Origin of the sequence: Pantoea sp. Ap-967, assembly GCF_011752565.1 — a bacterium.
GTDB lineage: Bacteria > Pseudomonadota > Gammaproteobacteria > Pseudomonadales > Pseudomonadaceae > Aquipseudomonas.
In genome coordinates this window covers 111,979-335,808 of the sequence record NZ_VWXK01000001.1, presented here as the reverse complement: position 1 = coordinate 335,808, position 223,830 = coordinate 111,979, and the positions used below count along the sequence as shown (strand labels likewise).

The following is a 223,830-nucleotide window of genomic DNA, read 5'->3' as shown; positions in this document are numbered from 1 at the left end:
CTTGCGGTAGATCAGGTTGCCCCAACGGTCACCCTTGTACGCCTTGATCAGCGCGAAATCCGCGTGCAGCGGCATTTCCAGCACGTACATGCGGCCGTCGATCTCGCGGGTTTCCTTGCCTTCGGCCAGCAGGGTGCCGTAGCCGGTCGGCGAGAAGAATGCACCGATGCCTGAGCCTGCCGCGCGGATGCGCTCGGCCAGGTTGCCTTGTGGCACCACTTCCAGCTCGATCTTGCCGGCGCGGTACAGTTCGTCGAAGACGTAGGAGTCGGACTGGCGCGGGAAGGAGCAGACCACCTTGCGCACGCTGCCCGCCTTCAGCAGGGCAGCCAGGCCGATTTCGCCGTTGCCGGCGTTGTTGCTGATGATGGTCAGGTCGCGGGCACCGGTGGCGATCAGGGCATCGATAAGCTCGGACGGCATGCCAGCCGTGCCGAAGCCACCGACCATGATGGTCGAACCATCGGTGATGCCTTCCACCGCGCTGGCGATGGACTCGAACGTTTTATTGATCAAAGCGAGCTCCTGGTTCTTCCTGGAGTATGGATTGCCGGGCTGGCTACCGCCGCGTGAGGCCACGGTGAATCAGCGCTTGGCGTTGTTTGCTGTTGTGGGCTATAGCGTGCCGCAAGACTGGGCAACAGTAGAGGGGGTTTGGTGGAATTTGTGCGATTATCGAACTGTTGTGCGATGTGCGGGCAGGATGGCTACGCTTGCCTGATATGCGAACACCGGCGCTTGACCTACACCACAACCCTGGGTTGCCGATCAAGCGCCCATCTCCCGGCCAGCGCCGCCCCGGTAGGAGCGAGCGCAGCTCGCGATGGGGCGCGCAGCGGCCCCAGGGTTTCAGCCTCGCGGCTCATAGTGCTGGGGCTGCTTTGCAGCCCATCGCGAGCTGCGCTCGCTCCTACAGAAATAGGCGGTAAATCAGATGGTTAGGATTTTCGCCGGGCTACGCCACCTCAGCCACACACCCCCCAGCTTCCCCGATCAATATATCCTCGAAGAACGCCCCCACCGGCTTGCTGGGGTGGCACAGCTGGATCTCCAGCACCCACACCATCTCGCTCGGCACAATGTCCAGCTCGGCCAGTTTCTCCTGCCCATACAAGGCATGGGGAAAGTCGGCGATGCGATGCCCCGCCAGGTTGCGCTCCAGGCACCAGCCCCTGGCCTGGGCGCTACGTGCTGCCGCATCATACAACGCCCGGCCGCTGAGCCCTCGGCCCCAGGCCTGGCGGGTTTCGTCGAAGACTTCGTGCAGGGCCTTGACGCATGCCTGGTGCAGGGCGTGCTCGCCAAACACGAAGGTGTCGCCGTAGTCGCCTTCATAACCATCCCACACCGGGCCGATATCGACCACCACGATGTCGGCAGGGCGCAATACCCGCCCAGGGTCGATGCCCTCCCGGGGCGTGCGTACGGTGTCGTCGCCAAAGCGAATGTAGGTGGGGTGCCAGGTGTGCGACGCGCCCATCCCCTGCAAAGTGCGCGCGGCCATCTCCAGCGCCTGGGCGGTGGTCATGCCTACTTGCAACTGGCTGGCGATGGCCGCGACAGCGCGCATGGAGTGCTCGCGCGCCGCGAGCATGCCGTCCAGCGAATAGCGTGGGCCGACCTTTTCCAGGGTCGGGTGGCGCGCTACGGTGGGTGGAACCTGAGCTTGCTGCGCGCCACTGGCCACGAAGGCCTCGGCGACGAAACGGTGCGGCGCCACCCCGGCCGCCAGGCAGGCTTCGCGGGCCTGGGCGACCATCGTCGGGTTGCCGCAGGCATACACCTGGGTGTCGCTCCAGCTGTGCGGCTGGGCCAGTGCCACGTGTTGCACCTGGCCCGCTACCACCGGGTGCCACTGGAACTGTGCATGGGCGCGGCAGGCCTGGTCGAGAAAGGCTCGGTCATAGAAGTCAGCAGGCGATGAACCGCCCCAGTACAACACGGTTTGGCTTCCCCGGGCCAACGCCGTGAGCAGCAAGGGCTTGATGCCGGCATAGCCGGTACCCGTGGCGAACAGCACCAGCGGCCGGCGCCCATCGTGCTGCCAGGTGCAGGCGCCCACAGGGCCTTCGAGCTGCAGCCGGTCGCCCGGTGTGAGTGCCGGCAGCAGGTGCTCGGTGAACAGGCCGCCGCGGACCTTGCGAATATGGAACACCAGCTGCCCTTGGTCTTGGGCGGGCAGGTTGGCCACCGAGAAACAGCGGCTGTCGCCATTGGCCAGGCGAAACCGCAGGTACTGGCCTGGGCGTACGTCCAGCGCCTGCTCAGGCAGCAGCACCAGCTCAACGATATCGTCAGTCAGCGGGCGCTGGCCCAGCACCCGCGCCTGGGCCGCAAGGGCCGGGGTGTCGAGGGACCAGCCGGGAATTTCCAGGCACAGGTCGCTGCAGGCGTGGCTCTGGCACAACAGCAGCTCATCGTCGGCCAAGGGGTAGGAGGGCAGGGCAGCGCCTTCGCTGCGCAGGGTGTCCCGATACTGGCCCGACACAAGCTTGACCTTGCACGACCCGCAGGCACCGCGGCGGCAGGAGAACGGCACGGGCAGGCCACTGGCAAGCATGCCGTCAAGCAGCAGCTCACTGCCGGTTTCGAAGCGCTGGCCCGAAGGCGACAAGGTGATGACATGACGGCGTGGCATAGGGCACCTCCTGGCGAATGGAGGTTTCATTGTTGCTATAGTGCTGGACCCATAGAACCTCCAGTTCTGGTTAATTGACATGGTCCAGATGCGCAAATGGCAACCGCTGCTCAAGCTCGACCGCGCCGGGCAGCGGCCGTCCTACCGGCAAATCGCCGAAGGCTTGGTGGCGGCCATTGCCGACGGCCGATTGCGCCCGGGTGAGCTGCTGCCCGGCAGCCGCGAAATGGCGCAGTTGCTGAAGGTCAATCGCAAGACGGTCATCCTTGCCTACGAGGAGGCCGCCACCAAGGGCTGGCTACACAGCGAGCAACGCCGTGGCACCTTCGTCAGCCAGCACCTGGCACCTGCCACCTCGCCCACGCCAGCGGCTGGGCAGCCCTTCGCCCTGGCGCTGCTCGAGGCGCCCGCTACGCCCTATTTCGCCCACGGCGAGCAGGTGACGGCCCATTGCGACCGGCCAGGCGCGCTGTTCTTCGACAATGGCACCAGTGACCACCGGCTGCTGCCGCAGGCCGTGCTGCACCGCTACTACCGCAAGGCGCTGCGCAGCAGTTTCGCCAGCAATACCGTGCGCCATGGCAGTGAAAGCAGCAGCCGCTACCTGCGTGGCGCCCTGGCCGACATGTTGCGCCACCAGCGCGGCATGAACATCGGTGCCGAACATATCTGCCTGACCCAAGGCGTGCAGATGTCCCTCTACCTGGTGGCCAGTGCCGTGCTCAAGCCTGGGGACACGGTGCTGATCGAGCGCCTGAGCTACCCGCCAGCGTGGGAAATTTTCCGCCAGCTGGGTGCCCGGCTGGTGACCGTGGACCTGGACGAGGAGGGGTGTAGGGTCGACCAGGTGGATGCGTTGTGCCGGTTGCACAACGTGCGGGCGATGTACATCACCCCTCACCATCAATTTCCCACCACGGTCAGCCTGCACGTCGGGCGCCGGCAGCAGTTGCTGGAGCTGGCGCGGCAACACGCCTTCTGCGTGATCGAGGAAGACTACGACCATGAATTCCATTATGCCGGGCAGCCTTATCCGCCGCTGGCCAGCGACCGCCGCCAGCGCCATGTGATTTACGTAGGCTCGTTGTCCAAGGCACTGGGCAGCACCTTTCGCTGCAGCTACATCGTGGCGCCACCGCCGGTGGTCGCGGTGCTGGAGCGCCAGGCAGCATTGATGCTGGGGCAGGGCGATGCGGTGATGCAACGGATGCTGGCGGACCTGATCATCGATGGCGAGCTGAGCAAGCACCTGCGCCGGGTGTGCGCTGAGTACCGCAGGCGCCGGGAAATCTTGGCCGGTTGCCTGCGCGCGGCCTTCGGTGAGCGCATTGTGCTGCGCGAGCCAGAAGGCGGGCAGGCGCTGTGGGTCAGGTTCGATGACACCATCGACGTCGATCAGTTGGTTAGCCATGCGCTGGAGCTGAACCTGGTGGTGCGCAGTGGCCGGCAGTTTTCGCCCCTTGGTGAGAGGGAGAATGCCTTGCGCCTGGGGTTTGCTTCGCTTAGCGCTGAGGAGATTGTTCAGGCGACCGAGCGGCTGGGGCGGGCTTGGGGGAGGATGAAGGGGGATGATTGAGTTTTTTTTGGGGGGGGCACCGCTTGTGCGGTGCATCGCGAGCTGCGCTCGCTCCTACGGGGGCGAGGGGTAGGGAGATGAGGAGACATAAAACTGTCATGGGGCATCGCTAGCCTGCGCCGAAACAAATTGTCACATCCAACGGAGCAGGCGATGCACGACGCACCCGATCAGGACACCCAGCAGGACATTGACGAGCAACCCCGTGGCCCCTCGCGGCGTGGCTTTCTCGGCGGCCTGGCACTGCTGGGTGCGGGTGCCGGCTTGGCCGCTTGCGGCCGGGCGGAAAGCTCGCCAGGCGAGGCGGCGCGCCCGCAGCCAACTGGCGCGGCGCTGGACCGGGCGCTGCGTGACAAGGTCAAGACCGTGGTGGTGATCTACGCCGAAAACCGCAGTTTCAACAACCTGTTCGCAGACTTCCCAGGTGTGCAAAGCCCGCTGGCGCAACTGGGCAAGGATGCCTATGCCCAGCGCGACCGTGATGGCACCCTGTTCGACACCCTGCCGCCGACCTTCGGCGGCACCTTGCAGGTAGGCCCGCAGACCGTCGATGGCATCACCTACGAAAAGGACATCGACTACCAGGGCGCATTGCCCAATGCGCCCTTCGCCCTCAAGGGCCCGAAGGGCGAGGACCTGCCCCTGGGCCTGGTAACCCGCGACCTCTGGCACGTGTTCTACCAGAACCAGCTACAGATCAATGGCGGCAAGAATGACGGCTTCGCTGCCTGGTCCGACGCCGGTGCGTTGACCATGGGTTACTACCCACAGACGCGCTACAACTTGCGCCTGTGGGACTTGGCCCGGCAGTTCGTGCTGTGCGACAACTTCTTCCAGGCCGCCTTCGGTGGCTCGTTCCTCAACCACCAGTTCCTGGTGGCCGGGCGCGCGCCGTTCTACCCGGATGCTGCCAACTCCCCGGCGCGCAGCCAGATCGCCCAGTTGCAGAGCGACGACCCGTTGGACATTCGCCTCAAGCCCCTGGCCGGCTCGCCCAACAAGGCCCATGACGGCCCGCCGCAGTTCGGCCCCAGCGCCATCACCCCCGACGGCCATGCGGTCAACACCCTGGCGCCGCCTTACTGGCCGACCTGGCTGCGCGACCCCGAGCGCCCGGACTATTCCAAGCCCGACCTGCCCAACGTGCTGGTGCCGCAAAGCCACGAACATATCGGCGACAAGCTGAACAAGCGCAAGGTCGACTGGGCCTGGTACGCCGGTGGCTGGCAGGCCACGCTGGATGCGTTCAAGGATTCGGGTGGCATCCCCAAGATCCCCAACTTCCAGTACCACCACCAGCCGTTCAACTACTTCCAGCAGCTTGGCCCGGAGCACCCCGAGGAGCGCAGCAAACGCCTTCGCGATGGTGGGCTTGGCGAAGACCCGTCGACCAACCGTTTCCTCGCCGATGCTGCCGCCGGCCGCTTGCCAGCGGTGACGTTCTACAAGCCCCAGGGCAACCTTAACCTGCATGCCGGCTACGCCGATGTGGCCTCGGGCGACCGACACATCGAGCGCATCGTCAAAACCCTGATGGAAAGCCCGCAGTGGCCGAACATGGTGGTGGTGATCACCGTGGACGAGAACGGTGGCTGGTGGGACCACGTGGCGCCGCCCAAGGGCGACCGCTTCGGCCCGGGGTCGCGCATTCCGGCGCTGGTGGTTTCGCCGTTCGCCCGCAAGGGCACGGTCGACCACACGGTCTATGACACCACCTCGATTCTGCGCCTGATCACCCGCGTGTTCGACCTTGAACAACTCGAAGGCCTGGCCGCTCGGGACCAGGCAATGGCCGGGCGCGGCCAGGCGTTGCTGGGCGACCTGACGCCAGCGCTGGACTTGAGCTAGCAACGCCACCGGATCACCTGCAAGCCCCGAGGTGAAAGGCACGGGCTTGCAGGTTTTCAGGTGCCGAGCATTGCATTGCCGGGCAGGGCACATTAGCATCACGGGCTCAGGAGATGGCATTCCTCCTTGAACCGCCCTAGCGCTGATGATGCCTACGCACACCCTGTGACAGGGCGCGTAGGCCATGCCTGCCGTTTACCCACAGGGCTCCCGATTCCTTGTGGAGTGTCCCGATGTACATTTCTCTTCTTTCTGTAATCGTTGGCGGCAGTACCGGTTGCGTATTGCGCTGGTGGTTTGGCCTGCGCTTCAACGCGCTGTTTCCGGGCATGCCCCTGGGCACGTTGCTGGTCAATTTGATTGGCGGCTTCGTCATTGGCGGGGCGATGGCGTATTTCCTGCGCTGGCCCAACCTCGACCCGGCCTGGCGGTTGCTGATTACCACCGGTTTCTGCGGCGGCCTGACCACCTTCTCGACATTTTCCACCGAAGTGCTGTCGATGCTCATGCACGGGCGTTACGGCTGGGCCGCGGCCACGGTGTCGGCGCATGTGGTGGGGTCGCTGCTGATGACCTTTGCCGGTTTTGCCCTGGTGCGCTGGCTGGGCTGAGGCGTCACGCGGCTGTCATGTGCCCATGCTAGGGTGCCGGTCCCCCTTCGTGGCACAAGGTGTGCGATACGGTGACCCTCGGTACGACCCGCAAGCAGTTCATGCTCCGCTCCAGCAACATGCGCAGCGACGAGTTCGCCGCACTGTTCACCCAGCTGTATGGCAACCTCTATGCCGACATGCCGCCGCTGGGCGAGGGCATTGCCATTGGCGGTGTGTACGGGCGCTTCGACGGCATAAGCGTGCGGCGCATGCACTACCAGGGCGATTTTCGCATCGTGCTGCCCGCGCCACAGGATGAGATCACCTTCGTGCTGCCCACCGCCGGCACGATCATCTTCGAGCACCGCGGCGAATCGATTGGCGGGGCCCAGGTGGGCCTGGCGGTCGACAAACTCGACATCCGTTCGGTGCGCATGGCCGAGAACCACGCCCAGTGTGGCATGTCGATTCGCCGTGGGCTGTTTGCCGAGCGGTTGTCGGTGCTGCTGGGGCGGCCGCTGACGGCCGCGATTCGCTTTGCCCCGGTGGTGGACTTGAACCAGGCGGCTTTCCAGGGCATTCGCGCCTTGCTCGAACTGGCCACCGGCACTGAATTCGACCAACTGCTGGGCAGCGGCCTGCTGATGCCCACGCGGCTGCGCGAGATGCTGATCGATGCCTTGCTGGAAACCTGGCCGCACAACTATAGCGAGGCCTTGCGCCGCCCGGCCCCGACGATTGCCCCGCGGCATGTGAAGCTGGCGATGGCCTACCTGCAGGAGCACCCGGCGCGGCTGGTGAGTGGCAGCGAGTTGGCGGGCTTGGCCAATGTCAGCTTGCGGGCGTTGCAGGATGGCTTTCGACGTTTTGCCGGAACGTCGATTGTCGGGTATCAGCGCCAGGTGCGCCTGGAGCAGGCGCGCCAGGTGCTGGAGCGCGGGGAGGGCGGTTCGGTGGCCGAGGTGGCCTTGCAGCATGGTTTCAGCAATGCCGGGCGCTTCAGCCAGTATTTCCAGCAGGCGTTCGGGGTGAGCCCGGCGTTGGTTCGGCGGCGGTAGAAGGGGCCCCGGTAGGAGCGAGCGCAGCTCGCGATGGGCCGCAAAGCGGCCCCGCCCGCACTCAGAAGGCGTAACTGGCCTTGAGGCTGCCACTGACCCCATGGCTGTCGCCACCGCCCATGGCCGCGACCTCGGCGCCCACGCTCAGCGCCCCCAGGTTGGCCATCAGGTTCACGCCACCGGTGAACTGGTCGCGGTTGTCGAATGCCGCTCGTTGCTCCACGTCCAGCCCCAGCAGATGGCCTTGGCTGTCGACCTGATGGTCGCCCAGGGCATGCTCGTAACCCACCTCGGCCCCTGGCACCAGCTGCCAGCTGCCTAGGGCGATCGGTGCGAGCGAGGCCTTGAGGTTGGCCACTGCGGCGCGCCGGGTCTGTTTCAGGTCGTCTACCTGCAACGCCAGCTCGCTGCCTTTCTCGGTGAAACCGTTCAGGTCTACGCGGCTGACCCGCAGGCCAAGGCTCGGCTCCAGGACCATGCCGCCGGTGGGCAGGCGGTAACCCAACGCCAGGCTGGCGCCGGCCAGGGTGCCGTGGCTGTCGCCCTTGGCGGTGCCCAGGCCGCCGCCCAGTTCACGCTTGCTGGAGTAGTCGAGCCAGCCGGCGTTGGCCTGGGCATCGATGAACAGGCCATGCTCCAGGCTACCCGGGGCGAAGCGTGCGCCCAGGCTGAGGAAGGTCAGGTCGGTGTCCGCCTCGCCGCCGGCACTGCCGACATTGCCGTTGCTGTAGCCAAACCCGGCACGGGCGCTTAGCTGCTCGGAGAAGCGTTGGGTCAGGCCGATCATCAGCCCCTGGCTGTGTTCGTTGCTGCTGGCCGCATGGGCCGAGCCGTCGGTGCCCAGGTAGCCGGCCAGGGCGGTGCTCCACAGGCGCGACTGGCCGACCTTGAGGTCGACGCCGTCGGCGTACGGCGCCGCCGCACGGTCGATCATCGCGCCCTGGCGCAGCAGGTAGCTGGCGGCATCGGCATGCAGCTGGCCGCCCACGGTCGACTCCACGCCGCCGAGTGTGCCGGCGTCGATGGCCGACTGCAGGTAGTAGTTGTAGGCGCTGTAGGTGCCCGACAGCGGGCTTTCCTGCAGCTGGCGCAGCAACTGCGCGCCAGCGGCGGCGTTGCCCAGCAGGCCGGCTTCGCCTGGCAGGCTGGCGTAGCTGACCATCTTGCCGCGCAGCACGTAGAGGGTTTCCTGCGACAGGCCCAGGCCTTGCTTGAGGTAGTTGTCCATGCTGCCGTATTCGGCGGTTACCTCGTCCAGGCCGGCTTGCAGGTAGCTGGCTTCCACGCCCAGCAACGGCGCGTAGATTTGCGCCATGCTCGCGGGCATCGCCGCCAGGGTGGCGGCGACGCGGGCGGCGGTGTAGTCGTTGGTGGCCAGGTAGTTGCTCATGATCGTCGCCTGGTCGACCCCGGCGATGCTCAGCAACACGGCAGCCGTCCAGCCGGTACGGTCCTTGCCGGCAGTGCAATGGAACAGCGCGGCGCCATCGGCGCTGGCCAGTTCATTGAACAGCACGGCGAACTGCCCGCGCATGCCGGCGTCGCTGACGAAGGCGCGGTTGGTTTCTTCCATCATCGCGCGGGCTTGGGCTGCGCTGGTGAAGCTGAGGTTGGTGATGTTCGAGCCCGAGGTGGTGCTGCCAATGATGTCGATATTGGTGTAGCTGGCACCGGCCGGCAGGGTGTCGGGGGTTGCGGCGATCTCGCTGGCGGTGCGCAGGTCGAACACGTCGCTGATGCCAAGGCCATTGAGGATGGCCAGGTCGGCGGCGGTCGGGGTCAGGGCGTTGGCGCGGTAGAACACCCCAGTCCTCATGGTGCCGTCATGGCTGGTGGTATAGGCAGTGGTGGTGCCGGCGATGTCGCGGAAGTTGTCCATGCCGGCCAGGCGCGGGGTGTCGAGCGCGTCGGCGGCGTGAGCGGTGGAGATGGCCAGGGTCAGCAGGGACAGGGAACAGAACAGACGTTGCAGCACGGAAAGAGCCTCGTTGGAATGCGTTAGGCTGGCTACTGTCCGTGGGCAACATGAAACTGAATGTTACAAAACCAAGCGTCGCTGGAAAGGCTGCGGGATCTGTCCCAGGATTGCGCGTTTTGTCTGTGCCGGCCCATTGCAGGCAGTATTCCGACAGCAGCCAGGCAAACCCGTGTTCAGGTTTCGACCTCATCCACGTAGGCGTCGAAGAACCAGTCTGGTATTTCCTCGCTTCGATAGTCCAACGCCGCGCCTTCGGTGATTTCTGCCAGCCACACCGCGCTTTCTCCCGAATTATCGAACACGTAGGCTCGATGACTGACCTCAATGGCATCTGGTAGCAAATCGAGTGCACGGGCGTAGCGTTTTCTTACCAAATCTGGCCTGACGGGGTGGCCTCCCTCACGGACGCGAATGTTGACCCGGTCAATATTGATCTCAGGGTCTTCGGTCGAGACGAAGTAGAGGTAAGTTCGGTAACCGAGTTCCTGGGCCTTCTGCATGAAGGCGACTTTACTGGGGTGGGACATGACCGTTTCGAAGCTGAAACTGACACCGGTTTCAAGCAGGCGTTGGCGAATCATGTCCGACAGTACGGAGGCAAAGTAGGAGTTGATCTCGACCTGCCGATAATCCACCTTGAAACCTTGCAGCCCAAGCTTCGCCGCCTGGTCGGTCAAGTGCCGCTCGCGGATCAGGTAATGGTCGAGGTGAAATGACACCAACTCAGCCAGAGAAACCATGAGGCCAAACGGAGCCAGGTCGATGAACCCCGTGTTCCTGGCTTCCCGCTCCAGTTCATCGGCATTGACGAAAATGCGAGTCAGGGGTGCAGGCAACTGGGCCTTGATCGTGCTCTTGCCGGAGCCATTGGGGCCGGCAAACACCCGAAGCCTCGGCGCCTTCACGCTGTGGGAGTCTCGCTGACCTTCCTCACGCTGATTGTTTCGCCAACTTTGACTTTCCGCCGGGGTTTTGCCTTGGCGACGATGGTTTTGGCACCGTCTGCCGACACGCGAACGAGATTGCCATCCTCAGTGCGCAGCACGCCGCGCGGGCTTGCCTGCAAAGCGCGCAGGTGGGCGGAATGCGTGGCTTCGCTGGCCAGCGCTGGAATCGATGCTTCCAGGGCGTCCAGTTCGCGCTCGCTGACAGGTTTGGCTTTGACGGCCATGGGCAGATACCTCCAGACAACCTGAAACAGATTGTATGCATGGGAGGCATCATAGCGTTGGCAGGGCAAAAAGGCATCAGTGGAGGGCATGGTGGCAGTCCTGGAGTGAGGTCGTTCCGGAGTCTGGCACAAAGCGAACTGCATGTTTTCGCTGCCTTTTGTAGTCCAATTCTTTTTCGTTGCCCATGCCCTGCCAGACAACCTGCTGACCAACAGGGCGCCGTGCTCAGTCCCAGCTTGGTGCCAGGCCGTCCGGGCTGACTTCGCGGCCGTTGCGTTCGAGCGTGGCGATGCGTGCCATGTCGTCGGCATCCAGGCGCAGGCTCTGGGCGAGCAGGTTGCTGGCCAGGTTCTCCTGCTTGGTCGAGGAGGGGATCACCGCATAGCCCAGTTGCAGGGCCCAGGCCAGTGCCACTTGGGCGACGGTGGCCTTGTGCTTGGCGGCGATCTGCGCCAGCAGCGGGTCGTTGAGCACCTTGCCGTAGGCCAGGGTCATGTACGAGGTGACGGTAATGCCTTGTTCTTCAAGGAACGCTGCAAGCTTGGCGTTCTGCAGGTAGGGGCTGAGCTCGACCTGGTTGGTGGCGATCTCGCCCTGGCCGACCACGGCGATGGCCTGGCGAGTCAGTTCGATGTTGAGGTTGGACACGCCGATCTGGCGGGTCAGGCCCAGGCGCTTGGCGTCGGCCAGGGCCTGCATGTATTCGGCCAGCGCCACGCCGTTACCGGGGGCCGGCCAGTGGATCAGCAACAGGTCGACATGGTCGGTGCGCAGCTTGTTCAGGCTCTCGCGCAGGCTGGGCACCAGCTTGTCGGCGGCATAGTTGTCGACCCAGATCTTGGTGGTGATGAACAACTCGCTGCGCGGCACGCCACTTTCGGCGATGGCCTGGCCGACTTCGGCCTCGTTCTTGTAGATCTGCGCGGTGTCGATGGCCCGGTAGCCCAGTGCCAGGGCGGCCTTGACCGAGTCGATGACGGTTTGCCCGGTGAGGCGGAAGGTGCCGAGGCCGAAGGATGGAATGTTCATGGGGCGTGCTCCTGAGGGTGAATGACAAGCCAGGCTCGTTCGAACTGATATCGAGTGGCGATCAGTGTGCAGGGTTCAGGGCAGGTGATTAAGGGCTGGTGAGTCGAAGCACCTTTGCGCCGCACTCACGAATTGAGCGGCAGAGGAAAACCTCCCGTGTTGCCGACCAGGCGGCACCACGGGAAGGGGCGATCACTCGCGGATCTGCGCCGGGTCGGCCTGTAGCAGCCAGAGCGGCTGCAGGGCTTGCAGCTGCTGCTCCAGGCTGGAGGCGATGCCCATGCGCCGAGCCTGGCGGTCTTGGCCGATGAGGTCTTCGAGCATGTCGAGCAGGTTACGTGACTGCTCCGCGTCAGACGTGGTGGTGACATCCGACAGCAGTTCGGCTTCCTGGTAAGTACGCACGCGTTCCTGCTTGCTGGCTTGTTGAGTGGCAGTGGCTTCGACCAAGCGGTTGTTGGCAGATGCCAGGCGGGTGCTGCTGCTGGCCTGGTCATCCACCTCATGGTAGCGGTAGTTTTGCGACTTGCTGTCGAGGCTGAGCACCAGTTCTGTCAGCGGGTTGAGCCCTTTATGCCAGGCGGCCTTGAGCGTCGCTTGTTGATCCTGTTGCACCGTGAGGTTGCTGGTCCCGCCCTTGAGGCTGGTCGACTGCGAGACGCTGTAGTCGAAGTGATCCACTTCCTCCCGGTGCATTGGGTTGATCTGCTGTTCGGTCTGGTTGATCGATGCATCGAAGTCCGCCAGGCCGCTCAGTAGCAGGCGGCTCATCCGGTTCGAGGGCAGGTCATGACGGGCTGACTGCGTGCCGGTGTCATCCACGCTATTGAGCTGACGGAAGGCATCCTTGAACAAGCCCATCATTTTTTCGTCGCCATTGCCACGTTTCTGCGCCGCATCGAACTGCTCCAGGTAGTTGGCCACGGCGGCCTGGCGTTGCGACTGGCTGCCCAGGAGTGCTCCGCCTTGGGTGTCGAAATGCATCTTGACCTCGCCTGACGGGCTCTTGAGCGACAGGCTGCGGGTCTGGTCATCGATGTTCAGGGCGAAGGTCTGCAGGCTACCGCTGGCAGTGTGAATGCTGGCATCGAGCTTCATGCCGGTGAACAAGGACGGGTCGAGCTTGACCAGGTTGCCCAGCTGCAGGGTTGGTGGTTCTGCGGTCAGGCCATCGACGGCGGACTGGAAGCTGTCCGCCAGTGCGGCCAGGCTCTTCAGTTCGTCGGCGCTCAAGCTGCCTCCTTGTACGTCGGCGTCCACGGCCAGGCCGTTGTCGCTGCTGTACAGGCCCAGGGATACCGTGGCGCCGGATGCACTGGTGAGGGTGAACGTCACGCTGTCGCTCGCATACTGGCGCAGCCTGGCTTGCTGCAGGCCCAGCAGTGCAGGCTCGCCCGTGGTGCCCAGGGCGATGGCTAGCCCGGATTGCGAGATGCGCTGGCCGCCATTGGTAGACAGTTGCTCCAGCAAGGCGGCACCCAGGCCCTGAAAGCGCGAGGCTGCGGAGCTGGATTGCACGGCACTGAGCATGCGCATGCTCAGCTGGTCGATGCCATCCTGCTCCCAGATATACCGTACCTGGCCGTCCCCCAGGGTGCCATTGCGGTTGTAGGTGTCCGGTGCGGGGCTGCGGTTGGCCTGGCTCAGGTCAACATTCGTGTTGCTGGTAGGCGTTGCGGCGACGGGTTCGGCGTTGCGGATGGACACGCCCGCGGTGGCGGGTTGCGTCAGCATTTGTGGCAGATTAACGGAGATCGGGTTCATATCGCTCCCTGCGATTTCTGGAACGTTCGTCCGGTTATCGGCAGGTGAAGCTAAAGCCTTAGCATTTGTGCGGAAAATGAAACAGCCCGCGATTGGGCGGGCTGTCAGGCACTGCGGGTGACGACGATCAGCGGCGGCGGAACAGCGGCAGCGGCTCGTCGGTGGCGCCTTGGTAGGTCACCGAGAAGTCCTTCAGGCTTTGCAGCGCGTCTTCCGGGTCCTTGTCGGCACGGATGGCGAATGCATCGAAGCCGCAACGGGCCATGAAGAACAGCTGGTCGCGCAGTACGTCGCCAATGGCGCGCAGCTCGCCCTTGAAGCCGTAGCGGTCACGCAGCAGGCGCGCATTGGAGTAGTTGCGCCCGTCGGTGAAGGCCGGGAAGTTCAGGGCGATGACCTGGAAGTGCTGCACGTCTTCGCCGATTTCTTCCGCTTCTTCGTCGCTGTCCAGCCACACGCCCAGGCCGCCATCGCGGGCCTTGAGCACGTGGGCATGGTCGCGCCACATCTGCAGCGGGACAATGTAGTCGTCGCAGTTGCTCAGTTCGTCGAACGAGAAGTCCTTGGGCAGCAGGTGCCAGGTTTCGTCGACGATCTGGTTGTTCTTAATGATTCGCTGCATAGACGCGTTCCTTGAAGGGGTCGATGCCGATACGCTGGTAGGTGTCGATGAAACGCTCTTCCTCGGTACGTTGTTCGACGTACACGGCGATCAGCTTTTCGATCACATCGGCCATGGCGTCCTGGGCGAACGATGGGCCGAGGATTTTGCCCAGGCTTGCGTCACGCGCGGCGTTGCCGCCCAGCGACACCTGGTAGAACTCCTCGCCCTTCTTGTCCACGCCGAGGATGCCGATGTGGCCGACGTGGTGGTGGCCGCAGGCGTTCATGCAGCCGGAGATGTTCAGGTCGATTTCGCCGATGTCGAACAGGTAGTCCAGGTCGTCGAAACGGCGCTGGATGGATTCGGCGATCGGGATCGACTTGGCGTTGGCCAGGGAGCAGTAGTCACCGCCCGGGCAGCAGATGATGTCGGTCAACAGGCCAATGTTCGGCGTGGCGAAGCCGCCCTCGCGCAGTTCCATCCACAGCGCGTGCAACTGGCGCTGCTCGACGTCGGCGAGAATGATGTTCTGCTCGTGGGAGGTGCGCAGGAAGCCAAAGCTGTAGCGCTCGGCGAGGTCCGCCACGGCGTCCAGCTGCTTGTCGGTCAGGTCGCCCGGGGCAACGCCGGTGGGTTTGAGCGACAGGGTGACGGCGACGTAGCCAGGGCGCTTGTGGGCGCGGGTGTTACGCGAACGCCAGCGGGCGAAGCCTGGGAATTCGGCGTCTTCGGCGCTGTAGTCGAGGTTGTCCAAGGCCAGGTAGGCCGGGTCGACGAAGTGGCGCGAAACGCGCTGCACTTCATCTTCGGTCAGGGTGGTGCTGCCGCCACGCAGGTGAGCCATTTCGGCCTCGACCTTCTCGGCGAACACTTCCGGGGTCAGGGCCTTGACCAGGATCTTGATCCGCGCCTTGTACTTGTTGTCACGGCGACCGTAACGGTTGTACACGCGCAGGATGGCGTCCAGGTAGCTGATCAGGTCCTGCCACGGCAGGAACTCGTTGATGAACGAGCCCACCACCGGGGTACGGCCCAGGCCACCACCGACCAGCACGCGGAAGCCCAGCTCACCGGCAGCGTTGCGCACCGGCTCCAGGCCGATGTCGTGCACTTCGATGGCGGCGCGGTCTTCCTTCGAGCCGTTGACGGCAATTTTGAACTTGCGCGGCAGGTAGGCGAATTCCGGGTGGAAGGTGGTCCACTGGCGGACGATTTCGCACCATGGGCGCGGGTCGATGACTTCGTCTGCAGCCACACCGGCGAACTGGTCGGTGGTGGTGTTGCGCAGGCAGTTGCCGCTGGTCTGGATCGCGTGCATCTGCACGGTGGCCAGCTCGGCCAGGATGTCCGGGATGTCTTCCAGCGCCGGCCAGTTGTACTGCACGTTCTGGCGGGTGGAGATGTGGGCATAGCCTTTGTCGTAGTCGCGAGCGATCTTCGCCAGGGTGCGAACCTGGGTGGCGTTCAGCTGGCCATACGGCACGGCGACGCGCAGCATCGGGGCGAAACGTTGGATGTAGAGGCCGTTCTGCAGGCGCAGAGGGCGGAATTCTTCTTCGCTCAGCTCACCGGCCAGGTAGCGGCGGGTCTGATCACGGAACTGCTTGACGCGGTCCTCGATGATCCGCTGATCGTACTCGTCGTATACGTACATAAAAGTCCTGTCTCAGGCTGCATGCAGCTATTCGCGCGCACGGCCGCGCACTCCGGTTCGGAGCCGGGGAACGATAGCAGGTTGGGTTTATGCGCTAAAGTGATGTTTTTGCATATGAAAAGAACCAAACGAACTAAGTGAGACTGACTGGCATTTGTTACCCCCTTGGCGCGCGGGGTTTATACTGGCGAGTCTGTTTGAAAAGGTATTTTCCATGCTCAAGGCGCTGTGCCAAAGCGTGTGCCTGAGCCTGCCGCTGGCAACGTGCGCTCAGGCCGCTTCGGTGGTGTTCCTCAATCCCGGCCAGCCCAGCGAGACGTTCTGGGCCAGCTATTCGCGCTTCATGCAGGCCGCTGCCGACGAGCTGGGCATGACCCTGCGGGTAGAATACAGCGAGCGTGACGCCGCGCGGGCAATGAGCCAGGCGCGCTCGGCCCTGGAGGGCCCGCGGCGGCCAGACTACCTGGTGCTGGTCAACGAGCAGTACGTGGCGCCGGAAATCATCCGCCTGGCCCAGGGCTCGGGGGTCAAGCTGTTTCTGGTCAACAACGGGCTCACCAGCAGCCAGGCCCGAAGCATCCAGGCCCAGCCGGACAAATACGCGCCGGTGCTGGGTACGCTCACCGCCAACGACGAGCAGGCCGGGTACAAGATGCTGCATGCCATGGTCGCCCTGTTGCCGCGCAGCGAAAACGGGCCGTTCGACCTGGTGGCCTTCGCCGGGGTCAAGACCACGCCGGCCTCGCAGCTGCGCGAGGCGGGCATGCGCCGGGCCTTGGCCGACTTCCCCCAGGTGCGCCTGCGCCAGGTGGTGTACGGCGGTTGGAACCGCGAGCGTGCCTACCAGCAGGCGCAGCAGCTGCTGCAACGCTACCCGGCCACCCGGTTGGTGTGGTCGGCCAACGACCAGATGGCCCTGGGCGCCATGCAGGCGTTCGAGGAGGCCGGGCGCAAGCCTGGGCGCGATGTGGTGTTCAGTGCCATCAACAGCTCGCCCGAGGCACTGCGCGCACGTATCGACGGGCGCCTTGATGTGCTGATGGGCGGGCACACCACCCTTGGCGGTTGGGCCATGGTGATGCTGCATGACGACGCCCTGGGCCTGGATATCAACCGCGATGGCCGGCGCGAGCATGTGCTGCCGGCGCTGCAGCCGGTTGACCAGGCCAAGGCCAGGCGCTGGCTGAAGTTGCTGGAACGGGACGACTACGGCGTCGATTTCCAGCATTACAGTGCAAAAGGGCGGCCACGGGGCTATCAGTACCCGTTTCTCACGTCACCGGTCGAATATTGAAAGACCCTGCTTGAGCAAAGGGCATTGCTCGTCTTAACTGCTGGTTGTGAAGTGCATTCCCATAACCACTACAAGAGGCAATGCAATGGGAAACTCTACCAAAGTCCGCAAAGCTGACAGCAGTGTCGATGCTTGGGCGATCCTCTGCCTGATTGCCCTGGTGGTGATCACTGCCGTGTACTGGGTCAGCCATCAGTAGACTTCTTGTAAAGACCGTGATGCAGCGCAGAGCGCCTGTGGGAGGGATCCTGCAGGCGTTTTGTTTTTTCAGGGCGTCAATGGGCGGTGAGGTGCAGGGCCAGTTGCACCAGGCCGATCAGCACGGCGATGAATACCAGGGTGAACAGCGTTCCCATGACGATGAAATGGCTGGCCTTGCCGTGGGTGAAGTCGCGTGCGCGGTTCTTGCCGCTTTGCACGCCGAAGGCGGCAGCAAGGATGCTGTGCAGCATCTGCCAGAAGGTTGGGGGCTTGCCCTGGGTGGGGTCGTCCATGGTGGCTCCTGAAGCATCAGAGGCAATCAGGGACAGTGTAGGCAATGGGGGGGATGTTGCCTGGGCGGGCCTCTTCGCGGGGCAAGCCCGCTCCTACAGGTGAACGTGTAGGAGCGGGCTTGCCCCGCGAAGAGGCCGACGCGCTGTTAGTTGTCGTACCCCAGGTTAGGCGCCAACCAGCGCTCGCTCACGCTGATGTCCTGGCCTTTGCGCGCGCTGTACTGCTCGATCTGGTCCTTGTCGACCTTGCCCACGGCAAAGTACTGCGCCTGTGGGTGGGCGAAGTACCAGCCGCTGACCGCCGCCGCCGGGAACATCGCGAAGTGCTCGGTCAGGAACACGCCGCTTGGCCCGGTTTCGCCGATGGCGCTGCCATCGAGCAGGCGGAACAGGGTGGCCTTCTCGGTGTGGTCCGGGCACGCCGGGTAGCCCGGGGCAGGGCGGATGCCGCTGTACTGTTCCTTGATCAGCGCCTCGTTGTCCAGGTGCTCGTCACGGGCATAACCCCAGTGCTCTTTACGCACCTGTTCGTGCAGCCACTCGGCACAGGCTTCGGCCAGGCGGTCGGCCAGGGCCTTGACCATGATCGAGCTGTAGTCGTCGCCCTTGTCCTGGTAGGCCTTGGCCACTTCCTCGGCGCCAATGCCCGCGGTGGTGATGAAGCCGCCCACGTAGTCGGTTACACCGCTGGCTTTGGGCGCGACGAAGTCGGCCAGGGACAGGTTCGGCTTGCCGTCGGGCTTGATCGTCTGCTGGCGCAGGTGGTGCAGGGTAGCCAGGGCCTGGCCGTCGGCGCCATACACTTCGATGTCGTCGTCGGCCACCTGGTTGGCAGGCCAGAAGCCGAATACCGCACGGGCGCTGATCAGCTTCTCCTCGATCAGCTTGTCGAGCATTTCGCGGGCATCCTGGTACAGCGCGGTGGCGGCTTCGCCGACCACTTCGTCGGTGAGGATGCGCGGGAACTTGCCGGCCAGGTCCCAGGAGATGAAGAACGGCGTCCAGTCGATGTACTCGGCCAGGGTGCGCAGGTCGATGTTTTCCAGCACCTTGACGCCGGTGAAGGAGGGCACCGCCGGCTGGTAGCCAGCCCAGTCGTACTTGGGCTTGGCCGCCACCGCCTGGGCATAGCTCAGGCGCTCGGTGCGGGCGCTGCGGTTGGCGGTGCGCTCGCGCACGTCCACGTATTCGGCGCGGGTTTTATCGACGAAGCCTGGTTTCAGTTCCCGGGACAGCAACTGGGTGGCCACACCCACGGCGCGCGAGGCGTCGGTGACGTACACCACGGCATCGTTGCTGTACTTGGGTTCGATCTTCACCGCGGTGTGCGCCTTGGAGGTGGTGGCGCCACCGATCATCAGCGGCAGGTGGAAGTCCTGGCGCTGCATTTCACGGGCGACATGCACCATTTCGTCCAGCGATGGGGTAATCAGGCCCGAAAGGCCGATGATGTCGCACTTCTCGTCACGGGCGGTTTGCAGGATTTTCTCGGCCGGCACCATCACGCCGAGGTCGACGATGTCGTAGCCGTTGCAGCCGAGCACCACACCGACGATGTTCTTGCCGATGTCGTGCACGTCGCCCTTGACCGTGGCCATGAGGATCTTGCCCTTGGCTTCGGGCTTGTCGCCTTTCTCGGCCTCGATGAACGGAATCAGGTGGGCCACGGCCTGCTTCATCACGCGGGCCGACTTCACCACCTGCGGCAGGAACATCTTGCCGGCGCCGAATAGGTCGCCGACCACGTTCATGCCGTTCATCAGCGGGCCTTCGATGACTTCGATCGGGCGTGCGCACTGCTGGCGGCAGGCCTCGGTGTCCTCGACGATGAAGGCGGTGATGCCCTTGACCAGGGCATGCTCCAGGCGCTTTTCAACCGGCAGCGAGCGCCACTCTTCGTTTTCCACCTCTTTGGTTGCGCCGCCGCCCTTGTAGTCGTCGGCAATCGCCAGCAGGGCATCGGTGCCGTGCGGGGTGCGGTTGAGCACCACGTCCTCGACCTTCTCGCGCAGCACGGCCGGGATCTCGTCGTAGATCTCCAGCTGGCCGGCGTTGACGATACCCATGGTCAGGCCGTTCTGGATCGCGTGGTAGAGGAATACCGAGTGGATCGCTTCGCGCACCGGGTTGTTGCCACGGAACGAGAACGACACGTTGGACACCCCGCCCGAGCTCAGCGCGTGGGGCAGGTGGTCACGGATGTAGGCACAGGCCTCGATGAAATCGACGGCGTAGTTGTTGTGCTCCTCGATGCCGGTGGCGACGGCGAAGATGTTCGGGTCGAAGATGATGTCTTCCGGCGGGAAGCCCACTTCGTTGACCAGGATATCGTAGCTGCGCTGGCAGATTTCCTTCTTGCGTGCGGCGGTGTCGGCCTGGCCGACCTCGTCGAAGGCCATCACCACCACGGCTGCGCCGTAGCGCTTGCACAGGCGGGCATGATGCTTGAACTGCTCGACGCCTTCCTTCATGGAAATGGAGTTGACGATGCCCTTGCCCTGGATGCACTTGAGGCCGGCCTCGATCACTTCCCACTTCGAGGAGTCGATCATGATCGGCACGCGGGAGATGTCCGGCTCGCCGGCAATCAGGTTGAGGAAGCGGACCATGGCGGCCTGGGAGTCGAGCATCCCTTCGTCCATGTTGATGTCGATTACCTGGGCGCCGGCCTCGACCTGCTGCAGGGCCACTTCCAGGGCTTCGGTGTAGTTTTCCTCGCGGATCAGCCGGGCGAACTTGGCGGAACCGGTGATGTTGGTGCGCTCGCCGACGTTGACGAACAACGACTGGCGGTCGATGGTGAACGGCTCCAGGCCCGACAGGCGGCAAGCCTTGGGGATTTCCGGGATGTCCCGCGGCTTGTACTTGGCCACGGCCTCGGCGATGGCCTGGATATGGCCCGGGGTCGTGCCGCAGCAACCGCCGATGATATTGAGGAAACCGCTGGCGGCGAATTCCTCGACCACGGCGGCCATCTCGGCCGGGGTTTCGTCGTATTCACCGAAGGCGTTCGGCAGGCCGGCGTTGGGGTGGGCAGACACATGGGTGTCGGCCTTGGTTGCCAGCTCTTCGAGGTACGGGCGCAGGTCCTTGGCGCCGAGGGCGCAGTTCAGGCCCACGGAAATCGGCTTGGCGTGGCGCACCGAGTTCCAGAAGGCTTCGGTGGTCTGGCCCGACAGGGTACGGCCGGAGGCGTCGGTGATGGTGCCGGAAATCATGATCGGCAGTTCGATGCCGTCGTCCTCGAACACCTGCTGCACGGCGAAGATCGCCGCCTTGGCGTTGAGGGTGTCGAAGATGGTTTCGATCAGCAACAGGTCGGCGCCGCCTTCGATCAGGCCGCGGGTGGCCTCGACGTAGTTTTCCACCAGCTCGTCGAAGGTGACGTTGCGGTAGCCGGGGTCGTTGACGTCGGGGGAGATCGAGCAGGTGCGGCTGGTAGGGCCGAGCACGCCGGCCACGAAACGCGGCCTGTCGGGCGTTTCCAGGGTCTTGGCGTCGGCCACCTGGCGGGCGATGCGTGCGCCTTCCACGTTCAGTTCGTACACCAGCGATTCCATGCCATAGTCGGCCTGGGAAATCTGCGTGGCGTTGAAGGTGTTGGTTTCGAGGATATCGGCGCCGGCGTCGAGGTAGGCTTTCTCGATGGCGGCGATCACGTCCGGGCGGCTGAGCAGCAGCAGGTCGTTGTTGCCTTTTACGTCGCTTGGCCAATCGGCGAAGCGCGTGCCACGATAGTCGTGTTCCTCGAGGCGATAGCTTTGGATCATAGTACCCATGCCGCCGTCGAGGATCAGGATGCGCTCTTTGAGTGCGTGCTGGAGTGCTTGGAGACGAGCGCTGCGGTCGGACATAGGAACTACCTGGTCGGGCAAATATCAGAAAGTGCCGAATCATAACAAAGCTGCGCGGATTTTAGGCGCACTGGCCATTTGCATGAAAACTGCTCATGTTGGATGCAGATGCTAAAAAGCCAAGAGCACCCAAGGACGACCAGATAATCGTGATGGCTTTCAGAACCCAGGACTTTCCGCACATGGTGCATCGTTTACTTGTCAGCGTTTTCGCCCTGTTCCTCAGTGGCGTGGCGTTCGGGCAAGCCCCCCAGTCGAGCCCGGCGATATCCTACACCCGGGATATCCAACCGATATTCACCGAGAAATGCGTGGCCTGCCACGCCTGCAATGACGCCGCCTGCCAGCTCAAGCTGGAAAGCCCCGAGGGCGCGGTGCGCGGTGCCACCAAGGTGCCGGTGTACCAGGGTGAGCGCAGCCAGGCGGTGCCGCCCACGCGGCTGTTCTACGACGCCCACGATGAAGGCGCCTGGCGCCGCAAGGGCTTCTATTCGGTGCTCGACAACCAGGGCAGCCAGGCTGCGCTGATGGCGCGCATGCTGGAACTGGGCCACAAAACCCCGCTCACGCCCAACGCCAAGCTGCCCGACGAGATCGTTCTGGGGCTCAACCGCAACAACATGTGCCCGTTGCCCCATGAGTTCGACGCCTACGCCGGTGCCCACCCCAAGGAGGGCATGCCGCTGGCGGTCACCGGGCTGACCGACAAGGAGTACGACACCATGCGCCGCTGGCTGGCCGCCGGCGCGCCGGTTGAGTACCAGCCGATCAAGCCCAGCGCGGCCGAGGCCAGGCAAATCGCCCAATGGGAGGAACTGCTCAACCGCCCGGGCTCCACCGAGGCGCTGGTCGGCCGCTGGCTGTACGAGCACTTGTTCCTGGCGCACATCTATTTCGTTGGCGGCGAGCAGGGCCACTTCTTCCAGTGGGTGCGCTCGCGCACGCCCAGTGGCCAACCGGCCGATATCATCGCCACCCGCCGCCCGAACGACCCACCCGGCACCGAGTTCTATTACCGGTTGATTCCGGTGCAGGGCGTGATCGTGCACAAAACCCACATCACCTACCCGATGGGCCCGCAGAAGCTCAAGCGGGTGGAGCAGCTGTTCTATGCCGGCGACTGGCACGCCACCTCGCTGCCGGGCTATGGCCCTCGGCACCGGGCCAACCCGTTCGAAACCTTCGAGGCGATCCCGGCGGTGGCGCGCTACCAGTTCATGCTGGATAACGCCGAATACTTCGTGCGCACCTTCATCCGTGGCCCGGTGTGCCGTGGCCAGATTGCCACCGACGTGATCCGCGACAACTTCTGGGCACTGTTCCAGGAACCGGCCCATGACCGCTACATCACCGACGCCAAGTACCGCGGCGAAGCCACGCCGCTGCTGGCCATGCCGGGGCAGATCGACGACGTGGGCAGCGTGCTCAACCTGTGGCACGCCTACCGCGACAAGCGCAACGAATACGAGAAGCTGCGCCGCGAAGCCTATGCCGATATGCCTGCACCGGGCTGGGCGACCCTGTGGGCCGGCAATGACAACGCGCTGTTGAGCATTTTCCGCCACTTCGACAGCGCCTCGGTCAGCAAGGGCCTGATCGGTGACGTGCCGCTGACCACCTGGCTGTTCGACTACCCGCTGCTGGAGCGCACCTACTACCAGCTGGCGGTCAACTTCGACGTATTCGGCAATGTGTCGCACCAGCTGCAGACGCGCCTGTACTTCGACCTGATCCGCAACGGCGCCGAGGTCAACTTCCTGCGCCTGATGCCGGCCGACCAGCGTGCCAAGATACTGGGCAGCTGGTACCAGAACAGCGGCAAGGTGAAGATGTGGCTGGACTATGAAGACATCGACACCGACACCCCCAGCGGTATCAAGCTCGACCCGCGCGACCCCATCCGCGACTTTGGCCTGAAGCTGCTGCAGCGCACCACCAGCCTGAATGCCGCGCCCGACCCGATCAACCGCTGCACGGGGGCCTATTGCTCACGGCCGCAGATGAGCGAGGAGTTCCGCAACGTCGAGCAGTCGCTCAGCCGCCTGGTTTCGCGCCCGGCCGCAGGCCTCAAGGTGATTGGCCAATTGCCCGAGGCGACCATGCTGCGCATCGAGGGCGAGGGCGGCCAGCGCCAGGTCTACAGCCTGCTGCGCAACCGTGCCCACAGCAACGTGGCGTTTCTGCTGGGTGAGGCCTACCGCTACCAGCCGGGGCTGGACACCCTGACCCTGTACCCGGGCGTGCTCAGCAGCTACCCGAACTTCATCTTCAACATTCCGGCCAAGGATGTACCGGAGTTCGTCGAGGACATGGAGTACGCCAAGGACGATACGGCCAAGTTCGAGCGCATCGTCATGCGCTGGGGCGTGCGCCGCAGCCATCCGCAGTTCTGGCGCTATTTCCATGACCTCAATACCTATATCAAGGAAACCGAGCCGGTGGAGGCCGGGGTGCTGGACATGAACCGCTATGAGAACCTCTGATCGGGTCGGCTGACCTTTCCGGGTACGCTGCGGTCGGAAGGGATGGGTGGTTCGGGGGCTGCTGTGCAGCCCAATTTGCGGGGCAAGCCCGCTCCTACAGGATATGTGTTGCTTCGGGCTTGGCTCGGAACCTGTGGGAGCGGGCTTGCCCGCGAACGAGCGCGGTGCGCTCGCCGGACCTGAATGCACCGGCAATCGCAGGTACTCCATGCTGTATTCGCTTCAGGCACTGCGGGCGTTCGCCGCCTGGGTGGTGGTCTGCCACCACTTCATGCAAATCTTCTTCGACTTCCACGCCACCGGCCCCATCGGCCAACTGCTAACCGACCGCGGCGCCGTTGGCGTCGATATCTTCTTCGTGATCAGCGGGCTGGTCATCTACCTTTCCACCTGTGACAAAACCATCGAGCCACGCCAGTTCCTGCTCAACCGGGCCCTGCGCATCATCCCGGCCTACTGGTTCTACACCGCGCTGATGGCTGCCTTGCTGCTGGCCTTCAGCCAATGGATGCCGCACCAGGCGTTCACCTGGCACCACCTGCTGCTGTCGATGTTCTTCGTCCCCGCGGAAAACCCCGGCGGCTATGGCCTGTACCCGACCCTGAACGTGGGCTGGACGCTGAACTTCGAGATGTTCTTCTACCTGCTGTTCGGCCTGGCCTTCCTGGTGCGCCAGCGCCATCACCTGCTGCTGGTGACTGCCGCGCTGCTGTTGGTGGGCGAGGTACTGGGGCGCGTGGGTGTGCTCAGCCGCTTCTACAACAACGGCATCATCTACGAGTTCCTGCTGGGTATCGCCCTGGGCGTGGCCTACCGCCGTGGCCTGGTGCGTGAAGGCCTGTGGCTGCCGCTGGCGCTGCTGGGCGTGGCCGGCTGCGCCCTGTATCACCTGGACGCCTCCCAACGCCTGCTGCATTGGGGCGTGCCCAGTGCCATGATCGTGCTGGCGTTCATCGCCCTGGAGCCTTACTTCCAGGGCAACCGCCTGCTCAAGGCGCTGGGCGACTGCTCCTACTCGGTGTACCTGATTCACGTGCTGGTGCTGTACGCCGGCTGGTTCGCCTGCCAGCGCCTGCACCTGAACCCATACCTGGTGTTCGCCCTGTGCGTGCCGTCCATTGGACTAATGTCGTGGTTCAGCTACCGCTGGCTGGAACGTGGCCTGTACCGGCGGATGCAGGCCTGGCTGGCGGCGCGAGCGGAGCAAACCCCGGCATTTGCGCTATCCCGAGTTAAATACTAGGACTTTGTACAAAGGCCAGGTTGGCGTACACTTGGCCGCAAGTCTGTGAGGAACTTCCATGAGCGCTATAACCATTACTGACGCCGCCCATGACTACCTGGCCGATCTGCTTTCCAAGCAGAACACGCCTGGCATTGGCATTCGCATATTCATCACCCAGCCGGGCACCCAGTACGCCGAGACGTGCATCGCCTACTGCAAGCCGGGCGAAGAAAAGCCCGACGACGAACCGGTCGGCCTGAAAAGCTTCACCGCCTACCTGGACGCGGTCAGCGTGCCGTTCCTGGAAGACGCGCTGGTCGACTACGCCACCGACCGCATGGGTGGCCAGCTGACCATCAAGGCGCCGAACGCCAAGGTGCCGATGGTCAACGAAGACAGCCCGCTCAACGAGCGCATCAACTACTACCTGCAAACCGAGATCAACCCGGGGCTGGCCAGCCACGGCGGCCAGGTAAGCCTGGTGGACGTGGTCGACGATGGCATTGCCGTGCTGCAGTTCGGCGGTGGTTGCCAGGGCTGCGGCCAGGCTGACGTAACCCTCAAGGAAGGCATCGAGCGCACCCTGCTTGAGCGCGTTCCGGAGCTCAAGGGCGTGCGTGACGTAACTGACCACAGTCAGAAAGAAAACGCCTACTACTGACCGTTTCAGGTCAAGCCCTAGCAACAAAGTGTTACGGTTTCAACCCCTGCGACAACAGGCCGCAGCCCGTATTCAAAGGGCTGCGGGCCATCACCGCCTTGGTCGGGTAGAAGCCCACCGGGTGTCATGCCAGAATGCCCCGGTTTTTCGCCGGCCCGTCCCGAGGGCCGGCACCTTCCCTGTAAAGGATGGTTTCATGAATGATCGACTGACCCGGCGCGCGGTTGTCGCCGGCATGGGCGTTCTCGGGCTCGGCCTGCTGGCAGGCTGCAACCCGGCCCGGGGGCTTGAGTTCAAGTACGGCAAGAACATGAGCAACGAAATTCTCGGGCGCAAGTTCAGCCTCAAGGACACCCAGGGCAACGTGCGCACCCTGTCGAGCTTCTATGGCTCGATGCCGATGGTCTTCTTCGGTTTCACCCAGTGCCCGGCGGTGTGCCCGACCACCCTGGCGCGGGCGGCGCAAATCCGCAAATTGCTGCGTGGCCGCGACCGCGACCTGTTCCAGGTGGTGTTCATCACCCTGGACCCGGAGCGCGACAGCCCCGAAGTGCTCGACGCCTACGTCAAGGCCTTCGACCCGTCGTTCATCGCCCTGACCGGCACCCCCGAGGAAATCGCCGCGGTGGCCAAGGAGTTCAAGGTGTTCTACGAGAAGGTTCCGGCCGGGGATACCTACACCATCTCCCACTCGTCCACCAGCTACGTCTACGATACCCGTGGCACTTTGCGCCTGAGCCTGGGCCATTCCCTGAATGCCAAGGAATGCGCCGAGGACCTGGTCACTTTGATGGAGATCTGCTGAATGTCGATGCAACCGATCAAGCGCGGCCTGGCCGCCCTGGCGCTGCTGGGCCTGGCCCTGCCGGCACTGGCCCAAACCACCGTGAGCGACGCCTGGGTGCGCGCCAGCGTGCCGCACCAGCCGTCCACCGGCGCGTTCATGACCCTGACCGCCAGCAGCGACAGCCAGCTGGTGGGCGTTGCTTCGCCGGTGGCCAAGACCGTGCAGGTGCATGAAATGACCATGAACGGCGACGTGATGGGCATGAAGCAGGTGCAGGCCGTGGCGCTTCCGGCCGGCAAGCCGGTGAGCCTGGACCCCAACGGCTACCACGTGATGCTGATGGGCCTGACCCAGCAGGTGAAGGAAGGGGACAAGGTGCCGCTGACCCTGACCATCGAAGACGCCAAGGGCGCGAAGGAAACCGTGCAGGTGCAGGCAGAGGTTCGCCCGCTCAACGCCGAGGCCGGCGGCGGGCATGACCACATGCACATGGATCACTGAATGACGAAAGGGCCGCAACAGCGGCCCTTTTTCATACCTGCATAACGCACGCGCCGCTGTCGCGGCATCGCGAGCTTCGCTCGCTCCTACCGGTCACGCGTAGTTCACACCTTCGTAGGAGCGAGCAAAGCTCGCGAAGGGCCAACCCTGCAACGCCCGATCTCCCAGGCGCCACATCAACCCTCAACTACGAAAACGCGGCAGCGGCCGGTCGAGGGTCAGCGAGGTCAGGGTCTTGCGAACCTGGGCCTCATCGGCCTCCAGCGCCTTCAGGCTCGCACGGATCTTGCCAGCAGCGGGCACATCGCCCTGCCGGTCGATCCAGTCGGCAATCTCCTTGCAGGCACTGCTCAAGCAGGCCTGGCGCTGGTTCATCAGCGAAATCAGGGTGGTGAGCTCTTTTTCGGACATGGCAGGATCCTCCGATCAGCACAATCAGTGTAGCAGTGGCTGGCGAGCTCGTTAGCCCTGCAAACAGGCGCTGCGATACACCCCCGGCGTCACCCCGTAAGCCTGCTTGAACTGCCGGCTCAAATGGCTCTGGTCGGCAAACCCCAGGGTAAATGCTGCCTCGGAAGCGGCTACCCCGGCTTTGAGGAGTTCCCGCGCACGGACCAGGCGGCGTTGTTTGAGCCAGGCATGGGGTGGCAGGCCGGTGGCTTGGCGGAACACCCGGGCGAAGTGGAACGGAGACAGGTTGACCGCAGCGGCCAGCGCTTCCAGCGAAGGTGGGTCTGCCAGCTGGCTCTCCAGCAGCTCGCGGGCCCGTGCCACAGCCAGTGGCTCGTTGCCGGGGGCGGTGGGTTCAGGGCAATGGCCGTGGCGCTGGACCAGCGCCAGCACCGCCTGGCGCCAGGCGGTTTGCTGCTCCAGGGCGCTGGCGCCGGCTTCCGAGCGTTGGTGCAATTGGCTGAAGGCCAGCGCCAGGGCAGGGTCCTGGATCACGCTGGCGGTGAAGCGGGGCATGCCGTGGCGGCCCAGTTCCAGCTCGTCCAGCACCCCGGTTACCCGTTCGTGCTCAGGATAGAAACCACGGTAGCGCCAGCCGGCCTCGTGGGCCGTGGCGCCGGTGTGCAGTTCGTCCGGGTTGATCAACACCATGCTGCCCACCGGCGCCAGGTGCTCGCTGCCGCGGTGCCAGAAGCGCTGTGCGCCCGACTCGATGACGGTGAACACATAGCCTTCATGCACATGGGGCGCGAAGCGCTGCTGGAAATAGCGCGCGTGCAGCATCTCGACGTCGCCCAGGGCCGGCGCCTGCCAGAGGTGGGTTTGTTCGCGCAGGGGCGTGCTCATGTCAGCCAGCTGCGCAGCAGGAAGAAAATCACCATGCTCACCAGCATGCTCAGCAACACGCTGCGGGTCAACAGCACCAGTACCACGGCTACCACTGCGCCGAGCAGGTAGGGGTTGAGCGGGCTGAGGTCGAGCTGGTGGCCGGGCAGGAAAATGATCGGCCCGCAGATGGCCGTGAGCATGCCGGGCACCGCGAAGCCGAGGAACTGCCGGGCGTTGGAACTCAGGCGCAGGGGCAGGCGCGGTTCAAGGAAGGCGTAGCGGTTGAGGAACACCACGGCGCCCATGGCGAAAATCAGCAACCAGGTCATGGGCGGCCTCCGGAAAATTTCTGGCAGAGAAAACCCGCCGCCATGCCCAGTAGGCCGGCAGCGACCAGGGCCGTCTCCCAATGCCAATAGCTGAACAGTACCGAGCAGAACAGCGACACGGCCACGCACACCACCGTGGCGAGGTTGCGCACCAGCGGTGCGATCAGCGCGACGAAGGTGGCGACGATGGAGAAGTCCAGGCCCAGCTGGTCGAGGTGGGGGATGTTCTGGCCCAGCACGATGCCGGCCAGGGTGAACAGGTTCCACGCGACGTAGAAGGTCAGGCCCACGCCCAGCGCGTACCAGCGGTTGAACTGCTGTTGGTCGTAGTGGCTGGTAAGGGCGAAGAATTCGTCGGTGAGCAGAAAGCCCAGGCCCAGCCGCCAGCGCAGCGTCTGGTTCGACAGCACCGGGCGCATGGTCAGGCCGTAGAGCAGGTGCTGGGAGGTCAGCAGCAGGGTGGTCAGCAGGATCGACAGCAGGCTGGCGCCACCCTTGAGCATGCCGATGGCCACCAATTGCGCGGCACCGGCGAAGACGATGGCCGACAGGCCCTGGCCTTCCCAGGCGCTGAGGTTGGCTTCGATGGCCATGGAACCGGCAAGCAGGCCCCAGGGGGCCACGGCCAGGGACAGCGGCAGGATGGCGATGGCGCCGTGGACAAAGGCCTGGCGGGCGAGGGGGGGACTGCTGGGCATGATGGCGGAGACACACGTTTGCTTGGCAGGGCAGCATGCCAGAGGGGTGGGGCAGATGGCTTGAACGATCTTGCTGGTTTGTCGCCCTGCAGGCTGGGAACATTGCCAGCAGGCGCGCCGCAATCCTTTGTAGGAGCGGGCTTGCCCCGCGAACACCGGCTTAGCCGGTGCCATGCACCGCGGTGCCTGCTTCGCGGGTCAAGCCCGCTCCTACAGGTTCCGTTAAGTCAGGTAGTTGCGATTTGCGGGCCATCAGCGCTGGCTGGTCAAGCGCTGCTGCGCTGACTCGCAGCCATTGATGTCGACAGCCTTCTGCAGCAATGACTGGCGGTGCTGTGGGTCGAGATCGCCCAGCAGCCGGTACACTTCGGCCTGGTAATCGCGCTGACGGCCCCATTGCATCTCCAGGCCCTGTGGCTGGCTGCGGTTGCAGGACAAGCGGGCAGCGGGTTGCGGGTAATACGCGGCATACAGCGTGGCCATGCTCGGGATCGCCTCCAGGGCCTGCCGGTAGGCCGGGCTGGCATTGTAGGGCTTACACCAGGTGGCGATTGCCGTGGCGGGCGGGGCAAAGCCCTGCTTCAGGCTTGCCTCCAGCAACGGGCAGGCGGCATCGGCAATCTGTGCCACTGGCAAGTAGGTGGTGTAGTACAGCGCCAGGCGATACTGGGCGACCGGGTGGCCGAGTTCCACCGATTTCTTCAGCAAGGCCACCGCGCTTGGCAGGGTGCGGGCCATGGCCTGGCCCTGGCGGTTGAGTTCCGGGTCGTTGCCCAAGGAGGTGCGCAGCACATTGCTGTCGTCCTGGTTGTCGGCCTGTTCCAGCAGCGGCAGGGCCTGGCGGTAGAGCAGGTCGGCATGTGGGTCGATGCGCACTTCCAGTGCCTGGGCGGCAATTGGCGCTAGCCAGATGAACAGCGCGGGCAACAGTGCGGCGCGGCTCACGGCTGGGCCTCGCACAATGAGCCGCATTGGCAGGCAGTCAAGCTCGGGGGGACGGCTGGGTTATTCATCACAACTGCACGTACGCCTCAGGCGAATCGGAAAGACGGCCTATTCTAGCGAAGGGTAATGGCTTGCCGATACCCCAGGGAAGAACTGTCAGACGAGCTTGATCGGGGTGACCCGGCGCTGGCCGTATTTGTCCTGGGCCAGGCCCAGCTTGGCCGTGATGACCTTGGCCAGGGCATTGTTGCCCAGATCGTTGAGGTGCAAGCGGTCGATGAACAGGTCGCTGGCAAAAACCGGCGAACTGCTCAGCATGCTGTTCATGTCGTAGCAGGGCACCGGGTCGGCCTGGTGCTTGATGCGGCGGAAGAAGGCCATGTGCAGCTGGCTGTCGAACGCGCCTTCGAGCAGGCGGTCGAAATTGCTGGGTTGTTGCTCAAGGGCGGCGAGCATGGCCTGTTCCCCGGCCGGCAGGGTTTCACGGCACCAGGGCAGCAGCGGTTGCAGGATGAACGTCAGGGTGGCATGGCTGTCAGCCAGCAAGCGCTCCCATTGCCGCAAGGTGCGGCCAATGTTGTCTGCTGCGCGGACCAGGCGCTTTTCCGGGGCCGACAGTTGCCAGGCTGGGGCCGGTGGCGGCCGGCGCGGGGCCAAGGCCTGGCCCAGGCGCTGCCAGAGCGATGGCCGTGGCGCCGGCCCGAGTGCCGGCATGCCTTCGTTGAAACTGTTGAGGTAGGCCTGATAGGCCCTGGCCTGCTGCGGATCAGGCGGGCCAGCCAGCACTTCGCCCAAGGCTTCGTGGGCCAGGGTGTTCAGGCCGCTGAGCAGCACCACGTGGCCAACCTCGCCCAAACGGTGCTGGTGGGTGAGAAACAGCAACAGTTCCTGGCTGGCATTGAGCCCACAGCCCGCCAGGCTCAACCACACTTCCCCGGTCAGCGCCGACAGGTGCGAGGCCACGCTGTGCTCATCGCAACTGGCGCCGATGCCCAGCGCGGTCGAGCCGCCGACCAACAGGTTGACCCGCGCGGCGCCACCGCGCTCGCTGGCCGAAAAGCGCTTGCCGGCGCAATGGCTGTAACGCAGGCCAAGGGCGTCGGTATTGATGGTGCCGGAGCGATAGCCACTTTCATGCACATGCAGGGTATGCGGGGCGCGGCGCTGGCCCAGTTGCAGGAAGCGCTGGTAATCGGCCTGCAGCGGCAACGGGCGGCCCGGAACCTGCGGGGCTGTGGCAGACGGTGTCATCGGCGCTCCTGATCTGGCAAAGGGCAGTCAGCCCGCCAGTTCCTTGAGGTTGTAGGCCAGCCCGCCGGCGGCGATCAGCAGCAGGGCAACACCCGAAGCCAGGGAGATCAGGCGGTTGCTGCGCGCCGAAGTGATCTTGCCGATGGCGAAGATGTACAGGCTGAGCACGGCAAAATCGATCAGCACCCACAGCAGCGACAACACCACCATGCTTTTGCCGAACGATTCGGTCACCTGGATGAACTGCGGGAAGAAGGCAATGAAGAAGATGATGTCCTTGGGGTTGGAGATGCCCACCATGAAGCCTTGCCACAGGCCCCCGCGGCCAGCCTTGGGCGCTTGCGCCAAGTCCTCGGCAGGCGGCGCCTGCAGGTTTTCGCGCAGGGTGCCGACGGCGATGTAGCCGATGAACAGGCAGCCCAGCAGGCTCATGCCGCTGAGCCAGGCCTTGTCGATGGCAGCGCTGGTCAGGATGACCCAGGCGGCGGCGCCGATCAGCACCAGCGATGCCCAGTTGGTGCCGACGGCCGTGAACATGGCCTTGCGTGAGCCAGAGGCGGCGGCGGTGTTGACGATCAGTGCCACTACTGGGCCTGGAGTGGCGATCAGCAGCAGGACGGTGAGGGCGTAGGTCAGTGTCAGTGCGGTATTCACGGTCAGTTCTCGATCAGTGTGTCAGGTGTTGCATGGGCATGCGCATGAAAGGGGCAGCGCGATGGATTGAGCGAACCTGCTTCCTGCAGTTGGTATTGCTTCCATTCGAAGTTGTCGTCCTGGCCAAAGAAACCCAGGGTGTCGGGCATGACCCCGTCGTTGTAATGGCGCACGCGCTCGCGAATACGGGCGCGAATGCGCTGCCCGCTTTCGGTGGCGGCGTTGGCCACTTCGTCGAAGTTTTCCCGCGGGTTGATGACGAAGGTGATGTGTGGCCCCAGGTTGCGGCTTTTCATCCGTTCGTGGCCGGGGAAGTTCATGTTGATGAACAGGGGCATGCCGGCATAGCAGAACGACCAGCCGTTGTCGTGCGGGTCGGTCGGAATGGCCTGCGGCCAGGGTTGCGGGTCGCGCGCGTGCACGCCGCGCAGCACCTTCCAGGCCAGTGCCTGTTGCTCGGCCAGGGTGCAATCGGCGGCCGTTTCCAGAAACACCACCAACGGGCTGGCGATGCGTTGCTTGGCAGGAATGGGGGTGATGATGCCGATGTAGTCGGTCAGGCCCCGGGCGATGTCATCGGCCAGTTGTTCGGCGCGGGCGAAGAGGATGTGGCAGGTTTGCCCGGCGACCGCCTTGCGCCCGAACAGGCACGGGAAGTCCGGGTTGGCGAGCGTTTGGCGAAAATGCTGTATGGTTTTGTGCGTCCAGTGTTGCGTGTTGCGCACATGTTCGGCGGCGAGCTCTAGCGCATCCAGGCGATAGCAGTTTCCATAACCCGTAAACATGATTTCCCCAGGCAGTAAATTGAAAGTAGTTTCCAGGCATATGCAGGCAGGTTTTCAGTTATCTTTATTGTTTTGCAGCATTTTCTGAGACGTACTTCGCGTTGTAAAACGTGTGGAACTATGACCTACTATTAGTCTCACTCATGCTTCGAGGGCATCATGTCGGAACGGATTCAGGCGCTGCACGCACTGCGTGCCTTCGAGGTGGCCTCGCGCTACGGGTCGTTCACCCGCGCGGCCGAAGAGCTGGCCTTGACCCAGGGTGCGGTCAGCCACCACATCAAGACGTTGGAATCGATGTTTGGCTGCGACCTGTTCGAGCGTCGCGGCCCGAAGTTGAGCCTCACCGAGCACGGCCGCCTGCTGGCCCAGGAACTGAAGGTCGGCTTCAAGATCATCGAGAACGCCTGCGCGCTGTTGCGCCAGGACCGCTACGGCCTGCGCCTGAAAGCCCCGTCGACGCTCACCGTGCGTTGGCTGCTGCGGGCACTGGATGGCTTCAAGAAGGTCGACGACAACTGCAGCGTGCAGCTGTCCAGCGTGTGGATGGACATCGACACGGTGGACTTCTATTCCGAGCCTTACGACTGCGCCATCCTGCTGGCCAACGGCCGTTTCCCGGCCGATGTCGAAAGCGTCAAGCTGTTCGATGAATGGCTGATCCCGGTGTGCCACCCGGACTACATGGCCCCGCAACCGCAACTGGCCGACCTGCGCCAGTGCGAATTCCTGCACCCCTCACCGGACCGGCGCGACTGGCGGCGCTGGCTGGCCCGCATGGACGCGCTGGACATCAGCATCGACCAGGGCCAGGTGTTCGACACCCTCGACCAAGGCATCTCGGCGGCCCAGCAGGGCCTGGGTATCTCGGTGGTTGACCTGGTGCTGGCCAGCACCGACCTGGGGGCCGGGCGCCTGGTGCTGCCGTTCAAGCATGCGGTGTCGACCGGCGACGGCTACTACATGACCTGGCTCAAGAGCAGCCCCAAGGCGCGGCAGATGCACAAGCTGCGCGAGTTCCTGCTCAGCCAGGTGCCGCCGCTGGCCTACAAGGACATCAACTACCTGTACGGCTGAACACCCGTTCCAGCATGAAGTCGATGAACACCCGTAGCTTTGGCGGCATATGGCGCCCCGACGGCCACAGCAGGTAGAAGCTGCCGCGCCGTTCGATGAAGCTGTCGAGTACGCTGACCAGGGTGCCGGCGGCCAGTTCGCGGCGCACGCTGAAATCCGGCAGGCAGGTGATGCCGCGATGGTTCAGGGCAAAGCAGATGCGCGTCTCGACGTGGTTGCACACCATCGAGATAGGGATGTCGTAGCCCTGTTCCGGGTGCTCCTGGCGCAGCGGCCAGATTTCCAGCTTGCCGTTGCTGGGAAAGCGGTAGTGCAGGCAGCTGTGCGCGCCAAGCTCGCGCGGGTGCTGTGGGGTGCCGCGCGTGCGCAGGTACTCCGGCGAGGCCACCAGGCAATGCTGGAAATGCCCGAGGAACTTGGCGTTGAGCCGTGAGTCCAGCGGTTGCCCGCCACGCATCACCACATCGAAACCTTCACCGACGATATCGACCACGCGGTCGGTGAACTCCAGGTCCAGTTCCACTTCCGGGTAGCGTTCCATGAACTCGGCCAAGGCCGGCATCACCAGCCCCGTCACCTGGGGCAGGCTGACGCGCAGGCGGCCGCGGGGCGTTTCGCTGGCCTGGGACAGGGCCTGTTCGGTGGCCTCGATCTCGGCCAGGATGCGCCGGCTGCGTTCGAGAAACAGCGTGCCCTCGGCGGTGAGAGTGATGCTGCGGGTGCTGCGATGGAACAGGCGCACGCCCAGGCGGCTTTCCAACCGGGCCACGCGCTTGCCCACCGCCGAAGCGCTGATGCCGAGCGACTGGCCGGCGGCGACGAAGCTGCGGGTTTCGGCAACCCGGTTGAAAACCACGAAGCCGCTGAGGCTGTCCATGACGTGCTCCTGATTACGGACATCGGTGTCCGAGGTGAGCGGCATTGTAACCGCCTTTTTCCGCAATACCGTCAACTTGCAGACTGTCGGCCTCGATCATCAGCACAAGGCAACCCGCCATGTCACACACCTCAACCGCTTCTGTGAGCCGCACCGAGCGCCTGCCCCTGAGCGGGCTATTGGCGCTGGCGATGACCGGCTTCATCGCCATTCTCAGCGAAACCCTGCCGGCTGGCCTGCTCGACCAGATCGCCGACGGCATGCAGATCAGCCAGGCCATGGCCGGGCAGTGGGTCACGGCCTATGCCTTGGGCTCGCTGCTCACCGCCATCCCGCTGGTAACCCTGACCCAAGGTTGGAGCCGGCGCCGGGCGCTGTTGCTGGCGATCATCGGCTTTGTGCTGTTCAACGGCCTGACCGCCGTGTCGCCCTCCAACGGCCTGACCCTGGTGCTGCGCTTTTTCACCGGCGCCGCCGCCGGGCTTACCTGGGGCCTGATCGCCGGGCACGCCCGGCGCATGGTGCCGGCGGCGCTGCAAGGGCGGGCGATGGCCGTGGCCATGCTCGGCCAGCCCATCGCGCTGTCGCTGGGCCTGCCGATCGCCACCTGGCTGGGCGCCGGGCTCGGGTGGCGGGCCACCTTTGCCGTGGTCACCTTGGTGGCGGTGCTGCTGGTGGCCTGGGTATTGCGCGCGGTGCCGGATTACCCCGGCCAGGCAAGCGGCAAGCGCCCGGCCGCCTGGCAGGTGCTGCGCACGCCCGGGGTGGCGCTGGTGCTGCTGGTGATACTGGCCTGGGTGCTGGCGCACAACGTGCTCTACACCTACATCGTGCCGCTGCTGGCGGGGGCGGGCATGGCCGCTGAAATCGGCCAGGTGCTGATGCTGTTCGGCCTTGCGGCGCTGGCCGGCATCGCCTTGGTGGGGCTGCTGGTCGACCGTTACCTGCGCATGCTGGTGCTGCTGAGCCTGGCAGGGTTTGCCCTGGCCACTTGGCTGTTGGGGCAGGCCTCGCCGTGGGCGATGTACCTGAGCGTGATGCTGTGGGGGCTGACCTATGGTGGCGCACCGACCTTGCTGCAAACCGCTTGCGCCGATGCGGCGGGTGAGGGCGGCGATGTGGCGCAGTCGATGCTGGTGACGGTGTGGAACAGCGCCATTGCCCTGGGTGGCATCGTGGGCGGGTTGCTGCTGGCTGGCGTGGGGGTTGGGGCGTTTGGGGCGGTGGTGCTGGGGTTGATTGTGGTGGCCTGGGGGGTGGCTTGGGCGGCGCTCGATCTCACAGGCAACCCACCCCTATCGTCGGACCTCTTGACCCACACCACGCCCCCCACCTAGCGTAGAATCCCCTTTTTCAGCAGAGGTGAACGCGGTGGAGTTGCAGCAGGGCTTCGTCCTGACCCGGCATTGGCACGACACGGCCGAAGGCACCTGCGTGGAATTCTGGCTGGCCACCGACGCCGGGCCACGCTTGTTGCGCCTGGCGCCGCAGGAATCGGTGGCCTTCATTCCCCTGGCCCAGGCCGAGCATGCCCGGGTGCTGCTGGCCAAGGAGCAGGGCGCGCAGCTCAAGCCCCTGCAACTGAAGGACTTCGACCAGCGCCCGATGATCGGGCTGTACACCCGCCAGCACCGCCAGTTGATGCAGCTGGAGCAACGCCTGCGCAGTGCCGGCATCGACGTCTTCGAGGCCGATATCCGCCCCCCCGAGCGCTACCTGATGGAGCGCTTCATCACCGCACCCGTGCAGTTCACCGGCCGCCTGGATGCCCAGGGCGTTTACTGCGATGCGCAGCTCAAGCCGCTGCCGGATTACCGCCCGGCCCTGCGCCTGGTGTCGCTCGACATCGAAACCAGCGAACGCGGCGAGCTGTACAGCATCGCCCTGGAAGGCTGCGGCCAGCGCCAGGTGTACATGCTTGGGCCGGCCAATGGCGAGGCCAGCGGCGTGGACTTCGACCTGCAGTACTGCGCCGACCGTGGCGAGCTATTGGCGTGCCTGAACCAGTGGATGGCCGAGCACGATCCGGATGCAATCATCGGCTGGAACCTGATCCAGTTCGACCTGCGCCTGCTGCACGAACACGCCAAGGCGCTGCAGGTGCCGTTGGCCTTGGGGCGCAACGCCGCGCCCATGACTCTGCGCAGCCATGCCGGGGGCGGCCATGTGTTCGCCGATGCCCCGGGGCGGTTGTTGATCGATGGCATCGAGGCGTTGCGTTCGGCCACCTGGAGCTTCCCCTCGTTCAGCCTGGAGAACGTCGCCCAAACCCTGCTCGGCGAAGGCAAGGCCATCGATACCCCGTACCAGCGCATGGACGAGATCAACCGCCGCTTCGCCGAGGACAAACCGGCGCTTGCACGCTACAACCTCAAGGACTGCGAGCTGGTCACGCGCATTTTCGCCCACACCCGCCTGCTCGACTTCCTGCTGGAGCGGTCGTCGGTCACCGGCCTTGCCGTGGACCGCAGTGGCGGTTCGGTCGCCGCGTTCTGCCACCTGTACATACCGCACATGCACCGCCTGGGCTTTGTCGCCCCCACCCTCGGCAGCCGCCCGGAGGAGGCCAGCCCCGGAGGCTTCGTCATGGATTCGCGCCCAGGCCTGTACGACTCGGTGCTGGTGCTCGACTACAAAAGCCTGTACCCCTCGATCATCCGCACCTTCCTGATCGACCCGGTCGGCCTGGTCGAAGGCCTGCGCCTGGCCGATGACGAGCACTCGGTGGAGGGTTTTCGTGGCGGGCGTTTCTCGCGCACCCAGCATTGCCTGCCGGCCATCGTTGAGCGCGTGTGGCAAGGCCGCGAGGCAGCCAAGCGCGCAGGTAACGCGGCCTTGTCGCAAGCGCTGAAGATCATCATGAACGCCTTCTACGGCGTGCTCGGCTCCAGTGGCTGCCGCTTCTTCGACCCACGGCTGGCCTCGTCGATCACCATGCGCGGCCACCAGATCATGCGCCAGACCCGCGCGCTGATCGAGGCCCAGGGGTACCAGGTGATCTACGGCGACACCGACTCCACCTTCGTCTGGCTCAAGGGCCGCCATGAAGAGGACGCGGCGGCGCGTATCGGCCGTGAGCTGGTGGCGCAGGTCAACCAGTGGTGGCGCGAGCACCTGCGCACCACCCTGGGCCTGGACAGTGCCCTGGAGTTGCAGTTCGAGGTGCACTACCGGCGCTTCCTGATGCCGACGATCCGCGGTACCGACGAGGGCAGCAAAAAGCGCTACGCCGGCCTGGTGCAGCGTGCCGATGGCAGCGAAGACATGGTGTACAAGGGCCTGGAATCGGTGCGCACCGACTGGTCGCCGCTGGCCCGGCGGTTCCAGCAGGAGCTGTACGGGCGGATTTTCCGTGGCCAGCCATACCGTGACCAGCTGTGCGAATACGTGCGCCAGACCCTGGCCGGTGAACTGGACGAGTTGCTGGTGTACCGCAAGCGCCTGCGCCGGCCACTGGCCGACTACCAGCGCAACGTGCCGCCCCATGTGCGCGCCGCCCGGCTGGCCGACGAGCACAACGACCTGCTTGGCCGCCCGCGCCAGTACCAGCGCGGTGGCTGGATCAGCTACCTGATGACCACGGCAGGCCCCGAGCCGCTGGAGCACCACCCTTCGCCGGTAGACTATGAGCACTACCTGGAGCGCCAGCTCAAACCCATTGCCGATGCGATTCTGCCCTTTGTCGGCGACGACTTCAGCGCCCTGGTCGACCGCCAACTGCTGTTGTTCTGACCCAGGTGTTAACCGGTTACCTGCCAGTGCCCCCGCCAGCCGCCTAGCTTCGCGCTTTTGGCTGAGCCGAGGCAGTAACCATGCAAGCGCAACCCGATTCACCGATCAGCAACGCGGGCAGCCGCGCCCTGGAACAGGCTTACCAGGACCACCTGCTGGCCCAGCGCCTGCCACCCTGGGTACATGCCTGGCGCCCGGCGCGCATTGATGTGCTCAATGCTGCCTTGCAGCAGAGCATCGATGCCCGGCAACGCCTGCAGGCCGAACTGGCAGGCATCGAACCGCTCGAACGCTTTGTCGAGCACAGGCTGCAACCGGTGCTGGCCGAGCGTTTCAAGGTCAGGCAACCGCTCACCCAATTGTGGTTTCGTGACGCCTACCAAAAGCCGTTGGCCACCCACGCGCCGATCCGCGTGCCGTTGACCGAGGACGTCTACTACCAGGTGCCGCTGCTGGAAGCCACGCTGCGCAACTTCACGAGTGCCCAGGCCGAAGTGGGTGGCCTGCCGGTGCATGCCGGCTTGCGCGATGCACAGGGTGCCAAGGTGCCGGGCATCGAGGCCAGGGCGTTCGCCGGATTGTGCCGCGAACTGGACCTTGGCCAGCGCTACCAGCAGCACCTGGCCCAGGTGCTGCAGCCGGCTGCGGCGCCAGGCAGGGTCAAGGCGTTGCTGGGTAACCTTGCACGCAGCAGCATGCTGGTGGATGCGTTCAAGGCGCGGCACGAGCAGGTGCTGAGCGAGGCGGAGCTGCAAGTGGTGATCGACCTGTGCCACGATGGCCGGCCAGGGCACCTTGGAGGGGACCGCGTGGTGCCCCGGCAGTTGCACCTGTTGGGGTGCGAGCTGCAGCAAATCCTGGTGCTGGACGTTCGCGACGAAGCCTTCGCCCCGGTATATACCTCATCCCGGCGCGTGCTGGTGTACATCCCGGGCGACCCGCAGGGGCCCTGGCATGCGTTCGACAATGTGCTGCGCTTTGTGCGCAGCATCCTTGGCCAGCGCCTGCGAGAGCCCGCCTACCAGCGCTTTTTCAGCCGCTTCGTGCGCAGGCGTGACAGCCAGGCCTTCTTCTCCCAGGTGATCGCCGGTTATCACGACCTGCCCATCTGGGCCAACATCGACCTGGGCGAAACCCTGCGTGACTACCCCGAGCCCTTGTTCGAGCACTTGGCGGCGGCGCGCATTGCGCAGATCAAAGATGACGGCGCGACCCTCATCATGCCCGTGGCCAGCCTCGACCGTGCCGTGCAGGCCCAGCATGAGCAGCGCCTGGAAGCCGAGGGCTGGGCGTTGCTGGGCATGGCCAGCCTGTTCGTGCCGGCGCTGGGCACCCTTTTGCTGGCGGTGACGGCATGGCAGTTGCTCAAGGAGACCTTCCGCGCACTGGACGCCTGGCATGAGGGCGCCAGCCGAGAGGCGCTGGCGCATCTGGGCAATGTCGCCAAGGACACCGCGATCATTGCCGCTACCGCCACAGGCCTGGTGGTCGCGCAGCGTGCCTGGGCCCGCGCATGGGCAGTGGACAGCCTGGTGCCGGCGCGCCTGGAGCGGGGCGGTGAACAGTTGTGGGATGGTGACATCACGCCCTTTCGCGTGGCCCCGCCACCCCGGGAAGCCAGCCGCGACGCGCTGGGTGTTCACCGCCTGGGCGAGCAGGCCTGGGTCGAGATGGACGGGCATTACTACCCCGTCAGGCAACGCAGTGACCGGCAATGGCAACTGAACCCGCTTGCCGGCCACGGGCCGTTGCTGCGCCACAATGGGGCTGGAGCCTGGCGGGTATGGAGCGAGCAGCCGGCCGAGTGGGACGACCCCCGGCGCATGTTCCGCCGGCTGGGTGGGCAGTTTGCCGAGCTGGACGACGGGCGCATCGACCAGCTGATGCAGGCCCACGACCTGGCAGCCGACCAACTGCGGGCCTTGCACGTGTATGGCCGGGCGCCTGATGCCGGCCTGCTCGACAGCCTGCTGCGGGTGCGCCTGATGAGCCGTATCGAACAGCTGGCCGGCCGGCTGAGGCGGGGCGAGGCGGGCAATGACCCCACGGTGTTGGCCTATGCCCGGCGTTTGCCGGGGGCATCGGCGCTGGCAGGTGAGCCGATGGCCGAGCAGGTACTGCTGCAACGGCGGCTATTGTTCCAACGCCTCTACGAGGTAGTTCAGGACACTGATACACCGGGCACCGCGGCCTTGCGCCGGGTGTTCCCCGGCCTGCACCGGCTGGGGGCCCAGGCCGTGCTGGAGGCTGCCAGTGCAACCGACCGGCAACGGCTGCTGGACGATGGCCGGGTGTCGCTGCGCCTGTCCGAGGCTGCCAGGGCCAGTGTGCAGCGTACCCGCATTGTGCGTGCCCGTGAGGCCTTCTACCTTGACGTTCCGCAAAACGCCGACCACGCGCGCCTGGTGCTAGGCATGCTTGAGCACCTGGGTGAGCCTGCCGGGGCGCCCGCCTTGCGTGTATTTGATGGCAGCCTGCATGGGCCGCTGTTGGCCTCGACGACGGGCGATGGCGTTGCATTCGACCTGGTGCACGTGCAGTACGCCTACCAGCTGATGGACGCGCACGGCCAGGCCGTTGGCGCACCGGGTGAACTGTTCGACGTGTTGAGCCAGGCTTATGACGCCCAGCAGCGCGCGGCCATGAACCTGGGCACGCCGTTCGCCGCCAGCCTGCGGGCAGCCATTGCCCGTGAGGTGCAGGCGCGCCCCGCCGAAGTGGAGCAACTGCTGCACCCCGCCGTGAGCAGCGGCCTGCTGCGCCCCCCGCTGCGCCTGGCCGATGGCCGGCTGGGCTACCCGCTCAGCGGCAGGGGCCCAGGCCGCGCCTGGGGCAGGCTGCTGCCACGCTCGGCATTGGCGCGGCTGCGCGACCTGTACCCGAGCTTCACCGATGATCAGATGCTGGCGTGGCTGGAGTACACCAGTGGCTCGGGGCAGAGTGTCGCCCAGGAACTGGCACGCCTGGAGCGCCAGTTCCAGGCGTTGAACGACCGGCTCAATGCTTGGGTGCGCCGCGCCAGTGACGACGCCGAACGCGAGAGCCGGCGCTTTTTCCGCGAGGCCATGCGCAGCTGCTGGCAGCGCCGTACCGATGGCACTACCCATGCCTCGGTGTTCAATGCCGATTACCGCTGGAGCCTCTACGGGGCCCGCCCAGGTGCGCTGCCGGAGTTGCCAACCAACGTGAATTTCGACCATGTGTTCGTGATGTCACTGCGCAGTACCGGTATCGATACCATTCCCGACAGCTTCCTGCGTGCGTTTTCCAATGTGCGGATTCTGGAAATGCCGGACAATCGACTGACGCGCATCCCCCAGCCACTGATGCAGATGCAGCACCTGGAGTGCCTGGACCTGGCCAACAACCTGATCAACCTGGACGCCAGCCAGTCGACCATACTCGCCAGCTGTGAAAACCTCACCTACTTGAACCTGGCGTTCAACCCGCTGGGCCGGGGTTTTTCCGTCAGCGCGCTGCCGCGCCTGCAGGACCTGCACCTGGCCAACTGCCAGCTCGACGGGTTTCCCCACGGGGTGACGGAACATGCCGCGTTGCGCAGGCTGGATGTGCGCAACAACCTGATCACCGCGGTGCCGGCTGATTTTTACGCATCGCGTCTGTGGGTCGAGGGGCATGTGCAAGTGCGCGGCAACCCCCTGACCCCGGAAGAGGCCCAGCTGCTGCGAACGGCGCTGCAGGTCTATCACCCCGAGGCTGGCAGCAGCGCGGCAGGCGTGCCCGAACGGTTGCGCTGGATGGACATGATCGGCCTGCACGGGCGCGTCGAGCTTGGCGCCTATTGGGATGAACTGGAGGGTGAACCCGGCTCCGAGGCTTTCTTCGACCTCATCGGCGGGCTGCGCAATACGGCGGAGTTTCGCCAGCCGCGGGGGGCCATGGCGCTGGCCAGGCGGGTGTTCGACATGCTCCAGGCCATGCATGAAGACACCGCGCTGCGCCGCTCGCTGTTCGACAGCGCCCATCAGCTGACCTGCCAGGACAGCGTGGCGCTGCGCTTCGGCGACCTGGAACTGCAGGTGCGGGTGTGGCGCGCCGAGCAGGGGGCTACCCCCGGCCGCCGCGAGCAGGCCTTGCTGCGCCTGGGGCGCCAGTTGTGGCGGCTGGAGGAGGTCGACCGTATTGCCCTGCAGGACATCCAGAGGCGCACAGAGGCTGGTGGCGACCCGGACCAGGTCGAAGTGATGCTGGCCTACCGGGTTGCCCTGCGCACCGACCTCGACCTGCCGCTGCACACCCAGGCGATGCTGTATCGCGGCGTTTCCGGGGTGACCGCATCCCGTGCGGCCCAGGCGCGGGCGCAGGTGCTCGACGCTGAAACGGATGAACGCCTGGCCCAGGCATTGGTGCAGCGTGACTTCTGGCGAAACTACCTGAGCCACACCCAGCCGGGGCGCTTCGAGGCGCTGAACGGGCCGTTCCATGAGCGCCTGGAAGCGCTGCAGGAAGATCAGCAATTGCCCGAGGGCGAGCGGCTGGCGCAGATCAACCGGGTGGCGGGCGAGCGCCAGTTGGCCGAGCATGCATTGATGGTGCAGATGACCCTCGATGCGCTGTCGATCAACGCCGAGCAAACTCAGGTGATGGTGCGCTGAGGCCTGGCTCCTGGGCGGGTGTTAGCTATCTAGCCTCCACCCGCCCAGGCCTGTTTCTAAGCTGGCGGCTTCCCTTACTCAGTGGAGACGCCGCATGCGCACCTTCCTCCCCGCAGCACTGCAACCCGCCGACCTACCCACCCTTGAACAAGCCTTTCAGGACCAACTGATCGAAAACCGCCTGCCCGCCTGGTTGCGCGCGGCCAACCCTGGGCAGCTCTCAGCCTTGGTCGATGCGCTGAAGCTGAGCCAGTATTTTCGCGAAAGGGTCAACGCGTTACTGGCAGGCATTCAGGGGCTCGACCGGTTTGCTAGGGCCAGGCTGGAGCAGGCCCTGGCCGAGCAACAAGGTGAGCCGTTCGACAGCCAGCACTGGGCGTTGCTGGCCGGGCAGCGCCAGCCGCTGATCAACAGCCAGCCGGTGGGGGCACACCTGACGGAAGTGGTCTACCGGCAAGTCCCGCTTCTGGAAGTGGCACTGCGCAATTTCACCGAAGCTGAAACCCTGGATGGCGGCCAACCCAAGGGCAACCGCCTGATGAATGCGCGGGTGCCACTGGCCAAACCGCTGACGGCCGCGCATTTCGCTACCCTGTGCCGCACGCTGGACCTGGGCGCTGCCTACCAACGCCACCTGGACGATCATCTTCGGCCCGCCGAAGGCCGGCCGGACGACAGCGCCAACCCCGCCTCGTTGATGGCCCGCGCCTACCGCTACAGCATGTTGGCCGATGCTCATGTGGCCGGGCTCAAGGGCGTGCTGAACGATAGCGAACTGCAGATGATCTCGCGCCTATGCCTGTTGCATCAGCCACTGCAGCTGGGCAACCGCCCCGTGATCGCCAGGCGGCTGAAGCTGCTCGGCGTGGAACTGCAGCAGGTCGTCGTGCTGGATGTGCAGGAGCAGGGCGTGCTGCGTACCACCAGCGCGCGGGTGCTGGTGTACATTCCAGGCGATGCCCAGGGCGCCTGGCATGCCTACCCGGACCTGCGCCACTTTGCCAATGCGTTGGGCAAGCGGCTGCGTACCCCAAGTTACCAGCGCTTTTTCAACCGCTTCATCCGGCGGCGCGATAGCCAGGCCTTCTTCGCCGCCGTGCAGGGCGGTTATGCCGGCGTTTCGGACCTTGCCAACATCGCCCTCGACGAGCATATGAGTGACTACGCACAGCCCTTGTTCACCCGGCTGGCCGAGGCCCGCATCGAACAGATCAAGGATGACGCGGCCATGCTTGCCGTGCCAACCGCCAGCGTGGACCGTGAGGTGCAGCGGCTGCACGACCAGCGCCTGGCTGCCGAGGGCTGGGGGTTGCTCAACGTCGCCGGGTTCTTCGTGCCGCTGTTGGGCGTAGCGTTGTTGACGGTGTCGGCGGTCGAGCTGCTGGGGGAGGTGTATCACGGGGCGAAAGCGTGGCGCGAAGGGGACAGCAGCGAAGCGCTGGAGCACCTGCTCAACGTTGCCAGCGACCTGGCCCTGATGGCCGTTACGGCCGCCGGGGTAACGCTGGCGCGCGGGCGCTGGACGCGGTCGCGGTGGGTCGACAGCCTGGTGCCGGCCTATTTGGAAGACGGCACGGTGCGGCTGTCCAGTACGCAGCTCCTGGAAGGCTATCGGCAGGCGCCTCCGGCTACCGCGCAGTTGGACGGGGAGGGTATCCTGCGTGATGGCGACCGCGCCTGGGTAGCCATGGACGGTGAGCACTACCCGGTCATCCAGCGCGCCCGCGATGGCCGGTGGCAGTTGCGTGCCCACCAGGGCCATGCACCGCAGCTGTGCCACAACGGCGCCGGTGCCTGGCGCCTGTGGTACGAACAGCCGGCCACCTGGCCGAACACACAGGGCTTGTTCAACCGCCTGGGTATGGCCTTTGCACAACTGCAACCCGAGCGCGTCGGCCAGGTGCTGCTAACGCTGGGGCTGGATGCGGATCACCTGCGTGCACTGCATGTGAACTTGCGCGCACCCGGCGCCGAGCTGAGCGACAGCGTCGCCCGCGCCCTGCTCGATCAGCGCATCGACCAGGTGATCGCGGCGCTGGACGACGACCTGCCGGTAACCGACACGTTGCTGCAGCACTGGGCCCAGCCGCTGCAGGGCACTGCAGGGTTGCCCCCGCGTTCGCTGGCCGAGTACATCCGGGTGCAGCGCCCGCAGCTGTTCCAATTGAGCTATGACGCGCTGCAATTGCCCGATACGCCAGCCGCGGCCACCTTGCGCCGGCAGTTTCCAAGCCTGCACGGCCCGGGCGCCGCCGAACTGCTGGCCTCGGCCAGCGCTGCCGACCGCCGCCTGCTGGAAACCGGCAGAGTGCCATTGCGCCTGGGTGAAGCAGCGCGCCGGATGGTGCGGCGCATACGGGTGGCGCGGGCAGTGGAGGGCATCGTCGTGCAGGCCCCGCAGCAGGCCGACCTGGCGCGCCTGGTGCTGGCCCTGGGCAACCAGCAACCCGGCTGGGCCGAGGGCCGCCGCTGGCGCTTGCTGGAAGGGTCGTTGCAGGGGCTGGTGCTGGCCAGCCATGGTGGGGCAGAAAGTGCCGAGGCGTTCGACCTGGTGCACCTGGGTGGCAGGTTCCAGTTGCATGACCGTCAAGGCAGTACCTTGGGTGAACCCGGCGAGTTGTTCGAGGTGCTGGCCCAGGGGCTGGATGAAACCCGCCGCGAACGCCTGGGCATTGCCCGGGCCTCCGGCCCTGGGTTACGCCAATGGCTGCAGCAGTGCCTGGCGCAGCGCCGCGGCGAGGTGGAGCAATTGCTTGCCCTGCACACGCCGACCACCGGCTGGTGGCAGGCGCCACAGCGCCTGGGTGATGGCCGTATTGGCTATCCGCTCAGTGGCCGCGGTACCCGGCGCGGCCGGCCGGCAGGGCTGTTTGCCGTGGTGCGCATGCTCTACCCAGGCTTCAATGATGCCCAGGTCATGGCGTGGGTGAATGATGTGCACGACTCGGGGCGCTCGGTGGAGAGTACCGTTGCCCGCCTGGCGCGGGAACTCGAAGCCCTCGACACGCAATTGCACGGCTGGGTCCGGCGCAGCAGCAACGACGCGCAACGCGCCGAGCGGCGCTATTTTCGCCAAACCCTGACCAACTGCTGGCAACGCCGCGCGAGCAGCGGCGCGCTGCATCCCGACCTGCCCGATGGGTATCGCCTGAGCGTATGGGCGGTAGACCTGGGCAGCCTGCCCAGCTTGCCGGCCCAGGTCAGCTTCGCCCATGTGCGCGAACTGTCGCTGCTGGACATGAACCTGACCGGCCTGCCGGCCGACTTCCTTAGCGCTTTCCCCAACCTGGAAACCCTGGAGCTTTCCAACAATCACCTGACCCGCCTGCCCCCTGGGCTGATGCAGATGCCGCGGCTGACGCGCCTGGACCTGTACCGCAACGCCGTGGTGCTCGATGCCGAGCAGGCCACGATGCTGGGGAACTGCGAGCACCTGGAATACCTCAACCTCTCGCACAACCCCTTGGGGCGAGTGTTCCCCCTGTACCGCCTGGACCGGCTACGCCGCCTGCACCTGCGCGGCACCGGCATCGACAGCTTTCCTGCCGGCTTGCTGGACCGCCTCGAACTGCTGGTCGCCGACCTGCGCGACAACCAGATCAGCCAGTTGCCTCGGCATTTCTACCGCTCGCCGATCTGGATCAGCAGCTCGGTGATGCTGGAAAACAACCCCTTGGCCCCGCAGGAAGCCGAGCGACTGCAGATCTTCATGCAGGCCAATGCCATCCCCGAGCTGGCTGCGGTCCCTGACGAGGGCAGCAGCGCGTCGCGGTCGCTGTGGCTGGATGCCGCCGCCAACTCAGAGCGTGGCCAACAGTCGGCCAGCTGGGATGAGGTGGACGCCATGCGCGGCAGCGGTGATTTCTTCAACATGCTGCAGTTGTTGCAGGCGTCGGCGGAATTCCAGCAGCGCCCACAAGCCTTGGGCAACCGGGTGTTCGCCATGATGAACGCGATGGTCCAGCACCCGAGCCTTGCCGAGGAACTGCTCAGCCAGGCAACCGAAACCCTGCACTGCCAGGACGGTGCGGCCTTGTGCTTCAGTAACCTGGAGCTGCACATGCTGGTGTGGCGCGCTCGGGTCGATGCCCAGCGCGGTGACAGCCAAGCGGCCTTGCTGCGCCTGGGGCGCCAGTTGTGGCGGCTGGACCGTCTCGACCAGGTGGTGGTGGCGGATATCCAGGCACGCCGGGCAGGCGGGGGCGACCCCGACCAGGTCGAAGTCGGGCTTGCCTACCGGCTCGCCCTGCGCGATGAGTTCGATTTGCCGGCGCAACCTGGCGACATGCTGTTCGCGGCGGTCGCAGGTGTAGACGAGCGGCGCATCGCCCAGGCGCGGCGCAGCCTGCTGGCCGACGAAACGGCGCAAACCCTGGCCGATTCGCTGGTTACCCGCACGTTCTGGCAAGAGCATTTGCTGGCCGCCAACCGCGAACGATTCGACGCGCTCGACGGGCCGTTTCACGAACGCCTCGAAGCCTTGCCCCATGAGGTGGAGGACAGCCATGAAGCCGACTATGCCCAGCGCATGAACAGCATTCGCGACGAGCGCGAGCAGGCCAGGCGCAACCTGATGGGCGAACTGACATTGCCCCTGGTGCGTGAAGCGGCTGGGCAGTCATCAGGGCCAGGCACGCTGGTGTAGCCGGGGTGTTAGCTATCTACTGAACCGCCGCAGGCCACGCCCCTTAGGGTGTCGGGCTCCCACCCCCGGAGTACCCACCGATGCCCAACCGAACCCATGAGCAGGAAAGCGTGCTCGCCATCGAGCGCGCCTTCCAGGACCGCTTCATCGCCGAACGCCTGCCACCCTGGCTCAGCGCGGCTGATGCCTCGCACAGGGGCATGCTTGAGCAGGGCCTGCGCCAGTCGTTGCATTATCGCCAGCAGGTGGCGGCCCTGCTGGGGCACATCGAAGACCTGCACGGCTTCGCCGCCACGCGGCTGCAAGCCGCACTCGACCAGCGCTTCAGGCCACCGCTGGCAACCCATGCCTTGCGCTTCAGCCAGGGCCGGCCCACGCGGCCGTTGCCCAGCCTTGGCCCCAACCGCACCCCGGTGATGGGCAATGTCTACCGCTTGGTACCGCTGGTGGACGCGGCCTTGCTCAACTTCACCCTGGCTGAAACCACCCTGGGTGGCCAACCGCCGGGCAATGGCGTGGTGGACGAGCAGGGCCGTGTCGTGAAGTCGCCAGCCGCCTTGCAGTTCGCCGCCTTGTGCCGTGAGCTGGACTTGGGCCTGCGTTATCAGCAGCACCTGGATGCCGTGCTGCAGCCGGCCAGCGGGCAGGGGCTGAGGGAGCCGCTGCAGGGGCTGCTGCGCAACGCCATGCTCGTCGATGCCTGCAAGGCCAGGTTCGAAGGCGTGCTGAACGAAGCCGAGCTGCAACTGGTGGCCGGCCTGTGCCAGCAGCGTACCCTGGGCAGGCTGGAGGGCGCCAAGGTGGTGGCCCGGCAACTCAAGGCCCTGGGCTGTAGCTTGCAGCAGATTGTGGTGCTCGATGTGCAGGACGAAACCTTCAGCCCCTTGTTCAACCGTTCCCGCCGCGTGCTGGTGTATATCCCCGGCGACCCGCTGGGTGCCTGGAGCGCGTTCGACAACCTGGCGGCATTTGCCCGCCACGTGCTGGACAAACGCCTGCGCGTCAGCAGCTACCAAGCGTTCTTCCGCCGCTTCGTGAAGCGGCGTGACAGCCCAGCGTTCTTTACCCAGGTGCTTGCCCATTACAGCGACCTGCCGGCCTGGGCCACCCGCGAGCTGGACGAGGCCATGCAGGACTACCCGGGCGAGCTGTTCGCCAGCCTGGCCCAAGGGCGTATCGAACAGATCAAGGATGACGCTGCGATGATCGCGGCGCCAGTTGCTGCCATCGACCGTGCCGAGCAGCAGGCGCAGGCGCGGTTTCTGGCGCAAATCGGCTGGGCTTCGGTCGCCGGTGCGAGCTTTTTCCTCCCCGGGCTTGGCCTGGCGCTGCTGGCGGTCACGGCCTGGGAAATGCTCGTGCAGGTGTTTCAAGGTGTCGAGGCCTGGCGCGACGGCGACACACGCGAGGCCGCCGAGCACCTGCTGAATGTGGCTGCAGATGCCGCGCTGCTGGCGACCCTGGCCGGTGGCGGGGCTGTTGCACGTGCGGCGTGGGCACGCAGCCCGTTCGTTGATGCACTGGTGCCGGCGCGTTTGCAGGACGGCAGCCATAAACTCTGGAACCAGGACCTGCGCCCTTACCAAGGCAACCTGCCCGCCGCTGCATCTGCCGAGGGCAATGGCACCCGCCGCCTGGGCGAGCAACGCTGGGTGGAAATGGACGGGCACGGCTACCCGGTGGAGCCAGCGCTGGAGCCTGGCCATTGGCAATTGCGTGCACGTGACGGCCATGCGCCGCGGCTGTTGGGCGACGGCGCCGGGGCCTGGCGAGTGTGGAGCGCGCAACCCCTTGAGTGGGCCGACAGCCGTCAGCTGCTGCGTCGTTTGGGCACCACGTTCGCGCAGTTGGACGATACCCGCATCGACCAGGTGCTCACGGCCCATGCCATGGGCAGCGAACAATTGCGTGCCCTGCTGGTGCTGGGCCAGGCGCCCGAGGCCGAGTTGGTCGACAGCGTGCAACGGGCGCGGCTGGACCAACGCATTGCTGCACTGATCGAGGGCTTGCACAGGGACGAGGCGGTTGCCGACAGCACAGTGCTGCAACATGCCCGGCGTCTACCCTCGGCAGCAGGCCTGGAAGGCCCGGCATTGGCCCGGCAGCTGGAGCAACAGCGCCCAGCACTGCTGCATGCCTGCTACGAGGCCAGCCAGGACAGCGACAGTGCCGATGTGGCGGTGCTGCGGCGGCTGTTCCCCAGCTTGAACCGAACCTCGGCGCAGCGGTTGCTGCGCGCGGCGCCCGCCGCAGACCTTGAGCAGTTGCGCGCCACGGGCAGGGTCAGCCTGCGCCTTGGCCAGGCCGCACGGTTGAGCACCCAGCGCACGCGGGTGGCCCGGGTGTACGAGGCGCTGCAGTTCGATGCACCGCAAGGCCTCGACCTGGCCAGGGTGGTACTGGGTTTGCTCAAGCACCTGCCGGGCGGCGTTCAGAGGGTGGGCTGGCGCCTGTTCGACCGCTATCGCAGCGAAGCGGTACTGTTCAGCACTGCAGCGGGTAGCCGCACACTCGACCTGGTGCACAGCAGTGGCCTGTTTCTGGTCACCGATGCCGACGGGGCCGTGATCGTGGAGCGCCAGGGTTTGTTCCAGGCGCTGGCCCAGGCCCACGGCGCTGCAGCCTTGCGGGCCATGGGCGTGACCGAGCCGTTCGCCGCGAGCCTGCGCAGCAGGTTGCTGGCGCTGGCCACCGAGCATCGCCAGGCGCTGGAGCAGAGCCTGGGCCTGCGTGAAGCCTGGTTCATCCCGCCCCAGCGCTTGAGCGACGGCCGGGTCGGTTACCCGTTGAGCGGGCGCGGCACGCGCGGCGGCTTGGGCGCGCGGCCCCGGGCGCTGTTGAGCTGGGTGCGGCTGATCTACCCCGACTTCACCGATGAGCAGGTCGATGCCTGGATCACCCAGGTTGCGGCGTCCGGCCGGGACGTGCGCACGGAGCTCGACCGCCTGGACCGCGAGTACACCGACCTCAGGAAAACCCTGCGTGCCTGGCTGGCCGAAGCAGACGACGAACTGCTCAGGCGCGACCGCGAGCACGTGGTCGCTCATTTGACCGAAGCCTGGCGCCGGGTGGGCGCGGTGGGACCGGAGGGGGCCCGGCCGATCACCAACCTGCGCCTGACGGTGTACGGCATCCGGCCGAAGGCGTTACCGCCGTTCCCTGCCAATGTCAGCTTTGCCCACATCAGCGAGCTGGCCATGCCGGACATGCGCCTGGACAGTGTGCCGTCGTCCTTCCTGCGTGCCTTTCCCAACCTGATCTGGCTGGACCTCACCGGCAGCCGCCTGGTGCGCCTGCCCGAGGGGCTGCTGCAGATGCAGCAATTACGCGGGCTGGTACTGGCCAACAATCGCCTGGCGCTCAATGCCGAGCAGAGCGCAGGCCTGGCCAACTGCTGGAACCTGGAGCACATCAACCTGTCGCACAACCCCTTGGGCCGCAGCTTCTCGGTGGCGCAGATGCGCGCATTGCGGGTGCTCGACCTGAACAGCACCGGCATCAGGCGCCTGCCGGTCGGCCTGCTGGAGCGGCGCCAGTTGGTGCTGGCAGACCTGCGCAACAACGCCATCGGCGAAATTCCCGAGGCCTTTTTCACTAGCCCCGCCACCCTGCGCCGGGCCCTGCGCCTGGAGGTGCGCACCTTGAACGCGCAGCTGCAGTTGCGGGTCAGCCGCTCGCTTGCCGCCGCAGCCCGGGAGGTGGAGGGCCGGCTGCCCTTGCGCGAACGTGAGGAGCAACTGCTCGAAGAGGTCGAGCCGCGTGAGCGGTGGGCAGGGGAGGTGTTGGTGACCCAGCGCGGGTTGCTGGTGTCGTCCTGGGACAAGGTGCGCAGCTACCCCGGTACCGAGCCGTTGTTCCGGGTGTTGCGCCAACTGCTGCGCAGTGCGGATTTCGTGCGCCACCCCGCGAACCTCGCGCAGCGGGTGTACCAGCTGTTGGACGAGATGGCGGTCAACCCAGCGCTGTGCCAGGCCTTGGTGGAGGTGGCCAACGATGAGTGGGGTTGCCGCGACGGCGCAACCTGGTGCTTTGCCAACCTGGAGGTGGAGCTGCTGGTATGGCACGCCAGCCAGGGCGCCACGGTGCACACGCGGGCGCAGCTGTTGCGCCTGGCCAGGCAGCTGTGGCGGCTGGATGAGGTAGACCGCATTGCCGTGCAGGACATCCTCAGCCGTGGTGGTGACCCTGACCAGAGCGAGGTGGGCCTGGCCTACCGGGTGGGTTTGCGCGAGCGCCTGGTGTTGCCGATCGAAATCGCTGGCATGAGCTACCCGGGCGTTGCCGGGGTCAGCGAGGCGATGCTCGACCAGGCGTACCGCCGGGTACTGGCCGCAGAGAGCCCGGCGCAGCTGGCGGCCTCGGCGGTGGACCGCACGTTCTGGCAAGCCTACCTGCAGCGTACCTACCTCGAGCGCTTCCTGGCCACGGACGAGCCGTTCCAGCAACGCCTGCAAGCGTTGGGCAATGCTTCTTCTGCCGAGCATGAGGTGCTGGCCAGTACCATTCATGTGGACCAACAGGTGGCCCGGCACGAATTGATGCTCGACCTGACCCGTGAAGCGCTGGGGCACATGGTGCAGCTTTCGCCGCCACGCGGCGGCGCTTCCTGAATGGGGCAGGGCCGACTCGGACACGGCAACTTTGAACTATGCTCTGCGTAAATGAAGACGCAGGTTAGGCAGCAGGGCGCGGGGGGCGCGGTAATGGCAAGTTACCTTCTATTACGAGCATCCCAGGCCTTGCTGGATTAGGCTCGCGTGTCGGATCTTTCTCAATGATCTGCAGTCTTTGTTATATCGAGAGGATAAGGAGATACGCATGCTCGTCCGGTCATTGACCCTCGCCATCTTGCTCGCAGCCACAGGAACGTCGTACGCGGCAGACAGTGATGCGCCACTGGCCAAGGAGCTGGGCAAGGCCAGGCCCTTGGTGGTGATCGCCCCCAGCAGCGCCGACCCGACCTTGCGTGGGCTTAACGATGCGTTGAAGGACCCGGCCACCCAGGCGGGGTTCAAGGAGCGCAGCCTGATACTGTTCAGCGTGGCCAACATGATGGGCAAGCGCGAGGACAAGAACCTCGAACAACAGACCACCATGGCCTTGATCCGTGAGCTGAAGCTCGGTGCCAGCAAGGGCACCAAGGTGATCCTGGTGGGCAAGGACGGTGAACGTCACGTGCTCAAGGACGACGAGACGGGCGAGAAGATCGACCCGCAGGCGATTTTCAAGGCTGTGGATGAGCTGCCGGCCACCGAGAAAGCGGTCACCGCCCCGGAACCAGTGGCCGCAGCGCCGGAGCCCAAGCCCAAGGACAGCAAGCCGGGCAAACCGGCCAAGCCTGCCGCCCCGCCCAAGCCGCTGGATGACTGATCAGCGCGGCAGGCGGGCCATCAGCCAGTGGTCCAGGCTCAGGCGCCCGGCGCCCTTGAGCAGCAAGGGCAACAGTGCCACCAGGTAAATCAGCGGCAACTTGAAGTTGCCGTAGCCCTGGTTGGTGATGGCATAGCCCTGGGCCAGTTCCGCCAGGCTCGACCAGTGCGCGGGCCAGTGCACGGCGGCAATCGCCACCACGGTTACCACCATCAACCCGGCCGCCGCCAGCCGGGTGCCCAGCCCCAGCAGCAGTAGCAGGGGCAACAGCAATTCCGCCCACATCGACAGCTGCCAGTTCAGCTCCGCGGGCAGCACGTCGAAGGGAAACGGGAAGTTCGCCTGGATGTCGGCGAACCAGTTGCTGCCATTGAATTTCTCCCACCCGGATTCGAAGAACTCCCAGGCCAGGAACAGCCGCAGGGGCAGGTCGGCACTCCAGTTGCCCAGGCGCTCGACGTGGTTGAAGGTGCGGGTCAGTGTGGTCATGTTGGGATCTCCTATCGGCAACGGCGCGAATGGGGGCGTGCGCTGGCACGCCCGGTGGTCATCGTGTGGCCAGGAGTGTGGCGGGGCGGGGTATCTGCAGTGTGTCGGGGGGGCCTGGGTTGTGTATCGTTTTGTAGGTGAAGCCCGGTTCAGGGCAGTTCGACCTGGGCGCACAGCCCGCCGCTGGCGCGGTTGCTCAGGGTCAGCTGGCCGCCCATGGCCTGGGTCAGCTGGTGGGCAATGGCCAATCCGAGCCCGGTGCCACCGGTGCTTCGGTTGCGCGAGCTTTCCACGCGGTAGAACGGTTTAAGCACCTGTTCCAACTCGTCGGCTGGAATGCCTGGGCCGTCGTCGAGCACGCGGATCAGGGTTTTGCCGTGGGCGCGGCTGACCTCAAGCTGGGCCTTGCCAGCGAACTTCAGGGCATTGTCCACCAGGTTGACCAATACCCGGCGCAGGGCGTGCGGGCGGGTTTCCAGGAGGCTGCCGGTGTCGCCATGGCGCTCGACCTGGGCGCCGCTGTCCTGGTAGTCGAACACCAGGCTGTCGAGGAAGGCGTCAAGGTGCACCCGGCAGGGCGCTTCGGTGTTGATGTCCATGCTGCGGGCATAGGCTACGCCTTCGCGCACCAGGTGCTCCATGGCGTCCAGGTCGTGCCATAGCTTTTCCTTCTCAGTGCCCTCGTCCATTACCTCGACCCTCAGCTTCATGCGGGTGATCGGGGTTTGCAGGTCGTGGGAAATGGCCGCCAGCAGTTGCATGCGCTCCTTCAGGTAGGCGGCGATCCGTGACTGCAGGGCGTTGAAGGCCACCGCCGCGTATTGCACCTCGCGCGGGCCGCTCTCATCCAGCAGCACGCCGGGCTTGTCCGGGTCCAGGTTGTCCACCGCCTGCACCAGGCGAGTCAGCGGGCCAATGGCCAGGCGCACGGCCAACCAGGTGCAGAACAGCAGCACGCCCAGCTGGATCAGCAGCACCAGTGGCAGCCAGCTTGCCACCGGTACCGCCGCAGGGGTGACATCGATGGTCAGCGGCGAGCCGTCAGTCAGCTGCAGGTGAACCTGAAAGTGCGGCACAGGCCCGGGGATGTCCTGGAAACGCAGGTGATAGCTGCCGCCGATGGCCTTGACGATCGACTCGGCGGCCATGGGCGGGTCGTCGCTGGCCATCGAGGTGCCCGCCTGGCCCTGGTCCAGGCGGTAGCGGTAGGTGTGCCGTTCCAGGCGCGGCAGCCAGCTGGCGCGCTCGGCAGCAGGCAGGCGCTCGAAGATCGCCACCGAGGTGGCAACGTCCTGTTCCAGGTGGCTGAGCATCATCGAGCGGCTGCTGACGTAGCGCTCGTAGGCTTGTAGGCTGAACGACAGGCCATAGGCCAGGATCAGCCCGGTGATGAAGATCAGCGCCAGGCGCGAGGCCAGGGTGCGTGGGCCTTTCATGATGGCGACTCAAGCAGTTGCACGGCCAGCGAGAACACATAGCCTTCGCTGCGCACGGTCTTGATGCAGCTGGGTTCGCGTGCGTCATCGCCCAGGCGCTGGCGCAGGCGGCTGACCAGCAGGTCGATGGAGCGGTCGAAGATGTCGGCCTCGCGGCCCTGGGTCAGGTTCAACAGCTGTTCGCGGCTGAGCACCCGCTGTGGGTGGTCGAGAAATACCCGCAGCAGGCGGTATTCGGCGCCGCTCAGGGCAACCAGGGTGCCTTCGCTGTCGAGCAGGTGGCGGGCGGTGGTGTCCAGGCGCCACTGGCCGAAAGCCAGCAGGCGGCTGCTTTCACTGATGGTCAGGTTGGGCGGCAGCATGCGCGTGCGGCGCAGCACGGCGTTGATGCGTGCCAGCAATTCGCGGGCGGAGAAGGGCTTGGTCAGGTAGTCGTCGGCGCCCATCTCCAGGCCGATGATGCGGTCGGTTTCGTCGTTGCGTGCGGTGAGCATCAGCACCGGTGTGTTGCGGTGCTTGCCGGCGCGCAATTCCCGGCACAGCAGCAGGCCGTCGTCACCGGGCATCATGATGTCGAGCACGATCAGGTCGACGCTGTTGGCTTCGAGGAAGGCGCGCATCTGCCGGCCGTCGCCGACGATGCTGGTGCGCAGGCCGTTCTTCTTCAGGTAATTGCCGACCAGCTCGCGGATTTCGCGGTCGTCGTCGACGATCAGGATGTGATCGACATGTTCCATCGGGCAGGGTCCTGTGCAAGGGAAGTGGGCGCAGTGTACCGAGGGTGCACGTACTTGCCTGCGGGGTTTTGTATTGCAGTGTATCTGGCGCTGGCGTTGATACAGCACGACTTACATCGGCCCCCTGGCGACACATGGGGGATACCTCCTGGGCGTGAAATGGCTCTCGACCGGGGAGCAAGGCTTCCCACACCCGAACGTTGCCCAGGAGAACGACCATGAACTTCAAGACCCTCGCCAGCGCCAGCCTGTTCGCCGTGCTCAGCCTCGGTGCCGTGGCCGCCAATGCCACCAGTGCCGCACCCGCCAGCAACGCAGGCGTGATGCAGTACCACTACGGCGATCACCTGGATGTGAAGCGTGTGCTGTCGGTGAAAGACGACCAGCCCGATGCCTGTGGCGTGGTCAATACGCGCATGGACTACCTCGATTCCAGGGGCCAGCACGAAAGCGTCGACTACCTGACCTACTCTTCGGCAGGTTGCCATGACCATTGATCGACGGCTGTTGATCAAAGCAGGGGGCGTGGCCCTGGCGCTGGTTGGCCTGGGCCTGGCCGGGGGGCAACTGATGGCCCGGGACAATTACGGCGCCATGGCGCCGTTGTCCGGTGCCACCGAATGGATCAACTCGCCACCGCTGGACGCACCGGCGCTCAAGGGCAAGGTGGTGCTGGTGGATTTCTGGACCTGGGACTGCATCAACTGCCAGCGCAGCCTGCCACACGTCAATGACTGGGCGCGGCGCTATGCCGACCAGGGCTTGGTGGTGGTGGGGGTACACACGCCGGAGTACGACTACGAGCATGATGTGGGCCAGCTCAAGCGCAAGGTGGCCACGCTGGGGATTGGCTACCCGGTGGCGGTGGACAACGATTACCAGGTGTGGAATGCCTGGGGCAATCAGTTCTGGCCGGCGCATTACTTCGTCGACCGCCAGGGGCAGGTGCGGCATGTGCACTTTGGCGAAGGGGATTATGCCGGGCAGGAGAAAGTCATACAGGCGTTGTTGGATGAGAAAGGGTAAGCCGGTGCGGCCTTCTTCGCGGGTAAACCCGATCCTTGTAGGAGCGGGCTTGCCCCGCGAAGCAGGCGCTGCGGTCACTCAGGAAAAACTGGCAAAATGCGCCTGCATCCGTTCGGCGTCGGCCTGCTTGCCGCTGAACAGCTCGAACGCCTTCACCGCCTGGAACACCGCCATGTTGCTGCCATCCAGCGTGCGGCAGCCCAACGCCCGGGCCGCGCGCAGCAGCTCGGTTTCCAGCGGGAAATAAATGATTTCAGCCACCCACAACCGCGCATGCAGCAGCGCGACCGGCAGCGGTGTGCCCGGCAGCTTGGCCATGCCTACCGGCGTGGTGTTGACCAGGCCATCGGCCTCGGCCACCGCCGTTGCCAGGTCCGTGCCCAGCACCGCGCGGCCTGGGCCGAAATGCCCGTTGAGGTTGTCGACCAGCGCCTGGGCGCGTGCGGTGTCCACCTCGAACAGCAGCAGTTGCTCAACCCCTTCGCTCAGCAGCGCGTGGGCCACCGCCGAACCGGCACCGCCAGCGCCCATTTGCACCACCCGGCGCCGCGACACATCCGGCAGGCCGCGGCGCAGGCCCTCGGCGAAGCCCAGGCAGTCGGTGTTGTGGCCGACCCGCTTGCCATCCTTGAGCACCACGGTGTTCACCGCGCCGATGCCGCGGGCTTCCTCCGACAGCTCATCGAGCAGCGGCAGAATCGCCTGCTTGAACGGGTAGGTGATGTTCAGCCCGGTGAAGCCGGTGTGTTGCGCCGCATCGAGCAGTTGCGCCAGGGCACTGTCGTCGAGTTGCAACTGGTCGGCATCGATCAGGCGGTAAAGGTAACGCAGGGCCTGGGCATCCCCCTCATGCTCGTGCAGGGCAGGGGTGCGCGACAACTGGATGCCGCGGCCGATCAAGCCAGCAAGGATGGCAGGCTGGCTCATGCGCGTGGCTCCTGGAACATCTCGGCAAAGTGGCTCAGGGCCATGCGGTAGCCGTGGCTACCCAGGCCGCAGATCACCCCGACGGCGATCGACGATACGAACGACAGGTGGCGGAACGGTTCGCGCTTGTGCACGTTGGACAGGTGCACCTCGATCACTGGTAGTTCGGCGGCTACCAGGGCATCGCGGATCGCCACCGAGGTGTGGGTCCAGGCGCCGGGGTTTATCAGGATACCGGCGCAGCGGCCGCGGGCGGCGTGGATCCAGTCGATCAGTTCGCCTTCGTGGTTGGTCTGGCGGAATTCGATTTCCAGGCCGTGGGCATGGGCAGTGTCGGCGCACCCCTGGGCCAGGTCGGCAAGCGTTTCGCGGCCGTACTGGGTAGGTTCACGGGTGCCCAGCATGTTCAGGTTGGGGCCGTTGAGCACGAGGATAAGAGGCTTCATGGGAGGCATCGCTTGTTGTTGTTGGATGCGCTTATGTTTGTACCGGGTGGTTAATTAGGTCAATTGGCCGTTGTGTCGCAGGGGCGAAAGTGGGCGATTATCGGACGGTTATGCACATCGCCATCACGCGTGATCGCTGATTACAGAATCGTAATCTTCACGCCACCCCCCCGATAACCAGCCCCTCTTACAGTCCCTCGCCAACGCTTGTCGACGAGGACTTCAACGTGCCCATCCCCCGCAAAATCGCCTGGCTCTGCCTGCTCTGGGCAGCCTGCGCCAGTGCCCAGGCCAGCCAGGGCCTGAGCCTGGCACAGGCGCTCGACGCCGCCTTCGCCAACAACCCGGAGCTGGCCGCCGCCAGCCGCGAAACCGGCATCGCCGAGGGTGAGCGGCGCCAGGCCGGGCTGATCCCCAACCCAGAGCTGTCCTGGGAGGTCGAAGACACTCGCCGTGCCACCAGCACCACCACCGTTACCCTGAGCCAGGCACTGGAGCTGGGCGGCAAGCGCGGTGCGCGCATCGCCGTAGCCGGCAGCGGGCAAGCCATCGCCCAGCTGGACCTGGAGCGCCAGCACAATGGCCTGCGCGCCGATGTGGTGCAGGCGTTCCATGCCGCCTTGCGCGCACAAACTGCGCTGGAATTGGCGCAGCAGTCCCAGGCCTTGACCGAGCGGGGCCTGCGCGTGGTGCAGGGGCGGGTCACGGCGGGCCAGACACCACCGGTGGAGGCCACCCGCGCCCAGGTGCAGCTGGCCCAGGCCCAGGCCCAGGTGCGCCGCGCGAACACCCAGCGCAGCGTGGCCTACCAGGCCCTGGCGCGCTTGACCGGCAGCCCGCAAGCCAGCTTCGATCAGCTCCAGGCCGCCAGCTTGTCGCCTGGCGCTGCACCCAGCGCCGACAGCCTGCTCGCCCGGGTGGAACAGACTGCGGAATGGCGCCTGGCCGCCGCCCAGGTGGCGCGTGGCGAGGCGACGCTGGGTGCGGAAAAAGCCCAGCGTGTCCCCAACCTCACCGTCAGCCTCGGCAGCCAGTACAGCCGCGAGGACCGCGAGCGAGTCAACGTGGTTGGGCTGTCGATGCCCTTGCCCTTGTTCGACCGCAACCAGGGCAACGTACTGGCCGCTGCGCGCCGCGCCGACCAGGCGCGCGACCTGCGCAATGCCGTCGAGCTGCGCCTGCGCAGCGACACCCACAGCGCGGTCAGCCAATGGCACACGGCCATGCAGGAGGTGGACGCCTACGACCGCACCATCCTGCCCTCGGCGCAGCAGGCGGTGGACACCGCCACCCGCGGCTTCGAGCGCGGCAAGTTCGCCTTTCTCGACGTGCTCGACGCCCAGCGCACCTTGATCGAGGCGCGCGGGCAGTACCTGGACGCCCTGGCCTCGGCCACCGATGCGCGGGCCCAGGTCGAACGGATCTACGGCGACCTTGACCCATCGCGCCACCTTTCCATCAGCAGGAGCAGCAATGACTAACCCACGCAAGATAGCCCTCCTGGCCGCTGCCGTGGCCGTGCTCGGGCTTGGCGGCCTGGCCTGGACCGGCAACCTCGGCCTGGCCAACGTTGTCCACGCCAAGCACGACGAGCACGGCGAAGACGGCCACGGCCATGGTGAACAAGCCGGCGAGGCGCATGAGGAAGAAGAGGGCGCGCTGCACCTGTCCAGCGCCCAGATCGAGGCGGCCGGCATCCAGCTGGCCGCCGCCGCCCCGGGTGAGCTGGGCAACACCATCAGCTTCCCCGGTGAAATCCGTTTCGATGAAGACCGCACCGCCCACGTGGTGCCCCGCGTGCCGGGGGTGGTCGAGGCCGTGCAGGCCGAGCTGGGCCAGGCGGTCAAGCGCGGCGAGGTGCTGGCGGTCATCGCCAGCCAGCAGATTTCCGACCTGCGCAGCGAGCAGCAGGCCGCCCAGCGCCGCCTGGAGCTGGCGCGCCTGACCTTCCAGCGCGAGCAGCAGCTGTGGCAGGAACGTATCAGCGCCGAGCAGGATTACCTGCAGGCCCGCCAGGCCCTGCAAGAGGCCGAGATCGCCCTGGCCAATGCCCGCCAGAAAGTCGCTGCCGTGGGCCCGGCCGGTGCCGGCAACCGCTACGAACTGCGTGCCCCGTTCGATGCCGTGGTGGTGGAAAAGCACCTGACTGTGGGCGAAGTGGTCGACGTGACCAGCAACGCCTTCACCCTGTCCGACCTGAGCCGGGTCTGGGCCACCTTCGCGGTTGCCCCGCGCGATCTGGCCAAGGTCACCCAGGGGCGCAGCGTCACCGTCAGTGCGCCGGACCTGGGGGCCGAGGTCGAGGGCAAGGTCAATTATGTCGGCAGCTTGCTGGGTGAGCAGAACCGCGCTGCCACCGTGCGCGCCAGCCTGGCCAACCCCAATGGCGCATGGCGCCCCGGCCTGTTCGTCAGTGTCGCGGTAAGCGTCGAGCGGTTCAGCGCCGCGGTGGTGGTGCCCGAGAGCGCGTTGCAAACCTGGGAGGCGCAAACGGTGGTGTTTGCCCGTACCGAAGAAGGCTTCCAGGCGCGCCCGGTGAGCACCGGCCGCCGCGACGCCGGCCAGGTGGAAATCACCGCGGGCCTGGCGGCCGGCACCCAGGTGGCTGCCGCTGGCAGCTTCGTCCTCAAGTCCGAGCTGGGCAAGGCTTCGGCCGAGCACAGCCATTGATCGCGGGGACGCTTGCATGTTCGAACGCCTGATCCAATTTGCCATCGAGCAGCGCCTGGTGGTGATGCTCGCCGTGCTCCTGATGGCCGCCGTGGGCATCCACAGCTACCAGAAACTGCCCATCGACGCGGTGCCCGACATCACCAACGTGCAGGTGCAGATCAACACCGCTGCACCGGGTTACTCGCCGCTGGAAACCGAGCAGCGCATCACCTTTGCCATCGAGACTGCCATGGCCGGCCTGCCAGGCCTGCAGCAAACCCGCTCGCTGTCGCGCTCGGGCCTGTCCCAGGTCACGGTGATCTTCGAAGACAGCACCGATATCTTCTTTGCCCGGCAACTGGTCAACGAGCGCCTGCAAGTGGCGCGGGAACAGCTGCCCGAAGGCATCGAGGCCAGCATGGGGCCAATCTCAACGGGCCTGGGCGAGATCTTCCTGTGGACGGTGGAAGCCGAAGACGGCGCGTTGAAGGATGACGGCACCCCCTACACACAGACCGACCTGCGGGTGATTCAGGACTGGATCATCAAGCCGCAGCTGCGCAATGTGCCCGGTGTCGCTGAAGTGAACAGCATTGGCGGGCACGCCAAGCAGTACCTGATCGCACCCGAGCCCAAGCGCCTGGCCGCCTACAAGCTGACCCTCAACGACCTGATCGCGGCGCTGGAACGCAACAACGCCAACGTCGGCGCCGGTTACATCGAGCGCAACGGCGAGCAGTTGCTGATCCGTGCGCCGGGCCAGGTGGCTTCGGCTCAGGACATTGCCAACATCGTCATTGCCAGCGCCGATGGTGCGCCCATTCGGGTCAGCCATGTCGCCCAGGTTGGCCTGGGCGAGGAGCTGCGCTCGGGTGCGGCCACCGAAAATGGCCGGGAAGTGGTGCTAGGCACGGTGTTCATGCTGATCGGCGAGAACAGCCGCACGGTGTCGCAGGCGGTGGCGGCCAAGCTTGCCGACATCAACCGCAACCTGCCCAAGGGTGTGCACGCGGTGACCGTGTACGACCGCACCCACCTGGTGGAAAAGGCCATCGCCACGGTGAAGAAGAACCTGGTCGAGGGCGCGATCCTGGTGATCGCCGTGCTGTTCCTGTTCCTTGGCAACATCCGCGCCGCGCTGATCACTGCCCTGGTCATTCCGTTGTCGATGCTGTTCACCTTCACCGGCATGTTCAGCAACAAGGTCAGCGCCAACCTGATGAGCCTGGGCGCGCTGGACTTCGGCATCATCGTCGACGGCGCAGTGGTGATCGTGGAGAACGCGATTCGCCGCCTGGCCCATGCCCAGCAGCGCCACGGCCGCATGCTGACCCGCGCCGAGCGCTTCCACGAGGTGTTCGCCGCCGCCCGCGAGGCGCGGCGGCCGCTGATCTACGGGCAGTTGATCATCATGGTGGTGTACCTGCCGATCTTTGCCCTGACCGGGGTCGAGGGCAAGATGTTCCACCCCATGGCCTTCACCGTGGTGTTGGCGTTGCTGGGGGCGATGATCCTCTCGGTGACCTTCGTGCCGGCGGCCATCGCGCTGTTCGTCACCGGCAAGGTCAAGGAGGAGGAGGGGGTGGTGATGCGCACGGCCCGCCAGCGCTATGCCCCGGTGCTGGCCTGGGTGCTGGGCCGGCGCCGGCAGGCGTTTGCCGGTGCCGCCGTGCTGGTGCTGCTGTCCGGTGTGCTGGCCACGCGCATGGGCAGCGAGTTCATCCCCAGCCTCAGCGAAGGCGACTTTGCCTTGCAGGCCCTGCGCGTGCCGGGCACCAGCCTGTCGCAATCGGTGGACATGCAAAAGCGCCTGGAGCAGGCGATCATCACCCAGGTGCCGGAGGTGGAGCGGGTGTTCGCCCGCACCGGCACCGCCGAGATCGCCTCCGACCCGATGCCGCCGAACATTTCCGATGCCTACGTGATGCTGCGCCTCCAGGCGCAATGGGCAGACCCGGGCAAATCCCGCGATGCCCTGATTGGCGAAGTCCAGCGCGCCGCCGCCAGCGTGCCGGGCAGCAACTACGAGCTGTCGCAGCCGATTCAATTGCGCTTCAACGAGCTGATCTCCGGTGTGCGCAGCGATGTGGCGGTGAAGGTGTTTGGCGATGACATGGACGTGCTCAACCGCACCGCCGCGCAGATCGCCGCACGCCTGGGCCAGGTGCCGGGGGCGTCGGAGGTGAAGGTGGAACAGACCACCGGCCTTCCGGTGCTGACCATCGACATCGACCGCGACAAGGCCGCACGCCATGGCCTGAACGTGGGCGAGGTGCAGGACGCCATCGCCATTGCCGTGGGCGGGCGCACCGCCGGCACGCTGTATGAAGGTGACCGCCGCTTCGACATGGTGGTACGCCTGTCGGAAACCCTGCGCACCGATGTCGACGGGTTGTCCAGCCTGTTGATCCCGGTGCCGGCCAGTGCCGCTTCGGGCGCTGCACAGGTTGGCTTCATCGCGCTGTCGCAGGTGGCCACGCTGAACCTGCAACTGGGCCCCAACCAGGTCAGCCGCGAGGATGGCAAGCGGGTGGTGGTGGTCAGTGCCAACGTGCGCGGGCGCGACCTGGGTTCGTTCGTTGAAGAGGCCGAGCAGGCGTTGCAGCAACAGGTGGCGATTCCACCGGGCTACTGGACCCGCTGGGGCGGCCAGTTCGAGCAGTTGCAGTCGGCGGCCGAGCGTTTGCAGGTGGTGGTGCCGGTGGCGTTGCTGCTGGTGATGGCACTGCTGTTGATGATGTTCAACAACCTCAAGGATGGCTTGCTGGTGTTCACCGGTATTCCCTTTGCCCTGACCGGCGGGGTGCTGGCGCTGTGGCTGCGGGACATTCCGCTGTCGATTTCCGCCGGGGTGGGGTTTATCGCGCTGTCCGGGGTGGCGGTGCTCAACGGCCTGGTGATGATTGCCTTCATTCGCAACCTGCGTGAGGAAGGGCGCAGCCTGCGGGTGGCCGTCGAGGAGGGGGCTTTGACGCGCTTGCGGCCAGTGCTGATGACGGCGCTGGTGGCTTCGCTGGGCTTTATTCCGATGGCCCTGGCCACCGGCACCGGGGCCGAAGTACAGCGGCCGCTGGCGACGGTGGTGATTGGCGGGATCCTGTCGTCGACAGCGCTGACCTTGCTGGTGTTGCCGGCCTTGTATCAATGGGCCTACAGGCGCGAGGAGGATTGACCTCAGGGCCCTATCGCGACCTCTGGTCGCTCCTACGGACCTCAATCATTTTCCGTAGGAGCGACCAAAGGTCGCGATAGGGCCAGCCCTGCGGCCACATGCCTCAACCCGAAGCCCGTACGCCAGAACCCACATCCGCGCCCGCTTCATCGTGCAACGATATCCGCGATGTCTCCGGCAACCCCAAGCCCCCTACCAGTGCCAGCAGCGCAATCACCACCAGGTAAAACGCCGGTGCCAGGCTGCTGCCGGTCTGCCCGATCAGCCAGGTGGCCACCAGTGGCGCAGTGCCGCCAAACAGCGTGTACGCCACGTTGTAGGTAATCGCCGAGGCGGTGTAGCGGGTACGGGTAGGGAAGCTTTCCGAGAGCAACGCCGCCGTTACCACGCCACTGCTCAAGGCCCCTACCGCCAGCAGGATCACCCCCAACAGCGCCCCGCTCATCGACCCGGAACTGGCCAGCCAGTACGCCGGGAACACGCACAGCATGACCCACAGGCAGGTGAAGCCGATGGTTTTGCGCCGCCCCACCCGGTCCGAGAAGGCCCCGGCCAGCGGGCAGCCGACCGCGGCGAACAGCAGTGCCACGGTGGTCACCAGCAACGACTGGGCGCGGGTGAGGTTGCCAACCAGTTGCAGGTAGGTGGCGAAGTAGGTGGTGAACATGTAGAACGACAACGCCGTCAGCGAGATGAACATGCCCAGGTTGCGAATCGCCCGGCCATGGTGGCGCAGGGTGTCCTTGAGCGGCGAATGTTCATGTTGCTTGCCTTGGGCGACGGCTTCGCGAAATGCCGGCGTCTCTTCCATGCGCCAGCGCAGGTACAACCCCACCAGCCCCAGCGGTGCCGCCACCAGGAACGGAATGCGCCACCCCCAGGCGGCCATGGCGTCGGCCGACAGGCTGGCCTCCAGGCCATAGGCGATCACCGCCGCGCAGGCAAAGGCGGAAAAGGTGGAAACCGGCACGAAGCTGCCGTAGAACGCGCGCTTGTCACGCGGGGCATGCTCCATCAGGTAGGCACAGGCCCCCGCGTACTCGCCGCCGGCGGAAAACCCCTGCAGGCAGCGCGCCAGGGTGAGCAGCGCCGGTGCCGCCAGGCCGATGCTGGCGTAGGTGGGCAGCAGGCCGATCAAGGTGGTGGAGCCGGCCATCAGCAATATGGTCAGCGACAGGATACGCTTGCGCCCCAGGCGGTCGCCCAGGGCCCCGAACACGATGCCGCCCAGCGGGCGCAGGGCAAAGGCCACGGCGAATACCGCGAAGGTCTTGAGCAAGGCCACGCTGGCGTCTTCGCTGGCGAAGAACTGGCTGGCGATCAGCGTGGCCAGGAAGCCGTAGACGGCGAAGTCGAACCATTCGACGAAGTTGCCGATGGCCGAGGCGGCGATGACCCGGCGCAGGGTGGCGGGGGATACCTCATGAGAGGTGGACATGTGCGAGTGCTCCGTTGTCCATAGGCAGCCTGGAAGAATGTGGCACGGTCGGGCCGCGCCATCGTTGTTGTCAGGGCCAGTAGACCGGGGGGCAGGGCGGGGCACTTCTTCGTGTGCGACCTCGGGATACCTGTTACGGCCTGGAAGGCTGCACCGCTTTGGTAGGAGCGAGCGCAGCTCGCGATACGATCCCCCAGGCGGGTTCATTCCTTGAGGGATGTTGCGCCCGCCAGATCGCATCGCGAGCTGCGCTCGCTCCTACCGGGTTAGGGGCGGCCGACGCGCCAGGGGGCGTAATCGAGTTCGCTGTAGCCCTTGGCCACGCCGTGCATGTCGGGCGCAAAGCCCGGCATGCGGCTCAGGTCCAGGGCCAGGCAACGGCTGCTCAGCCGGGACTGCAGGTCGCCGTCCAGGCGAAAGTCATCTGGCCGCAGCGGGTGCGGGTGCAGTTGCACCAGGCAGGCTTCGACCTTGCCCTGGGCATTGGCCTGATAGAACACCGAAGCCCTGCCGACGCTGGTCACCGGTTGATCACGCAGCAAATGCTCCCAGAAAAATGCGCGGCGGGCGTTCGCCTGCGCGAGGCCGTTACCCAGTGGCAACTGCACAATCAACGGTGCAATCACCTCCAGCGTGTCTTTTTCGCCATACATGGCGTTGGGCACCACGGGGTAGATGGTCTTCCAGCACTGCGCCTCGACCAGCTTGGCCAGCGCCTTCTCGTTCGTGCGTTGCACATCGCCCGGCAAGTTCTGGTTGTCTTTCGCCTGAGGCCTGAGCGTTTTGCAGCCAACAGGTACCGAATGCCGGTCGAGGATCAGCTGCAGCCTGGCGACGCCTACCTGCTTGCTGGTAAAGGCTGTGGCAATGCTTCCAATGATGGCGTGTTGCACGTCGTGAATGAAGGCCTTGCGGGCCTGCGCATCCACGTCGGGGGCGGTGCGGGCCTGGCAGCCTGCCAGGGCGGTAACCAGCAGTGCGAGCGATAATGATCTGTACACGTAAACTTCCTTGCAATGGCATGAGCCGGCATGAACGAGGGTGCACAGTATTGTTGAGAGTGAACTCGGAAATTGGGCGGCTGAAGGGTAGGAAGTTTCTGAATGCCTGTGCCGGCGCGGGTGCCGGCACAGGTAATCCCGTTAGAAGCGCACGTCCAGCGCCACTTCCAAGGTGCGCGGCGCGCCCATATAGTACTGCAGCCCGTAGGCCTGCTTGGCGTACACCTCATCGGTCAGGTTGCGCACCCGCCCGGTGACGGTGGTGTGCGCATCGAGCCGGTAGCGGGCGAAAGCGCCATACAGGGTGTAGGCCGGCGCCTTCAGGGTATTGGCGTTGTCTGCGTACACCGAGCCGACATAACGGGCATCCACCCCCGCCGACCAGTCCGGGGTCAGGCTGTAGGTCAGCCACAGGTTGGCCACATTGGCCGGCACGTTCACCGGCGCATTGCCCTTGCGCGACACCGACACCCCGTTGACCGCCTCGTTGAACCGATCGTACTGCGCATCGACGTAGGCGTAGTTGCCTTCGGCCAGCAGTTTCGGCGTTACCTGCAAGCGTCCCGACAGCTCGATGCCGCGGGAGGTTTGCTGGCCGGCCTGGACGGTCAGGTTGGGGTTGCTGGAGTCGCGCACGGCGAAATCCTTGCGCACGATCTGGTACAGCGCCACGGTTGCCGCGCCGCGGCCGTCGAGAACGTCGAACTTGCTGCCCACTTCCCACTGCTCGCCCTTGGACAGGTCGAACAACCCCACATTGGAGTAGGTAGCGGCCGCCAGCGACCCGGCCGGCAGGTCGGCGGCGGTGCTGTATTGCCCATAGAAGCTCACCGCCGGGGTCAGCGCGTAGGTCAGGCCGATGCGCCCGGACAGCGGCTCCCAGCGCCGTTCGAAGTAGGCCGGCGAGGTGGCCGACACCGCGCCGTAGTTGGTCACTTGCATGTCCAGGTAGTCGTAGCGCAGGGCTGTCAGCAGGGCCAGGCGGTCGGTCAGTTGCAGGCGGTTTTCGGCGAACACCGCGCGGTTGCTGGTGACGTGCCGGCGTTGCTTGGTCAGGCCGGCATTCACCCCGGGGATGTCCTGGAAACTGCCGGGGTCGAAGTGCTCCGGGTCGACCACATCGCTCCAACTGCCGGAGGTTGGGTACACGCTCTGGCGCATGTGCGAGTAGTCCAGGCCCAGCGACCATTGGCTGGCCAGGCCGAACAGGCGGTTGTCGTGGCGCAGTTCGATACGGTCGCCCAGCACGCTCTGCTCATGGCGCTGCAGGTAGGGGCTGGAGCGCAGCACGTTGCCGTCGGCGGTGTAGCGGTAGCCTTCGAGGTTGCGGTAATCGCGCTGGGCGCTGTAGTGGTAGAGGGTGTTCTGCACGCTGGTGCTGTCATCGACCTGGTAGTCGAGGATCGAGCGCAACCAGCGTACCCGCTGTTCGTAGCGCCCGTCAGCGACGTTGTAGTTCTCGAAGCGGCGGCTGTTGTCGATCTTCATGGTACTGCGCCCGGGCAGGATCGGTGTGCCCCAGTACGGGCTGCGTTCGCGGTCCTCCTGGTATTCCAGCGCCAGGGTGTGGGTGAGGTTGGGCGCCAGGTCGCTGAGCAGGGAGAAGGCCAGGCTGTCGGTTTGCCGTTCGTTGCGGTCGATGTAGCCGTTGCCCTGGCTGTGGCTGTAGTCCAGGCGCATGAAGTGACGGGCATCGGCGGGGTTGCTGGCCAGGGCCTGGTTGACGCCGAAGGCCACCTCGCTGTCATCGAAACTGCCGTAGCGGATGCGCCCGTCGACGGTGTGCGGGTCGCGGCTGGCGGTTTTGCTGATGTAGTTGATCGAGCCACCGACCGCCCCTGCGCCATGCAGGAACGACGACGGCCCGCCCAGCAGTTCGACGCGGTCCAGCCCCCAGGCGTCCACCGGCCGGGTGGCGCTGCTGTACCCCAGGTTGATGCCGTTGTAGAGCTGGGTGACCTGGTTCTGGGTGAAGCCGCGGTAGCTGACGAAGCCGCCATAGCCGGGGTTGGCCGAGGCGTTGACACCGGTCATGGCGTTGATCACGTCCTGGCTGTCCTTGGCGTCGCGTTGCTCGATCACGCGGCGGTCCGCAACGCTGACCGAGGCCGGTGTTTCGCGGGCCGTCAGGCCCAGCCGCGAGCCGGTATGAATGGGCTCGTCCAGTTGCACGCCGGTCGGTGCTTCGCGCTCGCCATCGATGGTGGTGGCGCTGAGTTCGATGGCGGCGTTGTCCGCCCAGGCGAAGCTGCAGGTGCTCATCATGAGCACCAGGGAGGTCTTGCGGAACATGGTGTAGGGTCTTCCACGCAAAGGTCATGGCTGACGGCGAGCGCGCAGGCAGGCGCGCCCGGCTGAGGTCAGGCGAAATGAATAACGGCTGCGGGGAAGGTGGAGGGTGGAGCGCGGGGCGTGAGGGCAGGGCGTTGCTGGCGCGGCGGTGGTTGCGCCCAGCTGCGCACGACGATGGGCGCCGTGGCGCGGGCTTGCGCCGGGGTGGACGACCAACCGCCGCTGCTGAGCGCCACGGCCAGGCCGAACGAGGAGCACACCGGGCAATCGAGCTGGGCCATGTGCTGGTCACCGCCGGCGCCATCGAGGTCGATGGCCACGCCATGCTCGCTGTTGACGGCGCAGAAACCACCTTCGAGGCCGGCCAGGCGCAGGCCACCCATCTGGCCATGGTGCAGGCCGCACAGCAACAGGCTGAACAGGACGCTGGCATAGAGCGCCCAGGCCGTCAGCGTGCGGGTGTGCCGGGTGATTTTCATGGCGGCGAATCTATCACCCGGACGAACGGCAGGGTAGTGCCTGGGCGCGGCAGGTTGTCGCAGGTCAGGCGGCGCGTTCGAGCAGGTCGAGCAGCTCGACGAATTCCTGGGCCAGCTTGTGGCGCGGCGCCAGGTGCACCAGCGGCACCGAGGCCTGGTGTGACTCGCGCATCTTGATCGAACTGCTCAGGTACACCGGCAGCACGGGCATGCCTTCGTCACGCAGTTGCTCGACCAGGGTCTGGTGCAGCGCGGTGCGCCCGGCGAACTGGTTGACCACCACGCCTTCCACTTGCAAGGCCGGGTTGTGGTCCTGGCGCAGCTCCTCGACCTCGGCCATCACGCTGTGCAGGGCCTGGCGCGAGAAACTGTCGCAGTCGAACGGAATCAGCAGGCGCTCGGCCGCCACCAGGGCGCTGAAGGTGTAGAAGTTCAGCGCCGGAGGCGTGTCGATGTAGATGCGTTCGTAGTCCTCGCCCAGCTCTACCAGCAGCTTGCGCAGCTTGTTGATCTTGAACTTGCTCTCCAGCTTGCTTTGCAGGTCGCTGAGGTCGGGGCTGGCGGTGACCAGGTGCAGGTTGTCGTAGCGGGTGGGGGTAATCGCCACGCGGTGTTTCTTGCCCGAGGCCGTGACCGGGGAGAGGGTTTGCCGGAAGAAGTCGGCGATGCCGGCGGGAATGGCGTCGTCGGTCAGGCCGGTGAGGTAGTAGGTGGCGTTGGCCTGGGGGTCGAGGTCGACCAGCAGGGTGCGGTAACCCTCGGCAGCACTGGCGGCGGCGAGGTTGCAGGCGATGCTCGACTTGCCGACGCCACCTTTCTGATTGAAAACCACACGACGCATGAGACGCTCATCCATGAAGAAGGGAAATGTCAGGTTGGGGTCAATCCTATGACCGAAAGACGACAGTTTTATGACAAGTGTAGAACATGTAGGAGAGCGCGTAGCTCGCGCCGACCATTACGGGTGAGATTCGATATAGCGCCGGTAGAAGTCCAGCGTTGCCAGGTTCTTGTCCTTGGCTTCGAACATGATGTCGAACCGGTCGAGGAACGCCAGCGCATAGCGGTTGGTCCAGTCGTTCCACATCTGCGCGCTGTGTTGATACAGGTCGCGCTTGTTCACCCGCTCCAGCAATGCCGGGATGGTCAGCTTGCTGCCGGCATCAAAGCCCAGTGCCTGCAGGCTTTCGGGTGGCTGCGAGTAGTGCATGGTTGGCCGCACGCCGCGCCAACTGTCGATCACCTGCGCCACCCGCGGGTCGTGCGGGTCGATGTAGTCGCCTTCGTGAATCCAGCAGTGGTGAATGTCCAGCACCACCGGCGCTAGGTCGGCGAGGCTTAGGCAGTCGTCGACGCCGTAGGTTTTCTCGTCGTTCTCGAAGGTGATCACGTTGCGCGCCACCTGCGAAAGCCTTGGCCAAACCTGGCGCACGCCCTCGGCACCCAGGCGCCCGGCAATGTGCACGTTGCACTTGAAGTCCTGAAAGCGCAGGCCATAGCCCATCAGGCGGATCATGTCGGCGTGGTACTCGAACTCGGCCAGGCTGTTTTCCACCACCTCGGCGCGGTCCGAACCCAGTACGCAGTACTGGCCGGGGTGGAACGACAGGCGAATGTCCTGATCCCGGGCCAGGCTGCCGATGGCCGCGAAGCCCGAGGCCATCAGGGCCTGGAACGCGGGGTCGCGGTACAGCGGCGCTACGCTTGGGTGGCTGTAGAGCGGCAGCAGGTCGCTGCTCAGGCGCAACATGCGCAGCATCGGCGGCAGTTCGCTGACGTAGGCCAGCAGGCGCACCTGTGCGTCGAGGTTGTGTTGCACCAGCTCCAGCAGCTTGGCCCGTGCGGCTTCGGGGGCTGCGCTGGAGAGCCAGCGCAGGGTGGTGGTGCGCGGGTTGAAGGGGCGTTCGATGGCGTCCAGGGCCTTGGCCGGCAGGCGCTGGTCGGGATGGCGGTACATGCAGGCGAAGCCCAGGCGGGGCATGGTGAGTCTCCAGAGCAATCGGTGTTGGTTGGACCCTTTCGAGCCACAGAAAGATCACTTCAGCCTGCGCCGGCCGCCCACCGCGTCATCAATCTCCAGGCCGCCGCCGCCCCGGTAGGAGCGAGCGTAGCTCGCGATGGGGCGCGCAGCGGCCCCAGGGTTTCAGCTTCGCGCCTGATAGCGCCGGGGCTGCTTTGCAGCCCATCGCGAGCTTCGCTCGCTCCTACCGGTCGCGTGCGCGTTGGTAACGCGAGCCGCGAACGCCGGTGCCAGGCTTACCGTTCAGGCCCCAGGTTTTTCCAATGCCTGCAACTCATCCTCCACCTGCTGCATCCGCTGCTCGGCCAGGGCCTGCACCTTCTGGTCCCGCGCCGTCTCGCGCATCAACCCAGTGAGCTTTTCGCTCAACTGCTTGCCGGCTTCGGTGTCCTCCAGCGCCTTGGCCTTGGCCGGGTCACGGGTGGCGTCGACGATGGTGGCGAACTCGGCATCGCTGAAGTTCTTCTCGCTGTACAGCTTGAACAGGTCCTGGCGCTGGTCTTCCACCGTCAGGTGCTTGCGCAGCACCTCGGCGATGGTGGCTTCACCGAGCTGCGGGTGGGTGCGGGCGAGCAGGGTGGCCATGCGCTCGATGTTGTGGTCGTAGGCCTCCTGCAGCGGCAGGTTGGCCAGGATCTGCTCCTCGCGGGTGGGTTTCTGGTCGCAGGCGGTGAGGGCAGCAGTGAACAGCAGGGGCAACAGCAACGTCGGGATGCGGGGCATGGGGTGGCCTTGGGCGGGTATTTCAAAGCGTCGATTATACCGAGGTTGGGTTGTCAGCAATGAGCCAGTGCGGTAGAAAATCGCTCGCCCACAGCACGCCGCCATCACCATGCCCAACTGGATCATCCAAACCCCGAGCAGCGACCGCATCAGCGAAGTCGTGGCGTTCATCGACAGCGCCCGGCGCGAGCTTTTTCCAATGCTCGCAGGCTCGCCCCTGCCCAGGGACCTGGCCGATTTTGCCGGCACGTACCTGGCTGGCCGAGGGCACTTCCTGGAAGCGCGGGACCAAGGCCGGCTGATCGCGGGCATCGGCTACCTGCCGTATGACCACCGCTTCGCGCAACTGGACTACCACGGCAAGCGCGTGGTCGAGGTGGTGCGCCTGTTCGTGTTGCCCGAGTACCGCCGTCACGGCCTGGCTGCCGCATTGTTTGCCGCCTTGCGCGAGCATGCCGCCGAAGCAGGTGTGCAGTGCCTGTACTTGCACACCCACCCGTTCCTGCCCGGTGCGATCCGCTTCTGGGAACGGCAGGGCTTTGCGCTGACCGATGTGGAAGAAGACCCGGTGTGGCAGACCACGCACATGGAACATTGGCTGCAGATGTAGGCAAATTCCTACACGATGCAGCGCGGCCCAAACACCCGGTTCATAGGCATTCCCCCACCAATTCCTTACCTTCACGCGCTTTGCATTGAAGAAAGGAACAACCCGGATGGCCCATCTCGCGCTGTACAAGCTCGAACTGCTCGATGAGTTCGAATGCCGTGATGACGACTGGACCTGCAGCGACTTCGAACGCCGGCTGCTGCAGGTTCGGCCCAAGGTATTCAGCCAGGACGCCGCCGGCATCATCGGCATGGCACACAAGGACGGCAGTTGGCCGCGGACGGTGAAGCGTTTCGTGCTGACTCGCCATCAGGCTGGCCAGCCGACCCGCGAACTGTTGCCGCAGGTCGTCGCCAGGTTGTCGGCCCAGGAGCGGCGCGAGTGGGGGCTAGGCGAACCGGCGGCTCAGAACCCGCCCGACAGCGGCCACTCCACCGCCAAACGGATTTGATCGCCATCGAGCTCCGCCTGCGCCGTGTTGCCCCGGTGCACGTTGTGCCGCAGCGAAAAGGTGGTGCCCTTGGCCTTGCCGCTCTGCACCACGTAACGTGCCTCCAGGTCGCGTTCCCAGTGCTTGCCGCCCTTGCCGTAGCCCAGGTAGGCGTAGCCGCCGTTGGGGTCGACATGGGTACCGTCGATGTCGAAGCCGCGCACGTACAGCGCAGTCAGGTTCAAGCCGGGCACGCCATAGGCGCCCATGTTCAAGTCGTAGCGCGCCTGCCATGACTTCTCGTTCGGCGCGTTGAAGTCCGACATCTGTACGGCGTTGGCAATGTAGATGGCCCCGCGGGTGACATAGTCGAACGGCGTGTTGCCGTCCACCTGCTGCCAGCCGAGGCTGAAGCTGTGCGGACCCTGGGCGTAGCGCGAAACCAGGCTCCAGGTGGTGTTGTCGATGCGCCCGGACAACGCCTTGCCGGTGTCGGTGGTGCGGTACAGGTTCAGGTCCAGGCTCAGGCTGCGTCGGTCGTCCAGGGCGTGGGTGAGGGTGCTGCCCAGGTAGCTCTGGTTCCAGGTGTCTTCGTAGCGCGAGGTGTACAGGCTGCCACTGAAGGCCGCGCTGGGGTTCCAGACTACGCCGGCGAGGTCGAAGCTGTTGCCTTGGCGGGCGTTGGAGTAGTTCACCACGAAGCCCTGGTCGTGGCTTGAGGCGTTGCGGTCGGTGCTTTCGTTGAAGTGGCCGGCGACCAGCTTGAGGGTGTCGATTTCACTGCTGGTGAGGAAGAAACCGGTGGCGGTTTCCGGCAGCAGGCGGCTGTCCGAGGAACTGAACACCGGCGTTTTCACCCGTTGCTCGCCGTAGGACAGCACCGTGTTGGACACCCGCACCTTCAGCGCCGCGCCGCCACGGCTGTATTCGTTCTTGGGGTGGCCGTCGTTGTCCACGCCCAGCAGGCGCGCCTTGCCGGCCCGGCCGCCGCCGCTGTCGAGCTGCACGCCCTGGTAGGCGTGGGCATCGACGCCAACGCCGATCAGGCCCTGGGTGAACCCGGACTGGAAGGTGCCCATCAGGCCGTAGGCCCATTCCTCGGCCATGCCATTGCGTTCGCTGCGTGGCTTGTAGGCGTTGCGCGCACCGCTGTTGCGCCCACCGTGCTTGTAGTCGCGCTGGTCATACACCGTTCGGTTGAGCAGGCTCCAGCTGCTGTCTTCGATGAAGCCCTTGCTTTGCGATTGCGCCGAATCTGCCAGCGCGAAGGGCGCCAGGCTAGCCAGTGGCAGGCTGAGCAGCAGGCACTTCATTGCCCGCCCTCCAGCTGTTGCAACTGGGCGGCGAAGCGCGCCTTGGCCCGTGCCGGCAGCGCCTCTGGCAGTTCTGCAGGGGCACCATCCCCCACCTGCACCACCATCACCATGCCCATGGCCAGGTGTGGAATGCACTGGATGCCGTACACCCCAGGCACCGTGAAGGTCTGCTCGTAGGGCTGGTTGAGCTTGCTCTTGAACGCCTCGGCACCGGCTGGCAGCAACCCGGGCACGCTGGCCGCGTTGTGGCCGCTCTGGGTGGGCAGGAAGCGCACCGTGTCGCCCGGAGCGATGCGCAGGTGATCGGGTTCGAAGACCATGGCCCCGGCGGGGCCGCGGTTGAGCATCTTCACTTCGTGCACGTCAGCCCAGGCTGGGGCGGCGGTCAGGGCGCTGGCGAGCAGCAGGGCGGCAGGGCGCAACAACATGGCAGGAACTTCCTGGTTCAGGGGGCGCGAAAACGCAGGATGCGCGCGCCGTCGTAAGGGTCGGTAAGGTAATGGGCGTGCACGCCGAAGGTGCTCAGCAGGCGCTCGGGGGTCAGCACCTCAAGGGGCTTGCCCAGGGCGACCAGGTGGCCTTTGTCGAGCACCGCCAGGCGGTCGCAGGTCAGCGCCTGGTTGAGGTCGTGCAGGGCCACCAGGGTGGTCACCGGCAACGCCTGCACCTGCTGCAGCAGGCTCAGCTGATGCTGGATGTCGAGGTGGTTGGTCGGTTCGTCGAGCAACAGCACCTGTGGGCGCTGGGCCAGGGCGCGGGCAATGTGCACGCGCTGGCGCTCGCCGCCGGACAGTGAGTTCCAGATGCGCGTGCGCAGGTGCGTGGCGTCGAGGTCGGCCAGGGCCTGTTCGACAATGGCGCGGTCGGCGTTGGAAAACGGCGCAAGCGCCGACAACCAAGGCGTGCGCCCCAGCGCCACGGCATCGAACACGCTGATGGCGTCGAGGGTGTCGGCCTGCTGCTCGACCAGCGCCAGGGTTTGCGCGATGCGCCGGCGCGGCAGGCGGGCCAGCGGTTCACCGAGCAGCTGCACGCTGCCGGTACCCGGTGTGCGCAACCCGGCCAGCAACTTCAGCAGCGACGACTTGCCCGAGCCATTGGGGCCAACGATGCCCAAGGTTTCGCCAGCCAGCACGGTGAGGTCGATGTTGCACAGCACGGTATTGCCCGACAGTTGCAGGCCCAGGCCGCTGCAGGCAAGGGGGGCGAGCTGGGCGGTAGGCATGGCGGTCATGGGCGCCCCCGGCGGCTGACCAGGATCAGCGCGAACACCGGTGCACCGATCAACGCGGTGACCACGCCCACCGGAATCACCTGGCCGGGGATCAGCGTGCGCGACAGCACGTCGGCGGCAATCAGGAACAGCGCACCGCCCAGGGCGCTGGCCGGCAGCAGGCGGCTATGGCCGGGGCCGAGCAGCAGGCGCAGGGCGTGGGGGATCACCAGGCCGACGAAACCGATGGCGCCGACGATCGACACCATCACTGCCGTCACCAGTGCGGCGCAGCTAATCAGCAGCAATTGCGTGCGGCGCACGGCGATGCCCAGCGAGGCGGCCGAATCGGCGCCGAAGGTGAAGGCATCCAGCGCCCGGCGGTGCCACAGGCACACCGCCAAGCCAAACAGGGCCACCGGCAGGGCCAGCCACACCGACGGCCAGCGCACCCCGCTGAGGTTGCCCAGCAGCCAGAACAGGATGCCGCGGGCTTGCTCGGCGGTGGCCGACTTGGTGATGAGAAACGCGGTGAGGGCATTGAACAGCTGAGAGCCGGCAATGCCGGCGAGAATCACCTGGGCATTGTTGCTACTCGGCCCGGCCGCACGGGCCAGTACCAACACCAGGGCGAACGCTGCCAGCGCGCCGATGAAGGCGCCACCGGACATGCTCAGGGCAACACTGCCCAGGCCCAGCAGGCCAACCAGCACGGCGCCGGTCGAGGCCCCGGCAGACAACCCCAGCAGGTAGGGTTCGGCCAGCGGGTTGCGCAGCAGCGCCTGCAGAATCACCCCACAGGTTGCCAGGCCCGCGCCGCAGGCGGCGGCGACCAGGGCGCGGGTCAGGCGGTAGTTCCAGACGATGCCGGCGTCGATTGGGTCGACCGGGTAGCCCGCTTGCCACAGGTGGTTGGCCAGCACCTGGAAAACCACCTGGGGCGACAGGCTGGTTTCGCCAATGGCGGTGCCTGCGAGCAAGGCGGCAACCAGGGCCAGCAGGGCCAGGGCGCTGTAGGGCAACAGGCGTTTCATCACTGGGCTGCTTTACCGCTGGCAAAGGCCGCAGACAGCGTCTGCAGGCCGCGGAACAGGCGAATGCCGGCCTGCATGGCGTCGGCGTCGAGCACGATGATGCGGTTGTGCTTCACCGCGTCCATGTTGCGCGTGACCGGGTCTTTATGCAGGAATTCGAGCTTTTTCTGGTAATCGTCGGCCGGGAAGCGGCGGCGGTCCATGCGCGCGATGATCAGCCAGGTCGGGTTGGCCTTGGCCAGGGTTTCCCAGCCCACGGTCGGCCATTCCTCAGTCGACTCCACCACGTTGCGCACGCCCAGGGTGCGCAGCATGAAGTCGGCCACGCCTTGGCGGCCGGCAACATAGGGGTCGATGTCGAGGTCGGCGCTGGAGAACCAGAACAGCGCCGAGGTGTTGGCCAGGTCCTTGCCCGCCAGCTGCTGGCGGGCGCTGTCCAGGCGGCCCTTGAGGTCGGCGTTCAACGCCGCACCGCGGTCTTGCACATCGAAGATCTCGGCCAGTTGGCTGACGCTCTTGTAGATGCTGTCGACCTGGAAGGCCTGCAAGCGGGTGCCGTCGGCGCCCACCAGGTTGTCCTTGCCTTCGCAGTCCGAGGGCAGCAGGTAGGTGGGGATGTTCAGCTCGCCGAACTGCTCGCGGGTGGCCACCACGCCCTGGGCGCCGACCATCCATTCGAACTGCACGGCCACCAGTTGCGGGCGCTTGCCGACCACGGCCTCGAAGCTTGGGTCGTTGTCGGCCAGGCGCGGCACCTTGGCGTTCACCGCCTGGTACTCGGGCAGCACATTGTTGAACCACAGCGACGTGCCGGCCAGCTTGTCGCCAAGGCCCAGCGCATAGAGCATTTCGGTGCCGGCCTGGCCGATGGTCACGGCACGCTCAGGGGCCTGGGCGAAGGTCTGCGGCACGCCGCAGTTGTCGACGGTCAACGGGTAGTGGGTAGCGGCGGCCTGGGCCAGGCCGGCCAGGCTCAGGCCAGCGAGCAGGGCGGTAGAGCGAAGCAGCATGCGGGTGATCTCCTATCGAATGGTTCTGGTGAGGAACGCACGGACAGGCATCGCCGCGCCTTTGCAGGCGCAAAGGCAACACAGATGGCCATCCCGGACACCCCGCCGGTTGGTGAATGTTTGCCGGCAGGTCTCCTGACTGGTGCGTCATGGCCCGGCTCCGGCCTTCCCGGGCATTGGCCCAGTGGCATCGATGGAGCAGGCTCGGCACCTACAGTTGCGGGGGCAGTTCCGATTGGCGCGCCGTGCAGGCGGGCCCGGGATTCCCTATTAGTTCCGTGGTGGAAACCGGCGGGCCGCATGGTAGACCATCGGGCCGCCGGGCAAAAGCGCAAATCAGAAGTACTTGAGCCAGCGAAGGTCGCGCCGGCGCGCCTTGAGTCGGGCAAACCAGCGCACCGGCAGGTACAACGCCACGGCCAGCAGTACCGCGCTCAGCCATACCGAGGCGATGCTGTCGAAGCCGAAGTAGTCGCCGTGGTTAAGGCCCAGCAGCGCCACGCAGGCCAGGTACAGCAGCTTGAGCACGTACAGGTGCAGCAGGTAGAAGAACATTGGCGCTGCGCCGAACACGGCCAGGGCGCTGATCCAGCGGGCAAGCCCGGCGCGCTCGAAGGCGCGCAGCAACAGCAGGCCGCAGCCCAGGGTCAGGGCCAGGAACAGCAGTGATGGCGGGTACTTGGTGATGTTGAAGAAGCTCATCAGCGTCTGCGTCACGGTCGGGTAGCCGCTCCAGGGGGCTTCGCCGTAGCCGTTGTAGATGCGCAGCACCATGAAGCCGAGCAGGGCGATCACTCCGGCCAGCAGCAACCGGTGCTGGCGCTCGCCGGCCTCGCTGCCACGGGCGAACCAAGGGCCGATGCAGTAGCCCAGGGCGATCACGCCGATCCATGGCAACACCGGGTAGGAGGTGCGCAGGCGCAGGGTGTCGGACACTTCCAGCCAGCCGCGGTCGTGGAGGATTGCCCACGGCACGTGCAGCGCCGATTCCACGCCGAAGTGCAGGCCGTCGAGCAGGTTGTGCCCGGCGATGATCGCGGCGCCCAGGGCGAACAGGGCGGGGCGTGGCAGCCACACCAGCAGCGACAGGGCTATCATGCTCACGCCGATGGCCCAGATCACTTGCATGTAGACCACGCTCGGTGGCAGCTGGAAGGTCCAGGCGAAGTTGACCAGGGTGAACTCCAGCACCACCAGGAACAGGCCGCGCTTGAACAGGAACGCCGAGACGTCGCTGCGGCCCTGGTACTTCTCGCCGTACAGCCAGGCCGACAGGCCGGTGAGCAGGACGAACACCGGGGCGCACAGGTGGGCCAGGGTACGGCTGGCGAACAGCGACGGTTCGGTGACGTCGATGGTCATCGGGTCGCTGACCTGGCGGTGCAGGAAGAAGGTTTCGCGCACGTGGTCGAGCAGCATGAACAGGATCACCAGGCCGCGCAGGGCATCGATGCTCTGCAGGCGCTGGGTGAGCAGGGTGGGGGTGGCTGAGGCGCTGGTCATGGAAAGGGTCGCAGGCAGGAATGAATGTCAAATGAAACGTTATCTTATAACTAATTCATTTGCGGTTGATAGCGATTTTTTGTATAGCCTGGGCTGGCCCTCTTCGAGACTCGCGTCTTCACCCGTTTACGGTGGATGAACTGGTAGGAGCGAGCGCAGCTCGCGATGGGCTGAAAACCGGGGCCGCTGCGCGCCCCATCGCGAGCTACGCTCGCTCCTACCAGGGGCGGCTGAAATCAGAAGGTGTAATCCACGGTGGCGAAATACGACCGAGGCGCCCCCATCACCCATTGCTCGCCACTGAACGCCGAGGCCACGTACGCCCGGTCGAACAGGTTGTTCACCTGCAACCCCAGGCGCACATCCGGCAGCACCTGCCAGCCGATGTTGGCATCGACCACGGTATACCCCGGCGCACTTTGGCTGTTGGCGCTGTCGGCATAGCGCGCATCCACGTAGCGCGCGCCAATCCCGGCCTCGACCTGCTGGCCAAAGCCCTTGCTCAGCCAAAGGTTGGCGGTACGCCGTGGCACATTGGCGGGTCGGTTGCCGGCACGGTCCATGGCCACGTCATCCACCACCTCGTAGAAATCGTCGTAGCGGGCCCGCACCAACGCGGCGTTGGCCGACACCTGCCACTGGTGCGCCAGGGCCAGCTCCAGCGATACCTCCAGGCCGTCGGAGGTCTGCTGCCCGGCCTGCTGTGCGTCATGGGTGAGCGGGTCATCTACCAGCAGTTTCTTCTTGACGATATGGAACGCTGCCAGCGTCCACTCGCCACGGCCCTCCCAGAAGCGCTGCTTCAGGCCCAACTCGGTCTGCCTGGCCTCGGTCAGGTCGAAGTGCATCTGCTCGGGGCTGAGGCTGACCAGGTTGTCCACGCCATCCTGGCTGGTGGAGTACTGGCCATACAGGGACAGGGCGTCGTTGACTGCGAACACCAGCCCGGCACGCCAGTTGCCGCCTTGCAGGCTGCGGTCGCTGCGGCTGGCATCGATGAGGTTGTCGCGGTCGATATGGTTCTGGTCGCGGCGCACCCCGGTTACCAGCGACAGGCGCTCGGTGAGTTGCAGGCGGTTCTCGGCGAACAGGGCGAAGGTGTGGGTGGTGGACAGCGTCTGCCGTTCGCCTGCTGGGTCGCGCTGGAACCAACCCGGGGTCGGTTGCCACGGGTCGAGGTAGTCGCCGCCCAGGCCGTTGCTGCGGTCGACGTTGAAGCGCACCTTGTTGTACTCCACGCCAACCAACGTCTTGCTGGCAAGGCCGAACAGGCTGTGGTCGAAGGTGAAGGTCTGGCGGTCGCCGATCTGCTCCTGGTTGTGGCGGATTTCCAGGTAGCCCTGGCGCTCCAGTTGCTCGCGCTCGGGGTCCCAGCTGTAGTTCTCGGCGTTGCGCCAGTGGCGGCGGCTCTTGATGTAGTAGAGCTGGTTGCTGGCGCTGAGCTGGTCGTTGATCGCCCAGTCGGTGGTCAGGCGGGTCCACTCGTCGTGGTAACGCTGCACGTCGTTGTCGACGTTGTAGTTCTTCTTGCGCAGGCTGCTGCGGTAATGGCCGTCGATCAGCGGCGTGCCGTAGTAGTTGGCCGGTTGCGCATCGCCGCGCTCGTGGGCGAGGGTGAAGCTCAGGTCGTCGCTGGCGTCGAAGCGCAGCGCGGCGCTCAGGGCCAGGCTGCGTGAGTCGGTGCGGTCGACCCAGCCGTTACCGGCCTGCTGGTTCAGGGTCAGGCGGTAGCTCAGGCGTTCGCTGAGGCTGCCGCCGCTGTCCAGGCCCAGTTGCTGGCGGTCCCAGGAACCGTAGCCCAGGCGCAGGTGGTTGCGAATGTCGCCGGTGAACGGCTTTTTCGGGATCACGTTGACCACCGCGCCAGTCGCGCCTTCGCCATACAGCACCGAGGCCGGGCCACGGATCACGTCGATGCGCTCGACCATCCACGGGTCGACCGGGAAGGTCTGGGTGCCGGCGCCGGTGTACAGGCGTGCGCCGTCGAACAGGGTCATCACCGAGCCGTGGCCGGTGAAACCCCGGGCCGACAGGCCGGTGCCGCCATCGCCTGGGTTGCCGATGAAGGTGATGCCGGGCGAGCGGGTGACGGCGTCTTGCACGGTGAGGTCGTTGCGCTGCTCGATCTGCGCAGCCGTGATGCTGGTGGTGCTGGCTGGGGTGTCCAGGGCGCTGAGGTTCAGCCGCGAGCCGGCCTCGGTCGGCGTGGCCAGGTCGATGCGTTGTGCGTCGTGGCTGCCGTTGATGGCCGTGGCAGGCAGGGCCAGCACGGGCTCGTCGGCCAGGGCCGGGAGGGCGACGGCCAGGCAGGCCGCCAGAGGGTGAAGCTGGATGAATCGGGACATGTCGTTCCACTGTTGCAGGAATGAATGCATCCCGGTGGAAAACACGCAAAGGCGTACCCCACATGCAGGTGCGCACGCAGGTACCGGCCTGCGCCCGCCCACCGCGGGTTGCCAAGTAATGTTCCAGGCCGGTCTCCGGGCTTGCGAGGGGCATGAGGCCTTCACCTTCCCATGCTGGCGCACAGTGGTGTGTCGAAGGCATCGCTCGCTTACCGTTGCGGGGGCAGCGCCGGACTTGTCGTGGACCACGACGCACCGGCTTCCCGTTTCACCCTGCGCACGGCGGCGCAGGACACCTGAAAACGGCGCGCAGTTGAGCATCGAAAGGCCATCACGTCAAATACGCACGTGCAGGGAAAAATGTGATGAATCACCGGGTTGTGCGTTTTTATGGATTTTTTTTCGAACTTTTGCGCCTGGCGCAGTCTCGAACTGCACGTTCGCACTCAACACAACGTCATGGAGACTTCGTGCATGCTCGCCCGTAACCTGCTGCGCCACACCTGCCTCGCCACCCTGCTTGCCAGCCCACTGCTGGCCACGGCGGCACCGAGCACCGAACCGCTGTTCAGCGTCGGCCTGCTGGGCGCCTACGACAAATTCAAGTTCGAAGGCGGCAGCGAATCGGACAAGGAACACTTGGGCCAGGGCGGCGTCTTTGCCACCTTCGGCAACAAGCTGACGGCCGAGTCCGGCTTCATCTACCAGATCGGTGCCGAAGCCAAGTACGGCAAGAAGAACGACAACAAGCTCAAGGAAGCCCAGGCCGACCTCGACCTTGGCTGGCGAGCCGCGCTGGACGCGCGCAACTTCGTCGATGTGACGGTGGGCGGTGGCTACAGCTGGACCCGTTTCGAACCCGAGATCAACGACCTGGACACCCGCCTGACCTACAAGTCGCCGTTTGCCAAGGCTGCGCTTGGCTACAACCACCAGTTCGATGCCTCGACCCTGCGCGTGGAAGTGGGAGCGCGCCGCAGCATCGATGGCCGCGCGCGGCTGAAGGTGGACGACTTTGGCAGCGACAGCGTCGACATGAAAGACCGCACCAACCCCTATGCCGAGGTCACCTTGCTGATGAACCAGCAGGGCGGCATGCCGGTGCAGGCGGGCGTTTACTACACCCGTACCGAGTACAAGCTGGATGAAGACTCGGACGTGGCCGACAACAACAAGCTCAAGCGTGACGAGTTTGGTTTCAAGGTTGGCCTGGCGTTCTGAGGTTGATGTAGGCAGGCTTGGCCCTGATCGCGAGCTGCGCTCGCTCCTACCGGGATAATTGTGCAAATCCCGTAGGTGATCACCCAGCCCTGCGGGCTGCGCTGTCGCGCAGGGAACATTGCCCCGCGAACACCGGCGAAGCCGGTGCCATGCACCACGGTGCTTGCTTCGCGGGTCAAGCCCGCTCCTACAGAAATATCAGTTAAATCAAATATTTACGATTTTTTCGTAGGAGCGAGCGCAGCTCGCGATGGGGCCTTCACCGGCTAACGCCCGCGCCGGCGCGACACCCGGGCCTCGATGTTCTTGCGCCCAATCAGCAGCGGTGGTTTCTCCACCACCGGTTCATCGGCCAACCACTTGTACATCACCAGGCAGTCGACCAACCCCAGGCGTGCATGGCGGTAGGCCTTGGGCAAGCGCCCGACGGTTTCGAAGCCCAGCTTGTGCCACAGCGCCACGGCCACTTCATTGCTGGCCACCACCGAATTGAACTGCAATGCCAGGAAGCCCTCCTGGCGGGCCAGCTTCTGCGAGTGCTCGCACATCAGCCGGGCCACACCACGGCCACGGGCGGCCTCGCACACCATGTAGCCGCAGTTGCCAACATGGGCGCCGGGCCCGGCAGCATTGGCCTTGAGGTAGTAGGACCCGAGCAGCTCGCCGTCCTGCTCGGCCACCAGCGTGCGCAAGGGCAGCTCCAGCCACAGCTGGCGGGCCTGGGCAAGGCTCAGCGCGGGGTCGAAGGCATAGGTTTCGCGGGCCTGGACAACGGCCTGGAAGGTGGGCCAGAAACGCTCGAAGTCGGCGGGCGTCATGGGGCGGATATGGATCATGGCGGTTCCTGCTGTGGCTAGGCCGCCAAGTCTGGGTAACGCGGCGCCGTCGCGCAAGGGCGACGACGCCCTTGGCGTCAGCCGTTGGCCTTGCCTACTGCATCCAGGGCACGGGCCGAGTAGACCAGCGCGGCGCCGGCGTTCATCGCCACGGCCACGCCCAGGGCTTCGGCGATTTCTTCACGGCTGGCGCCGTGCTTGACGGCCTGTTGCGAATGCACGGCGATGCAGCCGTCGCAGCGCGTGGTGACGGCCACGGCCAGGGAAATCAGCTCGCGGGTCTTGGCGTCCAGGTGGTTGGTCTTGGCGCCGGCACCGCTGGCGGTCATGTAGCCGGCCACGGTGTCGGGGGAGAGTTGCTTGAGGTCGCCGATGCCGGCCATCAACTGCTTACGGTAGGCGTCCCAGTCCATCATGCTCATCGTCTTCACCTTGGCAAGGTTTCTGGAGGAGCTTTCAGGCTAGACCAATTTGCGCCTGCCGCCGGCGGCGGCGACAGGCGCAAGGGGGCTTCAGATATACACGAACACCAGCACCAGGGCGGCCACTACCAGCCACTTTTCCAGGTAGTAGCGCATGCGGTTGCGCTTCTTCAGTGCCTTGCCGCGCTCGCGGATCTTGTAGATGCGGGTGAACAGGCGGTTGATGCCACCGGTCTTGTCGTTGGCATCGTTGGGCGCTGCGGCGGCGGCCATCACATTGCGGCTGAACCAGCGGTTGAAGGCGGTGGCCCAACGGTACTTGAGCGGGCGTTCAACGTCGCAGAACAGGATGATGCGGTTGTGCTCTGTGGTGTTGGCCGCGTAGTGGATATAGGTTTCGTCGAAGATCACGCCTTCGCCATCACGCCAGGAGTACTTTTCACCGTCCACGTCGATGTAGCAGCCATCGTCGTTGGGGGTGTCCAGGCCCAGGTGGAAGCGGTAGGAACCGGCGTACGGATCACGGTGGCGCACCAGCTTGGCACCCGGTGGCAGGGTGGCGAACATTGCCGCCTTGACCGTGCCGATGCCTTGCAGCAGCTCGGTGGTGCGGGGGCACAGGGACATTGCCGACGGGTGGCTTTCGCCGTACCACTTCAGGTAGAAGCGCTTCCAGCCGGTCTTGAAGAACGAATTGAAACCAACGTCGTCATAGTTGTCGGACTTCTTGATTTCACCCACGTGCAACAGCTGCTGTGCTTCGGTGCGAATCTCCTGCCAGTGATCCTTGAGCGGTTGCAGTTCGGGGAAGGCTTCCACCGGAAGGTAAGGCTTGGCCGGGTGTTTGGAGAACAGGTAGAGGAAGCTGTTGACCGGGGCCAGGAAACTGGAGTGGTCGCCCAGCTGACGGGTCAGCTTGTGGCGTACCCGACCGCGCAGGTGAACATAGGCGATCGAGAGGACGAAGATCAGTACGAGTGCAATTTTCATGGACGGTTACTTGTCGAAAAATGGCCATGCGCCATGGCTTAAGCCCGCCAGCATAAACAATCATCGGGTTAGTTTGTACATATTGTTACGTCAATTCGGCGCGACTTAGGTGGAATAGCCTATGGTTTGCGCAAACGTTTCATGCGAGGGAGTTGCCATGGTTCAGGACATTCGCCCGAGTGGCGTTCCCTTCAAACGGCTGTTCTTCGCCCTGCCGGTCAGCGACGCCCAGCGCCGCGCCGTCGCCCAGTGGCGGCGCGGCCTTAGCCTGCGCAGCGGCAAGCCGGTGCCCAGCGAGAATTTTCACCTGACCTTGCTGTTTCTCGGTGATGTGGATGCAGCCCAAGTGCCCGCGATCTGCGCAGCAGTAGACAACCTGACCCTGCCAGGCAGGGCGATTCGCCTGCTGCTCGACCGGCTGAACGCCTGGCAGCGCGCCGGTGCGCTGGTGCTCGAACCCCAGGAAACGCCCTTGGCACTGCGCCAACTGGTGTATGCCCTGCAGCAGGCGTTATTGCCGATGGGCTTCGCGGAGCAGGGCCGCGACTACCGCCCGCACCTTACCTTGTCGCGGGATTTTCGCGGGCAGGCACCGGAGTCGGCCCAGGCCCCGGACTTTCATTTCAGCGCCCGCCACTTCACCTTGTACGAGTCGCGCAAGGGCCGCTACTGGCCGCTGGCGCAATGGCCCCTGGCGAACTAACGCCGCTCAGGCGCGCTGGTGGCCAGCGCGGGTGAACAACTGCTCGCCCAGGGTGCGAGCCTTGCGCAGGTGGGCGGCGGCGTCCGGCCCCTCGCTGTCTGCCAGCAAGGTCGAACTGAGCACCTTGGCGCCGCAGTAGTCGAAAATGCCGTGGTCGATCTGCACGCGCATTGCTTCGCCATAGCCATGGCGCTCGAAGGTGCCCGCATCGGCGCCGGCCACGCCGACCAGATGCACCCTCAGGTCGTGCAGTTTCTTGGTGTTCACGCCGCCTTCGTAGTCGAATGCCCAGCCATTGCTGAACACCCGCTCGACCCAGCCCTTGAGCAGCGCCGGCAGCGACCACCAGTAGATCGGGTAGACCAGTACGAGGGCATCGGCGCGGTCGATACGCGCCTGCTCCAGCAGCACGTCGGCCGGCGGCGGGGCGAGGCGGCGGTGCACGGCATGGTCGGCCAGGCTGAAGCGCGGGTCGAAGCCTTCGCGGGCCAGGTCGGCGATTTCACTGCCGTGACCGGTACTGGCCAGGCCGTCGGCAACCTGCTGGGCGAGGGCGTGGGTAAGCGAGTCGGGGTCGTGGTGGCCGATCACGATCAAGGCGTGCATGGGGCTTCTCCAGAGTGGGGGTGCGGTTGGGCCTTGAGCGCTATATACTCAAGGTAAGTTACGATTGGTAAGTTACTTTTGGTAGGTTATTCATGTCAAGCGATGACACGGCAGCACCGCGCAAGCGGCTTTCCCGGGAACAACGGCGTCGCCAGCTGCTGGACGTGGCCTGGCAATGCGTGCGCCAGCAGGGCACCGACGCGCTGAGCCTCGGCCACCTGGCGCAGGAGGCTGGCGTGACCAAACCGGTGGTATACGACCATTTCGAAACTCGCACCGGGCTGTTGGCGGCGCTTTACCAGGATTACGACGCCCGGCAGTCGGTGATGCTGGAACAGGCGCTGGCCCATTGCGAGGCGACCCTCAGCGGGCGCGCCGGGGTGATTGCCGGGGCCTATGTGGACTGCGTGATGAGCCAGGGCCGGGAGATGCCCGGGGTGGCGGCGGCACTGGCGGGGTCACCGGAAATGGAGGCATTGAAGCGGGCCTACGAGCAGCCGTTTCTCGACAAGTGCCAAGCCGCACTGGGGGCCTTTGCTCGCCGTGGCGCGATAGGTGCAGCGGGCATGCGTTTGCTGATCGGGGCGGCCGAGGCGTTGTCCCAGGCGGCAGCGGCGGGAGAGCTGGAGGCCGAGCAGGCCAAGGCCGAGTTGCAGGCGGCCATCATCGCCATGGTCGAGCGCCAGGCGTGAAGCGAGGGGATCACCCAGCCCTGCGCGCGGCGACTCCCTGTAGGAGCGGGCTTGCCCCGCGAACACCGGCAAAGCCGGTGCCATCCACCGCGTCGCTTGCTTCGCGGGGCAAGCCCGCTCCTACAGGGTTCTTCGTTGAACCAGATTGTTCCATCAGGTCGGGCTTAAACCGGCAGGCTCTGGTAGGGCAGTTCCTCCCCAGGGCTGCGGGCGAACTGGCGCTTGTACTCGCGGCTGAACTGCGATGTGCTCTGGTAGCCCACCCGGTGCGCCGCCTGCGCCACACCCAATCCCTCGCCAATCAGCATCTGCTGCGCCTTGAGCAGGCGCAGGCGCTTGAGGTACTGCATGGGCGCCATGTCGGTGCAGCGCTTGAAGTGCTCATGGAAGGTCGAAACGCTCATGTTCGCGCAGGCTGCCAACGCCTCCACGCTTAGCGGTTCGGTGAAATGCTCGCGCAAATGCGCCAGTGCCGCGCCAATACGGGCGAAATGCCCCTGCTGCTCGACCAACGCCCGCAACACCCCGGCCTGGGGGCCGCGCAAGGCGGTGTACAGCACCTCGCGCATCCGCGCCGGGCCCAGCACCCTGGCATCCACTGGGTCCTGCAGGCATTGCAGCAAGCGCTCGACGCTCGCCCGCATCGGCGCATCCAGCGCCGCCGAAGTCATCGACTGCGGGGTCTGGGCCTGCACCGCGCTGTCCGGGGCCAGGCCCATGCTCTGCACCAGTTCGCCCAGCACGCCGCGGTCGATGTCCACCGCCACACCCAGCAGCGGCGCCTGGGCAGTGGCGAACGTTTCGCACATGAACGGCACCGACAGTGCCTGCACCAGGTAATGCCCGGCGCCGTACTCCAGGGTACGTGGGCCCAGGCGCGCCAGCTTGCTGCCCTGGGCCAGGATCATCAGGCTCGGCTCGTAGATCTGCGGGCTGCTGGCCACGTAGTGCCCCCAGCTCAATACCTGCACCTGGGGCAGGTGGGTGGGGACGAAGCCGGGGCGGGTGGCCAGGCGGCGGATCAGCGCGCACAGCGGGGCGTTGGCGTCGACGTGGTGGGTCAGTTGCATGGTAGGCCTGGGCGGAGAATCGGACGCTTGCATCATCGCAGATTACCGGCTTGGCGCCAGGTGCCGGTGGGTAAGTCCGGAGAATCAGGCATGGATGCCGGAGAATCAGCCGTGGGCCGCGCGGATGCGGGCGCGCAGAATGCGCGCCCTGAATCGTTTCACTTCCCAGCGAGGTCCTGCATGTACACCGCCATCGGCTACGCCGCCCAAACCCCGACCAGCCCCTTGGCCCCCATGACCTTCGAGCGCCGTGCGCCGCGCCCGGACGACGTCGCCATCGACATCCTCTACTGCGGCGTGTGCCACTCCGACATCCACCAGGCGCGCAACGAATGGGGCATTGCCGTGTACCCGCTGATGCCTGGCCACGAAATCATCGGCCGGGTCACCGCCGTGGGCGACCAGGTGACCGGCCACAAGGTCGGCGACCTGGTGGGTGTCGGCTGCATGGTCGACTCTTGCCGGCACTGCGAAGCCTGCGCCAAGGACCTGGAGCAATACTGCCTGGAAGGCCCGACCATGACCTACGCCACCCCGGACCGGGTTGATGGCAGCAACACCATGGGCGGTTATTCCAACAGCATCGTGGTCAGCGAGCACTTCGTGGTGCGCATTCCGGCTGGCATGGACCTGGCCAGTGCCGCGCCGATCCTGTGCGCCGGCATCACCACCTATTCGCCGCTCAAGCACCACGGCGTAGGCCCTGGCCACAAGGTCGGCATCCTCGGCATGGGCGGCCTGGGCCACATGGGCATCAAGCTGGCCAAGGCCCTGGGCGCCGAGGTGACCTTGTTCACCCGTTCCCAGGCCAAGGCCGAGGAAGCCCGTCGCCAGGGCGCCGACCATGTGATCGTGTCCACCGACGCCGAGCAGATGCGTGCCGCGGCCGGGCGCTTCGATTTCCTGCTCGACACCATTCCGGTACAGCACGACCTCAACCCGTACCTGGAAACCCTGAAGTTCGATGGCGTGCACATTCTGGTCGGCCTGATCGAGCCGATCGACCCAGCCGTGCATGCTGCCAACCTGGTGATGAAGCGTCGCGTGCTGGCCGGCTCGCTGATCGGTGGCATCGCCGAAACCCAGGAGGTGCTGGATTTCTGCGCCGAGCACGGTATTCGTTGCGACATCGAACTGCTGGATATCCGCAATATCAACCAGGCCTACGAGCGTATGATCGCCGGTGACGTGAAGTACCGCTTCGTGATCGACATGGCGACCTTGCAGGGTTGATGGCGGCCTGTGTGGGCCCTGATCGCGAGCTGCGCTCGCTCCTACGAGGGTTAGGCACCCGGGTAGGAGCGAGCGCAGCTCGCGATGGGGCCCGCACAGGTTTACCACAACAGCGCCTTGTCCCACCCTTTCCAGAACAACCAGCGCCGCACCTCGCAATGGTCTCCGGTGCCGATCTGCCACTGCGGCCGCCCACTCCCCAAGGCAATCACCGAAATGAACCCGGCATGGCTCGCCGCCACCAGCGTGCGCCCGTCGGCGCTGATGTCCATGGCGCTGATGGTCGAACCCAGGAAATGCTGCCAGCGCACCTCGCCATCCTCACCGAACGCCCGCAGGTAGCCATAGGCATCGCCGACGATGTATCCATCCGCCACCGCGACGCCGGCATACACCCGAGCACCGTCTTCCAGCAGGGGCGTGCGCGGGTCTTCGCTGTAGTAATCGGTGTCCAGCCCCGGCAGGTCTGCCACGCGCACCCCAAGCGTGCCACCGTTGTAGAAGTGGCAGGCATTGACGATCAGCTGCTCACCCGTGGTATTGAACAGCGCAAAATGCGGGTACTCGCTCCCTGGGCCGATTTCAGCGATCAGTTCCAACTGCTCGTTCAGCACCAGGTGGCGGCTGCTTTGTTCACCCAGCACGATCAGCCGGCCGTCCGGCGACACCGCGCCATGCTCCATCGACAGCCCCAGGGCGATGTCATCCGGGTCGGTGCCTTCGGCCAGCGCCTCCAGCACCTGCGCCTGGCGTGGCAACAGGCGGGTTGCGCCCTCGGCCGCCAGCAGGAAGATGCCTTGATCGCTGACCAGCAATACCCGCTGGCCATCAGGGAAGGGCACCAGCGCGGTGGGCGTTGGCGGCAGGTCGAACGGCTCGAACGGGTAGCCCTTGGGCAGGCCTTCCAAGCCGCTCGGCCAGTGCAGCCGGGCGACTTGCGGGCCGCCCCAGCCATCGGTCACGCGCACGCCCTCGGCATTGGCCAGGGCGAAGTAGCGGCGCTGCGGGCAGCGGCCAAAATGCTCGATGCCGATCACCGGCGTTACCCCCTGCTGGCCGATGCGCACCACCTGGCCTTTCTCGTAGGGCATGCCGATGCGCGCCAGCAGGCTGCCGTCGTCCAGCAGCAACAAGCTGGCGATGCCTTGGCCATGGTTTTCGAGCAGCGGCACCAGCGGCAAGTGCGCCGGCGGCCAGGCCTGGCGAAAGGCCTGGCGCTGGGCGTCGTCCACGCCTGGCCGGTTGATGGCTTCCAAGGCGCTTTGCCAGGCCCCGAGCAGGTGCTCGGTGGGCGGGTGTTGCGGCTCTTCCAGGTCGTCCCAGCCTTGGGCCTGGCCGTGCGCGACGTAGCGGTTGATGGCCTGGGCATAGGCGGTAACCGCCTGCTGCCACTGCTGCTGGGGGTGCTGCTTGTCCATGGGCGGATCGTGCTCCTTGTTCCGCTTGCCGTTTACGGGGTGCGCGCATGGTACTCCCAATGCGCCTGCGGTTGTGAGGCGCGGCCTTGACGCGTACCATGCCGGGCATTCCTACCTATAACAAACCGTGCGTGAACGCCGCCAGCCCCGGCGCGTGGCGTGCGCGCTGTTGCCTTGCCTGCGGAGAATCGACGCTCGCCCATGAACGGACCCATCCCCACCGACCTGCCACCGACTGCAGGGAACGGCAGCTGGCTGAGCGTGATCGCCCTGGCCCTGGCCGCCTTCATCTTCAACACCACCGAGTTCGTGCCGGTGGCGCTGCTCAGCGACATTGGCCGCAGCTTCGACATGACCACCGCCCAGGTCGGCCTGATGTTGACCATCTATGCCTGGGTCGTGGCCCTGGCCTCGTTGCCGATGATGCTGCTGACCCGCAACATCGAGCGTCGCCGCTTGTTGCTGTTCGTATTCCTGGTGTTCATCGTCAGCCACTTGCTGTCGTGGCTGGCGCAGAGCTTTGCCATGCTGCTGGTCAGCCGTATCGGCATCGCCCTGGCCCATGCGGTGTTCTGGGCCATCACGGCCTCGCTGGCGGTGCGCGTGGCACCGCCGGGCCAGCAGGCCAAGGCGCTGGGCCTGCTGGCCACTGGCACCACCCTGGCAATGGTGCTGGGTATCCCCCTGGGCCGTGTGGTGGGTGAGGCGCTGGGCTGGCGGGTGACCTTCCTCAGCATTGCCGGCGTGGCCCTGGTGACCATGCTGTGCCTGATGAAGTCGCTGCCGCTGCTGCCCAGCCAGAACTCCGGTTCGCTGCGCAGCCTGCCGGTGCTGTTCAAGCGCCCGGCACTGGTGATTACCTACGTGCTGGTGACGCTGGTGATTACCGCGCAATTCACCGCCTACAGCTACATCGAGCCGTTCGCCCTGCACGTGGCGCAGATCGGCGGCGAGCGCACCACGCTGTTGCTGCTGCTGTTCGGGGGCGCCGGGGTGTTCGGCTCGTTGCTGTTCAGCCGTTACAGCGAGCGCTTCCCCCAGGGCTTCCTGGTGGGCTCGATCGGCGTATTGGCCGCCTGCCTGCTGTTGCTGCTGCCGTTGTCGGGCAACTTCTATGTGTTCGCGGTGTTGAGCATGTTCTGGGGGGTGGCGATCCTGAGCTTCAGCCTGGCGCTGCAGTCCAAGACCCTCAAGCTTGCCTCCGATGCCACCGACGTGGCCATGGCGCTGTTCTCGGGGATCTACAACATCGGCATCGGTGGTGGGGCGCTGCTGGGCAGTATCGTCAGCAGCCAGTTGGGCGTGGCCGACATCGGCCTGGTGGGGGGCAGCGTGGCGGTGGCCGGGTTGCTGCTGGCGCTGGCCAGTGCGCGGCGGTTTCGTGAGGCGCTGACTCATTGATGTAACCGCTCCGGGCCGGTGGCCCTGGTAGGAGCGAGCGCAGCTCGCGATGGGCTGCAACGCAGCCCGGGCATCCTGTGCGGCTGAAAATCCGGGGCCGCTGCGCGGCCCATCGCGAGCTACGCTCGCTCCTACCAGGCAGGGCGGCGCAAAACCCGTGGGCAGGGCGGTGCAAATTCAGCCCAGCACCGCCGCCCAGGCCGCCACCAGCAACAACCCCGCCAACCCCCGGTTGAACCACAGCAACCGCCCCGGCGCCTGCAACCAGCGCGCACTGCCAACCCCCAGCACGGCCCACACCGCCATGCACGGTACGGCAATCAGCAGGAACACCAAGGCCAGCTGCCACACCGGCAATGCCGGCGTTGCAAACACCCCAATCACTGCCACCGCCATCATCCACACCTTCGGGTTGACCACCTGCAACGACGCCGCGCTCACCGCGCCGAACGGCTTGCCGGCCTGCGCATCCAGCGGCTCCCCTGCGCTGCGCAGCATGCGCCAGGCCAACCCGCTCAGCCACAGCACACCGGCCCAGCTCATCGCCTGCTGGGCCTGCGGGTGTCGCAGCAGCACCTCGCCAAGCCCAAGGCCCACCAGCAGCACGATCGCCGCCGCCGCGCCACAGGCCGCCAGCATCGGCGCCACGCTCGCACGCAGGCCCAGGCGCGCGCCTTGGGCCAGGATCAGCAAGTTGGTCGGCCCTGGGCTGATGCTTGAAACCAGGGCAAAGAGGATGAAGGGCAACAAGGCGTGCGACATGGTGACGGGCTCCGATGGGTCAGGGCCCTATGGTCGCCATTGCTGGCGGCTCAGTCTGGAAGGTTTGAGCAGCGCCGGCGGTAGTCGGCAGGGGTCAGCCGGTAGGCGCGGCGGAACCAGCGCCCCAGGTGGCTCTGGTCGGCAAAGCCCAGGGCCATGGCCACCTCGGCGGGTGTCTGGCCCTGGGCGAGCAGGCGCCGGGCGCGGGACAGGCGCAGTTGAATCAAGTAGGCATGGGGCGCCAGGCCGAAGGCCGCCTTGAAGGCGCGGGTCAGGCGGAAGCGGTCGACGCCGCAGGCCTGCGCCACCTGCTCCAGGCTGATGTCCTGGTCGAGGTGGGCATGCAGGTAGTCCCGGGCGCGTTGGGCGGTCAGCGGCAGGCGTGGGTCGGGGTTCAGGCGCTTGCGCCAGTGCAGGTGACGGGTGAGGCTGGCCAGCAGGTCGTCCATGGCGGTTTGGCGAACAATGCGCAGTTCCTGGCCGTGCACCGCCTGGAAGGCCAGGGCCGTGGCGCGGGCCAGGCGTTCGTCCTGGCACAGGGTGTCGGCGAAGCTGGGCAGGCTGTCGCTTGGCGCCTGGGCGAACAGCGCCTGCAGCTCGCTCGCCAGCCAGTGCGGTTCCAGGTACAGGGTTGAATACGTGAAACCTTCGGCGGTGGGCGCGTGGCCGTCGTGCAGGTCGCCGGGTTCGAGCAGGAACACCTGGCCGGCCGTGCTCTGGTGGCGCACCTGGCGGCAGTTGAACTGCTGCACACCCTGCTCGGTCACGCCGACCAGAAAGCTGTCGTGCCAGTGCGGGTCGTAGGCGTGGCCAACGAAATGCGCACGAACCGACTCGATGCCGGTGTCGGCGTCCTGCTTGAGGTCGATCCAGTTGCTCATGGTGGCGCGGCTGCTGAAAGGGTAGGGCAGTTCACCTTAGCGCAGATGCACCTGGCGGTTTAGAACATTTGTGCAGGCTGTAGCGCCGCGAAGCGCTCGCGCAACCACAGGTGCAGTTGCGTGACGGCCGGCGACAGTTGCTTGCGGTGCGGGCACACCAGGGTCACCGGCGTGGCCTCGCCCTGATGCTCGGGCAGCAGCACTTCCAGCTCGCCGGCGGCGATGTTGCTGCTGACGTCGAGCCACGACTTGTAGACGATGCCTTCGCCTGCCAGGGCCCAGCGCCGTACCACGTCGGCATCGTCGCTCACCAGCGGCCCACGCACCTGCACGGTGCGGCTGCCCAGTTGCCATTTGTCGAACACGCGGTTGTGCTGCAGGTACAGCAGGCAGTCGTGCTGCTGCAGTTCCTCCGGCGTGCGTGGGCGGCCGTGGCGGGCCAGGTAGGTGGGCGAGGCGACCACCACGCGGCGGTTCCACGGGGCCAGCGGCAGGGCGATGTAGTTGGCGTCCTGGTCGAGGCCGTAGCGGATGGCGATGTCCACCGGGTCGCGGCTGAAGTCGGCCATCTGGTCGGAAAGGAAAAAGCGCAGGTTCAACGCTGGGTGCTCGCGGCGAAAGGCGCTCAGCCACGGCAGCAGCAGGTTGCGGCCGATGTCCGAGGGGGCCGAAACCTGTAGCACGCCGCGCAGGGTGCTGTGCTGGCCGTGCAACTGCTCGTGGCCCTGGCGCAGGGTGTCCAGCACACGCTGGGCGGTGGGCAGGTACAGCTCGCCCTCGGCGGTCAGGCGCAGGCTGCGGGTGGTACGGGTGAACAGGCGCACGTCCAGGTCGCGTTCCAGGCGCTTGATGGCGGCGGCTACCTGGCCGGGCAGCAGGTCGGCCTCATGGGCCGCGGCAGTGAAGCTGCCCAGCGCGCTGGCACGCACGAACAGTTCCAGGTCGGTGATACGGAGCATTTTCACTCCAGGGGTGAAAGTGTTGCTTCATTTTGCCGCTTTTTCAGATGTTCGGGAACGTTAATATGCGCCTCACATCCCGTTCCGCTATTTGGAGTTGCAGCATGGACACCGTCACCCTGGCCAAGCGCCGCTATACCACCAAGGCCTACGATGCCGCCCGCAAGATCCCCCAGGCCACCGTCGACGCCCTGCTTGAACAACTGCGCCACAGCCCATCCTCGGTCAACTCGCAGCCCTGGCACTTCATCGTTGCCGACAGCGCCGAGGGCAAGGCGCGCCTGGCCAAGGCCACCGAGGGCCGTTTCGCCTACAACACGCCAAAGGTGCTCGATGCCTCCCACGTGATCGTGTTCTGCACCCGCACCGAGATGAGCGAAGCGCACCTGCAGGCGGTGCTCGACCAGGAGCAGGCCGATGGCCGCTTCCGTGACGAACAGGCCCGCGCCGGGCAGGACCAGACCCGCCGCGGCTATGTCGACCTGCATCGCTTCGACCTCAAGGACCAGCAACACTGGATGGAAAAGCAGACCTACCTGGCCCTGGGCACCGCGCTGCTTGGCGCCGCCGCCCACGGCCTGGACGCCACGCCCATCGAAGGGTTCGACGCCAAGGTGATGGATGCCGAACTGGGCCTGCGCGAGCAGGGCTACACCAGCGTGGTGGTGCTGAGCCTGGGTTACCGCAGCGAGGCCGACTTCAACGCCGGCCTGAGCAAGTCGCGCTTGCCGGCCTCGACGGTGTTCACCTTCCTGTAACGCCGCCACCACCGCCGCGCCGCGATCCCCCTGTAGGAGCGAGCGCAGCTCGCGATGGGCTGCAAAGCAGCCCCGGCGCGATGAGCCGCGAAGCTCAAAGCCTGGGGCCGCTGCGCGCCCCATCGCGAGCTGCGCTCGCTCCTACCAGGGAGATGAGTGCCTGTCAGCAGGGCAGCACTACGCCCGCACGCTCGCGCCTGCGGGCGCTCAGCAACCCCAGGCAAATGATGGCGATGGCCAACAGCCCCGTGGCGACGATTTCGGTGCGGTAGGCCGGGATGAAGCACATGCTCGCCAATGCCCCACTGATAAAGGCGATCACCGCCCAGGTCAGCCAGGGGAACAGCCACATGCGGCACTGCAGCGGCGCGCCGCTGGCCAGCAGCTTCTTCCTCAGGCACAGCTGGGAAACCGCAATCACCAGGTACACCAGCAGGGCCACCGCGCCAGAGGTGGCCAGCAGGAACGCGAACACGCTTTGCGGTGCGAAATAGTTGATGAACGTGGCCACCACGCCCAGCACCGTGGTCGCGGCCACCGCTGCCCGTGGCACCTTGGCCTCGGTGGTACGGCCCAGGAACGCCGGTGCATCGCCCCGCTTGGCCAGCGAATAGAGCATCCGCGAACCGGTGTACACCTGCGAGTTCATGCAACTGGCCACCGCCACCAGCACCACGATATCCATCAGCAGCTTGGCATTGGGCACCTGCAGGATCTCCAGCGTGCGCTGGAAGGAGCCGACCTCGGGCAAGCGCGGGTCGTCCCATGGCACGATCGACAAAATCAGCCCGATGGACAGCAGATAGAACACGCAAATCCGCCATACCACCGAGTTCGTGGCGCGGGTGATCTGCCGTGCGGGGTTGCGCGATTCGGCTGCGGCGATGGTCACCACCTCGGCACCGATAAAGCTGAACATGGTGGTGAGCATGGCACCGACAATGGACTGCAGGCCATTGGGGGCGAAGCCGCCATGTTCGGCCATCAGGCGCTGCAGGCCACTGACCGGGCGCTCGGGCAGCAGGCCCAGCAAGGCGGCGCTGCACAGGGCAATGAAGCCGAGGATGGCCAGAATCTTCAGCAAGCCGAACCAGAACTCGAACTCGCCGTAGCGCGCAACGCTGAAGAAGTTCGACCCGGTCACCAGCACGATCACCGCCGAAGCGAACACCCAGGTGTCCACCGTCGGCATCCAGGCATTGAGGATATTGGCAGCGGCGATGGCTTCCAGCGGAATGGCCAGCACCCAGAACCACCAGTACAGCCAGCCAATGCTGAACCCCGCCCAGCGGCCAATGGCGCGGTCGGCGTAGGTGGAAAACGAGCCGGTGTCAGGCGAGGCGACTGCCATTTCGCCCAGCATGCGCATCACCAGCACCACCAAGGCACCGGTACACAGATACGCGAGCAGCGCCGCAGGCCCTGCCTTGGCGATGGCGTGGCCGGAGAACACGAACAGCCCTGCGCCGATCACGCCGGCGATCGAAAGCATGGTGACATGGCGCTGTTTCAGGCCAGGAGCAAGTGCGGTATTGGACATGGAAGAACTCGGTCATTGTTGTTGGAACGTTCTCAATCCGTTGCACAACGCTCGCCCTGGGCCGCGGGTGGCAGCCCAGGCGCAGGGCATGCGCGGTTGTAGCTTGGCGCCAACAAAAGGTGAGTTAAATCCATTTTCTCTCACGTACAGGTTTGGATTTTCTGTTGTAAATCGCACGTCGCGAGCCGTTCAAGCACGGCGACTTAATCAATGTTTCGATGGGGGTTGACAGTGTGGCAGCGCCATTCTTAATGTGAATGCAAATTTGCACACAAAATAGCATGCATGGCCCCCGCCCATCGAGCATGGACGGCCTTCGATATTCAAACAATGGAAGGTGAGCACAGATGAGTGACGCGACACGCCCCCTGGCGGGGCAGACGGTGCTGGTCACCGGGGCATCGGGGGGCATTGGTGCCGCGATTGTCGAGCAACTGGCCGCCGAGGGCGCTCGCCCGGTGATCCACTACAGCCGCGATGCACAGGGTGCGCAGCAGTTGCTGCAGCGCATCGGTGGCCAAGGTTGGATCGTGCAGGGCGACCTCAGCCAGGAGGCTGGCCCCGAGCAACTGTGGCGCACGGCACTGGAGCTGTGTGGCGGCAGGATTCACGGTTTGGTCAACAACGCCGGGATTCGTACCGAGGTTGCACTTGAGGCGTCGTCCAGCCAATGGCGCGAAGCCTGGCGCCGCGAGTTTCAGGTCAATTTCTTCGCCGCTGCCGACCTGTGCCGCGAGGCCGTCACCCATTTCCGTGCCCACGGTGCTGGGCGCATCATCAACATGGCCAGCCGCGCGGCGCAACGCGGTTACTCCGCCGATGCACTGCCCTATGGCTGCAGCAAGGCGGCCCTGATCAACCTCACCAAATCGCTGGCCCGCAGCGTGGCCGGGGATGGGGTGGTGGCAGTGGCCATTGCACCGGGCTGGGTGCGCACCGACATGGCCGAGCAGTTTGTCGCGCAGCAGGGCGAGGCTGCAGCGGTTTCCGACATTCCCGTTGGCCGCATGGCCAGCCCGGCGGAAATCGCCGAGTTGGTGGCATTCACCCTGCGGCCATCGCAGGTATCGCTCAATGGCGCCACCCTGGACGTCAATGGCGGCAGCTACATCCGCTGACCTTTCACCGGGGCCGCGTTGCGGCCCTGGTTGCGCGCATCAGCTCGGTTGCGAGGCATAGGCCGCATAGGCTGAGGTCACCAGCCAACCACAATCCACCGGCAGGATCGCCCCGGTGATGGCCGATGCCCCCGGCGAGCACAGGAAGTGGATGGTGTCGGCCACCTCGGCGGGGTCGACGAAGCGGCGCAGGGCCGACTTTTCCACCACCGCTGCCGGGTCGCGCTCGCCGCTGTCGATGCGCGCCTGCATGGCGGGGGTGAGGGTATAGCCCGGCGCGACCGCATTCACCCGCACGCCCTGCGGCCCCCACTGCGCCGCCATCACCTGGGTCAGCATGTGCAGCCCGGCCTTGCCCACGGCGTAGCCGATCTGTGCCGAAGGGCGGAAGCTGGTCAGCGAGCACAGGTTGATGATGCTGCCGCTACCCGTTTCGCACATGGCCCGGGCCAGCTCCCGCGACACCAGCAAGGTGCCCCGCACGTTGACGTTCTGCAGGCGGTCGTATTCTTCGATATCCAGGTCGAACAGGTGCACCGCGTTCTGCAGCAGCCCCCCCGAATTGACCAGCACCTGGGGCACGCCATAGGTGTCGAGCACCTGCCTGCAGAACGCCTTCACCTCCTGTTCCGACGCCACATCGAGCTTGCGCGCGTGCACCGCTGCACCCTTGCCGCGCAGTTCGCTGGCCAGCCGCTCGGCCCGCTCCAGGTTGATATCGCCGATCACTACGGTGCGGCCTGGTTCGCCGGCAAAACGGCGCACGGTGGCCTCGCCGATGCCGCTTGCGCCCCCGGTCACCACGATCACTGATTGCTGTTGGGTCATGTGCGTCTCGCTTGTGTTGTTGTTCAAACGCCTGAGTTACCCGAAGACGTCAGCGCACGTTGCACGCAAAGCGGAGCGTGCCTGTGGCGTGGCTTTGTCGATCAGATGTCGACAACATGGTTGTTCAGGGTGATTGGCTTGTCAACGATGGGCATGCAAACAACGCAGGCTTAAATTTTTAGTTCAAATAAAACAACAGGATAGGAATTTACCGTTTCCAGCTGAGCGAAAACTCGTTGACAGATGTCGGCAAAGGGTCGACAACATATTCGTGTGGTGGGGAGGGTATTGCGGCCTGGAAGCAGGGCTTTTGCACCCGGCCGGTGCCGTGTGCAGCAGCACCCGGCGAGCAAGGAGGCAACAAGAAACTGAAGCTGTAGCGTCAAAGACACTGCCTTGAAACTGTGTGGTTTCCCAATTCGAATAATAGAGAGGCTATGAAATGTTCCAGGTACCTTTGAAGTGGGTCAAAGCGTTGACCGCCGTATCACTGGTGGCGGCTTTTTCCGCCAACTCGGCCATGGCCGCCGATGCTGGCGACAGCTGGAAAGCCGTGCGCGAAGCCGGCGTGCTGCGCTGCGGTGCGGCCACCTCGCCGCCCTATGTGATGCGCGACCCCAGAACCGGTGATTACTCGGGCCTGTTCCCAGACCTGTGCAAGCAGTTCGGCGAGCAGGTGCTGAAGGTCAAGGTGCAATTCGTCGATACCAGCTGGGACAACATCGTCGCCGGGCTGCAGTCGCAGAAATGGGACCTGTCCCTGGCATTGAACGACACCCCGGAGCGGCGCAAGGCCATCTCGTTCTCCAAACCGGCAATCGGCTACAGCGTCAACTTCGCCTACAACAGCAAGAACCCGAAACTGGCCGCCGGCGTTGCCGGCATGGCCGATATCGACAGGCCAGGCATCAGCGTTGCGGTGATGTCGGGTACTGCCCAGGACAAGGCGATTTCGGCGGTGCTCAAGCAAGCCACGATCGTGCGCCTGCCGGGCTTCGATGAAACGCGGCTGTCGCTGATGGCCAAGCGTTCCGATTTTCTCGCCGACGACAGCATGACCAACACCCTGTTGACCTCGGCGCACCCGGACTGGGCCAAGACCTTCACGCCCACGCCCAAGCTTGCCGAGCAAGGCATCAACCTGGGCGTGATCAAGAACACCCCGGCTGAAGACATCGCCGTGCTCGACGCCTTCATCGAGGCCAAGATCGCCTCGGGCGAGATGGACAAGATGGCCAAGCACGCGGTGGACATTTCGTTGGCCGCCAGCAATTGACCCGCACGGCGCCTGCGCCATTGCGCCGGGCGCCGTCATTTCACTTTTCGCACTGACCGAGGACCCCCATGGCTCGTTCCGTCTATAAATGCATCGAAGGCCACACCGGCGGCATGCCGGTTCGCATGGTGATCAGCGGCGCACCGGCGCTCGAAGGCGCCGACATGAATGCCCGGCGGCTGCACTTCGTCGAGCACCATGACTGGCTGCGCAGCGCTTTGATGCTCGAACCCAAAGGCCACCCGAACATGTCGGGTACGCTGTTCTACCCGCCGCTGTCGGCCAACGCCGATTTCAGCCTGCTGTTCATCGAAACCTCCGGCTGCCTGCCGATGTGCGGCCATGCCACCGTGGGTTCGGTTACCTTTGCCATCGAGGCGGGGCTGGTCGAGCCCAAAACCCCCGGGGTGGTGGTGATCGACGTGCCTGCCGGGCAAGTGACCGCCCGCTACAGCTTCGATGGCGAGCGGGTGACCGGCGTGCGTTTCACCAATGTCGCCTCGTTCCTGTTGCACAAAGACCTGAAGGTGAGCATTCCGGCCCTGGGCGAACTCACCGTGGACGTGGCCTACGGCGGCAATTTCTACCCGATTGTCGAGGTTCAGCCGAACTTCCCCGGCGCCGAGTGCTACAGCCCGGAGCAGTTGCTGCAGATGGGGCGGCAGTTGCGTGACCAGGTCAATCAGGCCGTGGAGGTGGTGCATCCTGACTTCCCGCTGATCCGTGGCGTGAAGCACTGCATGTGGACCGGTGCCGCGCAGGCCGAAGGGTCCGATGGGCGAGGCGTGGTCATTGCTGGCGACCACATCATCGACCGTTCGCCCTGTGGCACGGGCACCTCGGCCAGGGTGGCGCAGCGCCATGCCCGTGGCCTGCTCGAAGTGGGGCAGCCGTACCGGCACGAGAGCATCATCGGCAGCACTTTCATTGGCCGTGTCGAAGCCGAGACAGCGCTGGCGTCGGGGTTGCAGGCGGTGTTCCCGAGTATCGAGGGGCGTGCCTGGATCACTGGCCGCAGCGAGCACTACGTGGATGAGTCAGACCCTTATGCCACCGGCTTCAGCCTGGAAGACTTCCGGCCTTAGCGGCAGGTATGGAGTTGCCGGGAGAGGGGTTGTAACCTGAATGGCAGCCTTCGGTAGCCCAGTGTCGGCACTTTGTCGACACCTGGGTGCTGAGGTATAGTGCGTCTTTGCAGTCAGGCCTACTCGCGTTGCCTGCCCCCTAGGAACCCGGAACATGGCCAAAGTTACAGAACCACAAGCTCAGAAAGCAACCGGCGCTTCGCGCGTCTATGCCGTGCTGCGCGATGAAATCCTCACCATGAAACTGGCGCCGGGCACGGCGCTGGATGAAATCGGGCTGTCCGAGCGCTTCGACCTGTCGCGCTCGCCGATTCGCGAGGCCCTGGTGCGTTTGTCGGGCGATGGCTTGGTGTCGATCCTGCCCAACCGCAGCACCATCGTTTCGCAGATGGATTTTCGCCGTATCCCTGAATTTCTCGATGCCCTCGACCTGTTGCAGCGGGTGACCACCCGCTTGGCGGCCTTGCACCGCTCGGCGCTGGAGCTGGCCGACATGCGCACGGCACAGAAGGCGTACGAAAAAGCCATTGCCAGCTGCGTGAAGAATGGCACCAGCCAGGCGATGATCGAGAAGAATTACGAGTTCCACATGGCCATCGCCAAAGGCGGGCACAATGTGTATTTCGCCGACCTGTACCGGCGTTTGCTGGAGGAGGGCAGGCGCATGCTGCATTTGCACTTCGAGTTCCAGACCTTGGATGAACACATGACCGCCGAGGAAATCGGCCGCGACCATGCGCAGATCGTCGACGCCATTGCGGCGAAGGATGCCGACCTTGCCGAGGAGTTGGCCCACCAGCATGCCGCCCAGTTCAAGGGCCGGTTCATGCAGTTCCTCGACCGCAACATCACGGCGAGCATGAGCCTGAACTACCCGCAGGCCTGAAGCAAGCACCGCGGTCCGCCCCTGGTGGTAGGAGCGAGCGCAGCTCGCGATGGGCTGCAAAGCAGCCCCAGCGTGATGAGCTGCGAAGCTGAAGACCTGGGGCCGCTGCGCGCCCCATCGCGAGCTGCGCTCGCTCCTACCGGGGGCGGCGCAGGCCTGGAGATGGGCGCTGGATCGGCAGGCCAGGGTTGCGGTGTAGGTCAATCGGTGGTGTTCGCGTATCGCATTTTGGGCACCCACGCATTGCTGCGCGGTGGCTGGCAATATTCCCTGCGCGACAGCGCAGCCCGCGAACACCGGCGTAGCCGGTGCAATCCGCCGCGTCGCCTGCTTCGCGGGCCGCTCCCACAGGACCCGGTAGGAGCGAGCGCAGCTCGCGATGGGCTGCAAAGCAGCCCCGGCATCCTGTGCTGCGAAGCTGAAAACCTGGGCCGCTGCGCGCCCCATCGCGAGCTGCGCTCGCTCCTACCGGGGCGGCGCTGGCCTGGAGATGGGGGCCATCAGGTGGCCGGCTTCACCACCGAATTCATCACCCCACCCACCGCCCAATCCGAACGGGCATATTCGCTGATGATCACCTGAATGTGCTCCTCCGGGCACCGGGCGATTCTCGACGTCTCCCGCGTCAGCACCTCGGCCAGCTCGTTCTTCTGCTCCTGCGACCTACCGGCCAGCAATTCGACTCTCACTATCGGCATCTGAAAACCCTCATTCCAATCGGTTATGCAGCTGTTTTTTGCGTTTTTTAAGTCGACCAAATGTCGACATCAATGCTGTTCCTGATAACTTTTCCTGTCAATAACCCATCCCGTCGACGTGTCGTTTTTGAATTTTTCAGTTTTTTAAAACATTAAAAATCAATGAGATAACAAAAACCTCATACGAATCTGCGACAAGCACGGTTGACACATGTCGGCATTAGGTCGACAAAATAGATCCAGACGAAACGGCACATGGCAGGCACGAACGGCCCGCACTTTCGGACTCAGCCGAACCCACTGCCTGTCGAGATTTCGCGATACGACATACCGCGCACTCACTGAACGGATGGACTGCATATGGCAAGCGCACGCATTGGCGTTGATATTGGTGGCACGTTCACCGACCTGGTTCTGCTCGATGACCAAGGCCAGGTCACTTTCACGAAGGTATCGTCCACCCCGGCGGCGCCCGAGGAGGCCGTGCTCACCGGTGTTGCACGCATCCTGGAGCAAGCGGGGCTGGCCACCAGCGACGTGACCGAGGTGTTGCACGGCACCACCGTGGGGTCCAACACCATGCTGCAGAAAGTCGGCGCCAAGTGTGGCCTGCTCACCACCAAGGGCTTTCGCGATGTGCTGGAAATCGGCCGGGTGCGCACCCCCACCATGTTCGACCTGTCCTGGGACAAGCCCGTACCCCTGGTAGAGCGCCGCTACCGCTACGAGATCGATGAGCGCGTACTGGCCAGCGGCGAAGTACTGCGGCCCACCCCGGTTGACCAAGTGCTCGAAGCCGGGCGCTTCTTCCAGAAAGAAGGGGTCGAGTCAGTCGCCATCTGCTTCATCAACGCCTACAAGAACAAGGCCAACGAAGCCGCCGCGCTGGAAGCCTTCCAGCAGCACTTCCCGGATATCAGCGTGACCGCCTCGATTTCCGTACTGCCGGAAATGCGCGAGTACGAGCGCACCTCCACCACCGTGGTCAACGCCTACGTGCTGCCGGCCCTGCGCACCTACCTGCAACGCCTGGAGTCGGGCCTCAAGCGCATTGGCGTTAAAGCGCCGCTGCTGGTCAGCAACTCCAACGGCGGCCTGTCCAGCGCCAGCATCGCCCAGGACACCCCGGTGTTCTTCATCTCCTCCGGCCGCTCGGCCGGTGTGGTGGGCGCCGGCCGCCTGGGCCAGGCGCGCAACGACAAGGACCTGGTGGTGTTCGACATGGGCGGCACCACCGCCTCGGCCTCGCTGATCCATAACGGCGAGCTGGCCCGCACCAACGAGTATGAATTCCGCGCCGGTATCTCCACGCCAAGCCGCTTCATCAAGGCCGGTGGCTACATGATGCGGGTGCCCACCATCGACGTGGCTGAAGTCGGCAGCGGCGCAGGCTCCATTGCCTGGCTCGACGCCGGTGGCCTGCTCAATGTCGGCCCGGTGTCCGCCGGTGCCTTCCCGGGGCCTGTGTGCTACGGCATCGGTGGCGAGAAGCCGACGGTAACCGATGCCAACGCCATCCTCGGCTTCCTGCCCCAGAGCCTGGCCAGCGGCACCATGCAGCTGAACATCGGCGCGGCGCGCGACGCCGTCGAAACCCTGTTGGCAGGCCCCCTGGGCATCAGCGTGGAAGAGGCCGCGGTGGGGATCCGCGAGGTGGTCAACGTCAACATGGCGCGCACCATCAAGGCGGTCACCGTCGAGCGCGGCGTCGACCCACGTGACTTCACCCTCACCGCCTTCGGTGGTTCCGGCCCGGTGCATGCCTGCGACCTGGCCCGCGCCCTGGACATGAAGCGCGTGGTGTTCTCGGCAGCCCCCGGGGTGTTCACCGCCATGGGCATGCTCGCCGGTGCAGTGGAGCGCTACTTCGTTCACCCCTCGCTGCAGCAACTGGACGCCCTCGACCTGGCGGGCCTTGACCAGCAAATCGCCAAGATGCGCACCCAGGCCCAACAGGCGCTGGCCGCCGAAGGCTACAGCGCCGACCGCATCGAGTACGTGTTCGACCTGGACATGCGCTTCCGTGGCCAGGACTACGAATTGCCGGTGCGGGTGCCGGCCAAGCTGGACGAGTCAGCCCGCGCCCAACTGCGCAGCGACTTCCTGGCAGCCTACACCGCCATGTACGGCTATGCCTCCAAGGACGCCATCGAGTGCGCCAACCTGCGCCTGCTGGCCCGCGGCGTTGCCACCAAGACCCTGGACTTCAACGACCTGCGCACCCGCAAGGGCCAGGAGCAGGCCGCCGAACGCAGCAGCCGCAAGGTGTACTTCGACCGCCAGAGCGGCTGGGTCGATACGCCCATCCTGCCGCGTGCGGCGCTGACCGGCGAAGTGGTGGGCCCGGTGATTCTGGAAAGCACCGACACCACCATCGTCATTCCACCTCGCTGGCGCGCCACCGTCGATTCGATCGGCAGCGTAATCGCCACCCTTGCCTGATATTTGCGGAGCAGCCATGACCCAACGTAACGTTGACCCCATTACCTTCGCCGTCGTCAAGAACGCGCTGGACACCATTGTCGATGACATGGCCTTCGCGGTAATGCGCACCGCGCGCTCGCCCATCATCCGCGACGTGCTCGACTATTCGGTAACCATGTGCGACGCCGCCGGGCGCATCCTGGCCCAGGCCAAGACCGTGGCCCTGCACCTGGGCGCGGTGCCCGATGCAATCGATGTGATCATCGCCAAGTACGCCAACAATGTTGCGCCGGGCGATGTGATCATTCTCAACGACCCCTATGAAGGCGGCATGCACCTGCCGGACATCTTCATGTTCAAGCCGATCTTCTTCAAGGAGCGGCTGCAGGGGTTCTCGGTGGTGATCGCCCACCACTGCGACGTCGGTGGCCGGGTGCCAGGCTCGAACGCCGCGGACTCCACGGAGATCTTCCAGGAAGGCCTGCGCATTCCACCAACCAAGCTCTACACCCAAGGTGTGGAAAACGAGACGCTGTTCGAAATCATCAAGAAGAACGTGCGCCTGCCGGACCTGGTGCTGGGCGACCTCGGTGCCCAGCTGGCCACCTGCAACATCGGCGAGCGTGAGCTGGTGCGCCTGTTCGACCGCTACGGCGAGCAGGGCCTGCGCGATTACTTCGATGAACTGCTCGACTACGGCGAGCGCCTGACCCGCAAGGCCATCGAGGCCTGGCCGGACGGCACCTACGAATTCCTCGACCACATCGACAACGACGGCTTCTGTGAAACGCCAATTCCGATCAAGTGCGCCGTTACCGTCAAGGGCGACCGCCTGTCGGTCGACTTCGCCGGTTCCTCGCCGCAAGTGCGTGGCGCGATCAACTCGACGCTGTCGTTCGTCAAGTCGGCCACCTACCTGAGCATCCGCTGCGCGCTGGACGCCGATGTGCCGAACAACGCCGGGGTTTACCGCTGCATCGACATCACCGCGCCGCAAGGCTCGATTCTCAACCCGAACATGCCGGCCCCGGTGGCGGCACGTGCCCTGACCGGCTACCGGGTGGTGGACTGCGTGCTCGGCGCCGTGGCGCAGATCGCGCCGAAGAAAGTGATGGCAGCAGGTGAGGGCGGCAATACCGTGATTGCCCTGAGCGGCTACGTCGAGCAGTCGACCGAACCCTACATCCTGGTCGACATGATCAACGGCGCCTGGGGCGGCCGGCACAACAAGGATGGCATCGAAGGGGTCACCAACCCCTCGCAGAACATGTCGAACATGCCCATCGAAACCCTTGAGGCCCGCTACCCGATCGTCATGGAGGCCTATGGCTTTGCCACCGATTCCGGCGGTGCCGGCGAGTACCGCGGTGGCCTGGGCCTGGTGCGCGAGTACCGCATCCTGTCCGAGGAAGTCGTTGCGCAGATCCGCTCCGACCGCGCCGTGCACGCACCCTACGGGTTGTTCGGCGGCAAGCCTGGCGCCTGTTCGGCCAACTACCTGCGGGTCAACAACGAACTGCAGCCACTGCCGAGCAAGTTCACCATGAACCTGGGCCGCGACGCGATCATCCGCCATGAGCAGGCCGGTGGCGGCGGCTATGGCGACCCGCTCAAGCGCAGCTTCGAGCTGATCGAGCAAGACCTTGCCAACGGCAAGATCACCCAGGCCTATGCCGAGCGCTTCCACGGGGTGGTGTTCAGCGGCGGCAAGCTCGACCGGGCGCACTCCCAGGCGCGTTGAGCGCCCGTTGAGTGGGGCGCGGCAGGCAGTTGCCGCGCCCATTGAAAGCACACACGAACGCCAAGCAAAGGTGGGCATATGGCTCAAACACTGAAACAACGGCTGGCTGCACTGGGGCATGAGTACCCCGATGCGCCCAAACCCGGCGCCAACTTCGCCGCCACGCGCCAGGTGGGCAACCTGCTGTACGTCTCGGGGCAGGTGCCGGTGGCCGGCGGGGTCGACCGCTTCGTTGGGCAACTGGGCGGTGAATTGTCCCTGGAGCAGGGCCAGGCGGCGGCGCAACTGTGCGCCTTGAACATCCTGGTGCAGGTGGACCGGTTCGTCGCCGGGGATTTTGCCAAGGTGGCCGGTTGCGTGCGCCTGGGCGGTTTCGTCAACGCGGTACCGGGGTTCGCTGACCATCCCAAGGTGCTCAACGGCGCGTCCGACCTGATTATCGGCGTGCTCGGCGACAGCGGCCGGCATGCCCGTGCGGCCGTGGGCTGCAGCTCGTTGCCGCGCAATGTGGCGGTGGAAGTGGAGGCGATTTTCGAACTGGCCAGCACTGCCGGGCACGCGCAGTAACCGCTCGCCCCGCTGCTGCAGCGGGGCATTGAAAAAACAAGAACAACACGAGAGGTTCGAACCATGATTCAGGTCATTCAACCGTGGCGCCAGGCGCTGGCAACCGTTGCCGTGCTCGGCGCCCTGGTACTGGGCACACCCGCCCAGGCGGCGCAGGACGGCACCTGGGCCGAGGTACGCCAGGCCGGTGTGTTGCGCTGCGGCGCGGCGGTTTCCCCGCCCTATGTCATGCGTGACTCGAAAAGCGGCGAATACAGCGGCGTGTTCCCCACGCTGTGCCGCCAGTTCGGCGAAGAGGTGCTGAAGGTCAAGGTCGAGTTCGTCGACAGCAACTGGGACAGCATCGTTGCCGGGCTGCAGTCACAGAAATGGGATGTGTCGGTGTCGCTCAACGACACCCCGCAGCGGCGCCAGGCCATCGCCTTCACCGAGCCTGCCGTGGATTACAGCATCAACTTCACCTACAACCAGAACAACCCGAAACTGCCCCGGCAGATCAACAGCCTGGCCGACATCGACAAGCCTGCGCTGAACATCGTGGTGATGTCTGGCACGGCCGCCGACAAAGCCATTTCCGCTGAGTTCAAGCAGGCCAGGATCATGCGCCTGCCGGGCTTCGATGAAACCCGCCTGGCCCTGATGTCCAAGCGCGCCGACCTGCTGGCCGACGACAACATGACCAACCAGCTGCTCACCGCCGCCCATGGCGACTGGGCCACCACCTTCACCCCGATGCCTATGCTGGGCAAGCAGGGCATCGCCTTTGGCCTGCGCAAGGAAACCCCGGCGGCGGACATCGATGAGTTCAATGCCTTCATCGCCCGCAAGAAAGCCGACGGGGCCATCGATGGCCTGGTGCAGGCCAGTATCAAGGCATCGCTGGCGCAAGCGCGATGACGGCGGGGTGGGCGCCTGCGCGCGGCCACCGGTGAATTGGTCAGTTCCATCAGGCGCGCTGCGCTGCGAGGAAAATCCCATGTTCTCAACGGAAATCAAAGCTGTGGCTCCCTCATCCCTTTCCGCTCAGGGTGTTACCCCGTTGACGGCGGCTGGCGACTTCGTCCAGTTCCGCGACGTGTATAAATCGTACGGTGAAAGCCTGGTGGTCATGGACGGCCTGAACCTGGACATGCGCGCCGACGACCGCCTGGTAATCATCGGCCCCAGCGGCAGCGGCAAGAGCACCTTGCTGCGGGTGATGATGGGCCTGGATGACATCCAGCGCGGGCAGATCAGCTTCCAGGGCCAGCCCTACATCAATGGCGCCGGCAAGGGCCGCGCGCGCATCGACGCCGGCCTGCAGAAGCGGATCGGCATGGTGTTCCAGCACTACACCCTGTTCCCCCACCTGTCGGTGCTCAGCAACCTGATTCTGGCACCGGTGAAAATTGCCGGGTTGTCCAAGGCCGAGGCCACCGAGCGCGCACGCAAGTACCTGGCGCGCCTGGGCCTGGAGAGCAAGCTCAACGCCTATCCCAGCCAGCTGTCCGGTGGCCAGAAGCAGCGCGTGGCGATCGCCCGGGCGCTGATGCTCGAACCCAAGCTGATGCTGTTCGACGAAGTGACCTCGGCGCTGGACCCGGAAATGGTCATCGAGGTGCAGAACGTGATGCTGCAGTTGGCCGAGCAGAAGATGGCCATGATCATCGTCACCCACGACATGCATTTCGCCCGCGACATTGCCACCCGGGTGGTGTTCTGCGCCAACGGCAAGGTGGTCGAGCAGGGCCCGCCCGCGCAGATGTTCACCGCCCCCAAGCAGCCGCGGACCCGGGAATTCCTGGAGAAAGTCCTTCACCTGGAGTGAGACAGGCCATGCATTACCAATTTGATTTCGCGTTTTTGCAGCACAGTGTCGGGGTGCTGTTCGAAGGCCTCAAGGTGACCCTCCAGCTGGCGCTGGCGGCCAACCTGATGGGCCTGGTGCTGGGCTTTCTGCTGTGCCTGCTGGTGATGAGCCGCTGGGCCATCCTGCGCTGGCCGGCGCAGCTGTTCATCGAGTTCTTTCGCTGCACCCCGGCGTTGCTGCAGATCGTCTGGTTCTTCTACTGCATCCCGATGATGGTCGATGTGTTCGTCGACCCCATGCTGATGGGCATTCTGGCCCTGGGCCTGAACCTCACGGCGTTCAATGCCGAGGCCTACCGGGCCGGGGTGCAGGCGGTGCCACGCGAGCACCTGGATGCCTGCACGGCGCTGGGCCTCAAGCCGTTTCACCGGACCTTCTACGTGGTGCTGCCACAGGCCCTGCGTTCGGCCTTGCCGGTGCTGCTGACCAACGGCATCGGCTCGCTGCAACAGAGCGCGCTGGTGGCCATCGTCGCCATCTCCGACCTGATGTACGTGGCCAAGGGCCTGGCCACCGATGCCTACCGCCCGCTGGAAACCTACTCGGTGGTGGCGCTGGTGTACTTCGCCCTGTCGCTGCCGATTTCCAAACTGGCCCACCTGATCGAGCGTCGCCAGGACGCTGCGATGCAACGCTAGGGGAGGGGAGAGCATGGACCTGAATTTTTCCGCGGTGCTGCCGTTCTGGAGCGTGCTGCTCGAAGGCCTCGGCCTGACGGTGGCCTTCACCTTCGGCTGTGCGCTGCTGGGCAGCCTGCTGGGCTTCATCCTCAGCCTGCTGAAACGCTCGCCCTCGCGCTGGGTGGCTTGGCCGGTGACCCTGTTCGTCGAGTTCTTCCGTGGCACGCCGCTGCTGATCCAGCTGTTCTGGATCTTCTTCTGCCTGCCGGTGGTGTTCCGCCTGGCGATTCCGGCCTACGCCTCGGTGGCCATCGCCCTGACCTTGTTCATGGCGGCGATCACCTGCGAAACGTTCCGTGGCGCGCTGAAGTCGATCGCCAGCGAGCAGCACGACGCCTGCGTGGCGCTGGGCCTGAACCGTTCGGTGAAGACGCTGTACGTGATCTTCCCGCAGACGCTGCTGCGGGCGGTGCCGCCGCTGCTGTCGAACGTGGTCAGCCTGTTCAAGGAGAGTGCGCTGATCTCTTCGGTGGGCGTGGCCGACCTGATGTTCGTGGGCCAGAACATCTCCAACAGCACGGCGCGGCCGATCGAATTCCTCACGGTCACCGGGCTGATCTACTTTGCCATCGCTTTCCCGCTGACGCGCCTGGTTGGGCTGGTTGAACAGCGCATGTTGCGCCGTTACGCCTACTGACCATGTCGCTGACCGACCTCTTTCGCTGCATGGGAGTGCTTGAGTTGAACACTGGATTACCTTCGCAAGATGCGGCGCAGGCCGCTCCGAACAAAGGCCCTGCCGTGGTGGTGGGGGGCGGCATCGTGGGTATCTGCTGCGCGCTGTCGCTGCAGCGCGACGGCCATCACGTTACTTTGGTGGACCCCGCCGCACCCGGCGACAGCACCGCCAAATGGAGCTGCGGGCAGATCTCGCTGGGCGAGATCATTCCGCTGTCCAAGCCGGGCATCCTCAGGAAAATCCCGGGCTGGTTGCTCGACCAGACCGGCCCCTTGGCCTTGCGCCCGGCTGCGCTGCCGGGGCTATTGCCCTGGTTCCTGCGCTTTGTGGGCAATGCCCAGCATGAGCGCATCGTGCAGATCGCCACGGCCATGGCGTCGCTGACCCACCACGTGCTGGGCGACTATGCCCGCCTGCTTGAAGGCCTGGAAGACAAGGGCCTGCTGATTCAGCGCCCGGTGCTGCAGGTGTTCGACAGCTCGGCAGGCGTTGAGCGCGAGCGCGGCCACAATGACATTCGCCGCTCGCTGGGCTTCAACAGCCAGGTGCTGAACGCGGCCGAGATCGCCGACCTGGAACCGGTGCTGGCGGGCAAGTTCGCCCACGGCATCCTGTTGCCGCAGTGGCGTTTCGTCAGCGATACCGAAGGCTTCATGGTGGCGCTGACTGAGCGATTCATCGCCCAGGGCGGGCGCCGGGTGCGGGGCAAGGTGGCGCGCCTGGACGAGGCGGGCGGGCGTGCCAGCGGGGTGACCCTGGAAAGCGGCGAACGCATCGCTGCCGAGCACCTGGTACTGGCGGCAGGCGCTGGCGCCCGGGCGTTCTTCGGCCAGTTGGGGGTAAACGTGCCGCTGCAGCCGGTGGCCGGCTACCAGGCGCTGGTGCGCGATGCCGGGGTCAGCTTCAACCATTCGGTGATCTACGGCGACGGCGGCTTCTGCTTCACGCCCATGGCCCGTGGCCTGCAGATCGGCGGCACCATCGAGTTCGCCGGCAACAGCCAGCGGCCGAACTTCAAGCGCGCGCAGATCATCCTCGACAAGGCCCGGCGCCTGCTGCCGCAGCTGCACACCGACAACGTCGAGTTCGGCGTGGGCTACCGGCCGCTGTTGCCCGATACCAAGCCCATCATCGACCGCTGCCGGCGCCTGCCGAACGTGTTCATGGCCGTTGGCCACGGCCAGTTGGGGCTGACCTTGGGCGCCACCACCGGCCGGCTGATTGGCGACCTGGTGGCCGGCCGCACGCCAGGGCTGGACCTGGCGCCGTTCAGCGCCTACCGCTTTGGCGGGGACCCCGCCCAGGGCAACCCGGACTACAAACGTTTCAGCGAAAACCTTCAGAGGTAGAACAGCATGCGTTGGAAAAAATCGCTTCAAGTTGTCGGGGTGCACTGTGAAGGTGAAATCGGCAAGGTCATCACCGGCGGGGTGGTGAACATCCCTGGCAAAACCATGCTCGACAAGATGAACTACATCAACGAGGTCGACGACAGCCTGCGCAAGCTGGTGGTGCTGGAGCCCCGTGGCTGCCTGCAGATGTCGGTGAACCTGCTGCTGCCCCCCACCCACCCGGACGCCCATGCCGGCTTCATCGTGCTGCAGGCCGACAAGGCCCACCCGATGTCGGGCAGCAATTCCATTTGCGTGGTGACCACCCTGCTGGAAATGGGCATGGTGCCGATGCAGGAACCGGAAACCACCGTGGTGCTCGATACCCCGGCGGGCCTGGTGACGGCGCGGGCGGCCTGCAAGGATGGCCGCTGCCTGAGTGTGTCGCTGGACATGGTGCCGGCCTTCGTCGAGCAACTGGACGTTGAGGTGGAAACGGCCGAGCACGGCGTGATCCGGGCCGACCTGGCCTTTGGCGGCGTGTACTACGCGCTGGTGGATGTGGAGCAGACCGGCCTTACCATCGAGCCACGCCATGCCCGGCAACTGGCCGACCTGGGGGTGGCCCTGCGTGAGCAGATCAACCGCCAGTTCCGTGTGCAGCACCCGTTGTACCCGCAGATCGACCAGGTGGCCTACGTGATGTTCCGCAGCCGCGTCAGCGACAGCGCCTACCAGACCTGCACCACCTTGCCCCCAGGCCGGGTCGACCGCTCGCCCTGTGGCACCGGCAGCTCGGCCAACCTGGCCACCCTGGCGGCCCGTGGCCTGGCCGAAACCGGTAGCCAGTTGACCTCGCATTCGATCATCGGCAGCGAGTTCAAGGTGCAGATGCGCGGCACCAGCGAAGTGGCCGGCCGGCCCGCCGTGCTGCCGCGCGTGCAAGGGCGCGCCTGGATCTACAGCATCGAGCAGCATGGCGTCGACCCGGACGACCCGCTGGCGGGCGGCTTCATGCTCAGTGACACCTGGGGCGAAGGCTTCCCCGGCGCGTGACCCGAACCGCGCCCCCCACGCCTAGGCCTGGGGTGGCGCCAGCGTCTTCATCAGCATTTTCAAGGAGTCTTCAATGACCACTGGGAACACTCGCGTCTTTTTCATGGTGGCAGACCCGATCGAGCAGGTGCGCACACCGGAAATCTTCAACAAGGTGCTGCCGCTGTGTGGCATCGATGCGGTCATGGTGCCGTTGCAGGTGGCCCCGGAGCACCTGGTCGATACCGTGCGGGCGCTGTTCCGCTCCAAGACCACTGCCGGCATGGTGCTGTCGATTCCGCACAAGACCGACGCCGCCGGCCTGGTGGACACGCGCAGCAAGATCGCCAGCACCGCCAATGCGGTGAATGCCATTCGCCGCAACGCCGACGGCAGCCTTGAAGGGGCACTGTTCGATGGCCTGGGCTTCGTCAAGTCGCTGGACCGCTACGCCATGCCCTACGAGGGCAAGCGCGTGCTGATCATCGGCGCCGGTGGGGCAGGTTCGGCCATCGCCACCTCCCTGGCCGCCGGCGGCCCGGCGCAGATTGCGGTGTTCGACCCCGACACCGCCAAGGCCCGCCAGGTGACCGACGCGATCCGCGAGCACTTCGGCATTGCCGCGCTGGTGGCCACCAGCAACGACCCGACCGGGTTCGACCTGGTGATCAATGCATCGCCCCTGGGGCTGAAGGCGGGCGACCCGCTGCCCTTGCCGGTCGCGGCCCTGCAGCCTGGCACGCAGGTGTGCGACATCCTCATGAAGAACCAACCCACGCCATTGTTGCAGGCGGCCATCAAGCAAGGCCTGCAAGTGCAGCCAGGGTTTGACATGTTGATTCTGCAAACCCCGTTGTTCTTCGAATTCTTTGGCCTTGAACAAGTTGCCAATTACTTGCGCACCGATGATTCGGCCGTGCGCGAAATGTTGTTCCCCAAAGAACTGTACCGGCTGGTAGAGCCAGCCTGAGTGCGCGCCGGCCATTGCTGATGGCCCGGAGCAGGTAGCTGAAGCCCGTTCGGGCAAAGGCCCTTGGCGTGATTTGAATGTGTTTTTGCACGTGCCGGTTTCAAGGCACGGCGGCCCCGTGCGCGTGCGAAACGGCCCCGGGCAGGGTTCAGGCAACAACTCGTTAGTGCTGGGTTGACCGGTGTTCGACTTACTTGATGCAGGAATTGAAATGAACAAAATCCGTAATTTCAGGGATTTGCTTGAAGTTGGCGATATTCCCTCGCGCCAGGTCGTGCTTGCAGTGGCCGACCAGACACTGACCCGCCTGGACGGCTATGAGCGCATTCGCAGCATCATGCGCCTGGAGGGGAATGTGCTGCATGTGGGGGCGAAAAGCTGGGACCTTTCGCGCAAGCGCAATGTGTACCTGTTCGGTGCCGGCAAAGCCTGCAACCACATGGCCATGGCCGTGGACCATGTGCTGGGCGAGCGCCTGACCCGCGGCATTGCCATCGTCAAGATTCACGAGGCCAGCGACCGTTTCCACAAGACAGAGGTGTATGTAGGCGGCCATCCGCTGCCCAACGAGGAAGGCTACCGCGCCTCCCAGGAAATCATCCGCATCATCGAGCAGGCGAACCAGGATGACCTGTTCATCGCGGTGATCAGTGGCGGCAGCTCGGCGCTGATGTCGTGCCCGCGCGAGGGCATCAGCCTGCAGGACGAAGTCGACGCCACCGACGTGATGCTCAAGTCCGGGGCCGGCATCTACGAGATCAACGCGGTGCGCCGGCATATCTCCGCGCTCAATGGCGGCATGCTGGCCAAGCGCATCGAGGCTATCGGCGCCGAACTGATCGGCATCGGCATCAGCGACGCCGTTGGCACGCCCGCCACCGGCGATATCGGCCAGCCCTACACGGCCTACAAAAGCACGCCCATTGGGCCGGATGCCACCACCCTGGACGATGCCCGGGCGACGATCGTCAACTTCAACCTGGCCGACAAGCTGCCGCGCAGCATCGTTCATTACCTGAACACGGTGGGGCCGGAAGGGGAGACGCCCAAGGCATTCCCAGGCAACACCTACTACCTGCTCAACACCCTGCCGGACTCGTGCATCTATGCCAAGCAAGCGTGCGAGGCGATGGGCATTCCGGCCTTGATCGTGTCGTCGTTCCTGGAAGGTGAAAGCCGCGATGCCGGCACCTTCATGGCCGCGATGGCGCGGGAAATCCAGGCCTACGGCAACCCCATCAAGCCGCCTTGCGTGCTGCTCAGTTCCGGTGAGGTGACCACGCAGATTCTCGACAATGCCCTTATCAAGGGGCACGGCGGGCCGGGCCAGGAAATGGCCGTGGGTTTCGCCATTGCCGCCGCCAAGGCGCCGGGCGCCTGCCTGCTGTCCATCGACAGCGAAGGTACCGACGGCACCACCCGAGTGGCCGGGGGGATCACCGATTCGCAGAGCCTTGCGGCGGCGACGGCCCAGGGCATCAACCTGTACCAGGCCCTGCGCGAGCACAGCACCTATGAAGCGCTCGAAGCCATCAATGGCGCGATTTTCACCGGGAACACCGGCACCAACCTGTGCGACCTCAACATCGTCTACGTGCCTGCCCTGGGGGATAAATAAGATGGCTGACAAGATCGTATCGGTGCTGGCCCAGCAGATCATCGACTGCAAGTGCCGGCCAGCCGTGGAAGTGGAAATCCGCACCGAAAGTGGCGCCGTGGGCCGGGGGGCCGCGCCTACCGGAACCTCGGTGGGCATGCACGAGGCCTTCGTGCTGCGCGATGGCGACTTCTCGTCCTATGGCGGCCTGACCGTGCATAAGGCCGTGGAGGCCGTGACCCAGGTGATCGCCCCGGCCATCATCGGCCTGGACGTCAACGACCAGCGCACCATCGACCAGGTGATGATCAACCTGGACGGTACTGCCGACAAGCACGTACTCGGTGGCAATGCCATCTATTCCACCTCGATCGCCGCGTTCCGCGCCGCCGCCGATGCCAAGCGCATTCCGCTTTACAACCATATCGCCGGTGGCGCCATCGGCACCGTGCCAGTGCCTTGCTTCAACGTGGTGAACGGTGGCAAGTACAGCGGCTTTACCCAGGCGTTCAACGAGTTCCTGATCGTCCCCTACAAAACCACCCGCATCGACCATGCGGTGGAGATGGCCGTGGCGGTGTTCCAGGCGCTGAACGACGTGCTCACCGAGTACCTGGGGCACAAGCCGGCGGTGGCTAGCTCCTACGGCTACGCCGCGCCCTCGGACGACCCGGAAGTGGTGCTGCGCCTGATGCGCCAGGCCATCGAACGTACCCCGTACCGGGGCGCGATCGCCTTTGCGCTCGATTGCGCATCAAGCGAGTTCTACGACAAGCAAAACGGCACCTACCTGCTCAAAGGGCAGCGGGTGACGGCCGCCGAGCTGATCGACTACACCCGCCAGCTGACCGAGCAGTTCGACTTTGTGTTCATCGAAGACTTGCTGGATGAAAACGACTGGGACGGCTACCAGCGTGCCAAGCGCGAACTGGGGCGTACCTTGATTCTGGGGGACGACCTCACGGTCACCAACCTGGGCTTCCTGCAGAAGGCCTACGACCTGCAGGCCGTGGACGGCTTCATCCTCAAACCCAACCAGGTCGGCACCATCAGCGAGGCGCTGGACGCGTACCGCTTCGCCGCCCAGCACGGCATGATCGCGGTGCCGTCGGGGCGTTCCGGGGGCGTGGTCGACGACGTGGTGATGGACCTGTCCGTCGGCCTGCAGGTGCCGTTTCAGAAGAACGGCGCGCCGCGCTCTGGCGAGCGTATTGAAAAACTCAACTTCCTGATGCGTGCCAGCGCCCGCAACGCAGGCTGCCGCCTGTTCGACATCCAGCCGCTGCTGCGTTTCTGACCCGAACGTTCCTCCCTACCTAGCGAGAAGACATCATGTACCCGAAGATCGATTTCACCTACCTGTCCGAAGCCGACATGATCGCTGCCGGCGTACTGGATGCCGAGCGTTGCGTGGCTGTGTGCGAAGAGACGTTCAGCCTGCTCGGCAAGGGCGATTACCTGATGGGCGGCGCCAACCACAACAGCCATGGCCTGAACATCGTGTTCCCCAAGGAAAGCCGCTTCCCCAACATGCCGGTGGCAGGCCCGGACCGGCGCTTTGCGGCCATGCCGGGTTACCTCGGCGGGCGCTTCGATGTGTGCGGCAACAAGTGGTACGGCTCCAACCACGCGAACATGGAAAAGGGCCTGCCGCGCTCGGTGCTGACCATGATGCTCAACGACAAGGACACCGGCGCCCCGCTGGCGCTGATGTCGGCCAACCTGCTCAGCGCCGCGCGCACCGGCGCCGTGCCGGGCGTCGGCGCCAGGCACCTGGCCAACCCCGACAGCAAGCGCCTGTCGGTGGTTGGCTGTGGCCCGATCAACAAGGCCTGCTTCTCGGCGATCATCACCCAGACCAAGGCCGTGGAAGAGGTGGTGTGCTTCGACCTGTTCCTGGAAAAGGCCAATGAGTTCGCTGCCTGGGTCACGGAAACCCATGGGATAAAAGCCCGTGGCACCGACGACACCGAAGCGGGCTTTCGTGATGCCGACGTGATTACCGTGGCGGCCTCGCGGCTCAAGCCGCTGTACTTCAAGGACGAGTGGATCAAGGCCGGCGCCACCGTGCTGGTGTCTGGGCCGGTGAACACCGATGAGTCGTTCCTCACCAGCGCACGCATCGTCTACGACCACACCCAGCTGCACGAGGCCTATGTGGAGGACGCGGTGGCTTCGGGCAACAAGGACGGCTACTACGGCGGTGTGATCGGCGGCCCCCTGTACCGCCTGATCGACGCCGGCAAACTGCCCGCGCTGACCGAGTCCACCGGCCTTGGCGATATCGTCAACGGCCACAAGGCCGGCCGCACCCAGGCGTCGGACCGGGTGATGTTCATTGCCTGTGGCATGGCAGTGTTCGACATCAGCTGGGGCTACGAGGTGCTGCAGAGCGCCCAGGGCAAGGGCATCGGCGCGCGCCTGAACCTGTGGGACGTGCCGCACCAGGGCTAACCCGCGCCTGGCGCGGCGGTTGCCGCGCCAGGGCTGCAGGCGCCGTACCCCAATACCAAAACAAGGAAGCCTTGCATGAACCAGCAGCTCGATCTCTCGCGTTTTGCCATCAACCAGATCACCACGCCGTCCTGGTCGATGCCCCAGGCCATCGAGGGCTATGCCCGTGAAGGGGTCAGCGGCATCGCCGTCTGGCGGCACTTCCTGGACGACTACGGTGTGGCGCCGACAGCCCGCCACTTGAAAGATGCAGGCATGTGGGTGGCTTCGCTGTGCACCAGCGCCTGGTTCAACGACGCCGCCTCGGCAGGCGGCATCGGCAAAGGCATCGCGGCCAACCGCGCCATCCTCGACCAGGCCGCGCAGATCGGCGCGCCGTGTGTGGTCATGGTGGTGGGCGCCATGCCCGACGGCGAGAAGGACATCGCCGGGCACCGCGCGCGCATCCGCGATGCCCTGGGCGAACTGGCCCCCTATGCACGGTCGGTTGGCGTCAAGCTGGGCCTGGAGCCGCTGCATCCGATGTATGCCGGAAGCCGCAGCGTGTTGAACCGCATGCAGGACGCCAACGACCTGTGCGACTGGCTGGGGGACGCGGCCAGCATCGTCGCCGATGCCTACCACTGCTGGTGGGACCCTGATTTCGAGGCCGAACTGCGCCGCACCGGCAAGCAACGCCTGAGCACCTTCCACCTGTGCGACTGGCTGGCGGACACCCGCAACCTGAAGGACCGCGGCATGGTCGGCGACGGGGTGATCGATTTCGCCCGGCTGCGCAGCGTACTGGATGAAATCGGCTACGACGGCCCGTTCGAGCTCGAACTGTTCTCGGAGCTGGACTGGTGGCGCCGGGCGCCGGAAGAAACCGTGCGCATCGGCGTGCAGCGCTGCGCGCCCTTCGTCGGCCCGCGCGTTCGCTAGCCCACCCACTGCACTGCCGAGGAATACCGCATGAGCCCGTCTAATGTAGTGGATGTGCATACGTTTCTGGATGCCCGGCCCATTGGCCGGCAGCAGTGGTTGGTGATTGGGCTGGGGCTTCTGATCCTGGTGCTCGATGGCTTCGACACGATGATGATGGGCTTTATCGCGCCGGCCCTGGTCCAGGATTGGGGGTTGCAACGGCACGTGCTCGGGCCGCTGATGATGAGCGGCCTGGTGGGGCTGTCGCTGGGCTCGCTGTTTGCCGGGCCCCTGGCCGACCGTTTCGGCCGGCGTGTGGTGATCATTGCCTCGGTCGCGTTCTTTGGCTTCTGGTCGCTGGCCTGCGCACTGGCCCAGGACCTGACGATGCTCACCGTGGCGCGCTTGCTGACCGGGGTAGGGCTGGGGGCGACCATGCCCAACATCACCACCTTGCTCGCCGAGTGCGCGCCACTGCGCAGGCGCTCGACGCTGGTCACCTCGACCTGGTGCGGGTTCGCATTCGGGGGCGCCATGGGGGGCGTGCTGAGCGAGTACCTGATCGAAGACTACGGCTGGCAGGCGGTGTTCGTTGCCGGTGGGTTGATGCCGTTGGTGCTCGCGCTGGTGCTGGCGATGCTGCTGCCCGAGTCGCTGCGCTACATGATTCAGGCCAAGCAGCCACAGGCGCGGATCGTCGCGGCCATCAACGCCCTGGCACCGGGCGCTGCCAACCTGCACACCCGTGTGGTCAGCAGCGAGCACAGCGGCCTGGTGGCGGTGCGCCAAGGGGTCGGCAGCCTGGTGCGGGGGCCTTATCGGCTGGGCACGTTGATGATCTGGGTTGCCATGTTTGCAGGTTTTCTCAACCTCTACCTGCTCAGCAACTGGCTGCCGATCACCGCGCAATCTGCCGGCATGAGCTTGTCCCAGGCGGCGATCATCGGGGCAGTGCTGCAACTGGGTGGGGCGGTGGGCGACTTCAGCGTCGGGCTGAAGATGGACCGCTGGGAGCAGAACAACGTGGTCAGCCTGATGTTCGCGGGCAGCGCGGTGGTGTCGGTGTTGATTGCCTTGTGGGCCGATGGTGCGCTGGCGCTGTACGTGCTGGTGTTCTGCCTGGGGTACTGCATGATGTCGGCGAATGCCGGGTGTTTCGCCCTGGCGGCCAATTTCTACCCAACGGCCATCCGTGCCACCGGGGTGAGTTGGGTGTTTGGCATCGGCCGTACCGGGGCGATTCTGGGGGCGGGCGCGGGGGCCGTGATGATGGGCTGGAACTGGTCGATCACACAGATCTTCCTGTTCCTTTGCGTGCCTGCGCTGGGGGCGGTGATTGCCATTCAGTGCAAGCGGTTGGTGGCGTCACGGGCGCTGGGTGCGGTGTCAGGGTAGCGCGCAATTGAACACCGCGCCTGTGGCCCTTTGCAGGCTGATGCCCTTGCCGCGGTAGGTTCTGATTTCGAACGCCGATTCCAGGGTGGCCAGGACGCCGCGCAGGTAGTGGACCTGCACCTCGATGATTTTCGTGCCAGGGTCGAAGTCGTAACCCCAGATGCGTTTGTACAGGGTCTTGCGGCTCACCACCTCGCCTGCGTTTTCCAGCAGCAGGTGAAGCAGGCGGCATGGCGTTGCCTTGAGCGTGTGGCTGATGCCGTTACAGATGATCTGGCAGGCACATACATTCAACGACAACACCTGGCCGCAGGCTGACCTGATTGCCACGGTTTGCGCTTTGCTGAAGGGGACGCCGCTCACTGGAAACTGCACGCTTTACTGTATCAAGATGCAGGATGCTATATTGTGTGCAGCAATGAATGCAACGGACTGTTTGGTTAGTGTTGCCCACCCAACCGCTGCGCCTGCGCCGCATCGCGAGCTGCGCTCGCTCCTACCAGGGCTGCGCAATCCTCCTGTAGGAGCGGGCTTGCCCCGCGAACACCGGCGCAGCCGGTGCCATGCACCGCGTCGCCTGCTTCGCGGGTCAAGCCCGCTCCTACAGAAGCCTTCACAGCCTGCTGTGGACTATTCAAGGGTGCAGCAGAATGCTGCCCTTCGCTTCACGAGACGCCAACCGCGCATACGCCGCCTTGTGCTCTTCGAGGGGGGTAGCTGCTGTCTATCCTGGGGCGCAAGCATTTCTTGGCGACGAGATCGCGGATCGCCGCGAAGGCTGCCGAAACGTCCTGGTCGGTTTCCAGCCAGGCGTCGTATCCGAGATTCTGCCGGCGAGCCGAACCGGGTGGCAACGAGTGCTTTCATCAGAGTATCCAACGGGTGGGGGAGTGTAGCGCTTGGGCGAGCCCCAGGGCGCGGGTGAGGGGAGGTGCAGGCTCAGCTTTGTGGGTGCCCCAACAGTGGCAACCTCGCCAGCATGTTCTTCATTGCAAGGGCGTCCCACGGCAGGTGCTCGGCGATACCGATACCCACTACATCGACGGCTGCGGCGACATCGGCTAGCAGGCGGATAACCTGCTCCATGTTCATTTTCCCCTGGGCGACGCCGTCGTAGGTGCCGGCGGCAATGTTTGGCTCGGCAAACAGCAGGGAGCGGAACAGGGTTGGATCAAGCACATCCAGGTCAAGGTGTATGGCGAGCCGTTTGGCGCCTATGTCACGCAGCCACTGCAGAACAGGCTCGCTACTGGTGGCCAGCGCTGTTGGGCCAGCGCTGCGTAGGCCCAAGCGGCGCAAGGTCGCCGTTTCCGCCGGCAGGGTTTGCTGCAGGCCTGCATACATGACGTTGGCCGGCTTGAGGGGGCGTTGCACGGCGCCGGCGAATTCACCATCACCTTCGCCCAGCAAGTTGCCCAGGACCATGGCATGGGCGTGCTGGAAGTCTTGGGGCGTCATCACATCGGGATGGGCGTCTACCCACAGCACCGCCAGATCGCCGTCATACCGCTCATTGCGTCCGATGATGCCGTCTTCCAGGGGGAGAGGCGCAGGGTTGGGTTCGGCCACGGGCACGTGTTCGACCGGGCCTAGTGGTGCGGGTGCCAGCCAGGCCAGCAGTTGCGCGCCAAAGTAGTAGGGGGGGTTGTTGCCGCCTTGCCATTGTGGGAACAGCAGGCGCAAGGTCTTTTCCTGGGTAGTGCTCATCAGTTCACCATCGGCTTCAAGCAATCGGGGTTAAGGCCCTGATGCTGCGCCGTTGGGATAGGCACTGCTTTGCCGTACAGGCCAGAGCCTGTGCTCAAACTGCCAGTTGGTGGTCAGGCCCCCGTCAGCAGCTGTTGCGCCGGGACACCATAAGCCTGCTTGAAGGCTTTGCTGAAGTGCGAGAAATTGGTGAAACCGCAGCTTAACGCGGCCACACTGACCTGCTGAAAGCGCCCGCTGACCAGCCCGGCATGGCACGCTGCCAACCGTTGCTGCCAGAGCCAACGCATGACGGTCGAACTCTGCGCCGCGAAAATACGGTTCAAGCTGCGGGGCGACAAATGGTTCGCCGCTGCGATGCTGTCCACGGTCAGGTCACTGCGCGCCAGGTTTGCCAGCAGGAAACGCTTTACCTGCTCAACCTGCTGCTCACGGCGCTGCTCGGTTGCCGGTTTGTGGCCGCCAAACGCACTCTCGTAGGCCACTGCGAGCACATCGAGCAGGGCTGCATTGAGGCGTTCACTGATGGATGACGAGGTGCTTTCGCTGTTGCAGGTGTCCACCAGCAGCGAGCGCGCAAGCCCGCTGAGTGGCGCATGGCTTTGCAGCGTTCGATTCAGGTAGCGCTCGACATCCGGAATATGCTGCATCACCAGCGGCCGTGGTATCCCCAGCACGACCTGGTCATCGCCTTTGGGAAAGGAGGCGGTGAAAGGGCGAGCGCTATCGTAGAGTACGATGTCTCCAGTGCCTTGTTTGGACAGCCGGTCGCCCTGTTGTACATACGCTTCAGCGCAGAAACTCAGTGAAATGAAATAGTGATCGAAGTGGTCATCGCTACGCTGGCGCGTGTACTCGATGGGGAGCGAGCGAATCCGCGAAAAACTCACGGTCCCCTTGGTCACCGACGTTAGCGAACCGTCGAAACAGTCATCGCTCAGTTGCCGGTTGGTGGTGGGCACGAATTGGGCCCCGACGACGTCCTGCCAGTAATCGAAGCGCTCTTTGGCTTCAAGGCCCTTGGTGGGGAAGAGAATCGTCATGGTGAGACACGCTTGAGCTGTGGCACGTCCTGTACGATAACAAACCTGGGTGGGCCTATACAGAGCACGGCAGTTCAGCCCCCTGTAGGCGCGAGCGCAGCTCGCGATGGGCTGCAGAGCAGCCCCGGCGTTCCAAGCCGCGAAGCTAACACCTGGGGCCGCTGGCGCGCCCCATCGCGAGCTGCGCTCGCTCCTACCTCACGGGGCAAACCCTCGGATGGGCGCCAGCGGCACATCCGCTGCCTGGCTTAGTACTCCCAGAAAATCCGCTGCAGCTCCTTGCTATCCTGGGTCTTGGTCATTGCCACCATGGCCAGGATCCGCGCCTTCTGCGGGTTCAGGTCATGGGCTACCACCCAGTCGTACTTGTCATCGGGCTGCTCGGCATTGCGCAGCACGAAACCGCCCTGGTTGACGTGGGATGAGCGGATGATCTGCACGCCGTTCTTGCGCAGTTCCTGCAGTGCCGGCACCACCCGCGCCGCCACCGAACCGTTGCCGGTGCCGGCATGGATGATCGCCTTGGCACCGCTTTGCGCCAGGGCCTTGTACGCGGTATCGCTGACATTGCCGTAGCTGTAGGCGATGTCCACCTGGGGCAGGGCGTTGATCTGCTTGATGTCGAATTCCGAGCTGGTGGTGTGGCGCTTGGCTGGCAGGCGGAACCAGTACGACTTGCCTTCCACCACCATGCCCATCGGGCCCCAGGCGCTCTTGAAGGCCTCGGTCTTGATGTTGATCGACTTGGCCACGTCACGCCCGGACTGGATCTCGTCGTTCATGGTCACCAGCACGCCCTTGCCGCGCGACTGCTTGTCGCTGGCCACGGCCACGGCGTTGTACAGGTTGAGCATGCCGTCGGCGGACATTGCCGTGCCGGGGCGCATGGAGCCGACCACGACAATCGGCTTGTCGGTCTTTTCCACCAGGTTGAGGAAGTAGGCGGTTTCTTCCAGGGTATCGGTGCCGTGGGTGATCACGATGCCGTCGACATCGTTGCTTTCGGCAAGCTCTGCCACACGCTTGCCCAGCTTGAGCAAATCGTCGTTGGTGATGCTCTCGGAGGCGATCTGCATCACCTGTTCGCCACGCACGTTGGCCAGGTCAGCCAGTTCCGGTACGCCGGCGATCAGCTTGTCGACGCCCAGCTTGGCGGCCTGGTAGGTGGCGCTGTTGGCCGCGCTGGCACCGGCACCGGCAATGGTGCCGCCGGTGGCGAGAATGACCACGTTGGCCAGTTTCTGCTGGGTTTCAGCTTCCTTGGCCGAGGCGGTAGCGGGCAGGATCAGCAGCAGCGCCAAGGCGCTGGGGACGAAGGTTTTCACTGCAGCATTCATAATTATTGTTCTCTCTCTTCCTAATGAGATGGTTGCTGTGTCGCGCAGGGGGCTACGCAGGTTTCGTACCAACAGGCGTTGCCCAAGGCGCAGCGGTGTCCACGGGGCCATTCCATTCGGGGCCCCGAACAAGCATAGGAAAAGGTGTTCGGTTTTTCGGAAAAATTCAGGATAATCCGTTGCAGCAGCATCTTGACCGCGTTAGCGAAACGGATTTGACAAAACCGCTTCGTGTTTCCATAGTGGGTTAACGCAAACGTTTGCGATCCGATAAAAAACACAAGATTCGGAGTCATTCCCATGAAGCTGCCGTTCCCCGGTCGTCTGCTGGCGCTCGCCGTCATCTCCTCGTTGTCCCTCGCCCTGCCACTGTCGGCTGCCCACGCCGAAGAAGCGCCCAAGGTTGCCCTGGTCATGAAATCCCTGGCCAACGAATTCTTCCGCACCATGGAAGACGGCGCCAAGGACTACCAGAAAAGCCACACCAGCGATTTCGAGCTGATCGCCAACGGCATCAAGAACGAAACCGACACCGGCGAGCAGATTCGCATTGTCGAGCAGATGGTGAATGCCGGCGCCAAGGCCCTGGTGATCGCCCCGGCTGATTCCAAGGCGTTGGTTTCGGCGGTGAAGAAGGCCATGGACCAAGGTGTGATCGTGATCAACATCGACAACCGCCTGGACCCCGACCTGCTCAAGAGCAAAGGCATCAGCGTGCCGTTCGTTGGGCCTGACAACCGCAAGGGCGCACGCCTGGTGGGCGAGTACCTGGCCAAGCAGAAGCTCAAGGCCGGTGACCAGGTAGGCATCATCGAAGGGGTGCCGACCACCACCAACGCCCAGCAGCGCACTGCCGGCTTCAAGGATGCCATGGAGGCTGCGCAGATGAAGATCGTCTCGGTGCAGTCCGGCAACTGGGAAATCGACAAGGGCAATGCCGTGGCTGCCTCGATGCTCAATGAATACCCCGAGCTCAAGGCCCTGCTGGCCGGTAACGACAGCATGGCCCTGGGCGCCGTTTCGGCCGTGCGCGCTGCCGGCAAGACCGGCCAGGTGCAAGTGGTCGGCTACGACAACATCAACGCCATCAAGCCGATGCTCAAGGATGGCCGCGTGCTTGCCACCCTCGACCAGGCTGCCAGCCAGCAAGCCGTGTTCGGCATCCAGGCGGCGCTGAAGATGCTCAAGGGCGAGAAGCCGGACGTGGATGCCGACAATGTCATCCAGACGCCGGTCGAACTCATCACCCAGCCCTGACCTTGCAGGAGAAACTGGCCATGTCGGTAACGGCCAACGAAGTGGTGCTCGACGCCAGCGGGCTGGGCAAAAGCTATGCCCAGCCCGTGCTCGGCGACGTCAGCCTGGCCCTGCGCGCCGGGGAAGTGCTGGCGCTGACCGGGGAGAATGGCGCAGGCAAGAGCACCCTGTCCAAGCTGATCAGCGGCCTGGAAACCCCCACCACCGGGCACATGACCTACCGCGGCCAGGCCTACGCCCCGGCCAGCCGCAGTGAGGCCGAGCGCCTGGGCGTGCGCATGGTGATGCAGGAACTGAACCTGTTGCCGACCCTGACCGTGGCCGAGAACCTGTTCCTCGACAACCTGCCCAGCCGCTTTGGCTGGATCAGCCACAAGCGCCTGCGCCAACTGGCCACTGCAGCCATGGCCCAGGTTGGCCTGGATGCCATCGACCCGGACACCCCGGTGGGTGAGCTGGGCATCGGCCACCAGCAGATGGTGGAAATCGCCCGCAACCTGATCGGCGACTGCCGGGTGCTGATTTTCGACGAACCCACCGCCATGCTCACCGCCCGCGAGGTGGAGCTGCTGTTCACCCAGATCGCCCGCCTGCGTGAGCGTGGCGTGGCCATCGTGTATATCTCCCACCGCCTGGAAGAACTGCAGCGCGTGGCCCAGCGCATCGTCGTGCTGCGCGACGGCAAGCTGGTGTGCGACGAGCCGATTCAGCGCTACAGCAGTGCCGAGCTGGTCAACCTGATGGTTGGCCGCGAGCTTGGCGAGCACATCGACCTGGGCCGGCGCAGCCTTGGCGCACCGCTGCTCAAGGTGGACAAGTTATCCCGTGGCGACAAGGTGCGCGAGGTGTCGCTGCAGGTCAGGGCAGGGGAGATCTTCGGTATCTCCGGCCTGATCGGCGCCGGCCGAACTGAGCTGTTGCGGTTGATCTACGGCGCCGACCGTGCCGACAGTGGCCGTATCGAAATCGGCCAGCCGCTCAAGGCGGTGACCATCGATTCGCCCAAGGCAGCGGTCAAGGCGGGCATCGCCCTGATTACCGAGGACCGCAAGGGCGAAGGCCTGCTGCTGTCGCAATCGATCAGCGCCAACATTGCCTTGGGCAACCTTGGCGCCGTGTCCCGTGCCGGGGTGCTCGACGGCGACGCGGAGCAGGCCCTGGCCGAGCGCCAGATCAGCGCCATGCGCATTCGCAGTGCCAGCCCCGCCCAAGCCGTGGGCGAGTTGTCGGGTGGCAACCAGCAGAAGGTGGTGATTGGCCGCTGGCTGGAGCGCGATTGCCAGGTGTTGCTGTTCGACGAGCCCACCCGCGGCATCGACGTGGGTGCCAAGTTCGACATCTATGGCCTGCTGGCCGAACTTGCACGCCAGGGCAAGGCCCTGGTGGTGGTGTCCAGCGACCTGCGCGAGCTGATGCTGATTTGCGACCGCATCGCCGTGCTCTCGGCCGGCCGCCTGATCGACACCTTCGACCGCGAACACTGGAGCCAGGACCAACTGCTGGCCGCCGCCTTCGCCGGTTACCAGAAACGTGACGCCCTGCTGCACGACGCAGCACCCAGGATGGATGCATGAAAACCACACCCCTCGACACCTCCGGCGCCACCCCGGCCCGGCGCAGCGGCACCTACTTCGGCCTGGGCACCTACCTGGGCCTGGCCGGCGCCTTGCTGGCCATGATCGTGCTGTTCTCGTTTCTCAGCAGCCACTTCTGGTCGTACGCCACCTTCAGCACCCTGGCCAACCAGATCCCCGACCTGATGGTGCTGGCGGTGGGCATGACCTTCGTGCTGATTATCGGCGGCATCGACCTGTCGGTAGGCTCGGTACTGGCGTTGGCCGCGTCCACGGTCAGCGTGGCGATTCTCGGCTGGGGCTGGGGCGTGCTGCCGGCGGCCTTGCTCGGCATGGCCATCGCCGCGCTGGCAGGCAGCATCACTGGCGCGGTCACCGTGGCCTGGCGCATTCCCTCGTTCATCGTATCCCTCGGCGTGCTGGAGATGGCCCGGGGCCTGGCCTACCAGTTCACCGACTCGCGCACCGCCTATATCGGCGATGCCTATGCCTGGTTCTCCAACCCCCTGGCCTTCGGCATTTCGCCCGCGTTCCTGATTGCCTTGCTGGTGATCGTGGTGGCACAGCTGGTGCTGACCCGCACGGTGTTTGGCCGCTACCTGATCGGCATCGGCACCAATGAAGAAGCCGTGCGCCTGGCCGGCATCGACCCGCGCCCGTACAAGGTGCTGGTGTTCGCCCTGATGGGCGTGCTCGCAGGCCTGGCCGCGCTGTTCCAGATCTCGCGCCTGGAGGCTGCCGACCCCAATGCCGGTTCCGGCCTTGAGCTGCAGGTGATCGCCGCCGTGGTGATCGGCGGCACCAGCCTGATGGGCGGGCGCGGCTCGGTCATCAGTACGTTCTTCGGCGTGCTGATCATCTCGGTGCTGGCCGCGGGGCTGGCGCAGATCGGCGCTTCGGAACCGACCAAACGCATCATCACTGGGGCGGTCATCGTGATCGCCGTGGTGCTCGACACTTATCGCAGCCGGCGTGCAGGCCGGCGGAACTGAAACCATGGCAACCATCAAAGACGTCGCGGCCCTTGCGGGCATTTCCTACACCACCGTGTCCCACGTGCTGAACAAGACCCGCCCGGTCAGTGAGCAGGTGCGGCTGAAGGTCGAGGCGGCGATCATCGAGCTCGACTACGTGCCCAGCGCCGTGGCCCGCTCGCTCAAGGCCCGCAGCACGGCCACCATCGGCCTGCTGGTGCCCAACAGCGTCAACCCCTACTTCGCTGAACTGGCCCGGGGCATCGAGGATGCCTGCGAGCGCAACGGCTACTGCGTGATCCTGTGCAACTCCGACGACAACCCACAGAAGCAGCGCAGCTACCTGCGCGTGCTGCTGGAAAAACGTATCGACGGGCTGGTGGTGGCCTCGGTGGGCGAAGATGCCGACCTGCTGCAGAGCCTGGCCTGCGTGCGCACGCCAATGGTCATCGTCGACCGTGAACTGGACGGCGTGGACGCCGACCTGGTGCGCATCGACCACGAGCAAGGCGCCTACCTGGCGACCCGGCACCTGCTGGAACTTGGCCACCGCGACATCGCCTACATTGGCGGCCCGGCGGAAACCGGCGTGACCCAGTTGCGCCTGGCGGGTTTTCACCGGGCCATGGCCGAAGCCGAGGTGGCGGTGCGCGCACAACGGGTGCTGCACTGCGACTTCACCAGCCCCGGTGGCCATGCTGCCGCCGCGCAGTTGCTCGAAGGTGAGCGGCCCACGGCGATTTTCGCCGGCAACGACATGATCGGCTTTGGCGTGCTGCGCGCCGCCGCCGAGCGCAACATCAACGTACCGGGCGAGTTGTCGGTGATCGGCTTCGACGATATCGAGCTGAGCCGCTACGTGTACCCGCCGCTGACCACGGTCGGCCAGTCGATTCGAGAGCTGGGCGAAAACGCTGCCGCGCTGCTGCTCTCGCGCATCGCCAGCCCGCGCCGCACGGCCGCCGAACAGCGCATCGTCGCCCCGCGCATCGTGTTGCGCGAATCCACCGGGCCGCGCCCGGACCTGTTCAATGATTACCGCTAAGGAATCGTCATGAGTGCCAAGGTAGTGGTGGTCGGAAGCCTCAACATGGACCTGGTGGCCCGCGCCGAGCGGCTGCCACGGCCCGGCGAGACACTGGCCGGCGAAAGTTTTTTCACCGTGCCCGGCGGCAAGGGTGCCAACCAGGCGGTGGCCGTTGCGCGCCTGGGGGCCAGTGTGGCGATGGTGGGCAACGTGGGGGATGATGCCTACGGCCAGCAATTGCGCCAGGCCCTGAGCGTGGAGGGTATCGACTGCCAGGCGGTGGGTGTGTGCCCGGGGGTGTCCAGTGGCGTGGCGTTGATTACCGTGGATGCCGCGAGCCAGAACTGCATCGTCATCATTCCCGGCGGCAACGGGCTGCTGACGCCCGCGGCGGTGCAGCGCTTCGATGCCCTGTTGCAGGCTGCCGAGCTGATCATCTGCCAACTGGAAGTGCCGACCGAAACGGTGGCCTGGACCCTGGCCCGTGGCCGCGCGCTGGGCAAGCGGGTGATCCTCAACCCGGCGCCGGCCACCGGCCCGCTGCCGGCCGAGTGGTTCGCTTACATCGACTACCTCACGCCCAATGAAAGCGAGGCCGAGGCGCTGACCGGCGAGCCCGTCAACGACATGGCCAGCGCCCAGCGCGCAGGCGAGCGCTTGCTGCAGTTGGGCGCAGGCAAAGTGATCGTCACCCTGGGCGCCCAGGGGGCATTGTTGGTGAGCCGCGATGGCTGCCAGCACTTCCCGGCGCCGCAGGTGCAGCCACTGGATACGACGGCCGCAGGCGACACCTTCATCGGCGGCTTCGCTGCCGCGCTGGTGCAGGGCCAGGAGGAGGGCGAGGCAATCGCTTTCGGCCAGCGGGCCGCGGCGTTGTCCGTTACCCGCGCCGGTGCCCAGCCGTCGATTCCCTACCTGGCGGAGCTGGCCCCATGAAAAAGACCGCGCTGCTCAATATCGCCCTGTCGCGAACCATTGCCGGCATGGGCCATGGCGACATCCTGGTGATCGGCGATGCCGGGTTGCCGGTGCCGCCGGGGGTGGAGCTGATCGACCTGGCGCTGACTGCCGGCATTCCGGATTTTGCCAGTGTGTTGCGGGCGGTGCTCAGCGAGCTGCAGGTGGAACGGCATGTGCTGGCCGAAGAGATGCAGAAGGTGGTGCCGCCGGCCTTGGTGGAGATCGAGCGCCTGAAAGCCAAGCTGGGCAAGCGCGAGTGGCAGAGCCATGAGGAATTCAAGTTGTTGTCGCGCAATGCCCGGGCGATCGTTCGCACTGGCGAATGCCAGCCCTACAGCAATATCGCCTTGATCTCGGGTGTGACGTTCTAAGCTGGCAATGTTTCAGCGGCGCCGTCGGAATGGGTGGGGCCGCTTTGCGGCCCTTTCGCGGCACGAGGCCGCTCCTACAGTGGTCGTATTTCACTTCATGGCAACAGGAGTGCCCGTCATGCTCAAACCTCTGCTTCAAGGACTTACCCTCATGGCCGCAGCCGCCATCAACAGCCTTCAGGCCGCCCCACGCGAGCTGATCATTGACACCGACCCCGGCGCCGACGACGTGGTCGCGCTGTTCCTGGCCATGGCCTCGCCCGACGAACTCAACATCCGCGCCATTACCACCGTAGCCGGCAACGTGCGCCTGGAAAAAACCGCGCGCAACGCCCGCCTGGCCCGCGAATGGGCGGGGCGTGAGGACATCCCGGTGTACGCCGGGGCAGGGCGCCCGCTGGTGCGTACACCGATCTACGCCGCCGAGGTGCACGGTGAAGAAGGCCTGACCGGTGTTCCCGTGCACGAGCCGAAAAAGCCCCTGGCCGACGGTAACGCCGTGCAGTACCTGGTCGACACCTTGGGCAGCGCGGCCCCCCACAGCATCACAGTGGCCATGCTCGGCCCACAGACCAACCTGGCCCTGGCGTTGATCCAGCGCCCGGAAATCGCCCAAGGCATCAAGGAAGTGGTGGTGATGGGCGGCGCCCACTTCAATGGCGGCAACATCACCCCGGTGGCGGAATTCAACCTCTATGCCGACCCGCATGCTGCCGAGGTGGTGCTGGCCAGCGGCGTACCGCTGACCTACCTGCCATTGGACGTGACCCACAAGCTGCTCACCAGCGACGCCCGGCTGGCGCAGCTGGCGGCGGTGAACAACCACGCCAGCCAGTTAGTGGTGGATATCCTCAAGGCCTATATCAAGCACGACATGGACCTCTACGGCATGCCCGGCGGCCCGGTGCACGACGCCAGTGTGATCGCCTACCTGCTCAAGCCTGAGTTGTTCAGTGGCCGGCGCATCCACCTGAGCGTCGACAGCCGTGAGGGCCCGACCTTCGGCCAGACCGTCGCCGACTGGTACGGCGTGCTCAAGCAGCCGGCCAATGTGCTGTGGATCAACCAGGGTGATGCCCAGGGCTTTTTCGACCTGCTTAGCGCGCGCCTGGCCCGCCTGCAATAGCCGCGTGGGGCGCGTAGCGCTCGAACACCTGGTCGATGAAGCTGCGCGCGGCTTCGCTGCCGCGGTCGCGTACCAGCAGGTCGATGGCGATCAACAGCAACTCTTCGGGGGTGCCGGGGCTGTAGGCGCTCTGGCCTTCGGCCCATTTGACCTTGATATCGGCGTCGATGCTGTGGCTGCTCATGAAAAGGTCTCGCTGGTGCCTGGGGCGGAGGGGCGAACACCGGATCCTGGTGTTCGAAGGAGGCACAATGCCTGCACTTCTTAAAGTAAATCATGACTTTGCGCCCGGCACCAAGCAGCTTGTCGGGCGTGCGGTAAAATCCAGTCACGATTGCCGTTTCCCCTGGGGGAAAACCTTCAGGCAGACTTGTACGGTTTTGCAACGAATTCATGACAGCACTGTCCCAAGAGGCAGTTCCCCGTTTGATTTAGGAGGTTACATGTTCCGTACCCGTGCTTACCTGGCGACCCTGGCGGTGGCTGCTGTGCTGGCTGGCTGCAGCACCGGGGGTGATGCTGGTGGTGGCAAGGCGCCCGCAACGCCGGCCGGCAACGATGGCCGGTGCGAGGCCAGTGGCGCTGATTTCGCCATCGGCAAGCAGGGCAGCGCCGAGTTGCTGGAGCAGGCGCGCAAGGCCAGCGGGTCGCAGATGGCGCGCATTCTCAAGCCGCACGACGTGGTGACCCTGGAGTACCGCTCCGAGCGCCTGAACCTGAATGTGGATGAGCAAGGCGTCGTCACCCGCGTCAACTGCGGCTGAGCCGCGCCCGCACCCATGAGGGTATCCCCCTGTAGGAGCGAGCGCAGCTCGCGATGGGCTGCAGGGCAGCCCCGGCGTGGTGAGCTGCGAAGCTGAGTAACTGGGGCCGCTGCGCGCCCCATCGCGAGCTACGCTCGCTCCTACCAGGGGGCAGGCCAGGCTACGATCAGCGCTCGCCTTGCGGGCATAAAAAAACCCGCCACAAGGGCGGGTTTTTTTACAGCCTATCCGAATTACTCCGGACGAACCTGTGCAGCCTGCATACCTTTCTGGCCTTTTTCAGCCACGAAGGAAACAGACTGGCCTTCTTTCAGGCTCTTGAAGCCGTCGGATTCGATGGCCTTGAAGTGTACGAACAGGTCGTCGCCGCCGCCTGCTGGGGTGATGAAGCCGTAGCCTTTCTCATCATTGAACCATTTGACGGTGCCTTGTTGGCGATTGGACATGGGTGAATCTCCAGAACATTTAGTTTTTTCAGTGGTGCAATGCGGCCGAGGCTACGGAGCACGGACAACATCATAGTCTAATTCTGCGCATCTAGCGCCTTTTACCTTCGCAGGATCTTGATCCAGGGCAAATATTGGCCGAATCGGCCCCTGCAAAGGGGGTCATTTGGGCTTGCAGGCGGCCTGCACCACGCTCTGGGCGCGCTGCATCAGCTTGGCGTCAACGCCGTCCTTGCTGTCCAGGTCTGCGATCTCCTTATCGGTAAAATTCTTTTTGATGGCCTGTGCACCGCAGTCGCAGTGCTTTTTCGCGGTGGCGGCATCGACGCCTTGGGCGCCAGCGGCTTTTTCGCATTGGGTCATGTAGGACTGCTCGCTCCCGGCAGGGAAGTTGCCAGCGTTTGCGGCCAGGGGCAGCAGCAGGGCGCCGGCGGCCGCCAGGGCCAGAAGGGACGGAACTCGCATAACCAGTTACTCCTTGGGTTAAGGTCTATCAAGAGTAGGTTGCTTCCCAAAGTCTGATAGGAATTTTTCCGCGTTAGTTCACCGGGGTTGCGTAATTTCCAAATATTTCTGCGGGCCGCGAACCCGCGTGCTAGCATGCTCGGCTCGCGGTCACACTGTTGCCGCGGGTTTTTTACTTTCCAGTCACTCTGGTTCGTCCCTGGCAAGCCGAAAGGCTTCTGCCACTGTGAGGCAGGCTTCCCTATAAGGAAGGCAGGTCGGATCTTGTACTGGCTCATCCCAACCCACGTGACCTTTGGTAGGGGTCACCACTAGGAGAGGAGGCGCCATGCCCGTTATTACTCTTCCCGATGGCAGTCAACGTACGTTTGATCACGCCGTATCCGTAGCCGAAGTTGCCGCTTCCATCGGCGCCGGCCTGGCCAAGGCCACCGTGGCCGGCAAGGTCGACGGCAAGCTGGTCGATGCCTGCGACCTGATCCCGAACGACGCCACCCTGCAGATCATCACCCCTAAAGATGAAGAGGGACTGGAGATCATCCGTCACTCGTGCGCCCACCTGGTTGGCCACGCCGTGAAGCAGTTGTACCCGACCGCCAAGATGGTGATCGGCCCGGTGATCGACGAAGGCTTCTATTACGACATCGCCTACGAGCGCCCCTTCACCCCTGAAGACCTGGCCGCCATCGAAAAGCGCATGATGGAGCTGATCGACAAAGACTACGATGTGGTCAAGAAGGTCACACCGCGTGCCGAAGTCATCGACGTGTTCACCCGCCGTGGCGAAGACTACAAGCTGCGCCTGGTCGAAGACATGCCCGATGAGCAGGCCATGGGCCTGTACTATCACGAAGAATACGTCGACATGTGCCGTGGCCCGCACGTGCCGAACACCCGCTTCCTCAAGGCGTTCAAGCTGACCAAGCTGTCTGGCGCCTACTGGCGCGGTGATGCCAAGAACGAACAGCTGCAGCGCGTCTACGGCACTGCCTGGGCCGACAAGAAGCAGCTGGCTGCGTACATCCAGCGCATCGAAGAAGCCGAAAAACGCGACCACCGCAAGATCGGCAAGCAGCTCGACCTGTTCCACCTGCAGGAAGAAGCTCCGGGCATGGTGTTCTGGCACGCCAACGGCTGGACGGTTTACCAGGTGCTTGAGCAGTACATGCGCCAGATCCAGCGCGTCAACGGCTACCAGGAAATCAAGACCCCGCAAGTGGTCGACCGTATTCTCTGGGAACGCTCCGGCCACTGGTCCAACTACGCCGAGAACATGTTCACCACTTCGTCGGAAAGCCGTGACTACGCGGTCAAGCCGATGAACTGCCCGTGCCACGTGCAGGTGTTCAACCAGGGCCTGAAGAGCTACCGCGACCTGCCGCTGCGCCTGGCCGAGTTCGGTGCTTGCCACCGTAACGAGCCGTCCGGCGCCTTGCACGGCATCATGCGCGTGCGTGGCTTCGTGCAGGACGACGCGCACATCTTTTGCACCGAAGACCAGGTGAAGAAAGAAGCCGCCGACTTCATCAAGCTGACCCTGGATGTGTACAAGGACTTCGGCTTCACCGACATCGCCATGAAGCTGTCGACCCGCCCAGCCAAGCGCGTGGGCTCCGAAGAGCTGTGGGACCGTGCCGAAGGTGCACTGGCCGATGCCTTGAACGAGTCGGGCCTGGAATGGGAATACCAGCCGGGCGAGGGCGCGTTCTACGGCCCGAAAATCGAGTTCACCCTGCGCGACTGCCTCGGCCGTAACTGGCAGTGCGGCACCCTGCAGTACGACCCGAACCTTCCAGAGCGCCTGGATGCCAGCTACATCGCCGAAGATAACAGCCGAGTTCGCCCGGTCATGCTGCACCGCGCCATCCTCGGTTCGTTCGAGCGCTTCATCGGCATGCTGATCGAACACTATGCCGGTGTGTTCCCGGCTTGGCTGGCGCCAACCCAGGCCGTGATCATGAATATCACCGACAAACAGGCTGATTTCGCCCTTGAGGTGGAAAATGCTCTGAACGGTAGCGGTTTCCGTGCCAAGTCGGACTTGAGAAATGAGAAGATCGGCTTTAAAATCCGCGAGCATACTTTGCTCAAGGTCCCGTACCTTTTGGTTATAGGGGATCGCGAAGTCGAAACGCAGACCGTCGCCGTACGCACCCGTGAAGGTAAAGACCTCGGCTCCATGCCGGTGGCTGAATTCACGCAGCTGCTCAACAGCGCTGTTGCCCAGCGCGGTCGCCTAGAATCGGAGTAATGACTATTAAGCGTGAAATGAGAAACGATAAACGAACTGCACCGAAAGCCCCGATCAACGAGAATATCTCGGCACGCGAGGTTCGGTTAATTGGCGCTGACGGCGAGCAGATTGGCATCGTCTCGATTGATGAAGCGCTTCGTATCGCTGATGAAGCGAAGCTGGATCTGGTGGAAATCTCTGCAGACGCGCAACCGCCCGTCTGCAAGGTGATGGACTACGGCAAGCACCTCTTCGAGAAGAAGAAGCAGGCCAACGAAGCCAAGAAGAACCAAAAGCAGATCCAGATCAAAGAAATCAAGTTTCGTCCAGGGACGGAAGAAGGGGATTACCAGGTAAAACTACGCAACCTGGTACGTTTCCTTACCGATGGGGACAAGGCCAAGATCTCTCTGAGATTCCGCGGCCGTGAGATGGCCCACCAGGAGCTGGGCATGGAGCTGTTGAAGCGGGTCGAAGTCGACCTCGCCGAATACGGCACCGTTGAGCAGCATCCGAAGATGGAAGGACGCCAGCTTATGATGGTCATCGCCCCCAAAAAGAAGAAGTAATCTCCCGGGCACGGCAGGCCTGATGATTATTGTGTAATTTTATTCGAATGCGGAGTTCCAACATGCCAAAAATGAAAACCAAGAGCGGTGCTGCGAAGCGCTTCCTGAAGACCGCTTCCGGCTTCAAGCACAAGCACGCTTTCAAGAGCCACATCCTGACCAAAATGTCGACCAAGCGTAAGCGTCAACTGCGCGGTGCCAGCCTGCTGCACCCGTCTGACGTGGCAAAAGTCGAGCGCATGCTGCGCGTACGTTAATTCTGGTTAAGATAGAGGAAGTTACTCATGGCTCGTGTAAAGCGCGGCGTTATCGCTCGTAAGCGTCACAAAAAAATTCTGAAACTGGCTAAAGGTTACTACGGTGCACGCTCGCGCGTATTCCGCGTAGCCAAGCAAGCGGTCATCAAGGCAGGCCAATACGCCTACCGCGACCGTCGCCAGAAGAAGCGTCAGTTCCGCGCACTGTGGATCGCTCGTATCAACGCCGGTGCCCGCACCAACGGTCTGTCCTACAGCCGTCTGATTGCTGGCCTGAAAAAGGCTTCGATCGAAATCGACCGTAAGGTTCTGGCCGATCTGGCAGTGAACGAAAAAGCGGCGTTTGCTGCGATTGTCGAGAAAGCTAAAGCCGTTCTGGCTTAAGTACCCGCGACAATCACCCGGCAGCGCTTGCGCTGTCGGGCATTGAACGTCATCGATAGGGGAAGAGCCTTCAAAGCTCTTCCCCTATTTTCGTATCTGGAGTCTGTACATGGAAAACCTGGATGCGCTGGTCTCACAAGCCCTGGAGGCCGTCGAGCGCGCTGAAGACATCAATACCCTGGAACAGATCCGGGTTCAGTACCTCGGCAAGAAGGGCGAACTGACCCAGGTGATGAAGACCCTGGGCAACCTGCCAGCCGAAGAGCGCCCGAAAGTCGGCGCGCTGATCAACGACGCCAAAGAGCGCGTCACTGTGGTGCTCAACGCACGCAAGGCTGCCTTCGAAGAAGCCGAGCTCAGCGCTCGCCTGGCCGCCGAATGCATCGACGTGACCCTGCCAGGCCGTGGCCAGACCACCGGCGGGCTGCACCCGATCACCCGTACCCTCGAGCGCATCGAGCAGTTCTTCACCCACATCGGCTACGGCATCGCCGAAGGCCCTGAGGTCGAAGACGACTACCACAACTTCGAAGCGCTCAACATCCCCGGCCACCACCCGGCCCGGGCGATGCACGACACCTTCTACTTCAATGCCAACATGCTGCTGCGCACCCACACCTCGCCGGTGCAGGTGCGGACCATGGAGTCCACCCAGCCGCCGATTCGCATTGTCTGCCCTGGCCGCGTCTACCGCTGCGACTCGGATATCACCCACTCGCCGATGTTCCACCAGGTCGAAGGCCTGCTGATCGACCGTGATATCAACTTCGCCGACCTCAAGGGCACCATCGAGGAATTCCTGCGGGTGTTCTTCGAGAAAGAACTGGCCGTGCGCTTCCGCCCGTCGTTCTTCCCGTTCACCGAGCCGTCCGCCGAAGTCGACATCCAGTGCGTGATGTGTTCCGGCAAGGGTTGCCGCGTGTGCAAGCAAACCGGCTGGCTGGAAGTGATGGGCTGCGGCATGGTTCACCCGAACGTGCTGCGCATGTCCGGCATCGACCCTGAAGAGTTCCAGGGCTTCGCCTTCGGCATGGGTGCCGAGCGCCTGGCCATGCTGCGCTATGGCGTCAACGATTTGCGTCTGTTCTTCGATAACGACCTGCGGTTCCTGGCGCAATTCCGCTAGGCCCAATCGACGCACTTTCTAGGAGAACAGCATGAAATTCAGTGAACAGTGGCTGCGCGGTTGGGTAAACCCGCAAGTCTCCCGTGACGAACTGGTCGCTCGCCTGTCCATGGCCGGCCTCGAAGTCGACAGCGTTACCCCTGCTGCCGGCCAGTTCAGCGGCATCGTCGTGGGCGAAATTCTCGCCACCGAACAACACCCGGACGCCGACAAGCTGCGCGTGTGCCAGGTGAGCAACGGCCAGGAAACCTTCCAGGTCGTGTGCGGCGCGCCGAACGCGCGCCCAGGCATCAAGATTCCATTCGCCATGATCGGCGCCGAACTGCCAGGCGACTTCAAGATCAAGAAGGCCAAGCTGCGCGGCGTCGAGTCGTTCGGCATGCTGTGCTCGGCCGCCGAGCTGCAGATCAGCGAAGAGAACGACGGCCTGCTGGAACTGGCCGCCGACGCCCCGGTAGGTGAAGACATTCGCCAGTACCTGAGCCTGGACGATGCCAGCATCGAAATCGGCCTGACCCCAAACCGCGGCGACTGCCTGTCTATCGCAGGCCTGGCCCGCGACGTCAGCGCCTTGTACGACACCCCGGTCACCCGCCCCGTGGTGCCCGCCGTTGCCGCCGCCCATGACGAAGTGCGCCCGGTCGAAGTCAGCGCCCCGGCTGCCTGCCCACGCTACCTTGGCCGCGTGATCCGCAACGTCGACCTGAGCAAGCCGACCCCGCTGTGGATGGTTGAGCGCCTGCGCCGCAGCGACGTGCGCAGCATCGACGCCGCCGTCGACATCACCAACTACGTGATGCTCGAACTCGGCCAGCCGATGCACGCCTTCGACCTTGCCGAGATCAACGGCGGCATTCGCGTGCGCATGGCCGAGGAGGGCGAGAAGCTCGTTCTGCTCGACGGCCAGGAAGTGGCCCTGCGTGCCGACACCCTGGTGATCGCCGACCACACCCGCGCCCTGGCCATCGCCGGCGTCATGGGTGGCGAGCACAGCGGCGTGAACACCGAGAAGACCCGCGACCTGTTCCTGGAAAGCGCCTTCTTCGAGCCGATTTCCGTCGCCGGTAAAGCCCGTTCCTACGGCCTGCACACCGATGCCTCACACCGCTACGAGCGCGGCGTCGACTCGCAGCTGGCCCGCGAAGCCATCGAGCGCGCCACCCAGCTGCTGCTCGACATCGTTGGCGGCGAAGCCGGCCCTGTGGTCGAAGCCGTCAGCGAGCAGCACCTGCCGAACATCGCCCCGGTGACCCTGCGCGCCGAACGCATTACCCAGATGCTCGGCATGGAAATGGACCCAGCCCAGGTCGAGCAACTGCTCAACGCCCTGGAACTGACCACCACCCGCACCGGCGACGCCGAAGGTGCAACCCAGTGGACTGTCACCGTCCCAAGCCACCGCTTCGACATCAGCCTTGAAGTCGACCTGATCGAAGAGCTGGCTCGCCTGTACGGTTACAACAACCTGCCGGTACGCTACCCGCAAGCCCGCCTGGCGCCGCAAGCCCGCCCGGAAACCCGCGGCGAGCTGCCCAACCTGCGCCGCCTGCTGGTTGCCCGTGGTTACCAGGAAGCCATCACCTACAGCTTCATCGACCCGAAACTGTTCGAGCTGTTCAGCCCAGGCGTCGAGCCACTGCTGCTGGCCAACCCGATCTCCAACGACATGGCCGCCATGCGCGCGTCCCTGTGGCCGGGCCTGGTCAAGGCGCTGCAGCACAACCTGAACCGCCAACAAGACCGCGTGCGCCTGTTCGAAAGCGGCCTGCGCTTCGTCGGCCAGCTCGGTGACCTGAAGCAGCAACCGATGATCGCCGGCGTTGTCACCGGTAGCCGTCTGCCAGAAGGTTGGGCCAACGGCCGCGACGCCCTCGACTTCTTCGACGTCAAGGCAGACGTGGAAGCCCTGCTGGGCTACAGCGGCGCCCTGAGCGACTTCACCTTCGCCGCCGGCAAGCACCCAGCCCTGCACCCTGGCCAAACCGCTGTGATCCAGCGCGATGGCAAGGACGTCGGCTACCTCGGCGCCCTGCACCCGGAACTTGCCAAAGCGCTGGATCTGGACCGCCCGGTGTTCGTGTTCGAGCTGGTATTGGGTGATGTGGTGGAAGGCCGCTTGCCGAAATTCAGCGAACTCTCCAAGTTCCCGGAAACCCGCCGCGACCTGGCGTTGATCGCCGGACGTGATGTAGCGTCTCAGGATGTGCTTGAAGTAATTCGTGACAATGCAGGCGAATGGCTCACAGACCTCAGGCTGTTTGATGTCTACCAGGGTAAAGGCATTGATCCTGATAGAAAAAGCCTCGCCGTTGGCTTGACCTGGCAGCATCCATCGCGCACTCTTAACGACGATGAGGTGAACACTACCCTGCAAAACATCCTCACCTCGCTCGAACAAAGGTTGAACACCACGTTAAGGAAATAACGGCATGGGTGCTCTGACGAAAGCTGAGATGGCCGAAAGGCTGTACGAGGAGCTGGGGCTTAACAAGCGTGAGGCCAAAGAACTGGTCGAGCTGTTTTTCGAAGAAATTCGGCACGCACTTGAAGAGAACGAGCAGGTGAAGTTGTCCGGTTTCGGCAACTTCGACCTTCGCGACAAACGCCAGCGGCCGGGCCGCAACCCCAAGACAGGGGAAGAAATCCCGATCACTGCACGGCGTGTCGTCACCTTTCGTCCAGGGCAGAAACTGAAAGCCCGGGTTGAGGCCTATGCTGGAACCAAGCCATAACGACGAACTGCCCCCCATACCGGGCAAACGCTACTTCACCATCGGTGAAGTCAGCGAGCTGTGTGCCGTAAAGCCACACGTGCTGCGGTACTGGGAGCAGGAGTTTCCGCAGCTGAACCCTGTGAAGCGGCGGGGCAACCGGCGGTATTACCAGCGCCAGGACGTGCTGATGATCCGCCAGATCCGGGCCCTGCTGTATGACCAGGGCTTCACCATTGGCGGGGCGCGGTTGCGGCTCTCCAGTGATGAGGTGAAGGATGAGTCAAGCCAGTACAAGCAGCTGATTCGGCAGATGATTGTCGAACTGGAAGATGTGCTGGTGGTGTTGAAGAAGTGAGCTGGTTTTTTGGTGAGTGAAAATTTTTTGAGAAAAAGCTTTCATTTATCAAAAGGTTAGGGTACATTCTTCAACGTTCTCGGCAGGATTGAGAACATGCTTCAAAGCCCAGTCGGGGCGTAGCGCAGCCCGGTAGCGCACTTGCATGGGGTGCAAGGGGTCGAGTGTTCGAATCACTCCGTCCCGACCATATATTTCAGCGACTTAGCCACCTTCGGGTGGCTTTGTTGTTTCTGGGCATAGTGACTTTTCGAGTGACTTCGCCTTTTTCTTCATCCAATTCTCCTCTTCAAGATCGTCAGCACCGGACCGCGCGAGTCGGTAGCCGATACCTTGTTTGCCGCATCGATCATTTGACCAATCTCCGCACCGGAGTAATGACTGGTCACGCTTCCGCTTTTGTGGCCCAGTAGCGACTTCCGGTCTTCCAGGCTGACGGCTGCTGCTTTCAGTCTTCGTCCGAATGTATGCTTCAGGTCGTGAACCCTTATGGAAGCGAACCCTGGGTGCGCCGGCCGCAAGTGTTGCTCCTGCCAGAGCTTTGCCGCGCGCACTCGCGCTTTCTTCCAGGCCGAATCGTTCATCCGATGCATGGCGGTACCGTTGTACGGGAACACCCATTCCCGACTTATCCCGCGCTGTCCTTCGATGATCGATTTGGCCACGCTGTTCAAAACGACCAGGCGCTCCTCTCGGTTTTTGACTCCAGAGTTCTCATGCCTGCCGCCGAAATCGGCTGGTATCAGAAACACGCTGGCGTCCAGCTCGGGGACGAAAATCTCCCAATCCCACCTCAACTTGCAGACCTCCTGCTCGCGGCAGCCGGTGTTCACCTTGAACAGGGCCATTCGCTGCAGGTGGTCTGGCAACTCACCGAAGAGAATCGACTGCTCCTCCCATGACATGGGGTAGGGCTGCCGGCTCGACTTCTTCTCGTCCAGCTTGGTGAGCAGTGGCACGCTGTCCAGCCAAGGCCTGCGTTCCTCGTCCCGCCACTTCCGGCAAGCCAGCTGTAGGACGCGAATGACTCGCTCGATTGCTATGTTGATCGTCCTGTTGCTGACGCCTTTTTTTACCTTTCCATCCGGCATAACCGAATCTGCCTTGCGATCGCGAACATAGTCCGCCAGCGCTTCGTCATCGATGTGCGTAAGCGGCAAGTGGCCGATGTACTCGACCATTTGCTCCAAATACAGCGCTGTAAGCCTGATAGATGGCTGCTCTTTGTTCTCGACCAGATACTTTGCCGCGGCAGTAGCGAATGTTTTGATCTCGCGGACGCCGTACACTTTCCGCTGACGCATCTTCTCTAGCAGATGTATCAGGTACTGCTCTGCCTCTTGCCGGTCACAAGTGCCAGTGCTCTCTTGAATTCGCTCTCCCCTGTAGACTTTGTCGATTTTCCAGATGCCGCTGGGCATTTTCTGGAGCCCTGTGATTGCCTTTTTGGCCATGGAGTCTCCTTGGATTCCCCGGCCTTGCTTACGCTGCGGGGTCGATTGTTGTCCTGATTGCTCGCCTTTTCAACGGCCATGGCCTCGATGTAGGCGTCTGCCCAGGCATCTAGCTCCAGGCGATCAAACCCGATGCCCTGTTTCCCGATCGGGAATTCGCGGACATGGGGGCGCACGGTGTTTTTGAATTCGTCCTTGCACATGCCGAGGTAGCCTGGCGCGTCCTTCGCGCGCAGGAATCTCGGCTGCAGGGACGGCTGCACGGCAGCTGTGGCGTTTGCCATGGAATTCTCCACGCCGCCGGTGGCGGCAGGTTGGTGGTCAGGTTGCTGGCGCAGGGTCGACGCGGTAATAGCTGGTGCACCGGCAGCGCGGGCACACCATGGTGCTGGCTCCTTTGAGCCACTTGCAGGGCGCGAGCACTCGCTCGCTCTCTTTGTGCTGGTTGCGGCACCTGGAGCACTTCACTGTGATATCGGACACGATTCATCCTCGCCCGCGCATGTCGGCGGGCCTGAGTAGTTGGGGGAGGGGTTAGGCGAGTTCAGCCGCGAACGCGTCGACCAGGGCCTGGCTGGTGAAGTTGATGGGGAGGGCGTCGGTGCTTGTGCCGTCACTGATCAGCACCCAGCCGTTCTTGTAGAGGGTGCAGGTGTTGCGACCGTGTCGGACCCGCGCGATTGGCAGGCCACCAAATGGCAGCCAGCGGTTGATGCGGTAAATCAGCTTCATCGCGGCGCCTTCCATACCAGGTAGGCCATGAGCAATGGTGCGGCGATTGGCATCAAGAACATGGCATAAGCTCCTTTGGGATCAGGACGGTATCGCCGAGCTGGTAGTGGACGAATCCCCGGCAGAACGCGACCAGCGCGGTGGGGCCGTAGCAGAAGATGCAAGCGCCCGCCGGGCCGCCGCTGTAGCAGACATCTTCGGCAAGGCCCGGTGAGTGCTGCGCGCTCCCGTGGTGCTTGTCGATCAGCTGGCCGCCGTGCTCCCAATTGGAAGATGGGCGATAGCCAAAGCCCTCGGCAGCGCCGCGAATGCTGATACTTGCCGGATATGACTCTGAGATCCAAATAGTCGTCCGGTGCTCCGGGTCGACCTTGAAGCCCTCAGCCATGGCGGCCGCCCAGTCCAGCGGCGCGCCGATCAGCCTGGCCGTCTTCACTTCGATCAGGTCGGTCATGGCTAGGCACCTGGTGGAGAGGGCAGTTGCTGCCAGTGGGTAGGCTCGTGCTCATCGCTGGCGTCGCTATCCACGACCACCCACTTGCCCTTGTCGAAGTAGTGGCCGTAGCAGGCCGACCACATCCAGCCATCGGTGCTCGATGCGCGCTCGCCGACGATCATCACGTCCCCATCCATGCGCAGCCAGACGGGGGTGTCGAGTTCGGGCAGCTCGTCGCTGCACATTTTCCAGGCGGTCATGGGGTCACCTGTTTGGGGTAGGGTGGTTGGGTGGATATGGAGAATGAGCCAATCAGCGGCAGCCGAGCCCAAGCACCGAAGTGGCCATGGCCGACGCGGTACTTGGTACCGGCAGCCATCGAGGGCCCGAAGGCCGGAAGGCACAGCGCCTTCTTTGGCTTTCGCCACCAGACCGCCCAGCGCCAGTAGCCACATTTCAGCGCCCAGCTGGCGACAACGGCCTCATCTTTGCCGCCGTAGCACCATTTCAGCCCGAGGAACAGTTTTCCAATCTTCACAGCTGATACCTCTCATCAATCCAGCGCCCAGGCGCCAGTGCGGGTGTAGGTTCGGGTTGTGTTTCGTGCGGGGAGAGCTGGCGCTGGTTGCCGGCCTGCAGCTGGCTGTCGGGGATGCAGCTGATGCCGACCCCGTTGAGCAGGTAGCAGGTGACGCCGCGCTGGCTGTCGTGCTGCACGTCTATGACGTTCTCGGTTGCGCTGGCGCCGGTGGCCAGCAGCAGGAGGCAGAGGGCGAGGCGGGTCATTTGCGCAGGTCCTCGTCCGGGTCAAAGCCGTATCGCCGGCACAGCGCGTGCGCTACGCCAGAGCCGCAGCAGAAGGCGTCCTTCATCAGCACCCAGCGCGGCTGTTTCATCCTGGTGGTGCCTTTCACCATGCGCACCGCAGTACGGAGCAGGTCGTCTTCAGTGAACTCGCAGCCGGAGAGCGTGATGGTCCGGCTGGTGTTCTTCTGCTCCTCCAGCTGCTGGCGCAGGGTGCGGATCTCTTCAACCATGGCCAGCACAGCTTCAGGGTTGGCGCTGGCGATGAATTCGGCGTCGGGGTTCTGTGGGATGCCGCAAAGGCCTGTTCCCCACCAGCAGACCACCTGGCCGTCTGCGGTGTCGACTCCTGGGTTGGTGGAGCGGTCTGAGCTACCGAATTCCATGCCGTCCGCATGAACCACCCACGGGCCCGGACTGGCTGCACGGGCCTTCTGCTCAAGGCTCTCAAGGTCGATACGCGTTTCTTCAGGCACGGGGATTCCTTGGCCGCCATATCGCGGCAGTGAATAGAGGGGAGAGGGGTTAAAGATGGCAGGAGTACATTTGCACTCAGTGGGTCAGGACGGCTTACGATCCAGCGCGGCGCGGGCCTGCCAGGCGTCGTGAGCTGTGCCAGCAGCCAGATCGTGGTAAAGACCGATTTCGTCCAGCCTCAGGTTCAGCGGGGTGATTCTGGAGCGAGCCCATGTTTCAAACGCTGCATTCTCGTCGCGTTCAACTCGCGTGCTGGGCTTCGCGTTGTCTGCCAGGGCTTTGATCTCGCGCATCACCTGCTCGGTAATGGCGATATCCCCTGGCTCTGCATCGTCCGCTACCAACTGGTCCCGGTAGAGTGTCAGCAGGGTGTTGGATTCGAACAGCAGTGCATCCCGCTCGGCCAGCTTCTCTCCGGCCTCATGCAGGTCGTTGTGCAGCTGGGTGAAGGCGGCCTCGACCTTGCTCGATACCGGGCCAGTTCCGACGTGTTCGGCCCATTCGCGCTCGGCAATCATCGCCGCCATGGCTTCACACTCGGCCAGTTGGGAGCGCAGGTCTGTAGCCTCATTGGTCGCGGCCACGCGCTCATCCTCGCATTCGCGCAGTTCCTCACGGCACAGAAGGTAGCGGTCGTCGTCGTTGAACTGACCGGAGCCTACGCGCTCCTTCACCGGCTCGCCGGTGACGCGGGCCTGAATGGCCGCCCAGGCTGGATCGTACTCTGGCCAGTCGCTTTCTATGACCAGGCACTCGCGCTGCGGCAGATGGGCCTGGAGGTGAAAGAGCGGCTCCACCAAAGCGCTCCGGTATGCCACGGGCACTTTCGCCAGGTCACTGCGCTTGACGACGATGTACCGGTCTTCGCGCTGGAAGGGCACGCTGACCATCTCGGTGTTGCTGGATCGGTTTTCTGTGGGCATGGGGATAGCTCTGCCGTGGGTATCCACGGGCGATGTTGAGATTTTGAAAGTCGACTACAGTTGACTGTTCACCCAGGGAGGTCCTTATGAACTGTCATATTTGTGATCAAGGTGCACAGGAGCTGGAAACCACTCGAGATGGAAACGGCTATGCCTGTGAGGGATGCGGACCATACGTCCTGAGCGGGTCACTACTTGCTGAGCAGTTATCAAATCCCAGGAGATTTAACGTTGATAGCACTCGGCTGTGGCTCACAACAGAGCGCCTAAAAGGAATTGAGGCGCCCGTGATTACGACGTCGAACGCCCTGTGGGTGTGATAACGCTGCCTCTGCTTCTCGCTCCTTAATACGCCATGGATCGTTGGCTCTGGCCAGGGCGGCCATCGGTGGCGGGCTGACACTGTTGCCGCACATGTGCACTTGTTCGGTCTTGGTGAACGGCTTGCCGCCGGCGCCCTTGTCGATGATGTAGCTGGCCGGGAAGCCCTGGGCGCGGTAGAGCTCATGCGGTTGAAGCATCCGCAGGCAGATGTCGACGATCACATACGGCGTGCCTTTCACGAAGACGGTGACCAGGCCCAGTCGGTCCTTGGTGGTGACTGTCGGCGCTGGCGCGTCTGCTGCGCTGATGTTTTCGGTGCCGTAGTAGCTGATCAGGAAGGCCGCGACACGCAGTGCGCCTTCTTCATGCTCTGGTGACAGCTTGTACTCGACCAGAGCGTGATGTTCGGCCCCGGCGGTCATGGTGGGCACCGGGTCATCTACTGCGCGCCCGACGCAGTTCCGGCGAAGCGTAGCGAGGTTGGCGGTCACCAGGCGTTGCTGGCTGCCAGTGTTGGTGACGGTGCTCATGGGGTCATCCATGCTGCGGGCTGGCGTGGTGTTGAATCCGCCATTGGCCTGCTCGATGAAGGCGGTGCAGACGCCCATAGCGTGCGCGGCGCCTGCCGGCCGCTTGTAGTTGCCACCGCTGGTAATGGTCGGCACCGGGTCGGTGATGGGCGAGCCATCGCTATTGAACCGAAACTTGACCAGGTGCGCCGATGCCAAAGCGCGATGGCTCTGGGTTATGAGAGTGCCCAACGGTTGATCTGCAGGTACCGGCTTTCCTGCGTACACCGGCCCGCCGGCCCCGATCATCACAGGGCTGGCCATCATCAACTCCCCGCGGTTGGCGGCCGTGACTGTTGGCATAGGCTCGTCTGGGTTGTTCACCCGGACGGCACCGTGGTGGGTTGCCGGCAAGATAACCGGGCTGGCCATGGCGAACGATCCGCCCCGCGGCCACGATGTAACAGTAGGCAGCGGCTCGTCGGCGGGCTGGGCCAACTCGCCCGACCAATTGGCGATCGGCACGATGAAGGGCTGCGGGTTGTCCAGAACGAACTTCTTCATGCCCTTGGCCACTCGGCGCAGAGTGGCAGCCGCCAGGTCCTTCTTGCGGCCGAAGATGCTCTTGCTTGGCACGCTCCAGTCGATGCAGTCGGCGGCGGTGCGCCACTTCTGCTGGCCCTTGGCAGGGTTCTTGGCGTGGGTCGGTTCCGGCCACACGATGGGCTGGCCATCGCAGCGGGCGATCATGAACAGGCGCTCGCGGCTGGTTGGCGCGCCGAAGTCGCAGGCCTTAATGATGCGCCATTCCACCTGGTAGCCCATGCCTTCGAGCAGCTGCACGAATCGGCGCCAAGTGATGCCGCGTCGCTTCGGGTCCGGCACAAGGAACTGCTGCTGCACCGGCACGCGCTCGCCCACGGCAGCCACGGTGCCATCCAGTTTCATGACCCTGCCGGTGGCTTTGTCGCGCTTGGCGATCAGCGGACCCCACTGCAAGATCTGCTTCACGTTCTCCAGGCTGATCACACGGGGCTTTTTCTTGCCCGCCCACTTGAGGCCGATCCACGACAGGTTGCGGATCTCGCGCTTGCGCGGTTGGCCGCCGGCTGCCTGGCTGTGGTGCGTGCAATCGGGGCTCATGTGGAACCAGCCCACGGCACGGCCCTGGCATTCTTCATCCGGGTCACCCTCGAACACGTCGGTGGTGAAGTGGCGTGCTGCAGGGTGGTTGGCGGTGTGCATGCTGATGGCCGCCGGGCTGTGGTTCTTGGCCACGGTCACCGGTCGGCCCAGGCCCATCTCCAGCCCGGTACCGGCGCCGCCGCCACCGCAGAAGAAGTCCACCACGATCTCATCGTCTTGCGGATCGAAGCCAAGGCCGTACTGGGTTTTGAAGTCGAGCGGGTTCTTTTTCTGAAATGCAGACATGGGCGGTCCTCGCCGAAGTGGCGTGCTAGAGGGTTCTGAGGTAAAAAGTGACCTCATCTATCTCTTAATTCACTGAGGTCTATGCGATGGGACGTTGGGGGAAACACCATGGGAATGTGGGGGAGTATTCTGTTCAGGCTTGGGAAGAACAGAGGCCCGATGGTACGTACTACGAAGCCAGGTTCTACGTGAATGGCCCAGAAGCTGCCGGCATAGCTTTTACAGACCTTGCCTCAGCATTCTCTTTGGCTGAAAGGTTGGAGCTATCGCCTAAAAAGCGGCCGTCTGGGCCAAGGATGGGATAGATCGTCCAATTCATTAAGCACGCGCCGGCCCTCCATCCGCCGAGGCCGGCGAACAGGTCAATTGCTGTGGTCACGTTGTAGTCCTTACGTGTAGGTGCCGCTGTGCATTTAGTGGCGACTTTTTAGCAATTTAGGTTTAATAGCGTCGTGTCCGCGACCTATAGATGACGAGGAAAAAGTGGAAATCACTGCGAGCGTTAACGGCATGTCCATCATTTCCAGCGGGGTAGTTCATATATCCTCTAATTGGCCTATTAACTTTGAGGTTCAAGGCCTAAAGCTGCAGGTGATTTTCGTTGAAAATTCATCTGTAAAGGTGTCTCGTTACGAGACGAAAGTTGAGAATGGGATTTGGAACCTATATCTGACAAACTTTTCCCACACTACTGGAGAGGGGCTCTACTCCCCGGTTCCTATCGCGACAGTGGAAGGTAAGCAGCTGTCTATGACCTTCTCGGTTGATACGATTTCAAGGAATGAAGGCCTCCGCGTGTTTTCCTATACTTTTATGCTGGGGTGAACAATGTCCGGAGAGTTCATCAATCAAGAGCAAGCGGGTTTAGTGGGTGCGGAGCCGCCTAAGCCATCAGGGGGCTCTCATGGTACTATTCAAGCTACGATAGGCACTGGCTCCAATGCCAAAGATTCGATCGTTTGGATGACTATCACGTGGAGCTTCGTGATTGCGTCTTGCATAAGCTTGCTGCTATTTAGCTTGGTGGTTTGTTACAAGGATTTTAAGTATCTGGAAGAAATTAAGGACGTTTGGACTATTTTTGTACCAATCATCACCCTTGCATTGGGCTACGCCTTCGGAAAAAGCCAGTAGCTTCTGTTGGTTTTAGTTGTTGTCTTATTTTCAAAGGGGAAGGCGCTGGCGGGCAGCGGGTATTGGCTACAGGTCGTAGTAGGCGTCGCGGTAGGCGAGGAATTCTGCTTCGTTGCTCCAGCGCCGGTATGGCTTTGGCGCCTTTTTCAGCGCTTCCTTGTAGCTGGCCTTGGCCTCTTTCACGGTTGGGCACCACTCGCCGGTGACGCTGGCCCGGGCGAGGTAATCCAGGGCACTCGTCGTGCGGTACATGCGGAACTCGCGCGGCACCTGGTGGAAACCTCCGTCACGCCATTCTCTGCACCCGCCGCGCATCTCAACCTCTGGCTTGATGATGCAAAGGAACTCGTGGAAGTAGCAGTCGATGTCTTCGTTCTGGAACTTGTCGTAGTTGCTGCTGCGAGCCGGTTTCGGCAGCTTCTCGACCATCTCGCCGTACTCGATGCCGTCGACTGGGTGGTAGCGGCCGGCGCGGCGCTTGGTGCTCTCGTCGAGCGTGATGCCGATGTAGTGGCCGTGGTCCTCGGTGATGGTGCCAGGCTTTCCGTAAGCGATCACACGACGACCGATGCAGGCCGGCACCTGGTAGTGCCGCTGCACGTATTCGCAGGGGGTGCCAATCATGACGTTCTCCTTGGCTATGCGGCTTTGCGCGCGCTGAGGACTGCCTGGCGGGCGGCTTCGTACTCGCTGGCCACGATCTCTGCCAAGCCCTCGACGCCATCGCCTGATGACTTGCAGCCGAAATTCAGGAAGACCGTGCCGCTGTGCTCAAAACACACGCCTCCGCTCAGCCACAGTGCCCCGCGGGCGACCCCCATGGCTTCCCACATTTCGTCCCGGTCGATGGTTTCTGGGCAGTGCTCTCTCCAGAGATCAGCCAGGCGCTGGTGCTCAGCCTTCTCGGCGGCACGTACGTCCTTAGCGGTTCCTTTGGCATGCTTGGCTGCCCGGCGGAGCGAGCGGTATCCGTGCTCGTCAGGCCGGCACCAGTGCACGTCCAGCTCTCGGCTGGCGCTGAGCTTGATCCCGCCGATGAAGTAGCGGGAGCCGTTGTACATCGTCGAGGCTGCAGCGCCGAAGGCATGGCCCAGCTTCTCGCTCTGGGCGTTCCAATCGGCCTTCTTCTCGTCCCAGGCGCGCACGGCGGCCAGAACCTTTGGCGATTCGGTCTTGTAGAAGTAGCTCATGGCTTTCTCCATGCATGCGCCGCCCTCCGTGGCCGGATGCGGCATGGTGGCAATTTGATTTGGGATGGGGTATTACGAAGGACGATCGATTTCGTCGTCAGCGTCTTGGTCTGGATCGGAAATGATCTTGCGCACGCTAGCATCGTTGAATGCCTGCACCACGTTTTCGCTAAGTAGGATTTCGTGGCGCACCATGAGGAACTTTGTCAGTTCATCATCGGGCATGGCGTCCATCTTGAGGATCGCCATCTGAAGCACCTCGTTTATCTGCATGCCCTTGGATCGCTCACAGATCCGGTCCATCGCCTGGTGAATCCCCGGCCGTACCCGGTGCCTCAATGCCTTTTCGTCGAACTTGATGCGTTTGCGCTCAGCGTTGTCATTACGCTGCTGCTGCGTCAGTGCCATCATCGCCTCCATTGCGCACGAAAGCGGTGCCCGGGGCGTACTCCAGCAGGTCGCACACCCGGTTGATGATCTTGAGCGCTGCGTCGAACACCTTGGCGTCGTCCAGTTCGCGGGCCAGGCGCTTCATGTTCGGCTGGTGCTCCAGGCAGACCTTGCCCACCAGGTGCCGTGCCAGCCTGCGCAGGTGCTCAGCGCTGTCGTGCATGCGCAGGCTTAGCGCGAAGGCCAGGGCCACATCGTCAGGCCGGTACTGGCCGCCGCTGCGGGTGTTGTACAGCTTCTTGACCGGCGACTTGAGCCAGGACGGCAGCGTCACCACTCCAGAGGGTGTCTTTTGCATGTTGGTGCTCCGTGAGGCCGCTGGGCGGCAAGTGGAACTGTTCTTGCCGCCGGCGCTGGCGGACCTGACCTTTCAAACTGGACCGTCGCATCGCTTGCCCTCAGCCTTCGGGAAGTCGACGCCGAACAGGTGAATGACACGGCAGAATTTGCGGTCGGAGATGCCAAGCTTGGCCTTGGCCTGGGCCCGGTTGAGGCCGGCGTCGCGCAACTCGACGATCTGCCCGGCCAGGGCCCTGTCCGCCTCGGGGTCGGCGTAGGTCCTGTTCTTCTCGCCGCGGCCACGCTTCGGGTCTGGCCGGAAACAGAAGCAGCCTTCCATCGCTGCGCGGTACAGCGTGGTCTGGGTCAGGCCGGTATGTGCCATGGCTTCTGCATAAGTCATGGTCTTGGCGAGCTTGCGCAGCTCGGCCAACTGATCCTGGCGCTTCTGCGCCTTCATGCCCAGCGGCTTCGGCTGCACGGCGCGGACCTGCTCGATATCGCGGTGCGGCCGGTGCGGAACGTAATGGAAACCGTCGAGCACGATGATGCTGCCTCCAGAGGCAAGGAAGTCAGCTTTCGCTGCCTCAAGGTCGATTGAGGGATTCATGCGCACCTCACTTGATGCGAATCGAGCTCTCGCCGCGCTCAAGATGCGCCCAGGCTGGCTCAGGGATCAGTTCGTGTTCGCAGTCCTCGCCGGCGGCCATGCGCTGGCGGACTGCCTCGTTGTGCTCGCGGTCGGCCTTGAGCTTGGCGGCGATCGCCTTCTTGTCCGGGTCCTGGGTCACGTTCACGCGCACCAGCTCGTCTGGAAGGTCGTCAGGCTTGTCTACGATCACCTTCTCCGGCGCTGTAGCCAGCGTGATGGTGAACAGCGGTCGCTTGATGGACTTGATATCCGCAGCCTCCATGTTCCGCCGCAGGTAGTCGCCGATCTGCGTGACTGCGTTCTTCTTGATGCGCTTGAGCTCTTCTAGGCGACCTATCTCGGCCTCAATCGCCAGGACCTCGCCATCGATGTTCCGGCGCAGCATGACGATGTTGTCGGCCTTGTCGCCGAACTCCCCCGCGATGCCGTCCATGGTGTCTTGGATGGCCTGCTTGAGTCCTTCATCGTCGGTGTCGGCCATGGCGGCCAACTCCATCATCTGTTTTGTGAGAGGGTAGAGGCTGCTCATGCGGCGGTCTCCTGGGTGAACTTCGGTGTCAAATCGCTCAGCTCTTTGGCAACGCGCTTGATTGCAGTGTCGTCATTGCGAGCCTTTAAGCGGCGCACAGCATGATCGTGAATCTTCTTGAGCTCCTGCAGTGACTGGGCGCCTTGCATGGTCTCGACCACGGACTTTATGTAATCGAGCCGTTCTTGCTTCTGGCGCTCAAGCTCGGCCTCTTTGTCCTCTGCTTGCTCGAGCGCTTGTTCTGCTTGGAGCTGCTGGACGTAGTTCTGGTCGTCGAACATGCCAAGGAACACGTCGGCGCTGAAGCCCAGCATGGACAGGGCCTTCTTGATGGCGTCAGTCAGGGATTTCTTCGGCGCCTCACCATCGGTAGTCATGCCGTAGCTAGTCTTGTACTGGTAGCGCGTGCAACCGTATTGCTCAATCTCGCCGCGCTGGCCATCCTGTATGAACCAAAGCGCGATCTTGACCGTGTGCCCTACCTCACGACCGATGCAGGCGCGCTTGTCGCCCTCGCCGGTATAGATTTCATGGCCTTCATCAAATCGCTCTTCGACTACCTTCCAGCCCCAGCCAATGCCAACCGGGCCAAACAGCTCAGTGGCCTTCATGACCATGGCGGTTCCGCTTAGGCTGGTGATGTCTTGACCGTTTACCTTGGCTTTCTTGGTGAACCTGGTGTCGGTGGTCTGCACCTGCTCCCAGATGCGCAAGTTGGTGTTGGCCATCACTTCATCCTCGCCTGGTCAATGACTCTCTGGTAGCCGACGATGCGCCGCGCCACATCAGGTATCTGCTCGCCGATCGGCTCAAGAATCGTCACGGCATCCTCAAGCGCCAGTAGCAACTTGGGGCTGGTGGCAATGAGGTGCGCGTCAGCCTCTTCATAAACGAAGTCCACCACCTGCTCCTGATCTTCGTTGAAGTCGATCGCGTAGCCGGTATGGCCAACCAACCCGACATTGGGTACAGCGCGGACAGTCCACGGCCCTGGGGTATGCGTTTTTTCGGACATGCAAATCTCCCGCGCCATCCATGCGGTGGGCGCTGACAAGTTGGTTATTTGGTGATGCAGCCTGCCCAGGCGCTCGCAAGCATCCAGGCAGTGCAGAAGAAGAGGGTGGCGAAGCTGCCGCGCCAGGTTGCGATGCGGCGAGTGCGTTGGTGGCTGGTCATGCTCTGACCTCGTAGCCGACCGTCCACTCGCCGCAGATGCAGGCCCGGCACTTCCAAGCCTGCGGGTTCTCGATGCTGGCCAGCGCGGCCTCGTGCACTGCGGCGGCGAAGGTCGGACCCTTGAACAGCATCAGCACCCGATCGGCCGGCATGGCCTGGGCCTCTGGCAACTCCGCAATCTGCTCGTCGATGAGCGTCTTCACGATTGGCGTGGTCATGGCTTCTCCTGCTTGCGGTAGCCGGCGGCCCAGAGATCGCGGGCGACATCCTCATGGATCATCAGCTGCTGCATGTGGCTGACGCCGTGAGTGCCGCCAGGGTGATCCTTCATGTGGCGGATCATTTCATTCAGGCCGGCGACTCGCTCCGCCTCAGCCTTTTCCTCTGGCGTCGGTACCGGCCTGGCCATTTCTGCGCGGAAGACCTCGCAGCCAAGATCCGCGCCACCATCTACAGCGATCATGTCAACGCCACGGGCGGTCTGGAATACCGCACAGACCGTGACCTCAGCGCCAATGAATTCGGCAGATTCTTCGCGGATAGTCCAGCCGCCGCGCTGGATTTCAACCTCAGAACCAACCGGAGGCAGGCCTTCGCCGCTCCATTGCTGAGGTCTGGCGGAAAGGCTGGATACCTTCGGGAATACGCAGCTGTAGGTGGCTTCCCTCCACATGCTGCCGTCCTCGGTGTAGGCAAGGATCTGCTCACCTTCAACCCTGTACCAGGCGGAGAAGTAGAACTCGTTTTCAGCGCCAAAGTGCGTAGCGCCTTCGGGCGCCTTGCTCCAATCAATCTCGCTCACGCGACCTCCTTGCGCCCATCAACGATCTTGTTGAGGCGCCCGCAGTAGTGGTTGAACTCTTCAATGGTGATGCGCTGGTCGGCCATCATTTCGGTGAGCTGCCTCTGGATCATCGCGGACCAGCTCACAGGGGTGGATGGCTCTGCCAGGACTTCGAGCTCGTTGTCGAGCAGAACATGAGGGCTCATGGCTCGTTCGCCAGGTCGGCGTCGTGCTGCACGCCTTGCTCGGCGTACCCTTCAAGCATCGACTCGGCGATCTCGAAGAGCTTTCCACCGACGTGGTCGCTTGGGCCGAGGATGTCTGGGACCATGCCCTTCACCGGCCCGCCGGCCTGCGCCTGGAGAAGGAGCAGGGCCAGGGCGTTGATGTCGTCCTGCTCAGCCTCTTGCAGGGCGCGAAGATGCTCGGCCAGCTTGGCCACGAACTGGTCTTGGCGGACACCCACCGGCCCGCCGAAGCGTTGCGGGATCAGAACGTCGCAGCCGCCGACCAGGCTTTCTGCGTTGCTCTCGATCCACTGCTGAGCCGCTTCCTGATAGGCCGAGTCGTCGGCCGGCTCAGCATTGTCGTGCCGCCATTGTGCTGCTCGAAGTGCGCCCATGGTCGCCTCCAGGTGATGGGTTACTCGGTGGGTGGGGAAGGGAGGGGCTGCCAGTGGGTGATCTGTGAGGCCGGGATGTTGTTGTATCCATTCCAGGTGGCCCAAGGCTTGCCGCAACCATTTCCTGCGTCGAAGGTGCATTGCATTACGGCTGTGCCGTCAGTTGCGATTACCTCCACACTCCGGAACGGAACCTCGCCGTTCACTTCAAGAGGCAACCTGTCGCTGCACTTGATCCAGCCGCTCATGGCTTCACCCGGGCGGCGAGCATGGCGCGTGCCATGGCGTAGGAGATTTCAGCGACGATGCGCATTTGCTCTCCTGAGCTATCGCCGGTGTCATCCAACTCCTTCGCCTGCCATGCATTGGCCAGGTAGCCGTTCATTGCCTTGGCTGCGAAGTAGTCGATGATCGTCAGGCCAAAGCAGGTGCCGTGTCCGCCGTACTCGCTGGCTTGCACAGGGAAGGCTGGCTGCTCGCCTTCCTTGAGAGCTTCGTCGTACTGGTGCTGGGCGCCTTCAATCTGGCGATCCATTTGGGCTGCCATGTAATCCATCTTGTGAACCTCATTAGCCAACCGCATTGATCAGGTGCCGGGCACCAGGGACCAAGCTGGGCGTGAAAAGCCAAGCCCGGCACCTGTCGATGCGGTCGATGTGAAGGGAAGGGGATGCGGGGTGCATCGGGGTGTGATCTGGCCGGCGCTGATCTCCGGCATTCGACTGTCCTGACCTTGATCAGAGCCTGAGCCGTGGTCGCCACGCTCCTCTCCGGCTGAAATCTATACCGGTATGGGTGCTGGTCAGTTATTGCGCATCAGCCTGCGCATTCAGATCACACTCCGATGCAGCCTGCGATGGGGAGCAGGGCATCGGGCAGTTAACGTCAGGCTGACGTGGAGCTTTCAGCCTTGGCTGTGGCGCTTGCTTGCTGCTCTACCAGTTTGCCGATCAGAACTTTTCGATCTTCAAGAGAAAGGCTCCAGGCCGCGCAGTAGATGCCTTCGTCGATAGTGCCGTCGTACTCCATCGTGGAGTTCGTATCCCAGAGCTTGTACTTGATGCGGTTGGTTGGCCTCTTCGCCATCGTCTTGCCCTCCAGGGCGGTTGATTTCCCAGATGCCACTCATGGAATGGCACCTGGTGAAATCCCGGCCTCGCTACTGGCGACAGGCCGGGGCACTGCATCAGCGGTGATCGTTCGAGCTCAGCCGCCGACGGCGTTGCTCTCAGTTCTGTTGGCCTTGAGCTTCCCTATCACCTCGCGTCGATCGACCTCGGCGGGGTGGTCATGGGGTGATGTGATCGCTACACGACTGTCGACCGCAGCTCTGCGGCCCGTTGGGTGGGGCAGTCCGTCGTGGGTTGCCGGTCCGAGTTCCGGCTGGGCTTTCTACTTCATTGGCGGGTTCCTCCTATTGGTTAATCGCTGCTCGTGCTGTGCCAGGTGCTGACGCCCGTTCTGAGGGCATCCCGGCAGGGAGCATCTACAGCGCAACCCTCCATCCGCGCCGTAAGCGCCTGATTTCGAGCTGGCCAGTTCCAGAGCTGGCATGGGGATCGAATTTGTTGCTCGCGCTGTACCGTTGCCGGGATCGATCCGCGAGGTTCCCATCAATGTGAAAGAGCGGCGGCCGGTGAGGGCCTGGGCAGTCCCTGGTTGGTGACTGCTTGAAGCGAACAATACCGCCGGTATTTCTCATGGTCAATACCTCCGGTCATGTTTTTCTTTCGTCCACAAAAAAGCCCGCTATGGGCGGGCCTTTAGATTTCAGCTGATATCGGGTTAACGGCCGTCGTCGTAATAGAGATCGCAGAAGAGGGAATGCCGCTCCTGGAGAATGCGCTGCACGTCAAAAGCGGCAACCTTCAGGTCGTATGGTCCCACTACAACGATAGGGTCTTCGGACTTATCTACGGGCAAGTCCTGTGCCTTGAGGTTGCCAAGTGTCGTCGCGTACTCATCACCAGGTCGACAAGGTACACGCACAGTCCATCCCTTCGAAGGCGTCTGTCGCTCAGCCGCAGGAACGTCGGCTTGGCAGTGCTTGCATTTGATAGCAGCGTGTTTGATCGGCTCGGCACAGAAAGGGCAGGGTCTCGAGTCGTTCGCCTCCATGATGCTCGCGAGCTGTTCGCTGCTCAGCTGCTTCTTGCCACCGAAGATCATCATGAGCAGGCCCGCCAACGCGATCAGAGCCGCAATGATCAGGTAATTCTGTTGCTGGGCCATGAGGCCTATGTTGTTAACCCTTCCGCCCATTCCTGTTGAAACAGAAACGTCCATAGCCATGGCACCGATCACAGCGATCATGCCTACGATCAACGCCAGAATTCCAAAGCCCCGCATGGCATCCCTCCCAGATAAATGAGTCGCCATGCTACCACCAAGGCAATTCGCCATCACGCAGGCATGAAAAAGCCCGCCGAGGCGGGCTATGTCATCAGTGAATGGATTCTGGTATGCCTTTTTTGATCTCTTCGAGAAGGATGCTTCTGCTTTCCGCCGTACTTGTAACCCTCACCCCTGGAAAGTTTTTTAGCTCCTCGCAAATCTCCTGAAACGCATTCAAAAGCTTGGCATTCCCTGTCTCAGGTGGTCCCGCAATGAATAACGTGTCCTGTGCCATCTGCTCTGCAGAGCTCAAGCGGCGAATTTTGGAGATCCATGCATCCCCATGCTCGATGATCTTCGATGGTTCGTCATGCCCCAAGTGAATCGGCTTCAGAGCCTGAACCGGTTGCATTCCATTGATCATCACGAATGGGAATTTGACCGGGTAATCGGTAGTGCCCAGCTTATGCTCGCTGTAGCGCTGCTTCAGGTTATTGGCTGACAAAAGCTTGCCAAGCTGGCGCTCCAGTTTCGTCTCCTGATATTCCTTGGTGGCGAAGCTGTGGTTCACATAATGATCGAACAATTCGACTGCGGCCTGGTTGGCGTTTTCGATTGCCATTGTTCCAGGATCGCTGAACCGCATCATCGTCTCACGAGGATGGATTAGATGCTTGAAGGTGCTGAGAAGCGCGGGCAGATCAGAGCGATTCTCCGTAAAGAAGCCACTGAGCCTAGTGAACTCAGCCTCCATCTCGCGTCGAGCTCTGAGAAAGATCTTGCTGTCTAGGCTGGGGAAGAAGTTAGTCACGCGCTGACGCTTCTTCTCGATTTTGAAGCGAAAATCGCCATTATTGGCTATCAAGACGACGCCAATATTCACAAACTCGCCTGTTTCTGGGTAAGGCAAGAACCGCAAAATAGAGTAGTTGCAGATGTATTTCATAGCTCTCCCCAGAACCGCTCGTCCTTGAACACTTCCAGCATTTCCAGCCTTTCAGCTACCGTTGGCTCCGTTAAATCGATTTGGTCCCTGTCGCGAAAGAGCCAGTCGTCTGGCAAAAGGGAGGTGATCGTACCCCAGTTTTTCACGGCATCGCTAAGGATTTCCATGTGCTCCTGACGAACGACAAGGTCTCTGAAAAACGACCTGCAATCGCGGAAAACGTGCGTTTCCATGAAGTCATTGCAACAAAAAGCCCTGTCAAACGCCATATTGTGATCGATGACGGTCAGGCTGCCCGATCCGTCTAGGATCAGATTCACGTTGCCGCCTCGCTCGCTGAGGCATCGATCACCGTTACGCACCCAGAGGTCGAACAGCAGGACTCGACGTCTCAAGTCTATCGGCGTGTGATTGATGTTGCTGACGCTGAAGTCAGATGCATTCTCGACTGCCCTTGAGGCAAATGCCAAACCTCCACCAAGGTCGGTAACATTCGGTATAGCACTGAAGGAGATGAGCTCATTTGGGACATGCATCAATTTCCAGTCGGGTATGGGTAGACCCATGCGCTTGCCAAGCTCTGCACCGATAACCTCAGAAATGAGCGCCGGCCCCCCGGCCTTTTCCAGCCCTTTCACAAAATAGGATGCCCCATCATCGCCACGCACGATGAATGGTTTGATAGAAATTCCTTGGTGGCTTTGCCTGATAATTTCTACCGCTGTAATGCTCTCAGGCATCAGTTGTCTTCCATGCTCAAATGCGCTGCTCCAAATGTCTGGTGGTAGGCTACTCGCCTACACCTCGATTGATTCGCCCCACCTTCACCTCATCCCCATACCCCGCCAGCCGATCCTTTCCACCCTGCGTCACCTGGTAGATCCTGATCACTGCGCCCTGTACAAGTGGTTCAGTACGATCAGCTCAATCACAACTACAAGGACGCAGATTGCGATGAACCCTGGGCTGAAGACCCGCTTTCGATTGGATGAACCTGTGCCAAGGCTAGATACGTCCGCGCCATCGGATGCCGCCACGAGGAGTAGTGCCAACAAGGCATAGATCCACGCTTTACCCCAGAAACTACGCTCTCGCCACTGAGTCATCCGTAACCGTCCACCGTCCTAATTCAGCGTCTTCTATGGCTTAGCCTTGGCTTGGTTAAGGGCATGGCTACAAATCGCCCCCTCGCCAGATCACTTGCCCGATAATCCGGTGCTCGTTGTCCTCGCTCCTGAAGAAAAACCGATCTGGATGCTGGTCCTTGTCGTCGTTGTCGCTACGTAAGATCCAGCGGCCAAGCGGCGCTTGCACCAGGCGCTTGACGATCGTTCCGTCCGCGCCGGCCAGCACGAAAACTTGACGATCGATAGGATCAATTCGAGAGCGGTCGACCAGCAGAACGTCCCTGTCATTGATCGTTGGCCACATGCTTTGGCCTTCGGCGTAGATCACGATGAGATGGTCCGCCTTTGCGCCCTTCACCTTCAGCCATTCTCGCTTGAACGCTAGTGTTGAGCGCATTTCAACGTGTGGGTTCTCGCTGCCCAGGCCGGCTGCTGCTTTGGCGTCGTACTGGGGGACGTAGGCGTACTTGCCATCAAGCTCCGCTTCGTCCGAGCCTTCTGGTAGAGGAGTAACAGCGTGCTGTTGGTCTTCATGTCGAGGGGCCTGCCCCCAATCTGCTGTCGGAGAGCCGACATGCGGAATCGCAAGCAGGGCATCGAGATCCCCCGCCAGCCTTGGGCTGAATGCAGACACGGGCACCTGAAGAGCTTTTGCAAAAACCGATGCCGCCCGGATGCTCAGCGCCGTTCGCCCATTCATGAAATGACTGACAGCTCCTTGCGTCACGCCTTCACCCAGTTCTGCCGCAATTCGATCCTGCGTCAGGCCGAGCTCGGCACGCTTCTGGTTATACAGCGCTTTGAGGCGCTTGCTGTCCTCCACCTGCCAGTCGGCAAGCGGAACCTTTCGTGAGTTTTTCGTCATGTGCGAATGATATGACCACCGGTATTGGCGGCACCAATAGCGGCGGTATTGACTATTAACAATACCGCCGGTCATACTGCCGACGTAGAGCCATTGTTGAGGACGTCGCTATGCGCCGAATCCCGCTTTCCGAATTCGCAAAAGAGCACGGCCATACCAGGGCCGCTCAAATGCTCGGCTGCACCCAAGGAGGCCTGAGCAAGGCTATCCGGGTGGGCCGTGATGTTTACGTGACTGTTGGTGAAGACGGCACGGTTACCGCGCAAGAGCAGCGGCCGTTCCCGTCCCAAAAGTCCGCCGCTTAACCATTTTTCAATCACAAGGAAATCCCTGAATGCACCTGGACCCCGCGAACAAACGCAGCGAAGTGATCAAGTCGCGCTGGAAGCCCGAGGAAGTCAGAAAGCTGCGCATGGAGGCCCGCATGGCCGGCATGCAGCTGGCTACCTACGTGCACGAACTGGCAAACCTCGGCCGCCGACTGGGCGCTGCTGACCTGCTCCGAGAAATGAACGGTGTCGGGCAACAGGATAAGTCGGCCTGAGGACCCTATGGAGGGCCTATGCCTGAAACCACCTTCGAATTGCTGCCGATCGAGGTGAAGGCTGAGGTTCGACAGCTGGCTGCCGACCTCGGCTGGAGCCTGGAGAGATCGACCGACGAGTACCTAGAAATGAGTCGATCTCTCGCAGTCCAAGAGCAATTACGACAAGCGCGTTACAAGGCCCCAGTGTTGGGGCTGGTAGGACACAAAAAGGCCCTCTAGGGGGCCTAAATGCGGGCAAGCAAGTACCTCTTCATCCAGACAGATCGACCACGCATACAGCAGGGGATCACATGACCTACGACGACAAAGCCCATCGCCACGACCACCAGGTCAAGGTTCGTCTGGATGACGAAGATTTCAGTGAGCTCAAGGACTACGCCCTTGAGAGGAAGACCCAGCACAGCGTTTTGTCGAGGGACATCATCCTGGCCGCCCTGGCGTTCAGGCGGGAGCACGGATACCTGCCGCTGCTCAACGAGAAAAAGGCCAGTGCCTAATTAGGTCGGGAGGACGCATGCCATCTGCCAACGAAGCAACCCCAATGAACGAAGTAGGGGTGGCGCCATTCCGCAAGGATGACTTTGCGGAGCTAGAGGCCTGGGCAAGCGAGGTAGGTCTGACGACTGACGAACTGTCTGAGCAGATCCTGAAGATGACTGCTCGTTTTCGCGCCATGCGGGGCAAGCCCAAGAGCAACAACGTGGTGCCGTTCGCGGCTCCGAGGTAATCGTCCGATCCCTAATTAGGGACCCGGACGCCAGTCCCTCATAAGGGACGCCAAATCGCAGACACAAAAAAGCCGGGATAGCGGCCCGGCTCTCTGCAATACAAAACTCTGTAGGGGAATTATGCATATGCAGACCCAAAGTGTACAGGCCCTATCAAGGGCGGCGCCACAAAATGCGAACCACGATTTCGTGGCGCGCACGATGTCGTCGCGAGAAATAGCAAAGCTCACCGGAAAGGCGCACAAGCATGTGCTGGCCGACGTGCGCTCGATGCTAACCGAACTGGAAATTGACTGGGCCGATTGTTCGGCTCAGTACCAGGACAGCACAGGGAGGTGGCTTCCATGCTTCAACCTGAATCGTGATCTCACCGACACCCTGCTCACCGGCTACAGCGCCAAGATGCGCCTTGCGGTAATTCGTCGTTGGCGAGAGCTTGAGCAGCAGGATGGCGCACGGCAGGCGGTGATGGCCAACGGAACCAAGGTGATTGGCGAGATCGCCATCATGGAGTGCTTCACGCGCCTGCTGAAGCCCGCTGCGTCCTGCCAAGTGCAGATGCTCGCCAAGATCGCCGAGAGCAACGGCCTGGATGCCAAGTTCCTGCCTGGCTATGCGGTTGATGCAGCCCCCGATTCGCCTGATGGCTCCAGCATGGCCTCCAAGCCGCTGACCGTTCTCCTCAAGCTTCACGGCATCAAGTGCTCCGCTGCGCCGTTCAACTGGAAGCTGCGCGACGCCGGGATCATCAAGCAGATGTCCCGGGTGAACTCGAAGAAGGAGACCGTCTATTTCTGGTCGATCACCGAGAAGGGGCTTCGCTACGGCAAGAACCTGACCAGCCCTCAGTGCCCGCGCGAAACCCAGCCGCACTGGTATGAGGATCGCTTCGCAGAACTGGCCTCCTTGATCGTCTCCGGTGGTGCAGCATGAGAAGCCGCGAGCAAGATCGCCAGCAGTGGCAAGACCCGGACTTCAACAAGTGGCTGGATGACGTCATCTCCGACGCCGGCCATATCGTGTGGGATGCTATTCCTGACGTAGGTTCGGCCTGGAATGGCTGGGATGCTGCGAAGGCAGCGCTTGGCTACTACTGCCCAGCCTGCAACGGTTCCGGCGAGGAAGTCCACGTTTCCTATCACGGTCCTGACTCATTTGAGCGGCTCGGGCACTGCACGGTATGCAATGGCGATGGCCGAACTTCTGCGGCACTGGCCGTTGCGAGTGAGCGCCTTGTTAGCGAAACCGCGCATCGTGGTGATCTTCAGGCGAAAGTCTGGGGCTTGCAGGCGGAAATCGACAAGCTCAAGGCCGAGAACGCGGAGCTGCGCAAGGATGCAGAGCGTTACCGCTTCGTGCGCAACCCCATCGGCACCAGTTCACCGCTGGCTATCTGGAACGAGGGGAAGATGCCCTTGTTCAGCGGTATGGCAGACGCATTCGTTGACGAGTTCATGGCCAAGGAGCTCGACCAATGAGCATCGTCGCCCAACAAACCACCGTCTATCTGGCGCCAACTGCTGGCCGCCGCTTCCTGACCAAGGCTGCCGCGATCAACAAGGAAGCCCGGGCGATCATCAAAAAACACTTTCCAGAAGAGCTCTCGTGCCACGACGAGGAGTGCGGTTGCCACTCGCCTGGCTGGAGCCTCGAAGTCGATCAGCCTGAGCGCTTCCAGCGCTACTACCGAATGCTGACCGCAGCGCTGAAGAACGCCGCACAGAACACCAAGGAGGCCCAATGATGGCCCGCATCCGCACTATCAAGCCCGAATTCTGGTCGAGCGAGCAGGTCATGTCTTGCCGCCCGATGGCCCGTCTGCTGTTCATCGGCCTGTGGAATTTCTGCGATGACGGGGGCAACCACCCGCTGGCAGCTCGCACGATCAAGGCCCTGGTCTTCCCTGGCGATGACATCACCACGGAAGAAGTGAGCGCGCTCCTGGGCGAACTGGAAGGTGCCGAGCTCATGCGCAGCTACTGGGTAGGCGGCAAAAACTACCTGCATATCAGCGGTTGGAAGCACCAGAAGATCGAGAAAAAGAACTTCAAATACCCGGCCCCGCCGGCAGAAATCGACGATGAGTCGGAGAGTGGTCGTCGACAATTCGCCGAGGAGTCGTCGACTGGTCGTCGACCGGTTGACCCCGGAAGGGAAGGGAAGGGAATAGGAGAAGATCAACACAACACACACAGCGCGGGCGAGGAAAATTCGGCTGACCCAAAGTCACCGACCGAGATGACTCTTGAGTGGAAGCCTGACGACAAGCTGCTGAAGGCCTACGCCAAGCGCATGGGTATCCCTGTCGGCCTGTTCACCGACGAGGCGACCGCCGCATTCGTCTGCCACTACTCGGCATCTGGGCGCTTCGAGACGCAGGCCGCCTGGGTGAGCCTGCTGGTCAAGTGGGTGAAGCGGGATATGGCCGCCGCGAGCAATGTCCGCCCGTTCCCGGTGAGGCGCCAGGCCAACGGACCCGACTTCAACGACACCAGTTGGGCTGATGACCTGGGGGCGCTATGAGCAATCCAATCAAGCCCAAGAGCGTGACCCAGCTGCTGGCCACCGCGCCGAACCTGCCGCCCGTGGTCCCGGTTACCGCCAAGCAGATCGACCCCGGCACCACCGAAGTGGTCAATGCCCTGTTCAAGGAGCTGCAGGCCATCTTCCCGGCGTGGAAGCAGGCATGGCCGGATGACGAGGCCCTGAAGGCTGCCAAGCGCAGCTGGATCAAGTCCTTCGTAGCTGCTGGCATCAACACCCTGGAGCAGATCCGCTTCGGCATCCAGAAGTGCCGGGTGCTGGGCACCGACTTCGCCCCGAGCAGCGGCAAGTTCATCAAGCTGTGCCAGCCGACGCCGGAGGAGATGGGCATTCCGCCGCTGGCCAAGGCCCTGGCCGAGGCGCTGGAGAACTTCCACCCCAGCCGGGCGGGCTCGCGGGTCTGGTCGCACCACGCCATCCGCCACGCGGCGCTGCAGTGTGAGGCCAACAACCTGGGATCGATGGAGCCGGAGCGCGCCGAGAAGGTGTTCGCCCGGGCCTACGACATCACCATTCGCATGCTGGCGAACGGCGAGCCACTGGGCGAAATCGCGGTGGGCATCGGCCACGACGGGCAGAAAAGCGAGATGGTGCTGGCGAACGAATACGCCGGCCAACGCCAGGCGCGGCTGCTCGCACTGCAGGAGATCCCATCTGGTGCCGCTGAGTGCCGTGCACACCTTCTGGCCAAGTTGAACATCAAGCGCGCCGGGCAGCCGGCCGGGGAGGGCGTATGACTGACGAGATGCGCGCCGAGTTCGAGGTCGCCTTCCGGGCGCAATTCGGCTTCGGGGCAACCGATGTGGCTGAGTCCAAGAGCGAGGACGGTGCTGTGATCATGGGTGCTGCTCTGTGGGCTTGGCAGGCCTCTCGCGAGGCCGTGGTGGTGGAACTGCCGCCCAGGAAACGCATTGACCACTTTTGCTATGACCAAGGTGCGAATTGCAATGCAGAGGGTCACAACCAATGCCTATCTCACGCTGCGGCCGCAATCGAGGCCCAAGGCCTGAAGGTGGCGCCATGACCGAGAAAATCAGCGTCAACAGCCAGGCCAAGCTGTCCGAGGCCATCACCATGATGACCGGACTGTTCCGCGAGAAGAAATTCGTCGTGGTCAGCATGAGCCCGGGCAAGGACCGCACCCTGGATCAAAACGCATTGTGGTTCGCGATGTACGACCGGATCGCCAAGAGCACCGAGATGGGCGACGTGGAAGAGGTTCGCCGCTACTGCAAACTCCACCACGGTGTACCGATCATGCGCGCCTCCTGCGAGGAGTTCCGCGACGGCTACAACATGACCCTGCTCAACCTGCCGTATGAGATCAAGCTGCGCTGGATGGGGCCCTGCGCCATGTTCGGGCCGGATGGATTCCCTGTGACCCGGTTGTTCAACCGCGCCCAGGGCTGCCAGTACACCGACCGGATCGTCGAGGAGTTTGCCGCGCGTGGCGTGCACTTCGCTGACCTGCTAGGGGAGGAGGCCGCATGAGCGAAGGTCTTGGAATTACCACGCAAACCACCGTCTTCCTCTCGGCCGAGAAGGTCGTGAAGGAGATGGATGCCGAGGATATCGGCTCGTTCTGCTCCGCCGTGGCTCAGCGCCTTGATCAGGAGTATGCGGGGCGTGCGGGTGCGGCAGCGGACTTTGCCAGTGGGCTGAGCGAAATGGGCTGCCGGTTCCTTGCGGAGGTTGTCACGAGCTTCTACCAGCGCCAGAAAAGGGAGGGCCACTGATGCTCGCCAAGGAGATCAAGCCGAAGAAGTGCAAGGCACCAGGCTGCGGCCAGCGCTTCAAGCCGGCCATGTCCACGCAGAAGGTGTGCAGCATCGCCTGTGCGCTGGCCATGTCGAAGGATTCGAAGGTCCAGAAGGTTGCTGCCCGGGCCATCACCAAGCAGGCCCGCCAGGAGCTCCAGGAGCGCCGCGAGAAGCTGAAGTCGAAGGGTGATCACCTGCGGGAGGCCCAGCAGGCGTTCAACGCTTACATCCGCGAGCGGGACCGCCTGGCGGGGTATCGCTGCATCTCCAGCGGTCGACAGCTCGACTGGAACGGCAACGCGGTCGATGCGGGGCATTACCGCAGCACCGGCGCGGCCCCACACCTGCGCTTCGACGAGAACAACTGTCACGCCCAGTCGAAGCACGACAACCGATACCTGTCGGGCAACGTTGCGGACTACCGCATCGGGCTCATCAAGCGCATTGGCCTGGACGCTGTAGAGGCCCTGGAAAGGGACCAATCAGTCCGCCGCTACACCATCGAAGACCTGCAGGCCATCAAGGCCCTGTACAGGCAAAAACTCAAAGACCTGCGGAGGGCAGCGGCATGAACTGGACACCAATCGACAGCGCGCTGTTGCTGGCTCTGGGAATCTTCGTGATCTCGACTTACTGCATCGTGCGTGGAATGGTCATCAAGGCGACGCGCAAGCGCGAGGAGCGGGTATGAACAAGACAGCCGTACTGGTGCGCATCCTGCTGGCCGGGTCCGAGGGGAAGACTGCCAACGCGGCCTGGGTCGACGCCGACCAGGGCTGCGCCGGTTACGGCGGCATGAGCCGCCAGGAACGCTTCGAGATGGACTGCGAGTACCGCAGCCTGTTGCACAAGCGCTTGCTGCCGCGCCACTGGGATGCGCTCATTGCGCGCTACACCCTGGACGCCGGCGAGCGAGGCCAGGCCATCAAGGGGCTCGGTCGCGTGATCGCTACCCATGCCCACCAGCACTTCAAGTTCTATGCCGTGCTTACCTGGGCAGAGCCGCAGAAGCCCGGGGCGGATGGCAAGCGCTCGTCGGCCATCCTGCAGGCGAACATCTACGACATGAACCAGTGGGATGACAACAAGGGCACACCGGAGCGCACCCGACGCGACTGGCGCAGCAAGATCCACAAGGCTTTGGGCGAGATGGTGGAGGAGGCGATAACCGCCGGAGTAGAGCTTCTGGAGCAGGAAGAGCTTTTCGTGAAGATGGCCGCTTGACATCCTTTGCCGCTTTGCCGAATATATCCCCATCCTGTCATTCCTGCGCGTTTAGGAGTGACCAATAGCTTCGGGGGAAGACTGGTTCGATTCCAGTGGCTATGCCGGCTATCCGGATGGCGGGTTTGTTTGCTCTGGCTGTGGCTGTATCTGCACTCCCATCAATGAATTCGCTGATCGCAGCAGTAATGCCTGCGAAGGAGGTTAGCTCTATGATTAAAGACGTCTTTGATTTCCTGTTGGTACCGGTTACTCAAGGTTTGTCCGCTGTCGGGTATAGCTGCGTTGCTGCTGGTGCAATTCCTCTTTCCATACGAGCCTAAAGTGCTCACCAAAACCCGGCCGTCGCGCCGGGTTTTTTATTGGTGCGCCAGGCATGGCGCGTTGCGCATAAGCGCAACCCGCTTGGCTGTGGTGGCCGAGCGGGTGACTTGGAGGTGAAAGTCCTCTACACACCCGGCAAGGGGAAGTGTTAGCCGGAGGCAAGGGTGTCGCGGGTGACTGCGGATCTGAAGGAAGCCCGAGGCAAAATGCTGGCCTGACGAACAGGAAGCGGATAGAGGCGGCGCAGTGGGGTGAGAGGACGGCGGGTGTGAACCCGCCTCCTACTCGATCTTGAAGCGGGCCTCAAAAGGGGCGCTGTAAGTACCGGTCCCTTTGGCAATCAGTCAGGCAGCTCTCAAGGCAGTGGGCGTAACCTGCAGGCGAATGCCGAACTTGGCCAGGGCCTCTTCCAGGCTTTCGAGCTTCGAAGTGTGCTCGAAGTCGACCAGGCGCCCGGCGGCGGTAGGCGAGATGCCGAGCATTGAGGCGAGATCTGCTCGGGTTTTCCCGGATCGGACCAGCTCATTCCAGAGCGCCACCTTCGCCACGGTGACGCCAGAAAGCCGGACGATGTGATCGCCGGCTTCGGTGGCGGGTGGGATTGCCCGCTTTTGGTCCACGTAGATTGAGAGCGCCAGGGTGAGCCCGTCCACTGCATTCGCCAGAAGCTCTTCCAGGCTATCGCCCACGCTGTGCGCCTCTGGGATATCAGGGCAAGACGACCAGAAGTGATCGTTTTCCTCGTGAGCCACGATTTTGTAGTCGTACATGTTTCCTCTCTTGGGGCTGACTGGACGTCTGTTCAGGGTGGTGGGGCCTCATTTGAGGCCCAGTTGCTTGATGATTTCCTTCCTGAGTCCTTCACCAATTTCCTTGGATCCGTGGCTCGGGAAGATCGTCTGGCGGTCCTTGTAGCGAATCTTGAAGTGGCTGCCGTTGGCTGACTTCGAGAACTCGACCCCTTGGGCCTCCAACCATCTCCTGAACTCGCTGTACTTCATCAACCCTCCGTTGTGTGTTGATGGGGTAATTATATAAACATAAGTGTTCAGTGTAAACACTTATGTTCACTTTCTTGAGAGAAATTATGGACCCGACCGACCTCGGCCCAGGCACAGCCACCTGGCTGGGCGGAACGGGCACTGTATTGCTGGGTGGTTTTCTGTGGCTGCGCAAGTGGCTGTCACGGGATGCCACTGACAGGGCGATGGACACCGCCGACATCGGCGTCGTCCGCCGCCTGAATGAACTGCTGGACATCGAGCGCGAGGCCCGGAAAGAAGCCGAGGCCCGCGCCGACCAGTTCGCCAAGGAGCGGAACGACCTCGCAGCCACTGTTGGCCGCATGGAAGGGAAGATCGAAGCCCTGACCAGCCAGGTCGCCAGCCTGACAGAGCGGGTTGCGCTGCAGAGCGACGAGATCGCCCGCCTGCGCACCAAGCTCGGAGGTACATCGTGATGGACAGATGCGCACTTGAATTCATCGCCCGCCGCTGGTGGCGCCGGGCAGAGGTCTGGATCATCGCTGCGCTGCTGGTGGCCGGCGGCGCGGTGCTGGGCTGGCAGTCGGCCTACTGGGCCATGGCCAGCACCCAGGCCAACCAGGTGACCCAGATCCGCGAAGCCTACGATGCCGCCATGACCGAGCGCGACAAGCGCCTGGATGAGCTGACCCGGAAGACCGAGAGCGCCGCGACCAAGGCATCGAAGGCAGCGACGACAGCCACCCAGGCCGCAGACAAGGCAGATGAGGCCCTCAATCGGGTATCGCCGTAGTCGCGCCACATTCCAAGTAGGCGCCGTTTTGTGGCGCGACAACCTGAGGATCACCCATGGACAACCAGCACAAGAAGATCACCGGCTACCGCGACCTCACCCAGAGCGAGATCGACGGCATGAACTCGATCAAGGCCCTGGAAGCCGACGCCGGCGATCTGTTCAAGCAGATCGGCCAGATCGAAGGCGTGGACCAGCGCACCCTGGCCCTTGCCAAGACCAACCTGCAGCAGGGCTTCATGTGGTTCGTGCGCTCGATTGCCAACCCAGCCGATCCATTCTAAGTATTTGCTATCCAGGCTGAGGCAGCAGAGAACGTCATGGATGCGCCGGCGCTTAAAGCCTTTCCGGTCAGGGATCTCACAGAGTCAAGCATCCCACTCTTCGCGGCATCCTGCAGTTGAGCGCCGAGCGTTTTGCCGGTGATGCTATCGGGGACGGCCTTCAGCACTTCAAGCCCCTTCGCCGTCAGTGTGCATTTATTGAAGGTGTAGGCGTGTTTGGAATCGGGTTCGCCCATCATATAGCCTGAGGTTATGAGCCACTTCAGCGTGGCTGAAAAAAACTCCCCGGGGCGATCAACCTCGCCCGGGAACGCCTCCATGAAGGACATCACGTTCAGTGTTCCAGTAACAGGAAAGGTCTGATACAGCTTCGAAAAAATCAGTCCCGTGATTTTGTCGAAAAGATCAATGTTTGATTCGCTCATGTGTGGGGCCTATCTGAATTTAGGTCGCTCACCAATACCGGCAATCCGCCACCACTTCAAGAAGCAGAATATCTATGACCGCAAAGCAACCCGATTGGGAGGCCATTGAGCGAGCCTTCCGGGCCGGGGCGCTTTCCATCCGTACCATCGCTGACCGTAACGGGGTGAGCGACACCGCGATCAGGAAGAAGGCCAAAGCTTTAGGCTGGGAGCGGGATCTTTCCGAGCAGGTCCGTAAAGAGGTTCGCAACAAGCTGGTTCGCGGTGAGGTTCGCGAAGACCAATGCGCGAACCCTGAGCGGGACGCAGAGATCATCGAAGAGGCGGCAGAAGAGGGCGCGACGGTTGTTCGCAGCCATCGCCGCGACATTCGCAAAGCCGCGAACCTTGCGAACCTGCTGATGGATGACTTGCTCACCACCATCAAGCGCCGCGAGGACATCGAAGACGAGATTGAGCGCGAGACGGCCGACGATGAGAGTGGCTTCCGCCGCAGCTCGATGCTCGCTGCCGTGGCGCTGCCCAGCAACGCCAAGACCCTTTTCCAGCTGTCGTCGGCCATGAAGAACCTGCAGGTGCTTGAGCGCACCGCATTCGGCCTGGACGACAAGGAGCAGTCGAAAGACGCTGACGAGCTGTCGCAGCTGATGGATGAACTATCGAAGGATGCCTGACCATGAAGCCCGAGCACATGAAACTGCTCCGGGACCGGTTCTGGCGGCTGAACAACCTGTACTTCATCACGGACAAGCAGGGCAAGAAGGTCCGCTTCCGGATGACGCAGGAGCAGGTCGATTACTTCCAGGGGATGCACACCCGCAACATCATCCTCAAGGCCAGGCAGCTGGGTTTCACCACACTGGTCTGCATCGTCCAGCTGGACGCCGCGCTGTTCGAGGCCGCCAAGTGCGCCCTGATCGCCCACACCCTGAACGACGCCAAACGCTTGTTCCGGGAGAAGGTGAAGTACGCCTACGATCACTTGCCCATGGAGATCAAGGCAGCCAATCCGGCGAGCAACGACGCCGCGGGCGAGCTGGTATTCAGCAAGGGCGGGTCGCTCTACGTGTCCACGTCCTTCCGGGGCGGCACGCTGCGCTACCTGCACGTTTCCGAGTTCGGGAAGATCTGCGCCAAGTTCCCGCACAAGGCGCGGGAGATCGTCACAGGTGCATTCGAGGCTGTGGCCGCCGAGTGCTTCGTCACCATTGAATCAACTGCCGAGGGCAGGGCCGGGTACTTCTTCGAATACAGCCAGTCTGCTGAGAAGCAGCAGCTGGCCGGCGTGCCCCTGGGCCTGTTGGACTGGAAGTTCTTCTTCTTCAGCTGGTGGCGGAATCCGCTCTACTGGCTGGACCCGACAGATGTCGTCATTCCGGACCGGCTGGCCAAGTACTTCGATGACCTGGCCGCCAAACACGGGATCGTCACCAACCCAGGACAGCGCGCCTGGTACGCCGCCAAGGAAAAGACCCTTGGCGACGACATGAAGCGGGAGTACCCGTCGATACCTGCCGAGGCATTCCAGCAGACGATCGAGGGCGCCTACTACGCCAAGCAGTTCACCAAGCTCTACGCCGCCCAGCGCATCGGCAAACTGCCCGACAACAGCCACCTGCCGGTGCACACCTTCTGGGACATCGGCGTGGGCGACTCCACGGCAATCTGGTTTGTCCGGATCGTCGGCGAGGAATACCACGTCGTCGACTTCTACCAGAACAGCGGCGAGGGCCTGAGGCACTACATGAAGGTGCTGAAGGATCGCGGCTACGAGTACGGCGAGCACTGGGGCCCCCACGACATCGACAACCGGGAATTTGGTAGCGACGGCAAGACCCGGCGCGAACTCGCCCGAGAGGGCTACGAGATCGACGGAGAGAAGTACCGCATGACCTTCCAGGTGGTCCCGAAGCTCGGCGTGGACGAGGGCATTGAGCAGGCGCGGGAAATCCTGCCCAACTGCGCCTTCGACGAAGCCAAGTGCAGCGAGGGTATCACCGCCCTGGAGAGCTATCGCAAGGAGTGGGACGACAAGCGCGGGTGCTGGAAGGACAAGCCGCTCCATGACTGGTCATCCCACCCGGCTGACGGGTTCCGCTATTTCGCCGTTGCCATGGCGCGACGTAAACGCACAGGCGGTGTCCGCCGCATCGGAGGTTTGGCGTAATGCCTGTTCAATCCACCAACCCAGACTACGACGCTCACATCGAAGAGTGGCGGATGATGGACGACGCCTTGGAGGGCGAGGGCGCCATCAAGCGCAGCCCGCGCAACCTGCCCAAGCCCAGCGGCATGACCGAAGCTGAGAAGCTGGACGGAGCGGGCAATGCCTACCTTTACCGGAACTACACCGACCGGGCCCAGTACGAGCACTGGGTGCGAGATTCGCTGCGCTCGATGATGGGGCTGGTATCCCGGCTGATCCCTGAGGTGAAGCTACCCTCGGGGCTGAAGGACCTGGAGGACAATGCCACGGCTGACGGCTTCGGCCTGACCCAGCTGTTCCTGCGGATCGTGCGCCAGGCCATTTCCCATGGCCGGGTGCCGCTGGTGGTCAACATCGATGACCAGGGCCAGCCGTACTTCGCCACCTACGCGGTGCGCAATGCCATCAACTGGGACACTGCCGACCAAGGCGGCCGGCAGGACCTGGTGCTGTCGGTGTTCCGCGAGTTCAGGCGCAAGGAGCAGGACCGTTACAGCCACGAATGCGAGACGGTGTACCGCGAGTTCTACATGGACGGCGCGGTCTGCCGCACGGGCGTGCGCAACGAGGCCGGTGAGCTGATCGAGGATGACCGCCCGCTGGGCACCGTCGACGGCAGCAACAACCTGGTGCGTGGTCTGGACTACATCCCGGTCATCTACTGCGGCTCCACCGACAACTCGCCCGACGTGGACGAAATCCCGCTGCTGACCATGGCCCGGGCCGCGCTGAAGTCGTACCAGCTCAGCGCCGACTACTTCACCGCGCTGCACCAGACCAGCCACCCGCAGCCGTGGGTTTCCGGTCTGGATGAGAGCGTGGAGCTCAGCGTGACCGGGCCGTCTGCGGCTTGGGATCTCGGGCCGAAAGGCCAGTGTGGCTACCTGGAGTTCCAGGGCGCCGGCATCCAGGCCGTTCGCACCGCGATGGAAGATCAGAAAAACGCTGCGCTCGAAGCCGGCGCCAAGGTCATGGACGTTTCGGGCACCGAGTCGGGCGAGGCCCGCAAGACTCGGCAGAACGACCAGCACGCCACGCTGCACAGCATCGTCATCACCGCGGCTGAGGCCATCGAGCAGGCCCTGCGGTACGCCGCAGAGTGGACCGGCTTCAACCCGGACGAGGTGGTCTTCACGGTCAAGCCGGAGTTCGTGATCCCCGAGGTGGATGCCCAGGTGCTGGCTGAGCTGCAGAAGAGTGTCATGGCCGGCACCATCAGCGCCGAAACCTACTGGCAGTACCTCACCACCGGCAAGCTGCCCGAGCGCCCCTACGACGAAGAGGCCGAGCTGATCGGCGACGACCGAGACAGCACCGGCATAGACCTGGACAAAGACGATGGCGAAGAAACCGGAGCAGGCAGCGGACGAGAAGCTGCTGGAGCAGGTAAGCCGCCACTCGGTGCTGCTTGAGCGGCTGAAGGCTGGCGAGGTCCAGAAGTTCGAGACCTACCTGCGCCGAGCTGACAGCCACGTGCGTGACCAGCTCACCCGCAAGGAGCTGACGACCTACGGCCGAAGTCGGCTGGAGGAGTTCCTGAGGCGGGTGGGCGGCAAGCTGCTGGAGATCTACAAGGCCTTCAGCGACCGGATGCAGTCCGACCTGGTTGACATCGCGCAGTACGAGGCAGCGTTCGAAGGCCGCAGCCTGGCCAAGGCGCTGCTGATCGATGCGGTCATGCCGGCAGACTCGCTGCTCAGGGCTGCGATCAACACGCAGCCCCTGCAGGTGGCTGGCGTCGATGGCGGCAAGCTGCTGAAGCCCTTCCTGAGCGGCTGGACGCGCACCGAGTCGGACCGGGTAACCAACGCCATCCGGATGGGGGTGGTGCAGGGCCAGACCAACGCTGAGATCACCCAGGCCATTCGCGGCACTGCGGCGCAGAACTTCACCGACGGCGTGCTGGCGGTCACGAACCGGAGCGCTCGAGCGGTCGTTCAAACCGCGGTGCAGCACGTGGCCACCACCGCGCGCATGGAAACCCTCAAGGCGAACGCCGAGGTGGTGCCGGGCTATCGCATCGTCGCCACCCTGGACCGGAAAACCAGCGTGCAGTGCCGTAGCCTGGATGGCCGCGAGTTCGAGGTAGGCAAGGGGCCGGTGCCACCGTTCCACATCCACTGCCGAACCACCATCACGCCGATCACCAGATTGTCGGCGCTGTTCGGGGAAGGCGCCACGAGGGCAGCTGTGGGCGCTGATGGCGGCGGGCAGGTGTCGGCAAGCCTCAGCTACTACCAGTGGCTGAAAACGCAGCCAGCGGCCTTCCAGGACGCCGCGCTAGGCCCGGTGCGCGGTAAGCTGTTCCGCGATGGCGGGCTGTCTGCCGAGCGTTTCGCCTCCCTGCAACTGGACAAGAACTTCAAGCCGCTGACGCTGGACCAGCTCAAGGAGCTGGAGCCGTTGGCGTTCGACAGGGCGGGAATCTAAGTTAGCATCTTGGCTCTACTCAAGGAGCCAACATGGACCAAGCCATCCAATCGAAGATCGAAGGAGCCCTGAAAGGGCTTTTCACCGCCGTCTCGATGCTTCAAGAGGCCTATCCGGGTAAGCCTTTTACCCCTGATGGGCGTCTAGTCGGAGACATCGGTGAGGTCGTGGCAAGTCTGGCCTACTGCCTGACTCTGAATGAAGGCCTGACCAGGCATCACGATGCGGTCACTGAGGACGGACGCAATGTCCAGATCAAAACGACGTTCGGGACAAGTCTCACGTTCCCGGTCCATCACGTTCCTGACTACTACCTCGGCATTCGCATGAATCGCGACGGTACATTCGAAGAGATCTACAACGGGCCTGGGCATTTGATTAAAGAGCAGTTGGCTCGTCGGAAAGCCACCAAGACAGGCCTGCATGGAGGGCTCATGTCGATGCTCAAACGGGTGAATCAGCTCGTTCCCGACTCCGAGCGAATACCCAAGCGATAAGTCTCATTCTGAACCCGGCCAAGCGCCGGGTTTTTTTATGCCCGCCAGGCGGGCCCATCAAATCCCCAGGGGATAGCCACATGCCTTTTGACTTCGACCCGGCCGCCCACGGCCTCACCCTCGACGAAACCCAAACCGCTGCGCTGAAGGCCGCGCTGGGCGGCGAGGTACAGAAATTCCTGGACGGCGAGGTTTCGGGCCTCAAGTCCAAGAACCGGGAGTTGATCGACTCCAATAAGACCATCAAGAGCGAGCTGGACGGCCTCAAGGGCAAGTTCGAAGGCCTGGATATCGAGGCGGTCAAGGGCCTGCTGGTCAAGGCCGGCCAGGACGAAGAAACCAAGCTGATCGCCGAGGGCAAGCTGGACGAGGTCATCAGCCGCCGCACCGAGCGCCTGCGCACCGACCTGGACAAGCAGGTAAAGGCTGCTAACGAGCGCGCCGACAAGGCCGAAGCCTTCGCTGCCAAGTACAGCGACAAGGTACTGGCTGACTCCATCCGCGCTGCTGCCATCAAGGCCGGCGCGCTGCCCGAGGCTGCCGAGGACATCATCCTCCGCGCTCGCGGCACCTTCAAACTGGGCGAAGACGGCGAGCCCGTTGCCACTAACCGTGCCGGCGAAGTCGTGTACGGGAAGGACGGCAGCACCCCGCTGTCTCCCCTTGAATGGGCGGAATCGCTGCGCGAAACCGCTACCCACCTGTGGCCAAGGGCTCAGGGGGCCGGGCAGACCGGCGACAACGGTGGCAAGGCCACGAAGAAATGGGGCGAGTACACGGAGCAGGAGCGCGCTGCGATCGCTCGTGACAATCCCGATGCGTACAAAAAACTCCAAGCCACCCGAGGAACCTAACCCATGGCATCTACCCAACTGTCGGACATCTTCGTTTCCGACTACTACGGCACTCTGGAGCCGGTGAATTCTCCCGAGAAGACCGCCGTCTACGAGTCGGGCATCATCACCCGCTCGGCCACCCTGGACAACATCGCCAAGAACGGCCAGGGCACCTCCGAAATCAGCTACTGGCAGGATCTCGACGCCGACGAGGCGCCGAACATCTCCAACGATGACCCAGACGACCTGGGCGCCGTAGGCAAGGCCGAGCAGGGCAGCATGCGCGCCCGGACCCTGTACCTCAACAAAGGCTACGGCGTCTCCGACCTCACTGCTGAGCTGGCCAACTCCGAGCCGATGCAGCACATCCGCAACCGCTTCGGCACCTACTGGACCCGCCAGTGGCAGCGTTACCTGATGGGTGCTGGTCGCGGCATCATCGCGGCGAACATCGCCCAGAACGGCGGCGACATGGTGAAGGATGCCGGCGCCTCGATCAGTGCGAACGCCTTCCAGGATGCCGCCTTCACCGCCGGCGACGCTGCCGACATGTTCGGGGCCATCGGTGTGCACTCGGTCGTCATGAACCAGATGGTCAAGCAGGACATGATCGAGTACCTGCGCGACTCGCAGGGCAAGATCATCCTGGCCACCTACCTGGGCAAGCCGGTGTTCATGGATGACGCCCTGACCTACGCGCCAGGCCAGTTCCTCTCGCTGTTCTTCGGCCAAGGCGCCTTCGGCTACGGCGAGGGCGACCCGCACATGCCGGTCGAGATGCAGCGCAAGGCCGATGGCGGCAACGGTGGTGGTGCCGAGGTGCTGTGGGAGCGCAAGACCTACATCCTGCAGCCGGCTGGCTTCAGCTGGCAGGGCAGCGAGAACCGCAACCTGAGCCCGACCGCCGCCCAGTACGCCTCGGCAGCCAACTGGAAGCGCGTGTTCGACCGCAAGCAGGTTCCGTTCGCCGCAGTCATCAGCGGCACCGCCACCCCTTGACCCCATGATGCGGGGCGCCGGCCTGGCGCCCTGCGCAGGAGATCAGCATGAAAGTCATCTACACCAACACCCCGGGCAGCGAGCGCGGCACCTGCTATCGCCGCCTGGACCAGTTCTTCGGCGTGATCGACGGTGCCACCTCGGTATCCGTGCAGGGCGAGGCTCCTCACATCAGCGAGGCCTACCAGCGTCAGGGCATCAGCGTGAGCGAGATCGAGGAAGGTCTGCGCCTGGATGGCCCGACCATCGCTCAGTGGCTGGAGCAGGGCTACAAGGCATCGGCCTACCCGCCTGCAGGCTATGCCGCCACCAGCACTGCGGCAGAGATCGCGAAGGCGCTGGAGGAGGAGGGCGACGGCGATCCCGAAACCGACCCTCACAAGATGAAGGTGCCAGAGCTCAAGGAGTGGCTGACGGCCCAGGGCATCAACTTCGATCCAGCCCTCAACAAGCCCGAGTTGCAGGCCCTGATCCCGTCGAAGGAATAAGCCATGACCGACTTCATTGCCGTCGCTGATGTTGACCAGAAGCTTGGGCAGGGCTGGGAAGGTGACGGTGATGCAGTCCTCGCCGTCGCCATGGCCAACGCCTGGCTGACGGCCAAAATCAAGCGGGCGGTGCCAGACCCAGTGCCGGACGCCATCGTGAGTGCCGGCGCGCAGGTGGCCAAGCTGGCAGCGGCCGGCCAGCTCTACAAGGACACCCAGCGCGAGGTGCAGAGCAAGACCGTGTCGGCCCAGGCTGGCACCTCGACCAGCAAGACCTACGTCGCGGGGTCAGTCGATCGCTCGACCGGCGAGAACTTCGCCCTCGACCTCATCGCACCCTGGACCCGCCGCGCCGGCACCGTAATGCTGAAGCGGGTGTAACTGCCTTCAGTTTCGCCAGGTCTGTTTCAGCTCCTGATCAAACCACTGCTCAGCTACATCGTTCGCGGACATCACGCTCCTGAACTCTAGGTAGTGCCGATAACCTTGGACCCTAAGCCAGTCTTTGAACTCTCCGAAACTCGGATGCCAGCCTGGCGGCTGCGCCTTGGTGCCCGCCCAAGTATGAGCAAGTTGGCGTATCGCCATTTCGCATTCAGCTTTTTTTGTCATGTCCGATCTCTGTCAGGGGGTTGGCTGGAGTTTATTTGAAATGGGCATGCGAGAAGAAATCCAGGCGGAGCTGGCGGAAGCGTTCGATGACCCGGACGGCCTTGCCGATGCCATCAAGCCTGTTGCAGGTAGCCGCACGGTCAAAGGCGGCTATGACCCAGTAATCGGCGGCACCGTCCCGGACTCGATCATCTACTACACCGGGCGCGGCATGTACGGCAGCTACCTGGCCAAGGAAATCGACGGCTCCCGCATCCAGACCCAGGACGCGAAGCTGCTGGTGCTGCAGAACGAACTGTTCGAGGTGCAGGCAGGCGCTGTCACCAATGTGCCGGCTACGCCCAAGATTGGCGACCAGATCAGCGGCCATCGAGCCATCAACGTCACCGAAGATCCGGCCCGGGCAACCTGGACCATTCAACTGAGGAAATGAGATGCCGCGTGGCTCACACATGACCCAGCGGTATGGCGGGCAGCAGGGCGGTTTCGCCGAGGCTATTCGGGCGTTCGCCGAGCAGGCAGAGCAAGCCATGGATGCCACTTTCCGCGAGATCGTGATCGAGATAGGCAGCAGCGTTATTCGCATGTCGCCGGTGGGCAACCCGGAGCTGTGGGCGGCCAATGTCGCGCACCGGACCAAGGCCAACCAGGCCGCAGATGACTACGACTTCAAGGTCGCGGTCCGCAACACCCTAATCAACCTGAACCAGGACAACTTCACCAGGGCCGGCAAGCTGCGCAAGGGCGTGAAGTACGCCAAGCCCCTGACCAAGACCGAGCGCGAGCAGAATTTCGCTACCAATGGCCTGGTAGCAGGGCAGGGCTACGTCGGCGGGCGATTCCGGGGCAACTGGCAGTTTTCCATTGATTCGCCGGCAACCGAAGAGCTCGACCGCATCGACCCGTCGGGCAGCGAGGCCATTACCGCGCTGATCACGCAAGTGCAGGCGCTGACCATAGGCCAGACCGCCTACATCGTGAACAACCTGGCGTATGCGGTGCCGCTGGAATACGGCCACTCAACCCAGGCGCCGGCCGGCATGGTCCGGGTCACCCTGGCCAACTTCCAGCGCATCGTCGACGAAGCCATCAGGAACAACAGCGTATGAGCCATGCAAGAGCCCGTCAGGCCATCGAGATCAAGTTGATGGCCTGGGCCACGGCGCGCCCGATCCGCGTCGCGAACTTCGAACAAGAATTTGCAGCCTTGCCGGGCGAAACCTACCTGCAGGCCTACCAGCTGCCCGGGGCAACCACCTGCCGCTACCTGGGCGGCGATGCCTACGAATACACCGGCGTGTATCAGGTCAGCATCACTTGCCCGGCGGGCCAGGCCCTGGCGACTGCCGAAGCCCTGGTCGACGAGCTCAGCGCCCTGTTCCGGGTTGATTCTGAGCTGAGCCGCAACGGCTTCGAGGGCATGGTCACCGAGCCGGTTGACCAGGGCCCAACCATCACCGAGTCGGCGACCTACACGGTCCCGGCCAGCTTCACCTACCGCGGCGTCGCGGACCAACCGCCCGCTGGGGCGTAACTAACCGCCGCCCGGCGGGCTATCAAGAGGAAATACACCATGGCCGCACGCTTCCCGCTGCCGAACGGCGCAGTGCTGGAGATTGCACGTGTCATCGGCTCTGCCGTCCCATTCACCGCGCTGACCAACGCCAAGCCGCCCGTGGCGACTTCAGCCGATCACAACATCCAGAACGGCGATGTTCTCCTGGTCAACTCCGGCTGGGCGCTGATCAATGACCGCGCCGTTAAGGCATCCAATGTCGCTGCCGATGCGTTCTCTCTGGGCGGCCTGGACACCAGCGACATTGAGCTGTTCACCGCGGGCGCGGGCATCGGCTCCGTATTGCCGGTATCCGACTGGGTGCAGATCTCCAAAGTCACCTCCTTCAACTCCGCCGGCGGCGAACAGCAGTACACCACCGTCGGGTATCTGGAGGATGACGACGACAAGCAGTACCCGGCCAACCGTAACCCACGCACTCTGACCATCGCGGTCGAGGATCAGCCCAGCGCTGCCTACGTGGAAACCGTGGAGGGTTATGACGCCTCGAAAGAGCTGACGGTGATCCGCCTGAAGCTCCGCAACGGTGACCAGATCCTGTACCCGGGCTACGTCAGCATCACCCCCGATCCAACCATGGAGCGGAACAACGTGATGACCCGAACCATCAGCGTCGGCCTGTCGGCTCGCTCGCTTCGTTACCTGGCCGGTGCCTAAGGAGAACCCATGGCGAAGATCAAAATTGCGCAGAACCCGACCTTCACCGCCTTGGTTCAGGTTCCGCGTATCGGCGGCGAGTCGGTGCCCGTGGAGTTCCAGTTTCGCTACATGGACCGCATGACCCTTGCCGGCATGTTTGATCGCTGGAACAAGGCGCGCGATGCCTGGGCGGAGAAGGCGAAGAACGACGGGGCGACCTGGGAAGAGGTTACCGCCGGCGAGATTGACCTGCAGGCCGAGCAGTTGGGCGAGATCGTCACCGGCTGGGATCTGGAGGACAAGTTCAGCCAGAAAGCGATCCTCGACTTGGTGCGCACCTGCACCGGCGCGCCAAAAGCAGTGACCGACGCCTTCCAGGCGGCCTATAGCCCAGCCCGCCTGGGAAACTGAGGGCGGCGGCCCGGGCCTGCTACGAGCCTGGGCCATCCGCTGAGCAGTTGGCGGCCCTGGGACTCACCCCAGAAGACATCGACGAGGAAGAGGTTGAGGTCTGGCCAGACGCTTGGACCGCCTTCCGTCTGTTCGATGCGCTGGGCACTCAGTGGCGGGTCGGGCAGGGCGGTGCTTCTGGCCTGGACTACACCGCCATCCCCGCAACGGCCTCAATGCTCGGCATCAAGCGCCGCGACCTCACCGACATTTTCCCCGATCTCCGCGTCATGGAGGTTGAGGCCTTGGCCGTCATGGCCGAATCGATGGAGTAGATCATGACCACCATTGCCTCTCTCGGTCTTCAGATCGACTCCGGTGATGCCGTCGAGGCCAAGGACAACCTCGACCAACTGACGGACGCGGGCAAGCGCAGCGAGGAGTCCGCCGGCAAGACCGGTCGCGCGTGGGAGTCGGCCCTGGGCAGCCTGCAGGGCGACACCCGGCAGATCGTCCAGGAGCTGCAGTCGCTCAACGCCAAGCAGGCCGAGCTGGCCCAGCAGATGGCTACCGTGGGGCGCGCCGTTACCAGCGCATCCCAGGCCTTCAGTAGCGCTGCAGCGAACATGGGGGCATTCCAGGCCGAAGCCGCGCAGGCTGGCAAGGCACAGGAGGCGCTGACCAGTGCTACTGATGCCGGCGCCCAGGCCGGCCGGCGCGCTGCCGAATCCGCCGACGAGCAACAGGCCAGGATTCTGGCCGTGGCTAAAGCCTCGCTGGAGGCCAGCCAGTACGTTCAGTCGCTCAATCGGGCCACAGAGCACACCGCCGAGGTCACCTCCCAGGCGAACGCCGTACTGTCGGACAGCGCAAGTCGGCAGGCTGCCATCAATAGTCGGGCTCAAGCCCTCATTGCCACAGAGGAGCGCCAGGCGGAGGCGGCGAAGAAGGCTGCCGGCGCGTATCGGGAGGAAGGCCAGGCTCTGGAGGAGCTGCTGGGTAAGATCGACCCGACCGTCGCAGCAATGAGCCGGCTCGACCAGATGGAGCAGAAGCTGAAGGGCTTCCGCACCAGTGGCGCGCTCGATGCCGAGACTTTCAGCGAGTACCAGACGAAGATCGATCAGGCTCGCACGGCGCTGGGCGGCGCCGATACCGCGCTGAGCAAGACTGGCATGACCGCCAAGGCTACGGCTGCGGCCCTGCGAAACGTGCCCGCCCAGTTCACTGACATTGTGGTTTCACTGCAGGGCGGCCAGGCGCCGCTCACTGTGCTGCTGCAACAGGGCGGTCAGCTCAAGGACATGTTCGGCGGCGTGGGCCCGGCTGTTAAGGCTCTCGGCGGCTACGTCCTCGGTCTGGTCAACCCATTCACGGTCGCGGCTGCAGCGGTCGGCGTGCTCGGTTATGCCTACTACTCGGGAAGTGAAGAGGCGGTCCGATTCCAGAAGGCGCTGATCACCTCCGGCAATGCCGCCGGCACCACTTCGGACCGGCTTTCCGGCATGTCGCGCGAGGTAGCGACTACCGTTGGCACCACTGGCGCCGCAGCTGAAGTGCTCACCCAGTTAGCCGGTAGCGGAAAAATCGCCTCCGACAGCTTTGTCGAGATCACCGAGGCTGCCTTGGAGTGGCGCTCCGCGACCGGCAAGGCCGTCGAAGAGACTGTCGCCGAGTTCGTGAAGATCGGCAAAGACCCGGTGACGGCGGCCAAGGAGCTCAACGAGCAGTACAACTTCCTCACCGCGTCGACCTACTCGCAGATCGTCGCGTTGAAAGAGCAGGGCGACACCATCGGGGCTGCCAAACTTCTCACCGACACCTACGTCGATACCATCAAGAATCGCAGCAAGGAAGTCACCGAGAACCTGTCGATCTGGGAGCGCGGCTGGAAGGCGCTGCGCGGCGAGGTGGCTGCAACGGTGGATTCGGTCAAGAACATTGGCCGGGACCAGGACATCGCGAGCCAAATCGTTGATCTCCAGCGCCAAGTGGCCGCAGCGCAGAGCGCGGTGAATGCTGACAAAGACGACATCGATGCCCAGAAAAAGCTCACTAACGCCAATCTTGAGCTGAAGGGGCTTATCCAGCAGCGTGACACGCTTGCAGCGATAGCCAGCGCCCGTGCTCTGGACACCCAGCAGCAACAGGCGGCGGTGGTTGCAATCGGCAAGATCGACGCCTTGGAGAAGTCCGCCAGAACCAACGCCGAAAAGCGGGCTGACGCGCTGAAGGAATACAGCAAGTCGCTGGATGCCATCCGCAAGGTCAACCCAAATGATGAGCGGCTGAAACCCGAGAACATCGCCAGGGTAAAGGCCGATATCGCCAAGCAGTTCAAAGACGCGGCCGGCCGAACTGGATCAGTCGACCTCTCAGCCTTCAACGACCAGAAGAACGCGCTGAGCGCCATTCTGGCTGAGTACAAGAACCATCAGAAGGAGCTTGATGCGGCGCAGAAGGCGGGACTGATCTCTCAGGAATCGTATGCGTCTCAGCGCGCAGCCATCATCGAGCAGCAGAGCGCCGAGGTCACCCACGCCTACGAGGCCGAAATCAAAGCCTTGGAGGAGGCCAAAGGGAAGAGCACCACCAGCGCTCAGCAGCGAATCCAGTTGGACCAGAAGATTGCCGACGCCCGCGCCGCCATGGTCAAGGCGCAGAAGGACGCTGACACCGAACTTGCGGTGCTGGCGACCAATGAGCAGGGGCGGCTGGCCAAGCAGGCCAGGGCAGTGCAGACCTACACCGACGCGCTCGGCCAGCAGGTCGCGGCGTTGAGGCTACAAGGGCAGCGTTCCGCCGACAGCCTGGGCCTGGGCGACCGCCAGCGCGGCTTGCAGGACCAGCAGAACGGCATCACCGATCGAATGAACCAGCAGCGCCTGGATCTGGCGAACCAATACGGCGATGGCTCGCGGGGCATGAGCCTCGATGAGTACAACCAGAAGCTGGCGGCCCTCAACAAGACCGAGAGGGACCTGCAGGAAGCCACAATCGCCAACTACGACGCCATGACGGTGGCCCAGGGCGATTGGCGCAAGGGTGCCTCCTCAGCCTTCCAGAATTACCTGGACCAGGCTCGGGATGTCGCCGGGCAGACCAAGTCACTGTTCACCAGTGCCTACTCCAACATGGAAAGTTCGATCGTGAACTTCGCCATCACAGGCAAGGCGTCCTTCTCGGACTTCACCAAGTCGGTCCTGGCGGACATGGCTCGCATTGCTGCCCAGCAAGCAGCGTCGGGGCTGTTGGGCAGCCTTGTGAGCTTCGGGATGTCGGCGGCTTCCGCTTATTTCGGCGGTGGTACCGGCAATGGAATGGCCGCGGGCTCTGCTGGTGCCGTTTCCTCAAACCTCGGTGCGTCCCAAGCTGGCTACTCCAGCGCTTACTTTCCACAAGCACTTGGCGGCGCCTGGTCAAATGGCGTTCAGATGTTCGCTGACGGCGGGGCTTTTACCAACTCAATTGTCAGCACTCCAACCGCCTTCGGCATGGCAGGGGGCAAGTTGGGGGTGATGGGTGAGGCCGGTGATGAGGCTGTCATGCCTCTGACAAGAACGTCTGGAGGACAACTTGGTGTGCGCGCGGTAGGCGGGGTTGGTGGCGGAACATCGATCTCCCTGTCCGCTCCGGTCAGCATCGTTACAGAAGACCGCAGCAATGAGGGCATGGAGCTTGACCAGGCAGCACTGCAGCGAAATATGGAGTCGCAGATGAAATCCGCAGCTGAGAAAGCTGTTGCGGACTCGTGGCGGCCAGGCGGGCTCAGCTATCGAAATACGCAGGGGAGGCGCTGATGGCGATCGAGAAGTTCAGTTGGCCTACCCAGCGCGGCGAAACGCCAGAAATAACCTACCGAACCCGCGAGTCCCGCTTCGGCGGCGGCTATCGGCAGGTAGTTGGCGATGGCCCCAATAACAAGGAAGACAGCTACCCAGTCACTGTTTTCGGCACGAAGGCCCAGGTCCGCAAGATCATGGAGTTCTTTGACCGACACGGTGGCGCCAAGGCCTTCCTGTGGGCCACGCCACTCGGTGATCTGGGATTGTTCACGTGTGCGGATCCCAAGCCCATTCCAGTGGGCGGCGGCCGGTTTAAGGTCACTGCCACATTCGAGCGGGCGTATCACCCATAAGGACCTACCATGTCACTGATCAAGGACATCCAGACCCTGGAGCCTGGCGACGAGGTGCTGTTGTTTGAGCTCGACGGTTCGGACTTCGGCGCGGATGTCCTACGGTTCCATGGGCACGCAATACCCCATTCCCCAGAAGAACTTGCTGTAGCTGGTGTGAACGCTGACCAGTTGCCAGCTAAGTCGATTTGGTGGCAAGGCAACGAGTACGGCGCCTGGCCCATGCAGATCGACGGCATCGAAGCGAACTCTGATGGTACTACGGTGCGACCTACTTTAACTGTCGGCAACGTCAACGGCAGGATCACCGCACTGTGCCTGGCCTTTGAAAACCTCCTCGAATTCAAGCTGACCATGCGCCTCACCATGGGGAAATACCTGGATGCAGAAAATTTTCCCAGAGGCAATCCAGAGGCAGCTCCCACCGAGGAGGCTCTGGAGGTCTGGTACATCGACCAGAAAATCTCAGAGGGCGGGACCACGGTGGCTTGGGAATTAGCCAGCCCTGGGGATGTAGGCGGCGAGACTATTGGCCGGCAGATGACACAGCTTTGCCACTGGGCAATGACTGCCGGCTACCGCGGCCCGAACTGTGGCTACACCGGCCCATACTTCGACCTTGATGGTAACCCCACGGACGACCCCGCCAAGGATCAGTGCAACGGCTGCCTGGATTCGGGCTGCACGGTCCGTCATGGGCAAGGCAACCCACTTCCATTTGGCGGCTACCCGGCCGTTTCCCTTATCGCGCGGAGCTGACCATGCGCAAACACATTCTCGCCGCCGTGCAAGCGCACGCCGCCGCTGAATACCCGCGCGAGTGCTGCGGGCTGATCGTTGCCGTAGGGCGCGCCCACCGATATGTGCCCTGCGAGAACACCGCGACCGACCCGGCCGAAGAGTTCCGCATCTCCCCAGAGCAGTACGCGGCAGCTGAAGACCTGGGTCAGGTGATTGGCATTGTGCACTCTCACCCTGACGCCACCAGCAGGCCGTCGCCCCGCGACTTTGCCATGTGCGAAGCCACGGGTCTGCCCTGGTACATCCTTTCGTGGCCGGAGGGTGACTTGCGCACCATCACCCCGACCGGTCACACGCCGCTGATGGGCAGGCCGTTCGTGCACGGGGCCTGGGACTGCTGGCAGGTCTGCGCCGACTGGTACAAGCGGGAGTGGGGGCTGGAGTTTCCGGCATACGCCCGGGAGGAGGGCTGGTGGGAGCACGCAGACGGCCCGAGTCTGTATGAGCAGGCCTATGAGGCTGCCGGCTTCTACCAGGTCAGCCAGCCTCAGCGGGGGGACATGATCGTCATGGCCATTGGGCGGACTGCCCACCCTAACCACGCCGGCATATACCTGGGCGACGCCGCGCAACTGCCCGAGGAGCATGCTCAGATCTTCGGCCCTGGGCCCTTCATGCTTCACCACCTGCTCGGCAGACCATCAGAAATCATCGTGTTCGGCGGGCCATGGCTCGACCGGACGCGCCTTGTGTTGCGTCATCGGGACGCGAAGTGAAGCGGATTGGCCGAAGAGGTCGAGAATGAGTAATCAGAAAGCTGATGCTGTTGCGGTGTGCAGGCTTGAGACGAGGATCGATCCAAGAGCCAATGTGGTTCCTGTGACGTCGTCGGCGCCATGTAACTGGGACGACAGAGAAGTCGTCCCTTTACGGCAGGATGGACCATGGGATCCACGGGAGTTGCTATTTGTTGGGCTTTGTTGTGAACTCGAACCGAAAGGTGTTTGAGTCGAAGTCCATCAGAAGAATGCCATTGCTCAGAAACTGCATACCAAGAACGGCATCGTACGATCGCCCATGCTTTCTCAAAGGAACCGAGACGAACTCAGCGGACTGCCTGTAGTGGGATGACGACTCTGGAAGTTCGAATAGTGCCGGGTAGACTGGCTCGATTGTTGTCGCGGCAGCCGAGTGAACGGTCGTTGTTCGCTCACTTATGAAGCCATGTTGCTTTGCAAAATCTTCGTCGATATACACGCCTGCTGCGCCTGTATCAATCAGTGCAGTGATTTCATACCGATTTGAGCCAGGCACCTCGTGTGATGGTGAAGAAGGTAATGCTGGCTGCATCACCATTCGGACTACCGGAATGGTTGGTTGGCTCACCGGCAGGTTTGTAATTGTCTCCCCGGGCTGCAAGAAATTAATTGGAGCCCCTTTTGGTAGCCTTGGTTCTTTACTCATGGAGATTCCCTTCGTGAAACGCCGCGGTCCATGGGTTTTCCGGCAGCGGACCGGGGCGGTTCGTTAGTTATGCGTTGGTCTTTTCGCTTGACTTATGAAACCTTGGCGACAAAGCAATCGAAACGTGGTTTTCGACAAGCTCTCGGTCTTCCTTGGTGCCAATGCTGATGGAAGCCAGGGCTGCTTTTCGTGCCTGCTCCAAGGCTTTGCTGTCATCTTGAAGCACGTTGATCAAGCCAAGCACAATTGCTTTCAAGGCATATATTTCTAGCGACAGATTGTCTGGTTGGCTCACGTATAACCCTCCTTGAGTGAGGGCACAACGCTACTACGCCTGGATCCAGTTCCGTTACTGGGTTTCCGTCCAGGGTGGATGGGTGGACAGGCTTACGTTAGGATGCCGATTTGATGTGAGGGAACACTATGGTCAATGCGGTATCTTTCAGTCTTAGCGATGCTGAGTTCGCAACGATTCCGGCTACTCGGACTCTGTGTAGAGGAGCAAAGGCGAATGAGCATGGCTCTTGGGTGGGGGTGGATTATCTGATTCTCTGCTCACAGCATTGCCCGACGTGGGTTGCAAAGATTCAGGACATTATCCTCCCTCGCGAGGCTGATGGCCCGCTGTGCTTTAGGTTTTCTGAAATAAGGTCTGTATGGGGTAAGGGGGGAGACCCCGAGTACCTCACTGCCTATAAGCCCTACCGCGTCAATGGGTACAACCCTCAGTTGACGGCTTTCGAAGATGATGCATTCTTCAGAGTCGGTGAGCCCGTTCCCTTCGTCGCGCAGCCAGATACACTGGGGCCGTTAAGTTTGGACAATGCTATCGAGAAACTGGCAGAGACCTATGGGGTTAAAGCTGAGCAGATAGAAATTACCATCAGGTCTAGACCTGCCACATTGACTCAGTCGGCAGAATAGTGAATCAGCCCAGCCCCGCGCTGGGCTTTTTGCGTCTGTCGGCTCAGTTATTGAGCAGTTCGCACATTTTAGAAAACTTGAGAATGTCGTTCACACCACTTGCTTCACACCCGGCGATGAACGCCAGTAGGCCCTCGATTGCACCGCGCGCGCCTTTTCGAATGGGGCGCCCGTGCGGGAGCAGGTAATCAGCGACGCGGTATCGCTCGATTGGCCAGGCCTGCAAGGCCTCCAAGAGCAGTTCTCGCATCTTGGCGACGGCATATGGCCCATCTGCTGGGTCGCGAAGTGCTTGCCTCAGCTTCGTGAAGTCGTGTTGCATTGCCGACCTCCTGGTGTGGCGTGAAAGCCCGGCGCTTGGCCGGGCTTGGAGTCAGTCTTCTACCACAACGGCATTGAAAGCGAATTGCACCTTGTACTCGACTAGAGACAAGTCTGGTATGGCTTCCGCAGCGTAACGAACAGCGTCTGGAAATTCGCTGGCAATCAGCATGCCTCGGGGACGCTTGCTATCCCTTCGTCCATACCAACCGAGGTAACGGGCGATTTGCCCTACAGCAGCATCCTTCGCCTGGCCAACTTTTAGCTCGATGACAACGCGGCGACCAGCAGCATCCTCTGCAAGGATGTCGACCCGGCCTACATCAATGCTCACCTGGCGATCAATGAAGCGAAGACCTTTTTCGATGCTGTCGAGACTGCGGACCAAGTGGGTTTCAACGTCCCGCTCCAGGCTGATAGAAGTCTCTACCAGTTCCTCAATTTTAGCTTCTTCTACATCTTCGAAGTCATCCGTATCGCCATTAGCTGATGGCGCCCAGGTGTTGACCCCATGAAGCTCGGGACTATAGCGATGGAAGCGACCATCCTCGGAGCGGAAGAAGAAGCGGTCAGCCCACTTGTGATGGATGTAGGCCTTTGGATTATTGACTGTGCAGGCGTAGAAATGGGCAGCGATAGCGCCAGGCTTCCATCGTTTAGGGAATTCGCGGTCGATGTAGTCCCTCATTTCTTGCCTTGTGGCACCATCGGTTGCTTGCTCTATGTAGTTCCGCAGAGCTTCAGCCAGCGTTGTCATGCATTGTCTTCCTGATCTTGGGTAGGGAGTGGGAGGGCAGGGAAAGTAGGTGTTGGTTGCGATGAATGCAGGATGTCACAACGCTACTATGGCTCCAATTAGTTCTGCTACTGGCTTTCCATCCACGCTGGATGCCTGGCCAGCCCGCTGCTACAGTCGCAATTTTCAAGGGAGGGGATCACATGCGAATTCTGGTAGGCGCCCTGGCGCTGGCATTGCTGGCGGGCTGCGCAAGCGTTGCTGATACTCGGAGCAATCCCCCACTGCTGACTTTGACCTCAGCAAAGCCCGCTCAGGAAGTTGCGGAATGCATACGCGACAGCTGGCAGAGCACGACGGTACTTGGAGCGAGCATTGGTGGGATCCTGCAGTCTTCCGGTGATCGATACTCCGTCTTGGCGCCTGATGCGCAGGCTCCCCTGCACTTGGTGGATGTAGTTCCGAGCGGAGGAGGTTCCTCGGTTCAATACCACTTCTACCGAACTTGGCAGTCACCACTCGACCGAGTGACAGACGCGGTCAGGGCCTGCGTTCGGTAACCGATGTTTCGACTGAAAACCACCTCCGGGTGGTTTTTTTGTTTCTGGAGAACAGCAATGGCCGCACCGGCAATCGAACACCATCCTATGACCAACGTTGTGCTGTACGGAAAGCTTCGCCAGTTTGGCCGGTCTTTCAGGTTGTCAGTGCGATCTCCTGCAGAGGCGATCAGAGCCCTGTGCATCCAAGTGCCGGGCTTCGAACGGTACATGGCAGAGGCAAAGTCGCAGGGTATCGAGTTCGCAATTTTTCGAGGTGACAGGAATCTGGGTGAGAAAGAGCTTGGCTTCGTTGGTGCCGGCGATATCCGGATTGCACCTGTGATTACCGGCAGCAAACGTGCCGGTCTGCTGCAGACCATTATCGGAGTTGTGATTGTAGTTCTGGCCTGGTGGAACCCACTGGGCTGGTCTGCAGCTACGGCGCTTGCCGTGGGCATGGGCGGTGGATCAATGGCCGTCGGCGGTGTGATCCAGATGCTGAGCCCTCAAGCAAAAGGGCTCAGCATGAGCGGATCACCGGATAACCTGCCCAGCTACGCCTTCGGCAGCGCGAAGAACACAACCGCCAGCGGCAATCCCGTCCCTATTTGCATCGGCAAGCGCCGATGGGGCGGGGCGATCATCTCTGCCTCCGTCGAGGCGCAAGACAAGGCCTAGGGCCAACTCAGCGAACAGGCCGCCTCCGGGCGGCTTTTTAATGCCCGGAGGAAAGTATGGGCGCAGCAGCTCACCTGGATATCACTGGCGCCAAGGGCGGCGAGAGCAAGCCAAAGACCCCTGTCGAAGCACCGGACAGCCTGCAGTCCACGAACATCGCAAAGATCCTGCTAGCCGTGGGTGAGGGCGAGTTTGATGGCACGCCGACCGATCGTGACATCTACCTCGACAACACGCCAATCATGGACGCCAGCGGCAACGTGAACTTCCCGGGCGTGAAATGGGAATGGCGGCCAGGGTCGGTCGAGCAGGACTATATCCAAGGAATTCCCTCGATTGAGAATGAAACCAACGTCAACGTCGAGCTGCGCAGTGACAATCCATTCACACGCTCCCTGAGTAATATCCAGCTGTCTGCAGTTCGGGTTCGCATGTCTTGGCCGCGCCTCGTAAGCCAAGACAGCAGCGGCAACACCAACGGCTACCGAGTTGAGTACGCTATCGACATAGCAACGGACGGCGGGGCTTATGTGGAGTCGCACCTGGGCGCTGTAGATGGCAAGACCACTAACGGCTACCAGCGGTCCGTGCGCGTCAACCTGCCCAAGGCAACAACCGGGTGGATGCTGCGCGTACGTCGGATCACTCCCAATGCCAACAGCGGAACCGTGGGCGATACGATGGTTGTGGCCGGCTACACGGAAATCATCGACCAGAAACTCCGCTATCCGAACACCGCTCTGCTCTACATTGAGTTCGATGCGCAGCAGTTCCAGAACATCCCGGCGGTTACGGTTGACTGCAAGGCCAAGCGCTGGCCCGTGCCGACCAACTACGACCCGGTCACCCGCACCTACACCGGTGTGTGGGACGGTACCTTCAAGCAGGCGTGGACCAATAATCCCGCCTTCGTCACCTACGGCATCTGCGTCGAGGACCGTTTCGGTCTAGGCAAGCGGATTCAGCCATGGATGGTTGATAAATGGGAGATGTACCGCATCGCCCAGTATTGCGACCAGCAAGTAACCAATGGTGTCGGCGGTCTGGAGCCGCGGTACCTCTGCGATATGAACCTGCAGGGCCGCGCCGAGGCGTGGACGCTTCTGCGCGACCTTTCGGCAATCTACCGAGGGATGGTGTATTGGGCTCACGGCTCCCTGTTTATGCAGGCAGACATGCCGCGCGCGCAGGACATCGACTATGTCTTCACCCGGGCAAACGTGATTGACGGGGAGTTCGTTTACGGTGGCGCCGAGCGCAGCACGCATTACAGTCGGGCACTGGTCAGCTACGACAACCCGGCCAACAACTACGACACCGATGTCATTCCCGTAACCGACCTGGCGCTTCAGCGCCGTTACCGCGACCGCCCCGTAGAAATTTCCGCGATCGGCTGCACCCGTGCGTCCGAGGCCCAGCGTCGTGGTAAATGGGCGCTGCTGAGCAACAACCAGGACCGGACCGTAACCTTCAAAACCGGCATGGAGGGCCGCATCCCGCTGCCGGGCTACGTCATTCCTGTGGCAGATGAGCTGGTGGCCGGGCGGCCGAACGGTGGCAGGATCTCGTCGGCAGCCGGCCGTGTGGTCACCCTGGACCGCGACACGCCGATCAAGGCTGGCGATCGCCTCATTCTGAACCTGCCAAACGGGACCGCCCAGGCGCGTACCGTGCAGTCGGTCGCCGGGCGGGCTGTAACGGTAGCCGCCGAGTACGGCGTGCAGCCCGAGCCACAGCTGCAGTGGGCCATCGACTACGACGACCTGGCGGTCCAGCTGTTCCGGGTGCTGAAGACCACGCGCACCAAGGAAGGCGAGTTCGAAATCACCGCGCTCGAATTCAACCCGAGCAAGTTTGCAGCCATCGACACAGGCGCCAAACTGGACGAGCGGCCGATCAGCGTCATTCCCGTGACCACCGTGCAGCCGCCGGCCAGCGTGACTCTCACCTCGGCTCACGCGATTGACCAGGGTATCGCGGTCAACACCATGACCATTGCTTGGCCGGCCGTTCCGGGCGCCGTCGCCTACGACGTGGAGTGGCGCAAGGACAATGGCAACTGGATCCGCTTGCAGCGCACCGGTGCGGCGTCTGTCGATGTGGTCGGTATCTATGCCGGCGCCTATCTGGCCCGCGTGCGGGCGGTCAGCGCCTTCGACATCACGTCGATTTGGAAAAGCTCGATCCTGACTCAGCTGAACGGCAAGGAAGGTCTGCCACCGGCGGTCACCTTCCTCAACACCGAAAGTCTGCTGTTCGGGATCAGCGTCAAGTGGGGTATCCCAGCTGGTGCCGAAGACACCCAGCGCACCGAGCTGTGGTACAGCGAAGGCACGGATCTCGACGCGGCAACCAAACTGGCCGACCTGGCGTACCCGCAGAGCGAGCACGTCATGCAGGGCCTGCGTGGCGGCCAGCGGTTCTTCTTCTGGGCGCGCCTGGTGGATCGCACCGGCAACCTCGGCCCGTTCTTCCCGGTGGCGCCGACCGTGGTCACCGGTGTGGCCAGCATGGACGCCTCGCCAATCCTTGAGCAAATCACCGGCGAGGTGCTGGAAAGCCACTTGGGTCAGGAGCTGAACGAGCGCATCGACCTGATCGACAAGGACGGTCCAGGCTCGGTAAATGAGCGCCTGGGCGAAGTGCGCAGCGACCTGAACGAGCAGATCGCCGACGTGAGCAACGCTGTCGCGGATGTCGACAGCGCGTTGGCCCAGGCGAAGCAGGACCTGCAGCGCCAGATCGACGAGGTGGCCGACCTAGCCGACTCGATGCCGTACGATCCGGCCAAGGCTTACACTGCAGGGCAGGGCGTACTGGGCGCTGACGGCAAGCTGTACCAGGCCAAGGGCGCGGTACCGGCCGGTAACGCCCCGCCGAACGCTACCTACTGGACCGACATCGGCCAGGCGGTGCAGGCGGCGAACGGGATGGCCGCTCGCGTGCAGACCGTTGAAACCAAGGTTGAAACCCTGGAGGGCGTCACCACCGCCCAGTCCCAGCAGATCACCGGCCTGCAGTCGAGCCTGACCACCACCAATGGGAACGTCGCAGCAGCGCAGCAGGCCGCCGAGGCTGCCGCAACGCTGGCGGGCGGCAAGGGCAAGGTCATCGTGCAGTCGGCCGCGCCAGCCGCCGCTGACCGTCTCGCGCAAAACCTGTGGATCGATACCACCGGCAACGCCAACACGCCTAAGCGCTGGAGCGGCAGCGCGTGGGTAGCAGTGACCGACAAGGTGGCCACCGACGCGGCAGCGGCTGCCGCCAATGCCCTGGCCGTGGCGCAGACCAAGGCCGACGCCTCTGTGGTGCAGAGCCTGACCACCCGGGTAACCGAGGCCGAGGGCTCGCTGTCGTCGCAGGGCCAGGCCATCACCGGGCTGAACAACAGCCTGACCACCACCAACCAGAACGTCACCGCTGCGCAGCAGGCCGCCCAGGCGGCTGCCACCGCAGCTGGCGCGAAGGGCGAGGTGATCTACGGCTCGACCGCACCTGCGGCAGACAAGCGCCTGGCGCAGAACCTCTGGATCGACACCACCAGCAACGCGAATACCCCGAAGCGCTGGAATGGGACGGCTTGGGTTGCCGTCACCGACAAAGTTGCAACGGACGCGGCAGCAGCTGCCGCCAGCGCGCTGAGCCAGGTGGCCACCAAGGCGGAATCCTCGGTGGTGCAGACCCTGACGGGCCGGGTCATCGACGCCGAGGGCAAGCTGACCACCCAGGGTCAATCCATCACCGGCCTGCAGAACAGCCTGACCACGACCAACCAGAATGTGACGGCAGCACAGCAGGCGGCCCAGGCTGCCTCGGACGCCGCCGGCGCCAAGGGCAAGGTGCTGTACCAGTCGACCGCGCCGGCAGCGGCGGACCGCCTGACGCAGAACCTGTGGATCGACACGACCAGCAACGCCAACACGCCGAAGCGGTGGAACGGCTCTGCATGGGTGACGGTGACCGACAAGGTGGCTACTGACGCCGCTGCTGCTGCGGCCAATGCGCTGAGCCAGGTGGCGACCAAGGCGGATGCCTCGACTGTCCAGTCCCTGACCAACACCGTGGAACAGCAGGGGGCTGCCATCACGGCCAATGGCCAGGCGCTGACCAGCATCAACGCTTCGCTGGCCCAGGCTGGAGGCGAGAACCTGTTCTACAACCCGTCGTTCGAGCGGGTAGGCTCAACTGCCGGCTTGGCAGATGGGTGGACCACTGGCACGCCTGCCGGTGTGACTCGCACAGCCTCGCTTGTGGCGTCGACGCTTGACCCGAGTGGCAAGGCCCAGCGCTACGATGTTTCCGGCATCGACAACGCTTCGCGATACCTGGATACCTACCATTCACCGAAGTTTCCAACGGTGAGCGCCGGCCAGTTCGTGAGCGTTTCGATCTATGTGAAGGTGACCGCTGGCTGCCTGATCCGCTGGTATCTCCAGCCGAGAAACGCCGCAGGCACGACCATCGTCACCCAGACCCCAGGAAACATCGTCGCTACGGGAGAGTGGCAGCGCTTGGTGTTCGAGGGCCGGGAGATGCCGGCGGGCACAGTGGCGTGTCCCGTGATCTTCCGCGTCTTCGGTGCCTCATCGACTCCGCAGGATGCGGTCGTTGAGATAGACCGCGCCCAGTTTGAAATCGGGCGAATCGCGACAGGGTGGCGAGACAACGGCCAGCTTGCTGGCGCCGACGTTGCCGCCAACGCCTCGGCGACAACGGCGCTGGCTGGCCGTGTCACTGCTACCGAAACCGGGCTGACCGCTGCCTCTGGGCAAATCACCGACCTGAACAACTCGATCGGGGATGTCGGCGGCGAGAATCTGTTCTACAACCCCACGTTCACCAAAGCAGGAACGGGGACCGACATTGCTGATGGCTGGGCCACGGAAGGGCCGGCGACCAGCGTCGAATCGCTGGTTACCTCATGGCTGAACGCAGGGGAGAAGGCGGTACGTGTTGAGGTTTCCAGCGTGGGTACGGGCACGCCCTATAAATCGCTGCGTCCAACTGGAGGCACGAAAGACCGCCGGCCAATGGTCGCCGAAGGTCAAACCGTTGCGACCTCTGTCTATCTTCGCGGCACCGCTGGCCTGGGGCTCAGGTTCTTCATTCAGTGGATCAACGCGGCAGGCACCGTGATCAGCGCCCCTAACTCGGTGATGTTTACCATTACCGCAGCAGGCAAGCGTGAGCAGTTCAGTGCCGTCGCGCCTGCAGGGGCGGTGACTTGCTACGTCTACCTGCGTGTCTACAGCGCAACCGGCGCGGTTACCGCGGGATACGTGGAAATGGCGCGGCCCCAGTTTGAGTATGGGGCGCGTGCCACCGGGTGGCGAGACAACGGCCAAGTCAACGCGGTGAACAACAGCGCGAACTCGGCTGCCGTGCAGAGCCTTACCTCAACCGTAGACCAGCAAGGCTCAACTCTATCCAGCGTGGCCGGGAGGACCACCAGTCTGGAAAACAGCCTGACCACGACCAACCAGAATGTGACAGCTGCGCAGCAGGCGGCCCAGGCCGCCGCTACAGCAGCGGGCGCGAAGGGGGAAGTCATCTACGGCTCAACCGCTCCGGCCGCAGACAAGCGTCTCGCGCAAAACCTGTGGATCGACACCACTGGCAACGCCAACACGCCGAAGCGCTGGAGCGGCACCGCCTGGGTCGCCGTGACGGACAAGGTGGCCACTGATGCGGCGGCTGCGGCTGCCAATGCGCTCAGCCAGGTGGCGACGAAGGCTGAGGCCTCGGCGGTCAACTCGCTGACCAACCGGGTAAGCACTGCTGAGGGCACGATCACCAGCCAGAGCACCGACATCACCCAGCTCAAGAACAGCATCGGCGCGGCTCAGCCGTTCGTTGCCGGGATGACCTGGGAGTTTACGAACTCCACCAGGGGCTGGGTGGCAACCGCAACGGGTGGCACTATCGCTGCTGGGCCGCTCTTCGCCACGGTGACCAAGAACCCCAACCTGCAGTGCAACTTCACCCCTACCGTTTCGGGGGCGCAGAACCCGTACCTGCGCATCCGGCTGCGTCGGCGCAACACTACGCGGTCCGGGGCGCAGATGTACTGGGCGAACGAAGACGGCGGACTGGCAGAAGCCCGGCGCGTGGCCTGGGCCATCAGCACGACGACTACGGATTGGCAGGACATTGAAATCGATCTCTCCGGCCATGCCGGATGGAACGGCAAGAACATGTATGCCATCCGCCTGGATATGATGAACTCGGCCGACACGACCGGTGAAATCGACATCGCCTACATCGCAGTGGGAAGGCGATCGGCGGCTGCCTCGGCGCAAGCGGTATCCAGCCTCGACAGTGTTGTAACGCAGCAGGGCGCAACGCTCACTGCGGAGTCGAAGCGCATCGACGGATTGTATGCCTCTGTTGGGGATGCCAATGCGGCTATCCAAAGCGAGGCCACGGCCAGGTCCAGCGGTGATACGGTGCTGGGTCAGCGTGTGGATACTGTCCAGAGCAATTTGGGCACCACCAACGCCTCGGTGCAGCAGATCAGCACGGCCCAGAGCACGCTCAACGGCAAGATCACCGCGTCTTACTCGGTGAAGCTCCAGGTCGTCAACGGCAACCAGTACGTGGCCGCCGGCTTCGGCACGGGCATCGAGAACAACAACGGAGTGCTGCAATCGGTCTTCTCGGTGATTGCTGACCGCTTCACCGTGCTCAACCCGACCAACAACGGCTTCGTGAGCCCGTTTGCAATCCAAAACGGGCAAGTGTTCATCAATGAAGCCTTTATCTCGAAAGCAACCATCCAAAACGGGATTGTGGGAAGTTATCTAACTTCCGCTCAGCTCACTACTTGGGGAGGCCCTGTAACTACCGTTAACTTCTCCGACGGGACTATTGCAGTGCGGCACCCGACCAGGGTGAATACATACACTGTGATGAACCAGGCCGGAATCACCGTAATCGTTGATAACGTGGTAAGGGTCAGAATGGGGATTTGGTGATGCCGCAAGGTTTTCAAACGTTCAATGCTTCAGGACAGTTGTCGCTGGACGCGACGAGCAGGGCTGCGCGTATCACTTATGCCTTTGAGACAGGGACAGCTGATGGAGCTGTCTCAGTCCCAAACTTAGGTATTGGTGGCGAGCCATTCTTTTTTGTGTCTGACAACTCTGCGGATATTGATTTGTCGAATCTCTACGCCTACCCAAATGTGTCGATCAGTGGAACTACTGTGTCGTGGGGATTTGTGGATTGGGTCTTTCAGGGGGCGAATGTGCCAAGGCGATCCGTAGTCATCTGGGTAGGAACATTCTAATGACGATTGGCTTCCAGTCTGTATTTGATAATGGCCTATTCCAGATCGACTCTGACTTTCGGCTATCAACGATTGCTCATCGCCAGGACTTCGCGGGCCCGTTCGGGACGTTGAGCACGCCCTTCGTTGCAACGCCGTATTACTTCGACGTTGGGATTGCCGCCCACGTTGGCGCGGTCTTCTTCGCGTGCGATACCCCGATCTTCATTGCCCTTATGTCAAAGGTGGGCACCACTTGGAGGTTCAGGTGCTCGACCACTGCAGTTATAAGGATTTACGCATATGCCGACCAAGATATGCCATTTACTAATGACGGTTTTCAAACCTTCAACTCTGCCGGAACTCTAACCTATGACTCTGGCGCAAAAATTTTGCGGCCAGTTGATATCGTTCGCGGAGCTGGCAATGGAGTGACGAAGAACTGGCCTGGGCCATCGGCAAATTACGCAGCTGGAATTGGTAATTTTCCCAAGCGGATCGTTGGTGCTGCTCAGGCCGGAATACCGTATATGGTAATGTTTTCATACGGTGTGACAGTTGGCCCAACAACATACGGTGTTGGTGAAAGCCCCATACTCTCTCGGCCTGTGGGTGGCGGTGGAGTTCCGCCGCCGCCTGCTTCGCCTGCAATGCAACCCCCAACTTTAATGTGTATAGATGTCAGCGGACACTAACTTAGCCCTGGAGGGCAACGATATGCCATTTATCGCCGTCAATATGAACAATGACTTCGACGTAGCCAACAAGATCCGTTATGCCACGCAGGAGCAGGCAGACGCCCGCGCTCGTGAGATCCTGGCGCAGTTCCCATCGGCCCAGGTCTACATCGCCCAGGTGCTGAAGGAGTACACCGCCAAGGTGGACATCACCGTGGCTGACCCAGCCGAGCCTGTGGAAGAGCAGGCACCGGAATAGGCAGACCCTGATTCCGCTAGAGACCACCCAGGCCCGCCTAGCGCGGGCTTCTTTTTGCCTGGAGAATCCAATGGCTCGACTTAACGAGGTCCAGGCCGGCGGGGCCAATGTGCTCCGCTTCCTGGATCTGATCGCCTTTTCAGAGGGCACTTCGCCCGTGGCGGGCAGCGATGACGGCTACAACGTGCTCTACGGGCGCGGCCTGTTCACCGGCTACCAGGATCACCCGCGGCGCAAGCTGACTTTCCCTATCAACGGCAAGCCGGTCACCAGCACGGCGGCTGGGCGGTACCAGTTGCTTGAGCGGTACTGGGACGCCTACCGAGTCAGCCTTCGCCTGCAGGGTGGCTTCACGCCAGAGAACCAGGATCGTGTGGCCCTGCAACAGGTCCGCGAGTGCCGTGCGCTGGACGACATCAAGGCTGGGCGTATTCAGCAGGCCATCGCCAAGTGCTCGAACATCTGGGCCAGCTTCCCGGGCAACGCTTACGGCCAAAACCCGCACCAGCTGGAGAAGCTGCTGGCGCAGTGGCGCAAGTTAGGCGGGGTGCTGGCATGACGATCAAGACGATCGGCCGCTGCCTGGGCCAGGCCGAGGATGGCTCGCTCTGGTTCTTCTGCAATGGGTGCAAGCCTCCGCATAGCCTGAACGTAGGAGCGGGCAACGGCCCGCGCTGGGGCTACAACGGCAATGCTGAGGCGCCCACCTTTACCCCGTCCGTTCTGTCTCGGTACCGGCTGGGCAGCAAGGAGACTGTCTGCCACTCGTTCGTCACTGACGGGCGCATCCAGTACCTGGTCGACAGCACCCACGCCTTGGCTGGCCAGACGGTCGATCTGCCCGAATGGGAGGCAGCATGGAACAACTGGTAGTGAGATATGGCGCGCCGCTGCGCAGTCTAGGGCTCCTGCTTCTGCTCGCATCCTACTGGGGCGTGTACCAGCACGGCCGAGCAGTGGAGCGGGCCGACGCCGCCCAGGCATCAGCAGAACGAGACAGCGGCGACCGCCTGGCCGAGGTGATTGGTGAGCGTGGCGCCCGCCAGGAAGAACAACGACGCGCTCAGGCGCAGGAGGAGGCAAGAGCCCATGCCCAGGAAGAACGAACGATTGCTGATGCTGGCGCTGCTGGTGCCGATACTGCTCGCCAGCGGCTGCGCGACGAAGCCGGAAAGCTCGCCGCCACCGTCAGTTGCCCCGGCACGGATACCGCCGCTGTCGCCCGAGGCCAGGCAGCCACCCGCGCCGCAATGGTGCTCTCCGACCTGCTCGCACGGGCTGATGAACGAGCGGGAGAGCTGGCGAAGGCTTATGACCAAGCCCGAGTAGCCGGCCAGCTCTGCGAGGCGTCCTATAATGCTCTGACCAAGTGATCGGGGCATAGCCGTGGAGAAGCGCACTTTCATCGGAATGGTCGAAGCCGGCGAGCCGCTGATCCAGCAGGCTGTCGATGCCATGCGGCGGTACCATGAGGCCGAGGCGGCGGGCCAGCCACAGGAAGAGGTGGAGCGCCTTCGCCTCTTGGCCGAGTCGCTTTTCCAGGCAGTATCCGATTACCAGCTGCGTGTCATGGCTAAGGCTCGCGGCAAGGACCTGCCGCCTCTCCACTGATACCGCTGAGCGGCGATTGCCTGGTGGTGCGCTAGTCCGATACGATACTGTATCTATATACAGTATTGGTGCGCCATGTATTTCCTTCTCGTCCGCCGCCGCGAGCGCGGCGTTGCCATCCCTGCTGAAAAGCTAAGCAAGGTCCAGCCGCTGCGGGCCGACGTGCACATCGAGTATGGCAACAGCAAGGTACTCGGCCGCCCATGCATCGAGGCCTGGGTGTTCAACCCGACCCCAAGCGGCGACATCATCCCGCGGCTGCACGACGCCTGCGTCAACGGCATGGCCACGCTGGGGATGAACATCACCGGTTTCGAGGAGGTCGACGGTGTGCTGTACGCGCAGTCGTGGTGGTGTAGGACAATATGATGGCCGGGATACCGCAGGCCTGGCTCGACGAGCTCAACGATCACTTCTCGCTGGTCAGCGATCCTGATGGCCGGGCGGCTGTGCTCAATGAGATGGCCTATGCCGCTCGCCGGCGCCAGGTGATGGGTGAGGGCGACCTGGTGGAAATGCTGGAAATGGTTGAGGCTGCCAGGCTGTGGGCGCTTTCGGAACTTGAAGGGGCGCCCGGGGTGGAGCCTGCTGAAGGCGCGGCTGGTTGAGGTTGGCGAGCAGGTTTAAGCTCGGCGGGCGAGCGGGTATATAAAGGAAGGGAAACGGTCGGCAGGACGCCGCAGGCAGGCTGGCTAAGGCCAGTGACTTTTGAAGTGACTTCATCAGGATGCGTCCGGACGTGTTGTGCCTCGTTGCAGCGAAAGCAGGGCCGGAAATCCTGTGTTATCAAGCCGTTAGCTAGGCTTGGCATGCATGGGGTGCAAGGGGTCGAGTGTTCGAATCACTCCGTCCCGACCATATAACTCCAAAAGATCCAGTCACTTAGCGGTGACTGGATTTTTTTATGCCTCATCGATTGTCTCGTTTAGTGATTTTTGCCCCACTTTTTGCCCCACTTTTTGCCCCACCGAGAATTTCCACTTTCTGACGAGTGTTGGCCAGCAGGGTCTGTTGAACCTGCTGAAATTCCTCATTTTGAGGATCAACGCGGCGTGATGCTCTCTCAGCGAGAGCTTCGTCAGGCAGGGCTGGATCAGTCGCCGTCGCTGCCTAGTAGAGGTCCTGCCACCCCTAAGAACGGGGTGGCCCACTAATACTCGACATTATTAAAACATACCGCCTCAGGCTATTCGGCCTCATGCATTCCAGTACAGCCGCTCAGGATTCTTCACAAGGATCTGGTTCAGGATCTCTGAATCAGCAATCCATGTGTTCAGGAGATTCAAAGCCAGTCCGTTATCTTCATTTCGGAAATATTCGAGCTTGTCTTTGCTGCGGGTTGTACCCGGTGGAGGCATGGTGTGAGGAAAATCGCTCGCCCAGAGCAAGCGATCCGGTCTTGCGGCTATAAGGGCTTTGGCGAAGGGTTGTACATCGGAGTAGTCAGGTTGCGTAGATACGCGGTAAAGCGCTGACAATTTCACATAGATGCGTCCGCCCTTGAGAAGAGAGAGCATTTCCGCATAGCCTTCCTGATCGGGGCCCTTAGCTGCATCCAGGTGTCCATAGTGATCAAACACAAAGTCCACTGGCAGTTCTCGTAAGGTGCTGGCCAGTGCTTTGATGGTTTCCAGATTTGCGTACATCTGGATGTGCCAGTTCAAGTTTGAAATTTTCGCGGCCAGGTGTACCAGATTTTTTTTGACCGTATCGAGATCAGCGTTTCCTTTGACCTCAAGGTTCACCCTTACGCCGCGGACTCCAGCAGCATGCATGATGCGAAGTTGTTGCTCACTGAGTCCGTCATCAATAACGGCAACGCCTCGTGCCCGCTTCGTCCCGAGCTGGTCCAGCGCATCAAGCAAGCAGCGATTGTCTGTGCCGTAAGGACTGGGCTGAACGATGACAACTCGGTCCACTCCAAGCGCTTGCAGATGTTGTTCCAGAATGCTTACCGGAGATTTATCCGGCAGATAGCTGCGAGACTCGGAGTAAGGGAAGCGGTCTGGGTCGAAAACATGAACATGGCAGTCGCATGCCAGCGGCGGCACTTTATGCAGACTGGGTGTGTAACTCAGGCGACGGGTAATTTCCGCTAACGCAAAGCGTGGGGCGAGGATGGCCAAACCTGCAAGTACCGGCACGGCACGCAGAACACTACGTCTTGAGATCATCTTGTTGTTTCCTTTGTATGATGAAAAAACTGACGTTGCTGTCAAAAAAGGCCGGACCGCCAAGAGTGTGGAGTGGCGGTACGGCCTTAAAGAACGTAGAAGAAGGGGAGGTTATTAGTTGCTCAGGACACTATCAGGTACATGCACCTCTCCGCTCATGATGCGTCGAGCAGAGCGGCTCATGATGGCCTTGGAAACCTTCCATGCACCTTGAACCTCCTGTGCTTCAGCGCCCACAGCCAGGGTTCCAGAGGGGTGGCCGAAGCGGATCTGACGGCCGGCAGCGGTTGGCACCAGTCCGCTGAGTACGGTGCCCGGAATTACCGATGCGACGGCGATCGCTACAGCGCCTGTTCCTGTCATTGCGTGGTGAAGCTTGCCCATAGAGAAGATGCGGGCGTTCAGGTCCAACCCTTCAGGCGCAATGTGTTCACCGTTGGAGGCGATGTAGGCGCTGGCTGGTGCTACGAACGATAACTTGGGCGTGTGCGGGCGTTCGGCAGTGGCTTGCTCAGGTGTGCTTGCAAGTCCCATGCGAACGGCAGCATGGGCTCGGATCGCTTCCGCTCGAGACAGTAGTTCCGAGTTGCCATTGACCTGAGCTTGCAGCTCGTTCCCTACCAACCCAAGGGCATGAGCACCGATGAAAATAGCTGGGTTGCCGGCATTGATCATCGTCGCCTGGATCTCACCAACACCGGGAATGTCCAACACATCGATCGGATTGCCGGTAGGAAACATGCTTGCCCCTTCGGCATCGCCGTCACCACTTGGGTCAATGAACTCCAGCTCAACTTCCGCGGCAGGGAAGGACACGCCGTCCAGTTGGAAGTCGCCATCCTCAAGTGGTACGCCGTCTTTCATGGGGACATGGGCAACAATCTTTGCCCCGATGTTGGCTTGCCAGATACGCACAGTGGCTTTGCCATCGCGAGGAGTATCAATGAGCCCTTGGGTGATTGCGAACAGGCCAACTGCCGATGTCAGGTTGCCGCAGTTACCGGACCAGTCGATCACCGGCCGATCGATGGCGACCTGGCCGAAGCGATAATCAACGTCGCAATCTTCTCTGTCCGAAGGCGATACCAAAACCACTTTGCTGGTACTGGAGGTCGCGCCGCCCATGCCGTCTATTTGCTGACCGTAAGGGTCAGGGCTACCAACCACGCGAAGCAGGACACGCTCACGTAGCGCAGGGTCTGCCGGTAGCCAATCAGGTTGGAAGAACACGCCCTTGCTGGTGCCGCCGCGCATGTAAACGGCCTTGAAGGACTGCTGGGACATGGAGAAACCTCGGCTTGATAACGATGATTTGCGTTTATTGAAGCGCAAAGGCAATTTTAGATCAAGCGCCAAATTCCTCGTACTGTCGGCTCGCCACAAGATGAGCAAGCCTGTGTATATTCTTCCTCTGACCCTCCTGTTGATATCAAGCAAATGACCCTCGACCTCACCACCAGCCAGCGCAAGGCACTGCGGGAAATCGTCAATTACGTGCGGCGCGAGCGCATCGCGATCGGCACACACCTACCGGAATGGACGCTGGCCAAATTGATTGGAACCTCCCGCTCGCCGGTCAAGGTTGCATTGGAATGTCTGGTGGACGCAGGGGTAATGCGCTATGACCGAAACCGGGGTTATCACCTGGACAGCGACATGCACGATCTCCCGCAATCGTTGAAGGTTCATCTGCAAGAAGTCGACGACCCGCTCTACCTGCGATTGGCCGAGGCCAGATTCGACGGGCAGGTGCCAGATTCGGCAACCGAGGCTGATCTGACCCGCTTACTTGATGTTTCCCGTGCCGAGATTGGCAGGGTGCTAAGCCGCGCACAAAGCGAGGGCTGGGCGGAGAAGGAGGTAGGTTACGGCTGGCGTTTTTTGCCGATGATCGACTCTCTGGAGGCTTACGACGACATGTACAGCCTGCGCTTGGCGATTGAGCCTGCAGGCATATTGAGCCCGCGATTCAACCCGAACATCGAGCAGCTACACGCACTCAGGCATGAGCAGCAGTTGATCCTCGATGGCGGTTACCAGACGATGACGAGCATCGAACGGTTTGAATCCAATGCCCGCTTCCACGAGACAATCGCTCATTGGTCAGGTAACCGCTTCGCATTGCAAACGTTGCGACGGTTGGATCAAATGCGTCGGCTTGCCGAGTATCGTCAAGCTCGCCATGACCTGCCGCGGCAGGCGCTAGCACGAGAGCACCTGGACATCCTTGCGGCGATAGAGGTGGGCGACAATCTGCTTGCTGCCAGCCTGATGCGTCAGCACATCGAAGCTGCAAGGCGCAAGAAAGCGGTTTCCTCAGTATTTGAGCACCCTCAGCCAGCTGCTCTGTTAGCCCATTGATGTACCGGGTTTTTTCTTGAAGACCGCCGAATGGCGGTCTTTTTTTTGGGCCGCCAATTCCTTTGACTGCGCTTGTGCGTTGACAAACACAATTTATCAGATCTACTCTAATTGCGCTTTCGGCGAAAAATAAACAATGTGCCGATGGAGAGGTAGCCTGATGAGTAACAGTCCCCACCCAGTCGTCGATACGCATGCTCATGCTTTCCACCGAGGACTGAGCTTCGTAGACAGCCGCAGATTCACGCCCCGCTACGACGCGGCGTATTCCGACTACATTGCACAGCTAGATCAGCATGGCTCTGATTACGGTGTTCTTGTCGCCTTGAGCATTTTGGGCACCGACAACAGCTATATGCTCGAATGCCTTGCACGTGCAGAAGGTCGACTGCGGGGCGTAGTAGCCATTGACCCTGCCACTGATTTTAAACGCCTGGATGACTACTCAAAGGCCGGTGTTGTCGGAATACGTATTAACCTTACCGGCAATCTGCCCATCCCCGATTTCTGCACTCCAGCCTGGCGGCAGATCATCGGCTTCTGCCGCGACCAGGGCTGGCACATCGAGATCAATGACCGCTGTGACCGTTTGCCGTTGAGCGTTCAGCCCCTCATCGATTCAGGCGTATTCGTGGTCGTCGATCACTTCGCTATGCCGGACTCGAAGCTGGGCATCAACTCTCCGGGTTTCCAATGGCTGCTACAGGCCGCTGAATCCAGACTTGTATGGCTCAAGCTCTCCGGCGCCTTCCGTTTTGGTCCGACGATCGCGGATCAGGCCGCCCCCCAATTGATAAAGGCGTTTGGGCCGGACCGTCTGCTGTGGGCGAGCGACTGGCCATTCACTCAGCACGAAAGCAGTGAGAGCTATGCCCTGCAAGTTGAGCGACGCCAAGCCTGGTTACCCACTGCTGAACTGCAACGCCAAGTGCTGTGGGAAACGCCTGCGCGCCTGTTCCAGTTTTAAACCTTTACAAGAATTAGCCTGAAGAGAACCGAAAATGAACGAGAGCTCCCTTTTCTCAAGCCTGCGGACGTTTGAAACATCCAATGGACGCCTCTATGCCTATCACGCCTTGGAGGCTATTGAAGAGGTAGGTTTCGGCCCGATGAGCCGGCTTCCTGTGGTCATCCGCATTCTGCTTGAGTCAGTTCTGCGTAACCGGGATGGCAAGAAAGTGCTGAGTAGCCATATCTGCGATCTGGCTAACTGGAAGCCTAACGCTCCTCGTGAAAACGAGATCCCATTCGTAGTAGGCCGCGTGCTGCTCCAGGACTTTACCGGCATCCCGTTACTGACCGACTTGGCAGCGATGCGCAGCCAAGCTGCTGCCCGCGGTGCGGATCCGAAGGCTATCGAACCGCTGGTTCCTGTTCACATGGTCGTCGACCATTCGGTTCAAACCGAGTTTTCCAACGTCCCCAATGCCCTGCGCAAAAACATGGAAGTCGAGTTCCGACGTAACCGTGAGCGCTACGAGCTGATGAAGTGGGGGATGCAGGCATTCGAAACCTTCAAAGTCATCCCGCCTGGCATTGGCATTTGCCACCAGATCAACCTGGAATACCTGGCTCAGGGCGTGATTGAGAAGGATGGTCTTGTCTATCCCGATACCCTTGTTGGTACTGACAGCCACACCACTATGATTAACGGTATCGGCGTGCTGGGCTGGGGTGTGGGTGGTATCGAAGCTGAAGCCGGCATGCTGGGGCAGCCGGTGTACATGCTGATGCCTGACGTCGTCGGCGTCGAGCTCAAAGGTCAACTGCGTCCAGGTGTAACAGCCACTGATGCCGTACTTGAAATCACCCAGACCCTGCGCGCCGCGAAAGTAGTGGGCAAATTGGTAGAGTTTTTCGGTGAGGGCGCTAGCTCGCTGAGCGCAACCGACCGCGCCACCATCGCCAACATGGCACCTGAGTACGGAGCAACCACCGGCTTCTTCCCCGTCGATGAAAAAACCCTCGATTACTACGCTCAAACCGGGCGAAGCGAAGAGCAGGTTGAACTGATCCGTACCTACTTCAAGGCCCAAGGTTTGTTCGGTTCGCCGGCAAGCGGCTCCATCGATTATTCCCAGGTCATCGTCGTAGATCTCGATGCCATCATTCCCTGTGTTTCTGGCCCTAAGCGACCGCAGGATCGCGTCGAACTCGGCGCGCTCGGTCAGCGCTTTGACGAAGTCATGCAGCAGGATGCCAAGAGCGGCGGTTATGCCAAGGCCGCAGAGCAATTGGAAGAGCGCTACCCGGTCAGTGCACTTGACGCGGCTGGCACAGCGCATGAATACGAAGTCGGTCACGGCGACGTGCTTGTAGCGGCGATCACATCGTGCACCAATACCTCCAACCCCGAGCTGTTGATCGCTGCAGGTTTGTTGGCTCGCAATGCAGTTCGTCGTGGCCTGAAGGCCAAGCCTTGGGTCAAGACACTCTTCACGCCAGGATCACGCGTGGTGACTGCATACCTTCAGGATGCCGGTTTGACCCAACCTTTGAGCGATCTCGGTTTCGACATCGCGGCCTATGGTTGCGGCGCGTGCGTTGGCAATATCGGGCCGCTGAATCCCGCGCTTGAAAAAGTTGTCGTGGGTAAAGACTTGGTATGCAGTGCGGTGCTGTCTGGCAACCGCAACTTTGAAGCACGCATTCACAGTAACCTGCGCGCCAATTTCCTCGCCAGTCCGCCCCTGGTAATTGCTTTTGCTCTGGCAGGTAGTACTCGCTGCGACCTCACCAAGGAGCCACTGGGCTTCGATGCTGAAGGTAAGCCAGTAATGCTCAGCGATCTGTGGCCGAGCAATGATGAAATCAAGGCCCTGTCGGTCAAGGCTGCCAATCCCAAGCTGTACAAGGAATGGTACGCCGACCTTACCCGTGACCACGATCTGTGGAACAACATTGCTGCCGCAACGGGTGAGGTCTACAACTGGCCGGCCTCGACCTATGCCGCAGAGCCGGACTTCTTTGACACCAAAGACGTTGGAAAGCCGATTCGCAAGGCACGGGCCCTGGCAATTCTTGGCGACTCCATTACGACTGACCACATCAGTCCTGCAGGCTCGATCGCAAAAGACTCAAGCGCAGGCCGTTGGCTCGCCGAGCACGGCGTCGAACCACAGGACTTCAACACCTACGGCGCTCGACGTGGACACTTTGAGGTGATGGTCCGTGGCACCTTCGCCAACGTTCGCTTGAAGAACCAGATGCTGCCAGTCAAGGCAGACGGCGCCGCCGATGAAGGCCCTTATACGCTTTTGCAGCCTTCGGGTGAGCGAACGGGTCTGTTCGAAGCTTCTCGGGCCTACCTGAAAGAAGGCGTCCCGGCGCTGATCTTCGCAGGCGAAGAATACGGCACAGGTTCTAGCCGAGACTGGGCCGCTAAGGGCACCCGCCTGCTCGGTGTTCGCGCTGTGATCGCGAAGAGCTTCGAGCGAATTCATCGCAATAACCTGGCAGGTCTCGGCGTACTGCCGTTGCAGTTCAAGCAAGGGGACGACGCACGCACGTTGGGGCTGGATGGATCTGAGTCCTTCGACTTGCTGGGCATTGAGTCGGGTGTCGAGCCTGGCCAGGACGTAACCCTGCGCATCACCCGGAAAGATGGCAGCCAACTGGATGTGGCGCTGCTGGCTCGCATCGACACCGCGATTGAGGCGGTCTACTTCCGCAACGGAGGCATTCTGCCTTACGTCCTCGACAGCCTGCTTGAGCCAGGTCAGGCCGCAAAGACTCGACAGTCCGAGGCTGCACAGCTTTAACGGGGGGGCCTCTCCCGACGCTTCATCACAGATATCAATTATAAGAATGTGGCGGGCCTTGGGCCCGCCCTGGAGATGCAAAATGAGCGTAACTCTTCAGGCTGCCTCTGCCGGCGAAGCCTCGTCCTACGAACAAGAATTGCAGCGGCGCGCGGTCAACAAATGCGCGTGGCAAATGTTGCCACTGCTAATTCTGGCCTTTGTCTTCAACTACATCGACCGCACCAGCGTTGGGTTTGCTGCGTTGACCATGAATGCCGATCTCGGCATGACTGCCACTCAGTTTGGCTGGGGGGCAGGTATTCTGTTCGCTGGCTACTGCTTGCTGGAGGTCCCCAGCAACCTGGCGCTCTACCGCTATGGCGCCCGCCGCTGGCTGGCTCGCATCATGATCACTTGGGGTATCGCCGCAGCTGCCACGGCTTTCGTCATTGGTCCCTATACCTTCTATCTCGCACGTTTCATCCTGGGTGTCGCCGAAGCTGGCTTCTTCCCGGGCGTTGCTTTCTACCTCGCTTGCTGGTTTCCCGCTCAGTATCGCACCCGCATTCTGGCGTGGTTCATGGTGGGTGTACCTGTTTCTTCGATCATCAGTGGTCCTTTCTCTGCGCTGCTACTGAACATGCAAGGCTTTGGTGGTCTGCACGGCTGGCAGTGGATGTTCATCATTCAAGGCCTGCCTGCTTCGCTGATTGGTATCGTTGTACTGTTCAAGTTGCGTGACAAACCTTCCGAAGCGCACTGGCTGACTACTGAAGAGCGCGAGGCGCTTGAAAAGGTGCTCGCTAGTGAGAACCGTCAAAAGGAGAAGAAGGACCTTCTGGGTGCTCTGAAAGATCCACGCGTCTTGCTGCTCACCTTGATTCAGTTTGGCTTTGTATTGGGTTCCTATGGCATTGGCATCTGGCTGCCAACCATCCTGCGCTCGCATGGGTTGGATGTAACCAGCACTGCAATGTTGTCTTCGGTGCCGTACATTTTTGCCACCGTCGGCATGCTGCTCTGGGCGAAGAAAGTGGACCGCAATGGCAAAAAGACCCTGAACCTGATGCTGTGCTGCCTTCTGGGCGCTATTGGCATGGGTGCAGCCGCGATGTTCTCTCAACTGGTACCAGCCCTGGTAGGTATCTGTGTTGCGGTGCTCGGCGCCACGACTGCTCGAGCGATTTTCTGGAGCATCCCAACCAGCTTCCTGACTGGTGCCGCGGCTGCTGGTGGCCTGGCCTTCATCAACTCGGTTGGTACATTTGGTGGCTTTGTAGGCCCATTCATGGTCGGCTGGCTCAAAGACGTCACTGGCTCCTTCACCATGGGCACTCTGTTTATGGGCGGCATGTTGCTGCTGTCTGCAACCCTCACCCTGGTTCTGCGTCGACTGATCAAAACCTGACGCTATGTGCCTGGCGGTAGCTTCCGACTACCGCCACCTCTTTTTTAAAACACTTCCCAACACATCAGTGATCCACTGGAGTTAACCGTGCGCAACAAAAACAAAACTGCACGCAAGCTGCTGGCTGTCTCCCCGTCTTTGGTAGTGGCGTGCGCCGGTGCCGAAGGCTTCATCGACGACAGCAAGCTGACATTTCAAACGACGAACTTCTATGTGAACCGCGACTTTCGCGATGGGGCAGGGCAAAACAAACGCGAAGAATGGGCTCAAGGCTTCACGCTGGATGCCCGCTCTGGTTACACCGCAGGTACTGTAGGGTTCGGCATTGATGCGCTGGCCATGCTTGGAGTCAAACTCGATTCGAGTCCCGATCGAACCGGCTCCGGTCTCCTGCCAACGCATGACGATGGTCGTGCGGCAGATGAGTTCAGCCGCCTCGGGCTCACTGGAAAGGTCCGTATTTCACAGAGCGAATTCAAATACGGCACACACATCCCCAAACTGGTAACAGTGCAAGCAAACACCGGCCGCATTCTTCCCCAAACATTCGAGGGGGGCGTCCTTACCGTGAAGGAGCTCGATGCCCTCAGCTTCACCGCTGCGCGCTTTGACCGATTGACTGATCGCGATTCCACAAATGCTGTGCCGATCACACTGAACAACAAGAACCGTCGATTCGCTGGCAATGCCGAGGGCGATGCGTTCTGGGTTGGAGGCGCCGACTACCAGGTCAACAAATCGTTGATGCTGAGCTATCAATACGCTCAGCTCGAAGAGGTCTACGACCAACACTTCCTCGGTTTGAATCACAGCGCCGCGCTTGGACCAGGCACTCTGAAAACCGACTTACGCTTCATGGACAGTGGCGACCAAGGCCGCGCCTTGGGGGGCACCATCGACAGTCGCGCACTGTCCGGCATGTTCACCTACAACCTGGGTGGCCACGCCCTTGGTCTGGGCCTGCAAAAAATGTATGGCGACACGTCGATGCCCTACATCAATGGCACCGATCCATACCTGACCAACTACATACAGATCAACGACTTCGCCGAACCTGGTGAAAGGTCCTGGCAACTGCGCTACGACTACAACTTCGCGGCAATGGGGGTGCCTGGCCTTACCTTCATGACACGTTATGTTCGTGGTGACCAAGCGGAGGCCGCTACCCGCAATGGCAGTGGTCACGAGTGGGAGCGCAACACGGACATCCAATACGTGTTCCAGTCTGGATCGCTGAAAAACCTCGCTGTGCGCTGGCGTAATGCGAGCTATCGCTCAAGTTTCGCCCGCGGTGCTGATGAGAACCGTTTGATCCTTACCTACACACTCCCCATTTTCTGACTCTGGAGAAACGATGAACTTCACCATCCAGCAAGTACTCGCCGACCTCGCGCCTGATGGCATTCTGCGAGCTGCGATCAACTACGGTAACCCTGTCTTGGCCCAACGCGGTGAGGATGGTGAAGCGCGAGGCGTGTCTGTGGCTCTTGCTAAATCCCTCGCTCACGAACTGGGCGTCAAGCTGGAGATGCGTACCTTCGACGCAGCGGGCAAAGTCTTTGCGGCCCTTGAAGAGCCCGATCATTGGACTGTCGCCTTCCTGGCCATTGAACCGGTCCGCGAGGCGCAGATTTTGTTCAGTGATCCATATGTGCTGATTGAGGGTACGTATTTGGTTGAAAAAAACTCGCCGTTCCAAGGCGTGGAGCAATTGGATCGCCCCGGCGCACGCCTTGGTGTGGGAAAGGGGGCCGCCTATGACCTCTATCTGAGTCGCACGCTCCAGCATGCGACGCTTGAACGTGCAGACACGTCCGCTGCAGCTGTTGATCTATTCATTGAGCAGCAGTTGGACGCAGCTGCAGGCGTGCGCCAGCCTCTTGAACAAATCGCAGCCCGAAATCCGCGTTATCGCGTGCTTTCTGACGCATTCACTTCCATCCGCCAAGCAATGGCGGTACCGCGTAGCAAAGAAGCAGGCGCTGGGTACGTGTGGGAGTTCGTTGAAAGGCGTCTTTTTGAAGGTTTTGTTCGCGGTGCGTTGCTGGCCTCCGGACAAACCGATGTCAGTGCACGGCGCTGAAGATTTCTCGATTCACCCCGGATAAATCAATTGAGGTTACAAGCAAGATGGCTAAGGCCGCTGATGTCGTTGTGCAATGCCTGGAAAACGAAGGTGTCGAGTATGTGTTCGGCATTCCTGGTGAGGAAAACCTCGACCTGCTGGAATCCCTGCGCAAGTCGAAGATCAAGCTGGTTCTGACCCGCCACGAGCAGTCCGCGGGCTTCATGGCCGCCACCTATGGCCGCCTGACCGGCAAGACCGGCGTCAGCCTGTCGACCCTGGGCCCTGGCGCGACCAACCTGGTAACTGCCAGCGCCTATGCGTATCTGGGCGGCATGCCGATGATGATGATCACCGGCCAGAAGCCGATCAAGAAGTCCAAGCAGGGCCGCTTCCAGATCATCGACGTGTGCGGCACGATGGACCCCATCACCAAGTACACCCACCAGTTCGCCTCGGCCGACAACATCCCGGCGCGCATGCGCGAAGCGTTCCGCCTGGCTGAAGAAGAAAAGCCGGGCGCCGTGCACCTGGAGCTGCCGGAAGACATCGCCGCCGAGCAGACTGATGCTCTGCCGGTGCCACGCAGCCTGCACCGGCGCCCACTGGCCGAGCACAAGGCCATCGAGGCCGCGGTCGAGAAGCTCCAAGCGGCTCGCAATCCGATCCTGGTGATCGGTGCTGGTGCCAACCGCAAGATGACCGCCAAGGTCCTCGAGCAACTGATCGACAAGACCGGCATCCCGTTCATCACCACCCAGATGGGTAAAGGTGTGGTCGACGAGCGTCACCCGCGCTTCCTGGGTAACGCTGCGCTGTCCTCCGGTGATTTCGTCCACCGCGCCATCGAAGCGGCCGACCTGATCATCAACATCGGCCACGACGTGATCGAGAAGCCACCGTTCTTCATGGTCCGTGGCGGCACCGAAGTCATCCACATCAGCTTCCGCTCCGCCGAAGTCGACGCCGTGTACTTCCCGCAGGTGGAAGTGATCGGTGACATCGCCAACGCCGTGTGGCAGATCAGCGAAGCGCTGACCGATACCAGCCACTGGGACTTCACCCGTCTGATGGCCATCCGTGAAGCGAACGAAGCGCAAATCGCCGAAGGCGCCGACGACAACCGCTTCCCGGTCTATCCACAGCGGCTAGTGGCGGATATCCGCCGGGTGCTGCCGTCCGAAGGCATCGTTGCCCTGGACAACGGCATCTACAAGATCTGGTTCGCCCGTAACTACAAGGCGCACAAGCCGAACACCGTACTGCTGGACAACGCCTTGGCGACCATGGGCGCCGGCCTGCCATCGGCAATGGCGGCGCACCTGGTGCACCCGGATCGCCCAGTGATTTCGGTGTGTGGCGACGGCGGCTTCATGATGAACAGCCAGGAACTGGAAACCGCGGTACGCCTCGGCATGCATATCACCGTGGTGATCCTGCGTGACGACGGCTACGGCATGATCCGCTGGAAGCAGGCCAACATGGGCTTCACCGACTTCGGCCTGGACTATGGTAACCCGGACTTCGTCAAATACGCTGAAGCTTACGGTGCCAATGGTTACCGCGTGGAAAGCGCCGATGCGTTGCTGCCGCTACTGGACCACTGCGTTTCCAACCCAGGCGTGCATGTGATCGACTGTCCGGTCGACTACAGCGAGAACGACCGTATCCTGAATAGCGAATTGCGTGAGCGAGCACTCGCAATTTGAGGCATTGCTTGGCTGCAAGTTGATAATCGAGTCAGCTGGTTAGTCGCCAGTTGGCTCCCAAGCATGCGTTCTGCCTGGCTCTATTCACATCTTTGCGTTTACCACAGATTATCCCACACGCCGGGATAGCTCATTCCTTGTAAATTTTCGTCAATAGCTTGAGTAGTAACTCCCGTTCTTCTTCATTCAGTTGCGCAGTCGCCTCGCGATCACTCTCACAAGCGATCTTTTTCAGTTCCTTTAGCAATGCCTCACCTGGCTTACTCAGGTAAATCCCATACGAACGCTTGTCAGGCTTGCTTCGCACACGGACTGCCAAGGTGCGCTCTTCCAGCTTGTTGAGCAAAGGCACCACCTGCGGAGGCTCGATCGCCAGGGCACGGGCCAAATCTGCCTGCATGAGCCCAGGGTTCTGGTCAATGATTGCCAGCGCCGAGAACTGCGCCGGGCGTAGATCGTAGGAGGACAGACGAGCGATCAGGTTTTGGAACAGTTTTAGCTGAGCACGGCGGAGCGCATAGCCAATCAAGTCCTCAAGAACGCCTTCCCCAGCAGGTATCGGGATTGACGTGGCGTCGACGGTTTGGGCGGGCTTCGCCATCAGGGAACGTGCTCCAGGGGAGGGTAAGAAGGTTATCTAGTTTGCCTGTCTGAGCCAATTTAGGCTAGGGGAGCCAAGTAAAATGCGGCCTGCAGGAAAAGATAATATTATTAATGGTTAATTGACATAATCATTGTGCTGGATTAGCTTGAGGTGGTCACCTCGAACGCAAGAGAGCGCAACCATGAGTAAATACGAAGGCTGCTGGACCACCGTGAATGTTGAGCTGGAGCAGGGCATTGCCTGGGTTACCCTCAATCGTCCGGAAAAACGAAACGCCATGAGCCCCACGCTGAATCGGGAAATGGTCGACGTGCTGGAAATCCTCGAGCAGGATGCTGAAGCCGGTGTATTGGTACTGACCGGCGCCGGTGAGTCGTGGACAGCTGGTATGGACCTGAAAGAGTACTTCCGCGAGGTGGACGCCGGGCCGGAGATTCTCCAGGAAAAAATCCGTCGCGAAGCCTGCCAATGGCAATGGAAACTGCTGCGCATGTACGCGAAGCCGACCATTGCCATGGTCAACGGCTGGTGCTTCGGTGGTGGCTTCAGCCCATTGGTGGCCTGCGACTTGGCCATCTGCGCGAACGAGGCCACCTTCGGCCTGTCAGAAATCAACTGGGGCATCCCGCCGGGCAATCTGGTCAGCAAGGCTATGGCCGATACCGTTGGTCATCGCCAGTCGTTGTACTACATCATGACTGGCAAGACTTTCGATGGCCGCAAGGCCGCCGAAATGGGCTTGGTGAACGAGAGTGTGCCCCTGGCCGAACTGCGTGAAACCACCCGCGCGCTGGCGCTGAACTTGCTGGAAAAGAACCCGGTGGTGCTGCGCGCCGCGAAAAACGGCTTCAAGCGTTGTCGCGAGCTGACCTGGGAGCAGAACGAGGACTACCTCTACGCCAAGCTCGACCAGTCGCGCTTGCTGGACACATCGGGCGGCCGCGAGCAGGGCATGAAGCAGTTCCTCGACGACAAGAGCATCAAGCCTGGTCTGCAAACCTACAAGCGCTGAGCCCGGCGCCGGGCGCTGGCCAGGTCGGCCAGTGCCTCTAGGTTCTTCTCTATAACGACAACAAGAGGAATGAGCATGTTGCAGGTGCCTTTGCTGATTGGCGGGCAGTCACGCCCCGCCAGCGATGGACGAACCTTCGAACGCCGTAACCCGGTCACCAACGAAGTGGTTTCGCAGGTGGCGGCTGCCACCCTGGCGGATGCCGATGCGGCGGTGGCCGCAGCGCAGGCGGCATTCCCGGCCTGGGCCGCGCTGGCGCCAGGTGAGCGGCGCAGCCGCCTGCTCGCCGGCGCCGACCTGTTGCAGGTGCGGGCCGGCGAGTTCATCGCCGCTGTCGGTGAAACCGGGGCTATGGCCAACTGGTACGGCTTCAACGTGAAGCTTGCCGCCGACATGCTGCGCGAAGCCGCAGCCATGACCACCCAAATCACCGGCGAGGTGATTCCCTCGGACGTACCCGGCAGCTTCGCCATGGCACTGCGCGCGCCCTGTGGCGTAGTGCTGGGCATCGCGCCCTGGAACGCGCCGGTGATCCTCGCCACCCGCGCCATCGCCATGCCACTAGCCTGCGGCAACACCGTGGTGCTCAAGGCCTCGGAACTGAGCCCGGCGGTGCACCGGTTGATCGGCCAGATACTGCACGACGCAGGCATTGGCGACGGCGTGGTCAACGTCATCAGCAATGCCGCGGAAGATGCCCCGGCCATCGTCGAGCGCTTGATCGCCAACCCAGCGGTGCGCCGCGTCAACTTCACCGGCTCTACCCACGTCGGGCGCATCGTCGGCGAGCTGGCTGCCCGCCACCTCAAGCCGGCCCTGCTCGAACTGGGCGGCAAGGCGCCGCTGCTGGTGCTCGACGATGCCGACCTTGACGCCACGGTCGAGGCCGCGGCCTTCGGCGCTTATTTCAACCAGGGCCAGATCTGCATGTCCACCGAACGCCTGGTGGTGGACAGCCGTATCGCCGATGCCTTCGTCGAGAAGCTGGCGGTGAAGGTCGCCGGGCTACGTGCCGGCGATCCGCAGGCCAGCACTTCGGTGCTCGGTTCGCTGGTCAGCGCCGGAGCCGGCGAGCGCATCAAGGCGCTGATCGACGACGCCGTGGCCAAGGGCGCACGCCTGGTGTGCGGCGGCCAGCTGGACGGCAGCATCCTGCAACCGACCTTGCTCGACAACGTCGATGCCAGCATGCGGCTGTATCGCGAGGAGTCGTTTGGGCCGGTGGCGGTGGTGCTGCGCGCCGAAGGCGACGAGGCCCTGCTGGCGCTGGCCAATGACTCGGAGTTCGGCCTGTCCTCGGCCATCTTCAGCCGTGACACCAGCCGCGCCCTGGCCCTGGCGCAACGGGTGGAGTCGGGCATCTGCCATATCAACGGCCCGACCGTGCACGACGAGGCGCAGATGCCCTTCGGCGGTGTCAAGTCCAGCGGCTACGGCAGCTTCGGCAGCCGCACCGCTATCGACCAGTTCACCCAGTTACGTTGGGTCACCCTACAGCATGGCCCGCGGCATTATCCGGTGTAGCCGGGGCTGGACCGATCAGCTAAGAGTGGCGTCTAGCGAGCATCTGATCGGGATACGCAGCGGCAATGTCGTGGTGTTCGCCTGGGTCATTGTTTAGGTTGGAAAGGTGCCAATTCTTGATTAAAAAGCCCCTGACATTTAGCAGGGGCTTTTTTATTACTACTGTTTAGCAACGGACCCGTTCGGTCCCAACGGGTCCATTCGGCAAGGTTGGCTTAATACTTCACCACAGGTGGAGAGGGATGGTGGCTTAGTGACGCCTGAGAGTTCTCCAAGCCGTACGACGGAATCGTATTTTTGATTATGCAAAACATAAAGTTTCTGTTTCACCCCGAAAGCGTTGAACTTAAAGCCGCCGGTATCGGAAGGCGTGTCAATCCAGATCCGCAGCTTGGAACCTTTGCTGAACATATGCGCCATTTTGCCAATCTCCACCCGGCCCAATACGGCCTCACCAGGGTTCGTCGGCTTGATGTCCTCTGCCTGGTCAGTGCGTACAGGCAGCAGCGGGGTAGACTGTTTCTGGTCCAGCGCCCGTTGCGACAAGCGGAGCCACCCACGCTGTACATACATCTCTTGCCCATCGGGTCGAACCTCAGTAACCGTGACCTGTACATCCGCATCACCAGCATTGGCTACCATCCAAAGATCTGCGCTGCCCGGCCCATATACCATCATGTCGCGTTCAAGTGGGGCCGAGGTGAATGCCAAACTTTTGTTTTTCCAGTCTTCTGGCAGGGCACCCCACACCGTGCCGCCCTCCAGATCGCCTACCGAGGGGCCTTCACCCGGATAGTCGAAGCCACTCGGGCTTCCTGAGGTCGCTTTATCATTGAGTGAGCCATCTGCGCCGAGGTGGAATTCTCTCGCCTTGATATCGCCGGCCTCAATTCGATCTTTTTTAATCAGCCAACCCGGAACGGTTTCCGCGTCTCGGTTGAAGAGTTCTTTGCCGGTACTGTAGGAGTCCATCCAAACCAGAGTACGAGGTTGATTTTGTTCGAATCCGTTCGAGGTACCCTTGACGAAACGATCAAAGAAGCTCAATACGATCTTGTGGTACGCCTTGGACAGGTAGATGTCATGAGCACCATTTGACTGCACGAGCCAGAGAAGTTTGGGATCTACATAGCGTTGGTAGTGATCACCGCGAACAGAGGTCGCCTGGTCTTGGAACGTTTCGAACGACAAAACCGGGACATTGATGTTCTTGGCACCTCTGGACGCATTATCGAGGTCGGATACCTTGTCCCGAGAAGGGTGAGCGAAAGCCTGAAGCACGACGGAGTTATTGTCCTCGTAAGTGCGATTGCTTGCGATCTGATTCAAACACTCTGCATCCTGTTCGTCCTTTGCACTTTCTTCTGCAAACCCCCAGTACATGCGAAGCAGAGGACGCCAGACGTTTGCGAAACCAGGTTGTGGCACACCACCCGGCGCCATGACGTCAGAACGCAAATCACCGATAATATTCCCAGGAGCGATCGCCCTCAGATGCTTTGGCTGGTTGGCAGCGGTGGCGACCTGCGAACTACCGCCGTAAGACCAGTTAACCATGCCAACGTTACCGCTTGACCAGCTTTGCTGGCCGGCGAAATCTACCACATCTGCTCCGTCCTGCCCGAGAGAAGGCTTTAGCATCTCAAACTTGCCGCCTGAGCACGCAGTCCCTGCAGCGTTCACACCCATCACTGCGTAACCAGCAGCGAGCAGTTGTTTGTCCAATTCAACGGACATTGCTGTCTTGTACTTACGGTAAGCAAGCCCCCCTATTGAGCCCGCATCGTACCCGTTCATGCTGAGGATCACCGGCACTTTGGTGCCTGGCTCAACCTTGGGCAACAGGACACTGTATCGCAGCCTGTTGCCGTTTCGGGTCACGACGTACCCAGTTTCACGTTTGGCCCAAAACGGATCGAAGGGTTGAGCGTCCGGGAAGACAAATGCCATTGGGACCGGTATCCCCGTGTCGGGGTCCACCCGTACTTCCTCTGCACGTACCCCCTGACACAGCGCAATGCCCACCGCTACGACTAGTAGATTTTTGATCATCGCCAAGACCTCACCTCATTTCTTATTTGTTGATATCGATGAAGGTGTGGCGCTTGCGGCCCTCCAACACCTTGTCCAGCACGCCGTTTCAAAGGCGATTCAGCAGCAGGGTCGCTTTATGCAGCCCTATCAGTTTCCTGTTGCAGTTTGTATAACATGCGTTGTACAACGTGCACAACAAAAAGACTGGTTCGGTCGATCTGGCCCACAAGGCGCTCCGAAAAACCAGCGCATAAATAGCTTCAATCAATGGATTTAGGTGTAATTGATAGTCATTGACTATCATAAAACTAACAAAAAACCAATCCTCTCTGGAGTGCTTATGATTTTTCGTGTGGCAATGCTGTCGGCTGCGGCATGCTCGGTGAGCGCGAATGCAGTAGAACTGAGTGAGAATGTACGACTTGATCTAGGCCTTGGCGTAGTCAGTGACTATCGATCGAATGGCGTGTCACAGTCCCGTAATAACCCCTCATACCAGGTTGAGGCTGTGCTCAGCCATAGTTCTGGTCTTTTTATCGGCGGGTCGATGCAGCGTGCCGATTACGGCAAATATTTTGACGTTTACCGCGAAGATTTCTATTTTGCGGGTTACAGCCACGCGTTTTCTGAGGATGTGAGTCTTTCAGCCTACTTGGGGCGGTATGAGTACCGGCACGACTCCGCGTGGGACGCAACGGAGTTTTATGCGTGGGCGAATATTAAAAAGTGGACGATCGGCTATATCTACGATTATGAGATTGATAATCATGTTCCCAACTTGATGGGCTTCAATGTTGGTTACAACTTTTCTTTGCCGTGGGAAGTTCAACTGGTTACCACGTATGGTGTGATGGATTTAAATTCAGATTTTTATACTCATGCGGGGCATAGTCGTCAACGGTATAACTATTATGATGCAAAATTTACCAGGAATTTGGCAGGGCTGGAGTTTAGTGTGGACTTTACCGGCTCAGACCTCTCCAAAGGAGAGTGTGAATACTTGTATGCAACCGACAATGTGTGTTCCTCCACGGTGACCGTTGGAGTGAAGAAGCATTTCTGAGCATCTGAGGCCAAGCCCTCGGGGGCTTGGCCTCACTGGTCTGCAGCTGGCGCATTTATAATTAAGGTGTGCTTGGTGATGAAGCTTGAATAGAGGAGCAGGGTGTAGTATAAGATTCGGTTTTACTATTGACGCCTCATTGACGGATACCCAGAGGGTAATAGATTGCCGAGATTCGTAGATCATGATCAGCGCCGGCGCGATATTGCATTCGCCACGATCCAGGTAATTGCCAGAGAGGGGCTAAAAGGTCTGTCGATCAGCGCGGTTGCAAAAGAGCTTGGCGGTACCGTTACCTTGGTGACCCACTATTATTCGTCTAAATCAGCACTGATCGATGATCTGGCTGAGCAGATGATTGAAAACTATCAGTGTCAAATGGACGAATTGACAAGGGATATCGAAGATCCCGTGGCTCGTCTGCATTGCTTCTTGGATTGGGCTATTCCAAACTCGACGCTGGGCATCAATGAAGAGAAGGTTCGGATCCGTCTGGTAGAGAACTCGGACGACATTCCAGCCATCCGTTCCATGACTAATCGTTTCGACCAACATATGCGTTCTTTCATTCGCCAGCACTTACGGCCTCTCATCCCAGAGAGCATGCTGGAGCAGTATACCGAGCTATTGAGAGTGATGATCAGCGGTATTTGCTTGTCTGCGGTCGAGACACCGTCTGAATGGCCGCCAGAACGCCAGGTCTTGGTCGTCAATTCGGTATTACGCCTCATTGCGTTACCCGAAATGAGTTTGCAACAGGCAGAAAAGACGCTCTAAATCGAGCCTGCTCACGCCAAGTCAGCCATCCATTACAGACACGTCGTGTTAGTCAGCGGTGTAGCGGTTATCCGCCCAGCTACGACCGCTGCTGGTTGATAACCGCTCAACGAAGCCTTTTTTGGTAGAAGTGGCGCTTATGGCCTTCAGGGAAATCCTCGATTACACCGAATTCTGTAAAGCCGTGTCGCTGGTAGAACCTTGGCGCTTGGAAGTCGAAGGTATCTAACCAGATGCCAGTGCATCCTCTGTCGCGCGCTGCTTGTTCTGCCATCTCAAGCAGCTTCGATCCGATGCCGCCCTTTCTGATTTCAGGAGCAAGGGCTAACAATTCGATGAATAACCATTTATAAAAAAACTCTCCATGAAGGCCTCCGATAATTGCGTCAGTAACACTATCTCTGACGAGCAGGGCCAGTGTTTCAGACGCTGAGTCACCCGTCCGGGAGTCATTGTACGCCATCAGCGTTCGAAGAACGCTGGCGCGCTCTTCGACACTGGGTGAAACTTTCATTTCTATGCGAGAGGGCATGCGCAGACCTTTCTCATCACAAACAAGGACGGATAGCCGCCCAAGGGGCTGCCTGCTCGAATGCAGCCGCAGCTGCGAGGACGGAGTCATCACGGCCGTGGCGTGCAGCGATCTGAAGCCCCACCGGGAGACCTAGGTTCGTAAAACCGGCAGGAACCGAGATGGCAGGGTAGCCAGCGTGGCTGACGGCCTCAGTGAAACGCTGATTATCGAGCAACGGTTCACGAACTGGTATGCCATTGACATGTGTCATGCCCCCCGCAACGCCAGGATGGGGAAAAGCCACCACTGGCGTAGTAGGCCAAATCAGCAGATCGTACTTCTCGAAAATTTCTGCGAATGTCGTGTGTATACGTGATCTGACTTCTGTGCGGACCTTTGTATACATCGCCAAGTCAAGTTTTGCTCCCCACTCAGCAATAATGGGCAGGTGCGCCGGAATGTTTTCAGGCTTGCCGAAGGACAAGAAATTGTCTTCATAGATACTGTAAAATTCGGGCCCCCACCACGCTTTGAAATAGTCGACTGGGTCAGGTAGATCCAGCTTCACGACTTCCACGGTGGCGCCTAAGTCGCGCTCGAATTTAGCTGCAGCGCGCTCGACAACGGAAATCACTTCGGGGTCGGCAGGGCCATTATCCAGGTTCGGACAATAGGCAATCCTTAATCCTTTCACTGATGCATGGCGAACCACGTCTAGATAGTTGATGTCGGGCTTCGGTAATGCAATCGCATCGTAAGGATATTCTCCAGCGGTAACATCCAGCATTAGCGCGTTGTCCCGTACAGTGCGAGTAATCGGGCCAACTACCACTACCGATTCATAGGCGTTTTCATAGGTATTGTATGCAATGCGGCCAACAGAGGGTTTCAGGCCCACGACCCCGCAGAAAGAAGAGGGTACGCGGATGGAACCTCCGCCATCACTGCCGGTAGCCAAGGGGCAAAAGCCTGAAGCTACCGCGGCTGCCGCGCCCCCACTTGAACCGCCGGTGGTGCGGGATACATCCCACGGGTTATTGGTGATGCCGGTCAGCAAACTTTCCGTTATGCCATGGCAGCCAAATTCCGGGGTAGTGGTTTTCGCCACGAGAATCGCCCCAGCGGCTTTCATTCTGGCCCATATTGGAGAATCAACGGTTGGCACGTTCTCGGCGTGATTGCGCGAGCCATAGGTGGTGCGTACGCCTGCAGTATCCTCAAGGTCTTTCACCGTGACAGGAATGCCATGCAGTACAGGGAGTTCATCCACTGGGGTGTCCATCAACACCTGTTCTGCGTGTTTGGCTTGATGCCTTGCCTGCTCCTCGGCAATCGTAACAAGGCAATTGATCTTAGGGTCCAGGCGCTTCATTCGAGCCAGGACGGCGTCAAGTAATTCTACGGGAGAGAGATCTCTTTTTCGTATTGCTTGAGCCAGCTCAACCGCTGAGGTAAAGCACAAGTCGTCGTCATGCGTCGCGTTATTCATTCTTGTTTCCTTTCGCACTGGCGTGTGAGCGCTACATTGATGCAAGGCTGGTCTGGCTGGCCGCCTCCAAGCGCTGGAGGCAGGCCTGGCCCGTTCTCAAACCGTCAGCGACAGAAACTCCCGCTCCCAAGAGCTAATGACGCGTTTAAAGTTTTCGTGCTCGGCTCTCTTGACTTCAATGTAAGCCTGCACAAATTTCTCACCTAGATATTTTTTCGCATGCTCGCTGTTGCTCATCCGCTCGAGCGCATCCTCGATCGTAAGCGGCAGGCGCAGGTTGCGCCGGTTGTAGCCTCGGCCCTGAACGGGGGCGCTCGGTTTGATTTCCTCTACCATCCCTATGTAGCCGCACAGCAAGCTCGCGGCCAGCGCGATGTAAGGGTTGGCGTCAGCACCAGGCAAACGGTTTTCGATACGTCGATTCTGCGGGGTCGACTCAGGCACCCGCAGGCCAACCGTGCGGTTATCCTCTCCCCATTCGACATTGACAGGCGCAGAAGTGTCGGGCAAGAAACGACGGAACGAGTTTACGCTGGGGGCAAACAGCGGCAGCATCTCCGGAATGAAACGCTGCAAGCCGCCAATGTGGTGCAGGAAGAGTTCGCTCATTGTGCCATCGTCCTGTGAGAAAACGGATTTCCCACTGTGCGCATCCACTACGCTCTGATGGATATGCATTGCACTGCCGGGCTCCCCCGTCATTGGCTTGGCCATGAAGGTGGCAGCCACATTGTGTTTCAGCGCGGCCTCTCGCATCGTGCGCTTGAAGACCGTGATCTGATCCGCCAGGTTGAGTGGGTCGCCGTGACGGAAGTTGATTTCCATCTGCGCGGTTCCATCCTCATGAATGAGTGTGTCGAGATCCAGACCCTGCAGCTCGCACCAGTCGTAGACGTCTTCAAACAATGGATCGAACTCATTTGCTGCTTCGATGGAAAACGCCTGCGGACCGGTTTCTGCACGACCTGAGCGACCAACTGGCGGCTTCAATGGCAGGTCAGGGTCGTTGGAGCGCGTGGTCAGGTAAAACTCCATTTCAGGGGCGACTACCGGTTTCCAGCCGCGA

At 63.0% G+C, this 223,830-nt stretch carries 227 protein-coding genes, 1 tRNA gene and 3 riboswitches (2 of these 231 cut by a window edge); of the genes, 128 read left to right on the top strand and 100 right to left on the bottom strand.

All coding sequences use genetic code 11. The features are described 5' to 3' along the window. Both F3J45_RS01690 and F3J45_RS01685 read right to left on the bottom strand, forming a co-directional pair. Positions 1–516, bottom strand: the 5' portion of a protein-coding gene (locus tag F3J45_RS01690; protein ID WP_167056275.1) for a 3-oxoacid CoA-transferase subunit A. The gene continues 180 nt to the left of window position 1, outside the view; only the first 516 of its 696 coding nucleotides appear in the window; the start codon lies at positions 514–516; the stop codon falls past the left edge of the window. A gap of 439 nt (positions 517–955) precedes the next feature. Then, on the bottom strand, positions 956–2,638 hold the full coding sequence (locus F3J45_RS01685) for a M24 family metallopeptidase (RefSeq protein ID WP_167056272.1): 1,683 nt from the start codon (positions 2,636–2,638) through the stop codon (positions 956–958). Between the two features lie 79 nt (positions 2,639–2,717). On the opposite strand from F3J45_RS01685, the gene F3J45_RS01680 reads away from it, so the two are divergent. The 4 genes from F3J45_RS01680 (at position 2,718) to F3J45_RS01665 (ending at position 7,713) form a co-directional block, all read left to right on the top strand. Beyond that, positions 2,718–4,214 carry a PLP-dependent aminotransferase family protein gene (locus F3J45_RS01680; RefSeq protein ID WP_167056269.1) on the top strand — a complete coding sequence of 499 codons (1,497 nt, stop codon included), beginning with the start codon at positions 2,718–2,720 and terminating at the stop codon, positions 4,212–4,214. Between the two features lie 153 nt (positions 4,215–4,367). After that, the gene (acpA, locus tag F3J45_RS01675; protein ID WP_167056266.1) at positions 4,368–6,062 is read left to right on the top strand and encodes an acid phosphatase; all 1,695 of its coding nucleotides are present in this window, start codon (positions 4,368–4,370) and stop codon (positions 6,060–6,062) included. A 100-nt stretch (positions 6,063–6,162) separates the two neighbouring features. After that, positions 6,163–6,224: riboswitch (Fluoride riboswitch) on the top strand. Positions 6,225–6,295: 71 nt separating this feature from the next. Beyond that, entirely contained in the window at positions 6,296–6,673 is a 378-nt protein-coding gene (gene crcB / locus F3J45_RS01670) for a fluoride efflux transporter CrcB (RefSeq protein WP_167056263.1), read from the top strand. A 71-nt stretch (positions 6,674–6,744) separates the two neighbouring features. Continuing rightward, the gene (locus tag F3J45_RS01665) at positions 6,745–7,713 is read left to right on the top strand and encodes an AraC family transcriptional regulator (protein ID WP_205300343.1); all 969 of its coding nucleotides are present in this window, start codon (positions 6,745–6,747) and stop codon (positions 7,711–7,713) included. 61 nt (positions 7,714–7,774) lie between these two features. On the opposite strand, the gene F3J45_RS01660 is transcribed toward F3J45_RS01665, so the two are convergent. The 7 genes from F3J45_RS01660 to F3J45_RS01630 form a co-directional block, all read right to left on the bottom strand. Further along, a complete protein-coding gene (locus F3J45_RS01660; protein WP_167056259.1) occupies positions 7,775–9,688 on the bottom strand; it encodes a tyrosine-protein phosphatase in 1,914 nt (637 codons plus the stop codon). 176 nt (positions 9,689–9,864) lie between these two features. Then, positions 9,865–10,575 (bottom strand): zeta toxin family protein, encoded by a 711-nt coding sequence (locus tag F3J45_RS01655; RefSeq protein WP_205300342.1) that lies wholly within the window; start codon positions 10,573–10,575, stop codon positions 9,865–9,867. Positions 10,576–10,592: 17 nt separating this feature from the next. After that, positions 10,593–10,952 carry a hypothetical protein gene (locus tag F3J45_RS01650; RefSeq protein WP_205299988.1) on the bottom strand — a complete coding sequence of 120 codons (360 nt, stop codon included), beginning with the start codon at positions 10,950–10,952 and terminating at the stop codon, positions 10,593–10,595. A gap of 136 nt (positions 10,953–11,088) precedes the next feature. Then, complete coding sequence (gene dkgB / locus F3J45_RS01645; protein ID WP_167056252.1) at positions 11,089–11,892, bottom strand: 2,5-didehydrogluconate reductase DkgB; 804 nt, start codon at positions 11,890–11,892, stop codon at positions 11,089–11,091. Between the two features lie 192 nt (positions 11,893–12,084). Continuing rightward, the gene (locus tag F3J45_RS01640) at positions 12,085–13,656 is read right to left on the bottom strand and encodes a hypothetical protein (RefSeq protein ID WP_167056249.1); all 1,572 of its coding nucleotides are present in this window, start codon (positions 13,654–13,656) and stop codon (positions 12,085–12,087) included. Positions 13,657–13,783: 127 nt separating this feature from the next. Continuing rightward, on the bottom strand, positions 13,784–14,278 hold the full coding sequence (locus tag F3J45_RS01635; protein ID WP_167056246.1) for a DUF934 domain-containing protein: 495 nt from the start codon (positions 14,276–14,278) through the stop codon (positions 13,784–13,786). After that, a complete protein-coding gene (locus F3J45_RS01630; RefSeq protein ID WP_167056243.1) occupies positions 14,262–15,914 on the bottom strand; it encodes a nitrite/sulfite reductase in 1,653 nt (550 codons plus the stop codon). Before F3J45_RS01630 ends, F3J45_RS01635 begins: the two co-directional genes overlap by 17 nt. A gap of 214 nt (positions 15,915–16,128) precedes the next feature. Between F3J45_RS01630 and F3J45_RS01625 the strand changes: the two genes are divergently transcribed. After that, entirely contained in the window at positions 16,129–17,208 is a 1,080-nt protein-coding gene (locus tag F3J45_RS01625; RefSeq protein ID WP_167056240.1) for an ABC transporter substrate-binding protein, read from the top strand. A gap of 275 nt (positions 17,209–17,483) precedes the next feature. On the opposite strand, the gene F3J45_RS01620 is transcribed toward F3J45_RS01625, so the two are convergent. Then, the gene (locus F3J45_RS01620; RefSeq protein ID WP_167056237.1) at positions 17,484–17,702 is read right to left on the bottom strand and encodes a DUF2970 domain-containing protein; all 219 of its coding nucleotides are present in this window, start codon (positions 17,700–17,702) and stop codon (positions 17,484–17,486) included. A 146-nt stretch (positions 17,703–17,848) separates the two neighbouring features. Then, positions 17,849–21,556 (bottom strand): methionine synthase, encoded by a 3,708-nt coding sequence (gene metH, locus F3J45_RS01615; protein WP_167056234.1) that lies wholly within the window; start codon positions 21,554–21,556, stop codon positions 17,849–17,851. 182 nt (positions 21,557–21,738) lie between these two features. On the opposite strand from metH, the gene F3J45_RS01610 reads away from it, so the two are divergent. The 5 genes from F3J45_RS01610 (at position 21,739) to F3J45_RS01590 (ending at position 27,213) form a co-directional block, all read left to right on the top strand. Next, a complete protein-coding gene (locus F3J45_RS01610; protein WP_167056231.1) occupies positions 21,739–24,039 on the top strand; it encodes a fatty acid cis/trans isomerase in 2,301 nt (766 codons plus the stop codon). A gap of 208 nt (positions 24,040–24,247) precedes the next feature. Then, on the top strand, positions 24,248–25,282 hold the full coding sequence (locus F3J45_RS01605; RefSeq protein ID WP_167056228.1) for an acyltransferase: 1,035 nt from the start codon (positions 24,248–24,250) through the stop codon (positions 25,280–25,282). A gap of 58 nt (positions 25,283–25,340) precedes the next feature. After that, a complete protein-coding gene (nfuA, locus tag F3J45_RS01600; protein ID WP_167056225.1) occupies positions 25,341–25,925 on the top strand; it encodes a Fe-S biogenesis protein NfuA in 585 nt (194 codons plus the stop codon). Between the two features lie 196 nt (positions 25,926–26,121). Beyond that, positions 26,122–26,730: an SCO family protein gene (locus F3J45_RS01595; protein WP_167056222.1), complete on the top strand. Its 609-nt coding sequence runs from the start codon at positions 26,122–26,124 to the stop codon at positions 26,728–26,730. Then, positions 26,731–27,213, top strand: a complete 483-nt coding sequence (locus F3J45_RS01590) for a copper chaperone PCu(A)C (protein WP_167056219.1) — start codon at positions 26,731–26,733, stop codon at positions 27,211–27,213. It begins immediately after the preceding gene. Between the two features lie 183 nt (positions 27,214–27,396). Here the strand turns inward: F3J45_RS01590 and F3J45_RS01585 are convergent, their stop codons facing one another. The 8 genes from F3J45_RS01585 to F3J45_RS01550 all read right to left on the bottom strand — a co-directional run bounded on the left by F3J45_RS01585 (position 27,397) and on the right by F3J45_RS01550 (position 33,153). Continuing rightward, complete coding sequence (locus F3J45_RS01585) at positions 27,397–27,624, bottom strand: hypothetical protein (protein ID WP_167056216.1); 228 nt, start codon at positions 27,622–27,624, stop codon at positions 27,397–27,399. Positions 27,625–27,675: 51 nt separating this feature from the next. Beyond that, positions 27,676–28,509, bottom strand: a complete 834-nt coding sequence (locus F3J45_RS01580; protein WP_167056213.1) for an AraC family transcriptional regulator — start codon at positions 28,507–28,509, stop codon at positions 27,676–27,678. Then, on the bottom strand, positions 28,506–28,820 hold the full coding sequence (locus F3J45_RS01575) for an AzlD domain-containing protein (RefSeq protein ID WP_167056209.1): 315 nt from the start codon (positions 28,818–28,820) through the stop codon (positions 28,506–28,508). The genes F3J45_RS01580 and F3J45_RS01575 overlap by 4 nt, the downstream gene beginning before the upstream one ends. Beyond that, positions 28,817–29,518: an AzlC family ABC transporter permease gene (locus tag F3J45_RS01570; RefSeq protein ID WP_167056205.1), complete on the bottom strand. Its 702-nt coding sequence runs from the start codon at positions 29,516–29,518 to the stop codon at positions 28,817–28,819. Before F3J45_RS01570 ends, F3J45_RS01575 begins: the two co-directional genes overlap by 4 nt. 252 nt (positions 29,519–29,770) lie before the next feature. Next, positions 29,771–30,463: a sel1 repeat family protein gene (locus F3J45_RS01565; RefSeq protein WP_167056202.1), complete on the bottom strand. Its 693-nt coding sequence runs from the start codon at positions 30,461–30,463 to the stop codon at positions 29,771–29,773. 156 nt (positions 30,464–30,619) lie between these two features. After that, entirely contained in the window at positions 30,620–31,714 is a 1,095-nt protein-coding gene (locus tag F3J45_RS01560; protein ID WP_167056200.1) for a hypothetical protein, read from the bottom strand. A gap of 27 nt (positions 31,715–31,741) precedes the next feature. Further along, on the bottom strand, positions 31,742–32,368 hold the full coding sequence (locus F3J45_RS01555; RefSeq protein ID WP_167056197.1) for a LysE family translocator: 627 nt from the start codon (positions 32,366–32,368) through the stop codon (positions 31,742–31,744). 2 nt (positions 32,369–32,370) lie between these two features. Continuing rightward, on the bottom strand, positions 32,371–33,153 hold the full coding sequence (locus tag F3J45_RS01550) for a YqcI/YcgG family protein (RefSeq protein ID WP_167056194.1): 783 nt from the start codon (positions 33,151–33,153) through the stop codon (positions 32,371–32,373). A 159-nt stretch (positions 33,154–33,312) separates the two neighbouring features. Between F3J45_RS01550 and F3J45_RS01545 the strand changes: the two genes are divergently transcribed. Next, positions 33,313–34,230 carry a LysR substrate-binding domain-containing protein gene (locus F3J45_RS01545; RefSeq protein WP_167056191.1) on the top strand — a complete coding sequence of 306 codons (918 nt, stop codon included), beginning with the start codon at positions 33,313–33,315 and terminating at the stop codon, positions 34,228–34,230. Here F3J45_RS01545 and F3J45_RS01540 read toward each other — a convergent pair. Then, on the bottom strand, positions 34,211–35,107 hold the full coding sequence (locus tag F3J45_RS01540; RefSeq protein ID WP_167056188.1) for a LysR family transcriptional regulator: 897 nt from the start codon (positions 35,105–35,107) through the stop codon (positions 34,211–34,213). The two genes, F3J45_RS01545 and F3J45_RS01540, sit on opposite strands and share 20 nt — an antisense overlap. A 119-nt stretch (positions 35,108–35,226) precedes the next feature. Here F3J45_RS01540 and F3J45_RS01535 point away from each other — a divergent pair, with 119 nt between their 5' ends. From F3J45_RS01535 to F3J45_RS01510, 6 genes are all read left to right on the top strand, one after another. Beyond that, positions 35,227–36,444, top strand: a complete 1,218-nt coding sequence (locus F3J45_RS01535) for an MFS transporter (RefSeq protein WP_167056185.1) — start codon at positions 35,227–35,229, stop codon at positions 36,442–36,444. Between the two features lie 34 nt (positions 36,445–36,478). Beyond that, positions 36,479–38,839, top strand: a complete 2,361-nt coding sequence (locus F3J45_RS01530) for a DNA polymerase II (protein WP_167056182.1) — start codon at positions 36,479–36,481, stop codon at positions 38,837–38,839. An 80-nt stretch (positions 38,840–38,919) separates the two neighbouring features. Beyond that, positions 38,920–43,455 (top strand): NEL-type E3 ubiquitin ligase domain-containing protein, encoded by a 4,536-nt coding sequence (locus F3J45_RS01525; RefSeq protein ID WP_167056179.1) that lies wholly within the window; start codon positions 38,920–38,922, stop codon positions 43,453–43,455. A gap of 94 nt (positions 43,456–43,549) precedes the next feature. Continuing rightward, positions 43,550–48,100: an NEL-type E3 ubiquitin ligase domain-containing protein gene (locus tag F3J45_RS01520; RefSeq protein ID WP_167056176.1), complete on the top strand. Its 4,551-nt coding sequence runs from the start codon at positions 43,550–43,552 to the stop codon at positions 48,098–48,100. 80 nt (positions 48,101–48,180) lie between these two features. After that, positions 48,181–52,710 carry an NEL-type E3 ubiquitin ligase domain-containing protein gene (locus F3J45_RS01515; RefSeq protein WP_167056173.1) on the top strand — a complete coding sequence of 1,510 codons (4,530 nt, stop codon included), beginning with the start codon at positions 48,181–48,183 and terminating at the stop codon, positions 52,708–52,710. A 208-nt stretch (positions 52,711–52,918) separates the two neighbouring features. Next, positions 52,919–53,470 carry a DUF4174 domain-containing protein gene (locus F3J45_RS01510; RefSeq protein ID WP_167056170.1) on the top strand — a complete coding sequence of 184 codons (552 nt, stop codon included), beginning with the start codon at positions 52,919–52,921 and terminating at the stop codon, positions 53,468–53,470. Here F3J45_RS01510 and F3J45_RS01505 read toward each other — a convergent pair whose 3' ends face one another. The 3 genes from F3J45_RS01505 to F3J45_RS01495 all read right to left on the bottom strand — a co-directional run bounded on the left by F3J45_RS01505 (position 53,471) and on the right by F3J45_RS01495 (position 56,132). Further along, positions 53,471–53,959: a DoxX family protein gene (locus F3J45_RS01505; protein ID WP_167056167.1), complete on the bottom strand. Its 489-nt coding sequence runs from the start codon at positions 53,957–53,959 to the stop codon at positions 53,471–53,473. Between the two features lie 149 nt (positions 53,960–54,108). Beyond that, positions 54,109–55,395, bottom strand: coding sequence for a HAMP domain-containing sensor histidine kinase (locus F3J45_RS01500; protein ID WP_167056164.1), 1,287 nt, complete (start codon positions 55,393–55,395; stop codon positions 54,109–54,111). Continuing rightward, positions 55,392–56,132: a response regulator gene (locus F3J45_RS01495; RefSeq protein ID WP_167056161.1), complete on the bottom strand. Its 741-nt coding sequence runs from the start codon at positions 56,130–56,132 to the stop codon at positions 55,392–55,394. The genes F3J45_RS01500 and F3J45_RS01495 overlap by 4 nt, the downstream gene beginning before the upstream one ends. A gap of 218 nt (positions 56,133–56,350) precedes the next feature. On the opposite strand from F3J45_RS01495, the gene F3J45_RS01490 reads away from it, so the two are divergent. Together F3J45_RS01490 and F3J45_RS01485 are read left to right on the top strand one after the other, a co-directional pair. Further along, on the top strand, positions 56,351–56,629 hold the full coding sequence (locus tag F3J45_RS01490) for a DUF2790 domain-containing protein (RefSeq protein ID WP_167056157.1): 279 nt from the start codon (positions 56,351–56,353) through the stop codon (positions 56,627–56,629). After that, on the top strand, positions 56,619–57,158 hold the full coding sequence (locus tag F3J45_RS01485) for a thioredoxin family protein (RefSeq protein WP_167056153.1): 540 nt from the start codon (positions 56,619–56,621) through the stop codon (positions 57,156–57,158). The genes F3J45_RS01490 and F3J45_RS01485 overlap by 11 nt, the downstream gene beginning before the upstream one ends. Positions 57,159–57,236: 78 nt before the next feature. Here the strand turns inward: F3J45_RS01485 and F3J45_RS01480 are convergent, their stop codons facing one another. Both F3J45_RS01480 and aroQ read right to left on the bottom strand, forming a co-directional pair. After that, positions 57,237–58,085: a shikimate dehydrogenase gene (locus tag F3J45_RS01480; RefSeq protein WP_167056150.1), complete on the bottom strand. Its 849-nt coding sequence runs from the start codon at positions 58,083–58,085 to the stop codon at positions 57,237–57,239. Next, a complete protein-coding gene (gene aroQ, locus F3J45_RS01475) occupies positions 58,082–58,531 on the bottom strand; it encodes a type II 3-dehydroquinate dehydratase (protein WP_167056148.1) in 450 nt (149 codons plus the stop codon). Before aroQ ends, F3J45_RS01480 begins: the two co-directional genes overlap by 4 nt. Positions 58,532–58,758: 227 nt before the next feature. On the opposite strand from aroQ, the gene F3J45_RS01470 reads away from it, so the two are divergent. The 3 genes from F3J45_RS01470 to F3J45_RS01460 are packed head-to-tail and all read left to right on the top strand — an operon-like array spanning position 58,759 to position 64,355. Then, the gene (locus F3J45_RS01470; protein ID WP_167056145.1) at positions 58,759–60,012 is read left to right on the top strand and encodes a TolC family protein; all 1,254 of its coding nucleotides are present in this window, start codon (positions 58,759–58,761) and stop codon (positions 60,010–60,012) included. Then, positions 60,005–61,201: an efflux RND transporter periplasmic adaptor subunit gene (locus F3J45_RS01465; protein ID WP_167056142.1), complete on the top strand. Its 1,197-nt coding sequence runs from the start codon at positions 60,005–60,007 to the stop codon at positions 61,199–61,201. Before F3J45_RS01470 ends, F3J45_RS01465 begins: the two co-directional genes overlap by 8 nt. A gap of 16 nt (positions 61,202–61,217) precedes the next feature. Then, complete coding sequence (locus F3J45_RS01460; RefSeq protein ID WP_167056139.1) at positions 61,218–64,355, top strand: efflux RND transporter permease subunit; 3,138 nt, start codon at positions 61,218–61,220, stop codon at positions 64,353–64,355. 103 nt (positions 64,356–64,458) lie between these two features. On the opposite strand, the gene F3J45_RS01455 is transcribed toward F3J45_RS01460, so the two are convergent. The 7 genes from F3J45_RS01455 to F3J45_RS01425 all read right to left on the bottom strand — a co-directional run bounded on the left by F3J45_RS01455 (position 64,459) and on the right by F3J45_RS01425 (position 72,308). Beyond that, positions 64,459–65,793 (bottom strand): MFS transporter, encoded by a 1,335-nt coding sequence (locus F3J45_RS01455; protein WP_167056136.1) that lies wholly within the window; start codon positions 65,791–65,793, stop codon positions 64,459–64,461. 266 nt (positions 65,794–66,059) lie between these two features. Continuing rightward, positions 66,060–66,794 (bottom strand): hypothetical protein, encoded by a 735-nt coding sequence (locus F3J45_RS01450; protein ID WP_167056133.1) that lies wholly within the window; start codon positions 66,792–66,794, stop codon positions 66,060–66,062. Positions 66,795–66,935: 141 nt separating this feature from the next. Then, positions 66,936–69,086, bottom strand: a complete 2,151-nt coding sequence (locus F3J45_RS01445; protein ID WP_167056130.1) for a TonB-dependent siderophore receptor — start codon at positions 69,084–69,086, stop codon at positions 66,936–66,938. A gap of 68 nt (positions 69,087–69,154) precedes the next feature. Further along, a complete protein-coding gene (locus F3J45_RS01440) occupies positions 69,155–69,565 on the bottom strand; it encodes a DUF2946 family protein (RefSeq protein WP_167056127.1) in 411 nt (136 codons plus the stop codon). Positions 69,566–69,629: 64 nt separating this feature from the next. Next, positions 69,630–70,406: a ParA family protein gene (locus F3J45_RS01435; RefSeq protein WP_167056124.1), complete on the bottom strand. Its 777-nt coding sequence runs from the start codon at positions 70,404–70,406 to the stop codon at positions 69,630–69,632. A gap of 117 nt (positions 70,407–70,523) precedes the next feature. Further along, on the bottom strand, positions 70,524–71,546 hold the full coding sequence (gene uvsE / locus F3J45_RS01430) for a UV DNA damage repair endonuclease UvsE (protein ID WP_167056120.1): 1,023 nt from the start codon (positions 71,544–71,546) through the stop codon (positions 70,524–70,526). 282 nt (positions 71,547–71,828) lie between these two features. Further along, on the bottom strand, positions 71,829–72,308 hold the full coding sequence (locus F3J45_RS01425; protein ID WP_167056101.1) for a hypothetical protein: 480 nt from the start codon (positions 72,306–72,308) through the stop codon (positions 71,829–71,831). A gap of 109 nt (positions 72,309–72,417) precedes the next feature. Between F3J45_RS01425 and F3J45_RS01420 the strand changes: the two genes are divergently transcribed. Together F3J45_RS01420 and F3J45_RS01415 are read left to right on the top strand one after the other, a co-directional pair. Continuing rightward, complete coding sequence (locus F3J45_RS01420; protein ID WP_167056094.1) at positions 72,418–72,918, top strand: GNAT family N-acetyltransferase; 501 nt, start codon at positions 72,418–72,420, stop codon at positions 72,916–72,918. Positions 72,919–73,024: 106 nt separating this feature from the next. Beyond that, positions 73,025–73,369, top strand: a complete 345-nt coding sequence (locus tag F3J45_RS01415) for a hypothetical protein (RefSeq protein ID WP_167056089.1) — start codon at positions 73,025–73,027, stop codon at positions 73,367–73,369. On the opposite strand, the gene F3J45_RS01410 is transcribed toward F3J45_RS01415, so the two are convergent. From F3J45_RS01410 to F3J45_RS01380, 7 genes are all read right to left on the bottom strand, one after another. Further along, entirely contained in the window at positions 73,324–74,661 is a 1,338-nt protein-coding gene (locus tag F3J45_RS01410) for an OprD family porin (protein ID WP_167056084.1), read from the bottom strand. The genes F3J45_RS01415 and F3J45_RS01410 overlap by 46 nt on opposite strands. After that, positions 74,658–75,092, bottom strand: coding sequence for a pseudoazurin (locus F3J45_RS01405; RefSeq protein WP_167056081.1), 435 nt, complete (start codon positions 75,090–75,092; stop codon positions 74,658–74,660). The genes F3J45_RS01410 and F3J45_RS01405 overlap by 4 nt, the downstream gene beginning before the upstream one ends. 17 nt (positions 75,093–75,109) lie before the next feature. Further along, positions 75,110–75,898: an ABC transporter ATP-binding protein gene (locus F3J45_RS01400; RefSeq protein WP_167056077.1), complete on the bottom strand. Its 789-nt coding sequence runs from the start codon at positions 75,896–75,898 to the stop codon at positions 75,110–75,112. Next, positions 75,895–76,911: an iron ABC transporter permease gene (locus F3J45_RS01395; protein ID WP_167056073.1), complete on the bottom strand. Its 1,017-nt coding sequence runs from the start codon at positions 76,909–76,911 to the stop codon at positions 75,895–75,897. Before F3J45_RS01395 ends, F3J45_RS01400 begins: the two co-directional genes overlap by 4 nt. Then, positions 76,911–77,921, bottom strand: coding sequence for an ABC transporter substrate-binding protein (locus tag F3J45_RS01390; RefSeq protein ID WP_167056070.1), 1,011 nt, complete (start codon positions 77,919–77,921; stop codon positions 76,911–76,913). Before F3J45_RS01390 ends, F3J45_RS01395 begins: the two co-directional genes overlap by 1 nt. A gap of 107 nt (positions 77,922–78,028) precedes the next feature. Continuing rightward, a riboswitch (cobalamin riboswitch) is annotated at positions 78,029–78,229 on the bottom strand. 28 nt (positions 78,230–78,257) lie between these two features. Beyond that, the gene (locus tag F3J45_RS01385; protein ID WP_167056067.1) at positions 78,258–79,424 is read right to left on the bottom strand and encodes a DUF1624 domain-containing protein; all 1,167 of its coding nucleotides are present in this window, start codon (positions 79,422–79,424) and stop codon (positions 78,258–78,260) included. Positions 79,425–79,660: 236 nt separating this feature from the next. Continuing rightward, on the bottom strand, positions 79,661–81,769 hold the full coding sequence (locus tag F3J45_RS01380) for a TonB-dependent siderophore receptor (protein ID WP_167056064.1): 2,109 nt from the start codon (positions 81,767–81,769) through the stop codon (positions 79,661–79,663). Between the two features lie 108 nt (positions 81,770–81,877). Next, positions 81,878–82,084, bottom strand: a riboswitch (cobalamin riboswitch). 159 nt (positions 82,085–82,243) lie between these two features. On the opposite strand from F3J45_RS01380, the gene F3J45_RS01375 reads away from it, so the two are divergent. Then, complete coding sequence (locus tag F3J45_RS01375; protein WP_167056061.1) at positions 82,244–82,990, top strand: outer membrane beta-barrel protein; 747 nt, start codon at positions 82,244–82,246, stop codon at positions 82,988–82,990. 266 nt (positions 82,991–83,256) lie between these two features. On the opposite strand, the gene F3J45_RS01370 is transcribed toward F3J45_RS01375, so the two are convergent. From F3J45_RS01370 to lpxO, 3 genes are all read right to left on the bottom strand, one after another. After that, positions 83,257–83,826, bottom strand: a complete 570-nt coding sequence (locus tag F3J45_RS01370) for a GNAT family N-acetyltransferase (RefSeq protein WP_167056057.1) — start codon at positions 83,824–83,826, stop codon at positions 83,257–83,259. A gap of 77 nt (positions 83,827–83,903) precedes the next feature. Then, the gene (locus F3J45_RS01365) at positions 83,904–84,242 is read right to left on the bottom strand and encodes a carboxymuconolactone decarboxylase family protein (RefSeq protein ID WP_205299996.1); all 339 of its coding nucleotides are present in this window, start codon (positions 84,240–84,242) and stop codon (positions 83,904–83,906) included. A 96-nt stretch (positions 84,243–84,338) separates the two neighbouring features. Continuing rightward, positions 84,339–85,238, bottom strand: a complete 900-nt coding sequence (lpxO, locus tag F3J45_RS01360; RefSeq protein WP_167056052.1) for a lipid A hydroxylase LpxO — start codon at positions 85,236–85,238, stop codon at positions 84,339–84,341. 157 nt (positions 85,239–85,395) lie between these two features. On the opposite strand from lpxO, the gene thpR reads away from it, so the two are divergent. Then, positions 85,396–85,941, top strand: a complete 546-nt coding sequence (gene thpR, locus F3J45_RS01355) for an RNA 2',3'-cyclic phosphodiesterase (protein WP_167056029.1) — start codon at positions 85,396–85,398, stop codon at positions 85,939–85,941. A 6-nt stretch (positions 85,942–85,947) separates the two neighbouring features. Here thpR and F3J45_RS01350 read toward each other — a convergent pair whose 3' ends face one another. After that, positions 85,948–86,547, bottom strand: a complete 600-nt coding sequence (locus F3J45_RS01350; RefSeq protein WP_167056026.1) for an NAD(P)H-dependent oxidoreductase — start codon at positions 86,545–86,547, stop codon at positions 85,948–85,950. Positions 86,548–86,639: 92 nt separating this feature from the next. Between F3J45_RS01350 and F3J45_RS01345 the strand changes: the two genes are divergently transcribed. Then, positions 86,640–87,239: a TetR/AcrR family transcriptional regulator gene (locus F3J45_RS01345; RefSeq protein ID WP_167056023.1), complete on the top strand. Its 600-nt coding sequence runs from the start codon at positions 86,640–86,642 to the stop codon at positions 87,237–87,239. A 164-nt stretch (positions 87,240–87,403) separates the two neighbouring features. Here F3J45_RS01345 and F3J45_RS01340 read toward each other — a convergent pair whose 3' ends face one another. Beyond that, entirely contained in the window at positions 87,404–88,309 is a 906-nt protein-coding gene (locus tag F3J45_RS01340; protein ID WP_167056020.1) for an AraC family transcriptional regulator, read from the bottom strand. Positions 88,310–88,489: 180 nt separating this feature from the next. Here F3J45_RS01340 and calA point away from each other — a divergent pair, with 180 nt between their 5' ends. Beyond that, positions 88,490–89,542: a vanillin reductase gene (gene calA, locus F3J45_RS01335; protein ID WP_167056017.1), complete on the top strand. Its 1,053-nt coding sequence runs from the start codon at positions 88,490–88,492 to the stop codon at positions 89,540–89,542. 101 nt (positions 89,543–89,643) lie between these two features. Here the strand turns inward: calA and F3J45_RS01330 are convergent, their stop codons facing one another. After that, the gene (locus tag F3J45_RS01330; RefSeq protein ID WP_167056013.1) at positions 89,644–90,960 is read right to left on the bottom strand and encodes a hypothetical protein; all 1,317 of its coding nucleotides are present in this window, start codon (positions 90,958–90,960) and stop codon (positions 89,644–89,646) included. A 201-nt stretch (positions 90,961–91,161) separates the two neighbouring features. On the opposite strand from F3J45_RS01330, the gene F3J45_RS01325 reads away from it, so the two are divergent. Then, positions 91,162–92,361 carry a sugar transporter gene (locus tag F3J45_RS01325; RefSeq protein WP_167056008.1) on the top strand — a complete coding sequence of 400 codons (1,200 nt, stop codon included), beginning with the start codon at positions 91,162–91,164 and terminating at the stop codon, positions 92,359–92,361. A 177-nt stretch (positions 92,362–92,538) separates the two neighbouring features. Here the strand turns inward: F3J45_RS01325 and F3J45_RS01320 are convergent, their stop codons facing one another. Genes F3J45_RS01320 through F3J45_RS01310 form a run of 3 tightly spaced genes read right to left on the bottom strand, consistent with a single transcriptional unit; the run spans position 92,539 to position 94,963 of the window. Further along, positions 92,539–93,123: a LysE family translocator gene (locus tag F3J45_RS01320; protein ID WP_167056005.1), complete on the bottom strand. Its 585-nt coding sequence runs from the start codon at positions 93,121–93,123 to the stop codon at positions 92,539–92,541. 50 nt (positions 93,124–93,173) lie between these two features. Beyond that, on the bottom strand, positions 93,174–94,004 hold the full coding sequence (locus F3J45_RS01315) for an AraC family transcriptional regulator (protein ID WP_167056002.1): 831 nt from the start codon (positions 94,002–94,004) through the stop codon (positions 93,174–93,176). Between the two features lie 59 nt (positions 94,005–94,063). Further along, positions 94,064–94,963: a LysR family transcriptional regulator gene (locus tag F3J45_RS01310; RefSeq protein WP_167055999.1), complete on the bottom strand. Its 900-nt coding sequence runs from the start codon at positions 94,961–94,963 to the stop codon at positions 94,064–94,066. A 104-nt stretch (positions 94,964–95,067) separates the two neighbouring features. On the opposite strand from F3J45_RS01310, the gene nfsB reads away from it, so the two are divergent. Beyond that, positions 95,068–95,721, top strand: coding sequence for an oxygen-insensitive NAD(P)H nitroreductase (nfsB, locus tag F3J45_RS01305; protein ID WP_167055996.1), 654 nt, complete (start codon positions 95,068–95,070; stop codon positions 95,719–95,721). A 163-nt stretch (positions 95,722–95,884) separates the two neighbouring features. On the opposite strand, the gene gabP is transcribed toward nfsB, so the two are convergent. Further along, entirely contained in the window at positions 95,885–97,261 is a 1,377-nt protein-coding gene (gene gabP / locus F3J45_RS01300; protein WP_167055993.1) for a GABA permease, read from the bottom strand. Between the two features lie 347 nt (positions 97,262–97,608). On the opposite strand from gabP, the gene F3J45_RS01295 reads away from it, so the two are divergent. Then, positions 97,609–98,379 carry an SDR family NAD(P)-dependent oxidoreductase gene (locus F3J45_RS01295; protein WP_167055990.1) on the top strand — a complete coding sequence of 257 codons (771 nt, stop codon included), beginning with the start codon at positions 97,609–97,611 and terminating at the stop codon, positions 98,377–98,379. 39 nt (positions 98,380–98,418) lie between these two features. On the opposite strand, the gene F3J45_RS01290 is transcribed toward F3J45_RS01295, so the two are convergent. Continuing rightward, positions 98,419–99,207 carry an SDR family NAD(P)-dependent oxidoreductase gene (locus F3J45_RS01290; RefSeq protein WP_167055986.1) on the bottom strand — a complete coding sequence of 263 codons (789 nt, stop codon included), beginning with the start codon at positions 99,205–99,207 and terminating at the stop codon, positions 98,419–98,421. Positions 99,208–99,649: 442 nt separating this feature from the next. On the opposite strand from F3J45_RS01290, the gene F3J45_RS01285 reads away from it, so the two are divergent. From F3J45_RS01285 to F3J45_RS01275, 3 genes are all read left to right on the top strand, one after another. Next, positions 99,650–100,483, top strand: coding sequence for an ABC transporter substrate-binding protein (locus tag F3J45_RS01285; RefSeq protein ID WP_167055983.1), 834 nt, complete (start codon positions 99,650–99,652; stop codon positions 100,481–100,483). Between the two features lie 68 nt (positions 100,484–100,551). Continuing rightward, a complete protein-coding gene (locus tag F3J45_RS01280; protein WP_167055979.1) occupies positions 100,552–101,568 on the top strand; it encodes a 4-hydroxyproline epimerase in 1,017 nt (338 codons plus the stop codon). A 154-nt stretch (positions 101,569–101,722) separates the two neighbouring features. Then, a complete protein-coding gene (locus F3J45_RS01275) occupies positions 101,723–102,454 on the top strand; it encodes a GntR family transcriptional regulator (RefSeq protein WP_167055976.1) in 732 nt (243 codons plus the stop codon). A 500-nt stretch (positions 102,455–102,954) separates the two neighbouring features. On the opposite strand, the gene F3J45_RS01270 is transcribed toward F3J45_RS01275, so the two are convergent. Continuing rightward, positions 102,955–103,152, bottom strand: a complete 198-nt coding sequence (locus F3J45_RS01270) for a 2-hydroxymuconate tautomerase (RefSeq protein WP_167055973.1) — start codon at positions 103,150–103,152, stop codon at positions 102,955–102,957. Positions 103,153–103,512: 360 nt separating this feature from the next. On the opposite strand from F3J45_RS01270, the gene F3J45_RS01265 reads away from it, so the two are divergent. The 15 genes from F3J45_RS01265 (at position 103,513) to F3J45_RS01195 (ending at position 120,777) form a co-directional block, all read left to right on the top strand. Then, on the top strand, positions 103,513–105,594 hold the full coding sequence (locus F3J45_RS01265; protein WP_167055970.1) for a hydantoinase/oxoprolinase family protein: 2,082 nt from the start codon (positions 103,513–103,515) through the stop codon (positions 105,592–105,594). Positions 105,595–105,610: 16 nt separating this feature from the next. Then, positions 105,611–107,317, top strand: a complete 1,707-nt coding sequence (locus F3J45_RS01260; protein WP_167055967.1) for a hydantoinase B/oxoprolinase family protein — start codon at positions 105,611–105,613, stop codon at positions 107,315–107,317. A 78-nt stretch (positions 107,318–107,395) separates the two neighbouring features. Beyond that, a complete protein-coding gene (locus F3J45_RS01255) occupies positions 107,396–107,884 on the top strand; it encodes a RidA family protein (protein ID WP_167055963.1) in 489 nt (162 codons plus the stop codon). 63 nt (positions 107,885–107,947) lie between these two features. Beyond that, complete coding sequence (locus F3J45_RS01250; RefSeq protein WP_167055958.1) at positions 107,948–108,781, top strand: ABC transporter substrate-binding protein; 834 nt, start codon at positions 107,948–107,950, stop codon at positions 108,779–108,781. Positions 108,782–108,992: 211 nt separating this feature from the next. Beyond that, complete coding sequence (locus F3J45_RS01245; RefSeq protein ID WP_240164506.1) at positions 108,993–109,691, top strand: amino acid ABC transporter ATP-binding protein; 699 nt, start codon at positions 108,993–108,995, stop codon at positions 109,689–109,691. Positions 109,692–109,699: 8 nt separating this feature from the next. Next, entirely contained in the window at positions 109,700–110,371 is a 672-nt protein-coding gene (locus F3J45_RS01240) for an amino acid ABC transporter permease (RefSeq protein WP_167055952.1), read from the top strand. Between the two features lie 13 nt (positions 110,372–110,384). Next, positions 110,385–111,050 (top strand): amino acid ABC transporter permease, encoded by a 666-nt coding sequence (locus F3J45_RS01235; protein WP_167055949.1) that lies wholly within the window; start codon positions 110,385–110,387, stop codon positions 111,048–111,050. Positions 111,051–111,094: 44 nt separating this feature from the next. Further along, positions 111,095–112,441 (top strand): FAD-binding oxidoreductase, encoded by a 1,347-nt coding sequence (locus F3J45_RS01230; protein WP_240164498.1) that lies wholly within the window; start codon positions 111,095–111,097, stop codon positions 112,439–112,441. Positions 112,442–112,447: 6 nt separating this feature from the next. Then, the gene (locus F3J45_RS01225) at positions 112,448–113,479 is read left to right on the top strand and encodes a proline racemase family protein (protein WP_167055944.1); all 1,032 of its coding nucleotides are present in this window, start codon (positions 112,448–112,450) and stop codon (positions 113,477–113,479) included. Between the two features lie 73 nt (positions 113,480–113,552). Beyond that, complete coding sequence (locus F3J45_RS01220; protein WP_167055940.1) at positions 113,553–114,428, top strand: shikimate dehydrogenase; 876 nt, start codon at positions 113,553–113,555, stop codon at positions 114,426–114,428. Between the two features lie 211 nt (positions 114,429–114,639). Beyond that, positions 114,640–116,046, top strand: coding sequence for a glycerate kinase (locus F3J45_RS01215; protein WP_167055937.1), 1,407 nt, complete (start codon positions 114,640–114,642; stop codon positions 116,044–116,046). A 1-nt stretch (position 116,047) separates the two neighbouring features. After that, on the top strand, positions 116,048–117,322 hold the full coding sequence (locus tag F3J45_RS01210; RefSeq protein WP_167055935.1) for an enolase C-terminal domain-like protein: 1,275 nt from the start codon (positions 116,048–116,050) through the stop codon (positions 117,320–117,322). Positions 117,323–117,357: 35 nt separating this feature from the next. Then, positions 117,358–118,479 (top strand): tyramine oxidase subunit B, encoded by a 1,122-nt coding sequence (locus tag F3J45_RS01205; protein ID WP_167055932.1) that lies wholly within the window; start codon positions 117,358–117,360, stop codon positions 118,477–118,479. Between the two features lie 75 nt (positions 118,480–118,554). Further along, positions 118,555–119,400 (top strand): sugar phosphate isomerase/epimerase, encoded by an 846-nt coding sequence (locus tag F3J45_RS01200; protein ID WP_167055929.1) that lies wholly within the window; start codon positions 118,555–118,557, stop codon positions 119,398–119,400. A 30-nt stretch (positions 119,401–119,430) separates the two neighbouring features. Then, positions 119,431–120,777, top strand: coding sequence for an aromatic acid/H+ symport family MFS transporter (locus F3J45_RS01195; protein ID WP_167055926.1), 1,347 nt, complete (start codon positions 119,431–119,433; stop codon positions 120,775–120,777). On the opposite strand, the gene F3J45_RS01190 is transcribed toward F3J45_RS01195, so the two are convergent. The 4 genes from F3J45_RS01190 to F3J45_RS01175 form a co-directional block, all read right to left on the bottom strand. Next, positions 120,769–121,107, bottom strand: a complete 339-nt coding sequence (locus tag F3J45_RS01190) for a winged helix-turn-helix domain-containing protein (protein WP_167055923.1) — start codon at positions 121,105–121,107, stop codon at positions 120,769–120,771. The genes F3J45_RS01195 and F3J45_RS01190 overlap by 9 nt on opposite strands. A 609-nt stretch (positions 121,108–121,716) precedes the next feature. After that, a complete protein-coding gene (locus F3J45_RS01185) occupies positions 121,717–122,484 on the bottom strand; it encodes an arginase family protein (protein ID WP_167055920.1) in 768 nt (255 codons plus the stop codon). A 113-nt stretch (positions 122,485–122,597) separates the two neighbouring features. After that, positions 122,598–123,527, bottom strand: a complete 930-nt coding sequence (locus F3J45_RS01180; RefSeq protein WP_167055916.1) for a helix-turn-helix domain-containing protein — start codon at positions 123,525–123,527, stop codon at positions 122,598–122,600. 248 nt (positions 123,528–123,775) lie between these two features. Further along, positions 123,776–124,864: an asparaginase gene (locus F3J45_RS01175; RefSeq protein WP_167055913.1), complete on the bottom strand. Its 1,089-nt coding sequence runs from the start codon at positions 124,862–124,864 to the stop codon at positions 123,776–123,778. A 300-nt stretch (positions 124,865–125,164) separates the two neighbouring features. Here F3J45_RS01175 and F3J45_RS01170 point away from each other — a divergent pair, with 300 nt between their 5' ends. The 7 genes from F3J45_RS01170 to F3J45_RS01140 all read left to right on the top strand — a co-directional run bounded on the left by F3J45_RS01170 (position 125,165) and on the right by F3J45_RS01140 (position 132,153). Continuing rightward, positions 125,165–126,121, top strand: a complete 957-nt coding sequence (locus F3J45_RS01170) for a sugar ABC transporter substrate-binding protein (RefSeq protein WP_167055910.1) — start codon at positions 125,165–125,167, stop codon at positions 126,119–126,121. 20 nt (positions 126,122–126,141) lie between these two features. Next, entirely contained in the window at positions 126,142–127,695 is a 1,554-nt protein-coding gene (locus tag F3J45_RS01165) for a sugar ABC transporter ATP-binding protein (protein ID WP_167055907.1), read from the top strand. Beyond that, positions 127,692–128,687, top strand: a complete 996-nt coding sequence (locus tag F3J45_RS01160; protein ID WP_167055904.1) for an ABC transporter permease — start codon at positions 127,692–127,694, stop codon at positions 128,685–128,687. The genes F3J45_RS01165 and F3J45_RS01160 overlap by 4 nt, the downstream gene beginning before the upstream one ends. A 4-nt stretch (positions 128,688–128,691) precedes the next feature. Then, complete coding sequence (locus F3J45_RS01155; RefSeq protein ID WP_167055901.1) at positions 128,692–129,714, top strand: LacI family DNA-binding transcriptional regulator; 1,023 nt, start codon at positions 128,692–128,694, stop codon at positions 129,712–129,714. Positions 129,715–129,723: 9 nt separating this feature from the next. Then, entirely contained in the window at positions 129,724–130,632 is a 909-nt protein-coding gene (rbsK, locus tag F3J45_RS01150) for a ribokinase (protein ID WP_167055899.1), read from the top strand. Beyond that, positions 130,629–131,027, top strand: a complete 399-nt coding sequence (gene rbsD, locus F3J45_RS01145; protein WP_167055896.1) for a D-ribose pyranase — start codon at positions 130,629–130,631, stop codon at positions 131,025–131,027. Before rbsK ends, rbsD begins: the two co-directional genes overlap by 4 nt. 118 nt (positions 131,028–131,145) lie before the next feature. After that, complete coding sequence (locus F3J45_RS01140) at positions 131,146–132,153, top strand: nucleoside hydrolase (RefSeq protein WP_167055893.1); 1,008 nt, start codon at positions 131,146–131,148, stop codon at positions 132,151–132,153. On the opposite strand, the gene F3J45_RS01135 is transcribed toward F3J45_RS01140, so the two are convergent. After that, positions 132,125–132,337 (bottom strand): hypothetical protein, encoded by a 213-nt coding sequence (locus tag F3J45_RS01135; RefSeq protein ID WP_167055889.1) that lies wholly within the window; start codon positions 132,335–132,337, stop codon positions 132,125–132,127. The two genes, F3J45_RS01140 and F3J45_RS01135, sit on opposite strands and share 29 nt — an antisense overlap. A gap of 259 nt (positions 132,338–132,596) precedes the next feature. Between F3J45_RS01135 and F3J45_RS01130 the strand changes: the two genes are divergently transcribed. Then, entirely contained in the window at positions 132,597–132,917 is a 321-nt protein-coding gene (locus tag F3J45_RS01130; RefSeq protein WP_167055886.1) for an I78 family peptidase inhibitor, read from the top strand. 233 nt (positions 132,918–133,150) lie between these two features. Here F3J45_RS01130 and F3J45_RS01125 read toward each other — a convergent pair whose 3' ends face one another. Further along, positions 133,151–133,363, bottom strand: coding sequence for a cold-shock protein (locus tag F3J45_RS01125; protein WP_167055884.1), 213 nt, complete (start codon positions 133,361–133,363; stop codon positions 133,151–133,153). Positions 133,364–133,525: 162 nt separating this feature from the next. After that, the gene (locus F3J45_RS01120) at positions 133,526–133,828 is read right to left on the bottom strand and encodes a hypothetical protein (protein ID WP_167055880.1); all 303 of its coding nucleotides are present in this window, start codon (positions 133,826–133,828) and stop codon (positions 133,526–133,528) included. Between the two features lie 328 nt (positions 133,829–134,156). On the opposite strand from F3J45_RS01120, the gene thrS reads away from it, so the two are divergent. The 9 genes from thrS to F3J45_RS01075 all read left to right on the top strand — a co-directional run bounded on the left by thrS (position 134,157) and on the right by F3J45_RS01075 (position 141,656). Further along, on the top strand, positions 134,157–136,079 hold the full coding sequence (thrS, locus tag F3J45_RS01115) for a threonine--tRNA ligase (protein WP_167055877.1): 1,923 nt from the start codon (positions 134,157–134,159) through the stop codon (positions 136,077–136,079). A gap of 17 nt (positions 136,080–136,096) precedes the next feature. Beyond that, complete coding sequence (gene infC, locus F3J45_RS01110; protein WP_060480252.1) at positions 136,097–136,630, top strand: translation initiation factor IF-3; 534 nt, start codon at positions 136,097–136,099, stop codon at positions 136,628–136,630. Between the two features lie 62 nt (positions 136,631–136,692). Beyond that, positions 136,693–136,887 carry a 50S ribosomal protein L35 gene (gene rpmI, locus F3J45_RS01105; protein ID WP_003250667.1) on the top strand — a complete coding sequence of 65 codons (195 nt, stop codon included), beginning with the start codon at positions 136,693–136,695 and terminating at the stop codon, positions 136,885–136,887. A gap of 27 nt (positions 136,888–136,914) precedes the next feature. Continuing rightward, positions 136,915–137,271 carry a 50S ribosomal protein L20 gene (rplT, locus tag F3J45_RS01100; RefSeq protein WP_003250671.1) on the top strand — a complete coding sequence of 119 codons (357 nt, stop codon included), beginning with the start codon at positions 136,915–136,917 and terminating at the stop codon, positions 137,269–137,271. A 109-nt stretch (positions 137,272–137,380) separates the two neighbouring features. Next, a complete protein-coding gene (gene pheS, locus F3J45_RS01095; RefSeq protein ID WP_167055874.1) occupies positions 137,381–138,397 on the top strand; it encodes a phenylalanine--tRNA ligase subunit alpha in 1,017 nt (338 codons plus the stop codon). Between the two features lie 31 nt (positions 138,398–138,428). Then, positions 138,429–140,822, top strand: coding sequence for a phenylalanine--tRNA ligase subunit beta (gene pheT / locus F3J45_RS01090; protein WP_167055871.1), 2,394 nt, complete (start codon positions 138,429–138,431; stop codon positions 140,820–140,822). Positions 140,823–140,826: 4 nt separating this feature from the next. Then, positions 140,827–141,129 carry an integration host factor subunit alpha gene (ihfA, locus tag F3J45_RS01085; RefSeq protein ID WP_003250679.1) on the top strand — a complete coding sequence of 101 codons (303 nt, stop codon included), beginning with the start codon at positions 140,827–140,829 and terminating at the stop codon, positions 141,127–141,129. After that, positions 141,110–141,466, top strand: coding sequence for a MerR family transcriptional regulator (locus F3J45_RS01080; protein ID WP_008100384.1), 357 nt, complete (start codon positions 141,110–141,112; stop codon positions 141,464–141,466). The genes ihfA and F3J45_RS01080 overlap by 20 nt, the downstream gene beginning before the upstream one ends. A 113-nt stretch (positions 141,467–141,579) precedes the next feature. Beyond that, positions 141,580–141,656, top strand: a tRNA-Pro gene (locus tag F3J45_RS01075). 82 nt (positions 141,657–141,738) lie between these two features. On the opposite strand, the gene F3J45_RS01070 is transcribed toward F3J45_RS01075, so the two are convergent. From F3J45_RS01070 to F3J45_RS01025, 9 genes are all read right to left on the bottom strand, one after another. Further along, a complete protein-coding gene (locus F3J45_RS01070; RefSeq protein ID WP_167055866.1) occupies positions 141,739–142,920 on the bottom strand; it encodes a tyrosine-type recombinase/integrase in 1,182 nt (393 codons plus the stop codon). A 534-nt stretch (positions 142,921–143,454) separates the two neighbouring features. Then, positions 143,455–143,652 carry a hypothetical protein gene (locus tag F3J45_RS01065; protein WP_167055861.1) on the bottom strand — a complete coding sequence of 66 codons (198 nt, stop codon included), beginning with the start codon at positions 143,650–143,652 and terminating at the stop codon, positions 143,455–143,457. A gap of 52 nt (positions 143,653–143,704) precedes the next feature. Next, positions 143,705–144,106, bottom strand: a complete 402-nt coding sequence (locus F3J45_RS01060) for a phage protein NinX family protein (protein ID WP_167055858.1) — start codon at positions 144,104–144,106, stop codon at positions 143,705–143,707. A gap of 2 nt (positions 144,107–144,108) precedes the next feature. After that, the gene (locus F3J45_RS01055) at positions 144,109–144,348 is read right to left on the bottom strand and encodes a DUF551 domain-containing protein (RefSeq protein WP_167055855.1); all 240 of its coding nucleotides are present in this window, start codon (positions 144,346–144,348) and stop codon (positions 144,109–144,111) included. Continuing rightward, positions 144,345–144,626 carry a hypothetical protein gene (locus tag F3J45_RS01050; protein ID WP_167055852.1) on the bottom strand — a complete coding sequence of 94 codons (282 nt, stop codon included), beginning with the start codon at positions 144,624–144,626 and terminating at the stop codon, positions 144,345–144,347. Before F3J45_RS01050 ends, F3J45_RS01055 begins: the two co-directional genes overlap by 4 nt. Then, positions 144,623–144,874, bottom strand: coding sequence for a hypothetical protein (locus tag F3J45_RS01045; RefSeq protein ID WP_014591205.1), 252 nt, complete (start codon positions 144,872–144,874; stop codon positions 144,623–144,625). The genes F3J45_RS01050 and F3J45_RS01045 overlap by 4 nt, the downstream gene beginning before the upstream one ends. Then, on the bottom strand, positions 144,871–145,368 hold the full coding sequence (locus tag F3J45_RS29795; RefSeq protein WP_205300341.1) for a hypothetical protein: 498 nt from the start codon (positions 145,366–145,368) through the stop codon (positions 144,871–144,873). Before F3J45_RS29795 ends, F3J45_RS01045 begins: the two co-directional genes overlap by 4 nt. An 84-nt stretch (positions 145,369–145,452) precedes the next feature. Next, entirely contained in the window at positions 145,453–146,292 is an 840-nt protein-coding gene (locus tag F3J45_RS01030) for a hypothetical protein (protein WP_167055241.1), read from the bottom strand. Positions 146,293–146,558: 266 nt separating this feature from the next. Beyond that, positions 146,559–148,556 carry a DNA cytosine methyltransferase gene (locus F3J45_RS01025; RefSeq protein WP_167055849.1) on the bottom strand — a complete coding sequence of 666 codons (1,998 nt, stop codon included), beginning with the start codon at positions 148,554–148,556 and terminating at the stop codon, positions 146,559–146,561. Between the two features lie 483 nt (positions 148,557–149,039). Between F3J45_RS01025 and F3J45_RS01020 the strand changes: the two genes are divergently transcribed. Beyond that, positions 149,040–149,381: a DUF6864 domain-containing function gene (locus tag F3J45_RS01020; RefSeq protein ID WP_167055845.1), complete on the top strand. Its 342-nt coding sequence runs from the start codon at positions 149,040–149,042 to the stop codon at positions 149,379–149,381. A 3-nt stretch (positions 149,382–149,384) separates the two neighbouring features. Further along, on the top strand, positions 149,385–149,690 hold the full coding sequence (locus tag F3J45_RS01015) for a hypothetical protein (RefSeq protein WP_167055842.1): 306 nt from the start codon (positions 149,385–149,387) through the stop codon (positions 149,688–149,690). 66 nt (positions 149,691–149,756) lie between these two features. On the opposite strand, the gene F3J45_RS01010 is transcribed toward F3J45_RS01015, so the two are convergent. The 19 genes from F3J45_RS01010 to F3J45_RS00920 form a co-directional block, all read right to left on the bottom strand. After that, positions 149,757–150,314 (bottom strand): hypothetical protein, encoded by a 558-nt coding sequence (locus F3J45_RS01010; protein WP_167055839.1) that lies wholly within the window; start codon positions 150,312–150,314, stop codon positions 149,757–149,759. Positions 150,315–150,328: 14 nt separating this feature from the next. Next, positions 150,329–150,880, bottom strand: a complete 552-nt coding sequence (locus F3J45_RS01005; protein WP_205300340.1) for a hypothetical protein — start codon at positions 150,878–150,880, stop codon at positions 150,329–150,331. Positions 150,881–150,952: 72 nt separating this feature from the next. Then, positions 150,953–151,288: a hypothetical protein gene (locus F3J45_RS01000; RefSeq protein ID WP_167055833.1), complete on the bottom strand. Its 336-nt coding sequence runs from the start codon at positions 151,286–151,288 to the stop codon at positions 150,953–150,955. Further along, positions 151,263–151,628 carry a hypothetical protein gene (locus F3J45_RS00995; protein WP_167055830.1) on the bottom strand — a complete coding sequence of 122 codons (366 nt, stop codon included), beginning with the start codon at positions 151,626–151,628 and terminating at the stop codon, positions 151,263–151,265. Before F3J45_RS00995 ends, F3J45_RS01000 begins: the two co-directional genes overlap by 26 nt. Positions 151,629–151,700: 72 nt before the next feature. Next, positions 151,701–152,219 carry a hypothetical protein gene (locus tag F3J45_RS00990; RefSeq protein ID WP_167055827.1) on the bottom strand — a complete coding sequence of 173 codons (519 nt, stop codon included), beginning with the start codon at positions 152,217–152,219 and terminating at the stop codon, positions 151,701–151,703. A 7-nt stretch (positions 152,220–152,226) separates the two neighbouring features. Beyond that, positions 152,227–152,790 carry a siphovirus Gp157 family protein gene (locus F3J45_RS00985; protein ID WP_167055825.1) on the bottom strand — a complete coding sequence of 188 codons (564 nt, stop codon included), beginning with the start codon at positions 152,788–152,790 and terminating at the stop codon, positions 152,227–152,229. Then, complete coding sequence (locus F3J45_RS00980; protein WP_167055822.1) at positions 152,787–153,518, bottom strand: hypothetical protein; 732 nt, start codon at positions 153,516–153,518, stop codon at positions 152,787–152,789. The genes F3J45_RS00985 and F3J45_RS00980 overlap by 4 nt, the downstream gene beginning before the upstream one ends. Beyond that, positions 153,518–153,805, bottom strand: coding sequence for a hypothetical protein (locus F3J45_RS00975; RefSeq protein WP_167055819.1), 288 nt, complete (start codon positions 153,803–153,805; stop codon positions 153,518–153,520). Before F3J45_RS00975 ends, F3J45_RS00980 begins: the two co-directional genes overlap by 1 nt. A 157-nt stretch (positions 153,806–153,962) precedes the next feature. Continuing rightward, on the bottom strand, positions 153,963–154,184 hold the full coding sequence (locus F3J45_RS00970; protein WP_167055816.1) for a hypothetical protein: 222 nt from the start codon (positions 154,182–154,184) through the stop codon (positions 153,963–153,965). Beyond that, a complete protein-coding gene (locus F3J45_RS00965; RefSeq protein ID WP_167055813.1) occupies positions 154,181–154,768 on the bottom strand; it encodes a hypothetical protein in 588 nt (195 codons plus the stop codon). Before F3J45_RS00965 ends, F3J45_RS00970 begins: the two co-directional genes overlap by 4 nt. Beyond that, complete coding sequence (locus tag F3J45_RS00960) at positions 154,765–154,956, bottom strand: hypothetical protein (RefSeq protein WP_167055810.1); 192 nt, start codon at positions 154,954–154,956, stop codon at positions 154,765–154,767. The genes F3J45_RS00965 and F3J45_RS00960 overlap by 4 nt, the downstream gene beginning before the upstream one ends. After that, a complete protein-coding gene (locus F3J45_RS00955; RefSeq protein WP_167055807.1) occupies positions 154,953–155,372 on the bottom strand; it encodes a hypothetical protein in 420 nt (139 codons plus the stop codon). The genes F3J45_RS00960 and F3J45_RS00955 overlap by 4 nt, the downstream gene beginning before the upstream one ends. A gap of 20 nt (positions 155,373–155,392) precedes the next feature. Further along, positions 155,393–155,620: a DUF551 domain-containing protein gene (locus F3J45_RS30460; protein WP_167055804.1), complete on the bottom strand. Its 228-nt coding sequence runs from the start codon at positions 155,618–155,620 to the stop codon at positions 155,393–155,395. Then, positions 155,617–155,928, bottom strand: a complete 312-nt coding sequence (locus F3J45_RS00945; protein ID WP_167055237.1) for a hypothetical protein — start codon at positions 155,926–155,928, stop codon at positions 155,617–155,619. Before F3J45_RS00945 ends, F3J45_RS30460 begins: the two co-directional genes overlap by 4 nt. Positions 155,929–156,257: 329 nt before the next feature. Further along, a complete protein-coding gene (locus F3J45_RS00940; RefSeq protein WP_167055801.1) occupies positions 156,258–156,497 on the bottom strand; it encodes a hypothetical protein in 240 nt (79 codons plus the stop codon). 660 nt (positions 156,498–157,157) lie between these two features. After that, positions 157,158–157,685 carry a hypothetical protein gene (locus tag F3J45_RS00935; protein WP_167055798.1) on the bottom strand — a complete coding sequence of 176 codons (528 nt, stop codon included), beginning with the start codon at positions 157,683–157,685 and terminating at the stop codon, positions 157,158–157,160. A gap of 130 nt (positions 157,686–157,815) precedes the next feature. After that, entirely contained in the window at positions 157,816–158,652 is an 837-nt protein-coding gene (locus tag F3J45_RS00930) for a DUF3037 domain-containing protein (protein ID WP_167055795.1), read from the bottom strand. Then, positions 158,649–159,392 (bottom strand): HipA family kinase, encoded by a 744-nt coding sequence (locus tag F3J45_RS00925; RefSeq protein WP_167055792.1) that lies wholly within the window; start codon positions 159,390–159,392, stop codon positions 158,649–158,651. Before F3J45_RS00925 ends, F3J45_RS00930 begins: the two co-directional genes overlap by 4 nt. 433 nt (positions 159,393–159,825) lie before the next feature. Further along, positions 159,826–160,719 carry a LexA family transcriptional regulator gene (locus tag F3J45_RS00920; protein ID WP_205300339.1) on the bottom strand — a complete coding sequence of 298 codons (894 nt, stop codon included), beginning with the start codon at positions 160,717–160,719 and terminating at the stop codon, positions 159,826–159,828. A gap of 35 nt (positions 160,720–160,754) precedes the next feature. On the opposite strand from F3J45_RS00920, the gene F3J45_RS30455 reads away from it, so the two are divergent. The 16 genes from F3J45_RS30455 to F3J45_RS00845 all read left to right on the top strand — a co-directional run bounded on the left by F3J45_RS30455 (position 160,755) and on the right by F3J45_RS00845 (position 167,447). Next, on the top strand, positions 160,755–160,949 hold the full coding sequence (locus tag F3J45_RS30455; RefSeq protein WP_167055788.1) for a Cro/CI family transcriptional regulator: 195 nt from the start codon (positions 160,755–160,757) through the stop codon (positions 160,947–160,949). A 29-nt stretch (positions 160,950–160,978) separates the two neighbouring features. Further along, the gene (locus tag F3J45_RS00910) at positions 160,979–161,188 is read left to right on the top strand and encodes a hypothetical protein (RefSeq protein ID WP_167055785.1); all 210 of its coding nucleotides are present in this window, start codon (positions 160,979–160,981) and stop codon (positions 161,186–161,188) included. Between the two features lie 18 nt (positions 161,189–161,206). Further along, a complete protein-coding gene (locus F3J45_RS00905; RefSeq protein ID WP_167055782.1) occupies positions 161,207–161,410 on the top strand; it encodes a hypothetical protein in 204 nt (67 codons plus the stop codon). 71 nt (positions 161,411–161,481) lie between these two features. Next, positions 161,482–161,688 (top strand): hypothetical protein, encoded by a 207-nt coding sequence (locus tag F3J45_RS00900; RefSeq protein ID WP_167055779.1) that lies wholly within the window; start codon positions 161,482–161,484, stop codon positions 161,686–161,688. Positions 161,689–161,705: 17 nt separating this feature from the next. Further along, the gene (locus F3J45_RS00895) at positions 161,706–161,918 is read left to right on the top strand and encodes a hypothetical protein (protein WP_167055776.1); all 213 of its coding nucleotides are present in this window, start codon (positions 161,706–161,708) and stop codon (positions 161,916–161,918) included. Between the two features lie 127 nt (positions 161,919–162,045). Continuing rightward, positions 162,046–162,852: a Rha family transcriptional regulator gene (locus F3J45_RS00890; RefSeq protein ID WP_205300338.1), complete on the top strand. Its 807-nt coding sequence runs from the start codon at positions 162,046–162,048 to the stop codon at positions 162,850–162,852. Further along, positions 162,849–163,397 carry a hypothetical protein gene (locus tag F3J45_RS00885; protein ID WP_167055770.1) on the top strand — a complete coding sequence of 183 codons (549 nt, stop codon included), beginning with the start codon at positions 162,849–162,851 and terminating at the stop codon, positions 163,395–163,397. Before F3J45_RS00890 ends, F3J45_RS00885 begins: the two co-directional genes overlap by 4 nt. Further along, the gene (locus F3J45_RS00880) at positions 163,394–163,663 is read left to right on the top strand and encodes a hypothetical protein (RefSeq protein ID WP_167055767.1); all 270 of its coding nucleotides are present in this window, start codon (positions 163,394–163,396) and stop codon (positions 163,661–163,663) included. Before F3J45_RS00885 ends, F3J45_RS00880 begins: the two co-directional genes overlap by 4 nt. Beyond that, on the top strand, positions 163,660–164,442 hold the full coding sequence (locus tag F3J45_RS00875; protein ID WP_205300337.1) for a DnaT-like ssDNA-binding domain-containing protein: 783 nt from the start codon (positions 163,660–163,662) through the stop codon (positions 164,440–164,442). Before F3J45_RS00880 ends, F3J45_RS00875 begins: the two co-directional genes overlap by 4 nt. Further along, on the top strand, positions 164,439–165,200 hold the full coding sequence (locus F3J45_RS00870) for a replication protein P (RefSeq protein ID WP_167055764.1): 762 nt from the start codon (positions 164,439–164,441) through the stop codon (positions 165,198–165,200). Before F3J45_RS00875 ends, F3J45_RS00870 begins: the two co-directional genes overlap by 4 nt. Beyond that, positions 165,197–165,487 (top strand): hypothetical protein, encoded by a 291-nt coding sequence (locus tag F3J45_RS00865; protein ID WP_167055760.1) that lies wholly within the window; start codon positions 165,197–165,199, stop codon positions 165,485–165,487. The genes F3J45_RS00870 and F3J45_RS00865 overlap by 4 nt, the downstream gene beginning before the upstream one ends. Beyond that, on the top strand, positions 165,484–165,954 hold the full coding sequence (locus tag F3J45_RS00860; protein WP_167055757.1) for a hypothetical protein: 471 nt from the start codon (positions 165,484–165,486) through the stop codon (positions 165,952–165,954). The genes F3J45_RS00865 and F3J45_RS00860 overlap by 4 nt, the downstream gene beginning before the upstream one ends. Next, on the top strand, positions 165,951–166,199 hold the full coding sequence (locus F3J45_RS00855; protein WP_167055754.1) for a hypothetical protein: 249 nt from the start codon (positions 165,951–165,953) through the stop codon (positions 166,197–166,199). Before F3J45_RS00860 ends, F3J45_RS00855 begins: the two co-directional genes overlap by 4 nt. Further along, positions 166,199–166,795 (top strand): recombination protein NinG, encoded by a 597-nt coding sequence (locus F3J45_RS00850; protein ID WP_167055751.1) that lies wholly within the window; start codon positions 166,199–166,201, stop codon positions 166,793–166,795. Before F3J45_RS00855 ends, F3J45_RS00850 begins: the two co-directional genes overlap by 1 nt. Then, positions 166,792–166,914, top strand: coding sequence for a hypothetical protein (locus tag F3J45_RS30255; protein WP_255431931.1), 123 nt, complete (start codon positions 166,792–166,794; stop codon positions 166,912–166,914). The genes F3J45_RS00850 and F3J45_RS30255 overlap by 4 nt, the downstream gene beginning before the upstream one ends. Further along, positions 166,911–167,447 carry a hypothetical protein gene (locus tag F3J45_RS00845; protein WP_167055748.1) on the top strand — a complete coding sequence of 179 codons (537 nt, stop codon included), beginning with the start codon at positions 166,911–166,913 and terminating at the stop codon, positions 167,445–167,447. The genes F3J45_RS30255 and F3J45_RS00845 overlap by 4 nt, the downstream gene beginning before the upstream one ends. A gap of 668 nt (positions 167,448–168,115) precedes the next feature. On the opposite strand, the gene F3J45_RS00840 is transcribed toward F3J45_RS00845, so the two are convergent. Further along, on the bottom strand, positions 168,116–168,541 hold the full coding sequence (locus F3J45_RS00840) for a type II toxin-antitoxin system HicB family antitoxin (protein WP_167055745.1): 426 nt from the start codon (positions 168,539–168,541) through the stop codon (positions 168,116–168,118). Positions 168,542–168,589: 48 nt separating this feature from the next. Beyond that, positions 168,590–168,772 (bottom strand): type II toxin-antitoxin system HicA family toxin, encoded by a 183-nt coding sequence (locus F3J45_RS00835; RefSeq protein ID WP_024718231.1) that lies wholly within the window; start codon positions 168,770–168,772, stop codon positions 168,590–168,592. 86 nt (positions 168,773–168,858) lie between these two features. Between F3J45_RS00835 and F3J45_RS00830 the strand changes: the two genes are divergently transcribed. Genes F3J45_RS00830 through F3J45_RS00820 form a run of 3 tightly spaced genes read left to right on the top strand, consistent with a single transcriptional unit; the run spans position 168,859 to position 169,831 of the window. Then, entirely contained in the window at positions 168,859–169,230 is a 372-nt protein-coding gene (locus F3J45_RS00830) for a chemotaxis protein (protein ID WP_167055742.1), read from the top strand. Further along, positions 169,230–169,547: a hypothetical protein gene (locus F3J45_RS00825; protein WP_167055739.1), complete on the top strand. Its 318-nt coding sequence runs from the start codon at positions 169,230–169,232 to the stop codon at positions 169,545–169,547. The genes F3J45_RS00830 and F3J45_RS00825 overlap by 1 nt, the downstream gene beginning before the upstream one ends. A gap of 56 nt (positions 169,548–169,603) precedes the next feature. Further along, positions 169,604–169,831 carry a hypothetical protein gene (locus tag F3J45_RS00820; protein ID WP_167055735.1) on the top strand — a complete coding sequence of 76 codons (228 nt, stop codon included), beginning with the start codon at positions 169,604–169,606 and terminating at the stop codon, positions 169,829–169,831. On the opposite strand, the gene F3J45_RS00815 is transcribed toward F3J45_RS00820, so the two are convergent. Continuing rightward, positions 169,828–170,256 carry a hypothetical protein gene (locus F3J45_RS00815; protein WP_167055731.1) on the bottom strand — a complete coding sequence of 143 codons (429 nt, stop codon included), beginning with the start codon at positions 170,254–170,256 and terminating at the stop codon, positions 169,828–169,830. The two genes, F3J45_RS00820 and F3J45_RS00815, sit on opposite strands and share 4 nt — an antisense overlap. Before the next feature lie 74 nt (positions 170,257–170,330). On the opposite strand from F3J45_RS00815, the gene F3J45_RS00810 reads away from it, so the two are divergent. The 19 genes from F3J45_RS00810 to F3J45_RS00720 all read left to right on the top strand — a co-directional run bounded on the left by F3J45_RS00810 (position 170,331) and on the right by F3J45_RS00720 (position 186,584). Further along, positions 170,331–170,930, top strand: a complete 600-nt coding sequence (locus F3J45_RS00810; protein ID WP_167055728.1) for a hypothetical protein — start codon at positions 170,331–170,333, stop codon at positions 170,928–170,930. A gap of 2 nt (positions 170,931–170,932) precedes the next feature. Beyond that, positions 170,933–172,423, top strand: a complete 1,491-nt coding sequence (locus F3J45_RS00805; protein WP_167055725.1) for a terminase — start codon at positions 170,933–170,935, stop codon at positions 172,421–172,423. After that, positions 172,423–173,874, top strand: coding sequence for a DUF4055 domain-containing protein (locus F3J45_RS00800; RefSeq protein ID WP_167055722.1), 1,452 nt, complete (start codon positions 172,423–172,425; stop codon positions 173,872–173,874). Before F3J45_RS00805 ends, F3J45_RS00800 begins: the two co-directional genes overlap by 1 nt. Next, positions 173,801–174,892 carry a minor capsid protein gene (locus tag F3J45_RS00795; protein ID WP_167055718.1) on the top strand — a complete coding sequence of 364 codons (1,092 nt, stop codon included), beginning with the start codon at positions 173,801–173,803 and terminating at the stop codon, positions 174,890–174,892. Before F3J45_RS00800 ends, F3J45_RS00795 begins: the two co-directional genes overlap by 74 nt. Before the next feature lie 32 nt (positions 174,893–174,924). Continuing rightward, positions 174,925–175,389 carry a hypothetical protein gene (locus F3J45_RS00790; protein WP_167055715.1) on the top strand — a complete coding sequence of 155 codons (465 nt, stop codon included), beginning with the start codon at positions 174,925–174,927 and terminating at the stop codon, positions 175,387–175,389. Between the two features lie 80 nt (positions 175,390–175,469). Beyond that, positions 175,470–176,243: a hypothetical protein gene (locus tag F3J45_RS00785; protein WP_167055710.1), complete on the top strand. Its 774-nt coding sequence runs from the start codon at positions 175,470–175,472 to the stop codon at positions 176,241–176,243. 3 nt (positions 176,244–176,246) lie between these two features. Further along, positions 176,247–177,224: a major capsid protein gene (locus F3J45_RS00780; RefSeq protein ID WP_167055707.1), complete on the top strand. Its 978-nt coding sequence runs from the start codon at positions 176,247–176,249 to the stop codon at positions 177,222–177,224. Between the two features lie 47 nt (positions 177,225–177,271). Further along, positions 177,272–177,712: a hypothetical protein gene (locus F3J45_RS00775; protein WP_167055705.1), complete on the top strand. Its 441-nt coding sequence runs from the start codon at positions 177,272–177,274 to the stop codon at positions 177,710–177,712. A gap of 3 nt (positions 177,713–177,715) precedes the next feature. Continuing rightward, the gene (locus F3J45_RS00770; protein ID WP_167055702.1) at positions 177,716–178,093 is read left to right on the top strand and encodes a hypothetical protein; all 378 of its coding nucleotides are present in this window, start codon (positions 177,716–177,718) and stop codon (positions 178,091–178,093) included. 271 nt (positions 178,094–178,364) lie between these two features. Beyond that, positions 178,365–178,757: a hypothetical protein gene (locus F3J45_RS00765; RefSeq protein ID WP_167055699.1), complete on the top strand. Its 393-nt coding sequence runs from the start codon at positions 178,365–178,367 to the stop codon at positions 178,755–178,757. Position 178,758: 1 nt separating this feature from the next. Next, positions 178,759–179,433 (top strand): hypothetical protein, encoded by a 675-nt coding sequence (locus F3J45_RS00760; RefSeq protein WP_167055696.1) that lies wholly within the window; start codon positions 178,759–178,761, stop codon positions 179,431–179,433. Then, positions 179,430–179,858 (top strand): phage tail terminator-like protein, encoded by a 429-nt coding sequence (locus F3J45_RS00755; RefSeq protein WP_167055693.1) that lies wholly within the window; start codon positions 179,430–179,432, stop codon positions 179,856–179,858. Before F3J45_RS00760 ends, F3J45_RS00755 begins: the two co-directional genes overlap by 4 nt. Before the next feature lie 39 nt (positions 179,859–179,897). Beyond that, positions 179,898–180,557, top strand: coding sequence for a phage tail protein (locus tag F3J45_RS00750; protein WP_167055690.1), 660 nt, complete (start codon positions 179,898–179,900; stop codon positions 180,555–180,557). A 9-nt stretch (positions 180,558–180,566) separates the two neighbouring features. Further along, complete coding sequence (locus tag F3J45_RS00745; RefSeq protein WP_167055687.1) at positions 180,567–180,950, top strand: phage tail assembly chaperone; 384 nt, start codon at positions 180,567–180,569, stop codon at positions 180,948–180,950. A gap of 47 nt (positions 180,951–180,997) precedes the next feature. Next, positions 180,998–181,264: a DUF1799 domain-containing protein gene (locus F3J45_RS00740; protein WP_167055683.1), complete on the top strand. Its 267-nt coding sequence runs from the start codon at positions 180,998–181,000 to the stop codon at positions 181,262–181,264. Between the two features lie 3 nt (positions 181,265–181,267). Further along, positions 181,268–184,729 (top strand): phage tail tape measure protein, encoded by a 3,462-nt coding sequence (locus F3J45_RS00735; protein WP_167055680.1) that lies wholly within the window; start codon positions 181,268–181,270, stop codon positions 184,727–184,729. After that, entirely contained in the window at positions 184,729–185,067 is a 339-nt protein-coding gene (locus tag F3J45_RS00730; RefSeq protein ID WP_167055677.1) for a phage tail protein, read from the top strand. Before F3J45_RS00735 ends, F3J45_RS00730 begins: the two co-directional genes overlap by 1 nt. A 9-nt stretch (positions 185,068–185,076) precedes the next feature. Next, complete coding sequence (locus F3J45_RS00725; RefSeq protein ID WP_167055674.1) at positions 185,077–185,826, top strand: phage minor tail protein L; 750 nt, start codon at positions 185,077–185,079, stop codon at positions 185,824–185,826. Between the two features lie 2 nt (positions 185,827–185,828). Then, positions 185,829–186,584 carry a C40 family peptidase gene (locus tag F3J45_RS00720; RefSeq protein WP_167055670.1) on the top strand — a complete coding sequence of 252 codons (756 nt, stop codon included), beginning with the start codon at positions 185,829–185,831 and terminating at the stop codon, positions 186,582–186,584. Positions 186,585–186,771: 187 nt separating this feature from the next. Here F3J45_RS00720 and F3J45_RS00715 read toward each other — a convergent pair whose 3' ends face one another. The 4 genes from F3J45_RS00715 to F3J45_RS00700 form a co-directional block, all read right to left on the bottom strand. Then, positions 186,772–187,272, bottom strand: a complete 501-nt coding sequence (locus F3J45_RS00715) for a retropepsin-like aspartic protease (protein ID WP_167055667.1) — start codon at positions 187,270–187,272, stop codon at positions 186,772–186,774. A 67-nt stretch (positions 187,273–187,339) separates the two neighbouring features. Then, positions 187,340–187,567, bottom strand: coding sequence for a hypothetical protein (locus tag F3J45_RS00710; RefSeq protein WP_167055664.1), 228 nt, complete (start codon positions 187,565–187,567; stop codon positions 187,340–187,342). Positions 187,568–188,239: 672 nt separating this feature from the next. After that, entirely contained in the window at positions 188,240–188,518 is a 279-nt protein-coding gene (locus F3J45_RS00705; RefSeq protein WP_167055661.1) for a hypothetical protein, read from the bottom strand. Positions 188,519–188,569: 51 nt separating this feature from the next. After that, positions 188,570–189,274, bottom strand: a complete 705-nt coding sequence (locus F3J45_RS00700) for an endonuclease NucS domain-containing protein (protein ID WP_167055658.1) — start codon at positions 189,272–189,274, stop codon at positions 188,570–188,572. A gap of 626 nt (positions 189,275–189,900) precedes the next feature. Here F3J45_RS00700 and F3J45_RS00695 point away from each other — a divergent pair. The 10 genes from F3J45_RS00695 (at position 189,901) to F3J45_RS00650 (ending at position 200,895) form a co-directional block, all read left to right on the top strand. Further along, complete coding sequence (locus F3J45_RS00695; protein ID WP_205299991.1) at positions 189,901–190,473, top strand: tail assembly protein; 573 nt, start codon at positions 189,901–189,903, stop codon at positions 190,471–190,473. A 56-nt stretch (positions 190,474–190,529) separates the two neighbouring features. Next, the gene (locus F3J45_RS00690; protein ID WP_205300336.1) at positions 190,530–197,447 is read left to right on the top strand and encodes a phage tail protein; all 6,918 of its coding nucleotides are present in this window, start codon (positions 190,530–190,532) and stop codon (positions 197,445–197,447) included. Between the two features lie 313 nt (positions 197,448–197,760). Next, positions 197,761–198,435, top strand: a complete 675-nt coding sequence (locus tag F3J45_RS00685; protein ID WP_167055652.1) for a hypothetical protein — start codon at positions 197,761–197,763, stop codon at positions 198,433–198,435. Between the two features lie 22 nt (positions 198,436–198,457). Further along, on the top strand, positions 198,458–198,676 hold the full coding sequence (locus tag F3J45_RS00680; protein WP_167055649.1) for a hypothetical protein: 219 nt from the start codon (positions 198,458–198,460) through the stop codon (positions 198,674–198,676). 70 nt (positions 198,677–198,746) lie between these two features. Beyond that, positions 198,747–199,235 carry a glycoside hydrolase family protein gene (locus F3J45_RS00675; RefSeq protein ID WP_167055646.1) on the top strand — a complete coding sequence of 163 codons (489 nt, stop codon included), beginning with the start codon at positions 198,747–198,749 and terminating at the stop codon, positions 199,233–199,235. After that, entirely contained in the window at positions 199,232–199,549 is a 318-nt protein-coding gene (locus tag F3J45_RS00670; protein WP_167055643.1) for a DUF6527 family protein, read from the top strand. The genes F3J45_RS00675 and F3J45_RS00670 overlap by 4 nt, the downstream gene beginning before the upstream one ends. Beyond that, positions 199,534–200,049, top strand: coding sequence for a DUF2514 domain-containing protein (locus F3J45_RS00665; protein WP_167055640.1), 516 nt, complete (start codon positions 199,534–199,536; stop codon positions 200,047–200,049). Before F3J45_RS00670 ends, F3J45_RS00665 begins: the two co-directional genes overlap by 16 nt. Positions 200,050–200,062: 13 nt before the next feature. After that, entirely contained in the window at positions 200,063–200,287 is a 225-nt protein-coding gene (locus F3J45_RS00660; RefSeq protein WP_167055637.1) for a hypothetical protein, read from the top strand. A 75-nt stretch (positions 200,288–200,362) separates the two neighbouring features. After that, positions 200,363–200,656, top strand: coding sequence for a hypothetical protein (locus F3J45_RS00655; protein WP_167055634.1), 294 nt, complete (start codon positions 200,363–200,365; stop codon positions 200,654–200,656). Then, complete coding sequence (locus tag F3J45_RS00650; protein ID WP_205300335.1) at positions 200,656–200,895, top strand: hypothetical protein; 240 nt, start codon at positions 200,656–200,658, stop codon at positions 200,893–200,895. The genes F3J45_RS00655 and F3J45_RS00650 overlap by 1 nt, the downstream gene beginning before the upstream one ends. A gap of 588 nt (positions 200,896–201,483) precedes the next feature. On the opposite strand, the gene F3J45_RS00645 is transcribed toward F3J45_RS00650, so the two are convergent. Next, positions 201,484–202,461 carry an amidohydrolase gene (locus F3J45_RS00645; protein WP_167055628.1) on the bottom strand — a complete coding sequence of 326 codons (978 nt, stop codon included), beginning with the start codon at positions 202,459–202,461 and terminating at the stop codon, positions 201,484–201,486. A gap of 114 nt (positions 202,462–202,575) precedes the next feature. Next, positions 202,576–203,745, bottom strand: coding sequence for a 2-methylaconitate cis-trans isomerase PrpF (gene prpF / locus F3J45_RS00640; protein ID WP_167055625.1), 1,170 nt, complete (start codon positions 203,743–203,745; stop codon positions 202,576–202,578). Between the two features lie 153 nt (positions 203,746–203,898). On the opposite strand from prpF, the gene F3J45_RS00635 reads away from it, so the two are divergent. The 7 genes from F3J45_RS00635 to F3J45_RS00605 all read left to right on the top strand — a co-directional run bounded on the left by F3J45_RS00635 (position 203,899) and on the right by F3J45_RS00605 (position 213,747). Next, positions 203,899–204,822 carry a GntR family transcriptional regulator gene (locus F3J45_RS00635; RefSeq protein ID WP_167055622.1) on the top strand — a complete coding sequence of 308 codons (924 nt, stop codon included), beginning with the start codon at positions 203,899–203,901 and terminating at the stop codon, positions 204,820–204,822. Between the two features lie 160 nt (positions 204,823–204,982). Further along, positions 204,983–205,789: an amidohydrolase gene (locus F3J45_RS00630; protein ID WP_167055619.1), complete on the top strand. Its 807-nt coding sequence runs from the start codon at positions 204,983–204,985 to the stop codon at positions 205,787–205,789. Between the two features lie 34 nt (positions 205,790–205,823). Then, entirely contained in the window at positions 205,824–208,583 is a 2,760-nt protein-coding gene (gene acnA / locus F3J45_RS00625) for an aconitate hydratase AcnA (RefSeq protein ID WP_167055616.1), read from the top strand. An 82-nt stretch (positions 208,584–208,665) separates the two neighbouring features. After that, entirely contained in the window at positions 208,666–209,973 is a 1,308-nt protein-coding gene (locus tag F3J45_RS00620; protein ID WP_167055613.1) for an MFS transporter, read from the top strand. An 87-nt stretch (positions 209,974–210,060) separates the two neighbouring features. Next, positions 210,061–211,314: an OprD family porin gene (locus F3J45_RS00615; RefSeq protein ID WP_167055610.1), complete on the top strand. Its 1,254-nt coding sequence runs from the start codon at positions 210,061–210,063 to the stop codon at positions 211,312–211,314. A 13-nt stretch (positions 211,315–211,327) separates the two neighbouring features. After that, positions 211,328–212,056, top strand: coding sequence for a transporter substrate-binding domain-containing protein (locus F3J45_RS00610; protein ID WP_167055607.1), 729 nt, complete (start codon positions 211,328–211,330; stop codon positions 212,054–212,056). 47 nt (positions 212,057–212,103) lie between these two features. After that, the gene (locus tag F3J45_RS00605) at positions 212,104–213,747 is read left to right on the top strand and encodes an acetolactate synthase large subunit (protein WP_167055604.1); all 1,644 of its coding nucleotides are present in this window, start codon (positions 212,104–212,106) and stop codon (positions 213,745–213,747) included. A 130-nt stretch (positions 213,748–213,877) separates the two neighbouring features. On the opposite strand, the gene F3J45_RS00600 is transcribed toward F3J45_RS00605, so the two are convergent. Continuing rightward, the gene (locus F3J45_RS00600; RefSeq protein ID WP_167055601.1) at positions 213,878–214,348 is read right to left on the bottom strand and encodes a MarR family winged helix-turn-helix transcriptional regulator; all 471 of its coding nucleotides are present in this window, start codon (positions 214,346–214,348) and stop codon (positions 213,878–213,880) included. A gap of 184 nt (positions 214,349–214,532) precedes the next feature. Between F3J45_RS00600 and F3J45_RS00595 the strand changes: the two genes are divergently transcribed. Together F3J45_RS00595 and F3J45_RS00590 are read left to right on the top strand one after the other, a co-directional pair. After that, on the top strand, positions 214,533–215,363 hold the full coding sequence (locus tag F3J45_RS00595; RefSeq protein WP_167055598.1) for a p-hydroxycinnamoyl CoA hydratase/lyase: 831 nt from the start codon (positions 214,533–214,535) through the stop codon (positions 215,361–215,363). Between the two features lie 75 nt (positions 215,364–215,438). Further along, entirely contained in the window at positions 215,439–216,887 is a 1,449-nt protein-coding gene (locus F3J45_RS00590; protein WP_167055596.1) for an aldehyde dehydrogenase, read from the top strand. A gap of 159 nt (positions 216,888–217,046) precedes the next feature. On the opposite strand, the gene F3J45_RS00585 is transcribed toward F3J45_RS00590, so the two are convergent. Continuing rightward, positions 217,047–218,939, bottom strand: a complete 1,893-nt coding sequence (locus tag F3J45_RS00585) for a CocE/NonD family hydrolase (RefSeq protein ID WP_167055593.1) — start codon at positions 218,937–218,939, stop codon at positions 217,047–217,049. On the opposite strand from F3J45_RS00585, the gene F3J45_RS00580 reads away from it, so the two are divergent. From F3J45_RS00580 to F3J45_RS00570, 3 genes are all read left to right on the top strand, one after another. Further along, a complete protein-coding gene (locus F3J45_RS00580) occupies positions 218,932–219,198 on the top strand; it encodes a hypothetical protein (protein WP_167055576.1) in 267 nt (88 codons plus the stop codon). The genes F3J45_RS00585 and F3J45_RS00580 overlap by 8 nt on opposite strands. 63 nt (positions 219,199–219,261) lie before the next feature. After that, positions 219,262–219,984 (top strand): TorF family putative porin, encoded by a 723-nt coding sequence (locus F3J45_RS00575; protein WP_167055573.1) that lies wholly within the window; start codon positions 219,262–219,264, stop codon positions 219,982–219,984. 165 nt (positions 219,985–220,149) lie between these two features. Continuing rightward, positions 220,150–220,761: a TetR/AcrR family transcriptional regulator gene (locus F3J45_RS00570; RefSeq protein WP_167055570.1), complete on the top strand. Its 612-nt coding sequence runs from the start codon at positions 220,150–220,152 to the stop codon at positions 220,759–220,761. Between the two features lie 106 nt (positions 220,762–220,867). On the opposite strand, the gene F3J45_RS00565 is transcribed toward F3J45_RS00570, so the two are convergent. From F3J45_RS00565 to F3J45_RS00555, 3 genes are all read right to left on the bottom strand, one after another. Further along, positions 220,868–221,293: an N-acetyltransferase gene (locus tag F3J45_RS00565; protein WP_167055567.1), complete on the bottom strand. Its 426-nt coding sequence runs from the start codon at positions 221,291–221,293 to the stop codon at positions 220,868–220,870. A gap of 16 nt (positions 221,294–221,309) precedes the next feature. Then, positions 221,310–222,764 carry an amidase gene (locus tag F3J45_RS00560; protein WP_167055565.1) on the bottom strand — a complete coding sequence of 485 codons (1,455 nt, stop codon included), beginning with the start codon at positions 222,762–222,764 and terminating at the stop codon, positions 221,310–221,312. A gap of 96 nt (positions 222,765–222,860) precedes the next feature. After that, positions 222,861–223,830, bottom strand: the 3' portion of a protein-coding gene (locus F3J45_RS00555) for a glutamine synthetase family protein (RefSeq protein ID WP_167055562.1). 389 nt of this gene lie beyond the right edge of the window; the window shows 970 of its 1,359 coding nt (coding positions 390–1,359); the start codon falls outside the window, past its right edge — the gene reads right to left on this strand; the stop codon is at positions 222,861–222,863.

Coding starts and splice junctions, on each gene's coding strand:
- F3J45_RS00865 (WP_167055760.1), top strand. CDS start 165,197: ATGACTGACGAGATGCGCGCCGAGTTCGAGGTCGCCTTCCGGGCGCAA.
- F3J45_RS00715 (WP_167055667.1), bottom strand. CDS start 187,272: ATGAGTAAAGAACCAAGGCTACCAAAAGGGGCTCCAATTAATTTCTTG.
- F3J45_RS01420 (WP_167056094.1), top strand. CDS start 72,418: ATGCCCAACTGGATCATCCAAACCCCGAGCAGCGACCGCATCAGCGAA.
- F3J45_RS00675 (WP_167055646.1), top strand. CDS start 198,747: ATGGCTCGACTTAACGAGGTCCAGGCCGGCGGGGCCAATGTGCTCCGC.
- F3J45_RS00900 (WP_167055779.1), top strand. CDS start 161,482: ATGACCTACGACGACAAAGCCCATCGCCACGACCACCAGGTCAAGGTT.
- F3J45_RS00975 (WP_167055819.1), bottom strand. CDS start 153,805: ATGTCCGAAAAAACGCATACCCCAGGGCCGTGGACTGTCCGCGCTGTA.
- F3J45_RS00955 (WP_167055807.1), bottom strand. CDS start 155,372: ATGGGCGCACTTCGAGCAGCACAATGGCGGCACGACAATGCTGAGCCG.
- F3J45_RS01045 (WP_014591205.1), bottom strand. CDS start 144,874: ATGACCCGCCTCGCCCTCTGCCTCCTGCTGCTGGCCACCGGCGCCAGC.
- F3J45_RS01235 (WP_167055949.1), top strand. CDS start 110,385: ATGGACCTGAATTTTTCCGCGGTGCTGCCGTTCTGGAGCGTGCTGCTC.
- F3J45_RS01260 (WP_167055967.1), top strand. CDS start 105,611: ATGACCCAACGTAACGTTGACCCCATTACCTTCGCCGTCGTCAAGAAC.
- F3J45_RS01055 (WP_167055855.1), bottom strand. CDS start 144,348: ATGACCGCCTGGAAAATGTGCAGCGACGAGCTGCCCGAACTCGACACC.
- F3J45_RS00655 (WP_167055634.1), top strand. CDS start 200,363: ATGTATTTCCTTCTCGTCCGCCGCCGCGAGCGCGGCGTTGCCATCCCT.
- F3J45_RS00670 (WP_167055643.1), top strand. CDS start 199,232: ATGACGATCAAGACGATCGGCCGCTGCCTGGGCCAGGCCGAGGATGGC.
- F3J45_RS01330 (WP_167056013.1), bottom strand. CDS start 90,960: ATGGACAAGCAGCACCCCCAGCAGCAGTGGCAGCAGGCGGTTACCGCC.
- acnA (WP_167055616.1), top strand. CDS start 205,824: ATGAACGAGAGCTCCCTTTTCTCAAGCCTGCGGACGTTTGAAACATCC.
- F3J45_RS00805 (WP_167055725.1), top strand. CDS start 170,933: ATGAAGCCCGAGCACATGAAACTGCTCCGGGACCGGTTCTGGCGGCTG.
- F3J45_RS01465 (WP_167056142.1), top strand. CDS start 60,005: ATGACTAACCCACGCAAGATAGCCCTCCTGGCCGCTGCCGTGGCCGTG.
- F3J45_RS01215 (WP_167055937.1), top strand. CDS start 114,640: ATGAACAAAATCCGTAATTTCAGGGATTTGCTTGAAGTTGGCGATATT.
- F3J45_RS00920 (WP_205300339.1), bottom strand. CDS start 160,719: ATGACCGGCGGTATTGTTAATAGTCAATACCGCCGCTATTGGTGCCGC.
- F3J45_RS01635 (WP_167056246.1), bottom strand. CDS start 14,278: ATGCAGCGAATCATTAAGAACAACCAGATCGTCGACGAAACCTGGCAC.
- nfuA (WP_167056225.1), top strand. CDS start 25,341: ATGAGCGCTATAACCATTACTGACGCCGCCCATGACTACCTGGCCGAT.
- F3J45_RS01605 (WP_167056228.1), top strand. CDS start 24,248: ATGCTGTATTCGCTTCAGGCACTGCGGGCGTTCGCCGCCTGGGTGGTG.
- F3J45_RS01540 (WP_167056188.1), bottom strand. CDS start 35,107: ATGGACAGCCTCAGCGGCTTCGTGGTTTTCAACCGGGTTGCCGAAACC.
- F3J45_RS01245 (WP_240164506.1), top strand. CDS start 108,993: ATGGACGGCCTGAACCTGGACATGCGCGCCGACGACCGCCTGGTAATC.
- F3J45_RS00780 (WP_167055707.1), top strand. CDS start 176,247: ATGGCATCTACCCAACTGTCGGACATCTTCGTTTCCGACTACTACGGC.
- F3J45_RS00770 (WP_167055702.1), top strand. CDS start 177,716: ATGACCGACTTCATTGCCGTCGCTGATGTTGACCAGAAGCTTGGGCAG.
- F3J45_RS01370 (WP_167056057.1), bottom strand. CDS start 83,826: ATGATCCATATCCGCCCCATGACGCCCGCCGACTTCGAGCGTTTCTGG.
- ihfA (WP_003250679.1), top strand. CDS start 140,827: ATGGGTGCTCTGACGAAAGCTGAGATGGCCGAAAGGCTGTACGAGGAG.
- rbsD (WP_167055896.1), top strand. CDS start 130,629: ATGAAAAAGACCGCGCTGCTCAATATCGCCCTGTCGCGAACCATTGCC.
- F3J45_RS00690 (WP_205300336.1), top strand. CDS start 190,530: ATGGGCGCAGCAGCTCACCTGGATATCACTGGCGCCAAGGGCGGCGAG.
- F3J45_RS00850 (WP_167055751.1), top strand. CDS start 166,199: ATGCTCGCCAAGGAGATCAAGCCGAAGAAGTGCAAGGCACCAGGCTGC.
- F3J45_RS01205 (WP_167055932.1), top strand. CDS start 117,358: ATGTACCCGAAGATCGATTTCACCTACCTGTCCGAAGCCGACATGATC.
- F3J45_RS00925 (WP_167055792.1), bottom strand. CDS start 159,392: ATGCCTGAGAGCATTACAGCGGTAGAAATTATCAGGCAAAGCCACCAA.
- F3J45_RS01200 (WP_167055929.1), top strand. CDS start 118,555: ATGAACCAGCAGCTCGATCTCTCGCGTTTTGCCATCAACCAGATCACC.
- F3J45_RS01120 (WP_167055880.1), bottom strand. CDS start 133,828: ATGCGAGTTCCGTCCCTTCTGGCCCTGGCGGCCGCCGGCGCCCTGCTG.
- F3J45_RS00825 (WP_167055739.1), top strand. CDS start 169,230: ATGGACAGATGCGCACTTGAATTCATCGCCCGCCGCTGGTGGCGCCGG.
- F3J45_RS01505 (WP_167056167.1), bottom strand. CDS start 53,959: ATGACCACACTGACCCGCACCTTCAACCACGTCGAGCGCCTGGGCAAC.
- dkgB (WP_167056252.1), bottom strand. CDS start 11,892: ATGAACATTCCATCCTTCGGCCTCGGCACCTTCCGCCTCACCGGGCAA.
- F3J45_RS01400 (WP_167056077.1), bottom strand. CDS start 75,898: ATGACCGCCATGCCTACCGCCCAGCTCGCCCCCCTTGCCTGCAGCGGC.
- F3J45_RS00575 (WP_167055573.1), top strand. CDS start 219,262: ATGATTTTTCGTGTGGCAATGCTGTCGGCTGCGGCATGCTCGGTGAGC.
- F3J45_RS01135 (WP_167055889.1), bottom strand. CDS start 132,337: ATGAGCAGCCACAGCATCGACGCCGATATCAAGGTCAAATGGGCCGAA.
- F3J45_RS01395 (WP_167056073.1), bottom strand. CDS start 76,911: ATGAAACGCCTGTTGCCCTACAGCGCCCTGGCCCTGCTGGCCCTGGTT.
- F3J45_RS01065 (WP_167055861.1), bottom strand. CDS start 143,652: ATGAAGCTGATTTACCGCATCAACCGCTGGCTGCCATTTGGTGGCCTG.
- F3J45_RS00810 (WP_167055728.1), top strand. CDS start 170,331: ATGACCGCAAAGCAACCCGATTGGGAGGCCATTGAGCGAGCCTTCCGG.
- F3J45_RS00665 (WP_167055640.1), top strand. CDS start 199,534: ATGGAACAACTGGTAGTGAGATATGGCGCGCCGCTGCGCAGTCTAGGG.
- F3J45_RS01640 (WP_167056249.1), bottom strand. CDS start 13,656: ATGAACCCGATCTCCGTTAATCTGCCACAAATGCTGACGCAACCCGCC.
- F3J45_RS01350 (WP_167056026.1), bottom strand. CDS start 86,547: ATGCACGCCTTGATCGTGATCGGCCACCACGACCCCGACTCGCTTACC.
- F3J45_RS00910 (WP_167055785.1), top strand. CDS start 160,979: ATGCACCTGGACCCCGCGAACAAACGCAGCGAAGTGATCAAGTCGCGC.
- F3J45_RS01275 (WP_167055976.1), top strand. CDS start 101,723: ATGGCCAAAGTTACAGAACCACAAGCTCAGAAAGCAACCGGCGCTTCG.
- F3J45_RS01325 (WP_167056008.1), top strand. CDS start 91,162: ATGAACGGACCCATCCCCACCGACCTGCCACCGACTGCAGGGAACGGC.
- F3J45_RS00605 (WP_167055604.1), top strand. CDS start 212,104: ATGGCTAAGGCCGCTGATGTCGTTGTGCAATGCCTGGAAAACGAAGGT.
- F3J45_RS00705 (WP_167055661.1), bottom strand. CDS start 188,518: ATGCAACACGACTTCACGAAGCTGAGGCAAGCACTTCGCGACCCAGCA.
- F3J45_RS00720 (WP_167055670.1), top strand. CDS start 185,829: ATGCGCAAACACATTCTCGCCGCCGTGCAAGCGCACGCCGCCGCTGAA.
- F3J45_RS00645 (WP_167055628.1), bottom strand. CDS start 202,461: ATGATCTCAAGACGTAGTGTTCTGCGTGCCGTGCCGGTACTTGCAGGT.
- rbsK (WP_167055899.1), top strand. CDS start 129,724: ATGAGTGCCAAGGTAGTGGTGGTCGGAAGCCTCAACATGGACCTGGTG.
- aroQ (WP_167056148.1), bottom strand. CDS start 58,531: ATGAAGCCTCTTATCCTCGTGCTCAACGGCCCCAACCTGAACATGCTG.
- F3J45_RS00565 (WP_167055567.1), bottom strand. CDS start 221,293: ATGCCCTCTCGCATAGAAATGAAAGTTTCACCCAGTGTCGAAGAGCGC.
- F3J45_RS00620 (WP_167055613.1), top strand. CDS start 208,666: ATGAGCGTAACTCTTCAGGCTGCCTCTGCCGGCGAAGCCTCGTCCTAC.
- F3J45_RS01125 (WP_167055884.1), bottom strand. CDS start 133,363: ATGTCCAATCGCCAACAAGGCACCGTCAAATGGTTCAATGATGAGAAA.
- F3J45_RS01015 (WP_167055842.1), top strand. CDS start 149,385: ATGTCCGGAGAGTTCATCAATCAAGAGCAAGCGGGTTTAGTGGGTGCG.
- F3J45_RS00730 (WP_167055677.1), top strand. CDS start 184,729: ATGGCGATCGAGAAGTTCAGTTGGCCTACCCAGCGCGGCGAAACGCCA.
- F3J45_RS00755 (WP_167055693.1), top strand. CDS start 179,430: ATGAGCCATGCAAGAGCCCGTCAGGCCATCGAGATCAAGTTGATGGCC.
- F3J45_RS00700 (WP_167055658.1), bottom strand. CDS start 189,274: ATGACAACGCTGGCTGAAGCTCTGCGGAACTACATAGAGCAAGCAACC.
- F3J45_RS00855 (WP_167055754.1), top strand. CDS start 165,951: ATGAGCGAAGGTCTTGGAATTACCACGCAAACCACCGTCTTCCTCTCG.
- F3J45_RS00890 (WP_205300338.1), top strand. CDS start 162,046: ATGCAGACCCAAAGTGTACAGGCCCTATCAAGGGCGGCGCCACAAAAT.
- F3J45_RS00960 (WP_167055810.1), bottom strand. CDS start 154,956: ATGAGCCCTCATGTTCTGCTCGACAACGAGCTCGAAGTCCTGGCAGAG.
- F3J45_RS01080 (WP_008100384.1), top strand. CDS start 141,110: ATGCTGGAACCAAGCCATAACGACGAACTGCCCCCCATACCGGGCAAA.
- F3J45_RS00795 (WP_167055718.1), top strand. CDS start 173,801: ATGGCGAAGAAACCGGAGCAGGCAGCGGACGAGAAGCTGCTGGAGCAG.
- F3J45_RS00935 (WP_167055798.1), bottom strand. CDS start 157,685: ATGATCGCTGTGATCGGTGCCATGGCTATGGACGTTTCTGTTTCAACA.
- F3J45_RS01290 (WP_167055986.1), bottom strand. CDS start 99,207: ATGACCCAACAGCAATCAGTGATCGTGGTGACCGGGGGCGCAAGCGGC.
- F3J45_RS01595 (WP_167056222.1), top strand. CDS start 26,122: ATGAATGATCGACTGACCCGGCGCGCGGTTGTCGCCGGCATGGGCGTT.
- F3J45_RS01405 (WP_167056081.1), bottom strand. CDS start 75,092: ATGTTGTTGCGCCCTGCCGCCCTGCTGCTCGCCAGCGCCCTGACCGCC.
- F3J45_RS01010 (WP_167055839.1), bottom strand. CDS start 150,314: ATGATTGGCACCCCCTGCGAATACGTGCAGCGGCACTACCAGGTGCCG.
- F3J45_RS01345 (WP_167056023.1), top strand. CDS start 86,640: ATGTCAAGCGATGACACGGCAGCACCGCGCAAGCGGCTTTCCCGGGAA.
- F3J45_RS00590 (WP_167055596.1), top strand. CDS start 215,439: ATGTTGCAGGTGCCTTTGCTGATTGGCGGGCAGTCACGCCCCGCCAGC.
- F3J45_RS00835 (WP_024718231.1), bottom strand. CDS start 168,772: ATGAAGTACAGCGAGTTCAGGAGATGGTTGGAGGCCCAAGGGGTCGAG.
- F3J45_RS00875 (WP_205300337.1), top strand. CDS start 163,660: ATGATGGCCCGCATCCGCACTATCAAGCCCGAATTCTGGTCGAGCGAG.
- F3J45_RS01255 (WP_167055963.1), top strand. CDS start 107,396: ATGGCTCAAACACTGAAACAACGGCTGGCTGCACTGGGGCATGAGTAC.
- F3J45_RS00600 (WP_167055601.1), bottom strand. CDS start 214,348: ATGGCGAAGCCCGCCCAAACCGTCGACGCCACGTCAATCCCGATACCT.
- F3J45_RS01240 (WP_167055952.1), top strand. CDS start 109,700: ATGCATTACCAATTTGATTTCGCGTTTTTGCAGCACAGTGTCGGGGTG.
- lpxO (WP_167056052.1), bottom strand. CDS start 85,238: ATGAAAATTGCACTCGTACTGATCTTCGTCCTCTCGATCGCCTATGTT.
- F3J45_RS01680 (WP_167056269.1), top strand. CDS start 2,718: ATGGTCCAGATGCGCAAATGGCAACCGCTGCTCAAGCTCGACCGCGCC.
- F3J45_RS30460 (WP_167055804.1), bottom strand. CDS start 155,620: ATGAGCGGCTGGATCAAGTGCAGCGACAGGTTGCCTCTTGAAGTGAAC.
- prpF (WP_167055625.1), bottom strand. CDS start 203,745: ATGTCCCAGCAGTCCTTCAAGGCCGTTTACATGCGCGGCGGCACCAGC.
- F3J45_RS00765 (WP_167055699.1), top strand. CDS start 178,365: ATGGGCATGCGAGAAGAAATCCAGGCGGAGCTGGCGGAAGCGTTCGAT.
- F3J45_RS01625 (WP_167056240.1), top strand. CDS start 16,129: ATGCTCAAGGCGCTGTGCCAAAGCGTGTGCCTGAGCCTGCCGCTGGCA.
- F3J45_RS00785 (WP_167055710.1), top strand. CDS start 175,470: ATGCCTTTTGACTTCGACCCGGCCGCCCACGGCCTCACCCTCGACGAA.
- calA (WP_167056017.1), top strand. CDS start 88,490: ATGTACACCGCCATCGGCTACGCCGCCCAAACCCCGACCAGCCCCTTG.
- F3J45_RS00895 (WP_167055776.1), top strand. CDS start 161,706: ATGCCATCTGCCAACGAAGCAACCCCAATGAACGAAGTAGGGGTGGCG.
- F3J45_RS00870 (WP_167055764.1), top strand. CDS start 164,439: ATGAGCAATCCAATCAAGCCCAAGAGCGTGACCCAGCTGCTGGCCACC.
- F3J45_RS01575 (WP_167056209.1), bottom strand. CDS start 28,820: ATGACCTGGTTGCTGATTTTCGCCATGGGCGCCGTGGTGTTCCTCAAC.
- F3J45_RS30255 (WP_255431931.1), top strand. CDS start 166,792: ATGAACTGGACACCAATCGACAGCGCGCTGTTGCTGGCTCTGGGAATC.
- F3J45_RS00995 (WP_167055830.1), bottom strand. CDS start 151,628: ATGCAAAAGACACCCTCTGGAGTGGTGACGCTGCCGTCCTGGCTCAAG.
- F3J45_RS00970 (WP_167055816.1), bottom strand. CDS start 154,184: ATGACCACGCCAATCGTGAAGACGCTCATCGACGAGCAGATTGCGGAG.
- F3J45_RS00990 (WP_167055827.1), bottom strand. CDS start 152,219: ATGAATCCCTCAATCGACCTTGAGGCAGCGAAAGCTGACTTCCTTGCC.
- F3J45_RS00985 (WP_167055825.1), bottom strand. CDS start 152,790: ATGAGCAGCCTCTACCCTCTCACAAAACAGATGATGGAGTTGGCCGCC.
- F3J45_RS01590 (WP_167056219.1), top strand. CDS start 26,731: ATGTCGATGCAACCGATCAAGCGCGGCCTGGCCGCCCTGGCGCTGCTG.
- F3J45_RS01320 (WP_167056005.1), bottom strand. CDS start 93,123: ATGTCGCACGCCTTGTTGCCCTTCATCCTCTTTGCCCTGGTTTCAAGC.
- F3J45_RS00725 (WP_167055674.1), top strand. CDS start 185,077: ATGTCACTGATCAAGGACATCCAGACCCTGGAGCCTGGCGACGAGGTG.
- F3J45_RS01585 (WP_167056216.1), bottom strand. CDS start 27,624: ATGTCCGAAAAAGAGCTCACCACCCTGATTTCGCTGATGAACCAGCGC.
- F3J45_RS01185 (WP_167055920.1), bottom strand. CDS start 122,484: ATGAGCACTACCCAGGAAAAGACCTTGCGCCTGCTGTTCCCACAATGG.
- F3J45_RS00585 (WP_167055593.1), bottom strand. CDS start 218,939: ATGATCAAAAATCTACTAGTCGTAGCGGTGGGCATTGCGCTGTGTCAG.
- F3J45_RS01545 (WP_167056191.1), top strand. CDS start 33,313: ATGTCGGAACGGATTCAGGCGCTGCACGCACTGCGTGCCTTCGAGGTG.
- F3J45_RS01155 (WP_167055901.1), top strand. CDS start 128,692: ATGGCAACCATCAAAGACGTCGCGGCCCTTGCGGGCATTTCCTACACC.
- F3J45_RS01250 (WP_167055958.1), top strand. CDS start 107,948: ATGATTCAGGTCATTCAACCGTGGCGCCAGGCGCTGGCAACCGTTGCC.
- F3J45_RS01295 (WP_167055990.1), top strand. CDS start 97,609: ATGAGTGACGCGACACGCCCCCTGGCGGGGCAGACGGTGCTGGTCACC.
- F3J45_RS01490 (WP_167056157.1), top strand. CDS start 56,351: ATGAACTTCAAGACCCTCGCCAGCGCCAGCCTGTTCGCCGTGCTCAGC.
- thrS (WP_167055877.1), top strand. CDS start 134,157: ATGCCCGTTATTACTCTTCCCGATGGCAGTCAACGTACGTTTGATCAC.
- F3J45_RS00800 (WP_167055722.1), top strand. CDS start 172,423: ATGCCTGTTCAATCCACCAACCCAGACTACGACGCTCACATCGAAGAG.
- F3J45_RS00880 (WP_167055767.1), top strand. CDS start 163,394: ATGAGCATCGTCGCCCAACAAACCACCGTCTATCTGGCGCCAACTGCT.
- F3J45_RS00905 (WP_167055782.1), top strand. CDS start 161,207: ATGCCTGAAACCACCTTCGAATTGCTGCCGATCGAGGTGAAGGCTGAG.
- F3J45_RS00885 (WP_167055770.1), top strand. CDS start 162,849: ATGAGAAGCCGCGAGCAAGATCGCCAGCAGTGGCAAGACCCGGACTTC.
- F3J45_RS01000 (WP_167055833.1), bottom strand. CDS start 151,288: ATGGCACTGACGCAGCAGCAGCGTAATGACAACGCTGAGCGCAAACGC.
- F3J45_RS01520 (WP_167056176.1), top strand. CDS start 43,550: ATGCGCACCTTCCTCCCCGCAGCACTGCAACCCGCCGACCTACCCACC.
- F3J45_RS01385 (WP_167056067.1), bottom strand. CDS start 79,424: ATGACCAGCGCCTCAGCCACCCCCACCCTGCTCACCCAGCGCCTGCAG.
- F3J45_RS01270 (WP_167055973.1), bottom strand. CDS start 103,152: ATGCCGATAGTGAGAGTCGAATTGCTGGCCGGTAGGTCGCAGGAGCAG.
- pheS (WP_167055874.1), top strand. CDS start 137,381: ATGGAAAACCTGGATGCGCTGGTCTCACAAGCCCTGGAGGCCGTCGAG.
- F3J45_RS01165 (WP_167055907.1), top strand. CDS start 126,142: ATGTCGGTAACGGCCAACGAAGTGGTGCTCGACGCCAGCGGGCTGGGC.
- F3J45_RS01265 (WP_167055970.1), top strand. CDS start 103,513: ATGGCAAGCGCACGCATTGGCGTTGATATTGGTGGCACGTTCACCGAC.
- F3J45_RS01425 (WP_167056101.1), bottom strand. CDS start 72,308: ATGCCCCGCATCCCGACGTTGCTGTTGCCCCTGCTGTTCACTGCTGCC.
- F3J45_RS01280 (WP_167055979.1), top strand. CDS start 100,552: ATGGCTCGTTCCGTCTATAAATGCATCGAAGGCCACACCGGCGGCATG.
- F3J45_RS01495 (WP_167056161.1), bottom strand. CDS start 56,132: ATGGAACATGTCGATCACATCCTGATCGTCGACGACGACCGCGAAATC.
- F3J45_RS01030 (WP_167055241.1), bottom strand. CDS start 146,292: ATGCCCACAGAAAACCGATCCAGCAACACCGAGATGGTCAGCGTGCCC.
- F3J45_RS01380 (WP_167056064.1), bottom strand. CDS start 81,769: ATGTCCCGATTCATCCAGCTTCACCCTCTGGCGGCCTGCCTGGCCGTC.
- F3J45_RS00845 (WP_167055748.1), top strand. CDS start 166,911: ATGAACAAGACAGCCGTACTGGTGCGCATCCTGCTGGCCGGGTCCGAG.
- F3J45_RS01570 (WP_167056205.1), bottom strand. CDS start 29,518: ATGCCCAGCAGTCCCCCCCTCGCCCGCCAGGCCTTTGTCCACGGCGCC.
- F3J45_RS00815 (WP_167055731.1), bottom strand. CDS start 170,256: ATGAGCGAATCAAACATTGATCTTTTCGACAAAATCACGGGACTGATT.
- F3J45_RS01310 (WP_167055999.1), bottom strand. CDS start 94,963: ATGCTCCGTATCACCGACCTGGAACTGTTCGTGCGTGCCAGCGCGCTG.
- gabP (WP_167055993.1), bottom strand. CDS start 97,261: ATGTCCAATACCGCACTTGCTCCTGGCCTGAAACAGCGCCATGTCACC.
- F3J45_RS01005 (WP_205300340.1), bottom strand. CDS start 150,880: ATGAGCTACTTCTACAAGACCGAATCGCCAAAGGTTCTGGCCGCCGTG.
- F3J45_RS00735 (WP_167055680.1), top strand. CDS start 181,268: ATGACCACCATTGCCTCTCTCGGTCTTCAGATCGACTCCGGTGATGCC.
- F3J45_RS01455 (WP_167056136.1), bottom strand. CDS start 65,793: ATGTCCACCTCTCATGAGGTATCCCCCGCCACCCTGCGCCGGGTCATC.
- F3J45_RS01685 (WP_167056272.1), bottom strand. CDS start 2,638: ATGCCACGCCGTCATGTCATCACCTTGTCGCCTTCGGGCCAGCGCTTC.
- F3J45_RS00695 (WP_205299991.1), top strand. CDS start 189,901: ATGACCAACGTTGTGCTGTACGGAAAGCTTCGCCAGTTTGGCCGGTCT.
- F3J45_RS00980 (WP_167055822.1), bottom strand. CDS start 153,518: ATGGCCAACACCAACTTGCGCATCTGGGAGCAGGTGCAGACCACCGAC.
- F3J45_RS01315 (WP_167056002.1), bottom strand. CDS start 94,004: ATGAGCAACTGGATCGACCTCAAGCAGGACGCCGACACCGGCATCGAG.
- crcB (WP_167056263.1), top strand. CDS start 6,296: ATGTACATTTCTCTTCTTTCTGTAATCGTTGGCGGCAGTACCGGTTGC.
- F3J45_RS01500 (WP_167056164.1), bottom strand. CDS start 55,395: ATGAAAGGCCCACGCACCCTGGCCTCGCGCCTGGCGCTGATCTTCATC.
- pheT (WP_167055871.1), top strand. CDS start 138,429: ATGAAATTCAGTGAACAGTGGCTGCGCGGTTGGGTAAACCCGCAAGTC.
- F3J45_RS01140 (WP_167055893.1), top strand. CDS start 131,146: ATGCTCAAACCTCTGCTTCAAGGACTTACCCTCATGGCCGCAGCCGCC.
- F3J45_RS00790 (WP_167055715.1), top strand. CDS start 174,925: ATGGACCAAGCCATCCAATCGAAGATCGAAGGAGCCCTGAAAGGGCTT.
- rpmI (WP_003250667.1), top strand. CDS start 136,693: ATGCCAAAAATGAAAACCAAGAGCGGTGCTGCGAAGCGCTTCCTGAAG.
- F3J45_RS00650 (WP_205300335.1), top strand. CDS start 200,656: ATGGCCGGGATACCGCAGGCCTGGCTCGACGAGCTCAACGATCACTTC.
- F3J45_RS00930 (WP_167055795.1), bottom strand. CDS start 158,652: ATGAAATACATCTGCAACTACTCTATTTTGCGGTTCTTGCCTTACCCA.
- F3J45_RS00595 (WP_167055598.1), top strand. CDS start 214,533: ATGAGTAAATACGAAGGCTGCTGGACCACCGTGAATGTTGAGCTGGAG.
- F3J45_RS00680 (WP_167055649.1), top strand. CDS start 198,458: ATGCCATTTATCGCCGTCAATATGAACAATGACTTCGACGTAGCCAAC.
- F3J45_RS01510 (WP_167056170.1), top strand. CDS start 52,919: ATGCTCGTCCGGTCATTGACCCTCGCCATCTTGCTCGCAGCCACAGGA.
- F3J45_RS00860 (WP_167055757.1), top strand. CDS start 165,484: ATGACCGAGAAAATCAGCGTCAACAGCCAGGCCAAGCTGTCCGAGGCC.
- F3J45_RS01365 (WP_205299996.1), bottom strand. CDS start 84,242: ATGATGGACTGGGACGCCTACCGTAAGCAGTTGATGGCCGGCATCGGC.
- F3J45_RS01435 (WP_167056124.1), bottom strand. CDS start 70,406: ATGCGTCGTGTGGTTTTCAATCAGAAAGGTGGCGTCGGCAAGTCGAGC.
- F3J45_RS01220 (WP_167055940.1), top strand. CDS start 113,553: ATGACCACTGGGAACACTCGCGTCTTTTTCATGGTGGCAGACCCGATC.
- F3J45_RS00750 (WP_167055690.1), top strand. CDS start 179,898: ATGGCCGCACGCTTCCCGCTGCCGAACGGCGCAGTGCTGGAGATTGCA.
- F3J45_RS01285 (WP_167055983.1), top strand. CDS start 99,650: ATGTTCCAGGTACCTTTGAAGTGGGTCAAAGCGTTGACCGCCGTATCA.
- F3J45_RS01480 (WP_167056150.1), bottom strand. CDS start 58,085: ATGAGCCAGCCTGCCATCCTTGCTGGCTTGATCGGCCGCGGCATCCAG.
- F3J45_RS01580 (WP_167056213.1), bottom strand. CDS start 28,509: ATGAGCACGCCCCTGCGCGAACAAACCCACCTCTGGCAGGCGCCGGCC.
- F3J45_RS01515 (WP_167056173.1), top strand. CDS start 48,181: ATGCCCAACCGAACCCATGAGCAGGAAAGCGTGCTCGCCATCGAGCGC.
- F3J45_RS01210 (WP_167055935.1), top strand. CDS start 116,048: ATGGCTGACAAGATCGTATCGGTGCTGGCCCAGCAGATCATCGACTGC.
- F3J45_RS01550 (WP_167056194.1), bottom strand. CDS start 33,153: ATGTTTACGGGTTATGGAAACTGCTATCGCCTGGATGCGCTAGAGCTC.
- F3J45_RS01070 (WP_167055866.1), bottom strand. CDS start 142,920: ATGGCCAAAAAGGCAATCACAGGGCTCCAGAAAATGCCCAGCGGCATC.
- F3J45_RS01560 (WP_167056200.1), bottom strand. CDS start 31,714: ATGACACCGTCTGCCACAGCCCCGCAGGTTCCGGGCCGCCCGTTGCCG.
- acpA (WP_167056266.1), top strand. CDS start 4,368: ATGCACGACGCACCCGATCAGGACACCCAGCAGGACATTGACGAGCAA.
- F3J45_RS00635 (WP_167055622.1), top strand. CDS start 203,899: ATGACCCTCGACCTCACCACCAGCCAGCGCAAGGCACTGCGGGAAATC.
- F3J45_RS01195 (WP_167055926.1), top strand. CDS start 119,431: ATGAGCCCGTCTAATGTAGTGGATGTGCATACGTTTCTGGATGCCCGG.
- nfsB (WP_167055996.1), top strand. CDS start 95,068: ATGGACACCGTCACCCTGGCCAAGCGCCGCTATACCACCAAGGCCTAC.
- F3J45_RS01525 (WP_167056179.1), top strand. CDS start 38,920: ATGCAAGCGCAACCCGATTCACCGATCAGCAACGCGGGCAGCCGCGCC.
- F3J45_RS01180 (WP_167055916.1), bottom strand. CDS start 123,527: ATGACGATTCTCTTCCCCACCAAGGGCCTTGAAGCCAAAGAGCGCTTC.
- F3J45_RS00945 (WP_167055237.1), bottom strand. CDS start 155,928: ATGGATTACATGGCAGCCCAAATGGATCGCCAGATTGAAGGCGCCCAG.
- F3J45_RS01610 (WP_167056231.1), top strand. CDS start 21,739: ATGGTGCATCGTTTACTTGTCAGCGTTTTCGCCCTGTTCCTCAGTGGC.
- uvsE (WP_167056120.1), bottom strand. CDS start 71,546: ATGCCCCGCCTGGGCTTCGCCTGCATGTACCGCCATCCCGACCAGCGC.
- F3J45_RS01460 (WP_167056139.1), top strand. CDS start 61,218: ATGTTCGAACGCCTGATCCAATTTGCCATCGAGCAGCGCCTGGTGGTG.
- F3J45_RS01440 (WP_167056127.1), bottom strand. CDS start 69,565: ATGAAAATCACCCGGCACACCCGCACGCTGACGGCCTGGGCGCTCTAT.
- F3J45_RS00775 (WP_167055705.1), top strand. CDS start 177,272: ATGAAAGTCATCTACACCAACACCCCGGGCAGCGAGCGCGGCACCTGC.
- F3J45_RS00745 (WP_167055687.1), top strand. CDS start 180,567: ATGGCGAAGATCAAAATTGCGCAGAACCCGACCTTCACCGCCTTGGTT.
- F3J45_RS01340 (WP_167056020.1), bottom strand. CDS start 88,309: ATGCAACTGACCCACCACGTCGACGCCAACGCCCCGCTGTGCGCGCTG.
- F3J45_RS00610 (WP_167055607.1), top strand. CDS start 211,328: ATGAACTTCACCATCCAGCAAGTACTCGCCGACCTCGCGCCTGATGGC.
- F3J45_RS01375 (WP_167056061.1), top strand. CDS start 82,244: ATGCTCGCCCGTAACCTGCTGCGCCACACCTGCCTCGCCACCCTGCTT.
- F3J45_RS01130 (WP_167055886.1), top strand. CDS start 132,597: ATGTTCCGTACCCGTGCTTACCTGGCGACCCTGGCGGTGGCTGCTGTG.
- F3J45_RS01445 (WP_167056130.1), bottom strand. CDS start 69,086: ATGTTCCGCAAGACCTCCCTGGTGCTCATGATGAGCACCTGCAGCTTC.
- F3J45_RS01175 (WP_167055913.1), bottom strand. CDS start 124,864: ATGAATGCTGCAGTGAAAACCTTCGTCCCCAGCGCCTTGGCGCTGCTG.
- F3J45_RS01390 (WP_167056070.1), bottom strand. CDS start 77,921: ATGCTGCTTCGCTCTACCGCCCTGCTCGCTGGCCTGAGCCTGGCCGGC.
- F3J45_RS01535 (WP_167056185.1), top strand. CDS start 35,227: ATGTCACACACCTCAACCGCTTCTGTGAGCCGCACCGAGCGCCTGCCC.
- infC (WP_060480252.1), top strand. CDS start 136,097: ATGAGAAACGATAAACGAACTGCACCGAAAGCCCCGATCAACGAGAAT.
- metH (WP_167056234.1), bottom strand. CDS start 21,556: ATGTCCGACCGCAGCGCTCGTCTCCAAGCACTCCAGCACGCACTCAAA.
- F3J45_RS01025 (WP_167055849.1), bottom strand. CDS start 148,556: ATGTCTGCATTTCAGAAAAAGAACCCGCTCGACTTCAAAACCCAGTAC.
- F3J45_RS00760 (WP_167055696.1), top strand. CDS start 178,759: ATGCCGCGTGGCTCACACATGACCCAGCGGTATGGCGGGCAGCAGGGC.
- F3J45_RS01650 (WP_205299988.1), bottom strand. CDS start 10,952: ATGCCCTCCACTGATGCCTTTTTGCCCTGCCAACGCTATGATGCCTCC.
- F3J45_RS01415 (WP_167056089.1), top strand. CDS start 73,025: ATGGCCCATCTCGCGCTGTACAAGCTCGAACTGCTCGATGAGTTCGAA.
- F3J45_RS00560 (WP_167055565.1), bottom strand. CDS start 222,764: ATGAATAACGCGACGCATGACGACGACTTGTGCTTTACCTCAGCGGTT.
- F3J45_RS01160 (WP_167055904.1), top strand. CDS start 127,692: ATGAAAACCACACCCCTCGACACCTCCGGCGCCACCCCGGCCCGGCGC.
- F3J45_RS00840 (WP_167055745.1), bottom strand. CDS start 168,541: ATGTACGACTACAAAATCGTGGCTCACGAGGAAAACGATCACTTCTGG.
- F3J45_RS01170 (WP_167055910.1), top strand. CDS start 125,165: ATGAAGCTGCCGTTCCCCGGTCGTCTGCTGGCGCTCGCCGTCATCTCC.
- F3J45_RS00830 (WP_167055742.1), top strand. CDS start 168,859: ATGGACCCGACCGACCTCGGCCCAGGCACAGCCACCTGGCTGGGCGGA.
- F3J45_RS00820 (WP_167055735.1), top strand. CDS start 169,604: ATGGACAACCAGCACAAGAAGATCACCGGCTACCGCGACCTCACCCAG.
- rplT (WP_003250671.1), top strand. CDS start 136,915: ATGGCTCGTGTAAAGCGCGGCGTTATCGCTCGTAAGCGTCACAAAAAA.
- F3J45_RS00630 (WP_167055619.1), top strand. CDS start 204,983: ATGAGTAACAGTCCCCACCCAGTCGTCGATACGCATGCTCATGCTTTC.
- F3J45_RS01225 (WP_167055944.1), top strand. CDS start 112,448: ATGCGTTGGAAAAAATCGCTTCAAGTTGTCGGGGTGCACTGTGAAGGT.
- thpR (WP_167056029.1), top strand. CDS start 85,396: ATGGTTCAGGACATTCGCCCGAGTGGCGTTCCCTTCAAACGGCTGTTC.
- F3J45_RS01060 (WP_167055858.1), bottom strand. CDS start 144,106: ATGACCGACCTGATCGAAGTGAAGACGGCCAGGCTGATCGGCGCGCCG.
- F3J45_RS00685 (WP_167055652.1), top strand. CDS start 197,761: ATGACGATTGGCTTCCAGTCTGTATTTGATAATGGCCTATTCCAGATC.
- F3J45_RS30455 (WP_167055788.1), top strand. CDS start 160,755: ATGCGCCGAATCCCGCTTTCCGAATTCGCAAAAGAGCACGGCCATACC.
- F3J45_RS01630 (WP_167056243.1), bottom strand. CDS start 15,914: ATGTACGTATACGACGAGTACGATCAGCGGATCATCGAGGACCGCGTC.
- F3J45_RS01620 (WP_167056237.1), bottom strand. CDS start 17,702: ATGGACGACCCCACCCAGGGCAAGCCCCCAACCTTCTGGCAGATGCTG.
- F3J45_RS01410 (WP_167056084.1), bottom strand. CDS start 74,661: ATGAAGTGCCTGCTGCTCAGCCTGCCACTGGCTAGCCTGGCGCCCTTC.
- F3J45_RS01485 (WP_167056153.1), top strand. CDS start 56,619: ATGACCATTGATCGACGGCTGTTGATCAAAGCAGGGGGCGTGGCCCTG.